Raw genomic sequence first — 227167 nt, 5'->3', positions numbered from 1 at the left:
GAGGGCAGGGCCGAACAGGCGGCGGCCGTGCCCGCGGCAGGCGAGCCCGCGGCGGCGAGGGAGCCGGCGGCGAGGGCGACCGCGACCACGGGGGCCAGGGTCCACTGCCCGAACCGGCGGACCGAGGTTCTCATCGGAGCTCCTTCGACGGCGAGTGGCGGTCGTTTCCGGGTGGTCGGCGGGAGTCGCCGGACACGGCCCGCCCCACGGCGGGGTGACACCGTCGCACCCTCCAGGGACGTTCGACTCTCGACAAATCGAAAATTTTCGGAGCGAAATCTTTCGCTTTCGGCAGCCCAGATCAGCGATCGATGCAGGCCGTGCAGCCATTGGATCCTGATCTTTGTCGTACGGAAAAAGAGTGTGACCAGGCGCCGTCCGGCACGCAAGAACGGAGCCCGGCGCAGACACCCATACCATCGATTACCTGGCAGAACATGCCATGAAAGCATCTCTTCCTTTCACTGCGATCACCTCAGGGGCCGCGAATTCCCGAGGAGCGAGCGACAGTCCGGGAGGCCATAAACGCCGTTACTGGACGGGGAAGACGGCATTGACCGCGCAATCGGGACGACTTACGCTGCCCCCGACAACCGCCGGAACGTTTCGAAATCTTTCGAGATCGCGGTGCCGGGCCGGACGGAGCCGATCGGAGGTCCTGTGATGACACGCCGCATTTCCGCGTCCGTGTTCGCGGCGGACGACCGTCACGGGACGACAGGCTCCCCGAACGCCCGATCGGTCGCCGCCGCGGTGTTGACGGCGATGGTCATCGTCGCGTCATCCGCGCTCGGGCTCCTCGGCACCGAAAGCGCCTCGGGTGACGGCGGCGGAGGTTCGGCGGGCACGCCCGGCCATTGGGTGAACACCTGGACGTCCATGCCGCAGCTGACCGAGCCCCACAACATGCCGCCCGCGCCGTTCACGCAGGACGGCCTGGTCATGGCCGACAGCACCCTGCGGCAGACCGTCCGGGTGTCGGTCGGCGGGCGGCACGTGCGGCTGCGGTTCTCCAACGCGTTCGGCGGCGCGGCGCTGCCCATCACCAAGGCGTCGGTGGCGCTGCCGCTCGGCGGCGCGGCCGGCGTCGGCGCGATCAGGGCGGGGACCTCCCGGCCGGTGACCTTCAACGGCCGTCCGTCCGTGGTCGTCCCGGTCGGGGCGCAGATGGTCTCCGATCCGCTGGGCTTCGACCTGGCGGCCGGGTCCAACCTCACCGTGACGATCTACCTGGCGGACGGCCAGGCATCCAACGACATCACCTCGCACCCCGGCTCCCGGACCACCTCGTACCTGCTGGCAGGTGACCATGTCGGGGCCGGGGACCTCCCCGGGGCGACGCCCACCGACCACTGGTACTTCCTCAGCGGCGTCGAGGTGTGGTCCAGGCGCGGCACCGCGGCGGTCGCCGTGCTGGGCGACTCGCTGACCGACGGCCGCGGCTCCACCACCAACGGCAACGACCGCTGGCCCGACCGGCTGTTCGATCGGCTGCGCTCCAGCCCGGCCACCGCGAACGTCGCGGTCCTGAACCAGGCGGCCGGCGGCAACCGGGTGCTCAACGACGGCCTGGGCCCGAACGTCCTGGCCAGGCTGGACCGTGACGTGCTGGCACAGAGCGGGGTGGCGTGGCTGATCGTCTTCGAGGGCGTCAACGACATCGGCACGGCCGAGGCGACGCCGACCGCCCAGCGGAAGGTCGCGGCCGATCTCATCGCCGCCTACGAGCAGATCATCGTACGGGCCCACGCCCAGGGCATCCGGGTGTACGGGGCGACGCTGACGCCCTTCGGCGGCAACGCCATGTACGACGACCCGCAGGGACACCGGGAGACGGCCCGCCAGACGGTCAACCGGTGGATCCGCACCGCCGGCCGGTTCGACGGCGTGGTCGACTTCGACGCCGCGACGCGGGACCCGGCCGACCCCCGGCGGCTCCTGGCCGCCTTCGACACCGGCGACCACCTGCACCTGAACCCGGCGGGCTACAAGGCGATGGCCGACGCCGTACCGACCGGGCTGTTCCATCACCGCCCGCTCCCCCAGGGCATCGGCTTCAACTGACCGGACGCCCTCCCCACACCGAACGGCGGAACAGGACATGAGCGGCATCCGGGAGTTCCGCCGAGCGGACGGTGCCGTGGCCGTTGCGATTTCCCGTGACGCGGTTTCCTTCGCGCATGCGTCCGGCCCGGAACGCGGGGTTCCGGGCCGGAGGCGAGGTCAGCGGATCAGGATGCGGGCCGGGTCCACAGGTCGCACTTGTGGTCCTGGGGGAAGGTGGTGCTCGGGGCGATCGCGCCGGGGGCGAGGATCTGGACCTTCGGGAAGAGGTTCCAGCGCGGGGCGTTCGCGGCGTACGGGACGCCGGTCCTGGCGAAGTTGGTCCAGTAGCCGAGCATCTGGTCCGACAGGGCGTTCTGGGCGGGGGTGCCCGAGACGTTGCCGAAGACGTACCGGATCTCCGAGCCGTGCGGGGCGCCGAGCGGGAAGCTGATCGGCATGTTCAGGTAGTCCATGGCGTTCCGGTCGGCGAACTCGTACTGGTACGACCGGGTGTGCCCGGCGGCCAGGCTCGCGGTCCGCGACTGCAGGCAGGAGAACTGGGAGTCGGTGAAGATCGCGCCCAGCGCCTCCGCGGGCGTGCCGTAGTCCGACAGCGGGTAGCGGGCCAGGATCTCGTCGGTCCGTTCGCCGTAGATCGCGCGGACCGCCGCCGGGTAGCCCTCCGCGGTGAGCCGCCTGCCCGCCAGGTCGTAGGTGGAGGCCACGGTCAGCCGTCCCTCGTCGGCGGTGGTGCCCTGCATGAAGGGGACCCGGTGGAACCGGCCGCTCTCCAGCGCGTCCGTCACCTGCAGCGGGATCACCTTGCCGTCGACGATCGGCGTCCAGCGGGCGGCCGGGCTCGCCGAGGCGGTCAGCAGTTCCTCAGCGGACCTGCCGCGCAGGCAGGCCACGTCCGCGCAGCCCAGGGAGTTCGCCCAGGCCGTGCCGCTGCGCTGCTGCTCGGCCTGGGTGGGCAGGGTGAACCCGCAGCCCGACTGGGCGATGGCCCGGTCGAACAGCCCGAGCGCGCGGGGCGAGACCAGGTTGTGGCAGACGCTGCCGCCCCCGGCCGACTCGCCGAAGATCGTCACGTTGTCGGGGTCGCCGCCGAACGCGGCGATGTTCTCCTGCACCCAGCGCAGGGCCGCCTGCTGGTCGAGCAGCCCGTAGTTGCCCGACAGCCCGTGCGACGACTCCCCGGCCAGATCCGGGTGGGCGAAGTAGCCGAACGCCCCGAGCCGGTAGTTGAAGTTGACGACGACCACGTCCCCCTTGGACGCCAGGCTGCCGCCGTCATAGAACGTCCCGGAGCCGATGGTGAACCCGCCGCCGTGGATCCACACCATCACCGGCCGCTTGTGCAGGGACCGTTGCGCGGGCGTGTAGACGTTCAGGTAGAGGCAGTCCTCGCTGGGCGTGCCGGGCCCCGCCAGGTTGCCCCAGGGGGTGGGCGAGGGGCGCTGCATGCAGGGGTTGCCCGGCCGGGTGGCGTCCCGTACGCCCGACCAGCGCGCGGGCGGGGACGGCGGCTTCCAGCGCAGCGACCCGACCGGCGGCGCGGCGTAGGGGACGCCGAGGTAGGAGTTCGCGGTCTCCCCCGCCTTCCCCTGGACCTGTCCGTAACGGGTCGTGACGGTCGGTCCCTCGTCCGCCGTCGCGGGAACGGCGGTCAGCCCGCCGGCCGACAGCAGGAGCACGCCCGACAGCACCCCCGCCCGTCGCATCCATGACGATCGCCGGCGGATCCCCGCCAGGCGTCCGGTGAGCAGTCCCGACATCGGCACCTCCATACCGAAAGGCGGTGGCAGTGGCCCCAGCAGCCTGACAAGCGGGCCGCCGCCCGGCATCGCGTGAATCACCGGCCATCCACCATCCGGAAGTGCCCCGCCCGCCCCCGGGGACCGGCCTGTCAAAGGGGTTGCCGCAGGAGCGCCACGGCGCGGACGGTGATGTAGCCGCGCCATTCCAGGGCCGCCGCCGGGGAGAAAGTGGCGTACTCGACGGTCCAGCCGCCGTCCTCGCGCTGCTCGGCGGCCAGGCGCTGCAGTTCGGCGTCGATCACCGCGGGGTCGAAGAGGGCTCGGGCCGGGCCGGGGAACGGGGCGAAGTCCAGGGGGCGCAGGACCTCGTTCTCAGTGCCGCCCGCGACGTGGACGACGCCGTCCGGCGGGAGGTGGCGGGCCAGATGGCGGAGCAGGCCGGCGGTTTCGGGGTGCGTGTCGTGGACGGCGTCGAGGAACTGGATCGCGAACGACAGGACCAGGGCGTGCGGGGTCGTGTCGATCGCCTTTATGGCGTCCAGGCAGTAGCGGGTGGCCCGTTCGAGCCAGGGGTGCGCGGCGATCTCGGGATGGTGGGCGGCGGCTCGGTGGGCCGTGCCCGCGACGGCGGCGGTGATCTGCAGCGACGACGTGGTGTGGTCGGCGCCGGTCCACCAGGGTGCGCAGCCGGCGGGATCGGTCACGGGCAGCGCGAACGGCAGGCCGCCGTCCGGCAGCGACACCGACTCCAGCCAGTCGCACAGCGCCCGTACGTGGGGGGTGTGCACCGGCCCCGCCTCGGCGAAGACCTCCATCGCGTGCAACGCCCCGCCCGGCTGGCTCTCGGGGGAACGCAGGTCGGGCTCCAGGCCCCAGCCGTAGCCGCCGTCAGGGTTGCGGTAGCCGTCCAGCGCGGCGAGCATCGCCTCGGGGTCGCCGGGTCCGGTGAGCAGTGCGAAGCGACGCCGGTCGAGTTGCCGGGCGTGCGAGGCCATGAAGCGCGCGGCGGCCGTCAGATCCACCTGAAGTGTCGAGGTCATGCCCCCAGCCCATCACCCGTGCCGCGGCCCCGTCTTGTACGGAACGGCCATCGGAGGAGGGACCTACGCTCCCTCGGCGCGGGCGGCGGAGCCGTTCAGAACCCGATGGGTCATCGCGAAGGCGAGCAGGGCGAGCCCCGCGAAGGCGATCAGGCCGACGACGCCGCCGACCAGGCGGGCGTGGAAGTCGGTGCGGTCGCTCATCGGCATCCAGGAGAACGCGCCGAACAGGCCGCCGGCCACCGACACGGCCGCCCCGGCGGCCAGCACGCCCAGGCGGGACCGGGCGGACAGGCCCGGCGGCACGGGATCGGCGGGCACCGCACGGCGACGCAGCCACCACACCGTCCAGGCGGCGATGACCAGGGCCCCGACCAGGCCGCTGGCGTACTGGGCGACCCGGTAACCCGGCAGGCCGAACGCCAGCGGTTCGGCCAGGAACGGCAGCCGGCGGACCCCGGCGGCGCCCTCATGGGTGAAGGCGTCCCAGGCCACATGCGTGAACGCCCCCAGGCAGGCCGACACCACCACCCAGCCGAGGTCCCCCATGCCGCGTTCGTCGAACGCACGCGCCGGGGCCGCCAGGCGGGCGCGCAGCCAGGCCGGGCACAGCGCCAGCAGCGGCCATTTCAACAGCCTGTGGAAAACGACGAGCAGCAGCAGCGCCATGCCCAGGTCGACGGTGGGGACCCCGACGAGCCGGTGCGTCAGCAGCCGCTGGTCGGCCATCCCCACGAAGTACGGCAGGTCGGGCGCCATCGCCCCCACGACCAGGGCCGAGGGCACCAGCGGGCCGCGCGCCAGGGGCAGCACGATCGCCGGATGGCTCAACGTGAACGGCATGATCTCCCATCCGGTCCGTTCAGCCGCCCGGCGTCGGGGTCGGGGTCAAGGCCGGGGTCGGCCCGGCCGGTCGCCGGACGCGCAGGTCGCGGAGGATGCGGTCGATGTCGGCCCGCACGACCGGGCGCGCCACCGCGCGCGCCCCGGCCCGCACGGTGTGCCGGCGCGGCGTGTAGGAGGGCGGGATGTAGTAGTCGGCGCGACAGGACGCCGTCGCGCTGCCGTTCGGCCGCATGGTCCGGGTGATCCGGCAGGTGCGGACGGGACGGCCGTCGAGGGTCATCGTGATGGTGATCGCGGCGTGGACCGGCCGGTCCGCGCCCGGGGACGGGCCGCCGTCGGGGAGGCTGTTGCTGATCCTCACATGCGCGGTGCAGCCGTTGACGTTACAGGGCGACAGCCGGATCGACCCGTCCAGCGAGAACCGCACCTGGGAGTCCACGGAGTCCTTCAGCTCCCGGACCTTGCCCTGCAGGTCCCCGTACAGCCGCCCGACCTCCTGCTCGGCGAGGCCGGACAGGTCGACCTGGAACTCCGCGTCCCCGGCCGGCGCGCCGCCCCGCACCGCCGCGGGCTGCACGGTCCCCGGGTCGTCCGGCCGCGGCGGAACGGTCGGGATCCGGGGGACCATGGGCGGCCGCCGGAGCCCGCCGCCGGTGAACCCCCTGGTCTCGATCCGGAGGATCCGCCGGGGGTCGGACGCCGCGAGGTAGACGTTCCACCGGGCGGTGGTCACCCGTTTGGCGGGCGTGCCGTTGAGGGCGGTGGTCTCGACGGTCACGTCCGTGGACGCGGCCTCCCGGCCGACCGCCCGGCCCAGCTCGGCGGGGGCGAGGACCGCCCGGACGTCGAGGCCGAACTCCTCCGGCGGGACCTTGACCCAATGCCCGGCGTACTCCTCCAGCAGTTCACCCGACACCCCGGCGGACCGCCAGAACTCCTCGTCCCCCTCGAAGAACGTCTGGCCGTCGACGGCCAGCAGCCGCAGTTCGTCGCCGTCCACGGTCATCGTGCCGTGCGCCGCGCCCTGGTTGGTGACCTGGAGGTCGATCCGGGCCTGCCCGCCGCTCCCGTTCCCGACCGTGCCCCGGTAGCGGGTCGCCGCGGCCCCCGCCAGCGCCGTCGCGGCCCGCCGCAGCTCCGCCGCCGCGGCCTCGCCCGGATCCCCGGCACGGCCGAGCCGCCCGTCCCCGCCGGACAGCCCCGCCACGACCACGGTCGCCAGCACGACCAGAACGAGCACTCCGGCCGCCACGCCCCCGGCGGCCCTCCCCCGCGACCTGCGTCCGCCGGCTCCCGGCGGCGGGCCCGGCATCGGAGGCCCCCACTGGGGCGGCCCGCTCGGCGGCGGATGCCCCGCCCAGCCCGTGCCGGGCGGCGGCGTGAACGGCTGGGCCGGTGGGATCGACTCCGGCCCGCGGTCGTACTCGTTCTCCACCGGGCCTCCCTCCGGAACGATCAGCCACCCACCCCCATGAAACAGCCGGGCTACGACGATCCGCCCGAGCGGCCCGATTCGGACGCACTGGGAAAAGGATTATGGACCTCGCAGAACACGGACGCATCTCGTCCGGAGCGAGCACCTCTCAGAGCGAAGGCGGAGAACGGACATGGCGGACGATGCCGTGGCCGGCCGAGCCCGGCCGTAATACGCCCAGGCCGTGACGGTCACGGACGACGCCCACGGAGGCGTCGGCGGACACGGGGCCGTCAGGCGGGGCGGCCGACGACGGCGACCGGGCAGTGGGCGTGGTGCAGGACGCCGTGGGTGACCGAGCCGAGGAGCGCGTCGCGCAGCACGCCGTGGCCGTGGGTGCCCACCACCAGCAGGTCGGCCTGCTCGGAGGCCGTGACCAGGGCCTGGACCGGGTGCTCCCGTACGACGTCCGCGACCACGGCGACGTCCGGACGGCGCTCCCGATGCGGGATCAGCAGGTCGTCGAGCCGAGTGCGGTGGGCCTCCTCCACCTGGGCGAGCTCGTCGTAGTGACCGGCCGCGACCAGGGTCTCGGCCAGCTGGAACGCGTGCACCGCCCGCAGCCGCGAGCCGCGCAGCACGGCGGCCTCGAAGGCGTGGGCGAGCGCGACCTCGTCGGCGGCGTCCAGGGCGACGCCGACGACGATCTCGCCGCGGGCGGACGCGGGCTCGCCGCGCACGACGACGACCGGGCCGGGGGCGTGCCCGGCGACGCGCAGGCCGATGGATCCCAGCAGCAGGCTGGCGAACCCGCCCCGCCCGCGATGCCCGAGGACCAGCGAGGCGGCCGCGGCGGCGCGTTCCCGCAGCGCGATGGGGACGGAGCCGCGGGCGATCTCGGTGGTCACCGCGAGGTCGGGATGCCGTTCGAAGGCGAGCTTCTGCGCCTCGGCCAGGATGCTCTCGGCCACGCCCGTCGCCCGGTCGGGGACGCGGGCGTCGGCCGAGCCCAGCACGTCGTAGGGGGCCTCGTCGATGACGTGCACGATCTGCAGCGGCAGGCCGCGCAGCGCGGCCTCGTCGGCGGCCCACCGGACGGCGCGGTCGGCGGGCGGGGAGCCGTCTGTGGCGACGATGATGGCGGCCATCGGATCCTCCTTCGATGGATGCTGCCAGGCCGGTCTTGTACCCGCCGCCGCGCCGGAAAAGCGGCCCTGACCTGCCGTGACGAGGGAAGCCGGAGGGCCGGTGCCGCCCCGCGGTCATGGGCGCGCGGGGCGGGGACGATGATGCTGTCCGGCGTTCCCATCGGGAGGCGACGGCGCACGCCGGTGCGGAAGGAGCTTGACCATGCTTGTCCGAGAGGCCATGACCGCCCCCGTCGTGACGGTGCCGCCCTCGGCCACCGTCCGGCAGGCCATCCGCCTGCTGCACGAGCACGACATCACCGCGATGCCGGTGGTGGACGGCTCCGGGACGATGGTGGGGATCGTCAGCGACATGGATCTGCTGCGCGGCGAGTTCCAGGCCGATCCGCGGGCGTTCGCGCTGCCGGTGGCGGGCCCGGACGAGCCGCCGCCGCGGCTGGTGTCGGACGTGATGATCCGGGACGTGCGCACCGCCCAGCCGACCACCGACGTCGCCGAGCTGGCCGCGATGATGCTGCGCACCCACATCAAGAGCGTCCCGGTGCTGGACGGCGGCCGGATCGTCGGGATGATCAGCCGCCGGGACCTGATCGCCGTGCTGGCCCGCGGCGACGCCCGGATCCGCGACGACGTGCTGGCGTCGCTGGCCGAGCTGCTGCCGGACGGCCACGCCTGGACCGCCACCGTGCACGAGGGCGAGGTGCGGCTGTCCGGCCCGGCCGACGACAGCGCCCGGCACATCGCCGAGACCCTCACCCGCACGATCCCCGGCGTCACCCGCGTCCTGTTCACCGACTCCCCCTGACGCCCGGCGACGGGCCGTCCGAACGGCGGCGCCGGGCGGGCGGCCGGGCCTCGACCGGGTCCTGACCAGGACGATCAGCGAGGCGGAGGTGCTTTGGGCAGGTCTCGGCGGGTACCGACGGGGCTGTGACACAGGACATGGCAGAGGGGCTGGCGGGCCGGCTGCGGGGCCGGGTCGTCCAGGCGACGGACGCGGACTACGACCAGGTCCGCGCGGTGTGGAACGGCATGATCGACAGGCGTCCGGCGGCCCTGGTGCGGTGCGCCGGGACCAGCGACGTGATCGAGGCGGTCCGGTACGCGCGGGCGCGGGGCCTGATGGTCGCGGTGCGCGGCGGCGGGCACAACGTGTCCGGGACCGCGGTGTGCGACGACGGGCTGGTCGTCGACCTGACGCCGATGCGCGGGGTGCGGGTCGACCCCGCCGCCGGGACCGTGCGGGCGGCCGGCGGCGTCACGATCGGCGACCTGGACTCCGAGACGCAGGCGTTCGGGCTGGCGGTGCCGATGGGGGTGGTCACCGAGACCGGGATCGCCGGGCTCACGCTGGGCGGCGGACTGGGCTGGCTGCGCCGCAAGTACGGGCTGAGCTGCGACAACCTGATCTCGGCGGACGTGGTGACGGCGGACGGCCGGGTGGTCGTGGCCGAGTCCGACCCCGATCTGCTGTGGGCGCTGAAGGGCGGCGGCGGGAACTTCGGCGTGGTCACCTCGTTCGAGTTCCGCGCCTATCCGGTGGGACCGGACGTGTTCTTCGCGCAGGTGATCCATGCGGGGACCGACGCCCGTTCCGTGCTGCGCGCCTACCGGGAGTGGGCGGCCGCCGCGCCGGACGAGATCAGCTCGTTCGCGATCCTGTGGCACGCCCCCGAGGACGAGTCCATTCCGGCCGAGCACCACGGCACGCCGATCGTGGTGTTCGCCGCCATGCACAGCGGCACTCCGGAGGAGGGCGAGGCGGCGCTGCAGCCGCTCCGCGACATCGGCACGCCGATCGCGGACCTTTCGGCGGCCACGTCCTATCTGGAGGCGCAACGCTTCTTCGACGAGGACTACCCGGCGCACGTCATGCGGTACTACTGGAAGTCCCGCTATCTGACCGGGCTGCCGGACGACCTGATCGACGTGCTGGTGGAGCTGAACGAGGGCAGCCCGTCCCCACACTCCACCCTCGACGTCTGGCAGCTCGGCGGGGCGTTCGCCCGGCCGGGAACGCGGGACACGGCGTTCGGCGACCGTTCGGCCCCGTTCATGCTCGGCATCGAGTCCAACTGGGAGAACCCCGCCGACGACGAGGCGTGCATCGCGTGGGCCCGCCGCGTCCACACGACCCTGGGGCCCTTCTCGACCGGGGCCGAGTACCTGAACTTCCCCGGCCTGTACGAGGACTCCGACCGCACCGTGCGAGACACGTTCGGCCCCAACCTGGACCGCCTGGCGGTGGTGAAACGCCGCTACGACCCGGACAACGTGTTCCGCCTCACCCACAACATCCGCCCGTCCTAGGCGTCATGGTCACGACCGGGCGGTCTTGACGCTCGGGAACGGGCGACGTGGGATGGAAGGAGAAGTGCGCCATCGGTCCGGCGATGCACCGGAACGTGAGAGGGGGCTCACGTGACAGCCACAGTGGTCGCACGCAAACCGGCCGTGGGGGACGCCTACTGGGTGCTGGGCGGTCTCTACGAGATCAAGGTGACCAGCGAGGAGAGCGACGACCAGTTGGTCGTCGTGCAGATGACCATGCCGGAGGGGATGGGGCCGCCGCCGCACACCCACCCGGGAGCGGAGGCCGTGTACGTCCTCGACGGCACGATCCGCTACCACATCGGCGACGAGACGGTGGAGGGGGAGCCCGGCTCCTTCTTCTACGTCCCCGCGGGGACATGGGAGAACTTCGAGCCGCTGAGCACGGTGCGCGTGCTCGTGGAGTACATGCCCGGCGGGAACATCGACAAGTTCTTCGCCGAGGTCGGGGAACCGGCTCGGACACGGGATCTGCCGCCCGCCTCGGAGGCGCCGCCCGACATCGACAGGCTCATCTCGGTCGCCGCCCGGTACGGCATGGAGATGAGGAGACCGGAAGGGATGTGATCACAGGCGTCCGGCCCCGTCCCCGAAGGCGGGGCCGACGCGTGCGCGCCGGATGTCACCCCGAGGTCTCGGTTCGGCAGGCGGGGGTCCGCCGGGCGGGGGCGGCCTGATAGGGCGGGGTCATGCAGAAACTGGTGATCCGTGCCCTCGCGGTCTCCATGGCCGCCCTGCTGACCGTCCCCGCCGCGGCCGCCACGGCGCAGTCGCGTCCCGGGCCCACCGCGCCCAGGGAGTTCGTGGCGCTGCGCGACGTGGACCGGACGATCCTGGAGGAGATGCGCTACACGACGGCGCACAACTTCATCGGGGACCCGATCAACGGTTACCGCCAGCCCGTGTGCATCCTGACCAGGCCCGCCGCCGAGGCCCTGCGCCGGGCCCAGCGCAAGCTGCTGCGTCAGGGATACTCGCTGAAGGTCTACGACTGCTACCGGCCCCAGCGTGCGGTGGACCACTTCGTCGCCTGGGCCAAGGACCTGGACGACCAGCGGATGAAGGCCGAGTTCTATCCCCGCGTGGACAAGGCGGACCTCTTCGCCGACGGCTACATCGCCGAGAAGTCCGGCCACAGCCGGGGCGGCACCGTGGACCTGACCATCGTCAAACTCCCCGCCCGGCCCACCCGCCCCTACCGGCCGGGGCAGGAACTGGTCCCCTGCTACTACCCGCAGGACCAGCGCTTCCCGGACAACTCCATCGACATGGGAACGGGCTACGACTGCTTCGACACCCTCTCCCACACCCTCGACCCCAGCATCACGCCCGAGCAGCGGGCCAACCGTCTCCTGCTGAAGAACACCCTGGAGGAGCAGGGCTTCGTCAACCTCCCCGAGGAGTGGTGGCACTTCACCCACAAGCCGGAGCTCTTCCCCGACACCTACTTCGACTTCCCCGTCTCCCGCAGCTCCCTGACCCCCCGGAACTGACCTCCTGCGACATGGCGGGGCCACGGCCGGCCGTGGCCCCGCCGCCATGCCCAGGACGGGCTCAGGACTTGGCGTCCACCGTCGGCCGGGGCTCGGGCTCCACGGCGACGGGCTCGGGTTCGGGCTCGGGATCCTCGCCGTTCAGGACCCGCCGGACGCGGTCCTGGTCCAGGACGCCCTCCCAGCGGGCGACGACCAGGGAGGCCAGGCTGTTGCCGCAGACGTTCGTCAGGGCGCGGCACTCGGACATGAACTTGTCGATGCCGAAGATCAGCATGATCCCGGCCACCGGCACCGTCCCGACCGTCGACAGGGTCGCGGCCAGCACGATGAAGCCGGACCCGGTGACCCCCGCCGCGCCCTTGGAGGTCAGCAGCATGACGGCGAGGAGCCCGAGCTGCTGCCCCAGGGACAGGTCGGTGTCGGTGGCCTGCGCGACGAACCCGGCCGCCAGCGTCAGGTAGATCGACGTGCCGTCCAGGTTGAACGAGTACCCGGTCGGCACGGTCAGCCCCACGATCTGCCGGGGCGCGCCCAGGTTCTCCAGCTTGCGCATGAGCTGCGGCAGCACCGACTCCGACGAGGAGGTGCCCAGCACGATCAGCAGTTCGTCCCGCAGGTGGCGCAGCAGCCGGAACAGGTTGACGCGGTTGGCCATCGCGATCCCGCCCAGGACCACCACGACGAAGAACACCGACGTGCCGTAGAACAGCGCGATGAGCTTGCCCAGGCTGGTCAGGGTGGAGATGCCGTAGGTGCCGATCGTGTAGGCCATGGCCCCGAACGCGCCGACCGGGGCGGCGTACATGACGTACGACAGCACCTTGAAGATCGCGGCGCTCAGGTGGTTCACCCCGGCGATGATGGGGGCGCCGGCCGGGCCCAGCGCCTTGACGGCGATGCCGAACAGCACCGCGAAGAACAGCACCTGCAGCACGTTCCCCTCGGCGAACGCGCCGACGATGCTGGAGGGCACCAGGTCGGTGAGGAAGTGCCACCAGCTCTGGTTCTCGCCCTCCTGGATGTAGCCGGCGGCCTTCCCAGTAACCTGGATCTGCTCCGGACGGGCGTGCACGCCCGCGCCGGGCCGGAAGACGTTCACCGCGACCAGGCCGAGCACCAGCGCCACCGTGGTGACGACCTCGAAGTAGACCAGCGCCTTGAGGCCCACCCGGCCGACCCCGCGCAGGTCGGCGACCCCGGCGATGCCGGAGACCACGGTCAGGAAGATGACCGGCGGGATCAGCATCTTGATCGCGTTCACGAACGTGGTGCCCAGCGGCTCCAGCCCGGAGCCGACCGACGGCCAGAAGTGGCCCACGGCGATGCCCAGGGCGATGGCGACGAGCACCCACGCGTACAACTGCCGGTACCAGGGAGCGCGCTTGCGCCCGCTGCGGACCTCCATGTGCGTCTGCCTCCGTGAGGTGGACGGAGCCGAGGGGCTCCACGGGAACGACAGCGTCAGCGTGATGGCGGCCACAACGGGCGTCACGATTGCGTACATAACGTTCACGGCCGGCCGGGCGTCCGGTCGATGACACACCCGCCGGGAGGTGACACTGAGTCATGCTCGTCCGTCTGCGCAGGTTGCGCCTGGCCACCCGGATCTTCCTGGCCCAGGTGGCGGTCATCGGACTGGTGCTGGTCATGGGAACGGCCCTCGCGCTGCGCCAGGCCCACGTCGAGGGGCGGGACCAGGCCCGGCAGCGGGTCGTGGACATCGCCCTGACCCTGTCCGCCTCCCCCGAGGTGGCCGCCGCGCTGACCGGTCCCGACCCGGCGCGGCGGCTCCAGCCGCTGGCCGAGGACGTCCGGCGCGCGACCGGGGTGGACTGGGTGGTGGTGATGGGCCCCGACCGGGTGCGGTACTCCCATCCCGATCCCCGGCAGATCGGCCGCACGTTCCTCGGCCATGTCGACGAGGCGTTGCGGGGGCGGGTGCTGACCGAGACCTACACCGGCACGCTGGGGCCGTCGCTGCGGGCCGTGGTGCCGGTGTTCTCCCGGGGCCGGGTCGTCGGGATGGTCGGCATCGGCATCACCACGACCCGGGTCGGGGAGGAGCTGCGCCGCCGGGTCCCGAGCATCGTGCTGGTGGCGCTGGCCGGGTTCGGGGCGGCGGCGGTGGGGGCGCTGCTGGTCAGCCGGCGGCTGCGGCGGCAGACCCTCGGCCTGGAGCCCGCCGAGATCACCCGCATGTACGAGCACCACGACGCGGTGCTGCACTCGGTCCGCGAGGGCGTCGTGGTGTTCGACTCCCAGCGCCGCCCGGTGCTGGTCAACGACGAGGCCGTACGCCTGCTGGGGCTGCCGTCGCCCGCGGCCGAGCTGCCGGAGGCGCTGCGCGAGCTGCTGGACGGCCGGCCCGCCGTCAGCGACGAGGTCTACCTGGCCGACGACCGGATCCTGGTGGTCAACCAGCTCCCCGCCGTCCGCGACGGCCGCACCCTCGGCGCGGTCGCCACGCTGCGGGACCACACCGAGCTGGAGGCGCTGTCCGGGGAGCTGAACTCGGTGCGGGGGCTGGCCGAGGCGCTGCGCGCCCAGGCCCACGAGGCGGCCAACAAGCTGCACACGGTGATCACGATGGTGGAGCTGGGGCGGGCCGAGGAGGCGGTCGCGTTCGCCACCGCCGAGCTGGCCACCGCGCAGGAGCTCACCGACCGCCTGCTGGCCGCGGTGGACGAGCCGGTGCTGTCGGCGCTGCTGCTGGGGAAGGCGGCGCAGGCGGCACGGCACGGCGTGGAGCTGACCGTCACCGACGACACCGCCGTCACCGCGGAGACGGGCCTGCGGCCGCGCGACCTGGTGACGCTGGTCGGCAACCTGGTCGACAACGCCATCGAGGCCGCCCAGTCCGCGCCGCCCCCGCGCCGGGTCCACGTCACCGTACGGCAGGAGGACACGGCACTGGTCGTGCGCGTCGCCGACACCGGCACGGGGCTCGACCCGGACCGGCTGGCGGAGGCGTTCACCCCGGGCTGGTCCACCAAGCCCGCCGAACGCCCGCAGGGACGCGGCATCGGGCTGGGCCTGGTCCGCCAGGTCATCCGCCGGTACGACGGGGACATCGAGGTGACCCGGGATCAGGGGGCGGTGGTGACCGTGCGGCTGCCGCTGCGGGAGGCGGCGGTCCGATGATCCGGGTGCTGGTGGTCGAGGACGAGCCGCTGATCGCCGAGGCGCACCGCGCCTACGTGGAACGGGTGCCGGGCTTCACCGTCGCGGGAACGTGCGGCAGCGGCGCGCAGGCCCTGCGTTTCCTGGCCGCCCACGAGGTCGATCTGGTGCTGCTGGACTTCTACCTGCCGGACGTCGGCGGGCTGGAGGTGTGCCGCGCCATGCGCGCCCAGGGTTGCACCGTCGACGTCATCGCCGTCACCTCCGCCCGCGACCTGGACCTGGTGCGCGCCGCCGTGGCCCAGGGCGTCGTGCAGTACCTGCTCAAGCCGTTCACGTTCGCCGCGTTCCGCGACAAGCTCCAGCAGTACGCCGAGTACCACCGCCGCCTGGCCCGCCCGACCGGCCCGCCCGCCCAGCACGACATCGACCGCGCCCTGGCCGCCCTGCGCACCCCCACCACCCCGGCGGTCCTCCCGAAGGGCCTCAGTCCCGACACCCTGGCCGAGGTCGTCGAGGCCCTGCGCGCCTCCCCCGAGGCGCTGTCGGCCGCCCAGATCGCCGAGGCCCTGGGCATCTCCCGGGTCACCGCCCGCCGCTACCTCGAACACCTCACCGCCCAGAACCTCGCCGTCCGCCGCCCCCACTACGGCGGCCCCGGCCGTCCCGAGCACCACTACCAGTGGCACCCCTCCCGCACGAGCTGACCACTCCGGCCGAGAATCGTCTTCTCGTTCAGTGGCCACCGCACCGGCGGGAGCCCGCCCGTCCAGGCCCGCCGCTCATGGACCGCCGGGGCGGCGCACGACGCCGGCTGTGAACGGCGACAGTTCTCACCCGATGTGCGTTGGAATGGTGCGCGTCCTCGAGCGAACAGTTGATTTCCGTAAATCGGAAATCTACTTTCCACTCACTGGATACGGCCTGCTCACCGGGATCCGGTGCGCGGCCGTCCCGCCCCGGCATCGCGACCAGTGATTGGAGCCCCGCCATGACCGACAGCGTCTCCGCCGGCACCGATCCCGTCCCGGGCGTCGGCCGCCGGCAGGTGCTCGGCGCCGCCGCGCTCGGCGGCCTGGGCCTCGCGCTCGGCCCCGGCAGGGCGCGGGCCGCGACGCGTCCGGCCACCGCGACCGTGACCGAGCAGCGCGCCCGCGCCGTCGTCGTCGGCACCGGCTTCGGCGGCGGCGTGACCGCCCTGCGGCTGGCCCAGGCCGGCGTGCAGACGCTGGTCCTGGAGCGCGGCAGGCGGTGGCCGACCGGCCCCAACGCCGACACGTTCTGCCGCATGGCCAACGTCGACCAGCGGTCCACCTGGCTGAGCGAACGCAGCGGCATCCCCGGCGTCCCGGGCACCTGGGAGCCCTACACGGGAGTGCTGGAGGCCGTGCAGGGCGACGGCATGCTCATCCAGTGCGGCGCCGCGGTCGGCGGCGGATCACTGATGTACCACGGCATGACCCTGCAGCCGACCAGGGACGCCTTCGCCCGGTCCATGCCGATGATGGCGGACCACTACGACGCCCTGAACCGCTACCACTACCCCACCGTCGCCCGGTGGCTGAGGATCACCACGATCCCCGACGACGTGCTGGCCGCCGACCCGTACCGGTCGTCCCGGCTGTTCCTGGACGCCGCGCCGGACGCGGGCCTGGAGACGTTCCGGGTCCCGCTGCCCATCGACTGGAGCTTCGTCCGGGGCGAGCTGGCGGGCCGGTACGCGCCCACCTACATCACCAGTGACCTGTCCTTCGGCGTCAACAACGGCGGCAAGCACACGATCGACGTCACCTACCTGGCCGCCGCCGAGGCCACCGGCCGGGTCAGGGTGGAGCCCCTGCACGTGGTCCGCGACGTCCAGCTCGACCGGCTCCGGCGCTGGGTGCTGCACGTCGACCGCATCGACACCGGCGGCGACGTCCTGGAGAGGAAGAGGATCGTCGCCGACGCCGTCTTCCTGGCCGCGGGTTCCGCCGGCACCACCCGGCTCCTGGTCAAGGCCAGGGCCAAGCGGCTGGTGCCCGACCTGCCCGACGCCGTGGGCACCCGGTGGGGCAACAACGGCGACCGGATCTACGCCTGGGTCGGCATGAACGACGACCCAGGGCGTCCCCAGGGCGGCCCGGCCTGCGTCGGCGGCCGCGAGTCCGGCGCCTCGATCCCGTACACGATCATCCACGCCGGATCGCCCATGCTGCCGCCCGACGGCACCCGGATGATGACCATGGTCGGCTTCGGCGTCGTCGAGCCCACCGGCACCTGGGCCTACGACTCGGCCGCCGACGACGCCAGGCTGACCTGGGATCCCGCAGGCGACGCCGAGCTGCAGACGCTGATCCGCAACCGGATGAACGAGTTCGTCCGGGTCGGCGGCGGAATGATGATCGACCGGGACGCCCAGGCCACCTCGACCTGGCACCCCCTGGGCGGGGTCCCCGTCGGCGGCGCGGTGGACCACTTCGGCCGCGTGCTGGGCCACCGCGGCCTGTACGTCCTGGACGGCGCCCGCATCCCGGGCTCCACCGGCGCCTGCAACCCGTCCATGACGATCGCCGCCCTGGCCGAGCACAGCATGGCCGCCATCGTCCGCCAGGACGTCGGCCGGGTCTTCTGAGAACGCCCCGCCGCCCGCAACGCCGGCGGGCCCGGCACGCACGGCTCTGAGAGCGGGGGCCGTGCCGGACCCGCCGGGACTGCCGTCGGAGCGTTACAAGCCCTCACCGTTCCCGGCGACGGCCCGCGACCGGACGTCGCGGTAGAGGGACAGCATGAGATCGCTCTGCCGGCGCGGATGCAGGTCCACGGCGCGACGGCGGGCGGCGGCCCCCCGCGCGCGGGCCGCGTCGGGGTCGAGCAGCAGTTCCGCGATCGCCGCGCCCATGTCGGCGGAGGTGGGCGAGGTGAGGATCATGTCATCCCGCAGCGGGCTCGCCTTGTGCAGGGCCTCGTCGACCACCACGGACGGCACTCCCGCAAGGGAGGCCTCGTGCAGGACCAGCGCCTGGGTGTCGGTGAGCGAGGGGAAACCGAACACCTGGGCGGTCGCGTAGGCGGCGCCGACCACCGAGGGCGGCTGCTGTCCGGTGGTGACCGTACGGTGCGCGACGCCGGCGTTCGCGAGCACCCGGCGCAGCCAGCGCCGCTTGTAGAGGGCGCCGACCAGGACCAGCCACGCGTCCGGGACGCTCTTCAGGACGTCGCCGAACGCCTGCGCGAGCAGATCGACCCCCTTCTCGGGGGTGACCCGGCCGACGAACAGGACCATGGGCGCGCGCGGGGGGATCGCCCACCGGGCGCGGAACTCCTCGTCGGCGCCGGGGGGCACCTGGACGGGGGCCACGCCGTTGGGCGCCACGACCACCCGGGGGTGCCGCGCCAGCCAGGCGTTCCTGTTCAGGATCGCCTCGGTGGGCACCACGAGCGCGTCGGCGGCGCCGTACAGGAGCGTGTTGGCGGCGTCGATGACCTCCTCGCGCCGTTCGGCGCGCGGGCGCTCCACGCCCAGGCGCCGCGCGTACGCGCGCAGCATCAGGCGCAGCGCGCAGGTGGGGACCCGGTAGGCGTCGGCATAGGCGTGCAGGTCCGTGTGGTAGGTGGCGACCATCGGCAGGCCGAGCCGGCGTGCCGCCAGCGTCCCCAGGAGACCGACCGTGCCGGGGGTGTGCACGTGGATCAGTGCCGGGGACCAGTCGGCGATCCTCGCCACATGGCGCAGCCGCGGCGGGCACAGCCGCATCTCGGCGACCCCCGCCGGGATCGACCGGAGGGCGAGCCCGACCTCGCCGGGGCTCTGGGACCGGTGGCCGGGCGCGACCAGCAGGCCCGGATGCCCGGCGGCGTGCAGTTCGGGGATCAGAGTCCGCAGCGAGGTCACGACGCCGTTCCTGTGCGGCAGGAACGTGTCACTGAAGTGCGCCACCCGCATGGGAGCGCCTGCTCCGGCACTGGTCATCTTCAACTCCGCAGCTTGACGCGACATCGGCGGCCGCCCTGCCCGGACGGGCGTCCGCCCGGGCGACCCGGACCAACGCCCACGGATCAGAAAGGCCCCGATCACAGGCGAAGCGGCACTCACTCACGCGAGTGCCGCCAGGAGAGCTTTATCACCTCCGGGCCGTCCTCGCCCGTTCCCCGGCGATCTGGGACAGCCGCGGACCCGCCGCCGCCCGGGACGGTGGCCGCAGGACCGGCCGGAACGCCGGCCGGCGTTCGGCGATGTCGCCGAGTCGCCGACCCCGCGCCATGCAGGTCTGCCGACGCGGACAGCGCATCCGGGCCGGAGCCGGCTCGGTGTCGTGACGGGCGAACATGGCGATGATCGCGTGGGACCGGATCGTCGGGACTAGAGTGAACGCCGCCCGGTGCCGGCGATGAGGGAGGCGTCTGCGATGACCGACCAGGAGCGGGATCACGGCCCGCAGCCCGTGATCGACACCAGCAAGCCGCATTCGGCGCGGGTGTGGAACTACTGGCTGGGCGGCAAGGACAACTACCCGATCGACCGGCAGGTCGGCGACCAGGTCCGCGCGGTGTACCCGGGGATCGTGGACGTGGCCCGGCACTCGCGGGCCTTCCTGGGCCGGGCGGTCCGCCACCTGGCCGGCGAGGCGGGGATCGACCAGTTCCTGGACCTGGGCACCGGCCTGCCCACGGTCGACAACACCCACGAGGTCGCCCAGCGCGTCAACCCGTCCTGCAAGATCGTGTACGTCGACAACGACCCCCTGGTGCTGGTGCACGCCCGCGCCCTGCTGACCAGCACCCCGGAGGGGGTGTGCGAGTACGTCGACGCCGACGTCCGCGACCCCGGGTACGTCCTGGAGCAGGCGGCCCGCACGCTGGACTTCACCCGGCCGATCGCGCTGATGATGCTGGGCATCCTGGGCAACGTGTGGGACGACGCCGAGGCCGCACAGATCCGCGACCACCTGGTGGCGGCGCTGCCCTCGGGCAGCTACCTGGTCCTGGAGGACGGCACCAACGCCGTCGACCCCGAGGCCGCCGCCCAGGCCGAGCAGACCCGCGCCGAGGCGGGCGACCCCTACAGGCTGCGCACCCCCGAACAGATCGCCGCCTTCTTCGACGGCCTCGAACTCATCGAACCGGGCGTGGTGTCGGTGTCCCGGTGGCGCCCCGAACCCACCCCCTGGGGCCTCCCGGAAGAGGTCACCGCCTACTGCGGCGTCGCCCGCAAACCCTGACACGCCACGAGGCGCACCACGCGGCCCACGCCCTCCGCATCCCCGCCCGCGCCTGCACCAGCCCACCTCCCCCTCGACGACGACCTGCCGCCATCGCGGGTGAAGCCGATCAACTCCCACACCCCGGACCCGGCCCGGCGTGTCACCCGACCCGGCGAACGTCCATGGACACCGCACTAGGGACTCGTGCCCGGGCTGATGGAGAGCAGGGCCTTGCCGTCCTTGATCGACACGAGCCTGACCTCCACCGAGGGGTTGTCACGGAAGCCGAAGCTGCTGCCGCCGCCCGGGGAGAGCACCTGCTCGGCGCCCCCGCCGTGCGGATACTCGACGTGGTAGGTCAGGCTGTTCTCGTCCACGGACACGACCGAGAACCCCGGGTAGTAGAACTTCTTCCTGTCCAGCTCGATGTCGACCGGCCTGGTCACTTCGAGGAGGCAGTCTCCGTCGAAGCAGTCCTCGGTCTCCGTGGTGGGCGTGCGCGTGGGGGACGGCGGGACGCTGGGGGGCGCACTGGTGGGGGACGCGGGCGCGGCGGGCTTTGAGGGAGCCGGCCCGGCCTCCTGCGCCGGGGATCCGCAGGAGGTCAGGGCCGGCACGAGCACGGGGACGAGGGCGGCGAGGAATCGGCGCATGGTCTTCTTTCTCCGTCTTCCGTTCGGGGCGCGGCGTCGAAGCAAGGACTACCGGATCGGCTCTGGGAGGGGTCCCGTTTCCGCGCCCGCACAATGGCGTGCACGGCGGCCCGCCGGCGCCGTCATCCGATCACCGCCCGGAAAGCCGCGGCAATGGCCGGATCCGGCATCGCTCGAAGCACCCGATTACCGTACAGAACCGGATGGGAACGCTTAGAATACGGTATTCGCACCCTCCGCCCGCGTCGTCCTTCCGTCCGCCGCCGTTCCCGGCATGCGACGGGAACGGCGCCGGGGAGCACCGTGCCGGCGAAACGTCGGGAGGCGTGAGTTGGACCAGACGGCCGATCCGTTTCCCACCATGGGAGAACTGACGCATCGGCTCTCCGGATATCGGCTCGTGAAACAGATCTCCGAGACGCCGATGAGCTCGGTGTACCTCGCCGAGGAAGTCCATCTGGGCCGCCGGGTCGTGCTGAAGGTGCTCAGCCGCCGGCTCGCCGAGGACCGGGGATTCCGCGAGCGTTTCAAGCGCGAGGCGGTGGCCGCCGCGCGGCTGGACCATCCCAACATCGTGCCGGTGTACTCCACCGGTGAGGTCGACGGCCGGCTCTACCTGGTGCTCAGATACGTCAAGGGGGCGGATCTCAGCAAGCTCCTGCAGACCGAGCCCCGGGGCCTGGACCTGGCCCGGACGTCGCACATCCTGACCCAGGTCGCCGCGGCGCTGGACGCCGCCCACGAGGCCGGCATCGTCCACCGGGACGTCAAACCCGGCAACATCCTGATCGACCACGACACCGGCCACGCCTACCTGTCCGACTTCGGCATCGCGAAGGTGGCGTCGGCCGATCCGGTCACCAACACCGGGCAGTTCCTCGGGACGTCCAACTACGCCGCGCCCGAGCAGATCCTCGGACACCAGGTCGACCGCAGGACCGACGTGTACGCGCTGGGCTGCGTCGTCCACGAGTGCCTGACCGGGACCCCGCCCTTCCGCCACGGCGAGACGGCGCCCGTGCTGTGGGGGCACCTCCACCACCCCCCGCCCCCCGTCACCGCACGGCGTCCCGAGCTGGGCCCCGGCATCGACGCCGTGGTGGCCCGGGCGCTGGCCAAGAACCCCGCGGACCGGTACCCCACATGCGGGCAGTTCGCCGCCGCACTGGCGGCCCTGGATCCCGGCGGCCGGCACGGCACGACCCGGGAGGACCTCCCGGCCGGCTCTTCCGGCGGCCTCACCACGCTCCCCCCGCCTCCGCGCGGGCTCGCCGGCAGGTGGTCCCGGTCCATCCGCAGGCATCGGATCCCCGTGGCGGCCGCCGTGGCCGCCGTCCTCCTGCTGACCACCGCGGCGCTCGGCCTCGCACGGGCCCGGAACGACGGTGGATCCGGACCCTCCCTGGCGGACCGCGTCCCGGCGGCCCTGCGCCACAACTGCGCGCCGGAGACCCGCACCGTGCCGGCGGGCGCTTCGCACTCGTGGCGCTGCCGTACGGGGACCGGCCAGAGCGTCCGGTTCGACTTCTTCGACACCCAGGACCGGCTGGGCCAGGCGTACGACCGTGTCGTGCGGGAGTCCGGCGTGGCCCGCGGGCAGGGCGACTGTTCCGTCGCCACGGGCGCCGAACACCGCTATCCGGCCGCCGGCGCGCCCGCCGGCCGCCTGCTCTGTTTCACCAAGGGCTCGACCACGTCCCTGGTCTGGACCGACGACAGGGCGCGCACCCTGGCCCGTGCCGACGGCATCGGCGATCTCGCGCTGATGCGGGCGTGGAACTCGTGGACCGCGGCCCCGGCGTTCCCGACCAGGGAGGAACAGGCGCTGATCGCCCTGGCCGGCCAGGAGCCGGCCGACTGCAGGCGTGTGCCGCCGGGAGGACTCGACGAGTTCCACGACGTGGTCGCGGCGGTGGACTGCTCGGTGGCCGAGACCGGGGCCGCCCGCGCCGCGTACTACCGTTTCGCCGGCCCGGAGGGCCTGCAACGCAGCTTCCACGGGCAGGTCGGCAAGGCCAGGGCCCCGTGGAACGACGACTGTCCCGACGCCGACGTCCCGGGCTTCCTGGGGGTCTCGAACTGGACCTACCGCCAGCGGCACGCCGGTCACGTCTTCTGCCGCCCGGGCGCCCGGGGCCAGTTCGTCGTCGAATGGACCGCCGAGCCCCTGCTGTTCATGGGACGCGCCACGGGCGCCTCGGCGGCGGAGCTTTCCGAATGGTGGCAATTCGAAGCCCCGCCGGCGTTCAGCGAACTGGTCAAGGGGCTCAACGCGCACGCCGTTCCGGCGTATCCCACCCCGGCGGAGAAGGCGCTCCTCGACCGCATACCGCCCGCCGCCCGGGTCGACTGCCTGCGCCCGGGCCGGGAACAACTCCAGAACGACCTGGACGGCGCCCAGGCCACCGCGATCGCATGCGATCCCGTGGACAGCGCGGCGTACATCGTCTACTACCGGTTCCCCGACGCCCAGGCGATGCGGAGGAACTACGAGCGCATCGCGGACGGCGCTCCCAAGAGGGACTGCACCGAGTCGCCGGACACGTTCTCGGGCGAGGCGCCGTACTCGATCGCCGGCAGTCCCGTCGGCCGGCTGTGGTGCGGCACCGACGATGACGACGACCGCTTTCTCACCTGGACCCACGATCGCCTGAACATCCAGGTGATGGCGTTCGACGTCGACGAGCCCGAGGAACTGCTCGGGTGGCTGCCGAACGCGGGACCCAGGTGAGAACGGGACGCGGGTGAGCCGATGAAGCAGCACGCGCCGCAGGTCCGCTACCTGCCTCCCACGATGCGGAGCCTTGCGACCGACGTCCCGCCGTCCCCCGCGGGGACCCTGTTCATGCTGGCCGCCACCGGAGGCATCGCCGTGCCTCCGCGCAGGGACTTCGCCGTGCTGTTCGGCCGCAACGAGCCCGAGGTCCATGTCTGCGTCGGCGCGGGCGATCCGCACGTCAGCAGGCGCCATGGCCGGCTGCTCTGCGACGGCTCCGGCTGGTGGATCCGCAACGAGGGCCGGCTGCCGATCCGGATGCCCCACTCGACGCTGCTGCTGTCGGGCGAGGAGATGCCGCTCAACCCGGGGTACAGCCCGCTGTTCATCCGCAGCTCGCCGCGCCGGGAACATCTGCTGGAGGTGCGGATCGTCGGCACCGCGCCCCCCGGGCCGGTCGCCCGTCCCGATGATCCGACGCTGCCCCGCCGGCCCTGGACGCTGAGCGACACCGAACGGCTGGTCCTCACCGCACTCGCCCAACGCTATCTGCGGCAGGAGGCGTATCCCCAGCCCCAGTCCTGGAGACAGGTCGCCGAGGAGCTGAACGAGCTGACCGGCCGTCAGGAGTGGAACCCGCACCGCGCCGCCAACGTGGTCGGCGAAGTCCGCAGCCGCCTGTCGGCCGCCGGTGTCAGAGGCCTGACCCGCGACGAGGTGGGGGAGCCGGTCGGCAACGCCCTGAACGACCGCCTGATCCGCGAACTCCTGGAGACCACGACCCTGGTCCCTCCGGATCTGCGGCTCCTCGGGGACCCCGGCGACTGACACCGCCGCCCGCGGCCGGATCCAGGAGCGCGCGGGACGGGTCACCGGCAGCCGCCCGGCGGATGGCCACCGCCGGCAGGGCGGCACGACGCTCCGGAGACCGGAAGACCATGATCACCAAACTACCGGGCCGGCTCCGGGAGGGGTCCCGAGCCCGCTCCTTCACGATGGCGTGCATGGCAGCTCCCGAGCCTCGGACGCCCGCACGCGTCCCCACGGCGATCAGATGCGCGGTCGCGTTGCTGTGGCTGCACACCGCCTTTCTTGCATTCGGCACGTTCGCGTTGTTCACGGAGGCGTCGGCCATGCGCGAGCACGGCTCGCCCGATGCGGGCGCGCTGCTGATCGGGGGGGTGATGGGCGTCGGGCTGACCTGCGGCCTGGCCCTCAGCGCCGTCCAGGTCATGCGCGCCGTGCCGTGGGCCCGCTACCTGACGCTCGCGCTGGAATCATTCTTCCTGTTCGGCGCGCTGGTCCAGTTCGCCGTTCTGCTGACGGCGCCGGATCTCGTCGGCGGTGCCGTCGCCATCGCCCACATCACCGTCATCGGGACCGTCATCTGGCTGGTCGGAAAGTCGCGAGAATGGTTCGGATCCAGCGGCGCACAGAACGGCTGATTCCCGTGCGGTCCCGACGCCGCCCGCACAAAGCGAGGACAAGAGCCACGGATATGGCAACGGCCACCAGCCGCGCCGACGCATAATCCGCCACCCGGACGGAAGACCGTTCGACCACGGCGGAGAGAACGGCGACAGTGCCGAGCCGGGCGACGAGCCCACCGCAGGTGAGGTGCGTCAGCGGACGCTCGGGGTCACGAGGGCCCGGCCGCCCCGGGTGGGCACCGCGATGGAGCCCTGCGCCACGGCGCACAGGGTCTCAATGCCCTCGCCGTCCACCGTGGACACGTCGCAGCGGCAGATGACGCGGGTGCGTCCGGCGCGGACGACGGACGCGTGCGCGCGCAGCGTCGCGCCGACGGCGGGCCGCAGGTAGTCGATGGTGAATCCGGCGGTGATCAGATCGCTGCCCACCATCGTGCCCGCGGCGAAGGTCAGCGTGTTGTCGGCGGCATAGGCCAGGACGCCGCCGTGCACCAGGCCGTTCTGCTGGCGCAGCTCGTCCCGGATGTCCAGCTCCAGCGTCGCCGCTCCGTCGCCGAAGGCCACCAGCCGCGCCCCCAGCAGCCGGCTGAACGGCTGCGCCGCCAGCACCCGCCGCGCGAGGTCCAGGTCGACCGTCATGCCGATCTCCTCACTTCACTAGTGAACTGACACTGCCGTCCGGCGCCGTCCTCTGTCAAGATCGGCGCATGCCCGAGCCCGACGAGCGCCTGTACTTCCTGCTGCAACGCGCCGCGCACCAACTGCGCCTGGCGGCCGACCGGCGCTGCCTGGCCGCCGCCGGGATCACCACGGCGCAACTGGGCGCGCTGTTCGCCGTCCACGACCACCCCGGCATCACCCAGCAGCAGCTCGCCCGCACCCTGGGCCTGCGCGAGTCGGCCGTCACCTCACTCGTCACCCGCCTGGCCGCCGCCGACCTCGTCACCCGGCGGCCGCACCCGAACGAGCACCGCGCCACGGCACTGCACCTGACCGATCACGGCGTCGCCGCACTCGACGCCGCACGCCCCGAGATCGACCGCTTCAACGCCGAACTACGCGCCAGGCTCGGCGACACCACCTTCACCCAGACCGCCGCCGCACTGAGCAAGCTCACCCACGATGCCTCCGAGAGCACACCCGGCCCATGACCCGCCCGCTGTTCCGCGTCCGCCGAGACCAGGCCGCTTTCCTCCAGGAGCCTCATCCGGCCGGCCCGCGTACTCCCGCGGACCGGCCGGCGGACGTTTCCCGTCCGGCTGGGAGAACGCCCGCCGCGCCGGCGGGTCCGACGCGGCGGGCGTTCCCTTCGGAACTGATCAGACCGAGCAGAGCGACGGCTTGTTGATGATGCGGTAGACGCAGTCGGCGTACTCCATCAGACGCAGCACGGCCTCGCGGTTGCGGGAGGTCTCCCGGCCGATCACCTCGTCCGGCGGGTAGAAGCCGGGACTGCTGGTGCGCGGATACATCTCGAACGTGTAGTTGAAGATCTTGTAGACGCCCCACATCCAGTCGTTGATCGTTCCGTCGGTGATGTAGAGGTCACTGGCCTGCTCGGCCGTGTAGCCGTTGGTCGAGGCCATGTTCTGACCCAGCGCGGCGTGCGCGTTGCGGTCGTCCTGGGTCAGCCCCGGCCCGGTGTCGGCGTAGGTGTAGCCGTACGGCCACAGGATCAGCTCGCTGTAGGTGTGGAAGTCGATGGCCGCCCTGATCTGCTGGCGTCCGCCGACCACCCGGCTGCGCACGAAGTCGGCCACCACCCGGACCTCGGGCGCCGACTCGGCGGACGGGCCGCGGTAGGTGGAGCTGGACGGGCTGCCCGAGGAGCCGCCGCAGCATCCCCAGTTGTAGGCCCAGTTGCGGTTCAGGTCCGTGCCCACGTAACTGGACCCCGGGTTCGGCTGCCGGTTCTTGCGCCAGGAGCGGTAGGCGCCCGTCGCGATGTCGTACTCGCCGCCGTCGGGGTTGAGGTCCGGCAGGATCCAGATCTCCCGGGTGTTGACCAGGTTGGTGATGCGCGAGTCCGTGCCGTACCTGTCGGTCAGCTCGTTGAGCAGGTAGACCGCCATCTCGACGGTCAGGTGCTCACGGGCGTGCTGGTGGTGGGTGAACAGCACCTCGGGCTCGGCCTCGTCGCTGCCCGGATTGTCGCTGATCTTGACGGCCATGATGTCGCGGCCCTCGTAGGACCGGCCGATCACGGACTTGCGGACGATGGCGGAGTGGTCGGCGGCCACCCGGTTCACCACCGCGGTCAGCTCGGCGAAGTCGTGGTAGCCAGAGTCGGCGGGCGGGAAGCCCAGGGTGGTGAGCTCCTCCTCGTGGGCGTGCTCGGCGGGCAGCGGGGTGACGGTGAAACCGAGCCGGCGCACGGCCGCCGCCTCGCGCTCGGTGGCGGTGATGACGACGTGCCGGCCGTGGGCCTCGTCGATCGCCGCGCCGGTACGGGCGATCCGGGTGCGGTCGGCGGCGCTCCGCAGGCCCGTGACGTCGTACGCGTGCGTGTCCTGTGGTTCGGGCGCTCGGGCGGCCGACTGGGCCGAGGCGCCGGTGCCGGCGAGCACGCCGGCGATCAGCAGCGCGCACAGGCCGAGCACGACGGGCAGGGATCTCCTTCGCAATGCAGCCTCCAACGGCGGGGGGTGACCGTGGGACGGCGCAAGCGTAAATTCGGGCAGATAGCATGTAAAGCTTAAGTATTAAGAGAATAGAAAATACAGGGCGATTCACCCTCCGGTCGTACGGGAAAAGACGGCACGGGCTCGTCGCACGCCCAGGTCACACGTCCCGTCCCCGCCCGTGGAGGGACGGGACCGTCACGTCGACGAGCAGGCAGAACGGGCGCCGAAAAGGTTCGCTCCGCGTTTCAGAAAGAGGCGATCGACGAACGGGACCCTCTCAGGGAACGGACGCTGATCATGAAGGACGAGGGTCACGACCGGGACATGGCCGAGCGCATCATCGACCAGACGCTGGCGTTCCTGGCCGCCTGCACCCAGAATCCCGGCGCGAAGCTCGCCCCCTCCAACATCGTTGACCCCGGCCGGCACGCGTTCATCCCGCACACCAGGGGGCGTACGCGGAGTTCTGTGAGCGCGTGGCCGGACGGTTCGTCCACCACCTGCCGGTCATGAACGACGACATCCGCTCCGGTAACGCGCTCACCCGCACCAAGGAGGCGCTCACCCACGCCGACGACACCGCCGCCCGCGACCCGGAGTTCGCACGCGACGTCCAAGCCCGCGCCGCAGCCTTACCGAACGGCGCAACGCCAAGCTCGCCGAACTCCGCGAACTGGAAGCCGCCCAGATGCCCATTGAGACGGGATCGGACGGTCCGCCCGGTACGGGGACCAGGCCACGGACGGGCCGCGACCCCGCAGCCGCTCGATGGTGCCCCCAACGGGATTCGAACCCGTGCTACCGCCTTGAAAGGGCGGCGTCCTAGGCCGCTAGACGATGGGGGCGGCTGGCGTACGCCTGCCGCCAGCATAGGGGAAACGGGGGCGGGACGCCTATTCGGGGGCGTTGGTGCCCGTCAGGGGCGGGCGGGCGAGGAGGTGGGCGGGGGCGTCGTCGCCGGTGGGGTGGTGGGGGTCGGGGTTTGCGTGGGTGGACGGGTGGGCCATTCGGTGGGGTCCAGGGACGGCCACTGGGTGGGGGTGGGGGCCGTGGCGCCGGTGGGGGCGGGCGGGGTGATCGTGCGGTTGGGGTCGGGTTCCAGGTGGCGTTCGATCAGGGCGGAGGTGAGGCCGAGGCCGCCGAGGCGGAGGTCGTCCCAGCCCTGGAGGCGCTTGGTGGCGCGGTTGAAGTAGAGGACGGACAGTTCGATGGGGGTGGGCTCCTCGTTCTCCAGGCCGCGCAGGCCGGCGCCGCCGGTGGAGCCCTGGACGAAGAGGCGGGTGCCGGTGGGCAGCAGCTTGGTGCTGCGCCGGTGGGTGTGGCCGGACAGGATGAGGGGGGTGCTGCCGCTGAACGCCTCGGCCTGGTTGGGGTCGTGCACGGCCACCAGGTCGGGGGCGGGGCCGGCGGCGCGGAGCGAGGTGGCCTGCTGGGCGCCCAGGACCTTCAGCTGTGCGGCGGTGACGTTGTCGTCGCGGGTGGTCTTGTCGGGGGTGAAGCGGGGGTCGCCCACGCCGTAGATGCGCAGGCCCGCGATCTCGCGGGTCTCGTTGTCGAGGACGATGGCGTTCTTCTGGTCGGCGACCGACTCCTGGGTGTCGTCGGAGTCGTGGTTGCCCCGGACGAAGACGTACGGGATCTCCAGGTCCTCGATGCCCTCGACGAAGCGGTCCTCGGGGCTGCTGCCGTGGTCGGTCAGGTCGCCGGTGTCGATGATCAGGTCGGCCTGGAACTGGGTGCTGACGGAACGGATGACGTCCCAGGCCGCCGGGTTCAGGTGGATGTCGGAGACGTGGACGACGCGCAGCGTGGAGGGGTCGGGCTCGTAGGTGGGCAGCGTCGAGGTCGCGGCGTACAGGCGGGAGACGTTGCCGACCAGGCGGGCGAGCTGGGCGCGGTAGTGGGAGAAGCGCTCGACGATGTTCTCCACGTCGCCGACGACCTGGGGGGCGTTGGCGAGCAGGCCGGTGTAGCGCGGCTCGCTGATGGACTGGGGGTTGAACGTCCCGTACGCCAGCAGGCAGATGGCGACCAGCCCGCCCGCGCCGGCGCCCATGGACAGCAGCGCCCGGCGCCAGGAGCGGAACACCAGCAGCCCGGCCAGGAAGGCGAAGACCATGGCGAACACGGCGGCGCGGACGATCAGCACGACGACGCCGTGGCGGACCTCGTCGTCGACGGTCTCGGCGAGCCGGTCCAGCTCGCCGTCCTGCTCGATGAGCCTGCGGGCCGGTTCGGCGTGCAGCTCGGCGATCTGGGCGTTCAGCCGGACCGGGCCCCAGTGGCTGTCGAGCTGCAGCGAGCCCAGCGGCGGGATCTGGACGGTGGTGCCGCCGTTCCAGGACGGGCGGATGGACAGCGACACGTCGGCGGGCCCGACGGGGGTCTCCACCCGGCCGCCGAGGAGCATGCCGATCATGCCGCCGGCGAGCCCGACCACGACGACCGCCGCCACGCGGGAGGCGCGGCGCCGCCGCACCCGTGCGGTCCAGGCGCGCACCGCCCGGATCCGGCCGCCCCGCGTCGCGGGCCCGGCGGAACCGGTCTCCGCGGGGCCGTCCTCCGCGGCACCGGGCTCCGCGGGGCCGGACTCGGCGGCGGGTGGTTCGGGCGGTGCTGCGGGGTCGGCGGCGGTCGGGGGGGACTGGCGTCGGCGGAACCGCCCGAGGAGCACGTCGCCTCCTTTCCTCGTCCTCGACAATGGTGCCGTGATCGAGCTGTCGCGCGAGGAGTTCGAGGAGCTCGTCTCCGAGGCCCTCGACACCGTCCCGCCCGAGCTGACCGAGCTCATGGACAACGTCGTCGTCCTGGTGGAGGACGACGCGCCCGAACCCGGTCTGCTCGGTCTCTACCACGGCGTACCGCTCACCGAGCGCGGCGATTGGTACGCAGGCGTCCTGCCCGACCACATCTCGATCTACCGTAAGGAGATCCTGGCGATCTGCGATTCGGTCGACGATGTGGTCGAAGAGGTACGAATCACTGTCGTGCACGAGATCGCCCACCACTTCGGCATCTCCGACGAGTGGCTGCACCGGCACGGTTACTGAGTCCTCCCGCCATCCCGTCCTGTCCCCGGCGCGACCCGTTCCACCAATTGGGCACAGAAGGTCACATCAATGCGACGGAGCGTGAGTTAATAGGGAGGGAGCACGCCCATCCTGCGGGCGGACACGGACTGGAGATGTCTTGGCGGAAAGGCAGAGCGGCAGGCACCGCCGTCCGCGCGAGCGCCAGGCGACCTATCGTGAGGTCTTCGCCATCGGCGAGTTCCGCGCGCTGTGGCTGGCCCAGGCGCTGTCGTACGTCGGCGACCAGCTCGCCCAGGTGGCGCTGGCCGTCCTGGTCTACCACCGCACCGGCTCCCCGCTGCTCACCGCCGTCACCTACGCGCTGACCTACCTGCCGCCGATCGTGGGCGGCCCGATCCTGTCGGGGCTGGCCGACCTGTTCCCCCGGCGCAGCGTGATGGTGGTCTGCGACGTGCTGCGGGCGTGCCTGGTGGCGCTGATGGCCCTGCAGGCCATGCCGTTCCCGGTGCTGTGCGCGCTGGTGTTCCTGACCGTGCTGCTGGGCGCGCCGTTCACCGCGGCGCGGGCGGCGCTGCTGCCCGACGTGCTGGACGGCGACAGGTACGTGGCCGGGACGGCGATCAACAACATCACCCACCAGACCACCCAGATGCTCGGCTTCCTGGGCGGCGGGGCGCTGGTGGCGGTGGTGGGGACGTACGAGGCCCTGGCCCTGGACGCGCTGACGTTCGCGGTGTCGGCGATCATCCTGATGGTGTGGCTGAAGCCGCGCCCGGCCCCGCGCGACGGCGAGCAGGAGCCGCTGGCGCTGTGGCGCAACACCAGGGACGGGGCGCGGCTGGTGTTCGGGGATCCGACGCTGCGGTCCCTGGTGTCGTTCGCCTGGCTGTGCGCGTTCTACGTGATCCCCGAGGGGCTGGCGGCCCCGTACGCGGCGACCTATCCGGGCAGCACGGCGGTCACGGTGGGGCTGCTGATGTCGGCCATGCCGACCGGGATGGTCGTCGGGGTGTTCGTGTTCAGCCGCTTCGTGCGCCCCTCGGACCGGATCCGGGCGATGGGCTGGATGTCGATGCTGGCGTGCGCCCCGCTGATCGGGTCGGGCATGCAGCCGCCGCTGTGGGTGGTGGTGGCGCTGTGGGGGCTGTCCGGGGTGGGCAGCGCCTACCAGCTCGCCGCCAACGCCGCGTTCGTCGCCGCCGTGCCCCCGTCCGGCCGCGGCCAGGCGTTCGGGCTGGCGCAGTCGGGGATCCTGGCGGGCCAGGGCCTGGGCATCCTGGTCGCCGGGTTCGCCGCCGAGCTGCTCGGGCCGCAGACCGTGGTGGCGCTGGCCGGGGTGGCGGGGCTGTCGGTGGCGACCCTGCTGACCCTGCTGTGGACGCCGGTGCGCGGCGAGATGATCGCCACCATCGCCGACGACATGGCGGAGGCCGAACGGGACCGGACCGCGGGCCCCCCGGCGGCGCGGGGCGGCGGCGCCCCCAAGGCGCTCGCCGAGGGCGCCCGCTGCGCCGAGCGGCCCCGCCGGTGCCCGGACGACGACGTGGTCACCGCCCTGGAGGACGACTAGGAACGCGCGGAGCCGGACTTGGTGAACGCGTCCCTGGTCTTGTTCACCACGTCCTGGACCTTGGGGTTGTCCCTGTTCTTGTCGATCAGGTCCTGGGCGATCGACACGTCGCTGCCGGCCTCGGGGATCAGCACCCAGCCCAGCACGTACAGGATGACGCCGGAGCCGCCGAAGAGGGTGAACGCCCCGAGCAGCAGCCGGATGATGTTGGCGTCGACGCCGGTGTACTCGCCGATGCCGGAGCAGACGCCGGCGAGCATCCGCCCCTCGGTGGTCCGGCGCAGCTTGCGGGAGGCCGGGGTCGCGGGCTCGGGCTTGTTCAGGTCGTGTTCCATGACTCGATCGTGCCCCGTACGGAACGCCCCGCACATCGGGGATCCGCCCGATTCGTCCCTGATCCGACCCTGGGGCCGGGGCCGTCCGGTCCCGGCCGGAGGCCGCCGAGTACCCTGACGGGCACATCCGCCATCCGGACGAAATGGGGCTTCGCATGGACGTGCTGCGTGTCGATGACCAGCTCACCGATGAGGAGCGGATGATCCGCGACACGGTCCGCACCGTCGTCGCCGAGAAGGTCCTGCCGAACGTCGGCGAGTGGTTCGAGCGGGGCGTCTTCCCGGCCCGCGAGCTGGGTCCCGAGCTGGGCAAGCTGGGGCTGCTGGGCATGCACCTGCAGGGGTACGGCTGCGCCGGGATGAGCGCGGTGGCCTACGGGGTGGCGTGCCGGGAGCTGGAGGCCGGCGACTCTGGGCTGCGCAGCTTCGTGTCCGTGCAGGGATCGCTGGCGATGGCGGCGATCCACAAGTTCGGCTCCGAGGAGCAGAAGCAGGAGTGGCTGCCGCGGATGGCGGCCGGCGAGGCGCTCGGCTGCTTCGGGCTGACCGAGCCCGACCGCGGCTCCGACCCCGGCGACATGCGCACCCACGCCCGCCGCGACGGCTCGGACTGGGTGCTGAACGGCGCCAAGATGTGGATCACCAACGGGTCCGTCGCCGATGTCGCGGTGGTGTGGGCGCGGACCGACGAGGGCATCCGGGGCTTCCTGGTGCCCGCCGGGACGCCCGGGTTCTCCGCCTCCGACATCCACAGGAAGCTGTCGCTGCGCGCGTCGGTGACCTCGGAGCTGGTGCTGGACGACGTGCGGCTCCCCGCCGATGCGGTGCTGCCCGGCGTGACCGGGTTGAAGGGCCCGCTGAGCTGCCTGTCGGAGGCGCGGTACGGGATCCTGTGGGGCACGGTCGGCGCGGGCCGGGCCTGCTACGAGGCGGCGGTGGAGTACGCCAAGACGAGGGAGCAGTTCGGCCGCCCGATCGGGGCGTTCCAGCTCACCCAGGAGAAGCTGGCGTGGATGGAGGTGGCGCTCGGCCAGGCCGGGCTGACCGCCCTGCACATCGGCCGGCTCAAGGACGCCGGCAAGGTCACCCCGCAGCAGGTCTCGTTCGGCAAGCTGGCGAACGTGCGGGCGGCGCTGGACGTGGCGCGGCAGGCCCGTACCGTGCTGGGCGCGAACGGGATCACGCTGGAGTACCCGGTGATCCGGCACATGAACAACCTGGAGTCGGTGCTGACCTACGAGGGCACCCAGGAGATCCACACCCTGGTGCTGGGCCAGGCGATCACCGGGATCCCCGCCTACCGGGGCTGACCCCGGGGCGCCCGGTCGGCGCCGTCTCGATCCGGCCGGGGTCCTCCGCCCAGCGGGCCTGGCCGCCCCCGCGGAGCCGGGGACGGCCAGATCGTCCGTCACGCCTTCCCGGAAGGCCGGGGGCGGCCGGGCGACGGGTCAGCGGGACCGGCGTTCCGGGCGGTCGGAACGCTCGCGGCGGACGATGGTCTTCTTGCCCTTGATGGTGGTCCGCCGCAGCGCGTCGATCACCTCGGCGGCGGCCGACTCGGGCACCTCCACCAGGGAGAACCGGTCGGCGATCTCGATCGCGCCGATGTCGCGGCCGCGCAGGCTGGACTCGCCGGCGATGGCGCCGACCAGGTCCTGCGGGCGGACCCCGTTGCGCCGGCCGAGGCCCAGGAACAGCCGGGTCATCCCGGCGGTCGGGCCGCCGCGGCGCTCGCCGCGGCCCGGCCGGTCCTCGCGCGGACGGCGCGGGGCGACCTCGGGGATCTCCTCCTCCTCGTCCGCGGTCGCGCCGCCGGCCTCCTGGGCGAGCTTGACGGCGGCCAGCGCGACCTCCATCACGTCGAACTCGTCGGCCAGCGACTCCACCACCACCCGGTACGGGTCCAGGTCGTCGTTCAGCAGGCTCTCGCGCAGCGCGGCGCGGGTCAGCTCCAGCCGGCGGGCGCGCAGGTCGGCGACGGTGGGGATCTTCTCCACCGTGATCTTCAGGCCGGTGGCCCGTTCGATCGCCTTGAGCATCCGGTGCTCGCGGGGCTCGGCCAGGGTGAGCGCCACGCCCTCCCGCCCGGCGCGGCCGACCCGGCCGATGCGGTGCACGAACGAGTCGGGGTCGGACGGCACGTGGTAGTTGACCACGTGGGTGAGGTGCTCGACGTCGATGCCGCGGGCGGCCACGTCGGTGGCGATCAGCAGTTCGGCGGTCCCGGCGCGCAGCCGGCCCATCACCCGGTCGCGCTGGTCCTGGTTCATCCCGCCGTGCAGCGCCTCGGCCCGGTAGCCGCGGCCGTTGAGCATCTCGGTCAGCTCGTCGACCTGGTCGCGGGTGCGGCAGAACACGATCGCGGCGGCGGGGGCCTCCACGTCCAGCAGCCGGCCGAGGGCGGCGGGCTTGTGGGCGCGGTCCACCACGTAGGCGCGCTGGCGGACCAGCGGGGGCTCGCCGACCTCGCGTTCGGGCCGCTTGATCTCGATGCGGACCGGCTGCCGCAGGTGCCGCCTGGCGATCTGGTCGATGCGCGGCGGGACGGTCGCCGAGAACAGCACGGTCTGCCGCTGCTCGGGGGTCTCGGCCAGGATCGCCTCGATGTCCTCGGCGAAGCCCATGTCGAGCATCTCGTCGGCCTCGTCGAGCACGACGGTGCGCAGCTCCTCCAGGTGCAGGGCGCCCCGGTTGATCAGGTCCAGGGCCCGGCCGGGGGTGGCGACGACCACGTCGACGCCCCGCTTGAGCGCCCCGAGCTGGCGGCCGATCGGCGCGCCGCCGTACACCGGCAGCACCTGCGCGCCCATCTCGCGGCCGTAGCGGTGGAACGCCTCCGACACCTGGATGGCCAGCTCACGGGTCGGGACGAGCACCAGCGCGCACGGCGGGGCGCCCTCGGCCCCGGCCTTCTCCAGCCGGTTGAGGACCGGCAGCGCGAACGCGGCGGTCTTGCCGGTGCCGGTGGCCGCCTGGCCGAGCAGGTCGTAGCCGTCCAGCAGCGGCGGGATGGCCTCGCGCTGGATGGGGGTCGGCTCCTCGTAGCCCAGCCCGGACAGCGCCTTGAGCAGTTCGGGCCGCAGCTCCAGGTCGGCGAAGCCGGCGGCCTCGCCGGAGGTGGTGATCGTCATGGTCGGCTCCTCGGTTCTGCCCGTCTTTCGTACCGTGTCCGCCGCGAACGCCACGAGGCAGGCCCGGCGGTGCTGGGCCTGCCTCGTGGTTCGGCTTGCGGTGGGGCCGCTCAGAGGGCGCGGACCTGGTCGGCCTGCAGACCCTTGGGGCCCTGGACGGCGGTGTACTCCACACGCTGGTCCTCGGTGAGGGTGCGGAAGCCGCGCATCTCGATCGCCGAGTGGTGCACGAAGATGTCGGCGGAGCCGTCATCGGGGGCGATGAAGCCGAAGCCCTTGTCGGGGTTGAACCACTTCACGGTTCCCTGAGCCATGTGTGTCTCCTTCGAAGACTGGAGCATCCCCGCGTGCGCGGGGAGCATTCGTTCCTTCGGACCCGCGTCGGATCGCACGGTCCCGGCCTACGGCCGCCACCTTCAAAGGAGCTGGTCCCTCGAACGATGAAGCGCCCGCTGTCAAACCCTGCGGCGCTTACACGTTCGCAAACTTCGACTACAACCACACCGTACAGCGTGCGGGGCGCCGGAGAAATTCCCGGCGCTCGCCAGCAGTCTACGCGGCCCGGCCGACCGGCCGCGCCATCTGGTCCTCCACCCCGGCCGGCGCCTTGGTGGACATCTTGTCCAAAAGACTATTGGCAGATCGCCAATAACTCTCTAGGCTGCCCCGCAGGACGCCCGAGGGTGACGCGGACGACACCGCCCGGCCGTCCGTCCGCCTCTCCCACCCGCCCGGGGTCGTTCCCCGGAGTCGCAACGCCCCTGCGGCATCTAGGAGGTGAGCGCACTGGCCGTCGTACAGGTACCGGTGCGGATCCACGGACTGCTCAGCGAGGTCGGCGAGCTGTTCGTGGTGGCGCTGGAAGGGCTCCGGCGGACCTGGGACGTCCGCAGCTGGTTCTGGGAGTTCGTCGAGCAGGCGTGGTTCCTGGCCCGGGTCACCAGCCTCCCGGTGATCCTGGTGGCGCTGCCGCTGGGGGCCACCGTGGCGCTGCAGGTCGGCCAGGTCGCCGCGCAGCTCGGCGCGCAGTCGGCCACCGGCGGCGCGGTGATCGTCGGGCTGGTCCGCGAGGTCGCGCCGATCGCCGCGGCACTGATCATCGCGGGGGCCGGCGGCTCGGCGATGACCGCGGACATGGGCACCCGGCGGATCCGCGATGAGCTGTCGGCCATGGAGGTCATGGCGATCAACCCGATCCACCGGCTGGTCACCCCCCGGCTGTGGGCCTCCAGCCTGGTCTCCACCCTGCTGGTGTCGCTGGTGGTGCTGTCGGGGGCGGCCGGCGGGTTCGTGTTCAACGTGCTGCTGCAGGGGGTCACCCCGGGCGCCTACTTCGACGGCGCGGTCTCCCTGCTGCAGACCTCCGACCTGGTGGTCACCCTGCTCAAGGCCTGGCTGTTCGGCATGATCGCCGGGATCGTGGCCTGCCACATGGGGATGGCCTGCGCCTCCACCCCGGTCGGGGTGGGCCGCGCGGTCAACCGGGCCATCGTGGTCGCGTTCATGCTGGTGTTCGCCCTCAACTACGTGATCTCGACGGTGTACTTCGTCGCGTTCCCGCCCAGGGTCGGATGAACGGCCTGCTGTCCACCGGCCGCGCGGGAGTGCGCGGCGGCGTCCGCACCGCGACCGGCGCGGTCCGGCGCACCGGCGACCTGGCCGACTGGCCGCTGTTCGTCGGCCGGGTGCTGCTGGGGATCGGCCGCGACCTGATCTGGCGGCGCAAGTACGGCAAGGTCGTCGCCCGCCAGGTCAGCGACGTGGTGGTCGGCGCCGGGGCCACCGTGGTCGGCGGCGGCATGATCTTCGTGATCTTCACCATGGCGTTCTTCGTCGGCACCGAGATCGGGCTGCAGGGCTACACCGGGCTGCAGAGCATCGGGGCCGAGTCGTTCATGGGGCTGGTCGGCTCGTTCGCCAACGTCCGGGAGATCACCCCGGTGATCGCCGCGGTGGCGCTGGCGGCGCAGTGCGGGTCGGCGTTCACCGCCGAACTGGGCGCGATGCGGATCTCCGAGGAGATCGACGCGCTGGAGGTGATGGGCATCGGGTCGTTCACCTACCTGGTGTGCACCCGGGTGCTGGCGGCGCTGATCGCGCTGGTGCCGCTGTACCTGATCGCGCTGTTCGCCAGCTTCTTCGCCACCCGGCTGATCACCACGCGGTTCTTCGACCTGGCGCCGGGCGTCTACGACTACTACTTCCAGCTCTACCTGCCGACGATCGACCTGGTCTACAGCTGCGTCAAGGTGGCGGTGTTCGCCTTCGCGGTGATCGCCATCCACTGCTACTACGGCTACTACGCCACCGGCGGCCCGGCCGGGGTCGGCCGGGCGACCGGACGGGCCATCCGGCTGTCGATCATCGTGATCGTCACCCTGAACCTGCTGCTGTCCTACGTGTTCTGGGGCAACGGCGAGACGGTGAGGCTGACCGGATGAACGCCGAGGACCTGCCGCTCGGCCGCCGGCTGGTGATCGCCGCGATCACCCTGGCCGCGGTGGCCGCGCTGACCTGGACGCTGGTCACCGAGCCCTTCGCGCCCGAGGGGACCCGGCTGACCGCCGAGTTCGGCCGGGCCGGGCAGGGACTGTCCGGCGACGCGCCGGTCAAGATCCGCGGCGTGGACGTCGGCCGGGTGACCGGGGTGGAGCTGACCGCCGCCGGCCGGGCCCGGGTCACCATGGCGATCGACCCGGGGGTCCGGGTGCCCGACACGGTCACCGCCGTCGTCGAGCCGTCGTCGGTGTTCGGCCCCAAGTACGTCAACCTGCTGCCCGGCGCGCACGAACGGCAGGGGCCGTTCCTGGCCTCCGGCGCGCACATCGCCCGCACCGCCGATCCGCGCGACCTGTCGGACCTGCTCGGCGACGTCGACTCCGCGCTGGCCGCGATCGACCCCGACGAGGTCGCCGTCATCATGAACACCCTCGCGCAGGGCCTCGGCGGGCAGGGCCCCAGGATCCGCCGGACCATCGACCAGAGCGAGGTGCTGCTGAACGTGGCGCACCGGCACCGCCACGACGCCCGCGTCTTCCTGGCCGACGGGGCCGACCTGGTGACCACCGTGGCCGGGTTCTCCGGCGAGGTCGTCGCCATCACCGGCGACGCCAACACGCTGATCACCGGGGTCGCGGCGGGCGGCGAGGACCGGCTGGGCTCGTTCGCCGACCGGCTGGCGGAACTGTCGGCGCTGGTGGCGCACGGGTTCGACCGGCGCGGCGGCCAGCTCGGCGCGGGCTTCCGCTCCGGGGAACGGGCGGTCGGCATCATCTACCGGCAGCTCCCCGGCATCGGCGACGCCGTCCGCACCGGTAACCAGATCCTCCCCATCTACGGGGAGCTGACCACCATCCCGGGCCCGGACGGCAAGCACTACATGGGCGTGCACGGCTGGCTGCCCAACGACCCGTGCGCGCTGATCGTCGGGCTGTGCGGGCCGGGAGGTGCGGGACGATGATCGCCGGACGCCGCGGGCTGCTGCTCAAACTGGTCCTGTACGTCACGGCGACCGGGCTGCTCACCGCGTTCATCGGGGCCCAGATCGCCCGGGTGGACCTGTCCGGCGGCTGGACGCTGAGCGCCACCTTCGAGGACGCCAGCGGCCTGGCCGAGGGCGACCAGGTCAAGATCGCCGGCGCCCCGGTCGGCCGGGTCGACGAGATCAAGGTGGTCAACGGCCGGGCCAGGGTGACGATGACCGTCCGCGACCCGGTGCGGATCCCCGCCGACAGCCAGGCCGCGATCCGCTGGCGCGACGCCATGGGACAGCGGGTGGTCTACCTGGTGCCCGGCACGAGCCGGACCATGATGCGGCCGGGCGCGCACATCGCCCGCACCAGGTCGGTGGTCGACGGCGGCGAGCTGATCAACCAGCTCGGCCCGCTGACCGCGAGCCTGGACGGGGCGCAGGCCAACGAGCTGCTGGCCTCGCTGGCGCAGGCGATGGACGGCAACGCCGCCGACGTCGACCGGCTGATCGGCGACATCGAGACGCTGTCGGCCACCCTCGCCCAGCGCCGCCGGGCGCTCCGGCAGATGATCGCCGACTACGCCACGGTCAGCGAGATCATCGCCCGCCGCGACAAGCAGATCGCCGGCACCGTCGACGACATGGTGACGCTCAGCCACGCGTTCACCGACAACCGGCGGCTGATCGACCGGTCGCTGGTGGAGCTGGCGAAGATGGCGCGGACCTCGGAGGCGGTGCTGGCCCGCAACGCCGGGCAACTGGAGGAGATCGTCGCCCGGCTCAGCGTGTTCACCTCCGGGATGCGGCGCAACCACGACGCCGTGCGCGAGGTCCTGGAGAAGGCCCGGCCCAAGCTGGAGCACATCTTCGCCGCCGTCGACAACGGCGAGTACATGGAGGTCGCCGCCCCCTGCCTGACGCTGGCGGCGCCGCCCTGCCCCTACCCCACCCGGCTGCCCGCCGACCGGGAGGGCACCGGCCGGGTCGACACCGTTCCCGAACTGCAACGGCTGATCGTCGGAGGCGGATGATGGCGCTCAAGTCGTTCCGTGATCGCAACAAGATCACCGTCGGGGTGGTGTCCACCGGGCTCCTGGCCCTGCTGGTGGCGTCGGTGTACCTGGTCGGCACCGAGGGCCTGCTGCGCGACCGCTACGCCATGTCGGGGATCTTCACCGACACCGGCGGGCTGCGCGCCGGCGACGAGGTGCGGGTCGCCGGCGTCGCGGTCGGCGAGGTCACCGAGGTCAGGCCCGACTGGACCAACGGCCGGGTGCTGGTCGCCTGGGAGGTCGACTCCGACGTGGACCTGGGGACGGGCACCCGCGCCGAGGTGCAGGTCGCCACCGTGCTGGGCGGCCGGTACCTGCGGCTGTCCGGGCCGGTCGCCGCGCCGCACATGGCCGACCTGCCGGAGGACCGGCGGCGGATCCCGGTCGAGCGGACGGCGGTGCCGACCACGTTCAACGACGTGCTGAAGACCTCCACCCGGGCGGTGCGCAGGCTCGACACCCGCTCGATCCAGACCATCGTCGCCGAACTCGGCGGGCTCAGTGAGCGGGACCGGGGCAGGCTGAGCCGGGCGCTGACCAACCTCACCGAACTCGCCGAGACCGTCAACGAGAGCGACCCGCAGATCCGCAAACTGCTCGACAACGGCGAACGGCTGGTCGCCCTGGCCGACAGCAAGGAACGGCAGCTGCTCACCCTGATGAACAACGTGCAGGCCATGCTGGACGAGCTGGAGCTGCGCCGCGACGAGCTGTCGGCGTTCCTCGGCGGCGGCGACGCCACCGTCACCGCCATGACCCGGCTGATCGACCGGCAGCAGGACAGGCTCAAGTCGATCATCAAGGACCTGCAGACCACGCTGGCCGCGCTGCGCCCGGCCAGCGACGAGTTCAACGCGCTGCTGGCCTGGGCCGGCCCCACGCTCAGCGGCCTGTCCTCGGTCGGCGGCCGGGGCCCCTGGCTGGACGTGGTGGCGACCGGGCTCGGCCCGCTGTCACCCGAGGACCTGGCCGGCCTCGCCCGTCTCGCCCGGCAGCAGGGAGCCGCCCGATGAGAAGACTGACCGCGCTGGCGACCGGGCTGGCACTGGTCGCCGCGACCGGCGGATGCTCGGTGGCCGGCGGGGACGGCGCCTACCGGGTGACCGTCTACTTCGCCAAGACCACGTCGCTGTACGAGCAGTCGCGGGTGAAGGTGATGGGCGCCGACGCCGGCGTCGTCACCGGCATCACGGCCGAACGCGGCCGGGTCCGGGTCGACCTGGAGATGAACGAGGAGGTGCCGCTGCCCGCGAACGTCCACGCCGCGATCGTGTCGGCCAACACGCTCGGCGAACGGTACGTCCAGTTGCACCCGGCCTGGCGACGGGGACAGCCCAAGGCCGGGCCGGGCACCGTCATCCCGGTGGAGCGCACCGAACTGCCGGTGGAGGTCGACGAGGCGCTCGACGCGTTCGGCAGGCTCGGCGACTCCCTCGACGCGCGGACCATCGGCGACGCCGTCGAGAGCGGCGCCGACGGGCTGCGCGGCAAGGGCGACGACGTCAACCGGGGCCTGCAGGCCGCCGCCACGCTGACCGGCGACCTGGCCGCGCAGGACCGGCGGCTGGTGCGGGTCGCCGAACGGCTGCGGTCCCTGGCCACCACCCTGAACGAACGGGACGAGCGGCTCACCGGGCTGATCGACTCGTTCTCCGCCACCAGCCGCACCCTGGCCGAGGAACGGCAGCGGCTCCAGGCGTTCGTCAGCGGCCTGGCGGCGGTGATCCAGCGCAGCGAGGTGCTGATCACCGCCTACCGGGAGACGCTGCCCGGCACCGTCGCCGACATGTCCAACATCGTCATGACGCTCAAGGCCAACGCCGGCGCCCTCAACCAGACGATCGCCGCGCTCGGGCGGTTCGCCGACGTGGCCGTCCAGGCGTGGGACCGCGACCGGAACACCGCCACCGTGCGGATCATCGTGCACGGCACCGTCCGGGCCTGGCTGCAGCCGCTGTTCACCGCGATGGGCTGGGGCACCGTCCCGTGCATCGAGGACGAGCCGCAGCTCGGCAGGTGCACCGAGGGGGCGCGATGAGGGCGCGGCGCGCGATCGTCGCCCTGGCGCTGGCCCTGGGGACGACGGCGGGATGCTCGCTCCAGACGCTCGGCGCGCCGCGCGGCGGCATGGAGCTGACGGCGACGTTCGACGACGTGCAGAGCCTCACCGTCGGGCACGGCGTGCAGATCGCCGACGTCAAGGTCGGCACCGTCACCGGCATCGAGCTGACCGGCTACCGCGCGACCGTCACCATGTCGCTGGAGGACGGCCGGCGGGTCCCCGCCGGCACCACCGCGATGATCTCCCGCACCTCGCTGCTGGGCGAGAACTACGTGCGGCTCACCCCGCCGCCCGGCCGCGACCTGCGCACCGGCCCGTTCCTGGCGGACGGGGCGAAGCTGACGCAGACCTCGGTGCAGCCCGACCTGGAGCAGATCACCGAACGGGTCGGGCCGCTGCTGGCCGCCGTCGGCGGGCGGAACCTGGAGACCATCACCACCGCGGGCGCCACCGCGATCGGCGGCAAGGGCAGGCAGCTCAACGCCCTGATCAGGAAGGCCGCCGAGGTCACCGACAGCTACGCCGCCGCCAACGCCGACCTGGCCCGGGCGCTGGACGCCATGGCCCGGCTGGGCGGCACGCTGGAGGCCGGGCACGACGAGCTGGACAGGCTGCCCGGCAACATCCGGCTCGCCACGCGGCGGCTGGCCGCCGACCGCGCCCAGCTCAAACGGGCGGTGCGGCAGTTGCTGGAGATGGCCGAGTCGGTGAACGCCAACATCCAGCTCCGGCACGGCGAGCGGCTGGAGAACGTGCTGCGCCAGGCCGACCAGCTGATCGAGGCGGCCGTCCGGGGCCGCGAGGACCTCAAGGCGCTGACCCTGTCGGTGCTCAAGGTGCTGGAGGGCCCCTCGGTGTCGTACGGCGGGCAGGGGCTGATGTTCATCTGGCTGCGCGGCTTCCTGCCCGCCGAGGGCGCCCCCGCGTCCGCGGCGCAGGCCCCCGGCCCGCTGCGCGACCTGCTGGAGCCGCGACCGTGAACCACAACCGCCGCATCGTCGTCAACCTGGTGTTCTTCGGCGCGCTCGGCGTGGTGCTGGCGATCTGGGCGGCGAGCAGCCTGATCGACATCGACGCGCTGCGCCGCCCGGTGCCGGTCACCGCCGACTTCGCCTCCTCCCCCGGCCTGAACCCCGGGCTGGAGGTCACCCACCTGGGCGTCCGCGTCGGCAAGGTCGGCGCCATCGAGCTGAAGCCGGGCCACGCCGAGGTCCGCATCGACCTGGACCGCCACGCCCAGGTGCCGTCCACGGCGGGCGCCCGGGTGATGCGCAAGTCCGCCATCGGCGAGCCGTACATCGAGCTGACCCCGCCCCCCGCGTCCGCGGCCGAGCCCCGCCCGCTGCGGGCCGGGGATCACATCCCGCTCAGCCGCACCGCCGGCGGCACCGACTACCGGCACCTGTTCCGTTCGCTGGGCGACACCCTCGACGCGGTCGACCCCGAGGACGCCCGCACCCTGGTGCACGAGACGGCCACCGCCCTGGAGGGACGGGACGACTCGCTCCGCGACCTGATCGCCGACACCCACCGGCTCACCGGCACCCTGGCCGCCGAGGCGTCCACCCTGGACGCCCTGTCGGTGCAGCTCACCCAGCTCACCGGAACCCTCGCCGACCACCGGTGGCAGCTCGCCTCCGGAGTGCAGAACCTGGCGACCGTCACCGGCTCGATCCGCCAGTCCAGGCAGCGGCTCGACACCGTCCTGGAGGAGGGCCCCGGCTTCCTGGAGCAGGTCAACAAGCTGCTGTCGGAGGCCCGGCCGGGCCTGGACTGCCTCCTGACGGCGGTGTCCACCCCCAGCGAGCCGATCTTCAGCCCCCGGAACGAGGCCCGCATCGACCACCTGGTCGAGATGGTCCCCACCCTCAAGGCCCTGGTGTCCGACATCACCGTCAAGGAGGGCGGCCACCGCTACGCCCGGGTCATGCCGGTCATCACCATCGCCGGCTCCGGCTCCGACCAGGGCGCCGAGTTCGCCAAGCCCCGCCCCAGGCCGACCCCCCGGCCGCTGAGCGTCTGCCCCGCCACCGAGGGCGCCGACCCCGACCAGGCCGGCGCGTTCAACGCCGAACCCGGCGGCGGCAAGCCCGGCCAGGGCGGCACCACCGCCCTCCGCAAGACCACCGACCAGAAGGACGGCTCCCCCGTCTCCGGCGTCCTGCCGCTCCTGCCGCCCCTGCTCGGAGCCCTCGTCGTCATCGCGGTCGGCGCCCGGACCCTCCGCACCCTGATCCGCCGCCGCTCCGGCCGCTGAGGAGAGATCCATGACCCCCAAGACCATGACCTGGCTGGGCGACGAAACCGCCCCCAGGCCCTCGGACACCACCACCCCCGAAGACACCGGGAACCCCCCGGCCGAGCCCGGGAACGACACCCCTCGAACCACCACGAAAGGCGAGAACGCCGACAAGCCCCCGGCCGCGACGAAGATCAAGGGTGGCGAGGCCCAGACGACCGCAAAGGACGAGGCCGACGACACCCCGGCCATCGAAGCGACCGACGACGCGACCTCCACCGCTGACGAACCCGAAGACGCTGACGAGACCCCGGTCACCGCGAAGGCCAAGGGCGGCAAGACTTCGGCCGCCGAAAGGAGCGAGCGCGACAGAACCGGGGCGGTCGTGAAGGACGAGGAGGACACTCCGGCCGACGAAGCGACCGACGAGACGATCTCCGCAGCCGACGAGACCGAGGACGCTGACGAGACCCTGGTCGCTGCGAAGGGCAAGGGCGACAAGGCGCGGGGTGCCGCGGGAGGGAAAAACGGCAAGGTCCGAGCCGTCACGAAGGGTGAGGACGACGTTCCGGCCGACGACGAGGCTCCGGTCGCCGCGAAGGGCCGGGGTGGTGGGGGGCGGCGTAGGCCCTCGGGGGCGGTGCTGGTCAAGGGGGCGGTGCTGGTGGCGTTGGCGGCCGCGATCGTGGTGGCCGGGTTGCAGTGGCACCGGGCGGACGGGATGGCCGAGGAGGAGGCCGCGCGCAAGGCGGTGCGGACCCGGGCGGCCGAGTTCGGGGTGGCGTTGCTGAGCTATGACCACGACGATTTGAAGGCGGCGCGCCAGAAGGTCATGTCCATGGCCTCCGACGACTTCGCCAAGACCTACGACGTGGCGTTCACCGGGGGGCTGGAGGGCGTGATCGGCCGGCTCAAGGCCGACGCCACCGCGTCCGTCCGCGACGTGTACGTCAACGACGTGGACGCCACCACGGCCAAGGCCGTCGTGGTGCTGGACTCGGAGGTCAAGAGCACCGCCGGGACCCGCCGGGTGCTGGGCTCGTACCTGGAGATGAGCCTGGTGCGCCAGGGCGGCCAGTGGAAGGTCACCGAGGTGTCGTCCATCGGGACGATCAACGAGAGCATGTCCGGCTCGAACGGCTCGAACGGTTCGAACGGGGGGAACGCGACCCCGGCTCCGTCGGCGTCGCCGGGCCGATGACCGGAGCCGGCCGGAGTATGGTCGAAACGACGATGACCACCAGTTCCAGTGACGCGACCGGGCTCTGCCCGACGACGGTGAGGGCGTAGATGAGCAAGGCCACGGTCGGCGGTGAGACGACGCGCCGGGTGCGCAAGGAGCCCGACGAGCGGCGCGACCAGATCCTGCGGGTCGCCCGGGAGCTGTTCAGCAAGTACCCGTACCAGTCGGTGTCCAGCACCCAGATCGCGGACGCGGCGGGCGTCAGCCGGGGCCTGCTCAACCACTACTTCGGCACCAAGCGGGAGCTGTACCTGGCGGCGGTGCAGCACATGCTGCAGGTGCCGCCGCTGCCGGTGCCGGCGTTCGTCGAGGGCGCCAGCGTCCGCAGCCGCGTCACCCAGGCCCTGGACGGCTGGCTGGAACTGCTGGAGCGCAACCGGGGCACGTGGATCACGGCGCTGGACATGATGGCCTCCGGCGGCGACCCGGAGCTGGGCCGGATCCTGGACGAGGCCCGCGACCGCGCCGTGGACCGGGTCTGCGAGGTGGTGGGGCTGGCGCCGCTGGCCGCCGAGCACGACGAGGTGCGCTCGGCGCTGCGCGGGTTCTCCGGGATGGCGGAGGCCACCACCCGGGAGTGGCTGAAGTTCGGGCGGCTGACCCGGGCGCAGGTGCACATGCTGCTGGAGCGGACGGTCCTCTACATCACCGAGCAGGTCGTTCCCCAGCTCGTGGCCGACGTCGTGCGCAGCGACCAGGAGACGTCCCCGTCCACCGTCTGAACGCGCGGGGGTGAAGCCGGACGCCCCGAAGGCCGCGGCACCGGCCTCGACCGGCGCATACCCGGACTGTCGCCCTGCCGACAACGCGGAGCGCCCTCCCCCGCCCGCGGGACGGGCGAGGGAGGGCGCGGTGCGGCGGGGTGTCAGCCGGTGACCGCGAGGTCCTTGGTCACCGGGGTGGGCGCCGGGGCCACGACGGCGGGCCTGTTGAGCCCGCTCTGCCCCTTGTTGCCGCCCGTGTGGTGGCCCTGTTCGGGCCGGCTCTCGGGTGCCTTGGGCGCCTTGGGCACCTGGTGCCCGATCCGCTTGGCGGCACCGCAGGTGGCCGAGGCGATGCCGAGGCGCTGCGGCTTGCCGTTCGCCGACGGCAGGTTCAGCTCGATGGCGGTGACGGTCAGCCCGCCCTGCGGGTTGCGCCGCTGGCTGTTGAGCACCACCGAGGCCTCGCCGACGCCGTCGATGGGCACCTGCAGCTTGCTGTTGGGCTTGGGGTTGGCGGCCAGGCGCCTGCCGTTCAGGTACGCGTTGCCCAGGGTGGCGTTGCCCTTGCGGGCGTTGCACGAGGCGCTGACCGTCTCGGCCTGCAGCAGCCGCTGGGCCACGTTCAGGTCGGACACGCTGGCCCGGCCGGAGTCGCGCTGCGCCGAGGCGTTCAGCCCGGAGGCGTTCACCAGCGAGTTCGGCGGCAGGTCGGCGACGGACTTGCGCTGCGGCGTCTTGCCGGTGGCCGCCACCTGCGGGGTCGCCGGCAGGGTCACCAGCCCGTCGGCGGTCAGGCCGTACGCCGAGCCGTGGTTCTTGGCGCCGGTCTTGTCGGCGAACGCGGCGGGCGCGCCGGCGATGACCACAGGGGCCACCAGGACCCCGGCGATGGCGGCCGTCCGGGCCGTGGATGACAAACGCACGCTTCCTCCTTGAGAGGTCGACGGTCGGGATTGGGGAAGGGGTCTTCGTGATCGGCCGGGACCGCTGCGGCCCGGCCGGTGTCGTGTCGGGCCGGTCAGGTCACCAGCACGAGGGTGCCGAGCGGGATCCGGCTCAGCCTGGTCAGGGCGTCGCCGGGCACCCGGATGCAGCCGTGCGTGACGGCCTTGCCGAAGACCGACGCGTCGCGCCAGCCGTGGAAGGCGACGGTGCCCGGGCCGCCGCCGAAGGTCTCCAGCGTCTCCGAGTGGGTCCCCACCGGCACGATCAGCGGGCTGAACGTGGGCCTGGCCGGCTTGAGCAGGGCGAGCAGGAACGTCCGCCCCTTCGGGGTGGGCGTCCGGGCCGCGCCGACCGCCACCGTCCAGGCCCCGGTCCTGCGGCCGGACTCCCACAGGGTGAGCCGCCGCCGGGCGAGGTCCACCCTGACCAGATGGGAGGTGCGGGCGACGGTGAGCCTGCCGTCGTCCCGGACCCATCCGGTCACCCCGTTCGGCCTGCTGGGCAGCAGCACCTGCAGCCAGCCGGCCCGGGCGGCCACGACGGGCACCCAGGTCGGGCCGTCGAGCTGCCGGTCCGGCAGCGCCGCCACGGCCGGTCCGCCGGGACGGGCCGCCACCTCCACGGGGGTCGCGGGGTGCACCACCGTGCCGTCGGTCTCCGCCTGCGGCGCGGGGTCCTGCGGCAGGCCGCGCAGGGTGGTGAACGTCGTCGCCTGCGGCAGCCTGGTCAGGTCCGGCCCGGCGGAGGGCCGGGCCGCCGGGCCGCCGCCCCCGCCGCAGCCCGCCACCACCACCGTGCAGGCCGCACCCGCCAGGGCACGCCGCCACCGGCGGGCACGCCCCACGGCATGGCATATCCCTGGGGAACGATCGGTCACGAGAACTCCAAACCGGGACACCCCGGCAGAGGGGGCGGTCACTCAACGCGACTGGTGTCGCACGGGTGTCCCAGGTTTACCAGGCGTGACACCTCAATCACGGTAAGCAGTCGAACCCGTGACGGCAAAATCCGCTTTACCCGCCCCGCGATCATCCCTCTGACCTGCACATGTCCGCTCCATCCCGGATGACCGCGGCACCCCGGACGCCCCGTCCGCCGGAAATTCCGCCCGCCCTCCAACCGGTCACCCTGGGTGCGGTCTCTTCCGGAAGGAATGCGGGGCAGGCGTTCGTGACGGCGCCCCTCCTGCACCCGGCAGGTCCGCCTCCCTGTCCGACACCGCGAACCTCCTCAGCCTGGCCCCCGAAGACCTCATCGGCACCCCGGGCGAACAGGACGAGCACCTCGCCCAGTGGTCCCACTCCCTGCAGGCCCGTTGACCCACCGGGCGGGCGGCACCGGTACGCCCCCCTCTCGTTTCCAATGTGCCGGTGTCAAAGGCTCCCCGCGCCCCGGCGGCTCGCTCCGTAGCGACGTTCATAGAACGCGGGTCGTTCTCCTTGTAGGGGCGGGCCCTGTCGGCGCATAGACATAGGCGGGGTGTTGCGCTCTGCCCAGACCGAGGATGAACCCGTACAGCAGCCCCATGGTGAGCACGATGAGGTGCCCGCCCCCTAGGGAAAGGGTTATGCGGACGAGTTCTCCTGTAGTCATGGGGCCTCCGCGCCATTGATACGGGCCCAGACGACTTGCCCGCACATCCGGGGGCGAGGGCCAGTGGATGGTGCCCCCACGCGGAGGAGAGGGCGTCCACCATGAACAGGCCCCTTCCTCCCTGTGCGTCGGGGCCGGGTTCCGGTAGACGCGGCTGACCTGGCGCGTCGTCCCATACGCAGACCTCGATCTGCGTTAGGCCACAGTACGGCTCGATGAGGACGATGACTCTTGTGGCTTCTTCCCGGACGGCATTCGTGACGAGTTCGGTGAGCACCGTCTCGGTGTCGCCCACCAGCCCTTCCGCACCCCATTGCCGCAGGTGGAGCGACGCCCACCGGCGCGCCGTGTCGTCAATGGGGGCCTCCCACTTGACACATCCGAGTTCGGCCGCCGGCACCACCCGATCGGCGATACGCCGTACCGCACCCCGGACACCGATTCGCCCGCACCCGTGAAATTCACATGACGTGTCGACTTTTGCATGGCGACTCCAGAAAAGACCCGGCGCCATCATCGACTGGCGGCAACACTGTGTGCCGAGACAATCACGCCACCGGAGCGCGAAGATCCCCGTCAGCGGCGGAGGTGTTGCAGGGCCTGGGCGCAGAGGCCGCAGGCCGTTCCCCACAGGGCGTTCATCAGGGTCATGGGGAGGATGGCGACCGGGTGGGCGAGAGGGCCCTGGAGTTCGCCGGTGAGGATGGGCGAGAGGATCCCGCTCAGCACGATGGAGGCGGCGGCGTAGGCCACCCCGGCGCAGACCAGGGTCAGGACGGGCTCACGGGCCCGGGTCAGGGCGGGGATGAGGATCCAGGCCAGCGAGATCGCGGCGGTCAGGATCAGCGGAGTGGCGGGCCTGCCCAGCGCGTCGCTCCATCCGGCGATGGAGAACAGCGGCCGGATCAGGGCGATGCCCGTGAGCAGGCAGACCAGGGGCCAGTTGATCCGGTCGCGCACTCGGGCGCCCGGACCGGGGACGTGCTTGCCGGTGTCCATGTCCCGAACGTAGGAACGCGCCCTGCCCCGGCGGATCGGCCCGGGGCCGACACTTGCCCGCCGCCGCCTACCGTCCCGGTTGTCGGCCCGGCGCCCCGCCGTACCCCAGAAGTTGCACGGGGCCGAGCGCGTTCCCAGGAGCCGTGCGGGCCACCGGCCGCCTGTGGGGTGATCTGTCTCACGCGCTGTCACAGCGATCGATCGCACGGTGTCTTGAGGCCGAATCCCTCGAACGGAGGAGGCACCATGAGCGGGAACACCGAGGTGGTCGTGGTCGGCGGTGGATACGCCGGTGTGATGGCGGCCAATCGCCTGACGCAGCGCGACGACGTGACCGTGACGCTGATCAACCCGCGCCCGACCTTCGTCGCGCGGCTCCGCCTGCACCAACTGGTGGGCGGATCCCACGGCGCGGTCGTCGACTACCGGGAGGTCCTGGCCGAGGGCGTCCGGCTGGTCGTCGACACCGTGACCCGGATCGACGCGGCCGGGCGCAGCGTGACGTTGGCCGAGGGCGGCACGGTCGGCTACGACTACCTGATCTACGCGGTGGGCAGCGGCAGCACCGACCGGCGTGTGCCCGGAGCGGCCGAGTTCGCCTACCCGATCGCCACCCTGGAGGCGGCGCGGCGGCTGCGGTCGGTCCTGGACGCCGCGCCCGCAACGGCCGCGCTGACGGTCGTCGGAGGCGGCCCGACCGGCATCGAGACCGCCGCCGAGCTGGCGGAGCAGGGCCGCCGGGTGACCCTGGTCTGCGGAGGCGTGCTCGGCCCGTACCTGCATCCTCGGGCACGGCGCACGGCTTCCAGGCGGCTCGCCAGGCTCGGGGTGACCGTGCTCGACGGCCCCGACGCGGAGGTCACGGCGGTGACGCGCGACGCCGTCCGGCTCGGTGACGGCCGCGAGCTGCCGAGCGAGGTCACCATCTGGACCGCCGGATTCGGCGTGCCCGATCTGGCCGCGCGCAGCGGGCTGCGCACCGACGCCGCCGGGCGCCTGCTCACGGACGAGACGCTGACCAGCGTCGACGACGAACGCATCGTCGCCGCCGGGGATTCGGCGGCACCGTCGGACCTGCCGTTCCGGATGAGCGCCTATGCCGCGGGCTGCCTGGGCGCGCACGCCGCCGACACGGTGCTGGCCCGGATCGCGGGCGAGCACCCTGCGCCCGTCGACCTGTCGTTCCCCGCCATGTGCATCAGCCTGGGCCGTCGCGCCGCCATCTTCCAACTCGCCCACAAGGACGACACCGCGATGAGGCTCTACATCGGCGGCCGCGCGGGCGCGAAGCTCAAGGAGCTCTCCTGCGAGTACAGCGTCAAGCACCTGGTGGACGAGGCGCGCAAGCCCGGTTCGCACACCTGGCCCAAGGGCGACAAGCGCCGGCAACTGCTGCGGGCCAGGCGCGGCCAGGCGCCGGCCGCCGCTGGACGGATCGCCTAGCCAGGCACTCGTCGTCAACGGATCTGGACTCCCGTGTCGTACGGCGGCGCCCTCATCGCAGGGCGGCGCCGCACGACATGCGGTCGTCGGCGGTCCTGCGAGGATCGGACCGCCGGCGGCTCGATGTGTCACAGCCGTGCGCCGGGCGGTGTCTCGTTCTCGACCGCACCGACCCGATGGATCGGACCGAACGGCTACCAACGAGAAGGACCCCGGCTGTGGATGCATCGCGTGAAGGCCGCCGGCGACCAGGACCGCCCGCCGAGAGGGCTCCGGAGGTGAGCGAACGCGCCACCGACCCGGCGACCGAGACGTTCGTCGCCCACCGCAACCTGCTGTTCACCGTCGCCTACGAGCTGCTCGGATCGGCCGCCGACGCCGAGGACGTCCTGCAGGAGACCTGGCTGCGGTGGGTAGAGATCGACGTGGAGCAGGTCCGCGACCAGCGCGCCTACCTGGTGCGGATCACCACCCGCCAATCGCTCAACCGGCTGCGCACCATGAAGCGCCGCAAGGAGGCGTACGTCGGCTCCTGGCTGCCCGAACCGCTGCTGACCACACCGGACGTGGCCGAGGACGTCGAGCTCGCCGAGAGCGTGTCGATGGCGATGATGCTCGTCCTGGAGAGGCTGGCGCCGACCGAGCGGGCGGTGTTCGTGCTGCGCGAGGTGTTCGACGTCGGCTACGACGAGATCGCCGAGGCCGTCGGCAAGAGCCCCGCGGCCGTCCGCCAGATCGCGCACCGCGCCCGCCGGCACGTCGAGGCCCGCCGCCCTCGCCGGATGGTCTCCCCGAGCCAGACCCGGGCGGCGGTGGAGTCGTTCCGGCGCGCGCTGGAGACCAGGGACCTGCAGGGCCTTCTCGACGTGCTCGCCCCGCAGGTCGTCCTGGTCAGCGACGGCGGCGGCGTCAAGCGGGCCGCGCCGCGGCCGGTCGTCGGCGCCGGGAAGGTGGCCCGCTTCTACCTCGGCGGCTCCGGCAGGGTCGAGGGCGCGATCACCTGTGACCCCACCGTGGTCAACGGCGAACCGGCACTGGTCGTACGCCTGGACGGCGAACTCGACGGCGTCCTGGCGATCTGTGTCGAGGACGCCCGCATCACCGGCCTCTACTACGTCCGCAATCCCGAGAAGCTGACCCACGTCGAATCCGAGACCCCGCTCACCCTGCGATGAACACCGGTGCCGGAACGGCCGCCCGGGATTCCCCGGGGCCGGCCGGCATCGGAACTGGGAAAGTCACGCCAAGCGTCCCGGCGTACCCCAGAAGTTGCCCGAGGCTGAACGCGTTCCAGGAATCGTGCGGGCCACCGGCCATCCGTTGAGTGATCCAGGCCACACCTGCCCGGTGGGCGATTCCTCCCGGTCCCCTGCCGGGTCTGCATGAACGGACCGGCTCACCCGAGCCGGTCCGGAGCTCGACTGGCGGGGTCGCCCGTCGCGCCCCGAACCCGCGCCGACCGGGGAGAGGACCCGTGACCGTCACCCTGCCCGCCACCGCCCGCGAACTGCTCGACGGGCCGCACACCGCGATCCTGGCGACCACGAAACGCCGACGGACGGCCGCAGTCCTCGGTGATCTTCGTCAGGCGCGACGGCGACACGGTGCTGTTCAGCACGATCCGGGGGCGGTTGAAGACCCGCAACATGGAGCGCGATCCCCGCGTCAGCCTGCTCGTGCTGGCGGACGCGTTCGCGTACGTGGAGATCCGCGGGACGGTGACGATCACCGACGACCCCGGCAAGGTGCTCCTGCGCGAGATGTACGACCGGTACATGGGCGGCGCGGAGCCGCCGCCGGAGCCCGGGGCCGCGCGGGTGGCCGTGCGCGTCACCGCGGACAAGGTCCACGTCTGGCCGCCCGCCCCCAACGCTCGGCAGAGCTGACGCCCGAACTCCCGCACCGCCGACCCCCGCACGTCACCGCGGGCAGATCCCCATCCATCCGAAAGGACGACGCATGCGCAAGATCATCGAGTCGACGCTGATCAGCCTCGACGGGGTCGTGAACGACCCCGGCTCGTGGGCCCTGGACTACTTCGACGACGAGTTCCTCAAGGAGGCGTTCGAACTCCTGCAGGGGTGCGACGCCATGCTCATGGGCCGCGGCACCTACGAGGACCTGTCCTGGCGCTGGCCGGGCCAGCAGGGGGACTTCGCCGACGCGATCAACGGGATCCGCAAGTACGTGTTCTCCTCCACGCTCGAGCGGGCCGACTGGAACAACTCGGTGATCGTGCGCGGCGACGTGGTCGACGAGGTCCGGAAACTCAAGGAGGAGGGCGGCGGGGACCTGGTCGTCTTCGGCCACGGGCGGTTGTCGCACACCCTCCTCGAACACGGCCTCCTCGACCGGCTCCGCTTCGCGGTGCACCCCGTCGTCGTCGGCCGGCCCCTGGGTCCGTTCCGCGAGAACCCCAAGACGCCGCTGACCCTGATCGGCACGCACGCCCGCCAGTCGGGGGTCGTCGTGCTGAACTACACCGTCCGGAACGACTCCGCCGGGGTCTCCTGACGGCACCCGCCCATCCCGGCCCATATGCCGCTTAGATTCGTGGCATGAGTGCTTGGGACGCCGAGGCGGAAGGCGTGCTGCGGTTGCCTTCGGGACGGCTGGTCCGGGGGCGGGGGCTGCGGCGGCCCGTTCCGGAGGGGGCGCGGCCCGACTTCGGGGTGTACCTGCTCGGGCGGCGGCCCCCGTCCGTCGACTGGGAGTCCCGGTGGGTGCGCTGGCCGGACTTCCGGCTGCCGTCCGACCGGGAGGACGCGGTGCTGGCGTTCCGCCAGGCGTGGGAACGGGCCGCCACGGAACGGGTGGAGATCGCGTGCGGCGGAGGCGTCGGGCGTACGGGCACGGCGCTGGCCTGCCTCGCCGTGCTCGACGGGGTCCCGCCCGGCGAGGCGGTCTCCTACGTGCGGCGGCACTACCGGCCCCGTGCCGTGGAGACGCCCTGGCAACGCCGTTTCGTCGAACGCTTCCCCCGCCCGGCGACCAGCGCGTGATCACGTACGTCCACCGAGCCCGGTGAGACACCGCCACGGACGGCGACGCCGGGGCCGTCACGGGAACGCGCGGTCGGCGTTCAGTGTGTGATCACGTACGTTCACCGTGGGCGGCAGGGCGCGCCCTGCGGACGGCGGCGGGAGCGGTCAGCGTTCGGCGGCCAGGCGGACGCCGAGGCCGATGAAGATGCCGCCGGTGGCGGTGTCGATGCGGCGGCGGGCCTTGTGGCGGGTGCGCAGCCAGCCGCCGATCCGCCCGGCCAGGACGCCGACCGTGCCGTCGACCAGGAACTCCAGCGCGATCATGACGGCCCCGAGGATCGCGAACTGCAGCCACACCCGCCCGAGGGACGGGTCGACGAACTGGGGCAGGAACGCGATCGTGAACGTCACCATCTTGGGATTCAGCAGGTTGGTGACCAGTCCGCTGACGAACGCGCGCCGGTCCGACATCCCCCTGCCGGCGACCGGCTCGTCCATCCCCCGACGGCGTTTGCGGATGATCTGGACGCCCAGGTAGATCAGGTACGCCGCGCCCAGGATCCGCACCACCGTGAACGCCACCGGAACGGCCGCGAACAGCGCCGCCAGGCCCACGGCGGCGACCGCGATGTGGATCGCCTCGCTGACGGCCACCCCCGCCGTCGCCAGCAGACCGGCCCGGGGACCGCCCCGCATCCCGCAGCCGAGCACGAACAGCATGTCCGGCCCCGGAGTGACCATCGCGATCAGCGTGGTCACCGTGAACAGCACGAGCAGTCTCTGATCCACCGGCATCATTCGATGCTGACACACCCCACCCCCACCCCGAAAAGCCTTTTTCCTCCCCGATGTCCGACCGGAATCCGGCGTCGGCGGCATGTCGATGCGGCCGAACCCGGTGAGGGTCACGCCCGAAGCGAGGGAGAGCGTGCGGGCGGTGCCGGTCTGATCCGGGTGCTCAGGGCAGGGGTTTGACCAGGAAGCGGCAGTGCTCGACCACCTCGTGGCGGACGCCGTGCCGGTCCAGGTGGTCGTAGCGGTTCAGGTAGGGGCAGTCGTGGTCCTGGTAGCCGAGGCGCAGGTAGAGACGGGCGGCGGCGTGGTTGCCGTCCTCGACGCCCAGGCCGATCGCGGCGTGGCCGCGTTGCCGGGCCCGTTGCTCGGCGGCGCGGATCAGGGTCGTTCCGATGCCCCGGGAGCGGAGCTCGGGGGGCCAGACGGCGAGGGCGTTGATCTCGGGGCAGCCGGGGTGGCGCGCGCGGACCTCGGGGGCGTCGCAGCCGTTCCAGCGGATCTCGCCGTGCCCGACCGGAACGCCGTCCAGCCAGGCCACCAGGTAGGTGCTCAGGCCCCGGCGCTGCCGTTCATGACGCCGGGCGTGGAAGGCGCTGCGGCCCGGCGACGGCATATGCCGTTCGAGCAGGTCCACGTCCTCCTCACGGCATTCGGCGATCCGCACCTCGGCCATGCCGAAGATCTTCGCACACGGTGGAGACGGGGGCCGCCGGGTCACTGGGCGGGGACGGCCATGTGCATGGTGAAGACCCCGTCGTGCTCCTCGACCGGGGTGCCGAACTCGGCGGAGGCGACGGACAGGCGGTCGCGGATCCAGGCCCGTTCGTTCTCCGAGGCGATCCGGGTGCGGCAGTAGTCGAGGGCCAGGGGAACGGCGGTGACCTCGCGGGGGCCGCGCTCGTCCAGGTCGACCAGCCACAGCAGGCTCAGGTCGTTGCGCAGGTCGGCGTCCACGGCGTAGTCGTCGATGAAGTCCCCCATGTCGTACAGGATCGGGCCGGACACGCCGTGGAAGACGTGCGCGGAGTGACCGGCGATCAGGGTGGCCCCGGACTCCAGCAGTTCGACGGCGGCGCGGCGGACGTACGGCAGGGGCTCGGCGATCATGTTGGGCCCCCAGTGCGGGGTGACCAGCACGACGTCGGCCCGGGCGCGCAGCGCCGCGATGCCGCCCTTCACCCAGGCGGGCACCCCCGAGGACAGGTCGGCGTAGGCCACGCCGGGCCGGTCGGGTCCGGCGGCGAACTCGACCGGATGGTCGGTCAGCCCGAGCACCCCGACCCTGATCCCGTGGGCCTCCAGGACCGTGCCGGCCCGGGCGCGCCGCTCGTCCAGGCCCGCCCCGACCACCGCGATCCCGGCGTTCTCCAGGTGCTCGAGGGTGTCGGCGAACGCGTCGTACCCGTAGTCCAGGGCGTGGTTGTTGGCCAGGTTGACGCAGTCGACCCCCAGCAGGGCCAGCGCGTCCGCGGCCTTCGGCGGGGCGCGGAAGTGGAACATCTTGCCCGGCGAGGTCCACTTGCGGCCGCGCGTCGAGATGCAGCACTCCAGGTTGAGGACGGCCAGGTCGGCGGCGGCGAACCGGTCCCGCACCGCCGCGGCGAACAGGTCGTGCGGGGAGACCACCGCCAACCGCTCCGCCACATCGCGTCCCAGCATGGTGTCGCCGGCCAGCGCCAGCGTGATGGACATGCGTCCTCACCTCGGATCGACGGGATACGGGCCGTCCATTCGACCCGTTTTGTCCCGTCCTACCCGTTTTTTCGCAGGTCAGCGCACCCGGTGGCGGAACGGCCCGCAAACCGTGCGCCATGGCACGGGCGGGCTCCGCGTAAGGCGGCCGGAGACGGCAATAAGCCCGCTGGAGGGATCTGCCATGGATCGGATGAACGCGCTGGACGCGGGCTTCTGGTACGCCGAGAGCGACCGGGAGCCCCTGCACATCGCCTCGATCACGGTGATGGAGGGGCCGCCGCCCGGCCCCGAGGAGATGACCCGGGTCATCGCCGCCAAGCTGCCGCGGGTGCCGCGCGCCCGGCAGCGGGTGCGGACCGTCCCGCTGCACCTGGGAACGCCGGTCTGGGTGGACGACCCCCGTTTCTCGTTCGACCGCCACCTGCGCCGCACCGCCGTGCCCGCGCCGGGCGGCATGCGGGAACTGCAGGACCTGGTCGGGCGGATCATGAGCCGGCGGCTGGATCCGGCCCGGCCGCTGTGGGAGATGTGGGTGGCCGAAGGGCTGGCCGGCGGCCGGTGGGCGCTGATCGTCAAGGTCCACCACTGCGTCGTCGACGGCGTCGGCGGCAGCGACCTGCTGACCGCGCTGTTCGACCCGGAGCCCGATCCCGAACGGGACCCGGACCCGGTGCCCCCGCCCGCCGACCCCGGCCCGTCCCGCCTGGCGCTGGCCCTCAACGGGCTGGGCCAGACCGTGGGCCGCCCGGTGGGGGCGCTGGCCCGGCGGCTGGCGCGGCCGCCGCGCGCGGAGGGGCTGCGGGAGGCCCGTGAGTTCGCCGGGGGCCTGCCGCACACCGTCGAGCACATCACCCGGCAGTCCGTGCCGTCCCTGCGCGGTCCCGCCGGCCCGGACCGCCGGTGGATCACGGCGGAGGCCGACCTGAACGACGCCAAGGCCGTCCGCCGCGAGCTGGGCGGCACCGTCAACGACGTCATCCTGGCCGCCGTCACCCAGGGCTTCCGGGAACTCCTCACGGCGCGCGGCGAGCTCAACGACCGCACCCGCGTCCGCTGCCTGGTGCCCGTCTCGGTCCGCGGCGGCGGAGCCCCGCTGGGCAACCGGGTCTCCGGCGTGGTCGTGGAGCTCCCCTGCGGCGAGTCCAACCCCCGTCTGCGGCTGGCCGCCCTGCGCGCCCAGATGAACGAGCTCAAGGACACCCACCAGGCCGCCGGGGCCGACGCCCTCGTACGCCTCGCCGGGACCGCCCCCACCCTGCTGGCCCCGGCCTCCCGGGCGGTGATGGCGGTGGCGCGCAGCGTGTTCCAGACGGCGGTCACGAACGTCCCCGGCCCCCAGGACCCCCTGTACGTGGCGGGCCGCAAGGTCCTGGCCCTGTACCCGTACGTCCCCGTCGCCGCGGGCGCGGGCATCACGGCGGCGATCTTCTCCTATGTGGGCCGCCTCTACTTCGGCATCACCGGCGACCTCGACACCACCCCCGACCTGGACATCCTGGCCTCCGCCATCCCCGAGGCCCTCACCGACCTGCGCTCATCCAGTCCATACCGGGTCCGGTGACTCCCTGACCCCGCCGTCGGCCGAGAGAGCCTTTGAGCGGGTGCTGGCGGTCATCGATCCGGCGGGGGTCGCGGGTGATGTCCAGCCAGCACCGATCGCAGTTGCCGGGCACCTGGGCCTTTAACTCCCGCCAGGCCCGCCAGGCCTTGGCGTTCGCCGCACGGACGACCCAACCGGTGGGGCGGCGGATCTCCTCACCGCGGCCCGTCATGGCATGTCGTCGATGGGCCGGCCGCCGGTGCCGTCGAACGGGTCGGACAGCACACGGACGGTCTCCGGGTCACTCCACGCCAGAGCGGTGGACGTCCACGAACGGCGGGCGCGGGCATAGGGCAGCAGTTCACCGGTGTCGGCGCCGGCGAGGAGGTGGGCGAGGAGTTCGCGCACGCACTGCAGGCGTTCCTGCTCGGGCAGCCAGGTGAGCCAGGGCAGATCCTCGGCGAGCGCCTCCTCGGCGAGCGCCCGGTTCGCACGGGCGACGATGCTCATCGAGCGGGCCAGGGTCAGCAGGGCGCTGCGGGCCGCCTGGTAACGCTCGTCACGCACCAGCCAGACGTTCTCGGCGTCGCGGCGTTCCAGCAGCACGTCGGTGGCGTCCAGCTCGGCGAACACCTCATTGCGTTCGCGGGCGAGGGTGCTGAACGGGAATACCTTCATGGCAGCAGTACAACACTATTGATGCACTAGTGCAACACTTCATGTGAAGACCGGTCGCAACACCGTCTTGGCGATGGCGCACCAGGAGGACCCCGAGACCCTCCAGGCGATCACCGCCCACATCCGGTCGGCCGCCGACCACTACCCCACCCTCGCCGCGCACGGGCACATGGAGGCCACCGACTGGGACACCACCTTCGCCCTGGGCCTGGAGTACCTCCTCGACGGCATGGCCGCCCGCCTCCGCCCGTGACGGCGCAGGTCACCCGCCGAACCTCGCGCACTCGTCACTGTCGCCGCCGCTGCGGCACCCCACCACCCCGGTGGGCCTCTGCTCGGGCTCGGGACGCTCCCCGGTGTCATGGTCCACCTGGACCAGCGCACCGACGACGACCACCATGGCCGCGAACCCGGCCATGAGCCCCTGCCCCCATGCGGTCACCCTGGCGCCCGCCCGTGCGGCCCGCCGGGCCACGTACACCGCCAGAGCACCGACCACGGCGACCATCGCCAGGTGGCCCCAGACGGGTCCGTACCGGCCGGGCTCGGCGGGGTCGAAACTCCACCCGGAGACCACGTAGTGGCCCGCGATCATGATCAGGGCGACGACCTCGGCAACGGCCAGGCAGCAGGCCGCCCCGATGTCGGCCCCCAGGCCGATCCGGTCCTCGTCCACAGGGCTCATGCTCATACCGGCCAATATCAGCCCTGCCCGGAGCCGCCCGCATGAGCACCGCTACTCACCCGCACTGAGTACACGACATGTGCGGGCCCCTCCCGGGCCGGGGCACCAGCCGGGAGGGGGCTCGTTCGGGGGACCTGCTTCAGGATCGGGAAGCGGCGGACCAGGGGGGAGGCGCGCCCAGACCCGGCCGAGGCCGAGGGTGCGGGCCGAGCGGGCTGGACGGCCTGTCGCCGCGGTGACCGTTCAGTCCGGGAAGACCGGGCGCAGCACCGGCGGGGTGCCTCGGGGCTTCCATTCGCGGGGATAGCCGAGGGAGACCTCCACGAAGGGGACGCCGTCGCGTTCGATCGTCCGGGGGATGTGGAGGTGGCCGTAGACGACCACCTTGGCGTCATAGCGGACGTGCCAGTCGTCGGTGTGGACGGTGCCGCACCACTGGGCGAACTCGGGATACCACAGGACGCGGGTGGGGTCGCGGGTCAGGGGCCAGTGGTTGACCAGGACGGTCTGGACGCCGGCGGGGCGGTCCTCCAGGCGCTTGCGGGTCTCGGCGAGCCTGGCCTCGCACCATGCCTCGCGGCTCGGGTACGGGTCCGGGTGCAGGAACCTCTCGTCGGTGCAGACGATGCCCCTCTCGTAGGCGATCGCCAGGCCCTCCTCCTTGGTGGTCGCCCCCTCCGGCCGGAACGTGTAGTCGTACAGCAGGAACATCGGGGCGATCGTCACCGGCCCGCCCGGCCCCTCCCACACCTCGTACGGATCCTCCGGCGTGACGATGCCCATGCTGCGGCACATGTCCACCAGATGCCGGTAGCGCTCCACGCCCCGCGGCCCGTCCTCCTCACCGGGCGGCGTCCACAGCTCGTGGTTGCCCGGCACCCAGAACACCTTGGCGAACCGGCCCGCCAGCGTGCGCAGCGCCCACTCGATGTCGGCGATCCGCTCTCCCACGTCCCCGGCGACGATCAACCAGTCGTCCGCCGACCGCGGCCCGACCTCCTCCACCAGCGCCCGGTTCTCCGGATGCCCGACATGCAGATCACTGGTCGCCAGCAACTCGGCCATGTGCTCACCCCATCCGTACACGACGGCGCCCTCCCGCAGGCTAACCAGCGCCCCGGCCGCTCATAACCGGCAATCGTTGACAGCGGAACGGCGTGATCACCGAAGACGCCGGCGCGAAATGGCCACATTGGGACATCCCCTACGGCACCATCCCCGGATGGGATAGACGGTGTGTGTCGCCCGCACCCAGACGAGACCGGAAGCCATGACTCCCCCGAACCGCATCGACCAGTTGCTGAACGGCCCCCAGCCCGGGCCGTCGGTCCCCCCGGGAGGAGGCGGCGGCCCCTCGCCGTCGACCCCGACCATGCGCCCCGCGCTCCCCACATCGCCCTTCGGCAACAACGTGCCGGTGACCGCCGCGGGCGGCGGCGTGGAGTTCGACGCCGGGGCCATCGAGGCGTTCGGCCCGAAGCTGATCACCAAGGTGGGCACGGAGCTCACGGCGGCCCGCAAGCACATCAACGCCTCCCCGCGTCAGGTCGAGGCGAGCTGCTTCACCACGTTCTGCGCCGCGCTCGCCCACGCCTACGTGCAGGCCACCGAGTACGTGGACGTCGACCTGGTCACCAAGCAGCGGGTGCTCACCGACGTCGACGGCAAGCTCAAGGAGACCGCGAAGATCCTGCGCGAGGCCGAGCGGCGCAGCACCGTGAAGTAACCGAGGACCCGGAACGGAACGAGAGATCCCTTGTCCGAGAACGCCCTGCACCATCTGGAGATGGTCGCCAAGGTCGCCTACTACGAGGCGGCCGCGGCCGCCGTGATCATCCCCAACGCCTGGCCGATGGTGGCCATCATCTACTGCGCGCAGGCCAATCCGGGTCAGCTCTGGGACGCCGCCGAGGACTACTACCAGGTCAAACAGCGTCTGGTGGCGGCCGACAAGGAGATCACCGCACAGCTGCGGACGCTGTCCGAGCGCGACTGGTCGGGGAAGGACCGGGACGCCTTCGAGAAGGTCCTCAGCGACTACCAGAACCAGATCCGGGTCTCCTACTCCTTCGCGCTCGGCGTCCACCTGATCCTCAAGACCATGGCGCTGCTCATCGCGGCCTTCATCATCATGATGGCCGCGTTCGCCACCATCCTCGCGCTGCTCGCCGCGTTCATCATCATCCTGACGATCCTGGAACTCGCCACGCGGTTCATCCCGTATCCGCCCGTCAAGGCCTTCAACCTGAAGCTCAAGATCCTGCTGCGCACCACCAAGATCAAGGCCAAGATCGTCGCCGGGAAGCTGTACATGACGCTCAAGAAGGCCGAGCGCGCGCTGACGAAGACGGGCGACGGCGCCGCGGCGTTCCTGGCCGGGGGAATGGCCGTCGACGTGCTGGCGCAGATGCTCACCGGCAACACCCAGGCGTTCCCGGACTTCGCCGAGGCCACCGTCAAGAGCGCCGACGACGTGATCAAGGGCCGGATCGCGCTCCTCGAGCAGAAGCTCACCGCCCAGTTGATGGCCGGCAAGCACATCGGCGGCTTCGGGCTCGGCAAGTGGAAGCTGCCGACCGCCAACATCCCCAAGGACATCCGCCCCTACATCAGCCCGCTGCCCGGCATCAAGGGCGTCGGCGACGTCATGCAGGGCACCCCCACCTTCACCTCCCCGTGGACCAAGCCCACCGAGTACGGGGACGACTACGTCAAGCGCACCAACGCACTGCCGACGGAGCCGTCGTGACACCGGACGCGCAGCAGATCGTGCTGCATGACGACGGGACGAACGCACCGGTCATCGCGGCCGGAATGCTCCTGGCGGGAGCCGTCGCGCTCGGCGCGGGCCTGGTGCTCGGCGAGTGGTACGGCATCGTCCTGCTGGTGCTGGGCGCGCTCCTGCTCGTCGCCGGGCTGGTCGCCGTCGTGGGGCTGTGGCGGTACGGCGCCGGCTCGCTGCGGCTCACTCCCCAGGGGCTGGTCCACTCCCACGGGGACCGGCAGGAGATCCTTCCGCCGGAGGCGATCGAGGGGATCGGGCTGCTGCGGCAGGGCCGCGACATCGTCGAACTGTCGCTGTGGTACGACCCCGCCGGGCTCCCGGAGCTCCCCAGGGTCCTCAGCGGTCTCCGGCGCGAACCCGGCCGTCTTCACCTGGCCATGGTCGGGGAGGATTCCGGCTGCATGTCCCTCGACGAGGTCCAGCGGGTCCGTGCGTTCGTGCAGGCCCATCGGCTCGGCGAGTGGCGCAACCGCAGCCGCGGCTGAGCGGCGTCCTCAGCCGGAGAACTGCACTGCGCGGACCTCCTCGAGCCCGATGGCCAGCGCCACGAGCAGCACGGTCCACTCGTCGCCGAGCCCTGGCCGGACCTCGGCGAACCAGGCGCCGTCGCTCTGCCGGCGCGCCGTCCCGGCCTCGTCTCCCGAGGCCGTCGTCACCGCGACGGAATCGCCCAGGGAGCCGCATGCCGCCGTGCCGATCGCGGTGCCGTCCCGGACGATGTCGTACCTGGCGGCGCCCAGCGGATTCCACCGTCGGCGGCGTCTGACGTCGCCGATCCGGGCGCCCGCGGCGTCCTCCACCCACAGCGACTTCAGTTCCGGCCCGTCGGGCAGTTCCATCCGCCACAGCAGCGTCTCGTCGGGCGCGACGATCCGCAGGCCGTCCCGGGCGCTGGTGAGCAGCCGGCGGAGCGACGCCTCCGGGCGGCGGATCTCGGCCAGCCGGACGCCCTCGTCGTCGGTGATCGCCTTCTCGCCGACCACCAGCCGCGTGGTGCCGAACATGCCGACCTACTTTCCGAGGAACCTGTTCAGGGAGTCGAGGATCCGGCTGGTGTCCTGCAGGGTGCCGTTGAAGGCGGCCTGGAAGTCGTCGATCTGGGCCTGGATCGTCTCGGCGTCGTCCACCATGGCCTCCGGATCGCCGTCCGGCCCGAAGATCTCCGCGGCGATCATGTCGGCCTTGGCGGCCAGGTCGGCGCGGGCCCGCCCGATCGTCGCCGCGATCACGTCGGCCAGTTCGGTGGAGGCCATGCGCAGGGCGCGCGGATCGATCTCGAGTTTCGCCACTCCCTGCTCGTCGGTCCACTCCACCCGGATCCTGCCGTCCTCCGACTCCGCCCGGCCGACGAGGTCGTCCATCTCGTCGGCCGCCCGGCGGACCTTTTCGGCATAACGCTCGGAGGCCCGCAGTATCTCTTCGGGATCGAAATCGATCACGTCACCTCGCCCGATCGGCCGCGCCGCAAAGGCGTCATACAGCGAACAGCCCGGCCAGTGTAGCCAGACCGGACACATTCTCGTCCAGCGAACCGGAAAACGGGCATTCGACCTCGACGGCATTGGCCGGGCACATCGAACGGTACGGAGGAAACACCTGGCCCTCTTTCGGCGAGGCGCACCCCCGAGGGGCATCGAAAAGCATGCTCCGGGATGCCGGGACAAGCACGCCGCCTCCGTGCAGCGCCCTTTTCGGTGCCGCCCGCAGTGCACGCGCCAGCCGCGGCGATGCGGGGTTCGGAGCCGGTTGCGATCAGCCGCCGACCAGGGGGACGAGCTTGATGAAGGTGAGTTCGGGGTCGGTGGTGAGGTCGACTTCCTCGTCGAGGTCCTCCAGTTGGCGGTCGGCGGACAGGACGAAGAAGCCGTTGGACTCGAAGGCCCGCTCGGCCAGGTCGGCCTGCTTCTCCCAGTCGACGAACCGCCGGGTGCCCGGGCCGGTGTCCCGGGGCCGGACCAGGCCGGTGAAGGCGCGGGAGGGATCGGCGTTGTGACGGGCCACCTCCTCGCGGACGCGCAGGCGGATCAGCTCCCGGAGGGTCATGCGGCCGGGGAGACCGGCCACCTGGAAGGCGTCGGTGCGGCGGCCGGTCGCGGTCTCGTCGCGGAAGGTGACATCAGGCAACGGGGAGCCCCAGGGCGATCTGGCCGCGGATGGACTCGTCGGTGATCCCGGTGTCGGCGGCCAGCAGGAACGCCTTGCTGAGGATCAGGGACAGCCGGTCCTCCTGGAAGGGGAGGTGGACGGCGGGGCCGGAGCGGGCCGGGACGACGCACAGGTAGGCGCCGTCCGGGTCCATCAGGATGTTGGCCGAGCCCAGGTGGATCCGGTAGGTGCGCAGGTCGCCGCGGACCACCAGGAAGCGGTCGGTCAGCTCGCAGCGGTCGGCGATCCGGGTGCGCGGAAGGATCCGGGCCAGCGCCTCACGGCGGGCCTCGGCGGAGGGGGTGAGCTCGCCGAACGCGTTGCCGAGGCGGTACTCCCAGTACGGATCCTCGCGCCGCCGCGCCCAGTCCGGGTCGGCGGCCAGCGAGGTCACCCCGACGAAGAGATCGACGTCGCGCATGGCCTCGCTGAACACCAGCGGCGGCACCTCGGCCAGCGGCACGTTCCGCCATCCGGCGTCGGTGCGGCGGGCGAAGCGGACCCGGTCGGTGGAGGCGACGTCCTCGTCCACATGGATGTGCCGGAAGGCGGCCCGCCACTCCCCGGCCAGCACCCGCTCCGCCTCGTCCTCGGATCCGCCGTCCCACGGGCCGAGCAGGTCGCTCTTCCAGCCCCGGGCGCGCAGCAGCGCGAACATCCGCCGGTAGTGCACCAGGTGCGCGGCGAACCGTTCGGAGTGCGTCCCCGCCTCCTCCTCGGCCGGGGTGAGCCGGTAGACCTCGCGGAACGCCTGCTTGAACGGCTGCCGTACCCCCCGTTCGACGATCAGGTCACGCCACCGCGCGATCTCGCCGGCGCCGGAACGGATCGGATGCCACAGCCGGACCGCCGCGTCCTCGTCCGGCTCGGCCACCACGGCGCCCGACGAGTCGAGCAGGCCGTCATCGGAGGGCAGCACCGCGCGCCACAGCCCCGGCTCCACCTCGATCTCCCAGATCAGCCGCCGGACCGTGGTCCCGGCGAGGGGATGGCGGACCAGCCCGTCCCGCCACCGGCCGTACGGCTGGGCCGCCTCGACGGGGAAGCCGCCCTCCAGGGCCCGCACCAGCGTGGTCAGGTGGGCGCGGACCTGTTTGACCAGGTTCCGCAGCTCCTTGACGGTGTCGCCGTGCTCCCGCCGCACCGGGGCGGGCACCGAACGCCGCGGCCTGCCGTCCGGGCCGTGCCAGCCGAGCACCGCGTCCTCCTCGCCGACCGTGACGACCGCCGTGCAGTCGCCCACCGGCGTCCGCAGCGTCCCGTCCGCCGCGAACCCCAGATCGGGCATCCGCAACGCCACCTCGGTGCGTTCGGCCAGGGCGGCGTCCACCCGCTTGAGCATCCGGTCGAGCTGCTTGGGCACCCCCTTGTGCCGCACCGTCCGCCGCACCGCGCGCAGCGACGCCACCGCCTCGGGCGTCGGGAACGCCTCCACCGCCCGGGTGATCTCGAACAGCAGCGCCTGCGAGGGCAGGGTCCGCGCGTTCTGTTCCGGCGCGACCACCACGCCGCGCAGCAGCCGGTCCAGCAGGTCGGGCAGCCACGGCTCGTCCCGCCGCAGCGCCGTCCGCGCCGCCCGCCCCAGCGTCTCGACCTCGTCGGAGGTGAACGCCTTGTCGGCCCGGTACGGCACCTCGCCCGCCTGGACGGCGGCCACCCGCGCCTCCGCCGCCGCCAGGGCCCGCCGGGCGAACTCCGCGTACCCCGCGTCGGCCACCCGGTCCCATGCCTCGGGCGGCACCGGCATGGCGACGGAACGGTGCCGCCGGTACGCCCCGACCTCGGAGAACGCGGCCAGCTCTCGCACCTCCCACGGCAGCAGCAGATCCAGCTCGGCGCGCGCGATCTCCCCGTCGGCCGCGAAACCCGCCGCGACCTCGGCGTACGTCTCCGGCCCCGCCAGCCGGGCCACCGCCAGCAGCCGGTGCGTCCCCAGCTCCCTGCCCAGCTCGAGCATGGCCCGGACCAGGGTCGCCGCCCGTTCCGCCAGACCGTCCGGCCACGGCCCGGTGCACCGCAGCAGCGCCCCCACCCCTTCGTCCAGGTCCGCCCATCGCCGGCGCGGCAGCCCGTCCACGAGCGCGTCGAACATCTTCAGGCACGCCCCCGGCGTGAACCTCGGCTGCCGTTCGCCCGCCGCGCCCTCGACGATCCACCGCATGGAGAGGTTCGCCGCCGCGTAGGCGGCGGGCAGCAGCGCCCCCAGCTCCTCGTCGGTCAGCCGCGAGGCGTCCCGCAGCTCCGGCTCCGGGTAGGGCCCCTGCGCCCTGGCCAGCTCGGCGGCCATCCGCGCCGCCAGGGGCGACAGCGCGACATCGTCGGCGATGTACGACATGGGCCGATCATGGCAGGCCCCACCGACATCTCACCGGTGCGATCAGGACGAAGCGGAGCACCGCGGCAGTCTAACGACCGATGTAGCCGAACAGATGGCCGGCCACCCGGCGCATCTGGATCTCCTCCGACCCCTCGGTGATGCGGTACCGGCGGTGGTGCCGGTAGATGTGCTCGAACGGCTTGTGCCGGGTGTAGCCGAGCCCGCCGTGCACCTGCATGGCCTGGTCGGCGGCCTGGCAGGCGAGCCGGTTGGCCCGGTAGTTGCACATGGAGACCTTGTCGCTGACGTCCATGTGGTGGCGGGCGTCGAGGTCGGCGGCGGTTTTGCGGACCAGGGTGCGCAGCATCTCCGCCTCGGTGTGCAACTCCACCAGCGGCCACTGGACGGCCTGCCGTTCGGCCAGCGGCCTGCCGAAGGCGATGCGCTCACGGGCGTAGGCGACGCTCTCGTCGATGCAGTACTGCGCGACGCCGACCCCGGAGGCGGCCTGCCGGATGCGGTTCTCGTGGACGAACGTCTGCGCGACGGCCAGGCCCATGCCCTCCTCGCCGACGATCGCCGACCCCGGCACCCGCACGTCGCGGAACTCCACCTCGGCATGGTCGGTGGGCATGTTGAACGTCCACCAGTAGAAGGGAATGTGCACGCCCGGCGCGTCGGTCGGCACCAGGAACGCCGTGATCCCGCGGGCCTCCCCCTGCCGCCCCGACGTGCGGGCGAACACCAGGTCGTGGGTGGCGCGGTGCATCCCGGTGTTGAACCGCTTGGCCCCGTTGACGATCCAGTCGCCGCCGTCCCGTACGGCGGTGGTCTCCAGCCAGGTCGCGTCGCTGCCGTGGCCGGGTTCGGTGAGGCCGAACGCCACCGCGCGCTCCCCGGTGATCTGCGGCTCGCAGAACTCCTCCTTCTGCTCCGGGGTCCCGAACTTCCACATCAGCTGCACGACGGGGAAGTTGCCGACGATGCTCGACTCGTCCTGCAGGTCGTTGTGCAGGCCGAGCCCCTGGTGGGCCAGGTGCTCGCGGATGTGGGCCATGCCGAGGTTGGTGCCGTCGCTCCCGCCGAGCTCCTTGGGCAGGGCGTACCGGTAGAACCCGGCGGCGTCGGCGCGGCGGCGGGCCTCGGCGAGCAGTTCCTCCCACTCGGGACGGGGCAGCCCGCCGTTCTCGAAGTCGGTGCGGGCCCACTCGCGCCGGTGGTCGAAGAACCGGATGTTGTCGTCGGCGTCCTCCAGCGGCCTGATCCGCTCGGCGATGAACGCGTCGATGTCGGCCAGCAGGCGGGCGATCTCGGGCGGGGTGGCGTGGTCCACGGGCTGCTCCTCGGCGACGCAAGCGAACGCTTACAGGCAGCCTACGCCTTCAGTCCTCGGCGATCACGATGACCCGGTCGTCGGCCGACAGGGTCAGCTCGGCCGCCTTGTCCGGGTTGAGCACCACCCCGTAGTCCGGCGGCAGGTGGAACCGGTCCCGCCGCCGGTAGCCGATCGCGGTCTCCCCGCGCCGCCGCGCCGCCTCGATCACGGTGGCGAAGTCGGCCCGCGCCCCCGGGCGCAGGTAGTCGGCGGCGGGCTTGAGGTAGATCTCCGAGCCCGCCGGGTCGAGCAGGTCGAAGAACACGTCGTACAGGTGCTCGTTCTCGCTGAGCTGAGTGAGCTTGACTTCCTCCCCACGGCTGAAGCCGGGGGATTCCCGTGGCTGAGGCGCGTTCACACGGCCTCGGTCTCGGGTGGTTGGCGCTTCGCAGACCGCCCAGCGGCGAGGTCTCCACGCCCTGTCACCGCCAGCCCGGCGGCGAGGATGTTCTTGGCCGCGTTGACGTCGGCGTTGGCCTGGTGCCCGCAGGCGCGACATCGGAACACCGCTTGGCTCTCACGGTTGTCCGGGGCGCAATGCCCGCAGGCAGCGCAGGTCTGCGACGTGTACGCGGGCGGCACCCGCACGATGCGGGAGCCGTTGCAGCGGGCCTTGTGCTCAAGAGCTGCCAGCAGCCCGCCCCAGCCCTTCGCCAGAATCGACCGGTTGAGCCCGGCTTTCTGACGGACGCGGGACCCAGGCTGTTCAAGGGTGCCTTTGGCGCTGGCCGTCATGTTCTTGACCTTCAGGTCTTCGACCACCACCAGCCCGTGGTCACGGGTCAGCCGGTTCGCCGTCCACGCCACGAAGTCGGTGCGCCGTGCCCTTACGCGGGCGTTCAGCCTGCCGATCTTCGCCTTGGTGGCGGAGCGCCGCGCCGAACCCTTCCGCTGCCGGGCGAGTTGCTGCTGGAGCCGCTTGAGCCGTACGGCCTCACCGAGGGTGACGAACTCGCGGTCACGCATCCACCCGTCGGAGGTGGCCACCGCAACCGCGACGCCGCGGTCCACGCCGACCGGCGGTTTCCCGTTCGGCGTGGACTCGGCCAGGCCGTCTTCGACGCAGAACGAGATGTACCAGCGCCCGCCATCCTTGAGCACAGTCACGTTGCGCACCATGCCGCCGAGGGGGCGTGTCCAGCGGAAGCGGACCCAGCCAAGCTTGGGCAGTCTCACCCGGCCCCACCGCCGGGAGACGCGCTCCACGGCGATGTGCTTGGGGTCGGGGAAGCGGAACGATGGCGCGTTCTTCCGCTTCGAGCGCCAGCGGACCTTGAAAGTGCCGTGCGTCTTACAGGCTTTCTCCAAGTCACGAAGCGTCTGCTGAAGCGTGTGCGAGGGCGCCTCGGCCAGCCACGGGAAGTCCTTCTTGGCCTCGGCCATCTGCCGGGCCTGCTCCACGTAGCCGATGAACGCCCCACGCCGCCGGTAAGCGCGGCGCTGCTCCAGCCCGGTGTTCCACACCATGCGGCAGGCGTCGCCGACCAGTTCAGCGAAGGTCTCCTGCCCGGGGGTGAACGCCAGCAGATAGCGGCGGCCGGTTAGCATCTGCCAGCTCTTCTGCTGCTCGACATAGCGCTTGACCTCGGAAAGCGGTGCGCCACCGACCGTGGCCACGAAGGAGGAGTTCGTCCACAGCGTCGGAAGCTGCGACTTCAGGTGCGGAAACTCCTCGCGCAGCACGCGGGAGGATCGGCCCTTGATGGGCTTCACCAGCTTCACCCGCACCATTGATTTCACAATCCGTGACCATACACCTGCATACGCGTCACCAGCACAGGAACGGGTCAAGACCTGTGGAGGCCAGTCCCAGCCAGCCGATCAGCGCCGGGGTCCCCCTGGACATGGTGTTGTCGAACCAGTACCGGAACCGGTCCCGCCATCTGATCGGCGCCACCCCGTACCTCCCCCGTCCCCGGGCGGCACGCTAGCAGCGCATGTCCTCCGATTTCGGGACATCGGGCGGATCAGCCTCGGTCCAGCAGGGCGTGCAGATGGTCGCGGAGGACGACGGCCTGGTTGTGCTCGGTGTCCTTGGCGGAGTACAGCAGCGTGACCGGGCCCCTGCGGGCGGCCTCCAGCAGCGGGCGCAGGGCGTCGGGGCGGGCGTCGAGCTCACGGCGGTAGCGTTCGGCGAACTCGGCGAACCGTTCGGGACGGTGCCCGAACCACCGGCGCAGCTCCGCCGACGGGGCCGCGTCGCGCAGCCAGCCGTCGACGCGCAGGTCCTCCTTGCGCCTGCCGCGCGGCCACACGCGGTCCACGAGGAACACCGCGCCCTCGTCCGGCGGCGGGTCGTACACCCGGCGAATCTCGATCATCCCCTTGGGATACCCGGCGGGCCGGGACGAACGTCGGCGCCCGAAAAGGAATTTCCGTGATCAAGAAAATGGGACATGCGGCCATTTTCACGGTATTCGCTTGCGGCCGATAGCGGCACTGCTCAGCATGTGTCCATGAGGGGTCTCGCAGCCGAGCTGCCGACCGGGGTGTGGGACGAGTTCTGCCGGCTGGGAATCGCGCAGAACGCCGATCCGGGGCGGATCCTGCTCCGTCAGGGGGAGACCGCCGACCACGTCGTGGTGCTGCTTTCCGGACGGGTGAAGATCACGCTGGTGGACCGGGACGGGCGGGCGATCGTCCTGGCGGTGCGCGGGCCCGGCGAGGTGCTGGGCGAGATCGCGATGCTGGACGGCGCCACGCGGTCGGCGTCGGTCACCGCGATCGACCCGTGCCGGGTGCGGGTGGTGCCGGTGCCGGTCTTCCTGCAGACGCTGCGGCTGCTGAACGTCGAGGACGTGCTGGTCCGGCACACGCTGCGGCGGCTCCGGGAGAGCGAGCAGCTGCGGCTGGAACTAACCACCCTGCCGGCCAGGCAGCGGGTGCACCGGGCGCTGGTGCGGCTGGCGGTGCCGGCGGTGGCCGGGGCGGGGCCGGTCGACATCGGGCTGACCCAGGCCGAGTTCGGCGAGGCGGTCGGCCTGAAGCGCTCGTCGGTGGCCAGCATGCTGGCGGAGTTCCGGGACGCCGGGCTGATCAGCACCCGGCGCGGCCGGATCGTCGTCGTGGACATGCCCCGGCTGTGCGCCCTGTCCGTGGAATGACCGTTTTCCCGTAACGAACCGATAACCGGCGGCGCTGTGTCCATTTTCGGATACGGGGCCCGATCGGCGCCGCGCAGACTGGCCGCACCGGCGCGGACAATTCGGACCGCCGGTAATTGCCGAACCCAATTCGGGCGATCCTGCACGGCGATCCGGCGTGCATCGCCCCGACGCAGCCTGCCCCTGGAGGCCCCATGCCGCCGGTTCCCCCGCTCGTCGAGCGGTGCGTCCTCGGAGTGGACATCAAGCGTTACAGCGCCCGTACGACCCAGCAGCAACTGCTTATGCAACAGGACCTCGACCGGCTGCTCGGCGAGGCCGCCGCGGCGGCCGGGCTGGACCGGTCGATGTGGGAGCGCCAGCCCGGCGGCGACGGGGAGATCGCCGAGCTGCCGCCGGGCACCGACCTGATCGCCGTGGTCCGGCGGCTGGTGCTCGAACTGGTGCCCCTGCTGGCCGACCACAACGACGGCCACACCCCCGAACGGCGCATCGGGCTGCGGATGGCGGTGCACCTGGACGTCTCGCTCTCGGGTCCGCTCGGCTCCCCCGGGCCCGCGCTGGTGGTCCTCAACCGGCTGCTGAACGCCCGGCCGGTGCGCGACGCCCTGGACGCGTCGCCGTCCGGCCTGGCCCTGATCGTCTCCGCCACCGTGTTCGACCGGGTGGTCCGCTCCGGGCTCGGCGGGCTGCGGCCGGAGCAGTTCCACGAGGTCACCGTGGACCTCCCGGACAAGGACTTCCACCAGACCGCGTACGTCCACGTCCCGGCGGCGCTGACCGCGTCCGGCTGGCGGCCCGGCGCCCCCGGCCCCGGCCCCGACCCCGGCCCGGGTCCCGGCCCGGGTCCCGGAGGCGGGCCGGTGGGCGGCGGTCCCGGCGGCGCGCCGCAGGCTCCCCCGCAGCCGCCCCCGCCGCGACCGGCCGAGCCCGCGAGCCCGCCCGAGGGCGCCCAGTACGGCGGCATCCGCATCGGCCGCCAGCGCGCCGAGCGCGTCGTCTTCGGCGACTACCACGAGGCGCCGCCGCCGGTCGACCACGAGGGCCTGGGCCGCCGGGCGCTGGACGCCGGCAACTACGCCACCGCCCGCACGCACCTGGCCTCGGCCATGGAGACCGCGCCCGACGACCCGGCCCTGCGGTTCCGGCGGGCCCTGGCGCTGCTGGACGGCAAGCGCCCCCATCTGCACTCCTGGTCCGTTCTCGACCAGGTCATCGGGCTGCTGGAGGGGGCCAGGCACGGGCTCCCCGAGGCGATGGCCCTGTGGCTGCTGGTGATCGAGGACCGGCAGCAGTCGTGGCGGCACCGCACCAGGGTGCCCGCCGAGCTGGTCGATCACGTGAACACGCTGCCGCCGCAGGCGGCCGCGGAGATCGTCCGGCACATCACCGCCGCGGAGAACCACGTGTGGCAGCTCCTCGCGGCACGATCAGGAAGGAACACCCCGAGGTGACCACGGTCGACCGCACCGCGACCAGGCGCAAGAAGCGCGTCGAGAAGTACTTCAACAAGACCCCCGACATCCGTGACCTGCGCGTGGCGCAGGCCATGCTGGGCGGCGCGGGGGGCGCCGCCCTGCTGGGGCTGATCATGCTGGCCGCCAGCCCGTTCCTGGCCGTCCTGCTGTTCGGCGGGGCCGCCTACCTCGGGGTGAAGGGCGGCCTGGGCAAGCACGAGTACGACAAGGCGTACGAGAAGGCCGAGCCCAAGCCGACCGACCGGGAGATGGACGACCTGCTCGCCACCGACCTGCTGAAGATCGAGCAGAAGGCGATGGAGTCGCTCGGCCTGACCCCCGACGACCTGGAGACCGCCGGCCACAACTGGGACCCGGTGAACGCGCTGAGCCGCAGCAAGGCGTCCGCCATGCCCCCGGCCAAGCGCCCGATCGTGGTGTACGGGCCGTCGCCGGACAGCGGCTACACCGTGGGCCGGGACGGCATCTGGCGGTTCCAGCGGTACGAGGTCATGGTCATCTGCCCCACCCACCACCACCTGGCGCTCTACCGCAGCGAGCTGAACCTGCTGACCGGCGGGCTGTTCCTGGAGCAGACCCAGGAGTACCAGTACGCCCACGTCGTGTCGGTCTCGACGGTGACGGTCCCGGCGCCGGACGACTACAAGCTGCGCCGCACCGACATGGACGACAAGGACAAGGAGCGCGAGCAGGAGCGCGAGAACCGGGCCCGCGCGCGGGAGGACGAGGACGCGGTCCGCTTCGCCGACGTGGTGCTGCGGCAGTTCACCGTCGGGGTGTCCAGCGGCGGGAACACCTCGGTGACCGTCGGCATCTCCGACAAGAAGAACCCCGAGAACCAGGCCCACCTGCAGGACTCCGGCATCCAGCAGACCATCAACTCGATCCGCCGCGTCCTGCGCGACAAGAACGGCGGCACCTCCTTCGTCGGGGTGTGACCCCGCGAGGCGGCGGGGCGGTCCGTCCGGCGGTCACACCGGGTGGACCACCCCGCCGGGACCGGCCGTCCGGGCGCGCTCCGCTCCCGCCAGATCCCGGTAGCGGGGGCTGGTCTCCAGGAGTTCCTCGTGGACGCCGGTGGCGGTGACGCGGCCGTCGTCGAGCACGACGATCAGGTCGGCGTCCCGCACGCCGCCGGAGCGGTGGCCGATGACCACCACGGCGCACTCGCCGGCGAGCCGGGCGACGGTGCGGCGCAGCAGGTCCTCGTCGCCGGCGTCGAGCCGGGAGGACGGCTCGTCCAGCAGCAGCAGCGCCGGGCGGGCCAGCAGGGCGCGGGCGATCGCGATCCGCCGGCGTTCGCCGCCCGACAGGGCCGCGCCGCGCTCCCCGACCGGGGTGTCCAGCCCCCGCGGCAGCCGCTCCACCAGCCGGGACAGCCCGGCCAGCTCGATCACCCGCTCCAGTTCGGCGTCCCCGGCCCGGGGCACCGCGTAGGCGAGGTTGTCGCGCAGCGTGCCGTACATGATCGGGCAGTCCTGCTCGACCAGCCCGATCGCCGACCGGTAGGCGGAGCGGTCCAGCTCCCGCAGGTCGGCGCCCTCGAACAGGATCCGGCCCCGGTCCGGCTCGTAGAACCGCTCGATCAGCGCGAACACCGTGGACTTGCCCGCGCCGGACGGGCCGACCAGGGCCACGTGGCCGCGCCGGGGGATCTGCAGCGACACCCCGCGCAGCACCGGCCGGTCCGGCGCGTACCCGAACCACACGTCGCGGAACTCCAGCAGCACCGGGCCCTCGGCGGGCCGCGCCTGCGGCGGCACCCCGTCGCCGTCCGGCTCGCGCGGCCACGACAGCGCCTCGCCGACCCGCCGCAGCGCCCCCGACCCCTGCTGGACGACGCTGACCGCCTCGAACAGCGACCCCAGCGGCCCGGCCAGGAACACCACGTACATCAGGAACGCCACCAGGTCCGCCACCGAGGCGTCGCCCGCCGCGACCCGCGCCCCGCCGACCAGCACCACCAGCAGGAACGAGCCGGTGACCGCCAGTTCCCCGGCGGGCCCCGCCACGGCGTCGAGCCGGGCCGCCCGCACCCCGGCGGCACGGGCGGCCCGCGCCCGGCGGGCGATCCGCGCGGCCTCCCGGCCCTCGGCCCGCGCCGCCCGGACGGTGCGGATCGCGCCGAGCGCCCGCTCCAGGTCGGCGGCCATCTCGCCGGTGGCCTGCCGGCCGTGCAGGGACAGCGTGCGCATCGCGCGCAGCGCCCCGGCCGGCACCGTCACGGCCGCCGCGACCATCGCCGCGACCATCGCGAACAGCACCCGGTCCAGCCAGATCATCAGCGCCACCGCCCCGGCCAGCCCGATCGCCCCGGCGACCAGGTCGGTGAACCCGGTGGCGACCATCCGGCGCAGCGCCGCGGCGTCGGTGGCCGCCCGGGCGATCAGGTCGCCGGTGCGGTGCCGGTCGTACACCGGCATCCGCAGCCGCAGCAGGTGCTCGGCCAGCGCCTCCCGGACGGCCAGCACCACGCCCTCCCCGGTGCACGCCAGCGTGTACCGGCGCAGGCCCGCCGCCAGCGCCTGCGCCAGGAACAGCGCGACCAGCGCGGCGAGCGCGCCCCAGGCGGTCCGGCCCGTTCCGGCGTCCTCGATCACCCGGCGGACCAGCAGCGGCTGCGCCAGGCCGAACGCGGACGCCGCCAGCGTCAGGACCGCCCCGGCCGCCACCGGGCCGCGATGCCGGGCGACCAGGCTCAGCAGACCGGCGTGCATCGCGCGGCGGTCATATCGGTCCGCGGCTTCATCGGGGCACCTGAACGGAGGTTCTGCGATGCTTCATGAAATCCTTTCCATCGGCCCTCGCGAACATCACCGGAAACGCTCGTGTCCTGCATGCGAGCAGGTCCTGCCCGACCAGGTCGAGCAGGCCCCGCAGCGACTGGCACCAGCGAGTTTCGCCACCTCGGCGGGCCTTGTCCAGCGCATGCGGAAACCACCGCGAGCCACCCGGAAAACACTTTCCCGGACACAGCGGAACGGCAACAGTTCGGCAAAGCGCGCCATTCCTCCGGTTGAACGCGCCATGGCGGAACAAAGATGTGGCGCCCGCTCCGGCACGGCGGTCCGGCCCGGCACATTGCGCCCGGTGCCACAGTTCCGTTCCGCACCGATGGTCTGTAATGGGAGGGTCATCTGTGTCCGGCGGCCCGAGAGGAGCCCGGCGATCATGGAAAGCGGTGCGTTCGGCGGGCGGGACGGATGGCGGCCCGCGGGCAAGTGCGCGCTGTTCGTGTGCGACGTGGCGGGCTTCACCGACCGGGCGCGCCCCGAGCACGCCCGCGAGCGCATCCGGACCGAGCTGTACGGGATGCTGCAGGAGAGCTTCGAGCGGTCCGGGCTGCCGCCGGAGTCCTGCTACCACGAGGACCGCGGCGACGGCGTGCTGGTGGTGCTGCCGCCGCACCTGGACCCGGCGCTGCTGGTGCATCCGCTGATCGACCGGCTGCGCGGGCGGCTGCAGAGGTACGACGACCTGGCCTCCGAGGTCGCCCGGATCCGGCTGCGGGTCGCGCTGCACCTCGGGCGGGCCAAGGCCGACGCCCAGGGCCTCGTCGGAGCCGACGTCGACCACGCGTTCCGGCTGCTGGACGCCCCGCAGTTCAAGACCGAGCTGCGCGAGTCGGACGCCCTGCTGGGCGTGCTGGTCTCCCAGGCCCTCCACGACGAGGTGATCCGTGACGCCCACGACCTCATCGACCCCGACCTGTTCCGGCCGCTCCCGGTGAGCAACAAGGGGACCGAGACCACCGGCTGGCTGCGGCTGTGCGGGCGGCCCAGGCAGGTCGCGCCGGGTTCCGCGCTCCCCGCGACCCCGGACGCCGTGGTCCCCGAGCCGGCCGCCCCGGCGCCGTCCCACGAGTCCCCGCTGCCGCCGGACTGGTACGTCGAGCCCACGGTGCGGGGGCTGTTCGAGGTGGTGGACCGGCTGCTGGACATCCCGCTGATGGTGACCCCCGAAGGCCGGAGCCAGGTGGTGGAGTCGCTGCCGCGGGAGATCCGCATCCGGATCGCCCGGCGCCCGCAGCCCCACATGGACGGCATGTCGATCGTCCGGACCTGCGCGGAGTATCCCGGCGGGCTGCCCCGGCTGCTGCTCTACGTGCGCGCGTTCGCGGGGCCGACCCCGCAGGTGATGGCGCTGCAGGAGGCGATCGCGCGGATCGGCGAGGACGGCTGACCCGCCCGTCCGCCCGGTCCCCGACCGTTTTGCCGTCTGTATGCCCGGCCGACCGAAGAGGCGTTCTTTTCCGCGTCTTGGCGATGGGCACAGGACGTCCGGGTAGGTAGCGGTCACCGATGCACCGGCCGGCATCGACCTCCTGAATCCGTGCGTGCGGGACGTTCCGCGCATCCCGCCACGCCCGCGTCCGGAAGGGAGTGCCATGCCGCTGCGCGATTTCCCGTGCCGGGACACCGCCGTCGACCTGGGCAGCCGCACCGCCCGGGTGCACGTCCGGGGGCGGGGGGTGGTGGCCGTCACGCCGTCCCTGCTGGCGCTGGACGACGCCACCGGCAGATGCCTGGCGGTCGGCGACGAGGCGATGGACCTGCGCGCGCAGGTGCCGCTGGGCGTCCGGTTCGTGTGGCCGTTCGAGGGCGGGGTGCCGGACGAGGTGGGGACCGCGCGGCGGCTGCTGCGGCACCTGCTGCGCCGCGCCCACCGCCGCCGGTACATGACCAGCCCGCGGATGGCGGTGGCGGTGCCCAGCGAGATCACCGACGTGCAGCAGCACGCGCTGGCGTACGTGGCCGGCAGCGCGGGGGCCCGGTCGCTGACCATGGTGCCGACCCCGCTGGCCGCCGCGCTGGGCGCGGGGGTCCGGCTGGACGAGCCGCCCGCCGTGCTGATGATGGACGTGGGCGCGGTGACGACCGACATGGCGGTGCTGTCGCTGGGCATGGTCGTCGTCGCCCGGACGGTGCGGGTGGGCGGGCAGGACCTGGACCGGGCGATCGTGGACTACGCGCGGCGCGAGCGGGGCGTGCTGATCGGCCTGGACACCGCCGCCGGGGTCAAGCGGCGGATCGGGGCCGCCGAGTGGCACGACCACGTGCTGGTGCACGGCCGCGACCCCGACACCGGGGTGCCCCGGCCCGTCGTGCTGACCGCCGCCGAGATCGGCGCGGCGGTCGAGTCCCCGCTGCGCACCCTGGTGGGGGCGATCCGCTCGCTGCTGGAGCGCTGCCCGGCCGAGATGGTCGTCGACCTGACGGACGGCGGCATGGTGCTGACCGGCGGCGGCGCGCGGCTCACCGGCCTGCCGGACCTGCTGTCCGAGCGCACCGGGCTGCCCGCCCGGGTGGCCGAGGACCCGGCGTCGGCGGTGGTGCTGGGCTGCGCCGCCTGCCTGGCCGGGGTGCCGGCGTTCCGGCCCCGCCGCGAGCCCCGGCGCGACCGGCGGCAGGGCTTCCTGGCCGCCCCCCGCAGCCTCTAGCCGGCCACCCGGCCGCTCGTCCGGTCGGGCCGTTCGGTCAGGCTGGCGCCGCTGTCGGGGTCGAACAGGTGGAGCGACTCCGGGGAGAACCAGACCTTGAGCGGACGGCCCTCGGCGGCGGCCGACCTGGGGTCGATCCGGGCGGCGAGCTGCACGCTCTCGGCCATGTCCTGGGTGCCCCGGTCCCGCGACAGCGCCTCCAGATGCTCCGAGCGGGCCGTCTCGGCGGCGCCCAGGTCGAAGAAGGCGATCTTCTCCGCGCCCAGCGACTCCAGGATGTCCACGGTGCCGGTGTAGAAGGCCCCTGGCTCCCGGCCGCGCACCAGCTCGGCGTCCTCGAACGCCTCCGGCCGGATCCCCACGATCACCCGGCGCGGCTCCAGCGCGTTGCGCGGCATCCGCGACCCCAGCGGGATCATCCCCAGCGGCGTGCGGATCCCGTCGATGGTCAGCTCGCCGGACAGGAAGTTCATCGGCGGCGACCCGATGAACCCGGCCACGAACAGGTTGCGCGGGTGGTCGTAGAGCTGCTGTGGCGTGCCGACCTGCTGCACCACCCCGTCCCGCATGATCACGATCCGGTCGCCCAGCGTCATCGCCTCCACCTGGTCGTGGGTGACGTAGACGGTGGTGGTGCCCAGGTCCTTCTGCAGCCGGGAGATGGTGGTGCGCATCTGCACCCGCAGCTTGGCGTCCAGGTTGGACAGCGGCTCGTCCATCAGGAACGCCCTGGGGCTGCGCACGATCGCCCGGCCCATCGCCACCCGCTGCCGCTGCCCGCCCGACAGCTGGGACGGCTTGCGGTCCAGGTACGGGGTCAGCCCCAGCAGCCGGGCGGCGTGCTCGACCTTCTCCTCGATCGCCGCCCTGTCCATCCGGGCCAGCTTGAGCGGGAACCCGATGTTCTGCGCCACGGTCATGTGCGGGTACAGCGCGTACGACTGGAAGATCATCGCGATGTCGCGGTCGCGGGGGGCGCGCTCGTTGACCCGCTCGCCGTCGATCCGCAGTTCGCCCTCGGTGATGTCCTCCAGCCCGGCGATCATGTTCAGCACGGTGGACTTGCCCGAGCCCGACGGGCCGACCAGGATGACGAACTCCCCGTCGGCGATGCGCAGGCTGAAGTCGGCCACGGCCACCGTGTCGCCGTACCGCTTGGTCACCTTGTCCAGCACGATCTCGGCCACGGTCGGCTCACCCCTTGACGGCTCCGCTGGTCAGCCCGGAGACGATCCGGCGCTGGAAGAACAGCACGAAGACGATGATCGGAACGGTCACGACCACCGCGGCGGCGGCGATCGACCCCGCCGGGTCCTCGAACTGGGTGCTGCCGGTGAAGAACGAGATGGTGGCCGGCGCGGTGCGGGCCCGGTCCGAGGAGGTCAGCGAGATCGCGAACAGGAAGTCGTTCCAGCAGAAGATGAACGTCAGGATCGCGGTGGTCACCATGCCGGGCATCGCCAGCGGCGCGATCACCTGCCGGAACGCCTGGAACGGGGTGGCCCCGTCCATCTTGGCGGCCTGCTCCAGCTCCCAGGGGATCTCGCGCAGGAACGACGACAGCGTGAAGATCGTCAGCGGCAGCGCGAAGGTGATGTACGGGATGATCAGCCCCGGCCAGGTGTCGAACAGCCCCAGCGCCCGCTCGATCTGGAACAGCGGGCTGACCAGCGAGATCTGCGGGAACATCGCCACCAGCAGGGAGGCCCCGACCAGCGCGTTCTTGCCGGGGAAGTCCAGCCGGGCGATGGCGTAGGCGGCCATCGTGCCGAGCACGATCGCGATCAGCGTGGCGATCAGCCCGATCCCGATGGAGTTGATCAGCCCCCGGGTGAAGTCGGGGTTGTCGAAGATCCCCGTGTAGTTCTCCAGTGTCCACCGGCGCGGGACGAACGACCCGTCGGTGAACGTGCTGGGGTGCTTGAACGACAGCGAGGCGATCCACAGCACCGGGATCAGCGCGTACAGCACCACCAGCAGGTCCACCACCAGCCAGCGGGTCATCACGGCGCGGTCGGCCTTCATCGCCGTTCCCCCTGGGTGCCGGGCGCGCTGATGCCGAACGCCCGGATGAACAGGAACGAGACCGCCGCCACGGTCAGGAAGACCAGCACCGACATGGTGGAGCCGATCCCCAGGTTCAGCCCGCCGATCAGGTTGCGGTAGGCGATCAGCGACACCGAGCCGGTGTCGGCGGCCCCGCCGGTGAGCACGTAGATGTTGTCGAAGATCCGGAACGCGTCCAGGGTGCGGAACAGCAGCGCCACCAGGATCGCCGGCCGCATCAGCGGCAGCGTCACGTGCCAGAACCGCTGCCAGACCGACGCCCCGTCCATCGCCGCCGCCTTGAGCAGGTCGTCGGGCACCAGCGCCAGCCCCGCCATCAGCAGCAGCGCCATGAACGGGGTGGTCTTCCACACCTCGGCCAGGATGATGATCGCCAGCCCGGGGGCCTTCTCGGTGAGCGGCGCAGACCCGGCCGGAAGGGCCTCGGCCAGCCATCCGGTCTCCGGCGTCCAGGCGTACCGCCAGCCGTAGGCGGCGACCACGGTGACGATGCCGTACGGGATCAGCACCAGCGTGCGGATCGCGCCCCGGCCGACCAGCGTCCGGTACATGGCCAGCGCCAGCAGCATCCCCAGCACCAGCTCGATCGCCACGCTGACCACGGTGATCACGACGGTGACCCAGAACGCGTTCCACCAGAACGGGTCGGTCAGCACGGCCGCGTAGTTGTCCAGCCCGACCCACGCCCGCTCGCCGGGGAAGCGCAGGTCGTACCGCTGCAGCGACAGCAGCACCGCGTACAGGATCGGCCAGCCGGTGACCAGCAGCATGACCAGCGCGGCCGGCGCGCACAGCCACAGCGCCAGCCTGCGCTGCGCGGCCTTCTCCTCGCTGATCCTCCGCCGGGCGTACCGCGCGGGCACCCGCGTGATCATGGGAGGACCCCCTTGCTCTGCAGGGCCTCGGAGATCAGCTCCCGCAGCCGGTCCTCGGTCCGGGCGGGCTCGATCGCGTCGGGGGGCGACAGGACGGCGGAGGTGACCGTGGAGACGTTCTGGTAGGTGGGGGTCTTGGGGCGCGGCGCGGCGGTCTGCAGGGCGTCCAGGATGGCCTGCCGCATCGGGTACGCCTTCGCCATCTCCGGCTCGTCGTAGACGGAGCGGATGGTGGGCGGGAGCCCGTCGCGGACGGCGGCGATCTTCTGGCTCTCGGCGTCGCGCAGGCACAGCGCCGCCTCGTACGACTCGCGCGGACGCTCGGTGTAGGCGCTGACCCCGAAGTTGCCGCCGCCGAGCGGGGCCCGTCCCGGGCCGTCGATGCCGGGGTACGGCGCCCACCTGAAGGCGCGCAGCATGTCGGGCCGGTTGGCGGCCATCGACGCGTACACGAACGGCCAGTTGATCTGGAACGCGGCGCGCCCGCTCTCCATCGCCAGCCGGACGTCGTCCTCCCGCATGCTCGGCAGGGACGGGTCGGCGGCGCGGGACCGGGCGAACGCCCGCATGGTGGCGAGCGCGGTGCGCGCGGGCGCGCCCAGCGAGACGCGCTCGCCGTCAGGGGTGAGGATGCCGCCTCCCGCCGACTGGACCAGGCTGTTGAACCACACCACCAGGCCCTCGTAACGGGCCCCGGTGACCTCGCCGTAGTGCGGTCTGCCCTGGGCGGCGAGCCGGGCCGACTCGCGCATCAGCCCGTCCCAGGTCCGCGGCGGCCTGGGGATCAGGTCGGAGCGGTACCACAGGAGCTGGACGTTGGTGTTGTAGGGCGCGGCGTACAGCCGGCCCTTCCAGACGGCGGTCTCCAGCGGCTTGGCGAGGGTGCCTTCGCGGACGCGGCGTTCGTGCTCGCCGGTCCAGGGGCGGATCCACCCGGCCTCGGCCAGCTCGGCGGTCCAGGTGACGTCGAGGCCGAGCACGTCCAGGCCGGTGTCCCCGGCGGCGAGCCGGCGCACGAGCTGCTCGCGCTGGCCGTCGGCGTCGCGCGGGAGGGTGTTGAGGACGATGCGGTAGCGGCCCGCGGCGAGCCGGTTGCAGCGGTCGACGAGCGCGCCGATGTTCTCCTGGGGGGCGTTGTAGAGGTTGACGACGGGCCGCCCGGTGCTCCCGCCCCCGCAACCGGCGACCGTACCGGCCAGCACCGCCGCCAGCGCCGGCGCCGCCGCACGTCTCCACCCGGGAGATCGGTTGCGCGTCCTCGAGCGAGCCCCCCGCATGCGGGGCCTCATACCCAGCATCGAACGGATCACCCACCGTGATGACCGCAGCTCACGGCACGGATAGTCGATATTCCCGATTGACTTGGTCGTGAATTTCTGTCATCGTCGTGGGCATGCGTTCCGACGTCCTGTGGTGGCGACGCCGCCATGTCGACCTGCGCCGCCAGGCCAGCGCGCTGTGTCCGGTCCGCGCGTTCTGAAGCGAGACCCTTTCCGGACCGACACCTCGAGGACGAGGCATGACCCTGAGCACCTCGCTGCCGACCGTGGCCGAGATCGCCCGGTCGCTGGCCGCCGACCCGGGACGCTGGATCGACCGGGTCCGGCTCAGCGTTCCCGAACGCTGGTACGAGCGGCTGCACCACGACTCCCGGCACGAGATCTGGCTGATCAGCTGGATGCCGGGCCAGTCCACCGGGCTGCACGACCACGGCGGCTCGCGCGGCGCGTTCGCCGTCGCGCTCGGCGGCCTGCAGGAGGACGACCTGCACGGCCGCCGGACGCTGGAGGCGGGCGACCTGCGCGAGTTCGGCCCCGACCACATCCACTCGGTCACCAACGCCACCCGGGCCCCCGCCGTCAGCGTGCACGTCTACTCCCCTCCGCTGACCTCGATGAACCGCTACGACCTCACCCCGGACGGCGAGCTGGTCCGGCTGGCGACCGAACGGGCGGACCAGTGGTGAGCGGGCCCCGCTCGATCGACCAGGTCCTCGCCGAGGCCCGGCGCCGCCTCGTCCGGCTGACGCCGGGCGAGGCGTACCGGGAGTTCGCCGAGGGCGACGCGGTGCTGGTGGACATCCGCCCGCAGGCGCACCGGGCCGGCGAGGGCGAGATCCCCGGCTCCCTGATCATCGAACGGAACGTCCTGGAGTGGCGGTTCGACCCGGCCAGCTCCGCCCGGCTGCCCGAGGCCACCGGCTACGGGCTGCGGGTCATCGTGATCTGCTCGGAGGGCTACACCTCCAGCCTGGCCGCCGCCTCCCTGCAGGACCTGGGCCTGAACCGCGCCACCGACGTCATCGGCGGCTACCGGGCCTGGCGCGCCGTCGGCCTGCCGACCACGGGCGCGCCCTGGCCCGCCGAACCCGACCCCACCTACCACTGACCGCCCGCTTCCGAGGAGACCCCCATGACCCGCTGCCGCATGCCGCGTACCGGCCACGTCCCGCACCGCACGGGGAGGCGTCGATGAGCGGCATCGTCACCCTGGCGGGCAACCCCCGCACCGCCTCCCGCACCCGCCACGTGGCCGTCGAGGCCACCCGCACCCTGGCCGAACGGCTCGGCCGCAGCGGCCCCGACGAGGTCGTCGACCTGTCCGGGCTGGCCGCGCAGATCTACTCCCCCGAACCCACCGGCGACCTGGACGACGCCCTCAAGACCACCGCCGACGCCGACGTGCTGGTGGTGGCGAGCCCCACCTACAAGGGGACCTACACGGGACTGCTGAAGTCGTTCCTGGACCTGCTGCCCAGTGGCGCGCTGCACGGAACGGTGGCGCTGCCGATCCTGGTGCTGGGCGACCCCAGGCACTCCCTCGCGGTGGAGGTGCACCTGCGCCCCCTGCTGGTGGAGCTGGGAGCCCACGTCCCCACGCCGGGCCTGGCCGTCCTGGAGTCGCAGCTCCGCACCCTGGACGAGGTCCTCGCCGGCTGGCGGCCCCAGATCCCCTGGCTGGAGGTGCCGGCGTGACCGAGACCCTGACCCACAGCCCGGTCGACACCCGCCGCTTCCGCCGCGCCCTGGCCCTGCACGCCTCCGGCGTCGTGGTGGTCACCGCCCGCAACGCCGCGGGCGACCCGGTCGGCCTCACCGCCACCTCGTTCTCCTCGGTGAGCCTGGACCCGCCGCTGGTCTCCTTCTACGTCGCCAAGTCCTCCGCCACCCGGCCCGACCTGGCCCAGGCGGAGGTCTTCGCGGTCAACCTGCTGGCCGCCCACCAGGTCGACGTCGCGGCCCGCTTCGCCCGGAAGGACGTCGACCGCTTCGCCGTCCCCACCGCCTGGCACCCCGGCCCCGCCGGCGTCCCCCTCCTGGAGGAGGTCACCGCCCACCTGCTGGCCGTTCCGTACACCACCGGCGAGATCGGCGACCACCACCTGGTCGTCGGCCTCGTCATCGGCACCCGCACCGGCCACGGCGGCACGCCGCTGCTCTACCACCACGGCCGCTTCGGCCGCTTCCTGCCCTACTCCTCCTAGACCCACCGCGGCGGGGGTGGCCGCCGCGGTGCTCGAAAAGCTTCGGCCCGGTCCCGTGTTCGGGGGGACCGGGCCGAAGCGCATGAGCGACGAGCCCCGCCCCGCCGCCCGGTCTGTCCGGTCACCGACGAACGGGAGGAACGATGATCATCGTGGCGGGCGCGCTCCATGTGGATCCGGCGGAACGGGACGCCTACCTGTCCGGCTGCCGTCGCGTCATCGAACTCGCCCGGTCGGCTCCCGGCTGCCTGGACTTCGTGCTCGCGGCCGACCCGGTCGACGCCGGACGGATCAACGTGTACGAGCGGTGGGAGTCCGACGCGCACCTGGAGGCGTTCCGCGGCGGTGGGCCGGACGCCGGGCAGGCGGCGGCGATCCGGGACGCGCACGTCAGCAGATACCGGATCGACGCCGTCGAGCCGGCATGACATCGGTGAGCGGCCTGTCCGCATTCCGCGGGTGATCCATCCGGCCGCCGCCACCTGGGAGCCTCGCGAACGCACAGGCCCGGCGTGAGGAGGAAAGGAGAGCGCCGCCCCCGCTTCTTGAGGGCGGCGCTCGTTTCCTGTGAGGTCAGGCGGTGGCCTTCAGGGCGGGGGCGGAGCCCCGGTGGCGGAGTTCGGGGAGGACGCCCTCGCCGAACCAGTAGGCCTCCTCCAGGTGGGGGTAGCCGGACAGGATGAACTCGGTGATGCCGAGGTCGGCGTACTCCTCGATGCGGTCGGCGACCTCCTTGTGGCTGCCGACCAGGGCGGTGCCCGCGCCGCCGCGGACCAGGCCGACGCCCGCCCACAGGTTGGGATGGACCTCCAGGGCGCGGGGGTCGCCGCTGCCGCGGAAGCCCTCGTGGAGGGCGCGCATCCGCTGCTGGCCCACCGAGTCGCTGGCCGCCAGGGACTGCTGGGCCCTGGCGACGACGGCCGGGTCGAGGGCCGACAGCAGGCGGTCGGCCTCGCGCCAGGCCTCCGCGGAGGTGTCGCGGCTGATGGTGTGCAGCCGGATGCCGAAGCGCAGGGTGCGGCCCTGCTCGGCGGCCAGCCGGCGCATCCAGGCGATCTTCTCGGCGACCTGGGCGGGCGGCTCCCCCCAGGTGAGGTAGACGTCGACGTGCTTGGCGGCGACCGGCCCGGCGGGCTTGGAGGAGCCGCCGAAGTACAGGTCGGGGACGGGCTCGATGCCGCCCGCGACGGTGGCGCCCTCGACCCGGTAGTGGTCGCCGGCGAAGTCGAACGGCTCCGGCCCCCACGCGCCCCGCACGATGGTCAGGAACTCGTCGGTGCGGGCGTACCGCTCGGCGTGCTCCAGATGGTCGCCGAAGCGGGCCTGCTCGGCGCGTTCACCGCCGGTCACCACGTTCAGCAGCAGCCGGCCGCCGGAGATCCGCTGGTAGGTGGCGGCCATCTGGGCGGCCAGGGTGGGCGAGATCGCCCCGGGCCGGAACGCCACCAGGAAGCGCAGCCGCCTGGTCTCCCGGATCAGCGCGGCGGTGGTCAGCCAGGCGTCCTCGCACCACGTTCCGGTCGGGGTGAGCACCGCGTCGAAGCCCAGTTGCTCGGCCGACCGGGCGATCTGCGCCAGGTAGTCGATGTCGGGCGCCCGGAACCGGTCGGCCGTGCCCGGCCCGCCGGAGGGGACGGCCAGGCCCCGGGGGATGTTGTGCCCGCCGCCGACCAGGGAGCGGCCGTCCCCGGTGGTGGGCAGGAACCAGTGGAACGTCAGCGTCATGTCAGGGGCTCTCTCAACTGCTCGGGACGGTGTCGTTGAAGCGCCGGTCGAAGTAGCCGGAGAAGTCGAACCGGCCCGGGATCAGCCCGATCTCGGCGAACGCGTCCGCCAGCCGCTGCTCCTCGGCGATCACCGCGTCGTCGACGCGGATGATCTCGGTGAACCGGCGCAGGTGGGCGCGTTCGGCGACCGGGACGGGCAGCCCGGTGTCGGCGGCCCACCGCCCGGCCCACTCCTTGTGGTGCGTGTTCGCCCACTTCAGAGCCGTCCGGTAGCGGTTCAGGAAGTCCTTGAGGGCGGCGGTCTTGGCCTGGTTGTCCAGTGCCGAGCGGGAGGTGATCTGGAAGCCGTAGCCGTTGGTGTAGCCGTTGCCGTCGGCGAGGATGCGGGCCCCGGTCTGGATCTCGGCCTGCGCGGTGTACGGCTCCCAGGTGGCCCAGGCGTCGATCCGGCCGCCGGTCAGGGCGGTGAGGGCGTCGGCGGGCTGCAGGTACTGGGGCTGGACGTCGCCGTAGGCGATGCCGTGCCTCTTCAGCACCGACAGCAGGTGGTAGTGCGCGGAACTGCCCTTGGCGACGGCGATCTTCCTGCCGCGCAGCTCGGCCGGCGACCGCAGCGGCGAGTTCTTCGGCACCACGATCGCCTGCCCGTCCCGCTTGGACTCGACGGCGCCGATGATGACGATCTCGGAGCGGGCGGCGGCGGAGAACACCGGCGGGGTGTTGCCCACCACGCCGAAGTCGACCGCCCCGGCGTTGACCGCCTCCAGGATCGGCGGCCCGGAGGTGAACAGCGACCAGCTGATCTTGTACGGGACGCCGTCGAGCTGCCCGGCGGCCCCCAGCAGGGACTGCAGGCTCGACCCCTTCTGGTCGCCGACCCGCAGCGTCACCTGGGAGATGTCGGACGGGCCGTCGTCGCCCCCGCCGCAGGCCGCGGCGGCCACCAGGGTGAGCGCCGCCAGCAGGGCGGCGGTCAGGCGCCTCATGGGGTCACCCCCAGCCGGTCCAGCAGCACGGCGCGCAGCCGGACCAGGTCGCCGTGGTCGCGCTGCCGGGGCCGGTCCAGGTCGACGGTGGTCTGGTGGGCGATCCGCCCGTCCTCCAGGACCAAGACCCGGTCGGCCAGCAGCAGCGCCTCGTCCACGTCGTGGGTGACCAGCAGGACTCCGGGGCGGTGCCGTTCCCACAGGTCCAGCACCAGCTTGTGGACGTTGATGCGGGTGAGCGCGTCCAGGGCGCTGAACGGCTCGTCGAGCAGCAGCAGGGACGGCCGCCGGACCAGGGCGCGGGCCAGCGAGACCCGCTGGGCCTCGCCGCCGGACAGGGTGAGCGGCCAGGCGTCGCGGTGCCCCAGCAGCCCGACCTCGGCGAGCGCGGCGGCGGCAGCGGCGGCCGGGTCGGGGTCGTCCAGGCCGAGCGCCACGTTCGCGCCGACCCGCTTCCAGGGCACCAGCCGGGGTTCCTGGAAGGCGACCGACACGGTGCCGGGGACCTCCAGTTCGCCGCCGGAGGCCGGCTCCAGCCCGGCCAGCGCCCGCAGCAGCGTGGACTTGCCGGAGCCGCTGCGGCCCAGCAGGGCCACGAACTCCCCGGCGCCGATCTCCAGGTCCAGGCCGTCCAGCACGGCCCGGTCGCCGAACCGCTTGACCAGCCCGCGCACCCGCGCGGCGGTCCGCTCGGGGGCCGTCAGCCCAGGAAGTCGCGTCGCCATGCCAGCGCCCTCCTCTCCAGCAGCCGGACGACCGCGTCGGTGAGCAGCCCGAGCAGCGCGTAGGTCACCAGGCCGACCACCACCACGTCGGTGCGCAGGAACTCCCGGGCGTCGTTGATCATGAAGCCGAGGCCGGCGTCGGCGTTGATCTGCTCGGCCACGATCAGCGCCAGCCAGGCGACCCCGAGGCTCTGCCGCAGCCCGACCAGGGTCTGCGGCAGCGCGCCGGGCAGCACGATGTGCCGGACCAGCGCCGGCCGCGACAGCCGCAGCACCCGGCCCAGCTCGGCCAGTTTGGAGTCCACCCCGCGGATCCCGGCGTGGGTGTTGAGGTAGAGCGGGAACGCCACGCCGAACGCCACCAGCGCGATCTTGGGCGTCTCGCCGATCCCGAACCACAGGATGAACAGCGGGATCAGCCCGAACAGCGGCAGCGCCCGCAGCATCTGCATGGGCGGGTCCACGGCGTGGTCGCCGAGCCGGCTGAGCCCGGCGGCCAGGGCCAGCCCGATCCCGGCGGCGGCGCCGAGCGCGAACCCCAGCGCGGCCCGGCGCAGCGAGACGCCCAGCGCCTGGGTCAGCGTGCCGTCCCGGAGGAGGTCGTAGGCGGTGGCGGCGATGGTGGAGGGTGCGGCCAGCAGCCGTTCGGGGAGCAGTCCGGTGCTCCCGGCGAGCTGCCAGACCAGCAGGATGACGAGGGGACTTGCGGCGCGCAGCAGGGCGTCCCGGGGCGGCCGGATCGGCACGCTCCGGACACGGCGGCCCACCGGGCGCGCCAGCTCGATCGGGGGTGCGGACAACAGGAGGGTCCTTCCGTTGAGGCCGGTCGACTGGTGGTTCGAGAGGCGTCAGCGGGGACACAGCGCGCTGGCCTGCCGTCGCAGATCGACGTGCAGGCGCGCGACCAGGCGACGGAGCTCGGTGATGCGCACCCCGGCAGGATGACCTACTTTTCCTACCAAATCAATAGTTATTAGGGTCACCCCCTGATCGCGGGCGGGACGGGCGGGGTGCATCATGGGGCACGCGTCGCCGACCCCCGAGGAGTTGCCATGCCGGCCCGGACCGAGACGGTCACCGTCGCCGACGGCTCGTTCGCCATGCCCCTCTGGCTTCCCGCGGGCGGCACCGGGCCGGGGATCCTGCTGATCCAGGAGATCTACGGGGTCGGGCCGTACATCATGGCCGTGGCCGAGGACCTGGCCGGGATGGGATACGCGGTGGGGGCGCCGGACATGTTCTGGCGGATCCGCCCCGGATGGGTCGGCGAGCACACCGAGCGGGGCACGCGGGAGTCGATCGAGCTCGCGTCACGGTTCGACGGGCGGGCCGGGGTGGCCGACCTCGGGGCGGCGCTCGACCACCTCAAGGGGCTGCCGGAGGTCACCGGCGGCGTCGGCGCGCTGGGCTTCTGCTTCGGCGGCTCGATGGCCTACCTGCTGGCGGCCGAGCGGGACGACCTGGCCGCGTGCGTGTCGTTCTACGGCTCCCAGGTGCCGGGCGCACTGGACCTGGCGCCGCGGATCGGCTGCCCGATCCAGTTCCACTTCGGCGGCTCCGACCCGTACATCCCGCGCGAGCAGGTCGCCGCCGTGGAACGGGCGGTCGCCGGCATGCCGAACGCGGAGATCCACGTGCAGGAGGAGGCCGGGCACGCCTTCCACAACCGCAAGTCCGCGATGTTCCACCAGCCGGAGGCCGCGGACCGGGCGTGGCGGCTGACCGAGGGGTTCCTGGCCCGCCATCTGCCCGCCTGAGCGGGTCCCGGGCGGACGGGGTCGGGTGACCACGGCGAAGCTCCGCGGGGCGGGCACGTCTGGCCCGCTCCTCGGGCGTCCCGGGGAGCGCCTCCCCGGACCGGCGGGTCAGCCCAGGTCGTAACCGGCCAGCAGGGCCTGCAGCTCCGGCATGGAGATCAGCCCGTCCCGGTCGCTGTCGGCGACCTCGAACCGGTCCTGGGTCTCGTGCCGCGACCACGACAGCCCCAGCTCCTCCAGGATCACCGTGAACCCGACCAGGTCCAGCTTCCCGTCGCCGTCCACGTCGATCCGCCGGAACGCGGTGTGCAGGCCGTCATCGATCGATTCGGCGGTCATACCACTCCTCACTGTGGTCGATGAATCCTCCGCGGCGGCGCCACGGGCCGGGCCCGGCACTCGTGACGGTGGGCCGGAACACGCCGCCTGGCCCCCGGCACATCGCCGGAAGGATTCAGGTGTCCGGCATCATGACATACGTACGACGTGTCCCCATGGCGACACGTTCCTACGCACGGGATGAATCCTCGATGAGCGAGAATCGTCACCGTGTGGTTCGGGATCTTGGGGGCGACCGAGGCGCGGCTCGACGACGGGGCCCAAGTGGCGGTGGGCGGCCCCCGGGTGCGGGCGCTGCTGGCCCTGCTGCTGCTCGACCCCGGTCGCGTCGTCCCGGTGGAACGCCTGATCGACGGCCTGTACGGACAGGACCCGCCGGCGGGCGCGGCCAACGCCCTGCAGTCGCAGGTCTCGCGGCTGCGCCGGGGACTGCGCGGCGGCCTGGTGGAGTTCCACCCGGCCGGGTACCGGCTGGCCGTCGACCCCGACGACGTGGACGTCCACCGGTTCGGCCGGCTCGCCCGGGAGGGACGGCGGGCGCTGGACGCCGCCGACCACGCCCGCGCCGCCCGGCTGCTGCGCGAGGCGCTCGGCCTGTGGCGCGGCCCGGCGCTGGCGGACGTGGCCGACGCCCCGTTCGCGGCCGCCCAGATCGCCCGGCTGGAGGAGCTGCGGGCCTCGGCCGCCGAGGACCTCGCCGAGGCCGAGCTGGGGCTGGGCCGGCACCGTGACGCGGTCGGCGACCTGCAACACCTGGTGGAACGACACCCGCTGCGGGAACGCGCCCGCGCCCTGCTCATGCGCGCCCTGTCCGGCAGCGGGCGGCAGGCCGAGGCGCTGGCCGTCTACGAGGACGCGCGGCGGACCCTGGCCGAGGAGCTGGGCGCCGACCCCTCCCCCGAACTGGCCGCCGTCCACCTCGCGATCCTGCAAGGGGAGGCCGCCGGGACCCCTGCGGCGGCCACCGCGCCCAGGCTGCCCGCCCGGCTCACCTCGTTCGTCGGGCGCGCGGAGGAGCTGCGCCGCGTCGGCGACCTGCTGTCCACCGGGCGGCTGCTCACCCTGACCGGGCCCGGCGGCGCGGGCAAGACCCGGCTGGCGCTGGAGGCGGGCGCGCTGGAGCCCGGCGAGGTCTGCTTCGTGGACCTGGCCCCGCTCGGCGACGGGGCCGAGGTCGCCGGCGCCCTGCTCGGCGCGCTCGGGCTGCGCGAGAGCGGGCTGCTGCCCACCCCCGGCGAGGCCCCCGCCGACCCGGTGGACCGCCTGATCACCGCGCTGGCCGACCGCCCGATGCTGCTCATCCTGGACAACTGCGAGCACGTCATCGACGACGCCGCCCGGCTGGTGCACCGGCTGCTGGGGGCCTGCCCCCGGCTGCGGGTGCTGGCGACCAGCCGGGAGGCGCTCGGGATCACCGGCGAGGCGCTGTGGCCGTTGCCGCCGCTGCCGGTTCCGCCGCCGGGCACCCCGCCGGAGCGGGCGCTGGAGTATCCGGCGGTGCGGCTGTTCGCCGACCGGGCCGCCGCCGTCCGGCCCGGCTTCATCGTGGACTCCGGCAACGTGGACCTGGTGCTGCGGATCTGCCGCGGCCTGGACGGGCTGCCGCTGGCGATCGAGCTGGCCGCGGCCCGGCTGCGTTCGCTGGCGCCGGAGGAGATCGCCGCGCGGCTGGACGACCGGTTCCGGCTGCTGTCGCGCGGGGACCGGACCGCCGCCCCCCGCCACCAGACGCTGCGCGCGGTGGTCGGATGGAGCTGGGAACTGCTGGACGGGCGGGAGCAGATGCTGGCCCGGCGGCTGACGGTGTTCGCCGGGGGCGCGACCGCGCGGACGGCGGCGCAGGTGTGCCGGATGCCCGCCGACGAGGTGGACGAACTGCTGGCCGGGCTGGTCGACAAGTCCCTGGTGTACCGGGACGGCGACCGCTACCGGATGCTGGTCACCATCCGCGCGTTCTGCGCCGAACGGCTGGACGAGGCGGGCGAGGGCGAGGAGTTCCGGCTGGCCCACGCGCGGCACTACCACGAGCTGGCCCGCACCGCCGACCCGCATCTGCGCCGGGCCGAGCAGCTCGACTGGCTGGCCCGGCTGGCCGCCGAGCACGACGACCTGCACGCCGCGCTGCGGCGCGCGATCCGCCTGGACCCGGTGCTGGCGCTGCGCCTGGTGGCGGCGCTGTCGTGGTACTGGTGGCTGCGCGGCCGGGCGGAGGGCGCGCAGCTGGCCGCCGAGCTGCTGGCGGCGGTGGGCGACGAACCGCCCGGCGACCTGGGCGAGGAATGGGTGCTGTGCGTGGCCAACGCCGCGTTCGGCGGGCTGCTCGGCGACTCGCTGGACCGCCGGCTGGAACTGGCCGAGCGGATCCGCGGGCAGATCGACCGGCCGCTGCGCTGGCCCGCCGGGATCGTGATGTGGGCGCTGCTGGGAGGCCCGGAGCGCACCAGCATGGAACAGCACCTGATGCACGTCGGCGACGACCCGTGGGCGCAGGCCATCACCCACATCGGCGACGGCTTCCAGCACCAGTTCGCCGGTGAGCCGGACCGTGCCGAGCCGGAGTTCCAGGCCGCCCTCGAACGGTTCCGCGCAGTCGGGGACCGCTGGGGGATGGCCAACGCGCTCGACCCGCTGGCCCAGCTCGCCGCCTGGCGGGGCGACGGGGCGCGCTTCCACGCGCTCATCAACGAGGCCCTGGACCTGGTGGAGCAGCTCGGTGCCCACGAGGAGCGGGCGGCGCTGCTGGCGCTGCGCGCCGAGGGGCTGGTCCGCGACGGCGACTACGCGGCGGCCCGGGCCGACTACGTGCTGGCGGCCGAGGTGGCCCGCCGCGCCGGGGCCGCCCACATGGCCGACGGCATGCACCACGGGCTCGGCGAGCTGTCCCGCAGGCTCGGGGACCTGGCGGCGGCGCGGCGGCATTACGAGGCGTGCCTGCAGGCCGCGGCGGGGACCTGGTTCGCCGCCGGGTGGACCCGGTCCCAGGCGCTGGTCGGGCTGGGGTGGACGGCCGAGGCGTCGGGCGACGTCGAGCGGGCCAGGACCCTGCACCGCCAGGCGCTGGAGCTGGCCCGCGAGCACGGGAACATGATGTTCGTCGCCGACGCGGTGGACGGTCTCGCCGGGATCGCGCTCGCGGACGGCGACGGGAAGCGGGCGGCGCTCCTGCTGGGGGTCGCGGCCATGCTGCGCGGGAGGCCCGCGTACACCGGCCCCGACACCGCCCGGGTCGCCGCCGGGGTCCGGGCGCTGCTGGGCGAGGAGGCGTTCCAGGCCGCCTACGAGCGGGGACGGGAGATGGACCGGGAACGGGCGCTGCGGCTGGCGGGCGGCTGACGGTCCGCGCGCCGGGCGCCGTCAGCGGGCGGTGCGCGGCCGGTCAGCGCGGCGGCCGACCGTACGGTCATGACAACGACCGTCGAAGGGCCGGTCGGGACCGGCCGCAAGTGGGGGACGCTGGTCATCGCCTGCCTGGCCGTCCTCGTGCTGAACATCGACCTGACCGTGCTGCACCTGGCGCTGCCCGGCCTGCAGCGGGACCTGGCCCCCTCGGCGACCGAGCTGCTGTGGATCGCCGACGCCTACGGGTTCGCGCTGGCCGGGCTGCTGATCACGATGGGGTGCCTGGGGGACCGGATCGGCCGCCGCCGGCTGCTGCTGATCGGCACGTTCGCGTTCGGCGCGATGTCCGCCGTGACCGCGTACGCCGGCAGCCCGCAGGCGCTGATCGCGGCGCGGGCGCTGCTCGGGGCGGCGGGCGCGACGATCATGCCGTCCACCCTGTCGCTGATCCGCAACGCGTTCACCGATCCGCGGGAGCGCACCATGGCGGTCGGCGTCTGGGGCGGCGTCGGGGCGATCGCGGTGGGGCTCGGCCCGCTGGTCGGCGGGGTGCTGCTGGACCGGTTCTGGTGGGGCTCGGTCTTCCTGATCAACGTGCCGATCATGACGCTGCTGCTGGTGGCGGGCCGGTTCGTGCTGGTGGAGTCGCGTAATCCGCGACCGGGCCGGCTGGACGCGGCCGGGGTGCTGCTGTCGATGGCCGGCGTGGTCGGGGTGGTCTACGCGATCAAGGAGGCCGCGCACGGGCGGTGGCAGGCGGACCCGGCGGTGGCCGCCGTGATCGGCCTCGGCTGCCTGGCTGCGTTCGTGCGGCGGCAGACCCGGCTGGCCGACCCGCTGATCGACGTGCGGCTGTTCCGGCGGATCGCGTTCAGCGGGTCGGTGGTCGTCGGCATGTTCGCGATGTTCGCGCTGGTCGCCTCGTCGCTGATCTTCGCCCAGTACTTCCAGTCCGTGCTGGAGTGGTCGCCGCTGCGGGCCGGGCTGGCCGGGCTGCCGGGGGCGCTGGCCGCGATGGCCGGCGGCGCGCTGGCCGCACCGCTGATCACCGTGCTCGGCCGCGCCCGGGTGATCGCGGCGGGACTGGGGGTGGCGGCGGCCGGCTTCGCCCTCTACCTGAACGCCGGGACGGCCGCCGACTACCCGGCGCTGCTGCTCGCCATGGTCCCGGCGGGCCTGGGCATGGGCATGGCGCTGACCGTGACCTCCGACACCATCCTGGCCTCCGTCCCCAAGGAGCGCGCCGGCGCGGCCTCGGCCATCTCCGAGACCGCCACCGAACTCGGCGGGGCGCTGGGGATGGCCGTCCTCGGCAGCGTGCTGACCGCCGCGTACCGCGGTGACCTGGCGCTCCCGGCGAGCCTGCCGCCCGCCGCGGCCGAGGCGGCCCGGGACTCCCTGGGCGGGGCGCTGGCCGCGGCCTCCGCGCTGCCCCCGTCCCTGGCCGGTCCCGTGGTGGAGGCGGCCCGGCAGGCGTACGTCCACGGCATGCACGTCGCCCTGCTGTGCGGCGCCGCGCTCGCCGCCGTGGTCGCGGTCACCGCCCTGCGCGCCCTGCGCGACGTTCCGGCGGTGATCGAGGACCGGGAGGACGCGTGATGTCACATTCCGGGTGCCGTACCGGGTCTCCAGGGGCGTGACAGGAACGTCTTCGCAGGGATTCGGAGGGTGCCGATGCTGGGCGGGCTGAGCGGGCTGGCGCTGCGCCGCGGACGGGCGGTGCTGGTGGTCGCGTTGCTGTTGTCGCTGGTCGGAGGGGCCGCGGCGCCGACCTTGTTCGGAAGACTGTCCGCGGGCGGATTCGACGCCCCGGGAGCCGAGTCGGGCCGGGCGGCGGCCGCGCTGCGGGAGGACTTCGGTCAGGGCCGGCCCAACCTGGTGCTGCTGGTGCGGGCACCGGCCGGGGTCGACGACCCGGCGGTGATCCGCGCAGGTCAGGCGCTCACCGCCCGGCTCGCCGCCGAACCGGGGGTGACGAACGTCACCTCGTACTGGAGCGCGGGGCGGGCTCCCCAGTTGCGCGGTCAGGACGGGCGCAAGGCGATCGCGGTGGCGACGATCGTCGGCGACGAGAACGCCGTCGCCGACCGGATCGAGGACCTGCTGCCCCGGTACGAGGGCGCCCGGGACGGGCTGCAGGTGCAGGTCGGCGGCTACGCCCGGCTCCAGCACGAGATGAGCGCCCAGAGCGAGGAGGACGTCAAGAAGGGCGAGATGTTCACCTTCCCGGTGGCGCTCGTGGCCCTGGTGCTGGTGTTCGGGGGGCTGGTCGCGGCCTCGCTGCCGATGGTGGTGGCGATGGTGACCACGCTGCTGGGGATGGGCGCGGTGTGGGTGCTGGCGGGCCTGACCGGCATCGGCGTGATCTCGGTCAACGTGGTCACCATCCTGGGACTCGGCCTGGCCATCGACTACAGCCTGCTGATCGTCAACCGGTACCGGGAGGAACTGGGCGGCGGGCTGTCCCCGGCGGACGCGCTGCGGGCGACGATGGGCTCCGCCGGCCGCACCGTGGTGTTCTCGGCGGTCACCGTGGCGGTCGCGCTGGCGGGGCTGGCGATGTTCCCGCTGATGGCGCTGCGGTCGATCGCGTACGCGGGAGTGCTGACCGCGCTGCTGGCCGCGGCCGCCTCGCTGACCGTGCTGCCCGCCCTGCTGGCGGTGGTCGGTCCCCGGATCGACCGGGGCCGGGTGCTGCGGCGCGGCTCCGCGGGCCGCGGACGGCGGGTGGAGGAGGGGTTCTGGCACCGGCTGGCGTCGTTCGTGATGCGCCGTCCGGTGCCGGTGGCGACGGTGGCGGTGGCGTTCCTGGTGCTGCTCGGCCTGCCCGCGCTGGGCATGAAGGTGGGCACCCCGGACGAGCGGGTGATGCCGTCCTCGTCGGTGTCCCGGCAGGTCGCGACCACCCTGCGGGCCGAGTTCTCCACCGGGGAGCAGAACGCGCTGCAGGTCGTCGCGCCGTCCGCGCCCGACCGGCGGCAGGTCGCCGCGTACGCCGCCGCGCTGTCCGCCCTGCCCGACGTGGCCCGGGTGGACACGGTGACCGGCGGCTACGCCCGCGGCGCCCAGGTGACGCCCGCCGGGCCCGCCCACGCGCGGTACGCGGGCCAGGGGACGGCGGTGTACCTGTCGGTGATCCCCGTCCCGGGCGACCCCGACGCCGCCGAACGGCTGGTGGGCGACGTCCGCGCGGAGCCCGCCCCGTTCCGGACGCTGGTCGGCGGCACGCCGGCGGTCAGCGTGGACACCACGGCGGCGCTGGTGGACCGGCTCCCGTACGCGCTGGCGGTGGTCTCGGCGGCCATGGTGGTGCTGCTGTTCCTGCTGACCGGGAGCGTGCTGCTGCCGTTCCTGGCGCTGGTGCTCAGCGCGCTCAGCCTGACCGCCGCGTTCGGAGCGCTGGTGTGGATCTTCCAGGAGGGGCATCTGAGCGGGGCGCTCGGCGGGTTCACCGCCACCGGGGAGCTGACCTCCACGGTGCCGGTGATGCTGTTCGCGATCGCGTTCGGGCTGGCCATGGACTACCAGGTGTTCCTGCTGGCGCGGATCCGCGAGGAGTACGAGGCGACCGGCTCGGGCACCGCGGCGGTGGCGCTCGGCCTGGAGCGGATCGGCCGGATCGTGACCGCCGCGGCGGTGCTGATCTCGATCGTGTTCCTGGCGTTCCTGGTCTCGGGAGTCACGTTCGTCAAGGCGTTCGGGGTGGGGCTGCCGCTGGCGGTGCTGATGGACGCGACCCTGATCCGGGGCGCGGTGCTGCCCGCGGCGATGCGGCTGTGCGGGCGGGCCACCTGGTGGGCGCCGGGACCGCTGCGCCGCCTGCACGCCCGGTTCGGGCTCCGCGAGGGCGGGGCGTCCCCCGCCGGGGCTACCCCCGAGGTAATCGCGGTGGCTACCTCCCGCTCGTAGCGTCGCAGGTGAACGCGATCGCTCGCGAAAGGGGACTGCGATGACCGCCATTCTCTCCACCGTCCGTGGAACCGGGCTGCTGCGCGCCGCGCTGCGGGCCGACGCCGTGATCACCGGGGCCAACGGGCTGGCCTACCTGGCGCTCGCCGGGCCGCTGCACGACCTGCTCGGGCTGGAGCCCGGACCGGGCCGGGCGATCGGGGCGTTCCTGCTGGTCTACGCGGTGGCGGTGTGGGCGGTGTCGGCGCCCGCGGCGATCCGGCGCGGCCCGGCCATGGCGGTCGTGGAGGCCAACCTGCTGTGGACGGCGCTGAGCGTCGTGGCCGTCGTCACCGGATGGCTGGAGCTGAGCCCGGCCGGGAACGTGTGGGCGGTGCTGCAGGCGGCGGTGGTCGCCGGTTTCGCCGCCGTCCAGTACGCGGGGCTGCGCCGTTCCTGATCCCCGACCTGCCGGGCCCGGCCGCCGTCATGGCGCCGGGCCCGGACGATTGTTTGCCGTCGCATTGATTTCCGGTGCGTTCCAGCCGGTCACAGCCCCGGTAGGGGTGGATTCCAGGCCACCGGCTGGAGGTGGGGCTTGTTCAGAGGCAAGGCGTGGCCGCTGCGCGCCCGGATGACGCTGCTGACCTGCAGTGCCATGGCCGCCACCTGCCTGGCCGCCGGCATCCTGGTGCTCGGCGGCATCCGCAACGAGGTCGTCTCCTACGAGCGCCACCGCACCGAGAAGGTCGCCCACAGCGTGCTCCACCAGCTCGAACGCGGCCGCCTCCGACAACCCCTGGACTCCCCGCACGGCATCCTGGTCCAGGTCGTCGACGCCCGCGGGCGGGTCGTCGCCTCCGTCCCGGAGCTGGCCGGCCGGCCCCCGATGGCCGCGTTCCAGCCCGCTGAGGACACCTCCATGCAGGCCCGCACGCTGTGCCCGCCGCGGGGCGTGGACCGCTGCATGGACGTGCTCGCGCTCCGCGCCTACGACCAGCCCGGCGGCGACTGGATGATCTACGCCGCCGACGACGCCGTTCCCTGGTACACCAGCGGGGTCCTCGTCGCCTTCCTCATCGCGATATCCCTCGCCCTGCTGCTGCTCACCGCCATCGGCACCGCCCGCACCGTCGACCGGACCCTCGCCCCCGTGGAGGCCATCCGCGCCGAACTCGCCGAGATCACCGCCTCCGACACCGGCCGCCGCGTCCCCGTCCCCAAGACCCGCGACGAGATCAGGCTGCTGGCCGAGACCGTCAACGCCACCCTGGCCCGCCTGGACGCCTCCCTCACCCAGATGCGCCGCTTCACCTCCGACGCCTCCCACGACCTGCGCACTCCCATCGCCGCCGCCCGCGCCCAGGTCGAGGAGGCCCTGCTGTACCCCGAGGAGACCGACTGGCCCGTGATGGCCATCGAGGTCCTGCACAGCCTCGACCGCCTCCAGGCCATCGTCACCGACCTCCTCGAACTGGCCGCCCTGGACGCCGGCGCCAAGCAGCCCATCGAGACCGTCGACCTCGCCGCCCTGGTCACCAACGAACTCGACCGCCGCCCCCGCCGCGTCCCCGTCACCACCTCCCTGGCCTCCGGCGTCACCGTGCTGGGCGAGCCCCTCCGCCTCTCCCGCCTGCTGACCAACCTCCTCGACAACGCCGAACGCCACGCCGTCTCCGAGGTCCGCGTCACGGTCCGCACCGAGGACCGCACCGCCGTCCTGGAGGTCCTCGACGACGGCAGCGGCATCCCTCCCGAACACCGCGAACTGGTCTTCCAGCGCTTCACCCGCCTGGACACCGCCCGCAACCGCGACTCCGGCGGCACCGGCCTGGGCCTCCCCATAGCCCGCCAGACCGCCCAGGCCCACGGCGGCACCCTCGACGTGGAGGACAGCCCCAAGGGCGCCCGCCTGGTCCTCCGCCTCCCCCTCCACACCCCGTCCGGCGACTAGGAACGCCCTGCACCCCGCGCCACACCGACCCCCCGGTTATCAAGTTGGCGCATGTACCGGGCATCGCGTATGCTCTCCAGCGTTGCCAGCACGGCCCCGGTCAAAGCAACGGCAACCAAGGTCCTGTGGAGCAGTTAGGAGTGCTCGCCACCCTGTCAAGGTGGAGGTCGCGGGTTCAAATCCCGTCAGGACCGCCAAGGCGCCAGACGCCTTGGGCAGGTAGCTCAGTCGGTACGAGCGTCCGCCTGAAAAGCGGAAGGTCGGCGGTTCGACCCCGCCCCTGCCCACCCACCCCCTCTGAGCAGCGAGAACGCCGGTAAAGGATCATCCAACGCCGGTGTACACCGCTTGAACAGAGGAAAACTTTCCACCGATGGGTACGACCCGTACGCGGCGGCCGAAGAACCTCCGAGCCGGTTCGTTCCAGGCCGCGATCAACTCGTTCGTCCTCCATCTCAACGCCGAGGGGAAGTCCCCCAAAACCGTCCGGACCTACGCAGAGGCCGCACAGTGGTTCGCCGCAGAACATCTGCGGACCAACACCGATCACACCGACTGGGAAGACGTCACACCCGACGATGTGCGCGCCTGGATGGTCTGGCTGCTGGACCAGTACTCCGACAGCTACGCCAACAACCAGTACCGGGCCCTGCAGCAGTTCTTCAAATGGTGGTCCACCGACGAGGAGCTGCCCGACCCGATGGCCAAGCTCCGCCCGCCCTCGGTCGGCGAGAAGGTCGTCCCGGTCTTCACCGAGGAAGAACTGGCAAAACTCCTCAAGCAGTGCGAAGGGAAGACCTTCGAGCAGCGCCGGGACTACGCCATCCTGTCGCTGTTCAAGGCCACCGGCCTGCGCCTGTCGGAGCTGGCCGGCATCACCTATGACCCCGAGGATCCCGAGCGCAGTGATCTCGATCTCATGCGCCGGGAACTCCTGGTCACCGGAAAGGGAAGCAAGCAGCGCATCGTCCGGTTCGGCCACCACGCCGCCCGATCCATCGATCGCTACATCCGCGTCCGCGCCAAGCACACCTACGCCTCCAGCCGCCGTCTGTGGCTGGGCACCAAGAACCGCCCGCCCATGACCGCCAACGGCATCTACCAGATGGTCGTCCGCCGCGGCGAGCAATGCGGCGTGGCCGTCCATCCGCACAAGTTCCGGCACCACTTCTCCCACACCTGGCTCGACAAGGGCGGCGCCGAGGGCGACCTCATGGAACTCAACGGCTGGTCCTCACCCCAGATGCTCCGCCGCTACGGCCGCAGCGCCGCCAGCACCCGAGCCCGCCGCACCTACGACCGAATCATGGAAGACGACATCTGACAGCCGAGTCCAAGCCGGGTGTGGCCGTGGCCAGGTCTTCGCGGCCACACCCCGGCCACCTCGATGAGTGTCAGTCGGGGCACCACTCGCACATCAGCCGTCATCCGTGCTCAAGAGCATCTCGCGGGTCACCAGACGACTGGCAGCGCTTGCGGGCCGCGCATCTGTCGGCTGGCGCGCCATGGAACGTCGTGTGCGGGGACGGCCAGTCTCAGGTCGGGGAGTTCGGTCGTGAGGGCGCGGATGGCGATGGTCGTCTCCAGTCGGGCCAGGCGGGCGCCTGGGCAGTAGTGCGGGCCGTGTCCGAAGGCCAGGTGTCCTGTGGTGTCGCGGGAGGGGTCGAAGGTGTCGGGTGAGGGGAACTGACGGGGGTCCCGGTTGGCCGCGCCCAGCGCGACCATGACCTTCTCCTCGGCCGGGATTTCCACGTCTGCGTAGCAGACGGGTTCGCTGGTGAAGCGGATCGTGGCGATGCCGAACGGGGATTCGTATCTCAGGGTTTCTTCGACCACCGCGTCCACGATGCGCGGGTCGGACTGGACGGCGCTGTGCACGGCCGGGTGCGTGAGCAGTATCAGGGCGGTGTTGGCGATGAGGTTCGTTGTCGTCTCGTGGCCGGCGATCAGTGTCAACGTGAGCAGGGAGATCAGTTCCTGCTCGGTGAGCGCGTCGCCTCCGTCGCGTACTGCGATCAGGTCGCTGGTCAGGTCACTGGCGGGGCGGGTTCGTTTGGCTGCGACGAGGTCGGCCATGTAGCCGCTGATGTGGTGCGATGCCGCATCGCGTAGTCCGGGGTCGCCGGCCAGGAAGAACGAGTTCGACCAGGCGTGCACCTGGGTTCGATCGCGCTCGGGCACGCCGAGCAGGTCGCAGATGAGGGTGAGGGGCAAGGGGATGGCGAGATCTGCGACCAGGTCCGCTCGTCTCTGCTGCTTGAGGCGTTCCAGAAGGCGCGCGGTCACCTGCTCGATGCAGGGGCGCAGCCGCTCGGTCGCGTTCGCTGTGAACGCCTTGCTGACCAGCCGCCGGAGCCGGGTGTGCTCGGGAGGATCGGTGGCGAGCAGGGAGTAGCGGATCGCCGGCGCGATGTTGCGCAGGTTTCCCTCTCGGGCGAACAGGTGCTGGTATCGGCTGGTCTGCTTGCTGAGACGCGGGTCCGCCAAGGCGGTACGGCTCTCTGGGTATCCGGTGATCAGCCAGAACGGGTAGCGGGTGGTGATGCGCTGCACGGGGCCGGTGGCCCGCAGCCGTGCATAGATGGGATAGGGGTCGCGGAAGAAGGCGGCGTCAAACACGGGCCCCTCCCTGAGGCTGCTGTGTGCGCGGCGCGGACATGGCCGGCGCTTCGATCACGGGGGAGGTGAGTGAGTCGGCGACCTCGGCGAGCCAGGTCGCCTCCGCGACGAGATCCGTCAGGTCACCGGTCCCGTGGAGGTCATCGGCGGAACGAGTGGCTGGCTCCTTCCCCGTTCTTCGTGCCTGGAGGGCGGCCGTGACGACACCGGCGACGATGGCGGCCTGGTACCTGCGCCCGGTGAGCCCGGCCTGCTGGGCGGCCCGTGCCGCGTTCGCTCTCACCTCAGGGTCGCTGTACGGCTGGAGCGCCATGAGCCCGTCGCGGATCTCGATCACCCGGCGATGCAGCCGCCGGCGAATACCGGTCCAGCGCGGCACCGGCAGGACTATGTGGGGGAACTCCTCGCACAGGGCCGTCCACAGCGGGCGCAGCCGACGGTAGAGCCGCAGGTATCGCATCCCTCGGATCGGCGCCGCCAGACGTGGCCCCCAGGCCGGGATGGTCATCCCGATGACGATCAGCAACACCGCCGCCACGGGGAAACCCACAGAGAACATGCATCCCGCGGGAGTGAACGCGGAAGGGCAGGCCCGGTCGTGTCCTGGGAGGGGAGCTGGAAACCCCATGGCCTGTGCCAGCACGACGACGACCTTCTCCGCCAGGTAGGCGAGCGCCAGAACGCAGCCCGCACCGACCGCGCAAAGTCCTGCCTTCATCGCCGTGCGGGTCGCGTGGCGGGTGTACTTGGCCGCCAGGGTCAGCATGTCGACCATCGCCATGCCGAGCCCGCCTGCATAGATGAGGTTGTACAGGACGAGCGCCGGGTGGTCCCGATACAGCGGGCCGAAGTCCCCGATCCGGGGAGGCAGAGGGTCACTCAGGAAGAGAACCGTCATCAGAGCTATCGCCGCAGCGAATACTCGGGCTCTCCGGCGGATCATCCGCCTGGCGACATCAGGGGGACGGCCGACGTTGAGCATCTGTATCACGATGCCCAGCGCGGCCAGCATCGTGCACACGTTGGACACGAGACGCCCGAGATTCGGATAGATCCGGTTCTCGATCTCCTGAGCCGAGTCGGACAGCAGCACGAAGGCGAACCCCAGGGCCATCAACAGCAGACACGACGACCGCTGCCCCGGTGCCGGCGATGGACTCTTACGCAATCCGTATGCCTTGTATGCCGCCGCAACGAACACGAAGAGCGCAACTCCTAAGAACAAGCGATCGATCATGGCGATTGATGCCCAATCATCTGGTCAGAGGATCGGCGGGACGGGGCGAGGCCGGACTGACCGCGCGATGGCCATCTGATGTCGCATGACCAGACGGTGGGCCCCAGCTCCTCTCCAGCCTGTCCAGAACTTCGGCCACCTCAGGGTCGTCGACGGTCGGGACTTCCGTCGTGCGCCCGGCTCTCGCGTGGACCAGGGTGGCGAAGTATTCGGCCTCCCACTCCTGTTCGCTGGAGTAGGCGGTCCGCCCGAGGATCTTCCTCACAAGGGCAGGGTCGACGTCGGGGGCCAGCAGGTGAGCCAGGTCCGCCAGCCCCACATCGTTCTCTTCGTGCTCCAGCAGGAGGTGCCCGATCTCGTGGAGGGCGATGTGATCACGGTGATAGCGGGTAGTCCCGTCGGCGACGAAGACATAGTCGACCGTCTTCGCCGGAATGCACAGGCCGCACGGAGCTCCTGGCGCCATCGGAATGGGCGACGGCATGATCCTCAATGGCCGACCGCGCCTATGCGCCAGAAGAGCACAAAACTCCCGCAGGTCCCACGGGTCAGGAATGTCGAGTCGTCTGACCAGGTCGAGGCATCGCTGCCGTGGAGCACGCTTCGAAATGATCACCCAGTCCCCGATCCGTCGATGCCGGAGCAGCGTCGCCCGGATATTACGCAGAGAAGGCTTGCAGAGCAATCATCAAAGGCGGAAGCCGTAGCACAGCCGAGTTCGCCTCCATATCCCCAGGAAAACGCCTACTCCATGCGATAACGCCATATTCATCGGATCGGGGGCCGAGAGAACTCCCCGTCGGTCTCGACAACCGTTGCACAAGCTCATCAACGGGCTGTTTCCATCCTGATCGTGCAGGTCACAGGGTGGTTGCGGGGAGCGGGTTTCGGCGTGACACGGCAAAGCTCCCGGTAGATGCGGAGTCGACCAAGACGAACCGCCCTGCCAGGAGTTTGGGGCGTTGTTCCATCGCGCCGCCCTCGATCTGTCGCCCCCGGTCTCGCACGTTCGTGGCCGACCTGTGATCGCCGTCGCCGGATCGGCTCGCGGTGGCGGGCATTCCGCCCGGCCGCCCAGCCCTGCTGGTCCTGGTGCACCTGCGCCACACGAGACCTTCCCCGTCCTGGCCGCGGCCTTCGGCGTCGGGCTGGCGACCGCCCACCGCTACGCCACCGAGGTCATCGCTCTTGCTGGGCAGTTCGGTCTGCCGGTGGATCTCACGGAGACGGTCGGCGAGGGCCTGCCGGGCGACCTGGAGGCCTGAGGAAGGCGCAGGACGACGCGGGGGCATGCTCAGCGGACGATGCGGAACTCGGCGTGGTCGGTGGCCCGCTCCCACACGGCCTCGAAGATCGCCGCGGTCACCTTACCGATCTCGGGATCATCGACGAGTTGTTTGCCGATCGGCCGTCCCTGGCCGTCGAACAGGTTGTACAGCACCCGCCGCCTGTCGATCAGCCAGAAGTCGTTGCCCGGCAACAGCAGATCCGTGGCATGGGCCCGGTCCAGCCAGCGCACGCTCTCGCCGGCCTCCACGTTCTGCCACGTACACGCGTGCTCGAACGCGATGTAGTCGGACACCGGCACCGACACGATCCGCGCCTGCGCATCCGCACTCCACGTCCCACCGTCGCGGCCGTCAGCTCCCACCAGGGGTGAACCTCACGCGGCAGTTCGGTGCGATGCTCAAGCCACCAGCGGTAACGCTCGTCCTCGATGTCGACGGCGTAGGAGTCCCGCAGCTCGAGGTGGTCGAGACTGGACGATGCGGACCCGAACAGCTCGGCCCAGCCCTCAGTTCCCAGCGTCGCCGGAAGCTCCGTCATCTCCAGCATCAAGTTCCTCCAGCCTCTCCAGCGCCCTACACGGGATCGGAGCCATCCGGTGCGGGATCCGCACGACGTTCCCGTCGTCGCGGATCCCACCGAACGCCCGGCACTCCTCGACCGTCGCCTCCTCCGCCGCCCAGCCCAAGATCGCCAAGTCCAGGGTGCTCGAGTCCACCCCAGATCGTGGGGGCTCTCCCTGGACCTGTTCCAGCTCGGCGAACACGGTGGCCGGCCTGCGAGAAGGGTCGGACCGGACTTGGCGGCAGGTGTCAGCGAGCGGCAGGTGCGAGCCGGACCGGCAGCGGGTGAGAGATGGGTGAACGTGGACGGTCCCCGGGACCGGCCCGGAGAGGCCGCCCCTCCGGAGGCCGGTCACCGCTCTGCGGATTGTCGCCGAGGCGATGGAGTGAGCCGGGCCGGGGACGGGCGTTTGACCGCAAGCTTGGTTGAGGTGTCAGGGTTGGGCCATGACCACACAGAACGACACGACCCTTCTCTTCCGCAACACCATGCGCATCACCGACGGCCATCTGGAGAGCTTCCGCAGCGCCATCGTCCGGGCCGTGGAGTTCGCACAGCAGCACGGACCGCAACTGATGGTGCAGACCTTCGTGGACGAGGAGCGGATGCTCGCGCACAGCTTCCAGCTCTATCGGGACTCTGATGCGGTCCGCACGCACTGGAAGATCGCGGACCCGTACATCCAGGAGGTGATGAAACACTGCCGGGTGGAGCGCTTTGAGGTGTTCGGCGAGCCGGACACCGACGTGGTGGCGGGCGTGCGCTCGGGGGTCGGCGAGCAGTGCTCACTCACGTTCTCCCCCCGTATCGCCGGCTTCGTCCGTTTTACCGCGGCGTCTCAGGCCTGACCAGCGCAACCGTGTGGGATCCGGCCTTGGACAACAACGAGACAGCCGCAGGCGGTAGGGGCTGCAAGCGCCGCAAGGGCCGCAGGCTGGACACACGCAAGAAGCTGTTCAACCAGGCCCACGCCAAGGTCCGTGCTCTCGGGGAACGCGGCGCCGCCACCCTCAAGAGCCGGCACATCCTGCGCAAGGCCCGTTGCTCACCCAGCCGCATGACCATCATCGTCCAGGCCATCCCCACCCTTCACCACCAGGCCAGATGAAGATGTAACGGGCTCTCTGGTTGCTGCCCGGGTCCTCGCCGACGAACTCCAGGGCCATGGCCGCCTCCGTAGCCGAGCGAAGCAGAGGGTCTACGGGCCCAGAGTCGCATCGCCTCGGCGCCGACGAGACCTCGTGACCAGTCCCGGCCATATCCCACACGCCATGCTCGCAGCGGGCTGCCGTCTCTCCGCAGCGGATCACACGGAGCGCCTGAACGAGAGGGCTGATGGACCTGCCGCCTGAATATCGCCGTGACGTTCACCTGTCCCGTCGAACCTGCGGCGGCGGACAGTCCAGTCGTAGCCGCATGGTTCGAACGAGAACGTATGAGCGGTCCGTTTACCACCTACGCCCGCGCGGTGAGCGCGAAGCACGTGACCGCTACAGCCACGGAAAAGTGATCATGTTCGCTTTCGAGTCTGGGCCGAGCGCTTGGCGAGTCTCAGCATGTAGGCACGTTTTGCCAGCTCAGCCCTCTCTCGACGTTCCTCGGGGGGCAGGGTTCCGTCCGGGTCGACCTCGCGTTCGAATCTGGCGAGGAAGGCGTCTCGCGCCGGCTGAGTGCGCTTCTTCTTGTCACTCGTACGGCTCCACGATGTGAGAGCAGCGATCCGCTTGTCGATATTGGCCACGTTCACCTGGCTTTCTGGCCGTAGAGCCGCCGCATCAGGCGGCTACATTGGATTCTCTTGATCTGACCTCGATGTCCGGACGCGTACGCGCGCTCCAGTCCTTGATCAGCCGCGATGCGCAGGGCGAGTTGCGCCGACGTATTGGCGCATGCGGTTGGGGTCGGTGGTGAAGGGGGCGATGCGGACGACGTCGCCGGTGTGGGGTGCGTGGATCATGCGGCCGTCGCCGAGGTAGAGGGCGACGTGGTGGATGGTGGCGGGGTTGGCCGGGTTGTGGGCGAAGAACAGCAGGTCGCCGGGCTGGAGCCGGTGGCGGGGGATGTGCGGGCCGTCGTCGTACTGGGCGGCGGCCACCCGGTCGATGTGCACGCCGGCCTGGGCCCAGGCGTACTGGGTCAGCCCCGAGCAGTCGAAGCCCTTGATGTGGGCGCCGTGGGCGATGCCGTGGCTGGGGCCGTGGGTGCCGCCGCCGCCCCACGAGTACGGGGTCCCGAGCCGGCGCAGCGCCGCCTTCACGGCGAGGGCGCCGCGGCCGCTGGCGGTGGGCTGGGCGTACTGGGCGGCTTGGGCGAGGACTTGGCGGACGTAGGGGTGGGAGTGGTTGTAGTGCCAGAGCGCGCGTTCCAGGTGTGTTCCGCCCTTGCCGGCGTGGTTGGCGCATAGGTAGCGGGCGGCGCCGTGGATGGCGTCGATGGGGGTGTAGCGGTCGGCCTTCCCGTCGTGGTTGGCGTCGGCGCCGTAGGCGGCCCAGGTGGCGGACAGGAACTGCATGGGGCCGCCGGCTCCGGCGTGGTTCTCCCCGGACCGCACACCCAGAAGGGAGGAACGGCCGTGGTCGGATTCGATCTTGCCGATGGCGGCCAGCACGCTCCACGACAAGCCCGGGCAGGTGCGGGCGGCGGCCAGGTACCAGCGCAGGTAGTCCGGCGGGATGTCGCGGCGGGCTAACGCGGTGGGTGCGCCGTCGAACCCGGCGACCTGCGGGCCGCCGGGGCCGGTGGTGGCGAGGACGAGGAGCAGGAACGGCGCCGCGACCAGGGCGACGGCGCCATATGCGGCCGCCTTCACCGATCCGACCACCCGCCCTTGGCCGCGCGGGCGGAGACCGCCGTGCGGTGGGGAGCGCCGGGCGGTCCCTGCGGGTCCCGGCCCGAGGCCGGCGGCACCGGGCCGATCGTCCGTGGGGACGGCCGCGGGTCCGGTGCCGCGGCCCGTGGTGGCCGGGAGGCCCGGCCACCGTGGCGGCCTGCAAAGGCACAGAGCCGCCGACCCCGGACGTGGGATGACGGTCCCGACAGCCGGACGGGTGGAGTGGTCTGCGGCGGGGTGGACTGTGGGTCAGTCGGTGCGTTCGGCGTTGGTGTGGGCGCGGCGCTGGGCCCGGTAGCCCGCGCCCTTACGCGGTGGTGTGTGGTCATCTGCGGTGGTGCCCCCAGGGTGGTGTGGGTGGGGCTGCCGCAGCACCTGCAGGACCGCGGTCCAGGAGTAGCGGAAGTTCTTGCCCGCCTTCAGCGCCGGGATCTGCCCGGCGGCGGCCATCCGCCGCACCGTCTGCTGGGAGAGCCCCAGCCGGGCGGCGACCTCCTCGGTGGTGAGGATGTCCGGATCGCGGCCGGGCCTGCCGGGTTTGCCGGGCCGGTCGGGACGGTCGGGGTGGTCGGGCATGGCGGGTGCTCCTGGGTTCGCGGTCATGTCGTCTCGTCCTTTTCAGTGTGGTGGAGGTGCTGCGGCAGCGAGCGGTTGGGTTCTGTGGCTGCGTGTTGAAGTTGGTTGGCGCTACTTGCGCTCTGCAATATTGCCACGTAGCGTAGCCGTCGCGCTACTGACAGCGCAGGAATCGGGGGTACGTGCATGCGTCTTCTTCGACGACCTGCGGACAAGCCGCAGGTTCATCTGCCGGCCGAGAACGGCAGTCACAACACCGCCGCCCAGGACCTCCTGGTGATCGGAGCCCACGGCGGAGCGGGAACGTCCACGATCGCGGCGCTGATGCGTCCGGCCTGGGACATGGGCTCCCTCGGCCACCGGCTCGGCCACGGCCGGCCGCCTCTCCAGACCAAGGGGCGCCCGCTGGTGGTGGTCACCCGCAACACCGTGGCCGCCGCCCGGCACGCCACCAACGCGGTCACCGCACTGACCGACCAGGCCATTGCCATCGCCGCACTGGTGATCGTCGCCGACGGCGCCGGACCCGAACCCCGGGACGCCACCGCCCGCTACTCGCTGCTGGAGGGACGAGTCCGCGGGGTGGTGCGGGTGCCGTTCATCCCGGGACTGCGGCTGGTGGACGACGTGGCCCACCTCGACGAGGTGCCCGGGCGGGTTCAGGACGCGCTCACCACCATCTGGGAGCTGGCCTACAGCCGGCCCGGCAACTGATCGGGGGGTCATGCAGCCACTCGTGAACGACCTGAGCATGCGCCTGCTCGAACTGGCACAGCTGCCCCGGGCTCCGCTGGACCCGGACGGGCAAGGGAGCGGCGTCCAAGTGCCGGATCCGGCACCGAGCGCGCCGCCGGAGCTGAGCGAGCCGGTGAACGTGATCATCAGCTGGGGCAAGTGGGGCGTGCTGGTCTGCGGGGTCGCCGGCCTGCTGATCTGCGCCGGGCAGATGGCGATCGGGCGTAAGAACCGCAGCAGCTTCGCCGCCGACGGCGCCACCGGCGTCCCATGGGTGCTGGGCGGGCTCAGCCTGGTGGCCACCGCCGCGTCCATCGTCGAAATGTTCGTCGGGTGAGGCCACCGATGCGGACACTCAAGCCCAGGCGACGCCTGCCGGTCATCGCAGCAGTCGCGAGCGTGGCGCTCGGCACGGTCGTGTACGCGGTCGTGAAGCCGGACGACTGGCGTTCGGAGCCCGAGCCCACCGCCACCCGTCCGGAACGTTCTCCAGCGCCGAGCCTCGAGCCGGAGATCCGATGGGCCGACTACTCGGGGATGGCCTTGCCGGTCTCCCCCGCCGCCGGCCCGTTCCATGTCCGGGACAGACTGGCCAGTGGATTCGCCCGAACGCCGCAGGGGGCGCTGCTGGCAGCGGTGCACATCACCGTACGGTCGGCCGCGCAATGGGGCCCGAAGGTGTTCGAGCCGACCATCACCGAACAGGTGATCGGCCCGGAACAGACCGCCCTGCTGGCCGTAGCCCGCAGCGCGTACGAACGCCAGAGGGAAGCGGCGAACGTGAGCGAGGGCGATCCGCTCGGGCCGGGGCACGCGGTGATCGAGGCGTACCGCTGGCTGGCGTACTCACCAGACCTGGCCACGGTCGACATCGTCTCCGCCGGGCCTGGCCCGCACGGCACGACCGTCCGGGCGTCCACCCGGGTGCAGGTCAAGTGGGACAACGGCGACTGGCGGGTGCTGGCCCCTCCCGGCGGGGACTGGGCCAACTCCGCGATCCTCCTGGCCTCCACCACCGGCTACACGCCATTCCAGGGACGGAGGTGAACGCCCATGCCTGAACCGTGCTCGAGCACGACCACCAATCCCGACTGCGGCCAGCAAGGCCAGGAAGACGAAGGGCCCGGCTGGGGCTCTCCATTCGGAGATCTGCCGGACGCCGGAGACCTCGGGGCAGGCGCCCTGGACGGCATCGCCGACGCCATGCGCGAGGGACTGCGCTGGTTCCTGGAGAACACGATGACCTGGTGGGTCAAGCTCGACTCACCCGATCTCCAGCAGGAGCAGGCGGTCGGCCACTTACAGCACTACATGCTGCCGATCACCAGTGCCGTCGCAGTGCTGGCGGTACTCCTGGCAGCCGGAAAGATGGCCCTCACCCACAAGGCCAACCCACTGATCAACCTGGGCAGCGGGCTGGCGCTCATCGCGGCCACCGGCGCGCTCGGGGTCGTGCTGCCCAACCAGCTGCTGAAGTTCGGGGACGCCTGGACCGACTGGGTGATCCGCTCCGCCGCCGGTGACCATCTGGAGGAACGGCTCCCCACTCTGCTGGGGCTGGAAGGGCTGCCCGCAGCGCTCGTCGTGGTGTTCGGGCTGGTCGCCATCGTCGTCGCCGCCATCCAGGCGATCTTGATGATGTTCCGGCAGGGCGCGCTGATCATCCTCGCCGGGATGCTGCCGCTGGCCGCCGCGGGAACCCTCGCCGGAGCGACCAGGCCGTGGTTCAAGAAGGTCACCGGGTGGATGCTCGCGCTGATCTTCTACAAGCCCGCCGCCGCGGCCGTCTACGCCGCCATGTTCACCCTCGTGGGGACAGGCAAAGACGTGCAGGCCGTGCTCACCGGGCTGACCATGATGCTGGTCTCGCTGGTGGCGTTCCCCGTCCTGTTGAAGTTCTTCACCTGGACGACCGGAGCGACCGAGACCGGTGGCGGCGGCGGTCTCATGGGCTCCCTGATCGGCGGCGCCACGGCAGTGGGCGCACTGCGCGGCTCCTACGGGCGCTCCGCCAGTGAACAGGCGAGCTTCATCAGCGAGCAACTCGGCTCCCAGGATCAGAACGCAGGAGCGCCACCGGGTGCCCGGTCACAGCCTGGCCGACCTGAGTTCCCTTCAGAAGGCCAAGGACTCCAGGCGTCTCGGCAGGGCGACGGACGGCCACCCGGCGCCGGCCCAGGGCAGAGCCGCCTGTTCGGTGACGAGAGCACCGCGTCCGGTCGCGTGAGCGGCGCTGATCCGGAGGAGTCCATGGGGCCGGTCGCCTGGCAGACCATCCGCAACGAACAACGACGAGGCCGCGACACGCTCCGCTGGCTGGCTCATCCCACCGGCGCGACCGACGCCGGCGGTGACGAAGGAGGTAACGGCGATGCCGGGTGAGATCCGCACCTATGGGGGCTGGCGTCGGCGGCGCGGAATCGGGCTGCTGGGGCTGGGCACCACGGCGACGTTCGTGATGCTCGCCGTGGCGGTGGCGGTCATCGTGACCAGCACGGTCCGCCCCGGATTACTCCTGTACGTCGGCCCGCCGCTCTTGGTCGCGGGAGTGCTCGGGCTCATCCGGGTGCAGGGTGTGCCGTTGGCGGTGGTGGTGCTGGCGCGGCTGCGCTGGTGGTGGGGGTCCTGGCGCGGCCACACCCGCTACCGGGCCGGTGTCGTGGTCGATCATCCGCGGGCGTTCCAGCTGCCGGGGGTGCTGGCGCCGCTGACGTTGCTGTCGGCCGAGGACGGGTACGGCGGCCGGTACGGGATCGTGTGGGACCGGCGGACCGGGCTGCTGACCGCGACGCTGCGGGTGGTGCCCTCGTCGCTGTGGCTGGCCGACCGTGCCGACGCCGACACCTGGGTCGCCTGCTGGGGGAACTGGCTGGCCTCCCTCGGCCGCCAGCGCGCCGTCCGCCACGTCACGGTCACCGTCGACACCGCCCCCGAGCCCGGCTCCACCCTCGCTGACGCGGTGAGCGCCTGGGTCGATCCCGCCTCTCCGGAGCCGGCGCGGCGGATCATCACCCAGGTCGTCGACGCCGCCCCGGCAGCGGCGGCCGACGTGGACACCCGCGTGTCGGTGACGTTCGATCCCAAGGCCTCACCCTCGGCGCCCAAGGATCTGCTGGATGCGGTCGCCGAACTGGGTCGTCTTCTGGAGGGCCTGGCCTCGCGGCTGAGCCTGTGCGGGGTGACCGTGGTCGGGCGGGCCACCGCCGCCGAGATCGCCGGGGCGATCCGCACCGCGTTCGATCCGGCCGCTCGCGGCGAGGTCAACCGGCTGCTGTCCCGCCCCGGCTCGGAAGAGGCGCTGACGTGGGCGGACGCGGGCCCGGTCCACGCCGTTGAGCACGCCGACCGGTACGTGCACGACAGCGGGATCAGCGTCTCGTGGGCCTGGCACGAAGCACCCCGCCAGACCGTGCACTCCAACGTCCTGGCCCGCCTCGTCGGCCCGGGCCCCTACCCCAAGCGGGTCACCCTGCAATACCGGGTACTGCCCGCCGCCCAGGCGACCAAGGTGCTGGAACTGGAGGTCAACGCGGCCTCGTTCCGCAGCGCGTTCCGCCGTAAGACCGGCCGGGACGAGACCGCCCGGGACGCCTACGACACCGCGCGTGCTCGTCAGGCCGCTGCCGAGGAGGCGATGGGCGCCGGGGTCTGCTTGGTGTCGATGTACGCCACCGTCACGGTCACCGACGAGACCGAGCTGCGCCGCGCCGTGGCGCACACCGAATCCGCCGCCGAATCCTCCAAGATCCGGCTCCGCCGCCTGTGGGGCAGCCAGGCCGTCGGGTTCGCCACCACCCTGCCCTGCGGCATCTGCCCACCCGAGCTGGCCCACCGCTGGCACGCCTGATCTCCGGTTCCCAGAAAGGCCTCACCCACGCCCCAACCAGGCAGCGCAAGTCCCAAGGCATCAGCACTCAGACAAGAAGGGCCCGCCCGGGGAGGCGTACATCCATCAGGTCTGGCGTAGCCGCGCCCTACCGAGAGCTGGCAAGGCAGCGCGTGTGACCTATGGCCACGGGCATCGAAGCGATCAGGAAAGGTAATCGGCTCCCGCAAAGGCTCGAACAAGCACTTGGCGTCGCCCGGCACCGTCACCGATGCCCATGCCGCAGGCGCCACTCCTCTCGGCTGTAACGGCAGCACACAACGACCAACCACCGAAGAAGGGCCATCCGCAGCTGACGATGGCCGTCCACTCCACCAGCCCAGCTCCGTGAACGAAGCAACCGATCACATCTCCGCAACACCACTGATCCCGGAGGCTCAACCTTTGTCCTTGCACCAGCGACCAACCCCGATCGCCCACCCTGGCGGCATCGAGGCCACGGCCATGGCCGAGCCGTTGGCTCCCGCTTGGGGGTGGCGGCTCCCGCATGGCGGGCGGGCCGTGCATGTGGAGGCGGCGCCGGAGTTTCAGGCGACGACGATGCAGGTGTGCGGGTTGTTCCCGTTCATGGCCGGGTCCGGCTCGCCCGCCCTCGGCACGCCGGTGGGCCGGCATCAGCTGCACGGTGATGTGGTGTGCCTGGATCCGCTGGCCTGGTTGCGGGGCGGGCTGGTCACCAATCCGGGGATGTTCGTGCTCGGCCAGCCCGGCACCGGCAAGTCCACCCTGGTCAAACGCCTCATCACCGGAGCCGTCGCCGCCGGGCAGACCGCGCTCATTCTCGGGGACACCAAACCGGACTACACCCGGCTGGTCGAGCATCTGGGCGGTCAGGTCATCCGGGTCGGCCGCGGCGCCGATCGCATCAATCCGCTGGACGCCGGGCCGCTGGCGGCGGCGATGCGGCATCTGTCCGGCGGTGATGCGGAGGTGTTGCGGTGGGAGGTCCGCTCCCGCCGCCTGACCCTGCTGCTGGCGCTGTGCACGCTGGTCCGGGAGGCGCGGATCAGCAACGCCGAGGAGGTCATCCTCGGCCGCGCCATCGACCTGCTCGATGAACGACTCCCGCGCGAGCCCACGGTCCCCGACGTCCTGCGCGTCCTGGAGGAGGGGCCGGACGAGCTGCGCTCCGCCGCCCGCGCGGACACCGCCGACCGCTACCGCGAACGCGTCAGCGACCTCCTCTTCACTCTCGCGTTGTTGTGCACCGGGTCGTTGGCCGGGGTGTTCGACGCGCCCACCACCCGCCCGATCGACCTGAACGCCCCGGCGGTGAGCGTGGACATCTCGCGGGTGCGGGCGGCGGGGGACACGCTGCTGACCGCGGCGATGCTGTGCACGTGGGCGTATGCGTTCGCGATGGTGGACGCCGCCGCCACCCTCGCCGACCTCCGCCTCGGCCCCCGCCGTTCTTACCTGGGGGTGATGGACGAGCTGTGGCGCGCTTTGCGCGGGGCGCCCGGGCTGGTCGAGCACGCCGATGCGCTCACGCGGTTGAACCGGGCCAAGGGGATGGCCTCGATCATGATCACTCATTCGCTCGCCGATCTGGACGCCCTGCCCACCGAGGAGGACCGGGCCAAGGCCCGCGGGTTCGCCGAGCGTTCGGCGATCACCGTGCTGGCCGGGCTGCCGCCCCGGGAGCTGGACCGGGTGCACCAGGTCACGCCGTTGACCGGGCCGGAGCAGCAGATGGTGGCGTCCTGGTCGGCGCCGGACTCCTGGCAGCCCGGTGCCCGGCATCCGGGACGCGGCAAGTACCTGATCAAGACCGGGGAACGCCTCGGCATCCCGGTCGAACTCTCCCTGGTCGGCGCCGAGAAGGACCTGTACGACACCGACCAGGCCATCCGCACCGGGAGCCGCCCGTGAGGCGGGCGTTGGGTCCGCGGCCGTCGATGTGGCACAGCAGCGCCGCCGGCGGCTGGCTGGTGCTGCTGCTGTGCTGGGGACCGGTGCTGTGCTTCGCGCTCGTGTGGGTCGCCGCCCGGGCGGCCGCCGCGGTGGCCGGTGGCCGGGTGAGGGGGTTCGGCAGCGACTTCATCGCCGCCGTGCTGCACGGCCGGTTCGAGCAGGCCTGGCCCGGCACGCCCACGCCGCTGGTCGTCATAGTCCTCGTGGCCGGTGGCCTCGGCATTGTGGTGGCCGGTAACCACCTGTGGTGGCGGGTCGAGCAGCGTCGTTCCGTACCGGGTGATCCGGTGCAGGCGATGGCCGGCGGCCCTGGGCTGGAGGGGCTGCACCGCCGTCAGGTCGCCGCCAAGGCCGTCGAGCTGCGCCGGTCGCTTCGGCTGGAGAGGCCGGAACGGCTGGAGGCGGGGGAGATCGGGCTGCTGCTCGGCCACGAGCTGCGGCGCTCCCGTAAGACGGGTCCGGCGCTGTACGCCTCCTGGGAGGACACCCTGGTGGCGTTCATGGCCCCACGGTCGGGCAAGACGACCGCGTTGTCGATCCCGTACGTGCTGTCGGCCCCGGGCGGGGTGATCGCCACCAGCAACAAGGCCGACCTGTGGGCCGCCACCGCCCGGCTACGAGCCGAGGCCGGCGGCCGGGTGTGGCTGTTCGACCCGCAGAAGATCACCTACCAGCCCCAGGCCTGGTGGTGGAACCCGCTGGCCGCCCTGGGCACGGTGGAGGACGCGCATCGGCTGGCCGGGCACTTCGTGCTGACCGTCGACGACCCGAACAAGAAGGACCTGTGGGGGCCGGCCGCCCAAGACCTGCTGTGCGCGCTGTTCCTGGCCGCCGCCACCTCCGGCCGCACCCTGCACCACGTCGCCGGCTGGCTGGACGAACCCGCCGTCCCCACCCCGATCGAACTGCTGCGGCACGCCGGGTTCGCGCTGATGGCCTCGTCGTTGAAAGGCACCCAGAACGGCGCCACCGAGACCCGCGACGGCATCTACCAGACCGCCCGCACCGCCGCCAAATGCCTGCGCGACCAGGACATCCTCGCCTGGGTCACCCCACACGACGACCTACCGGCCCTCGACCCGGCGAAGTTCGTCCGCCCCGGCCCCGGGGAGCCGGGCGGGACGCTGTACCTGCTGTCCAAGTCCCGGTCCGCGGCGGCCCCGCTGATCGCGGCGCTGACCGACACGGTGATGCGCGCCGCCGAACACCAGGCCGAACAATCCGGCGGACGGCTGGACCCGCCGCTGGTGGTGGTGCTGGACGAGGCGGCCAACATCTGCCGGATCGCCGACCTGCCCGAGCTGTACTCCCACCTCGGTTCGCGCGGCATCGTCCCGGTGACGATCCTGCAGTCCTACGAACAGGGCATCACCGTGTGGGGCGAGCCGGGGATGGCCGCCCTGTGGGGTGCGGCCACCCGCAAGCTCATCGGCGCCGGCACCGACTCCCCCCGCCTCGCCAAAGATCTGGCCACCCTCATCGGCCAGCACGACGTCCCGGTCCGCTCCCTCACCTACGCGGATGGGCGGGCCTCGGAGCAGATCTCGCTGCGCCGCCAGGACATCCTCGAACCCGCCGCCATCCGCGCCCTCCCGCCCGGCACCGCCCTGCTGCTGGCCACCGGCGGCACACCCGCCCTGCTCAACCTCCACCCCTGGTACACCACCCCCCACGCCACACAGATCAGCCAGGCCATCGGCGCCGCCGAGGCCGCCATCACCCAAGCCGCCCGCGCCCACTTCACCCCCAGCAGCCCGAACAAAGCCCTCTGACCCACACGCTCATTCAGGCACAACGCATCCACTCACACGCGCCCCACGGCGCCCGAACCAGCAAGGGAGTCCGCCATCAGCAGCCATCTCAAGGAGTACGTCCATGACCACGCCACCGACCGAACCCAAGCCCACCGCCACGCTGCCCGACTCGTACTTCCCTGACGTCGTCACCTGGGTGAACCAGCACTTCGTGCCGATGTATCGGCGCACGCTGGGTGGGGAGTTCCGCTGGTGCGCCCAGTGGTGGCGGCACGCCGAGGCCATCTCCCGCTTCACCGCCCTGTGGCACGCCTGGGAGGCCATGCGCCTGCAACCGGCCACCGGCATCGGCCTGTGGTACCGCGACCACCTCGACCACCAACTCCCGGTGCTGCTCGGCCCGCGTGGCCCCTTCTACCAGTGCACCGAGACCGAACACCTCGAACCCCACCAGGCCACCGTCACCCCCATGCCACCCGGCTACTGGGAACACGGCCCACCGGTTCTCGACGAGGTCTGAGCCACCACGTCCAGCCTGCAGCGGTGACCAGTCGGCACTGCTCCAGCTCAGCCATCCGACCGTCGGCGTGGTGACCACCGTCCCTCGCCCGGCCACGCCTTGAACCGTTCTCACACCCGAACCACTGGAGGTCATGCATGCCGCAGTCGTTCAACCACGACCGAATCACCACCACCGAAGCCACCCTCACCCGCCACGCCGACGCAGCAGAACCGACCACACCCACCACCCGGACGGTGCAACTACGTGACCTGCTGGTCGACCTGATGCACTACGCCGACGCCCACACCATCGACTTCGACCTGCTGCTGGAGGCCGCCCACCGCACCTACCACCGCGAAGCCAGCCAGACCTTCACCCCGGACGGCACCGCCCCTTCCGCCGCCGTCGCCCAGCAGATCATCGGCCTGCTCGCCCAAGACGTCACCGCCGCCGTCCGCGACCTCAACCTCGCCATCACCGGCACCGACGCCCGCCCGGGCCTGGCCGACCCGTACACCGCCCAGCGGGTCCTGGACGAGCTGGCCCGCACCGTCCGCCACCTGGCGCGCGCCTTTCCACAGATCTCAGCGGGGCTGAAAGCCGAGCACGCCGCAGGCAGACTCACCGACATCCACCACGATCCCGACCAGGCCGTCGAGCTGGCCGCCCTCTACCTGGACGTCGCCAAGGGCACCGCCACGTCCCTCGCCGGCGCCCTCACCCGCGCCCACCAGGCCATCACCGGCATGAAGACCACCCCACCCGACCAGCCCACCCCGGTCCAGCTCGCCGGCCGCGACTTCCCCACCGGCAAACCCGACCTGTCCGCGGCCGCCAAGCCCTCACAAGCACCGAGCCGACCCGCCCCAGACGTTCCCAATCCCCGCAACGCCCCCAACCCCTGACAAGACCTTCCGCCACCTCGCAACCACCACAGCCGAGCAAATCCGAGGAACGCACCATGCATCTGACCCGCGATATCCGGAACAACCTTCGCCGTCAGCAACCATTACCTCAGCGGCTCATCGCCACCTACCGGGGCTTCGAGGCGATCGAGCATTCCATCCGAGGCCTTGCGATACTCGCCCGGGAACATTCACCGCTCACCTACAAGAGCATCTTCTGCCCCTGCGTGCTGGCCCGCGCAGAACTCACCAGAGCGCCCTCGTTCCCGTGGCCGATCACTGTGCCGTCACCACGGCCCGCGGTGGCCCTGGCCGACGATCGGACCGCGCTGCGGGAACTCGCCCATCTGGCCGAGGACATCCTCCTAGCGCTCGTCGAGGCCTCCGCCCAGGCCACCGAGGTCGCCGACCACCGGGCGTGTACCGCGGGAGCCATCAACGCCTGCCTCATCCAGCAGGCCCTTCACCACACGGCAGACGCTCTCGCCGATCAGGAACCCCACCCCGGCTGACCGGCCACCACGAGGTGGCCCGAACCCAGCCACACCCCGTTCACCCAGCAACACCCACAACCAGGAGCAGATCAGATGCCCACCAACAGCACATCCTCAGAGTCGGCCTTCACCGAGGTGCTGGCCGAGATCTACCGACGGCTCGTCCAGCTCGAACGGACCATCGGCGCCCTCGCGGACGCAACCGAGGACGCCTTCATCTCCTGGGGCTTCCCGCAGGCAGACGCCGCCAACGCCCGCGACGCCCTGCGAATGGCCTCCTCCCTCACCGACACGGCGCTCGTGCCGCCGGACACCGATCCCATCGCGGACGCCACCGCCGACTCCCTTGCCGACCTCACCCGAGACCTGCACCGGGAGCTGATCACCGCGTCGGAGAAGGCCTCTGACGCTGTCGACAAGCTCGCCTGCCTGACCGCCGCCCTGCACACCGGGCGCCTGCTCGAGAGCCTGAGGTGAGCCCGTTGGCAACGTTCGGAGAACTCTTCACCACCGCAGACGGCCACCTCGCCCAAGCCGCCACCGTCCTGGACCGCCCCGAGGCCGAGCGCCAGCTCCATCACCCGGCCACCGTGGACGAACTGGCCCGTCTGACCGGGATCCTCGCCCGCTACGGCGATCGCATCACCGAAGGCTTCGGCCTTCCCTCAAGCGACACCGAGGCGGTACGGGCCGCGGCCCGAAGCTTCACCCGGGACCTCCACCAGGCCCGCCGCATCCTCGGAGAACCTGAGTGGCGAGAGCCGAACGGCCCGGACCTGGCGTGGACGTTACGAGCCGCCTCCACCACCCTCGGCTGCGGCCTGGACCTCCTCACCTCCCACACCACACCAGCCCAGACCCAGCCTCCGACCGCCAACGCCACCGTAATCACCAGCCCGGAGGCATCGGCAGCCCTGCTGCACCGGCTGGGCCACCATGCTCGAACCGTCGCCCACCTGGCCGAACGCAGCACCCCACACGCTCGGCAGGCCACCCACCCGCTCCTGGAGGCGGCCACCCGCACCGCCCACCTTCACCCTGCCAAGGCTCTGGCCCTGGAGGGCATGCGGCTACGCCAAACCGGGCAACGCATCCCACCCATCACCGGAGAGAACACCACCCAGTTGCTGCACGGGATCCACGTCAGCGCCCAGCGGCTGCGGAACCTCGACACCCTGGCCGGCACCACCACCTGGCGCTACCTGGCCACCGCCGCCGCCATCACCTGCCGCCTGAGCAGCCACCTCACCGGCGTCATCACCCGCCGCCTCCGCGACCTCGGCCACCCCAACCAGGCCCTCCAATTCGTCCCGGCGGGCCACGACATCCGCACCCTCGGCCGCAAATGGCAGGCCATCGCCCGCGAATGGACCACCCTCACCGAGACACGCACCACCCCGGGAAACGCCCCGGTCGCCGTGGACGCCAGCGACCTGATCATCCGCCTGGGCCGCCTCATCTACACCGATCCCGCCTGGACACCCGGCCCCAAAGGACGCAACGAAGTGATCCCGCCGGAGCACCTCGTCTCGGATGTGACACAGGCGGCCCGGCTTGGGCTGGCGGTCCTGCGGTCGGTCGAGGCCTGCACCGTCCTGGCCGCCGCCCACCACACCGCCGTCACCGACGCCACCAAGATCGCCCTGATGCGCCGCAAGCTCCCCCGCTACGCCGGCCACCGCATCCCCGCCGCCGGGCGCACCATCCGCGCCCGCTACGACAACACCCACCAACACGGCCAGAAGACGACCACCACCATCGGCAAGGCCCTGCTCGCGATCACACCCGACCGCTCACCACTGGCGGCCGAGACAGCCCTCATCCTCCACCGAGCCACCGCACCCACCAGCCACGAATCACCCGCCGCTCTGGCCGCCCAGTCCTTCCCGACCGTCATCACACAAGCCCTACAAGCACTCAACAAACACGCCACAACCGATTCGCCGCCCACGAACAACCCGTCACAAGGACCTCGCAGGACAAGGTAAGACGACCCACGTGTCCCCTCCCGGAGGGAGGAGCCCCTGCGCGTTCAACCTGATTAGCTTGACAGGAGATCTCATCGGGCAGGTGTCGCCGATGAAGGGCTGGCAGGAGCACGATCGCGCAGCTGGGCTCCTCTCCGACCCCGCAGATCGCGGTGTGGGTCAGGCCATGGTCATCCGGTCGAGGTCGGGCGGTCGGTGATGGTTTCGATGAGGACGCCGGCGGCGAGCTTGAGGGGAGCGGTAAGGGCGGCCAGGTCGGTGACGATGCCGGTGGGTGGTCCGGTCGGGGTGAGGGCGGCGCGGCGGGTCAGGTCGGTGAGGGCTGCGGCGCGGTCGGGAGTGAGCGTGGCGCGGCAAGACGGGGTGGCGAGGGCGTCGCGGGCGGCGTAGGCGTCGGCGACTTGCAGTGTTTCGTCGGTAAGCCGTTCCCAGAATGGGGCGGTCACGCCCGGGTCGACGCCGAGGTCATCTGCAATCTGGGCGAGGCGGATGCGGAACAGGACGGTGGAACGGTTGTCACCGTCGCCCTGGTTGGGGGCGTATCCGGTGCTCATGGTGGCGGTGAGCGTGGACACCAGCCGGGCGAGGTGGGTGTGGTGGGGACGGTCGGCGTGGGCGTCCAGGAGGGCGCGTAGTGCGGTGTTGACGGGGTCGTCTCGGTCGGCGGGGTGAGGGTTGTCGAGGAGGGCGAGGGCGCGGTCGTGGTCCCCGTTGAGGATGAGGGCGATGACGCGGGTCTGGCGGGCTTCGCGGAGCCGCTCGGGAGCGGGGTCGTGGAGGGCTGCGTGGGCGACGGCTCTGGTCCAGTCGCCGGTGGCGGCCAGGGCGCGGGTGCCGTCTTGGGCGAGGACGTCCTGGTACCAGGCGCGAATGCGGGCGGCGTTGTCTGGGGTTGTGAGGCCGTCGAGGGTGATGGTGGTGTCGTGGAGCAGAAGGCTGCCGCCGTGGTCGAGGGCGTACCCGAGGTCGGTGAGGGCCTGGTACATGCGCTCGGGCCGGCGGGCGCGGCCGTGGAGGCGGGCGAGGTTGATCAGGGGCTGAAGGGCGGCGATCGCGGTCCGGCCGGGCATGGGCCATCCGGGGAGGAGGATCTCGTACTGCTGCCAGGACAGGTCAGCAGCCAGACCGGGCAGACCGCTGTCGGAGGCGATGAGCGCGGCGAGGTTCCAGGCGCTGCAGGCATGGTCGATGCGTTCGTCGGGGTCGGTGGCTGCGGCTGCGGCGTCGGCGTGGTCGCGGACAGCCTGGATCCGGTCTGGGAGCGGTGGGCAGGTCAGGCGCGGGCGTGGGATGAGCGGGAAGTGGCGCAGCGCCCGGTCGATGCGCGCGGCCGAGGCTGGGCGTGAGGAGGCCGGTCGCCGGGTCGCCATCTGCGGGGTGGGGCCGAGGATGGCGGCGCGAGCGGCGTGGGCGAGGAGGCTCTGCTGGCGGGTGTTCAGGCCGGCTCGGTTCCAGTGAAAGATCACGTGGTAGGCGAGGATCTCCCTGAGGCCACGCTCCAGAAGACCGTTGCGAGCGAGGCGGGCCAGGGCTTTTCCACAGGTGTGGAAGGCCTCGGCCCAGGGTGTGGCGGCAGCGAGAGGGCCGGCCGGTCCGAACGCCGCGCCGGCCGGACGGGTGTCGGTGCGCAGGAGCGTGGTCACCGTGGCGGTGAGCCTGTCGAGGCTTTCGCGCGGGATGTCGGCGGGGAAGGGCCGGTCGTGCGCGACCTTCGCCCAGACGTCGCCGATCTCGTACGGTTCCAGGCCGGCGCCGTGCATCAGCGCTCCGCACAGCAGCATCGAAAGCTCGCGCCGTCCCAACGTCAGGCCGGGGACGGGATGGAGGATGGCGTGGCTGTCGGCGGTGAACAGGGCGTGGGCGGCGGCCATGCCGTCCGGGCCGCCGAACGCGGTGGTCTCGGGCTCGTACCGGCCGGTCCACCACCGTTCCAGCACTCCCTCCTTCACGAGCTGGTCGAGGGTGTCCGGGACGGGGCCGTGCGAGGGTGCGTCGGGATGTGGGGCGGGGCGGAGGCGGAGCCGCCAGGTGGGGTGTTTGCGGATGAACCACCATGCGCCGTTGGGGTCGACGGCGTCGTCCAGGAGCGGGGCGAGCCGGGCGGCGGCGGTGTGTTCGGCGGTCTGCCAGTCGGTGAATTGCAGGTGGATCTGCCACCACGTTTGGTCTTGTCCCGCAGCGCTGAGGCGTTCCGGGACGGCGTCGGTTCCGGTGGCCGGGTCGGTCAGGTGAGAAGCAGGCATGCATCCCATCCGGAGGCGGGTGGTGGGTCGGAGACGTGGCGGCGGAGGGTGTGGAGGGCGAGGAGGGTTCCGGCGTCGCCGTCGAGGAATCCGGGTCCGTGTTCGTGGGGAAGGGCCGCAAGGCGGGTGAGGCGGTCGGCCAGCTGAGGGAGATGAGCGGCGAGCGTGGGGATTGCGGCGTCACGGGCGGCGTGCCAGGCGGTCTGGTAGAGGCCGGCGGCGCCGTGGCACAGGCCGGGATCGGTGATGAGGTTCTGCTGGGCGGGATCGGCGAGGCACGCGGCGAGCGCGGTCTCGTAGGCGTGCTGGGCGGTGGTGTTCGTGGTGGCGAGGGCGGCGAGCTGTCCGGCGCGGGCGATGCCGGGGGTGCCGTAGCACCAGCTGGGCCGTCCCGGCCCGGTCTGGGACGGCCGGGCGTTGGCGTGGTCGGCGCGGCTGATCCATTGCGGCCACCAGGGGCCGTGCGGGCCGTCCTGCCGCCAGTCGTCGAGGAAGGCGAGGATGGCGGCGATCGCCTCGTCGTGGCCGTCGACGGTGAGTCCGTTCCTGGCGGTGAGGGCGAGCAGGGCGAGCGGTCCGGTGATGCCGTGGGCCATGCCGAGGTTGGCGTGCCCGCCGGGGAACTCAGCCGACCGGCGCCGGTGAGGGTCGTGGCCGACCCACCAGCCCGGCAGCCATACCCCGTCCACCCGGACCGGGCGGGTGAGGGCGACCAGGGCGGTCAGGAGGTGCTCCAGGGCGCCTCCGCCGGGGTCGAGCCGCAGCAGCAGCGCGCCGAGCCCGGTGAGGCCGAAGAACACGTCGTACTCGCGGAACTCCGTCGGTCGGCCCGCGATGATGCGGGCGTGGGCGTCGGTGGCACGCTGGTGAACGAGGTCGGCGAGCGGCCGGGCGATGTCGGCGAGCCCGCCCCGATAGCGACCGCCGGTGGCGTGCAGGAGGAACGCGATCGCCGGCAGACCTTGGAACAGGCCGGTGTTGGGGCTGGCGCTGACCTGCCCGGCGCATGCCTGCACGATCCAGGCGTGCGCGGCGGGCCACGAACAGGCGCCCTGGTGGGCGCGTTCGACGTGGGCGAGCGCGATCCCGGCGGCCCCTCGCGTGAGGGAATGCGCCGCCCACGGCTCGTTCTCGGGCGGCGGCCCGAGGGCGGGGAGGCGTTCCAGGCACGCCGCGACGACGGCCTCAACCATGGTGGGGGTCGTCATCGGTGCGCCTGGTGAACGTGGCGGAGTGCGCAGGTACGGGCGAGCCGCAAAGTGGTCTGTTCACCGTCGACCCCTTGGGCGCGGCGGTGGTGGCCGCGCAGCAGCACCGGCAGCACCGTCATCGGGTCCCGCTCGGCCTCCAGTTCGGTCCGGTAGGCGTGCAGGGCGTCGGCGCGTCGTTGCCACGCGGTGATCAGCTCGCCGCCACCGGGCAGTCCCCTCAGGCCTGTGGTGGGGTCGGTGAGGCGCAGGGCGTGGTCGCGCAGCGCGGGGTCGAGCCGTCCGTGCCGCTGGGGCAGGTTGTCCACCAGATGCCGCGCGCCTTCGTCGCGGGAACGGGCGAGGGCGGCGGCCAGGTCGACCATGCTCGCGGCCGTCACCGCAGTGGCAGGGATCCCGGTTCGGGCGGACAGGGCGATCTGGGCGAGGGCTGCTGTGGTGTCGGCGGCGAACACCGCGTGGGCGGCGTCCAGGGCGGGTCCGTGCCCGTACTGGCCGCATTGGGGGTGGAAGGTGTCGAGGGTGAGCGAGGCCGCCAGGTTCTGACGGGCGAGGTCGGCGGTCCAGGCCGCCAGGCGGGCGGCCGCATCGCCGTAGCCCTCAGGAGAGGGGAGGCGAAGGTAGAGGTCGAGACTGGGAGCGGTGTCGGGGCGGCGAAGGTCGTGATGGCGCAGGAACCACCACCGTGGTGCCTCGCCGAAGCCGGACAGGAGCCGCGGCACGTGGCCGGTGAGGATCTCGTCCCACCGAGCCGGGTGCGCCAGCAGCCGCGCGAACACCACCGTCGATCTGCCGGGCGGCTCAGCGCCCCGATGCGGGGCGGCGTTCGTCCGGGCTGCGGGCACCGTCCAGGCGGGCGGGACTGGAGAGGGCGGGGTCAGGCGGAGAGGGAGGAGGAGTTCGTGGGCGCGGCCGATCCAGCCGTGCTCGGCGACGTCCTCGCGGAGTTCGAGCCGGGGCGCGCGGCTCAGGCGGGTGCGCAGCAGGTGGCGGTGCAGCGGCTGGGCGAGGTCGAGGCAAAGCCGCCGGTCGTGGTCGACGATCGCGACCCGGGCGGGGACGTTCCAGCGGCGCCGCCACGCGGCGAACGCCTCCTCCCAGTCTTTCTGCGCCGAACGGGGACCGGGAAGGGCGGTGGCGGGCAGGAGCCACCGGGCTGAAGCGAGGATCGTGCGCCGGTAGCGGACGCGCGGCAGGTAGGGCATCCGGTCGGCGGCACCGAAGTGGAAGGCGGTGTAGAACGCGCCGCGGGCGGTGCCGATCTCCGACAGGAAACGGGCGAGCGGTGGGATGTGGGTGGTGGCCTCCAGCGCGTGAGCGACCCGGATCTCGACGCGCCGCCCGGTCGGCTGGTGAAGCAAGTGGAACCGATCGGGCTCGGCGACCACCGCAAGCTCGTCCACCGTCACCACCCGCACCTCAGTTCCGGCGCGGTCTTCGGTGGGGTGCTCGGCGAGGGGAAGAACGTGGTCCAGCAGCGGGTGCGCCGCAGCGAGGGGTGCGTTGCGGCGCCGGCGCGGCGGAAACGACAGCTGAACGGCGATCGCTCCCGGGGCCGTGGTGGTGAAGGTCGCGGCCAGGTCGGCGCGGGCGGCCTCGGGGAGATGGTGGGCGTGGCGGCCGGCCATGCTGCTGCCGGGCCGGGGAGTACCGGTCACCAGCAAGGTGAAACGGCCGCGGTCGATCGCCGCCGCCGATGGGGCGAGGACCTGGACACCGATCTCGACGCGTTCGGGCCAGGACACAGCGGCGTCACGGTCGTCGGCCAGCTCCTCCACGAGCGCGTCGGTCAGCACCAGCTCCCCGCCCTCGGCGACGGCTTCCTGAACGAGGGCGAGGAGTTTCTCGTCCCGGGCGGTGAACAGCCTGGGGGCGCGTCCCCATCCGGAGCCGAGGTATCCGGCCGGGAAGCCCAGTCCGCCGTCCCCGATCAGGTCCAGGACCGGTACCGGCAGACCGGTGCCGTATCGGGCGAGGAACCGGCCGTGGTAGTCGCGCCAGGCCGGGGTGCCGAACGGGTAGGGCGACAGGCGGCACAGCACGGCTGCCGCCCTGGCCGCCTCCGCCCCCACCTGTTCGGGCAGGCCGATGTCCGCGTCCAGAACGGTGTCCACCACCAGCGGCACCCGTCCGGCGGTCGTGTTCTCGCCGAGAGGACCGGTCGCATGGTCGGGTTCGGCGGGCGGCCGGGCGGTGGCCAGGTCGCGGTGCAGCGCACAGAGCGTCTCGGTGAGGTCGGCGAGGCCGGAGATGTCCCAGGCGGCGACGTCACGGAGGATCCCGCACACGTGGCCGAGCGCATCCGGGGAGGTCATCGGCGGGTGCAGGCTGCTGATCAACAGGTTCTGCTCGATGAGCCCGGCGAGGATGCCGTTGATCTGGTCGGGAGTCGCGGCAGGGAACGCGCTGGTGAGGATCTTGGCGAGGTCCCCAACCCGTACAGGGGTCCGGGCGGCGTCCAGCGCGGTGCGAACGGGCCGGGTGGCACGCACCGAAACCTCCACCGGCGCGAGCTCCGCGTCCACGTCGCCGCCTGGGCTGGGGGAAGGGCCGGGGGCGATGAACCGGTCCCCGCGGACGGTGATGGCGGTGTTGGTGACGACGGTGAGGCGTTCCAGCAACTGCGGACAGGCGTGGAGACGGGTGATGGTCTCCGCCAGCCAGGCCGGATCGACCTGGCGGACGACCTGGTGGCCGTCACCCCACCGGACGGCGGTCACCGGAGCGGAGCGGACGGTGCCGACGCCGACGAACAGGCCGAACGGGGTGGCGCGGTGCCGCCAGCGCAGCAGGTAGGAGGCGGTCGCAGTGATCAGGCGGCGCAGCCGCCGCTCGTCGATGTCAGCCGGTCGGGTGAGGTCCAAGGCGTCGAGTGCGGCGAGCAGATCCGGGCTCGCCACGCGCAGCGCCGTCCGCAGCTGCGGGTGTTGCCGTACGCCGGTGAGCCAGGCGGCGCCGCGGCGGGTCATGCCGGGGTCGGCCGGATCGAGGTCGGCGGGTGGGGCGAGGTCTGCCGGGGCCGTGCCGGCGCGGAGCAGGCCGATGCCGGGCCACTGGTAGGTCGGACGCGAAGCGGGCATGGGGATGTCCTCCACAGCCGACCGGGCCGGGGCGGCCCGGGACCTCGCGGTGCCCGACCGCCCCGACCCCGGGGAATCAGGCCAGGGCGTTCATCGAGGAGTTGCAGGAGCTGGCGCTTCCGGCGCAGGTGTTGCCGCAGCCGTCGTCGGTGGGGCAGTCGGCCTGCCCGACCGGTGCCAGCGTCACCAGCACTCGCACGTCCAGGTCGAACTCGTCCGCGCCGAACTGCTCCGACCCGGCGAGCGGGAGGGCGGGCCGTTCAGCGAGCGCGAGGCCGCCGGAGGACTGATCGTCGTGCGTCACGAGGGGCTCTCCTTCAGGTCGAACGGGATGAGGCGTCCTGACCGGCATCGGTTGCGGCCGTCTGCGGCCAGGAGATCAGGACCCGGACATGCCGCTTGTCGATGACGCGGCCGTCGGGAATCAGGGCGTCGGCGGTGCCGGCCGGATAGATCCGGTAGCAGGGGCCGGGTCCGCCGCGGTGGTCGCGGCCCCACACCCGCAGCTGCTCGGCCACTCGCTCGGCCAGCTCACGCGCCCGGGGCCCATAGGCGTGGACACCGAACTCGCTGGACTTGTCGGCCTGTGCGGAGGGGCGGGTGAGGATGTAAGCGAGGTCGGGGCCGTCGACGACGGCCATCGCCATCGTCCGCGTACCCGGCAGCGACACCACGCCGCTGTCCTTGTCGCGGTCGAGCGTCAGCCAGCAAAAGCCCGGCTGGGTGGTGGCCATCCACATCTGCACGGTGTCGAGCAGCTCGAAGTTGCCGATCACCGCGCCGCTCCACACCTCGACCCGTTCGGTGTCGAACACGCCGTCCAGCAGGCCGGGCTCCAAGACGGTGGTGTGGTCATCGTCGTCGAACCGCAGCGTCACCTCGCCGTCGCGCAGCACGACGAGCTTGGCCTGGTGACTGCCGGATCCCTGCATCGGCACGAACCCGAACAGCTTCGCCCCGACGCTTTGCAGCCCGCCCGTCGCGGGGTCCTTGGCGAAGGCGATGGTGCGGGTCAGGCCGCGCATCCGCAGCGGCACCACCAGCAGCCCGTCGTCGGTGAGCTGCTCGATCCAGGCCGGGGGGATGTCCCAGCTGCCGACGGTGACCAGGATCCGGTCGTACGGAGCGCCGTCCGGGACACCGGCCTCGGCGTCGGCGAGCACGACCTCCACCCGGGAGGAGTATCCGGCCGCATCCAGCAGGCGGCCGGCCCGGTCGGTCACCCACGGGTCGATGTCCACGGTCGTCACCCGTCCGTCCGGGCCGACGAGTTCGGCGATCAGCGCCGCGTTGTAGCCGCCCGACCCGATCTCCAGCACGTTCATGCCCGGCTCGATCCGGGCCTCGGTGAGCATGTAGGACTGGACGTGCATGTCCGACACCGAGCTGAGGGCGTTGCCGTGCTCGTCGCGCTTGGTCACGACCGCCCGGTAGGGATCCCACGCGGTCGCCAGGTCGGCCTCGGGGATGAACACGTGCCGCGGCACCGCGCGGAACGCGGCCTCGACTTCCTTGGAGGCGATCGTTCCCGCCGAGCGCAGCTCCGCGATGGCGGCCTCACGTAGTTCGTCGATGCCGGTGTGGTCGGTGGTCATACCAGTCACGGAAAAAGTCCTCGCCGTTGGTGAGCGGTGATGGTGCCCGCCGCACGTCCGTCCGCGGATGGTGGGAGATCTTCGGGCCGGCTCTGTCACCCGAGGCTTCGCGGGCGGGCATCGGCAGCCTTCCACGACGAGCCGTCCTCCTCCGGGAAGGACGCGACGGCGATCGCCTGCTCCTACGGGCGACCCCGCCGAACGAGCGCCTGCCAGAGCCATCGCGGGAGTTCACGGGGAAAGAACTACGTCCGGCCGTGACGGAGTGGCCAGAAAATTCACACAGATTCACACCGCGATGCGCATCTCCTTGACCAACGCGCCGGGCTCCGGTCAAGGTCGGTGGGTCACCACGGCCGGCTTCTGCAGATGACGGCTGGTCTCGGCTGAGGAGCGCGCGATGACGGACAGCCCCCACCCACAGGAACACCCGGACGGCGAAGCCCGGCCCGATCCGGCCGCTCGTCTGGAGTTCGTCGGCATCGACGCGGACTCCCCCACCAACAAGTGCCCCGCGGTCCTGACCGTTCCCGGAACCGGGGATCTACTCCAGGTGGGCCGGAAAGTGACCGACCCCGACACGCTCGCGCTGATCCGCGAGCACACCGACATCGCCGACGACGAGGCCGCGATCTGGACGCCCGCCAGCCTCAAACCCGCCCTCCTGGAGGCCATCACCGGCACCTACGCTCCGGGCCGGACCGGGCCCGGAGAACCGTCCTTCGAAGACCTCCTGGCCGCCACCGTCCGGTCCGTGGTCCACCTGGAGGCCCGCGACACCTACGACCCCACCGACCCGGCCTTCCTGAAGTGGAAGCAGGACGGCGACACCTCCTACGACTGGGAGCCCTGGATCGCCCTCGTCGGCGCCGCGGTCGAGCGAGGGGTGCGGTTCCGGCGCTTGCGGATCGTGTCCGAACCGGTCAGCGACTACATCCGCTGGGAGCACGCCATCAGCTACGGCAACATCAAGGCCGGCGAAGAACTGCGGTGGCTGCCCCGCCACCTGGCCTTCGATCTGCCGCACCCGGTCGCGGACTTCTTCATGTGGGACCAGCGGCTCATCGCCTACAACTTCACCAGCGGAGACGGCATCGACACCGGCCGGATGGAGTACGTCGCCGACCCCCGCCGCATCCTCCCCGTCGTCGGCATGTTCGAGATGCTGTGGGAACGCGGCATCCCGCACGCCGACTACACCCCCGCCTGACCCTCCTTCAGCCGGTCCAGCGCGGAACGGATCAGCGCGGTCGCGGCCGTCCCCGTGGCGGCCAGCGCCCACAACCGCTCCCACGTCGCCATGTACAAGGCGACCTCCTCCGGCTGTGTCACCGACAGATAGCCCGACACCAGCTCGACCGTCACCAGACGGTCGTCGGTGATGTCGAACGCCTCCTCCGGATGCACCCCGCGCCGATCGGCGCCGACCGGGATGATCCCCACAAAGACGTTCGGCCGGCGCCGCAACTCCAGCAGGTGCAGCAACTGCTCTCGATGCAACCGCGCCGAATACGGCCGGAACCACAGGACCGGCTCCTCCAGCAGGAAGAACCAGCGCGCGTCCGGGCGGGCGAGCAGGCGTTGGCGATCCATCCGCTCCGCGACCGCCGCCTCGATCTCCTCCTCCGGCTCGGCGCTGTCCACCTGCTGCTCGACGAGCACCCCCGTCAGCGCGGCCCGCGTGTAGGCCTCGGTCTGCCCCATCCCCGGTATCACCTTCGGCTGGTAGGAGCGCGCCACCGTCAGCTCCTCATACAGCCGGCGGACCGACTTCTGCGCCGCCTCCAGCCCGCCGCGGTTCAGCTGCGCGTACGGGACCCACATGCCCGCCACCTGAGCCTGCTCGGCCAGCAGCCGCCTGCGCTGCTGCTCCGGCACCTGGCAGATCGAGCACCACAACTCCACATGCCGGGCGGTGATCGTCCGCTGCCCCTTCTCGATCATCGTCACCGACGACGGAGCCTTCCACCCCGCCCGCTCGGCGAAGGCCCGCCCGGAGATGCCATGGCTCTCCCGCAGGGCACGCAGCTTCGCGCCCAGCAGCTCGCGCGCCGCCTGAGCCGACGACGAAGGAGAAGACGGCATGGTGACGCCATCATGCCCAGCGATCGCCCCGAACGCCGCAGATGTCCACCAACATTCGCACCCACCTGTGTCAGTCCTCTGAACCGTAGAGACTCCCCGGTAAGTGAACCGGTACTGACGATCTTGGTTCCGGCCTCGGCGGAGTGAACGCCGCAGCTGACCAGTTCCAGGTACCGCTCGGACCAGGCCGCCAGGCTGCCGATGGCCCGAGGCTCCTGGGCGGGCTACCGGGCAGGGAGATGGCCTTCATGAAGTGAAATGATCTTGGAGAGGAGGACGAGACGTTAAGGGTTCGGGTGTGTTCCACTGGCCGCGCTCGATACCAGAAGTACTCGGAAGGGAGCACACAGTGAGCCAGACGGCCAGTGAGGCAGGGATCACGTCGTCCGAAGTAGGCCCCATCAGTCCCGGAGCGCGCTTCGCGTACCAGCTGGTGATGGCCACCCTCCAGGTCCACGGACTGCTGCCGGAGACGGTGGTGAGCCTCAACGGCCGATGCGACCGAGTCATGTTGTGCCTGAATCAGGTCCCGGACTGGCGACGACGCCGCGCGCTCGCCGAACGGATCGAGGTCTTGCTGGCTCAGCATGGCCTACAGGTCCAAACGAGCTGGCCGGCGTACTCGGCCGGGCGGCCGTGGCGAGAATCCGTCCAGGCCCTGGACGGATGCATGGCTGAGGTCGTCTTGCGGGCGTAACGCATCTGCGCTGAAACGTTCCGCTACCGGAGAGGTAGCCGGGTGAGAGCAGCCTGAGACACCGTCGGTACCGCAGCATGTGGGTAGTGCGTTCCCTGCGGGGCCAGGCGCCCCGCAGGGCGGCTGGACTGTCCGTGGGGGTCTTCAGAATTTCTTTGTCGGTCGGGCCACTTGGCGCCGCTTATAGGTAGAAGGCCCTGCGGACGGAAGGAGTCGGCCTTGGCAGACGATGGTGAAGAGCTCGGGTACGTGGATGACCTGACGCACCCCACTGCGCAGAATGAGGCCGCGGAGCGCGAGCCGGGAGAGCAGGGAGAAACCGAGGTCCGGCCAGGGACGGAGATCGGCGGGACGAGGTCGGCTGGTGATCGCACTTCTATGCGGCGCGCGCCGTCAGTGGGATCGATGGGCTGGCTGCTGGGGAACTCGCTGCGGGACACCATGGCCTCGGCGATGCGATCGGCGGTGCTGGAGAGTGCACGTCCAGTTCTGGAGAGTGCGCTCTTCGCCGCGGGGGCGGCAGGGATACACCGGTCGTGGGTGAAGTCCTTGGCGCCCTCGGTGAACTCGATCGCGGCACAAGCCGTTGGTCTGTCATCGGCGCAGCGGATAGCGGCACAGGCAACGCGAACGATGGGGCTGGCCTCCTGGCAGTTCGGGCCCTCGACCTGGTCGGCTGCGCTGATCGGAACGAGAGGCCCGTCGGTGACCAGACTGGCCGAGATGTACCCGGCGCTGAACTCCTCGATCTTGAATCTGGGCGATTCAATCATGAAGGCGGCTGGGGGATCGATCAACCAGATGCTGCGGGACTTGTTCAGCCGATGGCGGCATGAGGTCCTGCATGGTGTTGGCCTCGTCCGGGATGTTTCCCGATGGGCCTACCAGAAGGCTCTGGCAACCAGGAGAGCGATCTTGCAGAGCCTGGACGAGGAGCCGGTGGCCGACTTCATCCGGGAGGTTCTGGACCGCCGTCCCAATCCCGAACTGATGGAGGCGGTCAGGTCGGTGTTGCTGGAAGACGACTGGATCGCTCTGGGCGCTCAAGAACCCCACCTGCTGGTGGATGATCTCAAGGCCCGGCTCCGTGTGGAGTATCCGCGCTGGAAACCGGAGTCCGAACGCCAGCTCAACCACATGCGCGTCGCCTTGCTGGGGGAGCAGGTGACCGTCTCCGGCAGTGAACTCGGTACCACGGCCGACTTGCTGTCTTGTCCCCGTACCCCTGAGGACATCGTGTTGGACGGGCAGCTCACCGAGCAGCGGCTGCTGTTCGTCTTGAACTCGCTGACCCTACAGCAGCGGCGGATCGTCAACTGCTACAGCGAGGCCGGCGGCCAGCTGACTTGGGCACAGGCCGCCGTTCTGCAGGGGTTGCCCGAGAGCGAGGGAGAACGAACCCGACGCCGTGTGGCGACGCTGCGCATGGAGTGGCGCCGCCGCCAAGGGCTGACCCGGCCTTCCGCGCTGGCCACCCGCTGAGCGAGAAGCGGCTAGGCCGCCAGCCTTCACCATCCGGCCACGCTCTCCATCCCACAACAGCAACCTTGACAAGCTCGAAGGGAGGTGCCAAATGGCCAAGAACACCGGCAACGGCTTCCGCCGCGGCGCGGTCAAGAACCGCTCCCAGGTCCGGACTCCGTCCGGCTGGATCAAGCGCGACACCCGCACCGGGCAGTTCATCGACCGCAAGGCCGATGCTCAGCCGTTCAAGGGCGTCCGTAAGGAGCAGTAGAGAACCCGCGTCGGGCCGGGGACGGTGCATCCCCGGCCCGTCAGCACGCCATCCCTGGAGCTGGGAACAGATCCCTCGTCTTTCCAGTGTTCGACCAATCGTCTGATACACCGCACGAAATCGGTGGCCGACGCATACGAGCAAGCTCGTTGGAAGCCAGGTTGTTACGCGGAATGGATCAGAGGTTGTAGTCGCCGCGTTTGACGGCTGCGGCGGTCTGGCGGGCGGCTCGGGGGGTGAGGAGGAGGATCGGGCCGTTCGGGTTCTTGGAGTCGCGGATGGCGAGGGTGCCGGGGAGGCGGGCCAGTTCGACGCAGTTGCCGGTGCTGCCCTGGCTGCGGGTGGACTTGCGCCAGGTGGCGTTTGCGAGGGTGGGGTCGGGCATGGGGCTCACTTCAGGTCGTCTCTCAGGCGCTTCAGGAAGGCCGTCGTCGCGTCCTTGCTGAGGGCGGCGGCTTGGAGGTGCTGGAACCTCAGACTATGACTTTTGAGGTCTTCCGCCCGCTCCAGGTAGAGGGCGTTGCCGCCCATCTCGACGTAGGCGATGGAGGACTCGTCGGGGTCGGCGTAGTCCAGGAGGGCGAAGCCGCAGGCCAGGCCAGGGTGCATGCCGACGCTGAACGGGATGACCTGGACGGTGATGTGGTCGCTGTCGCCGGTGGCGATCAGACGTTCCAGTTGCTCGATGCGTTCCTCGGGCGTGCCGAACGGGCGGTGGAGGGCGGCCTCGTCCATGATCGCCCACAGTGTGGGCGGGTTGGGGCCGGTGAGGATGGCCTGGCGCTTCATGCGCAGGGCGACCCGGCGTTCGACCTCTTCGGGGTCGCGGATCATGTCGCCGCGGATGGCGGCGCGGGCGTAGGCGGCGGTCTGCAGCAGGCCGCAGATGACCAGCGGCTCGTAGGAGTGGATCCGTTCGGCCTCGGCTTCGAAGCCTGCGTAGTCGCCGCCCAGAACGTCGCCGAACTCGGTCTCCCACCAGCCGCGTTCGCGTGACTCGCGAGCGAGGGTGATCAGGGCCTCGCGGCGGGACTCGTCGGTGATGCCGTAGAGGTCGAGCAGGTCCTTGACGTCGCGGGGGTTGGGGCGGCGCCAGTCGTTGTGCTCGATCCGGCTGAGCTTGCCCGCCGACCACTCCAGCCGGCGCCACACCTGCTCGGCGGTCAGGCCGCTCTCCTCACGGAGCTTGCGCAGCTCGCGGGACAGCCGCCGGCGGCGGATCGTCGGGCTGCGTCGGTGCGGCGGTACGGGCATCGGCGGCTCCGGATGCGGTCGGCGGACCTGTCGGCATCAGCATCGCAGAAGATCAAGCCAATCCGACACTGAACCTCCAATCGGACGACTTCAAACTTGGAGCTTCCATTTTTGAAGCTCATGAGTCAGGCTGGGAAGCATCCGCCCCTCCCAGACGGCCTTCTGCGGCGATCTGCTCGGGAACGGGCGAAGTGGTCGAGCCTTCCGTCCGCCTCCGACCAAAGGAACCCAGATATGTCCGATTCCTCCACTCCCCCGCGGGAAGCACCTGGCTCCGCCTGCGACGGGTCCACCCAGCCCGCAACGCAGCATTCGGCCATTCCGCAGCAAAGCCCCTCTCAGCGCCCCGATCTCATCCAACCGGTTTACGGGGCGGTCTCTCCGCTGCCGCTACCGGGGCAAGCGCCGCCGATGTCCAGACCCTTCTGCCTGCGTGCGGGTGGTGCGACATGGCCCCTGCCTGCGGACGACACCATCGCCTCGGTGGCGCGCAGGCACGTCCTCGGAGAACTGCGGGCCCTGCGTCTGGAGCCTGCTCTCGCCGACGATGTGGTGCTCATGGTCAGCGAGTTGGCCACCAACGTCGTGCAGCATGCGACGCGTTCTCAAGACGGGCAGATGCGTCCCCCCGCAGGGGCGGAACTGTGGATGTATCGCAGGATCGCCAGCAGCCAGCACGAGCTGCTGGTCGCCGTGTTCGACCAGTCGCCCGAACGCCCGTATCGAGTCGACTCCGGTGCCGTCGGCCTAGATTCGGAGGGCGGCCGGGGGCTCATGCTGGTCGATGCGATGGCGCGGGGACGGTGGGGGGCTTACCCGACCCGGTCCAGGCTCGCGAACCGGCTCGGCAAGGTCACCTGGTTCGCCGTCCCCATGCCTCATGTCCGGCTGAACGAGCCGGAGCCCTGGGAGCGGGACACGGTCGAAGCCGGGAAGGTGCTGCGGACATTACTGTCCCGCCGGGGCTTCGGCAGCATTCTCCTTCGCGCCTGTCCCGAGTCGGGGTTAGCGGTGTTGTCGGTGGCCACGGGGCTGACCGTGTGGTGCCAGGCCGGCCATTTCCGCTGGCGAGGTCCCGGCGGGCAACGGCGAGCGCCGATCGGTGACGTCAGCGCGGTGGCCGAGGAGATCGTCCATCTCCACGTAACCGCCGCCCGCCCAGGGCACCACCCGGCATGACGACGGCCTGGGCGACTCTGGCCGCCTCGTTCCCCAGCACATGAAGCCCCACGACATGGGGGCCAGAGGCCTTCGGCAGCTCGATCGACGCCTTCGCCTCAGCGGCCTCCACCCCTCCCACCGCAAGGAGCGATTCCTTGGATGGCGCCCACACCGACCGCCTCGGCCCGAATACCGAGCCGGTCGACCTGTCACGACCTCACCTGATTGGGGTCGAGGACCCGGATCTGATGGCCTTGGCCGTGTTCTACGCCTCGGCGGGGCTGCCCGTCACCGGCTCGGAGTCGGCCCCTTCACCGCTCTCCACCGAACTCCGCCGCCGTGGCTGCCGACTCTGGACCGGGTACTCCCCCGCCCACATCCACGGAGCCTCCGTCGTCATCGCGTCGCCTGCCATCCCGGCCGGCAACAGCGAGATCCTCACCGCGCACCGACAGGGCGTCCCAGTCATCAGTCCGGTACGGGCGTTCTCGGCGCTCACGGCCGCCCGCATCACCATCGCGGTGACCGGCACCTGCGGCAAGACCGGCACGGCCGGGATGCTGGTGCACCTTCTTGAACAGGTCGGCGCCGACCCCTCATGGGTCATCGGCGATGACCTGGTCGGCGCAGGCCCGCTGTCGCGGGCCCGGCGAGGCACGGGCGAACTCATCGTCATCGAGTGCGATCCAGCCGACGCGGCGAAGCTCCGCCCGGATGTCGCCGTCCTCACCAACCTCTACGACGAGCCTCATCGCGAGGCGGCCGGCGGCTTACTGGGGCAGATGACCGCCGACGGTCTGGTGATCGCCTGCGGCGACGATCCCGGCGTACGGACGGTGTTGGAACACATCACCTCCGACCGCGCCGTGAAGGCACCGGACGTGGTCACCTACGGGCGATGCGGTGACGCCACCTGGACCTTCGTCCACGGCGTCCATGGCCCCGGCTACCGCGTCCAGGCACACGGTCCCCGCTCGGCGCTCCTGGAGAGCGTCGTCCCCGGGATCGGCCTGCACCAGACCTACAACGCGGTCGCCGCAGTCCTCACCGCCGTCTCTCTGGGCTTGAGTCCCCGTGACCTTGCCGAGGCGCTGGCCACCTTCAAGGGAGTCCAGGGACACCTGACGATCGTCGGCGTCGTGCATGGGGTGACGGTGCTCGCGTCGGCCGCCCACCATCCTGAGGCGCTCCGCGCGGATCTGTCCGCAGCCCGCGACCTGACGGACGTCCGCGGCAAAGTACATCTCCTGCACGCCCCGGCCTCCGCCGGCCTGGCCTCTCAGACATGGCACCTACTGCTGACCGGGGCCGACCGCGTCACGCTCCTGCCGCCGCCCACGTCCCCTGACCATCCGTCCCAAGACGAAGCCGCCCCGAGCACGGCACTGACCGGCGTCGATGCCGACCGGCTCGGCATCGAACGAGCCCGGGGACTGGAGGAGGCCATCGAGATGAGCGCGAGGCATGCCCGCCCCGGCGACGTCGTCGTGGTGATGGGGCCGACGTACCGCACCGGTCACCTCGCCGCATCGCTGCTGCAGAGGCTCTGCGGCCAGGGCCGGTGATGAACGTGGGTCCCAGCCGCTTACTCCCAGACGGGCGATTGCTCGACAGCGCTCCATGGCGGCGCATGGCCGGCCGATGCCATCGAGCGGAAGCCAAGGCGACGTCGCCGATCGGACCAGGTCTGTCAGGCCTTCGTACGGAGCTTGGCGGCTTGGGTCGCGGCGAGGATCATCTCGTCGACGAGCCAGCGGACGTCGGCGGGCAGGTCGGTGAAGGCGCGCAGAACGTCGGGGCGGATGGTGCCGTCGTCGAGCTTGCGGCGCAGGGCCTGAAGGGTGAGGTCGTCCTCGATCGAGCGGCTTTCGGCGGGAGCGCCGAAGTAGCCGAGGGGGACGGCGAAGAACCTGGCCAAGGCCGTCAGGGTGCGCAGCTGGGGATTGTCCTGACGGCCGGTGCGCAGCTTCCACACGGTTGTGGAGGAGATCTCCTCGCCGGTGGCGGCGGTGATGGCCGCGGCCACCTCGATGTTGGTCTTGGGCGGCCCGGCGTCGGCAGGCCACATGTGGTTGATCAGCCACTCCACCTTGTCGGCCAACGTGCCCTCGGGCGCCGTCTCCCGCTTCACCCCGGTTTGCTCCGCCACTACAACCCCTCTCTAGCGGTTGACTTCTATCAACAGTACTGCGACACGTGTTTCATCATTGACAGTCGCCAGCGAACAACGCATCCTCGCGTCGAGGACTTTAGTTGACGGCACGGGGGATCGTCAGCTGACACGACGGGGGTGTTCGATGCCTGGTCTGGGGACGGGCAGGCGGGATGAGCTGCAGGAACGGAGGGCCCACCTGCTGCGGCTGCACTGGGAGCTCACCCGGCTGGGAGTCCGCGTGAGCGTCCGCAAGCCGCGCAACGGCCGGTGGAAGCTCAAGCTCCGCGGGCCGGTCGGCTGGTCGGAGACGGTGCTGTGCGCGGGCGCCGAAGGCACGTACGTCTACGTGACCGTCCACGGCCGGTTACTCGGTCGAGCCCAGGACGCACGGCATGTCGCTCGCGTCCTGCTCTGGATGCTGGAAAGGAGACGGCGATGAACAGGGACAACACTCTGAACGTCCACCCGCTCTTCGAGCGAGGCCGTTCCTCGGCCGCTCAGGTCGGCATGCGGCACAGAACGGCCGTGAAGGCCGTGACCATCGTCCTCGCCCCGCTGATCCTGGCGTTAGCGGTGCTGGGCGGAGTCGGCTCGTTCACCACCGTGCGGGACATGGCGCGGCCGTGGTTCGGAGAGCTGGCGTGGATCGTGCCGGTGGGCATGGACATCGGCATCTTCCTGCTGCTGGCCTGGGACCTGCTGATGGAGTACGTGAGCCTGCCCTGGCCGGTGCTGCGGTGGGTCGCGTGGACGTTCATCGGGGGCACCGTGGCGGTCAACGTCCTGGCCGCGGGCGGGGACCCGGCCGGCATCGTCATGCACGCCGCGATGCCCGTCCTGTTCGTCACGGTGGTCGAGGGCGTACGTCACCTGATCCGCCAGTGGGTGGGGCTGGCGACCGGCACCCGCATCGAACGGATCCCGCCGGCGCGGTGGCTGCTCGCCCCGGTGTCCACCGGGTTGCTGTGGCGGCGGATGGTTCTGTGGCACGTCACCTCATACCAGCACGCCCTGGACTTGGAACGCCGACGCCTGCTGACCGTCTCCGCCCTGCAGCAGGAACACGGCCGGTGGGCGTGGCGGTGGCGCGCTCCGCTCGCGACTCGTATCGCCTTGCGCCGGCTCCCGACCCCCGTGATCCGGCCGAACGCGGCCGGAGCGCCGCCGCTACCTGAACCGGCGAGCCTGTTCGACCACACGGATGCGCGCCCCGAGCCGTTCGAGGACGCGCTGCTGGAAGCCACGCGTCGGCTCCTCGACGAAGCCGAACAGCGAGGAATCCGGCTCAGCCAGTCGAACCTCGCCCGGCGGCTCCGCGCGCTGGGCTTCGCCATCGCCAACGAGCGGCTCGCCGAACTGCGCGCAGCGGCCGAGGGGCACGAGCGGCCTGGTCGGGCGGAAGACGATCACGAGCCGTGCGATGAGAGCGAGGACTGACATATGGCCAGGCCATCCTCCCTCAGCGAAGAACACCGCCGGCAGGAACGCGAGCGGTTGCAGACGCTACTGCGCGGGATCGCCCAGCAGGAGACCGCGAAGCTGCACTCGGGCGCGTCGACCTGGTCCTGGTGGCTCGAGGTCGCCGCTCGGCATGGCCGTTACGGGTTCGACAACACTCTGTTGATCAACGCCCAGAGGCCGGCCGCGACCGAGGTCCGCTCCTACGAGGAGTGGAAGGCGCGGGGACGGCAGGTGAGGAAGGGCGAGACCAGGATCCGGATCCTCTCGCTGCGCGGCAACCCGCGTTCGGTCTTCGATCTGTCCCAGACAGATGGCAGCACCGCTGATCCACCAGAGGCAGTGACACCTGCCCAGGCCTGGGAGCTGCTCCGACGGCTCGCTGTGAGCCAAGGCCTTCAGGTCGACCGCGGTAGCCGTTGGCCCTACATCGGACCGCCCGGCCGGCTTCTCAAGATCCCCGCCGACCTGGACGATGGTGCCGCGGCAACCCTGCTCGCTCACCAGCTCGGTCACCTCCAGCTCCACGGCGGACGCCATGACGGGCTGGACGGTGATCCCGCCGCTTGCCACGGCGTTCGACGGGTCGAGGCCGACTCCGTTGCCCATCTTCTGCTCGCTCACCTTGGCCTGGAGTCGGCGGGCATGGACTTCCCCGCGGTTGCCCGCTGGGCTGGCACCGACGTTCGCGCCAACCCTTTGATCGCCATCCGGACGGTCGGGGACCGCATCCTGCGCACGGCCGCCCAGCTCCGCAGGCGGCTCGACGGCTTACCGAACGTCGGCAGCTCTGCTGGTGCACGTACGGTTTCAGCGGCACGGCAGCCCTCGGAGACGAGCCCGACGAGGGTTTCCCGGAATGAGCTGGCGGCAGTCCACCACGCCGCCCAGCGCTTCTTCCTGTCCCAGTGCACCGGCAGTTGGGTGCCCGCCTACCTGAACGACCGAGGCTTCGGTGCGGACATCCAGCGCCAGTGGGAGATCGGCTACGCCCCCAAGAGCTGGCGGAACCTCACCGACCACCTACGTCGGCTCGGCCACTCCGACGAGACCATCCTCGCCTCCGGCCTGGCCCGTCGCAGGCGTCGTGACGGCGGGCTGTACGACACCTTCCGCGATCGAGCCATGTTCGCGATCCGCGACCCCGAAGGGTCTATCGCCGGTTTCATCGGCCGGTTGCCGACCGGCGGCGAGGGCCCCAAGTACCTCAACAGCACGCAGACGCCGCTCTTCCGTAAGGGCGAGCTGCTGTTCGGCCTGCACGAGGTACGCGACCGGCTCGCGGCAGGAGCCCGGCCCGTCCTGGTCGAGGGACCGCTCGACGCCATCGCCGTCAACGCCGCGGCTCCCCGGCGATACGCCGCCGTCGCCCCTTCCGGCACCGCCCTCACCAGGAAGCAACTCGAGGCCCTCGGCCGCCTCGTCGACCTTCGACGTACCGGGCTGATCATCGCCCTGGACGGTGATCCCGCCGGCCAGGCCGCCGTCGAACGCGCATGGCCCGTCCTCGCCGAGGTCCCCGGCCCAGTCGACATCGCGGCTCTTCCCAGCGGCCAGGATCCCGCCGACCTGCTGCACCACCACGGCCCCGCAGCCGTTCAGGAAGCGCTGGAGCGCACCGTCCCGCTGCCGGACTTCGTTCTCAACACCACCATCGAGCGGGCCGGCGGAGCCCTGAAAAGCCCGGAAGATCGCATGGCCGCCGTTCGAGCGGCCGCCGGTGTCATCGCCCGGCTTCCTCCTCGCCAGGTGGCCCATCAGGTGGCCCACATCGCCCAACACCTGAACGTCGAGCCCGCCATCGTCACCGACGCGCTGACCACGGCCGTCACCTCACCTGCCAGCCGTGCCGTCGACCTGGCCCGGCAGGACTTCCCACACCCACCACGACCATCGGCACCGACCGACCACAGCCCGGCCCCAACCAGGCCGACCCGGCCTCGCCCACAGCACACCAAGCAACTGTGACCTGGAGACGCCCATGACCGAACAGCACCCCGACCCCGTCAACGAGGGACTCGCCCACAGCGGCCAGCGCATCGTTCAGCTCCTCGCCCTCGCCACCGTGGCCCGCCAGGCCTACCAACGGCGGCTGCACCGCCTGCAGCACGCCCAGCGCACCCGGCAGCTTGCAGCCGAACGGCAGGCCGAGCAGGCCAGGAGAGCCCTCTTCGAACAGGCCCGCTCCCGCTGGGCACCGGCCCTGGACCCCACGTGGCTCCGGCAGGCCGACCTTCTCCGAGTCGCCGAAGCCTGGAGCGCCGCCCTGCCCTACAGCCCCCACCACGCAGCCGCCGCCTCCGCCGTCGACAAGTGCGAGGAACGCCTCCGCCGACTCCACCCGCACGCCATGGACCACTACGACCGCTTCCGCGACAGCGGCCTGTCCCACCTGGAGGCCATGCGGGAAGCCGCCCCCTTCTTCAGCCGAGACCCGAACGTCCGCACCGGAGAACCAGCAGCCAACCGGCAGAGCCTGACCGAGGGCACCGGCGCCCAATGGACCTCCAGCGAGCAGGACCAGGGCCTGGCCGAGAGGCAGGATCATCGCCTGGAGCAGCAGGCCTTGCGGATCATCAACGAGCTGAAGACCCAAGGCCCCGAGGATCTGACTCCCGAAGACCTCCGCATCGCCCTGGAGACCGCCACCAACCTGCCCGGCCGCATCATCACCCGAGCCGTCCAGCAGGCCACCCGAACCACCGGCGAAGCCGACGGCACGGCCTCCGCTTCGGCTGAGGCGAATCACCGCCCGCAGACCACGGCCGCGCAAGCCGGACCTCGAACGCCCGGCGCCGCCCGGACCCCAGCCGAGGTCGCCGCCGACGACTTCCCCTACGACATCCGCGAGGCGATCAGCCTGGCCGCCCAGAACCCGCCCGAACCACCGGCCACCGGCAGAGCACCCCAGCCGAACAGAACCCGACACCACCGCCCAAGCCGCTAACCAAGGGAACGCCCATGATCACCTACGGCCCCGCCTTCTGGTTCTGGTTCCTCGTCATCGTCGGCGCGATCGCCTTCGCAGCGCTCCCGACGATCATCGCCATGCTCCGACGCACCGGCGACCTGACAACCATCATCGCCTTCAACATCATCGGCTGCGCCACCCTCGTGGGCTGGCCGGTCGCCCTCGTCTTAGCCTGCATCTGGCCCAAACAGGCCCCGGACGACGAACTTTGGATGTAACACCAGGACGGCAGGTGATCAGACCGTTACAAAATCCCACGCAGGACGCTTGCCACCACCTACCCCTGCGTCGACAGCCAGGCCAGATCAGCGAGCCACCAACAATTTTCTCCCAAGAACTTAATGACTTATAGATTACCGAAGAGCATGTAGGACGACCATCGTGCGAATTCAACATCGCCAGCGCGCGCCTCATTGATTGCGCGACGTAGAGCCGAGGAGGAGGAGTCGCCTTCACGTCGGTAGCAGTGGAACCGCTCCATAAGCTCTTTGGTGCTGCGATCCTGTACAGGGAAAAGGGATGCCAGAACCTGGGAGCATCCTGCGGCCAAGAACGCCCGGACAAGCCCGATAGGCCCTTCCGCTGTTGGGGTTCCACCCGCTGTGTCGCAGCCACTGAGAACAACCAGTTCGGCGTGCGGTGCGGCACTGAGGACATCGCCCGCGGTGAGTGGGGCGAACCCATCTGGGTGAGCGAGGAAAACCACTCCAGCCAGGCCATCCCGGGCGATCAGGTCGGCACTGCCATGCGCAGCGAGGTGGATGACGCGCGCGCGGCTGAGTCGACCCAGGATGGCTTCTCTGGTGGCCTGGGCACCAATGAGAGGGGTTACGGCGAAGAAATCAGCGATCGCTTCTGCCTCGACCTTGGCCCAGGGCAGTGGTCCGAGAGTGATTTGGTTGACACCGAGGTCAACGTGCCCTCCATGGGACACGCCGGCCACCAAGACATCGAGATCATCAGAGGGTTCCGGCAGACGAGTCAGGTGACTGAGTGAGGGGCAGACGGTCACCGCGAACTGGTCCACGAGCCGGCCGTCTCGCCAGGGCAACGCGGTGAAGGGGATGTAGTACAGGCTGCTGTCGGGGACGAGCACGAGATTGGAGCAGTCGGCCAGCAGGTCGGCGATGGGATCCAGGAGCAAGGCGGCCAAGTGGGCCAGGTAGCTGTCACGGGCGATCGCCGAGCCGGAGGACGGGCTTCTCCCTCGAGAGTCACGGGTGGCTTGGTGAGCCATCACTGCGGCCAGCTCGACATTGGCTTCCCACGGCCGTGTGCCCCCGCGCGGACGGATCCGGCGGAAGTGGACCCTCCCCTCAGGTGTGATCACCCAAATCAGCACCTGTCGGGTGGCCCTGCGCCGACTCCACAGGTAGTCCTGGTGGACCGACCACACCACCATGATGCTGCCGGTGCTGCTCAGCCGGTCCATGACATCAGGGGGTACATGCGTAGGAGCCGGATGCGTTGGCGAGGGGGTCGGGTCCGGGCTGAGAGCATGGGCAAGACGCCACAGGGAGTGCTCGGCTCGGCGATTGAAGGTCATCAACGCCTCGGTGGTGCGCTGTTGCTCACATTGCGCGTGTTCCAGCAGCCGGTAGATGTTGGTTGCCCGGTCCTGGCTCAACGCAGGTCGCAGCGGGTCGAGCCTGCGCTGATGTGCGGGGATCTGCTCGAATGCGGCCACACCTTGGTAGGCGGCCTCTGCCGCCTGGTCGATTTGACCAGCGGCGAGTCGGCTGGCGGCCAAGCCGGTCAGTGTGAACAGCGCGTCGTCGCCGGATCCTGTTGTACTGCCTTCATTGGCCACTTCCTGGAACGCACGTTCGGCGGCTGCGGTCTCGCCGCTGCCCAGCAGCGCGTAGCCGATCTCCACCTGGGCGGCCACGCGGTCGCGGCGGGTCACCGCCAGCGCCCGTGCGGCCCGGGCGTCATGAAGGGCTTGGTCGAACTCATTTGTGGCGTTATGCAGCTGAGCCCGGAACACCAGCGCACGAAGAATTTCACCCGACTCGCCGAGCTGTTCGGAAAGTTCGATGGCCTCGTCGATGTCAGCCAGGGCCCGAGCCAGGTCTCGGACTCCCAGGAAATGAGCCCATCCGCGTATGGTCGCACTGCGGCTCCGGGTGCTCGCGTCCTCGGACGCAGCCACGGCCTGCCGCGCCCAATTGATCGCGTCATCGGCGCGGTCAAGCAGTAGCGCACTCTCCGCCAACCCGAGCAGCGCGCCGGCGCGCACCCCCGGGTGCGACCAGCCATCGAGATGGCCCAATGCCGCCATATATTCGCCTGCGGCCTCGTTCGGTTTGCTCACGCCAAGCAGGCATGCGCCGGTCGCCACCGCGACCCGGGCGCGAAACAACGCGCTAGCCTCAGAGTGGTGTGCCGCTTTTCGGGCAAGGGCCAGGAACGGACTGTCGGGGTCGCCCACGCCCTCATGAACATCGATCCATACGACGCTCAGCGCGCTTTGTCCCGCGCCGAACACGTCACCAGCGGCGAGTGCATGTCTTACGCTCTCCGCTTGGAGCCGCCGTGCCTCGGAGAAGTCACGTCGGGCCATGGCCAGATTACCCAGGTTGCCCAGGGCTACACCAAGTTCGGCATCGTCCCCACCGACTCTTGCGAGCGCGTGTTGCTGACGGTACCAGTGCTCGGCCTCAGAGAATTTATAGGTGTAGTAGGCACAGTTGCCCAAGCCGGCGAGCGCCCTGCTATGTACATAGTCATCGCCGCTACTACGAGCGCAGGCCAGCGCCTCCTCGAAGGCCTGTCGCGCCATGTCAAAACGTGCCTGATCGACCAGCGCCCGGCCGCGTTCCAAAAGCCGTCGACATCGATCATCGGCCACGCGATCTTCTCCTCATCCGGCAGGACACCCGGCCGCCTCACCAGAAAGTCTAGCTAATACTCCAGCCGCAGATAGTGATCTTTAGGTATCACAGACTGATTGCCACCGATAGTGATCGATACAGTTACATGCTTGTGGCGACGCCGCCAGATGGACCAGTGCCAGTGGGGCATTAAGCGGCTACGGGATCTCGGCGAGGGTGAGCGGGCTCAGGCCACCGGGCCGGTACAGGCGCGTGCGACGGCGGTGGCGATGGTCAGGAATGCATGGACGAACATCACCAGCAGGATCCACTGCCGCCAGGAGGTCCAGGCGGACCTGGTGTCGATCCAAGCTGCACAGGCGATCGCCAGCCTGGAAGCGTTCTTCAACGCTCCAGTGCCGTTCAGCGACCTTGGCCTGCAGATGCAGAAGAGCAGGCGGGGCGAGTGACAGCGGTAAAGGCGGTCGGCCAGGTGGCTGCGGTAGATCAGCAACCAAGGGCGGCCTTGCCCGCCGGGGCCGATGTCGGTCAGCGCCCGGCCGCTGGTCTTGGCCAGAAGGTCGGGTGACGGCCTGGCCACGGAGCCGGCGGTAGCGGTAAGCACGGGCGAACCGGCAGATCGTGATGCCACGCTGTCGGCCAGGGTGGATCACATGCCTCTCAGGTGTAGCCGCCAGCCGGTCGCCGATAAGGCAGACACCGCAGTGATGCAGGTCGTAAACTCCGCGATGGGACCATCGTACGTCAGGTGAGGTCGTTCATCCACAACTCACGAGGATCTTCATAGCTCAATCCGAACCCTACACACCGAGTTAGAGCTGGGCTGCCGAGCATTGGCCGGGACGCTTATCAGGATGGTTAGACATGAATGGTGATTCGGAGACGCCGCCTGCGGCTGGCGGGCAACCTGCTGGGGAGAGCACAGGCCACGGCGGAGAAGAGCATGCCTACGAGACCGAGCGGCCGTTCGACTACCGGTGGACCCAGGAAGCATACTCGATGCTTCTCAGTGGCGAGCTGCAGGCGAAAGCAATCAGGAAGGGATCGGTCGGCATCTTCCATATCTCGGGAGCATGTCCCCGCTGCGGGCATTACTTCGAACAGTCCGACGTGCTGGAGGCGGTCACCACGGGTGAACGCGCGCGTGAAACGCCCGAACCGGAACGTAGGCAGAACGAGGGCAGTGAGTATGCCGAGGCGGATGTCGCTTGCGCCTGCTCCGAACCGCACACCGGCCGCCCCGCCAACGACAAGGGCTGTGGCATCAAGTTCCGCGTCGATGCCGCATGGGAGCAGGGATGAACGAATCGCGGCCAGCTTACCGCCTGCCAGCGGAACCACCGACCCCAGAAAGCTTCCGGGACCTGGCTGAATTTCGTGAGCTGGTCCAGGCGTCCTTGCCCAACATCCGAGCCAGTGCCGAAAAATGGCGCACGGGACTGGCCGGCTTCGTCACCCTGGTGATCACGGGCCTGTTCATCAAAGGCCCTAGCAGCGCCGCCGCCCTCGACTGGCCATGGCGTCTGAGTCTTACCGCGCTGATCGCAGGCGGGCTCGGAATCGCAATATTCGGGCTCTGGCGGGCTCTCCAAGCCGCCGCAGGCGAACCGATCCTCGGCCGACTTAACAACATCCGCGCCGACTACGGCAACCTCACCGGCTACCAAGCCGCCCTGGCCAACACGGCCGCCAACCAGCTCACCCACGCCCGACGAGCCCTTATGATCGCGCTCCCTCTCCTTGCGGCCGCAGTCCTGGTGTGGTGGTGGGTCCCTCAGCAAAAACCGCAACCCCAGATCCAGGTAAGCATCGACGGCAAAACCATTTGCGGCAAACTACTCAGCGCCGACAAGGGCACCCTGCGTATCAAGCAATCTGGAGAATCACAGGAACGATCTGTGCCGTTCACAGCAGTCATCAACCTGCGCCCGGTCACGACCTGCTAAGTTACGCGCAACAAGTTATTAATAGGCAGTGGAGGGGCGTTCGTCTCGGCCAGCTTCGCATCCACCAGGAGCTGCGTCGCTCCATGACTAGAATCCGCTCCCTGCAGCCACCCTGTGGCCAGCACGATCAGGATGGAAACAACTCACTGGCCAACAAACATGGCCGCTTCTCATGTGCCCAGCCACGTGCACAGCATTGGCGAGCCCACTGGCTTGGGCCAAGCAACACCGCCCTCAAGCTTCGTCGAGCCGCTGAGCTCGGCCCATGACACCTAGTGGTGCCGATACATCGGATGTGACAACGTCATCACGGGTCTACCCGAACGACCACGGCTACCAGGCACCGGGAAGGCGACCCGCACATCCTGCACTCTTGCTCACCTCCTCCTCCCCACCTGGTCACCCTCCTCGTGACCCACACGCCGCCCCCTAAGCCCTCTGCTGGCCAACGTTCTCTTTCTCTCCATCACCAAGAACAACGCCCCCGAGCATGCTGTCGGCCAACCCCAGGACCTTTGAAAACCCGAGATCCCCAAATACGTCGCCTATCCTGCAAACAAACCCGTTGCCGCTGTCACCCACGTCACCGGGATGGCCTATTGCGCCGGTGGGGGTGGCTCATCGGTCTGTGCGGTGAAGGCGCAATGGATTGACGGTCCTGGTGTGCTGCCGGGTTCACAGGTGCCCAGGGGACGGGGAAGTCGGCCATGGCGACGGCCACTGGTGTGGCTGCCTGGACGGGGTGGTGGGGCGCGTCGGCGGGGGCGTTCGTGGGTGGGGCGAGTTGCTGGAGATGTCCGGTGGCGGTCCGAGTGGCGGTGGTTTGGGGTTCGCGGTGCTGGGTCTGGTGGAGTTCGGTGATGGTATCCAGGAGGGCGATGAGCTCGGTGAGCAGGGCGATCGCCATCCAGATCGGGTCGTTGCGGCGGAGGTCGGCCAGGGCGAGGAGGCGGGCGGCGGTGCGTAGGCCGTTCCCCGGCGGGGTGGGGGTGGGGAGGCGGCCATAGGGCAGGCGTGCGGCTCGGTCGTAGGAGTTGGCGGCGCGTTGCAGATGCCGGTTGCCGGTGGCGGCAGCGGCGGTGTGCAGGATGTCGGCGGTGGCCCAGCAGATGTCGCGGGCGGCATGGGGATGGCCGAGGGCCAGGTGACGGCGTAGCTGCGCGGTGGCGTCCGCGGTGGCGCGGGCGGCGTCGTCGTAAAACGCCTGCCGTTCCTCGGGGGTCAGGTCCGGTTCGGCTGAGCCGTGCTCGAGGGAGTTCCAGCGGCGTTGGAGTTTGGGGAGGGTGAGGTCGTCGGCCAGGTCGGCGCCGCGGTACCAGATCGGCTGTCCGCCCTGGTCGAGGTGGTCGGGGAGGGTGACGGCGTAGCCGGTGACCTGGGCGGGGTCGATCTGGCTGAAGCGTCGGCGGACGATGACGCCTTGGCGTTCGAGGCGGGTGAGGAACTCCTCGACCGTCCGAGCCTGATCCGCTGCCTGGCGGGCAATCTTCCGGAGGAAGGCTCGGGCGGATCGGGCGGACAGGTGCCGTCCGGTTATCGGATGGTAGTCCGCGGACCGCGGATCGCGATCCGGATCGGCGGCGGACCAGCGGTGACGGAGTCTGGGCAGGGTGAGGTCGGCCGCCAGTTTCCCGCCGCTGTAGAAGATGGGCTGTCCGGCCGTGTTCCGGTCGTCGGGCAGGGCGACGGCGTAGCCGGTGACCTGCTCCGGATCGCGGCGGCTGAACCGCGTTCGGATCAGAACGCCGGCGGAACGCAGCCGGTCGAAGAACTCAACCTCGGAACGGGCACCGGCTGCAGCGGTCTGGACCTGGCGGCGCAGCACGACGCGGGCGGGTTCGGGCTTTCCCTGGCGACGGGCCTTTTCCATCTCGGCACGGGTTGTTCCCTTGGCCGCGGTCCGATTGGCCGGGGCAGTCTTCCGCAGTCCGAAGCGTTCTTCCACCGCCCGGCAGGCGTCCCGGACGCGGTAGGCGTCGTTCCACACGTACGGGCGATCGCCATCGGTGCGGGCCAGGGTGGCGACGATGTGGATGTGGTCGTCGGCGTGCCGGACCGCGATCCAGCGGACCGCGTCCTCGTCGCCCGGACGGGCCAGCCCGGTCCGCGCCATGATCTCCTCGGCGATCTCGGCCCACTGCGCGTCGGTCAGGACCGGATCCTCCGGCGCGGCCCGGACCGGAAGATGCCACACCGGCTTGCGGTAGTTCCGCTCCCCCAGCAACGCCACCGGCTGATTGAGCAACCCCTCCAGGCGGCGGAAGTCCCTCCTGCCGTCCGGCAGGAGGGACGGCTCCAGCTCCCCAGGGCTGCGGAAACCGGCCACGATCCGTGGATTCCGATGGTCCTCACAGCGGCCTGGCCCGTACAGGTAGCGGATCAGCCCCTGAACGCGAGTGCCCCGCATCACTTTCGCGATCACGGCAGGCGTGCTCTCACCGCCTCGGCGGCCTCGTCCAGCTTTTCCGCCACACGGGCCGCAGCATGCGCGTACAGCGCCAACTGCTCGGACAGCTCCCCGGTTGAGTGCAGCGCCGCCACCGCCTGGTTGAAGTTCACCCCCAGCCGGCGTACCCGCCCCGAGGCGCGCATCAGCTCCTCCAGCAGTTCCCGCAGCAGCGCGTACTCCGGCCGTGCCCTGCCCTGAGCCATCGCAAGCGTCGCCTGTGCGGCGAAAGCGCCCGTGGCCAGTCCCTCCCGCTGTGCCGCGGCCAGGATCACCGCGTACTCCTCCGCCGTCAGAACGAACCGCACTCCCTGCGTCCGCCGAGGCCGCTGATACGACCGCCGATTGAGCCGTCTCCCTGACGCGTCCAAGGGACCTTCACCTGCCAGTTCTGATGCACCTCCTCAGTGCTTGCCTGTTGACTTCGGCGTTCCTCCCGGCATCACACCGCCCCGCCGGGGCAGCCGAACGCACGTACCCCTCTGCTGTGGACCGCGCCCGGTCCACAGCGAGTTGACACAACTTCCATCTCTTGCTCGCTCGCCGCCGCCTGCTCCTGCACATGGCGCGGAGGGCCAGATCCCGGCTGAGTACTCGCCTGCGAATCGGGCCTGGTCAAAGGTCCCGCGGCGATCGTGCTGCCACGCCTCACACCTCTCAGGAACGGGCGTGGCCCATCGGACAGAACGAAGCCGGACGACAGCGCCCTCGGCCCTGGTGGGCGCTCTCCCCTCATCGACGGTGCGGGTCCGGCGACCCCACACACTTCTCTTGAGTTAGCTTGGAGCTACTTGCGCTCCATATGGGCCATAGCGTGCCACGCACACGGAGCCCAACGCCACGATGCGCCAGGCGGGAGCGTCCCACCCACTTCCACGAATGACGGACATGCACGGCGTGGGGCCCACTCGCAGCTCGTGGCCGGCGCCATGACCGACTGCTGGCGTCGGCTACTCGCACCTGGCACGACAGTGGGGTTGATCGGTCGTCGCCCTCCGCCCCCATAGCCGCATCCGGGGCCGATGCCCAACGGCGACCGTCCACACCGAAGCCGCGGCCTGTTGGCCGACGACCGAGCCGTGTCAGCCGGCATGCCGCTCTTCCGCGGATCCGGTTGGACCGTGACCCGCCAGCCTCGTTATCGCCTCCGAGACGGTCATCAGCGGCAGGCCGGCCAACGGCGAGAGTGGCCGCGTCTCGGTGACCCCCGTCGTCGTGGGGATGGTGGGGCCGTGCGGCCACGCGCCGAACATCAATCCGGCGAGGTTGTAGCCCTCGGCACGCTGGAGGGTTTGGAACACCACGTCGGAGTCCTCGCCAGGGGTCGCGAACCAGTAGGTGCGTGAGGTGCTCCGAGCGGCGGCCTCTGGCACCAGGTCCGTGTTGGCCTTCTCCGCGCCGGCCATCCAGATGTCCGTCTCCAGATACTCGATCGCGTCCTCAAGCAGCTCGCAGACCTGCAAGCGGGGGAGAAGCGTCTCCCACGGCAGCTCCCCGACGCGGTCGCCGAACAGGCGGTTCAGCTCATCGCGCCCGATGACCACCCTGGTCCGGTCAGATCCGTTGCCGAGTAATTCGACGAAGACCGCCCTCAGGAACCCCTCGGCGTCCACTCCGGTCACCCCGACCCCGGTGGGATGTCCGAGCATCCAGGCGAGAGTACGCAGGTCCGGTGCCCGCACCGTCGTGACGTCGATCTCACGAACGCAGCTCGAGCAGCGGCCGGCCGGCTCGGGATCGCCGGTGATCGTCGGACGTCTGCGCATCCTCTGCGCCAGGGGACAGCTTCCCGGCCCCGCCCGCATATGGGGGTAGGCCATGTAGACACCGACGATTCCCCCGCTCACCAACGCCGCGGTGAGACCTGCATGTTTTCTCGTCATCACGAGAAACCCCCGATATGTACCCCTGTGCACGAGTGTCGCCAGTGCGACATCAGCCAAATCGCCATCAGTCCGACGGCATCCATTCACCGTCGAACATGACCGCCCCATCACCTCAGCGCGAGACACCTTCCGCCAGCTTCACCTTTGAGTGATGGAGACGGTCGCGAGAGTAGGGAGGCCGCGATGATGTTGTCAACCACATGGGAGGGCTCCATGATGGGTGTCGGATTGAAAGTGATTGCACGGCAAGGAAGAACATGACAAAGGGAACATCTCGCACAGAAGATACGCCAGCAAGCCGGCATTCCGATCTGGCGGCCAAGATCGACCTCTTGTTCAAGACCGTGCATCCGGCAGATCGCGGCCCTTACTCCCTCCAAGAGGTCGCAGAGGGCATCGAACGGATCACCGGAGAAAAGGTCTCCCACAACACCCTTTGGAAACTTCGGACAGGAAAGTCGGACAATCCCACCAAGCGAGTCCTGGAAGGCCTGGCTGCGTTCTTCGGCGTCAACCCGGGATACTTCTTCCACGAGAACGTCGGCGAAGAGGTGCGGAGCCAGATCGAACTGCTGGCCATGCTGCGGGACACCGGAGTGCGCGGCGCCCAGCTCCGGACCTTCTTCGAGCTCTCCCCCGCAGGTCAGGAGCTCGTGGCAGAGATGATCATCAGGACCGCTCGGCTGGAGCAGTCGGCCCGGGGTTCATCTGGTGATGCCGAACGATGACGGGTTCGACAAGTACCACTGAGCCTTTTCAGTGAGTGCGCAGGTCTCGAGGGCTTACAGGAAAGGATGCCTTCGGCGATGCGGCCAGCGCGGTGGGGGCAGCAGCGGAGCCGGCGCAGGATCCGCCAGTTCTTCGGCTGGGCGATAGCTTGCTCGCCTGGGCACGCAGCCGGGCGTGGGCGCGATTGGCGTCTCTGAGCGACTCGGGCTTGTCACGGCCCCTATAGAGGTCAGCATGCAACGCACCCGACACCACACCAGCCGACCGTCGAGAGCAGCGGTGACCTACAGTTTCCGTCCAGGCCACTGAACCGGCCCCGCCGGCGCCGACACCACCAGGTCCCCCGCGCCACTACCAACGAAGAATTAGCTCAGCATACAATTTCCGCTGAGGCAATATCTCCTCAACCTCCTCGACGGCAACGCCCGGATAGGCCGATCGCCACGGCTTGCTCATCAACACCGCCATGATCAGGTTACCGACCCTGCAATCAGACCCATCAAGACGGAAAAGTCCGGTCGACCGAAGTGGATACCCGTCACATTCGAGCAATGGTGGCGACAATGCTGACCAATCCCATTGCCATGAGAAGCCCGCCGCCAGCGCTGCGCACGAACTTGTCAGCCTCCCTGCCCTCACTGGAGGACAGTGGAATCTTTCGCGAAACCCAGTTCAGATACCTTTCCGCATATTTCAACCACAGCCAGCCGGCGCCGACCAGTATCGCACCGAGCACGATCTCGCCGGGCGTCGTCCAGTCGAAGCCGCCGTCCGGCCCGGCGATGTAGCCGTCCAGGGAGACGTTCATCGAATAGGTCACGCTGCGCATCACAGGTTCTCCTCGGTGACGGGTTCGACAGTACGACCACCGGATCCCGCAGGACTCGTCGCGGCTCGCGGGATCTCCTGGGCCGTGCCATCTCGCGAGATCATTGCGTTGAGAACGCCTCACGGGCCGGCAAGGCCGGCCGTGCCAAGCATGCGGCGCCGAGTGGCCCGTCATGGGGACCCCAACGGGGCTGTTTCAGGGAGCGCCGTCACCGGTCACCTGGTGATGGCTCTACGGATCACCAGCCAGGGATTCCGCCCTTCGGATCAGATCATCAGCCGACAGCCCGGGATGGCTGGCCGCGGTTCACCTCGGCACTGCGGTGTCCAAGCCCTCCGGGTCGCGTCGGCGGGTCAGGTGGGCGAGGCGTTGGGACCATGGGCGGTGGGAGGTTCCCAGGGCCGCCTCCGCCAGGCGGTGGAGCTGGATGTCTCCGGTGCCGGCGGGTGCGTAGACGTGGAAGGCGTCGCGGACCAGGCGTTCGAGGGGGCGGTCGGTGTGCAGCCCGGCTGCGCCGTGGATCTCCATGGCGGTACGGGCGGAGTCCAGGGCGGCTTCGACGTTGTGGTACTTGGCGTTGATCAGTTCGGTGTCGCAGGGTCGGCCGTGGTCCAGCAGGTGCACGGCGTGGTAGGCGGTCAGGCGGGCGGTCATCAGCCGGTGCTGCATCAGCCCGATCTTGTGCCGGATGGTGGGCAGGTCGGCCAGCGGCTTGCCGTAGCGGTGGCGTTCCCGCACTTCGCGCAGGGTTTCGTCGACGATGGCCTGGTGCAGGCCCAGCGCGACGGCGGTCAGGTTGGGGCGGCCGTACAGGATGCTGGAGCTGTAGGCGACGGCCAGCCCGTCGCCTTCGTCGCCGAGGAGGTTGGTGGCCGGGACGCGGACCCGGTCGAGCACGAGTTCACCGAAGCTGAAGCCGCGCAGGCCCATGGCGGGCCGGTAGGGGGTCAGCGACAGGCCCGGCCGGTCGGCTTCGACCAGGAAGGCTGACAACCCTTTCGAGCCGGGCCGGGTGCGGACGACGATGCCGTGCAGGTGGCCGATGTGGCTGTTGCCGACGAACACCTTGCGGCCGTTCAGCACGTACTCGTTGCCTTCACGTCGGGCGGTGGAGTGCATGCCCAGGACGTGGCCGCCGGACTCGGGTTCGGTGACCGCGATGGTGGGCAGGCATTCCCCGGCCGCGATCGCGGGCAGCCAGGTCCGCTTCTGCTCCTCGGTCCCGAAGTGGATGATCTTCGCCGCGCCGAGCTGGGAGGCCTGGGTCATGGCGCCCATGGCGCCGCTGACCCTCGACAGTTCCTCGATGATGAGGGTCTTGGCGAGGTGATCGGCGCCCATTCCGCCGTAGGCGGGGTCGATGGTCGCCCCGATCCACCCCTGCCGGGCGATCAGCGCGGACAGCTCACGTTCGACGGCGGCGGAAGACTCCATGTGCGGCACGCGGGGGGCGACTTCGGCTTCGGCGAAGTCGCGTACCTGCCGGCGCAGGCGTTCGTGATCGTCGGTCAGGTACGGAGCTGTCGGGCCTGTCGGGTACGGAGGTGTCGTCGGAACTGGCGAAGAGGACATCCCTGTTCCCTCCCACTGGGGCGGCTGCCGGGCGGTTCCGGCCGTAGTGGTCGCTACTGCGGCCTGTGGCGGAGGCGCTGGTAGATGCGGTCCATGAGTGCGTCGCGTCGGGCTTTGATCAGGGCGAGTGAGGCCTTGCCGGTGGAGCGCGGGAGCGCGGTGGTGCCCACGACGCACACGGTGCCCAGCACGGTGCCGGTGGGCTGGTGGATGAGCGGGGCACCGGCATAGGTCCGAATCCCGATCTGGTCGACCACGGGGTTGCTCGCGAACCGGGGAGCGGCGAAGACATCGGGCAGGACCAGTGCTTTCCTGCGGTCGACCACTTCGGGGCAGTAGCCGTGGTCGCGGGGCATGGTCCGGCCCACTGTCGGCAGATCGCCGCCTGCCGGGTTGTGCAGGCCGGCGAAGACCTGCTCGTCGGTGATCAGGTTGACCATGGCGTAGGGCTCGCTGGGCGCCTCGGCGTCGCGGGCCAGGCCGGCGGCGAACGCGCGGGCCAGGTCGGTGGCGAACGCATCGAACTCGGCGTCGGCGTCGCCGAGTCCCAGGTCGTTCAGCAGCCACAGCCGTTGGTCGCGCTGGTCGTCGGGTTCGGGCAGGTGCAGGCCGGAATCGGCGACGAAGGTCATGGGCGTGCTCTCAGTGGAGGGGATCCGGCGCCGGGCCGGGCATCGGATCGGCTGCGGGAGAGGGCGTGGCTGACCAGGGTGGTCAGTACGGCGGCGGCGGAGCGGGTGTCGCGGGCGTCGCACAGCACGACAGGCACCTGCTTGGGGAGTTCCAGCGCGTGGCGGACCTCGGTGGGCGTGTAGCGGTGGGGGGCGTCGTCGAAATCGTTGACCGCCACCACGAACGGCAGGCCGCGTTGCTCGAAGTAGTCGACCGCGGTGAAGCCGGCCTCCAGGCGCCGGGTGTCGACCAGGACGACGGCACCGATGGCACCGTGGGTCAGGTCGTCCCAGAGGAACAGGAAGCGTTCCTGGCCCGGGGTGCCGAACAGGAACAGCACCATGGGCTGCGGATGGCGGAAGCTGATGCGGCCGAAGTCCATGGACACGGTCGTGGTGGTCTTGTCTTCCACTCCGGTCAGGCAGTCGGTCCCGGCACCGGCGGTGGTCAGGTACTCCTCCGTCGTCAGCGGGGGGATCTCGCTGACCGCGCCGACCAGCGTGGTCTTGCCGACGCCGAACCCACCCGCGATCACGATCTTCAGCAGGGCCGGGACCACGCCTGCGTGCTCAGGCGACGCCGGAGAAGTGGGTGTGTAGGCCGGCAAGGAGTGACTCCAGAAGCTGGGTGCCGTTGTCGGGGTCGGAGGCGGGGTCGCCGGATGCGGTGTCGGGCACCGCGATGATCAGCGCGCCGCAGTCGATCAGGTCACTCAGGATGATCTTGGTGACCTGGGCGGGTTGCCCGATCGTGGCGGCGATCTCGGCCACCGAGCGCTGCCCGCCGCGGCACAGCCGAAGAGCCTGTTCGGCCTCCGGTGCCAGCGGTTCGGCGGGCAGGGCGTCTCCGGCCGCCAGCAGGGAGACCAGGCGCATCGCGTGCCGGGGACGGGTCCGTCCCCCGGTGACCACATAGGGGCGCACGTCGTGCTCGTCCTGCACCACCCAGGCCGGGTCGTCGAGATGCGCCATGTCACCGGCCGCCGCCGGGGTGCGCATCGCCGCGGCGGGCGGTGACCAGGTGCTCGGGCAGGCTGCTGAGCAGCGCGGCCATCTGGTATCCGATCACGCCCGGGTCGCAGTCCGGCGCGGCCAGTACGCCGAGAACGCAGCCGACCATGCGCGCATCGGTTCCCGCCGGCACCGGAGCCCCTGGTGCCAGGACGTCATCGGCGCTCATCACGAACAGGCAGGCCAGGTTGTGCTCGATGACGACCTGGCGGACGCCGCCGTCCGAGGTGCCCTTGATGCGGTCGGTGCCGCTCTTGGCCAGGGAGTACAGGCCGGACATCACTGCGGCCAGGGCGTCCGCCTGGTCATTGGTCAGACCCGCGGCGGCCAGCTGCAGGCCGTCACGGGAGGCCAGCAGCGCGCCGTCGGCACCGGCGACCCGTTGGACGAAGTCCTGCAGGAGCCAGCCCAGGCCCGGGCTGTCAGGCGTCTGGGGCGAGGGCACGTGGTTCGTCATCAACATCTCCCAGCAGTTGGTGCGGCAGACATGGCAGGAAAAGGGGGGTGGCTGTGGTGGCCCGTCCGGCCGATCAGCCCGTCGCGGCGTCAGGGCGGGGCGTCTTGGCGGCGGGGCTGTGTGCCCCTCGCCGGACGCCTTCGGTGAAGCCGGCCATCAGGCCGGGAGTGGCCGGCCGGGATGTGGTGCTTGGGGGTTCGGACGAGGCTGGTTCTCGGTGCTGCGTGCTTCTGCGTTGGGGCAGAGGGGGCCTGCCGTCGGATAGCGGAACGTCGCCGACTGCGCCGTGGGACCCCGCTGGGGATGCCGAGGTGGCGTTCCTTCGTCGCGTTGGCAGCTCATCTGGGGCGTGCGCCATGGCGGCGGCCGATATCCGGGGCGGGGCGGAAGCGGCTACGGCGACCACTCCTGCCTGGATGTCGTTCGGAACCGTCCCAGGCGTCCCGGCCTTGGTGGTCGGCGTGTGCGGTGTCGGCTGCTTTGGAGGTGCCAGCAGGTTGCCCGGCACAAGGACGCGCGCCTGTGTTCCCCCGTCCTCGACGGGCCGCAGCTCTATCCGGATGTCGTGGCGGCGGGCCAGCCGAGCGGCCACCAGCAACCCGATCTGCCCCTGCTTGAGCTGCCTGCGCACGTCGACCTTCTCCGGCGCGGCCAGCAACCGGTTCATGGTCGCCAGCCGTTCCGCTGACATGGACAGCCCACGGTCCTCGATCTCGATGGCCAGGCCCTCCGGCGTCTGCGCCGTGCGCATCAGCACCTGGGTCTGCGGAGGGGAGAATCTCGTGGCGTTCTCGACCAGCTCGGCCAGCAGGAGAGTGACGTCCGGTCCGGCATAGCCCGGCAGCGCCAGCTTGGTCCTGGGCAGCACCACCCGGACCCGCTCGTAGTGCTCGACCTCGGCCACCGCCTGACGCAGTACCGTCGCCAGCACCACCGGCTCGGTCCCCCGGCGTGCGGTCTCGCCGCCCAGCACGGCCAGCCTTGCGGCCACCCGCCGGCTCTGGGTCACCAGATGGTCGATCCGGTACAGCTCGTACAGCAGGTCCGGATCCTCCACCTGGCGTTCGAGGGAGGTCAGCGCCGCCAACGCGCGACCGACCAGCGCGTGCAGGCGTCGGCCGATCGACACCAACACCTCGCGCTCGGGCTCAGAACTCCCCGACGCCCGCGCCCCCAGCGACTCCAGACGGCCCAAGATCGTGGTGAAGTGGCCGTCGAACCGACTCAGGTGCTCGTTCCACCTGTCGGTGTCCTGCCGGAGGGCAGCGATCCACTCCCGCAGCTCCCCGCGCAGCCCGGCGACCGCGTTCTCACCGTGCTGCCGCTCGGCGGCAAGGCGGCGCATGGTGGCGCCGTTCTCCGCGGCCTGAACCGCCGCCTGCACCACCTGGTCCAGCCATCCGGTGATCGGCTGCCCGACCGCCTCGCCATCCAGGGCGCTCGGGATCGGCAATCCACTGAGCGCCGCTGGGAGCCGTACGTGGGCCAGGTGCGCCAGCGCCTGTTGGAGGTCTTGCATCTGGCGGTGGTGATACTCCTGCCACCGCTGATCGGTGTCGAGCACCTGATGATGCGCCTGCTCGCGCAGCCGGACCAGCTCGGCCTGGTGTCGCGCCACCTGATCCTGCTGACGGCGCAGAGCCTGCTGTGCCCCGATTCGCTGCTGCCATAGAGCCAGTGCCAGCACCATCAACGCCACGGCTGCGGCGACGTCCGCCGACGCCGCATCGTCGAGCGCCCAGGTGCCCATCACGTGGAACGCCAGGACTCCGGCACAGACCCAGGCCGCCCATTCCCACCGTGTCGGTCGCTGACGCAGGTCAGAGGCCACCGGCAACTGGGAAGCGGAACCCGGCCACGGTGGACCTTCCGGATCCTGTAGTTCCCACTGCACGGCGCTACCGTTCACCGCTCACCACCAGCCCGCACCGGGCCACCGTCCTATCGATCACGTCTTGTCTCGCCATGCCTGTCAGGAAGAGATGGCGCGAGAGGCGCCGTGGCGGCCATCGGCCGAGTGCCCGAGGTCCCGCCGGATCAGCGCCTCGGCGTCGGTGGGGTCGGCCCCGCCGTCACCATCGGGGACGCAGTGCAGCGCTTTCTTGATGTGCACGACGGCGTCGTGGGGGTGGCGGGCTTCGCAGATCCATCTCCGCTCCGGCCATGCGAACCACACCTGGTAGTCGTCGTCGGGTCGGCGGAGCGCCCATACCTCCACCGGCGGCCCGTCCCCGTTCCGCACGGTCAGCTGCAGCGTCTCGACGGTGACGTCGTACTTCTGCCCACGGAGCAGCCCGGCCAGCTCCTGCAGTGCGACCTGCCGCGGATCAGTACCCAGCCCCTCGGTGCCCAGGCGGGTCATGCCGCGTTCCTGCCGGCGAATCGGGTGATCTCGGCGAACAGGTCACCGGCCGGGTCCACCGTGGAGGTGGGCTCCCACTCCTCCACCAGGACTGCGCGGATGCGACGGTCCACACGCATCTTTGCCAGGAGGCGGTCGTAGCGGTAGCCGCCCGTCCAGCCGATGCAGACCTTGTGCAGCAGCCCGAACGCTCGGACCGGAGCGTCCAGCAGGGCCTGCTCCATGTGCCTCATCGCCCGAGCGCGGTCGCCGCAGACACCGACCGCCCCAAGCGCCGGCGGAGCACCCGCAGCCGGATCGCCCAAGGCCTCGATGACCGTCCAGGAGAACAGGTCACCGCTGGGCACGGCAGGGGGTTTCAGCAGGCCGAGCCCGGCCGGACGCAGCCGGGGCACCGCTGGGTCGACAGACATCTGAACGCGCCTTCCGCATGCACCATCGCCATCAGGGAGGGGACGGCGCCGCGCCGGTCACCGCCCCCCGACCGCACACCGCACTGCTTTGTGCGGTCACTGTCAGCGAACACCCGGCGCACTGGACGCGGCTATCCGACAATGAGCGGCAGACCCCGACACAGCACCGGCAAAGACCGACAGAACACCGATCGCGCCCGCCGGTGAGGTGCCGCCGACCGGAGCGAAGGTGCACGCTCATGGCGTACGAAACGACGCAGCGAGTACGCGACCGGCTGCGCGCGGAACGCAAGCGCCGCGGATGGGACACCCTCCGGATGGCGCGGGCGCTCCGCGACGCCGCCGAAGACCCGCGCGAGATGCCGACCCTCCCCAGCCTCAAACGCAGCATCGAACGGTGGGAGGGCGGGCAGGTCACGCGTATCAGCGAGCGTTACCGCCTCCTGTACTGCAAGGCCCTGAACATGTCCGAGGACGAGCTGTTCAACCCCGACACCCTTCCCCCGCCGGACGCCCCGCTCCCCCGACCGACGCCCGGTGACATCCCGGTGGTGCGGAACATGCTGACCGCGCTGACCGCCTCCGACCGGCAGTTCGGGGGCGAGCACGCCCGCCAGTACGCCACCGACTACCTGACCCGGGTCGTGCAGCCCCGCCTGCACGCCCCCGCTCCCGAGCCGCTGCGGCGTGACCTGTTCGCCGTCGCGGCCGAGTTCTCGATGCGGGTGTCGGCCATGCACATGGACGTCGGGCAGACCACCACGGCGCTGCAACTGCTGGCGACCGCAGCGAGCATGGCCCACGAAAGCGATGACACCGCTCTGTCGGCATGGGTGCTGGCCCGCCGCGGCGAACATGAACTCCACCTGGCGGCCACCGGCACGCGGCCGGACCGGCGTCGTACGCACATCGACCAGGCACTCGCCTACACCGGCGGCGCCTGCGGCCTGGCCCGCAACACCGGCCCCCTCAGCCGCGCCTTCGTCCGCACCAAACACGCGCTGGCCTGGTCGATGACCGGTGACCCCACCGAAACCCAACGGGCACTGGCGGCGATGTGGCGCGCCTACGAACAGCCCGCCACCGGCCCGGAACCGGCCTGGGCCGGCTCGTACGGATGGGGACACCTGCGACACGAGGAAGCCCGCTGCCTGGTCAACATCGGCCTCGGCGACCGCGCCGTACGAGCCGCCGAAGAATCCCTGACCGTCCGCCAGGACGCGCGCCCCAAAGCGTTCACCCTGGGCGTCCTGGCGATCGGGCACGCCCAGGCCGGCCGTATCGACCAGGCATGCGGCACGGCCCGCGAGCTGATCACCCTCGCCGGTCAGCTGTCGTCCGCCCGGGTCCGGCTGCGCCTGCGCGAAGTACTGGACGCCCTGGAGCCGCACCGCACGGTCCCGGCCGTCGGCGAGGTGTTCGAGGCGGCCCGACCGGTATTGCATCCGACCGGGTGACCCGGGAAGCACCACCGTATGCCCCCAGCGCTTCCCGAGGACGTACACGCCGTCCTGGCCGAGGTCGCCGACCGCTGCCGCGTGCCGACCGGCGACGCACGAGTGCTGCGCCGGCACAGCAACACCGTCATCGCCCTCCCCACCGCCCGGCTGCTGGTCCGCGTCGCCGGCAATCCGGCCGCGTTCGACGGCGTGACCACCTCGATCCAGGTCACACGCTGGCTGGCCTCCCGCGGCTACCCCTGCGTCGCCCCGGCCAAGACGGCGGGCCCGTTCCGGGTGAACGGCCGGGTGGTGTCGGTGTGGCAGCTGGCCGACACCACCGACGACCACACGGCCGGAACGGGAGGCGAGCTGGGACGGCTACTGCGGCTCCTGCACGACCAGCCCGCCCCGCCTTTCCCGCTCCCCCGGCTGACCGACCCCCTCACCGGAGTCGCCGCAGCGGCCGAGCAGCATCCCGACGCTCTGACCACCCGCGACCGGGACTGGCTCACCGACCGGATCACCCAGCTGCGACAACGGTGGACGACCCTGCACTACGAACTGCCGACCGGACTGATCCACGGAGACGCCCACTCCAACAACCTTCTCCCCCTCCACGGGGGCGGCGTGCTGCTGGGCGACTGGGACCACGTGGCGTTCGGGCCACGCGAATGGGACCTGATCCAGATCCACTACATGCAGCGCCGCTTCGGACGGCACACCGCCCGTGAGATCGAAGAGTTCACCGCCGCGTACGGCTGGGACGTCCGCGCATGGCCAGGCTTCGAGACGCTGCTGGCAGTCCGGGAGATCAGCGGCCTCAGCCCCTACATCCGCCGCGCCCCCACCGACCAGACGGCACGGGAAGAGGTCGCCTACCGCCTCGACACAATCCGCCGCGGAGACGGGAACGCACGATGGAACTCCCCCTCCGGCAAGTGAACCGGCGCTAGGCAAAAGACGCATGCACCAATGCCGACGCCTCGCCCCTACGACGAGGCGTTCATCTTCTGGATGATCCGTGGCCGTTCAGCCACAAACCGCAGATCGGGACACCTATCATCCGTGCGGTGCGAACCCTGGTGCTGTGGGACATCGACCACACCCTGCTCAGCATCGACGGCCTGACCGCCGAGGTCTACGCCACCGCGCACCGCCGGGTCACCGGCCAGAACCTGCGAGCGCTCCCCGACATGCCGGGCAAGACCGAACGAGCCATCATCACCGAGACCCTGCACCTCAACCAGATCACCCCCACCGAGGAACTGGTGGACGCGTTCGCCGACATCGTGGCCGAACAGTACGCCGCCCGGATCCAGGAGATCCGCACCCGGGGGCGGACGCTGCCCGGCGCACACGCCGCAATGCAGGCCCTGGCCGCCGAACCACAGGTGATCCAGTCCGCCCTGACCGGGAACATGCGGCCGATCGCGGAGATGAAGTTGGCCGCGTTCGGCCTCGATGAGCACCTGGACCTGCGGGTCGGCGCCTACGGCATGGACGGCATCACCCGCCCGCCGCTGGTCGACCTTGCCCGGCAGCGCACCGCCGCCGTCTACGGCGAGATAGTCGACGCCGATCACACCGTGCTGATCGGGGACACACCCCTGGACGTGAAGGCCGGCCACCTCGGCGGCGCCCGGGTGGTCGCCGTGGCCACCGGCGTCAGCGACGAGACCGCACTGCGAGCCGCCGGCGCGGAACTGGTCCTGGCCGACCTCACCGACACCACCGCCGTCGTGGAAGCGGTCCTGGCGGTCAGTGCGGCCTGATCTCCCCCAGTAGCTCCCGCACCGGCTTGAAGGTCACCCGTATGGGCGGCATGCCAGCTCCACTCGCCACCCAACGCCGACGGGCTCCACCACAACGTAGGTGCCCCGAAGTTTCCACGGCTGTCCTGGTCCAGGCTCACGCCGGGTCAGGAGCGACGGCGGTGTTTTCGGACGAACGTGTAGCCGGGTTTGAGAGGGCCGTCATTGGCGATCTGTGCACGTCGTTGTGCCTCGGCGTGGGCTTCCCGGGCCTCATCGGAAGCGCGCGCACCGCGGGGGAGCCGCCGCACGAAGCCTGAGACGTAGTGCGCTCGGCGTTCCACGAACGGATTGGGTCGTCGGCGGCTTTTCGTCCGTGGCAGCTCCACGACCTTCGGCTGGAAGCTGAGCAGGTCCACGCTGGGAAGGCGACGGATCGGAGGGTAGATGGGACGGCCGTCAGGCCGTAGGGAGCCTTGTACTCGTTCGATGCGCCCTTGCTGGAGCAGGCGCTTCACCGCCGTGGTCACCAGGTGCAACTGGTCGGCTGGAAAACCGAGTTCGACCAGGTTGCGATCCAGGGCTTCCTCGGCGAGGACGGCACGGCCGTCCGCATCCAGGTAGCCGAGGATCTGCATGGTCCGCAGCACCCAGTCCTCGACGCTCAGTTCCTGACGCGGCCGGGCATCGAAGCCGCCCGGTGCCGTTCCCCGGGTGTAGGCCATCGGGTCGTAGTCGTAGCCGACCTCGCGATCGCCGACGCGGCGCGGGTTGCCCAGCCGGAACGTCTTCGCGATGAACGACCGCCGGCCTGGCTGCCAGGTGCACTCGATCTGGATGCCGGGGAAGAAGTCCTCGGGCCAGTCGGCGGAGTCCAGCCTCAGTGCTCCGTCGCCTGCGGTCGCCCGCAGCTGCAGCAACTTCTTCTCCCCGGGACAGGTCGGCGAGCGGTGGATCAGTGTCAGCCGCAGTCCGACGCCGGGATGGAGCTTTCGGAGATCGTCCTGGATCCGGTCCGGCACCGGGAAGATCGCCTTGGCCAGGTGATCGGCGTGCAGGACCTGTTTCCAGCGCTGGTCCTGTCCCTGACGGCGGACAACGGGGTCGAATGCCCGCTCATGTGGCGAGACGAAGTGCACGGCTTCGGTCGCCCCGAGCCGTTCGGCGATCGCCTCCATCTCACGGTGCAGGTCACGTTGGGTTCGGCCGCCGCGGACGGAGTCCAGCGCGAACTTGGCCAGCTGGGTCGCCTCGCGCACGAGCTCGGCGTGGTGCTCGGCGACCTGCCCGGAGAGGACGCGTACTCGGCCGCTTTGCCCGACCAGGTAGCGCAGCAGATCCCTGACACTGGGGAACTCGGTTTCGACCACAGGCGCCTGGCCTCGGCGTTGACGAAGCAACTGCATCGCCACCTGCCGGGTGTGGTCGTCGGTGACGATGAGGTCCAGTGGCAGGTCGGTGTCGTCCTGGTCGGCGACCGCACGGGACAAGGCCAGCAATCGGGCTTCCTGCAGGTTTCCCGCATGGTCTGTTGCGGCGCCCGACTGCCCGTCCTCCGCGACCCAGGCCAGTCCTACCGTGCTGGAACGATCGTTGGCGGAGGCGCTCACGGCGACAAGGAGTGCGTCGTCTCGTGGCCGTGTCTCGGCCGCCGATGGGCCCTCGGCTGCAGGTTCAGGATTCGAAGCCCTGTGTCCCTCGGCATGGGCAACAGCCGGCGTGCTTTCCGGCGCGGGCGGCGTCTGCTGCGGGACTGGCGCGCTTGCGGGCTTGCGTGCGTTCTTGATGGCCGTGGCCAGTTCGGGGGCGCATTCGGCGCAGGGGAACGCCTTGCTCACCTCGGGGCAGTGCCGCTGGTGGGTGATGACCGTGCCGAGCACGGCTTGCCACAGTGCGGGGTCTCGTTGTGCGGCGAGTTCCGCGGCCCGCTGCAGGTAGTCGGCACGCAGCCGCATGAACTGCGTGGACCGGCGCAGCTTGAGGGCGGCCAGCCGGCTGGCGGCCAGCGTCGCCTTGCTCTGCTTCTGCCGGAGGGCGAGCATGCCCGCACGCTGGTAGGCCTGTTGGAGCGAGTGGAAGTGCTCACGTGTCCGCCGCTCGCGAGGGATCCTGCTGATCCGCTCTTCGGCCTTGCCGTTCCGCAGCCGGGCCTGCTGCTTGGCAGCGCCGTCGAGGCCGAGACGGCGTTCCGCGATCAGCGGGTGGTCCGGCAGGAAGCCGGGGTCGGCGGCGTCCTTGAGCATCGCGGCGACGAACTCCTCGTCTCCGCGGCCCAACATCTCCTCCACCGCGGCGTCCGGTGCCGGGATCAACCCGGCGCCCCGCGCCCAGGCGAAGCCCGCATCGTTAGGCGGGTGGATGGCGTCGGTGGCCAGGCCGTCTTCCTGGAGCAACCGCCGCAAGTCCTTCTGGAACGACACTCCGCCCAGGTGCTGCATCACCATCGCGGACAGGTGGTTGGGGGCCGAGCGAAGTGGTGGGACTGCGCGCAGCCGGTTCTCGAGCTCCTCGTGGTCGATCCGTTCCAGATGGGAGAGGGCTGTCTCGATGACCTGGCGCTGACCACCGAGCACCGAGGGCTTCGGCACGGAGCGATCGCCGTTGCGATGGGCGAGGAGCTCTCCCTCGATCTGCCAGACGGCGTAGGCGAGCGCCGCGATGGCGTCTGAACGGACCGACCTGTTCTTCAGCTCGTTGACCAGAGCCCGGGCGTCGGCTCCTTGGCCGACCTTGCGGCGGATCTCCCGGACTTTGTTCAGCGGGCGGCGATGCGGTGCCGAGGGCGCGGCTGTGGCGTGGGAGTCATCGGTCGGCATCCGGCGCCCATTCGTCGGCGAAGGTCTCCAGCTGCTGGATGACCTTGTCGATGGCGTCCTGTTCCTCCTCGGGCGGATAGTCGTGGCGGGCCAGCAGGCGCTTGATGATGGAGCGGAGCTTGGCCTGGACGTCGTCGCGGGCGGTCCAGTCCGTGGACAGGTTGCGGCGGACGGCCTTGACCAGGTCCCGGGCGATGTCGGCGAGCTTCTCGTCGCCCATCAGGTTCCGGACGTTCTCCTTGGCTGCGACCGCGTCGTAGAACGCCAGCTCGTCGCTGGTGAGTGCCGGGCTGAACTGCTGGCCGCGATTGGCGTCGGCCGCCACCTCCTTGGCCAGCTCGAACAGCTGGGCGATGACCTCGGCGGCGCTGATGTTCTGGTTGGTGTACTTGCGCATCAGCTCCAGCAGGCGGTCGGAGAAGCTCTGCTGGCGGACGATGTTGTGCTTGGTGACCCTGCGCATCTCCTGCTGGACCAGACGCCGGAGGGCCTCGATCGCCAGCGCGGGGTGCTTGCTGGCCTGGAACTTCTTGATGTACGCGTCGTCCAGATGCGACAGGTCCGGGCGTTCCAGGCCGGCTTCCGAGAACAGGTCGGTCACGTCCCCGGCCTCGATCGCCCCGGCAGTGAGCTGCTTGAGGTACAGCTCGACATCGGCGGGGATGGGACGGCCCTCCGCCCGGCGCCGGTTGGCCTCGAGCTTGACGACCACGACACGGACGTCGCGGAAGAACGCGATGTCATCGCGGAGGTCGTTCAGCTTGCCGCTGGTCGAGCACACAGCGTAGAAGCGGGCCAGCCGCCCGGCCTCGCGCAGGAAGCGCTCCTTCAGCGTCGGTTCACGCTCGCGGGTCTCGCGATTCTCCTCGACCTGGTTGAGCGGGTGCCGCGAGTCCCAGACGTAAGTTGCAGCCCCATGAACGGTGTCGCGATAGGCGGTGGGGCTCTTGACCCGGAGCTTCTCCCGCCACGGGTAGCCCTCCAGCAGGACGTCACCGAGGACCTCGATGATGTCGCGGACCTTGTCGATCGCCTCCTCCACCTCGCGGCCCATCGGCTTGGTCTGCTGGTCGGTGGTGGTGTACTCCGCCAGGGCTTTCAACAGGTTCTCGTGCAGCGGCGCGTACCCGACCATCAGGCCGTCCTGCTTGTTGCGGAACGTGCGGTTGACGCGGGCGAGGGTCTGCATGAGCTGCGCGCCGCGCATCGACCGGTCGAGGTAGAGGGTGTGCAGCGGAGGCGCGTCGAACCCGGTGAGCAGCATGTCCTTGACGATGATCAGCTCGAGTTCGTTGTCGGGATCCTTCATCCGCCGCTGGACGGTCTTGTGCTCGCTCGGCCGCATCCAGTGGGCACGCAGCTCCTCGGAGTCCTTCTGCTCCGGGCTGTAGACGACCTTGATCTTGCCCGTGTTCACGTCATCGGAGTGCCAGTCCGGCTTTATGGCGATAATTCGCCGGTACAGGGCGGCACAGATCTCCCGTGTGCTGCACACGATCATCCCCTTGCCCGGCACGCCGATGAACTCCTTCATCGCCTCCGAGCGCTTCCCCCAGTGCTCGACGATGTCGGCGGCCAGCTTCTCCAGCCGGGCCGGCGCGCCGTAGACGGCGTTGAGGGTGACCGAGGCGCTCTCGACGCGCCTGCGCTCGGCATCGTCCAGCCCTTCGGTGGCCTTGTCGGCCTCTTCGTCCAGCTTCTCGGGGTCGACCTTGGCGGGCAGCTCGACCGGGATCAGGCGGCTCTCGTAGTAGACCGGCACTGTCGCGCCGTCCTCGACGGCGCGGGTGAGGTCGTAGATGTCGATGTAGTCGCCGAACACCGCCTGGGTGTCACGGTCGGCCTCGGAGATCGGCGTCCCGGTGAACGCGATCATCGTGGCGTAGGGAAGCGCCTGGCGCAGGTGCCGTGCATAGCCGTTCAGGTCGTCGTAGTGGCTGCGATGCGCCTCGTCGACGATCACGATGATGTTGCGCCGCTCCGAGAGCAGAGGGTGGTGCAGCCCGGCGTCGCGTTCGGCCTTGGTGCGGCTGAACTTCTGCAGGGTGGTGAAGTAGATGCCGCCGGTCCGCCGGTTGCTGAGTTCGGTGCGCAACTCCTCGCGGCTGGTCACCCGGACGGGCTTCTCGGGGAGTAGCTCGCTAGCGTCGAAGTTCTCAAAGAGCTGGTCGTCCAGGTCGGTCCGGTCGGTGATCACCACGATCGTGGGGTTGCCGAGCGCCGGGTGCTTGAGTACCTGGTTGGAGTACAGCTCCATCTCGAACGACTTGCCGGACCCCTGGGTGTGCCACACCACCCCGGCCTTGCCGTTGCTGCGCACCGCCTCGATCGTCTTGCCGATCGCCTTGGACACCGCGAAGTACTGGTGCGGCTTGGCGATGCGCTTCACCGGACCGCCGTCGGACTGGGCGAAGGCCACGTAGCCGTTCAGCAGCTCGATGAACCGGCGCTGTTCGAACAGCCCGTGCAGCGCCAGGCTCAGCTCCGACTCCTCCCAGGACCCCGACTGCTGGACCGGCTCGCCGCCCTCGTCGACGTTCCAGGGGGCGAAGTGGTTGTAGGGGGTGAACGCGGTGCCGTACCGGGCGCTCACGCCGTCGGAGACGAGGCTGATCACGTTGCAGCGGAAGGCCTGCCACATGTCGCGGACGTAGGACATGAGCTGGGCGTGCGCGGCCTCCGGCGTGGCACGCTCATCGGTCATCTTCTTCAGCTCGAAGATGGCGAGCGGAAGCCCGTTCACGTACAGCACGACGTCGAACCGCCGGCGCTCGTCCCGCTGGACGACCATGACCTGGCGAACGGCGAGGAACTCGTTGCGGTACGGGTCTCTGCGGTTGATCAGGTGAACGGTTGGGTGCTGCTCGGCACCGAACTCGTCGACGTAGCTGATGCCCCGGATGCCCTGGGTCAGGTACTCGTGGATGCGCTTGTTCTCATCCCTGACATCCTGCGACTTCGGCGACAGGACCAGGTCAACGACCTCGTCCACGGCCGAGGCGGGCAACTCCGGGTTGATCTGCGCCACCGCGGCCCGCAGACGCCCGGGGATGATCAACTCCTCCCAGAACTCCCGCTCCCCGGAGCCGACAGCGATCTGCTTGCCCTCCAACGGCTCCCACCCGAGGTCGCCGAGGATGTCGAGGACGTCGTATTCAAGGTCGGCTTCGCTGTAACCAGTCATACGGCACCCTCCGCCAAATTCTCAGCATCCCGGACCTTAACCTCCCCGGACATGAGCTTGGGAAGTAGAACATCGCGAACTTCCATGAGCCGCTGGATTTCTTGGCGCTTCCGATCCTGGAAGGCAAGGTTAACGCGCGCACGCTCCACAAATCCCTTGATAACCCCCTCGTCCGGGAGTGGCACGGTAACTGACATAGCAATTTCTCGATTAAGCCCCGGTATTGCAGAATCTCCGACCAATTCCGGGAGATTGGCCTTCTTTAGAAGGAAGAAGACAAACTCCAAGGGCAGATTAGACGAGTTGACATCCACATAGAAGGATGTATCGATCGGCCAGAAATCGCCGGACGACCATGAAACTGATCCCGCATTAGCCCCCTTGCGGCCCACAATGACACCAGGGCCATTCACTAGAGCCGTGTCATGAGATCCAGATATCCCATTCCCCCCAAAGACCGGTATAGGCCCAGGGGTTCGGTCACCCACCCTGAGCGATTTCCCATATTTCAGCGTGACCAATTCACCGAGCCTAACTTTCCTCGTTGCATTCTTGAAAGCTCCTTTCGCAAGCGACGCTAGAAGCTCATCGGAGGTGGCGATGATACGGCCGTTGACGGCGATCTTGTCGTCGAGCGCCCCCAGCACCGCCGCGATGGCCCGCTGCTCGTTCAACTGCGGAATCGAGATCGGCCACTTACCCAGTTCAGTAAGCGGAATCCTATCTACTGTGGCCCCATGGATTGACCGCTCGGCAATCGTTTGCTGGAACTGCGGACCCAGGTATGCGTAGAGCAGGAATCTCGGATCAACGCGATCCGTCCTTGGGCGGAGGAGTCCCATTCTCCTTCCGAGGCACGCCCGTACCCCATCCGGCATAAGCGCGGCCTCACCGAGACGGGTTTCGTATGAGAACAAGAGATCGCCTGCAACGGGGGTGACCCTGCGAGTCCACTTCACGAAGTCTTCCTCTGAGACATGAGCCGACTCCGCAAGGTTCAGACGCCCGCGATCGAGACTGCTGATGCTGAGGAACCAAGGCCCGGAAGACGTCTTAGCGGGCGTCGCGTGAGGGCCGTCGAAGATCTCAGCGATCTCTCCGATAGTGGTCTTGGTCCACTCAGACATCGATGCGCTCCAACTGCCGGCGGATGACCTGCTCGAGGCGAGCGGATTCTTCGAAGTGAGTGAAGAGTTCCTTGGTCAGGCGGTCGATCTTGTCAGCGATGGGTTCGTCATCGGTGTCGTCGGTTTCGGCGGCACCGACGTAACGACCCGGGGTGAGGATGTGGTCGTGGGCGCGGATCTCGTCCTGTGTGGCCGAGTAGCAGAAGCCGGGCTCGTCCTCGTACGTCAGGCCGGCCTCGCGGGCGCTGGCGGTGCCTCGCCAGGCGTGGTAGGTGTTCGCGATCTTGGCGATGTCGTCGTCGGTGAGGACGCGTTCGGTGCGGTCGACCAGCGTGCCCATGTTACGGGCGTCGATGAAGAGCGTTTGGCCCTGACGGTCGGTCTGGCCCGCACGGGCACTCTTGTCCTTGGTGAAGAACCAGAGGCAGGCGGGGATCTGCGTGGTGCGGAAGAGCTGTGGCGGCAGGGCGACCATGCAGGCGACCAGGTCTGCCTCGACCAGGGCGGCACGGATGTCGCCTTCGCCGGACTGCTTGGACGACATGGAGCCGTTCGCCATGACGACGCCTGCGCTGCCTCGCTGGCCCAGCTTGGAGATGATGTGCTGGATCCAGGCGAAGTTGGCGTTGCCGGCGGGCGGGGTGCCGAAGCGCCATCGGGGGTCGTCGGTCTTGCGGTACCAGTCCGACATGTTGAACGGCGGGTTGGCGAGGACGAAGTCGGCCTTGAGGTCGGGGTGCTTGTCCTCGTAGAAGGTGTCGGCCCACTTGGTGGACAGGTCGCCGTTGATGCCGTGGATGGCGAGGTTCATCTTGGCCAGTCGCCACGTCCGTTCGTTGGCCTCCTGGCCGTAGACGGCGATGTCGTCGCGGCGTCCGCGGTGGCTGAGGACGAACTTCTCCGCTTGGACGAACATGCCGCCCGAGCCGCAGCAGGGGTCGTACACCCGGCCCTTGTACGGCTCCAGGATCTCCACCAGCACCCTGACGACGCTGGCGGGTGTGTAGAACTCGCCGCCGCGCTTGCCCTCGGCCCGGGCGAACTTCTCCAGGAAGTACTCGTAGACCTCGCCGAGGACGTCGCGGGCGGACTTGCCGTCGTGGCCGGTGAAGCGGGCGTCGCTGATCAGGTCGACGAGTTCGCTGAGGCGGCGCTGGTCGACGTTCGGCTGGTTGAAGATCCTGGGGAGGACGCCGACCAGGGAGCGGTTGGTCTTCATGATGGCGTCCATCGCGGCGTCGATCAGCTCGCCGATCGCGCCGGACTTGGCCTGCGCGGCCAGGTCCGCCCAGCGGGCGCCCTCGGGGACCCAGAAGATGCCCTCGCGCTCGTACTCGTCCTTGTCGTCCAGGAAGGTCTCGTGGCGGGACTCGGGCACCTCGTCCGCGATGAGCTCCTGCCGGATCTGCTCGCGGCGCTCCTCGAAGGCGTCCGAGACGTACTTCAGGAACACCAGACCGAGGACGAAGTCCTTGTACTGGGCGGCGTCCATCGAGCCGCGAAGCTTGTCGGCGGACTTCCAGAGGATGTCCTTGATCTCGGCCATGGTGGACACGCCGGGCAGTTCCGCCTGCCCCGCTGTGCCCTTCTTCCTGGGTGGCATGCTTCTCCTCAACTTGTCGTCGACTATCGAATGAAGTCGCTGAGCGTGAGTGTTCCGTCGCTCAGGCCGTTGGTCGTGAGGCTTCGCAGCTCGTCGAGAGCTGCGATTTCGCGTCGTGCTCGCTCCCTCCTGTCCTCCAGTTCGGCCAGCAGCTGGTCGAGCCGTTCGAGGTCGGAACGGGATAGCAGCGGCAGCCGTAGTTCGTTCAGCCGCTGGGCGGGACGCACGGCTCCATCGGCCCGGCCTGCGAGGTTGAGCAGAGCGGCGAGAACGCGTGGTGTGAACCGCTCCCTGCCGGCTTTGGTGAGACGCAGGACCCTGGCCGGAAACTCGATCACCGAGTAGCCGTCGTGGTCGACGATCGCGGCGGGCTTGGGCGTCATCGTGATGATGACGTCGCCGGGCAGGCTGCGTTTGGCGTTCGGGTGGTTCCACTCGAAGGTCACGCGGTCGACACGACGCCGGCCCAGTGGGATCTCCTCGGTGATCTCGGATGGGCCAATGACGGGGTAGGACGTCGAGTGGTCCGCCAGTAGGCCGACGCTGATGTCGCTGTCTGAGAGCCGGGTGCCACTCCGCACGGACAGCGAGTTCGTCCGGGAGCGTGCCCCGGCGGCCAAGTCGGCGATCGTGCAGGTGGCGGGTGGGTGAGGCTGTGGGCTGGCGGCGAGGCCGCTGTTGAACTGCGGCAGGTCGGGCCGTGATTCCCACAGGACGCGCTCCAGTTCCAGTGCCCGGGCGACCCGTTCGGGCGTCTCGAGGAGGACCTCGTCCATCGTCGGCAGGTAGCGGGGAATGAGCGGGGGCACCTGTCGCGGGCCGGTCGCCTTGAGGTTCGGCACGAGGGCCTGGATGGGAGTGGCGACCGTGTGGACGCGGCCGTGAGCGGCTCCGTCGAAGTCGGCGTTGCGCCAGGCCAGGACATCGGTGACCAGTGAGTCGATCAGCGCCGGGTTGAGGGAGCGGTCGGATACGTCGGCCAGGAGCACCTTGCCGTGTTCTCCCCCGGTGATGCCCTTGGACAGCACCCACAGCGCCACCTCGTAGCCGGGCCGGTACGGCAGTAGACCGCCGGGCAGCCGGATGACGGCTTTGACGCATCCCGTGCGGAGCAGCGCCTCGCGGAACTCTGCGGCGTCGCCGCGTGGTTCGAGTGCGGCCGTGGTGTCGGCGGGAGCGATCACAATGGCGGTCGCACCGTTCGGCATCTGCTGCCACAGCCCGTGAAGGGACGCCAGCCCCTGCTCTGGAGAGCGTTCCTCAGAAGGACGGTAGGGAAGCTGGGAGACGACCAGATTGGCGTCCTTCAAGCACTCGTCCGCCGTGGAGACGACGTCGAAGTCGTCTTCGGTGAGGTCGCGGACAGCCAGGCGACGGCGGACCAGGCGAGCCGAGGCGGAGACGAGGCAGCAGGCCGTCACCCGGAGGGCCTGGTCGTCACGGAGTTCCTGAGCCACCGCGATGATGAGGTCGCCCACGCCGGCGTTGGGGTCGGCCAGATGCAACTCGCCTAGGCGGTCGGCCAGGCCGGACGGATCGGCGAGTTTCACGACCAGGGACTGCAGCTCGGGAGAGAGCCGGTCGGCCGACAGGTCCGCCGCCCCCAAGCGGTCACGAACGTCCATGACCCGTTCGAAGGCTCCGCGGGTGCTCCAGGCCGCTTCGACCAGCTCATCGACGATGGCGGGCAACCAGGGCGTACGCAACCGACCCACCTCGGACGCCAGGAACTCGTCGTCAGGGTCGATCTCGGCCGCGAGGCCGCGCAGCCGGCCGATCGGACTGGTGACCTTGTCGTCGAGAGACTCGTCGCCGGTCAGATGCCGCAGACAGATCAGCGAGGTCAGAGCGGGAACCAGCATGTGCGGAGGAAGCTCGGCACCCAGCCGGGCGAGCGCGTAGATCCGCAGGTCGCCTTCGATCTCCTTGCGCTCGGCCCGGCCGGTCGCCACCAGCCACTCAACGATCTGGGTGCCGTCGAACAGGAGCTGTCCCCGTTCCTCCGCCACCGGGCGCGGGAAGTCGGGGTGCCGCCGCCGCCAGGTGCTGACGACGGGGCGCTGCACGCGGGCCAGCTCGGCGATCTCGGCGCCCGACATCAGGTACACGCCATCGAGCGAGACGGCCACCCAGCACCTCCCTCCACCCAGCGGCGGGACACGACTCTAGATGATCTCGATCGATCTGGTGAGAAGATTGCCGATAACTCCCCTTATCAGGCGGTCTCCGAGGCATTGTCGGCCTTGGGCTGAGGGAGGCTGCGGATCGTCTGCTCCACCTCGGCAGCCGCCACCAACTCGGGGCTTCCCAGAGGACGGACGGACTTGTCGACCGGCTGAGGCGTCTCGAGTTCGTCGTCCACGACCTTGAGCGTCTGGAACCTGCGGGCCGCGACCAGCACCCTGTTCTCCAGGGAGCCGACGGTGCTGTTGTAGGTGGTGACCGACCGTTCCAGCGCCTTGCCGAGAGACGTCAGGTGCGCGCCCAGCGTGCCCAGCCGCTCGTACAGGGCGCGGCCGAGCTCGTAGACCTGCAGCATGTTCTCCTGGAGCGCCGCCTGGGTCCAGGCGAACGCGATCGTCCGCAGCATCAGCATCAGGTTGGTCGGCCCGGCGATGATCACCCGCTTGCGCATCGCGTACTCCAGCAGCTGCGGGTCCCGTTCCAGGGCCGGCTGAAGCAGGGACTCACCCGGCAGGTACATCAGCACGAACTCCGGGCTGCCGCCGACCTGGCCGTGGTATTCCTTCGCGGCCAGCGCGTCGACGTGCTTGCGGAGCTGCTGCGCGTGCTCGGCCCACCACCGTTCCCGCTCGTCGTCCTCGGTCGCCTCGATGGCGGCCATGAACGCGGCCAGCGACACCTTCGCGTCGATGACCACATGCTTGCCGTCCGCCAGGTGCACCACCATGTCGGGGCGGAGCCGGCCGTCCTCTCCCTCGGTCGTGACCTGCGTGTTGAAGTCGCAGTGCTCGGACATGCCGGCCAGCTCGACCGCCCGCTTCAGGTGCATCTCGCCCCAGCTGCCGCGGACCTGCGGCTTGCGCAGCGCGTCGACCAGCGTGCGGGTCTGCTCGTGGCCCTTGGCCGTCGCCTCGGCGAGCAGGGCGATGTGCTGCGTGAGTCGGCCGTCCGCCTCCGCCCGCTGGGTCTGCAGCTGCCGCAGCTGCTCCTGGAGCTTGTCCAGCTGTTCCCTGACCGGCGCGCTGGTGGCGGTGAGCCTTCCTTCGGCCGCGTTGACCAGCCGTTCCTCCGCCTGGCTCAGCATCTGGGCGGCCAGATCTTCCAGGCTCTTGGCCACCAGACGGTTGTTCTCCTCGCGGGTCCTCTCCAGCTCGTTGCGGGCCGCCTCGATGGCGGCGGCCCGCTCGTGCAGCGCCTTCTGCTCGATCTGCAGCTGGGTCACCTGCTGGTGGTACTCGGCCAGCTTCTGCCGGAGCTGCTCGTCGATCGCGTTGAGCTCGGCTATGTGCAGCCTGGCGTCCTTCAGGTCGTGGTCGAGGGCCTCGTTCTCCTTCTGCTTGGCTTCCAGAGACGCCTGCAGCCGGCCCGCCTGCGACTCGGCGCTGCGGAGCTTGTCCTGGGCGGTCTCCAGCTCAGCGCGAAGCCGGCCCAGCAATTCGTCCTGGCCCCGACGCTGAACTGCCTGCTCAGCCTGCGTCCTTTCCGCCTGTTCGGCGCGTTCGTTCGCGCGGTCGCGTTCGGCGCGGACCTCTTCTATCTGCTTGTGGATCTGACGGGCCTGTTCCTGAACGACCTGCAGATCCGTGTCCAACTTCCTGCATCTGGCGTCGGCTCGCGTCCTCGCGAGCAGGTAACCGAGCAGGCCGCCGATGGCGCCCACCAGCAGGGTCGCCATGGCGAGAGAGAACGTGGTCATGTCGATACCTCCGGGGCCGCACCGATCCGGTTCGCCGGCCGGTTGGGGAAGACGCGGTCACTGTGCCGCCCGGCTCGCGGATCCCAGGCGGCACAGCAGTCACGACCGTACGAGGATCATGCCGATTGAGGAAAAGATTTAACTGATAACCAGGGTTATCAGTTAATAGTTGATCATTGGAGCTCTAAGAGGTTTACCGTGTGAGCAGTTCGCTTCCCCGGCGAATCCTCCGCTGCAGGTCCGGTGGATTCCACTCAGCGCGTTGAACTGGGTCGATATCGAAGACCACCCGGTTCGAGCGACCTGGCCGAGTGTGGATTCACCGATCTGAGCACGGACGCACCGCTTGTGCGGTGCCCGGATCCATCGATTGCGGACCGCGACCGTGATCAGCTTCCCCAGGAGTGACCATGGCCAGAAGCACCCGTCCCGTGACCCTGTACCGACTGATGGGGGTGGTGCCCGATGAGGGGGGCATGCTCGACGCCCTCGACATCGAACACCTCGACGAAAACGGCTTCACCCTGCACAGCCCGGACTTCCCTGGGGCACCGGCGTTCGCCGTGGACGGGCACTTCGAACTGCCCACCGCCGAGTGGTGTTCGGACGCGTCCGCACTGACCGGGCTGCACATCAACCTGGACGAGCGGAAGCCGGCCGCTCTGCTGCTCATCGCCGTCGATGGCCAGGTGTACGCGATCGGGTTCGGCCAGGGCTTCCGGCTGGTGCCCGAGGACTACAAGGACCCGGATTTTGGCCTGCGGTTCGCCACCCGCGCCGTCGACCCGGACAAGGTGCGTGACATCTGCCGCCGCGCCATGACCGGTCAGGGCCGCCAGGACACCACGCTGGTTCCGGCCGGCCTTCCCATCGGCCGCATCGGAGTCAAGCGGCACGCCGAGCTGGTGCGTCGTCTCGGCGGAGCCATCGCCACCGAGGATCTGGGACTGGCTCCCGGCGGCACCGTGGCGATCGAGGGCTCGGCCGGACTCCGTCTGCCGATCCCGCTGGCCCCGGATCGCCTCGTGGCGTTCCTGCGCCGGGTCAACGAGATCAGCGCGCGTGAGGTACAGACCGGGTTCGCGTTCATCGATGCGATCAAGCCGGTCCGCGACCGGGAGCGGGTGGCCATGCTGGACGGCCTGCTCGACCAGGGATTGCGTGGAGAGATCGACATGCCGCTCGCCCCGGCCGTGCCGACGCACCTGGTCGAGCACCTGCCGCACACCCGGTCGTACCGGATCAAGGTGGGATCGGCCTGGCTCAACCCCCGCGAGGAGCTGGACCTGGAGGACCTGCGGTACCGGTGCCGCGTGCAGTACTGCATCTCCCCCACCGCCGCGATGCGCTCCGGCCGTCTGGTGATGTGCGCGGACCGCGAGGGAAAGCAGCCGTTGGGTGAGGCCAAGCCCATCAAGTGGCTGGAGGCGTCCGTCACCGTCGGGGACAAGCTGTACTTCCTCATCGAGGGCGACTGGTACGAGAGCGGTGTCGAGTACGTCGCCGACATCCGGCGGCGGGTGGCCGAGCTGATCAGTGACACCCCGAGCATCGCCATGCCCCCGTGGACGTCCGAAGACGAGCGGGACTACAACAAGAAGGTGCAGCGCCTGCTCGGCCCGGCGAACTACCTGTGCCTCGACCGCACCGAGGTCCGCACGGACCTGCACAAGAACAAGGGGTTCGAGCCGTGCGACGGGCTCGGGCCCGACCTCGAACTGATCCATGTGAAGCAGGCCGAGAAGTCCTCGCCGCTGAGCCACCTGTTCAACCAGGCCCTGGTATCGACCGAGGCCCTGATGCTGCAGCCCGAGGCCCGGCAGAACTTCGCCAAGCTGGTGGCGGAGGCCAGCGGCGGGTGCCGGACGATCCCGTCCGGCACCCTGCCCAAGAAGGTGATCTTCGCGATCCTGCTGAAGAAGGGCGTCTCGCTCACGCCTGACACCCTCTTCCCGTTCGCCCAGGTCGCCCTGGTCAACATGGCCGACACCCTGCACTCGACCTACGGCGTGAACGTCGAGGTGATCGGCATCCCTGGCACCTGACCGTGCCGACACCCTGCTGTCTAACGGGCTCGCACATGGTTGCTAAGGCGGTGTCGGCAGCCATGGTGATGGGCACGGGCTCGTCAGTTCTTCAAGTGGTCAATGCCGTGCCCGACCCGGACGCGTCGCGATAAACGTGCATGGCGTTGTGCCGCGTGTACTTTCTCGTGCCGCAATGGAGCGTTCTTGTGGAACCTGCGATGCGGCGTAGTTGAAGGAACTCCCACCCAGCGTAGGTCCATGGGTGGCTCTCGCCGTTGGCTGGAGTCACCGTCAAGGTGCCGATCGCCCGTTGGAATGCCTGGTGAGATGGCCCGGCCCTGGCTGCAGGCCAGGAACACGACCGGGAGCCGGAGCATCTGTAGTCATCCACTGCAAGTAGCTGAACGGTTCCACTCCCCCCACCACAGAGACAACGCGCCTGCACTGTGGCTGCCGTTTGTGGTCATGAGTCTGGCATTTCATCGCGGCGCGATCGACGCTCGTTGTGAGCGACTACCTGGAGGAGATGCCGGTGGGCTCGGCTGATCAAGTTTCGCTGTTCGCTCCCGACCCTCAAGCGCCTCTGGTCAAGCCTCCCGGAGAGGCTGCCGTTCGGATGCGCGTGCTCATCACGGTGAAGGCCGCGCCGAACCCCTCGGAGACCTACGGCGAGACGGTGTGCGTGGCCGGCATCCGGTTGGACGATGGGCAGGGCGGCTGGGTACGGCTGTATCCGATCAACTTCCGTGAGCTGGAGTCGGACCGGACCTTCCGCAAGTACGAGATCGTGTCCCTGCAGGCCAAGCCCAACCGGGCCGACCCTCGGGCGGAGAGCTTCCGGCCGATCATCGACACCATCAAGCGGGAGCGGTTCATACGGGGATGGGACAGACGCCTTCCCTTCATCATCGACCATGTCCACGCGTCGATGTGCGAGGTCCGGGCGGCGGTGCGCGAACGACCGCCGGCCCGGTCGTTGGCGGCGATCCGGCCTCGCCTCGTGCAAGGCCTCGACATCGAGCCCCACCCGGGCTGGACACGGGACGAGCAGGCGAAGATCGACAGGTACGTGGCCCAGGGAGACCTCTTCGATCAGCGTCCCCGCACCGCGTTGGAGGCGCCCCGGTTCAAGGGCTGGTATCGCTATCTGTGCCAGTCAGGCGACTGCAGGGGCCACCGGCAGGGCATCTACGACTGGGAGTGGGTCGCTCTCCAGCGCCGGTTCCGCCACCTCGACGACGCAGACCTGAAGGCCCTGTTGCACGAAAGGTTCTTTGACATGATGTGCGGGGCGGGCAAGGACACCATCTTCTACGTCGGCAACCAGGCCAAGCACCAGCTGACGTTCATGGTGCTGGGCGCCTGCTACCCCACGCGATAGTCCTGCGCTACCGAGGCACCAGCTCCGCTGTGAGCCCGAAGGCGGTCGGGTCCGCCAGAGCCGCGGCGATCACGTCCCGGTGGCAGCGTCGCTGATCGGCCTCAAAGCACAGCAGAGCCACCCGCTGTGTGCTGGCCAACCGTGCGACCTCGGTCAATGCCTCCACCGCAGTCTCATCCGCCAGCCGGGCAGCGAACCGGCTTCTGGCCTGCCGCAGCTCTTCCTCGTTCCCCCCGAACCCCGCCCTGTTGTCTTTGGGGTTGCCCAGCTCCGGCAGGTGCCTGTATCCGATCCCGGCATCCGCCAACGCCTCGGCCAGCAGACGCTTGCTGAACCCCCGCTTGCGCGAGATCGGCGTGAGCCGGACATCCACCACCACCGAGACACCCTCATGGGCAAGACCGGCAAGAAAGGACTGAAGGTCGTGCCCCTGGTAGCCCACACCGATCAGATTGGCCAGGTCCTTGGGCTGGGTCACCATGAGCATGCCCACACCTTCTCACGAGGGCAACGCGGTGCGCAGACCCACCCCTCGGCAGGTACCTAAAGGCTGTCACGTGACTCGGCTCGTCTAAGCCTGATGTGGGCTGGATGGCGGTGTGATCACCCGGCAAGTGCGAGGTTGTGCAGGCAGGCGATGCCGGCCACGGTGTCGTGCAGGGTGCCGGCCCTGCGCCGGTGGTTGCGCAGGATCTTCCGGGTCTTCCTGCGGGCCAGGACGTGTTCGATGCGGGCGCGGACGCTGCGGTGGACGCGGTTGAGGTCTTCCTGCCAGGTCGGCAGCGGGCCGCCGTCGCGAGGCTGCCGGTAAGGAATGATCACGCCGGGGTTGCCCTGATAGGCGCCGTCGGCCATGACATGCCGTCCGGCCAGTGCCCGGTTGATTCCCGAGGCTGGGTAGGCCTGGCAGTCGCCTGCGTTGCCGGGCAGCGGCTCCCCGCCGGGGACGACCAGGCGGGTGTCGGCGTCGATGGCGATCTGCACGTTGGCCGAGTACCGGTAGTTCTTGCTGCGCGCGGCCAGACGTCGGTCCCGCAAGGGCACCAGCGTGCCGCCTGCGATGCACACCTGCTCGGGTCTGCGGCGGCGGACCGGCGCCGGCAGCGGCCCGAGAGTGTCGACCACCCGGTGGGCGGCCGCATGCGAGATGCCGAACAGCGGCCCCACCTGCCGCAGCGTCAGGTTGGTGCGCCAGTACACGGCCACCAGCAGCCCCCCGGTCGGCCGGCGGCAACGCCCACTGCCGCCCTGGTCGCCCATCGGCGACCGAAGCACCGCCCCGCTCGGCCACCAGACGCACCAGCTTGCGGAACTGCCGGGGCGACAGCCCGGTGAACAGGCCGATCCACTCCTGTTGAGCAGCCGTGATGACCTGACCCACAAGATCATCTACCACGCCCACCCAGCGTTACGTGACAGCCTTTAGGCAACCGAGAACGGGGCCGACGGGCACGGCGAGCACGGTGCGGCGCTGGATCGATCGGTTCAATGCCTGCGAGGTGGCCGAGCTGGCCGAACGTGGCGGAGCCGGGCCGTCGCTGCCGTGAGGCGGCCGGTCACCCGTCTTCAGGGTCGTCCGTCGCCTGCAGGGCGGACAGCAGGGTGGCCTGGAGAACGTCGGCGGCGGAGTGCTGCGGCAGGCGTCCTGCGTTGACGTCCTCGGCGGCGGCGTGGAGCAGGCTGTAGACCGTGGTGACCATCCAGTTCAACGGGAGGTCGACCCGGAACGCGCCCTCGTTTCGGCCGCGCGCCAGAAGGGCCTCGACCCGGGCCATGGCCGGGTCATGGTGGCGGCGCAGCCGGGCGGGGTCGAGTTCCCGCTGGGCGACCTCGAAGAGCCGGCGGTGCCGCCCCAGGATCTGCCAGGAGGACCGCAGGAGGCGGCCGAGCGCGTCGGCGGCCGGTCCCCGGTCCGGCTCCGCGGCGTCGAGAACGGCGTCGGCCTGGGCGATCGCGTGATCCAGGACGGCCTGCAGCAACACCTCACGTGAGGGGAAGTGGGTGTAGAGGGTGACGCGGCCGACTCCGGCGGCACGGGCGATCGACGTCATGCTGACGTCGGTCTGTTCGGAGAAGCAGACCAGCGCCGCGTCGAGGATGGCGGCGATGTTCCGTTCCGCATCGGCGCGGCGCCGGGGAGCGCTGCCGCGGTCCCCGGCGCCGCCCGGCTGCCGGCGCGAGTCGGTGGTCGTCATGACGCCCAGCCTATGAGCGGCCTCAGTGGGCGAACACCGGCCCGTCGGTCGCGGGCGGGCGGCCCTTGGGCACCAGCCGGCCGCCGATCACCGCCATGGCCACGGCGACCACCGCGGCGGCCGTGAACGCCGCGCCGAAACCGTCGACCGACCCGGGGTCGGTGGCGTTCAGGCTTGCGGCGGCCACGGTGGAGACGAACGCGATGCCGAGGGTGGCGCCGAGTTCGTGCCCGGTGTTGATCAAACCCGAGGCCATGCCCGCGTCCTGGTGGTCGATATGGCTCATCGCGGTGGTGGTGGCGGCGACGAGCGCCGCGCCGAGCCCGAGCCCGGAGAGCGCGAAGCCGGGCAGGACGTCCACGAGCGCGCTGCCGTCGGCGGGCACCCGGGCCAGCAGCAGCGCCCCGGCGGCCGCCAGGAGGAAACCGGCGGACGCGGCCGGCCGCCCGCCGAATCGGCCGATGACCCGGACCCCCAGATGCGTGCCCAGCCCGATGACCAGCGCGACCGGCAGGAAGAGCAGCCCGGTCTCCAGCGCGCTCAACCGCAGCACGTGCTGCAGGTACTGGGAGGCCAGGAAGAAGTGGGCCAGCAGCAGCCCGGACGCGGCCAGCATGACGAGATTTCCGGCGATCACGGGACGCCGGGCCAGCATGGCCGGGCGCACCAGCGGAGCCCTGCTCGCGCGTTCGATCAGCGCGAAGACCGCCAGCAGCACGACCGCCGAGGCCAGCGCGAGCAGCGTCGGCAGGTCGCCCCAGCCGGTGTCGCCCGCCCGGACGAGCCCGTAGATCAGCGCACCGACCGCGGCCGTGCCGACGACCGCACCGGGCAGGTCGATCCGGGAATCCCCCGTGCCGGGGCGGCCGGCACCGGCGAGCATCGGCAGCGCAACGGCGACGAGGACGCCGACCGGGATGTTGATGTAGAAGACCCACTCCCAGCCGGGACCGGCGGCGAACACCCCGCCGAGCACCACTCCGACGGCCGCGCCCGCACCGCCGAGGGCCGCCCAGACGCCGAGCGCCCGGTTGCGGTCGGGCCCGTGGAACGTCGTGGTCACGATCGACAGCGCCGCGGGTGACAGCAACGCCGCCCCGACCCCCTGCACGGCACGCGCGGTGACGAGCATGGCGGCGTCGGCGGCCAGGCCGGAGCCGAGCGAGGCGAGGGTGAACAGCCCGAGCCCGGCCAGGAACACACGGCGACGGCCGAGCGCGTCGGCCAGGCGTCCGCCGAGCAGCATCAGTCCGCCGAAGCACAGCGTGTAGGCGGTCACCACCCAGGTCAGCGTGGCGCGCTCCAGCCTGAGCTCTTCGGCGATCACGGGCAGCGCGACGTTCACCACGGTCACGTCCAGGATCACCATGAACTGCGCCAGGCAGAGCAGGACCAGCAGCCACCAGCGTCCGGGTGCTTCGGACGCGGGCCCGCTCACCGGATGCCGTCCGGCGTGAGTCGAGCGACTCATGAGCACTCCCTAAGTCGAACATCACTGTTCGGGTTAGAGTACGGCCGAAGGAGACAAAAGTCGAACAGTCGTGTTCAACTTGTGCAGTGGAACTGGGGTCGGGCCGATGACGAGGCAGGGCGAGCGGGGCCCGCGCACTCCACCGCCGCGCGATGTCGGGAGAAGTTCGTGGAAGAGACCTTCGTGGACACCGAAGTCGCCCGGTCCATCGGCTCCTTCCTCGACGCGATCGGGCTGGAGCGAACGGCGATCGTCGGCCACTCATGGGGCGGAGGGTTCGCGTTGCGGTTCGGCGAGCTCCACCCGGATCGCGTGACGCGACTGGCCCTGATCGCATCGGGCGGGCTGGACGTGCGGGACGCCTGGGAGTTCCGGATGGCCCGGCTGCCGATCGTCGAGGCGCACGTCCTGTCCGGCGGCGGGCACTCGCTGCACGACGACTGCCCCGACCGCACCCAGGCACTGCTCCTCAGCTTCCTGGCAACCGAACATGCATAGCGCCATGGTGGGCGCCGGCACCGCAGGCGTTGCCGATGGCGGGCCTGATCTTTCCGATTGCGGCGCTGTTGGGTACGTGGACGTACCGGCAGATGACCGTCTCGGAGCAGCATCCGGCGCACCCTTACGTCGATACGGCGCATCGCGCGCACTGCCCTACTCGTTCGCCGCGATGCTGCTCGCCGTGTTCATCACGCTCAGCGACCGGCCGACGCTGGTGAGTCTGCTCGCATCCGGCATCGACGGCTGCACCGACCACCCCGAGGCATGCGTTGACGAACCGCCGCCTGCGGACGGCCAGTGTCCGTGTGGAGTGCCGAGGCCTGGCGATCTGCCGCGGGATCGCCGGGCCTTTTCAACTATTGCACTTAGTACTAAGTGATGTAGTAGCTTCTCCGGTGATCTGACGGTACGCCTGGGAAGAGAGGTTTCGGTGCAGCGCACTCCCGTACGAGCGGGCGCGGCGGCCCTGCTGGCGGCCTGCGCGGTCCTGACCGCCGGTCCGGCGGACGCGAAGCCCAAGCCGACCGCGGAACAGCTGGGGCGCCAGGCGGAGATCCTCACCGAGGAGTACAACCGGACCCGGTTGGAGCTCAAGCAGGCACAGCAGGCGCTCCGGTCCGCACAGCGGCAGCTGCGGCAGACACAGGCCGACTACGAGCGGCTGCGTGGCGAGATCGGGGAGCTGGCGGCCGCCAGCTACATGTCGCCCGGCTCGAGGGCGGAGCTCGCGCTGTTCGCCGGCGACGATCCGCAGGCCGGCCTCGACAAGGACGCCATATCCCGATACCTCACCGCGCAGCAGGCCGGACGGCTTCGCGAGCTGGTCCTGGCCAGGATGCGGTACGAGCAGAACGCCGGACGGGCTCGCGATCGCGCCGCGGAGATCAAGGCCAAGCAGGCGGAACTGGCCAAGAAGAAGGCCAAGATCGAGAAGCTGATCAGCCAGATTCCCAAGAGCGCAGGCGGCCAGGGGTCCCCGCCGAACATCAGCGTCGCCGGCTCGGGGAAGGCCTCGGGGGCCGTTCGCGCGGCGCTGACCCGGGTGGGGATGCCCTACGTCTACGGCGCGGCGGGTCCCAACTCCTTCGACTGCTCCGGACTGATGCTGTGGGCGTACAAGCAGGTGGGCATCTCCCTGCCGCACTACACCGGGGCGCAGTACAACATGGGCACCCGAGTGTCGCGTGACCAGCTACGTCCGGGAGACATCGTGTTCTTCTACGAGGACCTCGGCCACAACGGCATGTACATCGGCAACGGCCGCATGGTCCACGCTCCGCGCAGCGGGAAGAACGTCGAGGTCGTCAACCTGGCCGGGTACTGGTGGGGGGTTTACCAGGGCGCCGTCCGCATCGCATAGGGCGCCGACACCCCGCTATCTACTATGTTCGATAGCAGAAGGTGAGACGTAGGGAGCGGCCGACCAGGCCGCGGAGCCTAGATCCGATCGACCGGAGACGGGAGGGCATGCGTTCGCGGCTTCCAGTCCCACGCAGGCCGACCCGAGCAAGCCGCGGCCTGCTGCTCAGGTTGCTTCTGCTCTGCTGCGCGCTGTCGATGCACGGGCTCCAGGTCTCGGCGAATCCCCTCGACCTGAGCGGCCTTCCTATATCGGCCATGAGCGCCGGTCATGGCTCGCCCGCCTTCGAGGAGGCCGGTCTTTCCCGGCCGTCCGACCCTGATCGGCCTGGGGCGCCTCATTCCGATCATCCAGGTGGCGAGGTCTGCCTGGGGCTGTTGGCCATGGTCGGGTTCGCCGTCGTGCTGTGGTTCCTGTTCCGCAGGTACCGCTCCTTGTCCCTGCCCGGCAAGGGCAAGGACTGGGCGTCTCCGGTGGCGCAAGGCCGGTCCCCGCCCGCCCGAACCGTCTACGAGTTGGCCGTGTTGCGGCTGTGACAGATCAGTTACTTACAGCGACTGATCGAACACTCCACGGCAAACGCAACAACGAAAGGCACGACTTCATGAAACGCGCTCTCGCGCTGATCGTGGTCCCTGTCGCGGCGTTCTCTCTGGCGGCCTGCGGTGGCGACGACTCCGGCGACTCGACCTCGGCCCCGTCGGCCACCACCGGCGCGCCGACCACCGGCCAGGCACAGACCGGTCGGCACAACGACCAGGACATCACGTTCGCCCAGATGATGATCCCGCATCACCAGCAGGCGATCGAGATGTCCCGGCTCGCCGCCACCCGGGCCTCCTCGCCGGAGGTGAAGCAGCTCGCCGCCGACATCGAAAAGGCCCAGGATCCGGAGATCAGGCAGATGACCGCCTGGCTGAACAGCTGGGGCGCCTCCGTTCCCTCACCCGGCACGGGCGGCATGGGCCACGGGGACCACGGCGGTCATGGCGGCATGGACGGCATGATGACCGAGGAGGAGATGCGCAAGCTCGAGAACGCCGGCGGAGCGGCGTTCGACAAGATGTTCCTGGAGATGATGATCAAGCACCACGAAGGTGCCGTGGCGATGGCCAGGACCGAGCAGTCCGCCGGGCAGTACCCGCCCGCCAAGGCGATGGCCACCAGCATCGTCAACTCGCAGACCACTGAGATCACCAAGATGCGGGACCTGCTCAAGTCCCTCTGACCGGAGGGGATCACCCCGCTGACGAACCGGCGTCGGAGCCCCCGGACGGGGTTCCGACGCCGTTCCATCTCAGAACCGGCCACCCCAGGGGCATGGGCGGCAGATCGCCCAGCCCGTTCTTTGAACGGCTTGCATCGAGATGCCCTTCGACGGGTTGCCAGCCGTACTCGTGGTGACCGTGGCGGCAACGACACTCGCCGTTCCGATCTTTGCGAGCGACGAAACAGTCCAGGTGAGCCGGTTCTTCGCCCCTCAGCCGCTATTCAACGGGACACGTCGCTCCCCGCCATGGCGGATGTGGCGCTACGTCACAGGCAGCCGGCAGCACCAGGGTTGGTTGCATCGCCGAACCATGTCGGCGGATGCACACGAGCTCCAGGACGCCGTGGCCAGGTTCGTCCGGTCCTTCGGCCTGCTGCAGCCGGATCGGACTCCATGCGGACGGCCGATTCCCCCGTCGGAGGCACACGCCCTGGGCGAGCTGGCACGCGCCGGCGAGCTGCGCCAGGTGGACCTGGTGTGTCGGCTTCGCCTGGAGAAGAGCACCACCAGCAGGCTCGTCGGCCAGCTCGTGTCACGGGGCTGGGTGGTCCGGGCGCCGGCATTCGCTGGGTGTTCATGCGGGCGGCGGCCTGCTCGTGCTGCTGGTGCCCATGACACTGGCGATCTACAAACCGCGCGGGATGACCCGCTACGGGCAGCGCAAGCAACATGAGCGTCGTACGGCGCTCGCACCGTAGCCGGCGGCTGGAAGCGCGGCCGGCATGGAGGGACGCACAGTCGGCGCGGGCACGGCTCCCGTAGGCACCGGCGGCTCCTCGCCGGGGCGCTGGGCACCGGCAGAACGCCCGCGCACATCGGTCCACGAACCGTCATGGCCACCGGATTGACCGTGGCCATCCGCCGCAGGCGGCCGCGCTGGCGTTACAGCGACAGGTGGCAGTGCTCGGCCAGCATGGCCATCACGGCCGGGTTCACGGCGATGAGCAACGGTACGACGATGAGCAGGGCGACGCCGAGATGCCCGGCGACCCTGGCCGTCCGCGACAGCGGCCGATGCGGTGCGAGCATGCGGTGGACCCGGAACACGGCGGTGTGCCCTCCTGCCCCGAGCGCGACGGCCGGCACCCGTCCCTCGGCGAGGGTGACCAGCGCGGCGGCCACCGACACCCGGTCGTGCCTGCGGGCGGCGGCGTCGTCGGCCAGCAGTTCCACCAGCCTGGTGATCTCCTCCCTCGCCCGTCCGAACAGCGGAACGCCCGGGAAGGCACGGCTGATCGCCACGGCCAGATTGACCGCCAGGTCATGACGGCCGCGCAGGTGCGCCCGTTCGTGCGCGAGCACCGCGGCGAGCTGGTCGTCGTGCAGGCGTTCCAGCGCGCCGGTGGTCAGCACCACGCACCGGTGCCGTCCGGCCAGGCAGTAGGCCAGCGGCTGGTCGTGGTCGATGATCAGGGCGTCCAGATCCGGGCGGCGGCGGGCCAGCACCGCCAGCATCTCGGCGTGACGCCTGCGATGGCGGGCGGTGGTGACCAGGGCATGGATCACATGGCCGCCGGTCCACAGCACCGCCCCGCCGGCCATCGCGAGGCCGACGAAGGCACCGATCGGCTGGAGGGCGCCGCCGTAACCGGACTGCAGCATCATCTGGCAGACGTGGAAGAGATCAGCCAGGTTGTGCGCGGCCCGTCCGATGGGCACCACCAGCGCCAACCCGGCCAGCACCACGGCCACGAGCACCGAGGCGGTCGCCGCCTGCCAGGCCAGAACACCCAGCCGGGGCGCCCGATCGGACCAGGACGAACGGGTCAGCAACCGCGGCCCCAGCAGGCCCAGCGCGAGCGCGTACAGCAGGAGGACGAGGGCGGCGATCACGTTCGGTCCTCCTCCGGGCCGTCATCCTGGGGCACCACTTTCAACGCCGCGCGCAAGGCCCTGGCCTCCTCCGGAGACAGCCCCGACAGGAAGTGGACGAACGCGGCGGCCTGGTTGTCACTGGTGGCCAGCGCATCGCGCATCAACTGGGCGGTGTAGCCCTCGCGCGTGCCCACCGGCTCATAGACATAGGCCCGGCCCTGCCGCCTGCGCCGCAACCAGCCCTTCTTATGCAGGTTGTCCATCACCGTCATCACGGTGGTGTAGGCGATCGTGCGCTCTCGTTGCAGGTCCTCCAGCACCTCGCGCACGGTGGCGGCCCGGCCGGTCGACCACAGGCGGTCCATGATCACGGCTTCCAGGTCACCGAACCGCTGGAGCGGCATCGCATCCCTCTTTCCGGCGGCGTCAGAGCCCACGTCCAACTTACTAGACCCCGTAGTAGCAACGGCGCTCCAGCCGAGCGCCGGATACACCGAGGCCGGCACCGCCCTCTCCCCCTCAGGCGCATCACGGTGAGTTGAGAAACTTCACCGAGAGCCACCATCGTGGCCGACAGGGATTTCACCCGGCTCGGCAGCCTCCCCTGCCCGACGGTCGCAATCCGATCCCCCATGACACTCTTCCCCACAGGATCTACTATTCCTAGTAGTAGATATGCGAGCGCAGGAGAGGTGTTCATGACGACCGTGCCGAAGCGGCGAAGGCAGGCCCGCAGGGCACGGCACTGGCACCATCACGGCGCGGAGAGCGCAGCGTTCGAGACCGTCCGGGACGAGATCCTGCGCCTGGCCCGGCCGGGGCCCGAGGACATCGCGGTGGACCTGCGGGCGGGAAGCGATCTGCTCACCGCCCCACTCGCCCGGACGGTGCGCACGGTGCTGGCGGTGGACGCCTCCCAGGCACCGGCCGGTGAGGTGAGCCTCGAAGAGGAGGACCTGCACAGGGCCACCGTTCTGCCCATCTCCGCCGAAATCACCGCGTTCGCAGTACCTCGCCAGAGCGTCGACCTGGTGGTGTCCAACTACGTCATGCATCACCTGCACAACGCCGACAAGCGAGCGGTCGTCGCGTCCGCGCGCCGCTGGCTTCGTCCCGGCGGCCGACTGGTCATCGGGGACATGATGTTCGGTCGCGGACTGTCATCCGGCGACGCGCAGATCCTGCAGGCCAAGGTCCGCAGCCTGGCTTCCAAGGGGCCGGGCGGTCTGTGGCGCATCGCCAAGAACCTCGCCAGGTACGGCCTGCACATCGGCGGTTCCCACCCCGCGCCGCCGAAGTTCTGGATCACCGCTCTCGAAGACGCGGGCTTCCGGGAGGTGGGCCACGTTCAGGTGGTCCAGGAGGCGGGAATCGTCTGGGGCACAGCCTGATCGGCATTTGCAGAGTGGACAACGGCCCGCCTGCATGACCGCGGAGCCATGACGCCAGGGCGCCCCCGATGTACTATCGATCTTAGTAGAAAGGTCCGCATCGGCGAGCCGCCCGCCTGACCTCCGCGAACGCGGCGAAAACATCATCCCGGGACGCCGGGGTGGGCGCACGCGCCGGACAAGGCCCATACGACTCCCAGCACGTGCTGCACCTTCTCCTCAGACGCAGGAAGCAGGATCCACCGCGGCCTCCCCGCAAGGAGAACAGATCGTGGACGAGCACAAAGATCACCAGTCCGGCAAGGAACGCAGCACCGCCGTGCTGGAGATCGGCGGCCTGCATTGGGCCACCGAGCAGAACAGGGTGGCCGCGGTGCTGGGGCGCCGACCCGGGGTGCTGGAGGTGGAGGCCAACGCGGTGGCGCAGACCGCGACGGTGACCTTCGATCCGCGCCGTACGTCGCTGGCGGAGTTGCGCCGCTGGGTGCGCGAATGCGGTTATCACTGTGCGGGCCGGTCGGTGCCGTCGCACCTGTGCGATCCGATGGCCGAGCCCGATCCGCCGTCCGGCGACGGGCACGGCGGCACCGCCGTGGCGGAGCATGACGGGCATGCGCCGGCGGCCCTGTCGGCTCATGCCGGAGGGCGCGCCCCTGCCGCGCACGGCGGTCATGGCGCGGAGCATCTCAGATCGCCTGAGGAGGCGATGGGGCACGGCGGGCATGCCGGGATGTCGATGGCCGCCATGGTCGCCGACATGCGCAACCGGTTCCTGGTCGCGGTGCTGTTCTCCATCCCCATCGTGATCTGGTCGCCGATCGGCGAGGAGGTCCTGGGGTTGGACGTCCCGGTGCCGTTCGGGCTACGGCAGGACGTGTGGGCGCTGCTGCTGAGCCTGCCGGTGATCTTCTACTCGTCGTGGATCTTCTTCGACGGCGCGGTGCGGGCGCTGCGGGCGCGCACGCTGGACATGATGGTGCTGGTGGCGGTCGCGATCGGCGCCGGCTGGCTGTACTCGCTGGTCGTCACGCTCACCGGCGGCGGTGAGGTGTTCTACGAGGCCGCCACCGTACTGGCCTCGTTCGTCCTGCTCGGCCACTGGTTCGAGATGCGCGCCCGCGGCGGAGCCAACGACGCGGTCCGCACCCTGCTGGACCTGGCGCCGCCCAAGGCGCTCGTGCTGCGCGACGGGGAACCGGTGGAGGTGCCCACCTCCGAGGTGGTGCCCGGTGACCTGCTGCTGGTGCGCCCGGGCGCCAAGATCGCCGTCGACGGGGTCGTCGAGGAGGGCGACAGCGAGGTCGACGAGTCGATGGTGACCGGTGAGAGCCTGCCGGTGCACAAGTCCCCCGGCTCGCAGGTGACCGGGGCGACCATCAACGTCAACGGCACGTTGCGCGTGCGGGCCACCAAGGTCGGCTCCGACACCGCGCTCGCCCAGATCGTCGAACTGGTCCAGCGGGCCCAGAACTCCAAGGCCCCCGGCCAGCGGCTGGCCGACCGTGCCGCGTTCTGGCTGGTGCTCGTGGCACTCGTCGGCGGCCTGGGAACGCTGGCGGCCTGGTTGCTGACCGGGAGCGCCTTCTCCACCGCGATCCTGTTCGCCATCACGGTCGTGGTCATCACCTGCCCTGACGCCCTCGGCCTGGCCACGCCCACCGCGATCATGGTCGGCACCGGGCTGGGCGCCAGGCGTGGTGTGCTGTTCAAGAACGCCGTCGCCCTGGAGACGTCCGCGCGCATCCAGACCGTTGTGCTGGACAAGACCGGAACCCTGACCAAGGGCGAACCCGAGGTCACCGATGTCATCACCGACGGGATGCCCGAGGATGAGCTGCTCCGGCTGGTCGCGGCGGTCGAGCGGGAATCGGAGCACCCGCTGGCCAAGGCCGTCGTGCGGCACGCCGAGGCGCGCGGGCTGGACGCCGTCCGCGCCGAGGGTTTCCAGAACGTCCCCGGCCATGGCGCCGTCGCCGAGGTGGCCGGGCGGCGTGTGACGGTCGGCAACCGGCGGCTGGCCGAACGCGAGCGAATCGACCTCGGTGCTCTGGCAGAGCGCCGTGACGAGCTGGCCGCCACCGGCCGTACCGTCGTCATCGCCGCCGTCGACGGGCGCGCGGCCGGGCTGATCGGCATCGCCGACGCGCCTCGGGACACCTCGACGACCGCCGTGGCCGAACTGCACAACCTGGGCATCGAAGTGGTCATGCTCACCGGCGACAACGAGGCCACCGCCCGGCACATCGCCGAGCGGCTGGGCATCGACACCGTGATCGCCGAAGTCCTGCCCGGCGACAAGGCGGCCAAGATCGCCGAGCTGCAGGCCACCGGGCGCAGGGTCGCCATGGTCGGCGACGGCGTCAACGACGCCCCCGCCCTCGCCCAGGCCGACCTGGGCATCGCCATCGGCGCCGGCACCGACGTCGCCATCGAGACCGCCGACGTGGTGCTCATGCGTTCCGACCCCCTCGACGTCCCCACGGCCCTGCGCATCGGCCGTGGAACGCTCCGCAAGATGCGGCAGAACCTCGGCTGGGCCATCGGCTACAACGCCATCGCCCTGCCCATCGCCGCCGGGGTCTTCGAGCCCGCCTTCGGTCTCGTCCTGCGCCCGGAGATCGCCGCGCTCACCATGTCCGGATCCAGCGTCATCGTGGCCGTCAACGCCCTCGCTCTCAAACGCCTCCGCCTGCCGTCCGCGCTTTCGGCGTCTCCATCGCCGAAACGGCCGGAGGACGAGAGAACTTCGGGAGCCCGGGTGCCCTGACGGGCATCCCGCCGGCGGGGTGGGCCATGGATCTCTGGACGGCGATGGGCGTCGATGAGCACCTGTCGGAAACCCGGCGATCTTGTTCACCGCCTGATGGCGAGGTAACGGGATGTGATCGGTCAACGAATCTCTGGCTGAGAGGCCGCGGTTCGTCACCGTGGGAGGTAGCGGCGTCCAGCTCGTGCTCGGCGACAGGCGGCTTCGTCGTGCCGAGGTCAGTGCGGATGAGCCTGTTCGAGGGAAGATCCCGCCAGGCGCGCCGCGACCACGCCGGCGAAGTGGGGGCACTCGAAGATGTCTTCGTGCGGGCAGGCCAAGGCATGGGCGATGGCGGTGCGCGCCGCCTGGGCCTGGGCGATCCGTTGATCCAGCTCGGTGAGCTTGCGCCGGTGCAGCTCCCGCCAACCGTCACCGGCCTGCGAACGAGCCGCGATGAACGCTTTGACCTCGCGCAACGTGAAGCCGACATCCCGTAGCAACAGGATCGCACCGACCAGCCCGACCGCCGACGGCGGATAACGCCGTTGGCCTGAGACCCGGGCCGGCGCCGGTAGCAGGCCGAGCTCCTCCCAGTAGCGCAGAGCGGAGGTGGCGACACCCGTACGGTTCGCCAGCTCACCGATCGTCAGCTGCTCGCCCATTGACTTCAAGCGTACTTGAAGCCGTTGACTTGCGATCATGCCGACAGCAGGTACAGCTCTCAGACAACGTGCGATCGCAAAAATGGTCCGCCAGTTCCATCATCCCCGGGGCATCGTCGGACGGATGGCAGGTTGGATCATGGCTCATCGCCGCTCCAACCGGCAGCGCAACGTCTGGGCGGTGTCGTTGCTGGACGTGCAGCCCACCGACCGAGTGCTCGAGATCGGCTTCGGCCCCGGCGTCGCCATCGCCGAGCTCGCCGCCCGCGCCACCCGAGGGCAGGTGTACGGCATCGACCACTCCCAGACCATGGTTCAGCAGGCCGGTCGGCGCAACACCGCCGCCATCCGCGCCCACCGCGTTCACCTCGCTCACACCTCTGTGGACCGGCTGCCAAGCTTCGACGATCCGCTCGATGCCATCCTCGCCGTCAACTCCGTGGGGTTCTGGCCCGACCCGGTGGAACGGCTTCGCGAGCTGCGCCGCCTGCTCCGCCCCGCAGGGCGCATCGCGCTCGTCAGCCAACCCCGCTGCCCCGGTGCCACCCCGGATACCACGGCCCGAGCCGCCCGAGAGCTCCAGGACATGCTCACCCGGGCAGGCTTCATCCGGATACGGGTCGAGACCCTCGACCTCGACCCGCCCGTTGCCTGTGTCCTCGCCGCCAACCCCGCCGCCGAGCCGCGCTGACCAGCGCATCAAGCCGCCCGGATCGCTGGCTGAGGCGCCGGCGGCTCAGCCCTGGCAGGTGATGCGGGGTTCGGGCAGGTAGGTGGTGTGGAACTTCTGGGTCCGCACCGTCCTGCCGTTCTGCTTGAAGATGCGCCAGACGTCGATCTTGAAGCCCTCGGCGCCGGGCATCGGGATGCAGTCGGGACTCGAATCGGTCTTGCTGGTGAAGGGAGTCACCGCGTAGCGCCCTGAACTCTTGGACTCGATGTGGTACCGCTTGGTGCTCCAGAAGGTGACCGTGATGGAGGTGTCGGTGTAGGAGGTGTCGACCAGGACTCCGTACGGTGAGTCGTTGCGCCAGCGGAAGTCCGGCTTCGGGTAGGACACGGTCGACTCCCGCCCGGCGGGATAGCGCGAGATGTAGAACGAGTGCGGGGTGTGCTGGACGTCCTGAAGGCCTCCGAAGAACACCGCGTTGAACATCGTGGTGGCGAACTGGGAGATGCCTCCGCCCACGTCGTTGACATAACGGCCGTTGAGGATCATCGGGGCCTCGACGAAGCCCCGTGCCTTGTCCCGCTTGCCGACGATGCCGTTGAGGGAGAACGTCTCCCCCGGCCTGACGATGTATCCGTCGAGGATGTCCGCGATCGTGTGGATGTTCTTGACTCGCGGCGCGCAGCACGGGTGACGGGTGGTGAAGGTGCTGATCTTCTCTTTGATGCCGAGCCGGGTCGCCTGCCCGGTGGTGATCCGAGGGGCAGTACATGGCCACGCTGGTCGCCGTGCAGGTGCTGTTCACGTACGCGCCGGTCATGCACGAGGTGTTCGGCTCGGCGGCGCTCGACGGTTCGGCCTGGCTCCGCGTCCTCACGGTGGCGGTGACCGCCTACCTGCTGGTCGAGCTGTTCAAAACGCTGCTCCGGATGGCGGGCACTCGCCCGGTCGCCGCCCGCCGAAGCGAGTCCCCGTGAGATGCGCGGGCCTTCGCCGAGCACCAGGGAACGGGATGCCCATGCGCCGCCGCACGTACCACGGCAAGGGACTTTCGGTCCTTTGCCGGCTGCTCCTCACCGGGCCGTACGGCCGTGCAGCAGGGACCAACGTCCCTACGCGCCGGTCCCGCCGCGGGACGAATCTGGAAGCACAGAAGACGTCGCCGTATCAAGGAGTCTCGATGAGCAGGCAGATCACCCTGGGGGCCGAGAGCCCCTCGATGGCGATCCTCGAACACCGGGTGCGTGTCCTGGAGGAGACGGTGACCGCCCTGTCCAAGAGCATCACCCTCCTGGCCGCGGCGCTGGACGCCTCATCGCCGGCCGCTCCACCGGAGCCGGTGGCCGCCGGCACCGCGCACACGCAGCGCTGACCTGGCCCCTCTTCCCAAGGAGACGTTGTGCAGCACCGCGAAGAGCCGCTTCCGGCCATGCGGATCACCACTTCCAAGCGGGTCGCGCCCGAGGATGTCGACCGGGCACAGGAGGTGATCGCCCGGGTGCTCGCGCAGGCGCCGGAACCCGTGCTGTCGGTGCACCTGACCCTCGGCGTGCTGGCCGACCCGGCGGCGCGGAACCCCGCGATGGTGTCGGTGCGAGTCGATCTGAACGGCAGGCCGGTGAACGCGCACGCCGCGGGCCCCGGCATGCCGCACGCCATCGCGCTGGCCGGTGAGCGGCTGCGCGTCAGGCTGGAGCGCATGTCCCGCACCCGGCAGGCCCGCCGCGGACACCACCATTCCACCGCACTCGAGGAGGCGGGCAGATGACCTCTCTGGCATCGCGCTCACAGCCTGCCGCCCAGGACGGAACCGTCGACGAGCGGAACGCCGCGGACGCTCCGGCGGCCGTCAGCGAGACCCACATCGGGCTGGTGTTCTTCGCCGCAGGCCGCGCCTACAAGGTGAAGAAGCCCGTCGATCTGGGATTCGTCGACCTGACGACCCCGGCCGAACGCGAACGCGTGTGCCGCCGGGAGGTGGAGCTGAACCGGCGGTTCGCCCCCGATGTCTACCTGGGCGTCGGGACGTTCCGCGGTCTGCCCGGCGAGGCGGACGAACCGGTGGTGGTGATGCGGCGGATGCCGACCGAACGGCGGCTGTCCACGCTGGTGCACGCCCGGGAACCGGTGGACGACGCCCTGCGGGCCATCGCGCGGCGGCTGGCGGCCTGGCACGCCATCGCCCCGCGCGGCCCGCAGATCGCCGCCCAGGGGTCGCGCGACGCACTGCGGCGGCGGTGGTGCGACAGCTTCGACCAGGTCCGTCCCTTCCACGGCCGGGTGCTCCCGGCGGCGGACGCGGTCGAGATCGAGGAACGCACACTGCGTTTCCTCGCCGGGCGCGAGGCTCTGTTCGAGGCGCGGATCCGCGACGGCCGCGTCGTGGACGGCCACGGGGACCTGATGGCCACCGACGTCTTCTGCCTGCCCGACGGTCCCCGGATCCTGGACTGCCTGGAGTTCGACGACCAGCTCCGGTGGCTGGACGGACTCGATGACGCGGCGTTCCTGGCGATGGACCTCGAACGGCTGGGCGCCCCGGCGCTCGGCGAGCGGTTCCTGCGCTGGTACGCCGAGTACGCCGCCGACCCGGCGCCCGCCTCGCTGCGGCATCACTACACGGCCTACCGGGCCTTCGTCCGCGCGAAGGTCGCCTGCCTGCGGCACGCCCAGGGCGATCCGCAGGCGGGCGCGGAAGCCGCCCGGCTCGCCGGCATCGCCCTGCGTCACCTGCGCGCCGGAGCGGCCCGGCTGATCCTGGTCGGCGGGCTGCCCGGCACCGGCAAGTCGTCCCTGGCCCGGGAACTCGGCGACCGCCTGGGCTGCGCCGTCATCAACAGCGACGTCGTCCGCAAGGAACTGGCGGACCTGTCCCCCGACCGGCCGGCCGCCGCGCCTTTCGGGGAAGGCATCTACCGTCCCGAGCACACCGAACGCACGTACGCGACCATGCTCGTCCGTGCCGAGACCCTGCTGAACTCCGGAGAGAGCGTCATCCTGGACGCCTCGTGGACGGCCGCCGAGCACCGCACCCTGGCCGAACTGCTGGCCCGCCGCGTGCACGCCGACCTCACCGCCCTGCGCTGCCAGGCGCCGGCCGATCTCACAGCACGGCGGCTGCGGGAGAGAACGCACGGCCCCTCCGACGCCGATCCGGCCATCGCCGCCGCCATGGCGTCCCGCTACGCCCCCTGGCCCGAAGCAGCCGTCATCGACACCGGCGACACGGTCGCGGCGGCGGTGGAGCAGGCTCTCCAGATCATCACCCCCTACGGTCCCGTCCTCTCCCAGATCGCCCCCGACTGAAGGATGAGTCACCCGCGCTCCCCGGCCATGACAGGCCGGGGCCACTTCCGGTTCTGCAGAGCGGGCTCCACAAACGCAGGATCGTGTGGCGTTGGAGATCACCGGCGGGGTAGAGGCGACCACCGAGAAGTTCAGACGCCTATGAAAGGGATCACTGATGGCGGACAACGGCCCGCACGGCACCCCGGCCCAGGACACGCTTCCCCTTCATCTGCTGGTGGCGCAAACGACCCGCGTCACTTCGCCTCGACGTACGAGTGGCGAGCGATCGGTCCGTCCATGGCGGCCTTCCCCGTTGTGGACGATGACCGTCCCTTCCAGTCCAGCCGCCGGTACGGGTCCGCCGGTAGAGACGGCCGGTCCTGTCCTGGGGACCTTCGTCCCCGCGCCCTGTGCCTTCCGGCCGTCGTCGTCGCTCCGGCCGGTGGGCCACCGTGGGACTGATGGAAGGAGCGCACGATGACGAATCCGTTCGATCCGGTGGTGGTCGGCACGGACGGCTCCGAGGTCGCCGCCCGAGCGGTCACGTGGGCTGGCGATGAAGCCGCGCACCGCAATCGCCCGCTGCGGATCGTGCACGCCGTCGAGCCCTGGGCTCCGGCTTCCCCGATGCTGCCGCCGGCCGTGCCGCCGGCCGCGCTGTGCGAGGCCGGGCGGCGGATCCTGGCGGCGGCCCACCGGGCGGCCCGTGAACGCCATCCGTCCCTGGAGGTGACCAGCGAACTCCTGGTCCGCTCCCCGGGTGCGGCGCTGCGGGAGCAGGCGGAAGGCGCGTTCGAGGTCGTGGTCGGACACCGGGGGAAAGGCGGCTTCGCCAGCCTGCTGCTGGGGTCGACGGGCCTGCACCTGGCCGGTCATGTGCCCGGGCCGGTCGTCATCGTCCGCGGTGAACCGGCCTGGGCCGGGGGCGATGTCATCGTGGGCGTCGGCCCCGCCACCGTGGACGAGGCGGTACTGGACCACGCCTTCGAGGCTGCGGCGTTGCGCAGGGCGAGGCTGCGGGTCGTGCACGGCTGGCGGCTTCCGATGATCACCGACACCGGCTATCCGATCGACATGCGGGACGCCGAGGACACCGTCCGCTGGGAACTGCACCGGGCCACGGCCGCCCAGCGCAAGCTCCATCCCGGCGTGGAGGTCGTCGAGGACGTCGTCCGCGGTCACCCGGTGGCGGCGCTGGCCGGCATGTCGCATAGCGGGTGCCTGGTGGTCGTGGGAGCCCACAGCTGCACAGGGCTCGGCGCCCTGCGGCTCGGGTCGGTCGGCCACGGGATCGTCCACCACGCCCACTGCCCGGTCGCCGTCGTGCGGCCGCGCTCCTGAAGGCGTCCGGCCAGGCTCTGAGCGCAGTGGCCGTGCTCGAGACCTTCCGCAAGGCGCTGCGCGGAGGACACCAACGGCATCCCTCACAAGGCCCGTGCACGGGCTCACTGTGTTGAGGCGGCGTGGACCACGGCCACGGTGCAGGGAGCGAGCTGGAGCATGGACAGCGTGGTCGTGCCGAGCGCCTGCATGCGAAGACCGCGTACACCGCGATCGCCCATCACCAGCAGGTCCGCGCCGCGCGCCGCCTCCAGCAGCGACCTGCGCGGCTCGTCCATCACCACGGACGCGTGCACCTTCACCTGCGGGTACCGCGCCGTCCACGGGCTGACGGCCTGTTGCAGCCGGGCACCGCACGTGCGTTCCAGCTCGGCCTTGTCGGCGAACGCCGCGATGTCCCCGTAGGGGGCACCGCTGGGCGCCCAGCAGCCGTACACGGCATGCACCTGCCAGTCCCGCAGAGCGGCCTCCTCGAAGGCGAACTCCAGCACCGCACCCGAACCCGCCGACCCGTCCACTCCCACCACCGCACGCCCGTCACCCGGCGCGCCGTTCCGGACCACCACCACCGGGCTGCGAGAGCGCGCCGGAAGCTGCAGCACCGAGGAGCCGACCGGCAGTTCCCGATGTTCGTGGGAACCGATCACGATCACCGCGCCGTCGGCCTCGCGCAGCAGCGCCGACGACGCCGGACCGTCCAGCAGCAGCTCGCGCACCCGCACTCCGGGCGCATGCTCCTCGGCGATCCGGGCGCCATGGTGCAGCACGTGCTGTCCCACGCGTTTGACGATCGCCAGGCCCTCGTAGTCGACGAAGTCCGCCGGGTAGGGCCATCGCCAGGCATGGCACACCGTCAACGGCACCCGCCGCACCCTCGCCTCCTGCGCGGCCCACCGGACGGCCAGCCCGCTTTCCGGTGTGCCGTCATACCCCACCACCACGCGCGAACAGCACCCCATGACCGCCCCCTCGACCAGAGGTCACGCCTGCCCAGAACGCCTCTTCCGGAACCGTTGGCCCTACCCCCAGGCACACCGCCGGAACGGCCCCGGAACGAGGAGCAGACCGGGATGCGGGCCACCGCATCCCGGTCTCTCCACGGCAGGTGCCCACCGCCCCAGAAGCCCGCGGCATCGCCGCCGCCCGTCGACCACCGTTCACGATCCGGTCAGACGCCACCGTTGGAAGGCATCAGCGTCCGCGCCGACCTCCCTCCGGTCCACGGCGGGGTCGGATCGGTCGGTTCGTCGGGCTCGGCGTCGCCCATGTCCAGCCGGAACGGCGGATAGCGGTCGGTCATCAGGGCGGCGTAGGCGGCCACACGCAGCACCCAGCGGTTCATGCCCATCACGAACTCGAAGATCCCGCCGGGGTAGCGTGCGGTGAACAGCAGCGCGACGGCGGCCAGGACGACCAGCAGGTCGACCAAGCCGGGGAAGGTCACCGACCAGGAGCCGTCGTCAGAGGTCACGCCGCTCAGGCCGACGCCGGTGAACAGCGCCAGCACCAGGTAGTGCGGGATGGCCAGCAGCCACCACTTCACCAGCACCAGCCCCCGCGACAGGCGTTGCGGGTAGGCGATCTGCAGGCGCGCCGGATAGTCCGGGACGTCCTTGAGGGTGAAGGGCGGGTAGCGGTCCGTTCCGAGCGCCCCATAGCCGTAGTAGCCCACCCGCCAGGTCCAGCGCAGCACCCCGACGTTGAAGCCGAACAGGCCGCGCGGATAGCGGCCGGTGAAGAGGATCGCGAAGAACGCCACCACCGTGATGGCGATGAAGGCGATCCACAGGAAGGCGAGCACGATGTAGTGCGGGATCAGCAGCAGCCATTTGATCAGCCACAGCCAGCGCGACAACGGCGCGTCAAGTCGGGCGTCCACCCGAACGGCTCGATCGGTCATCTCGGCTCCCCCGGAGAATCGGCGTTCATCACCACGATCCGCGCGGGACGGGCGCGTCCACAGAGCCCTACGCCCGGTGATCCGATGACGAAGGTCCCGAACTCATGATCTGACCGCGGCCCGCATCCGCGGCATCGTCGATGCGCCGACCGGCCGGGGGATCGCCTGCCGCGCCGGGTCAGGAGCGTGGGCCGAGCACGGCGACGGGGCAGTGGGCGTGGTGGATGGCCCCGTGGCTGACCGAGCCCAGGAACGCGCCCTGCAGGACGCCGTGACCGCGGGCGCCGACCACCAGGAGGTCGGCCTGGTGGGAGGCCTGGACCAGGGCCAGCACCGGGTGCTCGCGGACGATCTCGGCGATCACCTGGACGCCGGGGTAGCGTTCGCGCCAGCGGGTGAGGATCTCCTCCAGCCGGGCCCGGCGGTCGTCCTCGATCTCGCCCAGATCGCCGTAGTCGCCCGCGGCGATGAGCGTCTCGGCGAGCTGGAAGGCGTACAGCGCCCGCAGCCGGGCACCGCGCAGGGACGCCTCGTCGAACGCGAAGGCGAGCGTCTCCTCGTTGTCGGTGAACAGGTCGACACCGGCCAGCACCTCGCCGTGGCCGGAGGGCTCACCGCGCACGATGACGACCGGGCCGGGCGCGAAGCCGGCCACGCGCAGGCCGGTGGAGCCCAGAAGCAGGCTGGTGAAACCGCCCAGCCCGCGGTGACCGAGCACCAGCATGAACGCCTCGCCGGCCTGCTCGCGCAGGACCTGCGGGATCGGCCCGCTTTCCAGCCGGGTCGTCACCGCCAGATCGGGGTGCCGGTCGCGGACGAGCTTGTCGGCCTCCGACAGGGTGGCCTCGCCGGCGCCGGCGGCGGACTCGCGCATGCCCGGGGCGGTGGCCATCAGCAGGTCGTCGGGCGCATCGATCACGTGCACGATGCGTAGGGGGAGCCTTCTGCGCGCGGCCTCGTCCGCGGCCCATCCGACCGCCCGGGCGGCCGAGGGCGATCCGTCGGTTCCCACGGTGATGGCGGGAAGGGACATGTCCATCGTTCTCCTCCGATCAACGCGGCCACAGGGCCGGCGATCGCCCTGCTGATCGCCGGACGAAGATGCGGCCGCCTGATACCAGCGTGCGCCGGGTCGATTTCTCCGTCCGCGGCACAAAGCCCTCACCGTCAGGGACCTTCGTCCCATGTCCGGCGGCGGAGTTCGTCCTGGTAGTGGCTGCGGGGACGGTGGAGGGCACGGTCCCCGGTCTGACCCGAGGGTCGATGCCGAGTCGGGCACTGCGGGGCCGGGTACGGCACGCGGTGCGCTGGATCGCCGCCGCCTGGCTGGCCGGGGACGCTCTTCACCGCGTTCACCTCACCGCCGTGCGGGCGGGTCAGCCTCTCTAGCCCGTCGCCTCCGGCCGGTCACCGCGATCGGGGGGGCTCATGGCGGTGGCCGTCGCCGTGGGTACCGAGCTCGTTTCGCACCGCCTGTCGGTGCGTTGGTGCGCCGGCAGGGTCCTGGACGTCGGCGATGGGCTCGGGGGAAGGTCCGCGCGGACGCCCGCCCGTTCTGCGGTGGAAGGCGGCTAGCCGCCGGAAGTCGGCCATGTCGACGAGCCGTACCGCCGTGTAGATCACCAGGGCACCCAGCGCCGTCGCGGGGAACAGGGTCAGCAGCGGATGGGCGAACAGCAGAACGCAGGCCGCCGCCACCGCCACCAGGGACTGCACCTGGGTACGGCCGCCGGAGACCGCCGCGATCGCGGTGCGGCTGCCGCTGCTGCTCACCGGGAAGCCGTGGACCAGGCCCGCTGCCGCGTTCGACGCGCCCAGCGCCAGCAGTTCCCTGTTGCCGTCGATCGGCGGGTCCGTGCGGTGGGCGAACGCGCGGGCCGTCAGCACGTTGTCGGTGTAACCGACCAGCAGCACGCCCAGCGCGGGCAACAGCAACTGCGGCACGTCCCCCACAGCGGTCATGACCGGCGACGGCAGACCGGCGGGCACCTCTCCGACGACCCGTACACCGTGTTCGTCCAACCCGGTCACCGCGACCAGGAGGGCCGCCCGCAGGATCGTCACCAGCGGTCACGGTCACGCCCGCGACCAGGTCACCGCGCAACCAGCGCCTGCGGTACCCCTGCCCCAGGCGGGCCCGCCGAGGAAGGTCATTGCCTGTTCCGCCTTGAGAACACCGGACCCTCGCCGGGACCGGGAAGCCGGATCAGGGCGCGTCCGGCCGGACGACCGCGACCGGGCATCGGGCGTGGTGCAGCATGGCGTGACCGACGGAGCCGAGGATCAGGCCGGTGAATCCGCCCCGGCCGCGGCTGCCGACGACCAGCAGGCCGGCGTTGTCCGACGCCTCGGCCAGCGCACGGGTGGGCTGGGCGTGCACGACCTGCTGGATCACCTCCACGTCGGGGAACTCCTGCCGGTGCCCTCCCAGGCTCTCGGCCAGGGTGCGCATCTCCTCGGCGACCAGCCGTTCCGGGTACACCGGCAGCCGCGTATCGCCGGGGCCGAGGGGCACCGGGTGCGTGAAGGCCAGGACGGCGCGGACCCTGGCACCGCGCAGCTCCGCCTCCTGGAGCGCGAACCGCAGGGCCGCCCGGCAGCTCGCCGAGCCATCCACCCCGACGACGACGTCCCCGCGGTCCCGGGGCGCGAGGCGGCGGACCACCACCGCGGGGCGCGGGGCGTAGGAGACCACCTGCAGGGCGACCGAGCCGAGCAGCGCGCCCACGACCTGGCCGACACCGGTGGAGCCCACCACGACCATGTCCGCGTCCTGGGCGGCCTCCAGCAGCACCTTGGCGGGGCCGCCCGGGATGAGCTCGGTCGAGACCTTCACACCGGGTGCCGTCGCCGCGGCCCGGGCGGAGGCCTCATCGAGGGCGGCGCGGCCGTTGTCGTACAGCCACTCGCGCCCCGCTCCGGCCTGAGGATCCGCCGGGACGTCGAACAGCCAAGGAACGACCGCGTGCACGATGCGCAGCGACGCATCGCGCAGCTCCGCCTCCCGGGCGGCCCAGGCGACGGCATCGAGGCCGATGTCGGAGCCGTCGGCCCCCACCACGATCTGTTTCATGCCCCGACCCTAGACAGACCGCCACCGCCCGACCGGGGTCTTTGGTCCCTGTTTCACACGCCGATGGCCGCCAGTTCCCTGGCGATCTCCCGCGCCCACGCCCGGACCTGTTCGCGATCTCGGTAGTCGCCGCCCTGCTTCTTGGCGACGGCGGAGGCGATCATCCCGTGAACCTCGGGGTCGAGCCGGCCGCCGAAGGTGGCATGCGACTGGGCGCCGATCCTGGACATGATCCTGGTCAGCGACGGGGGCGGTTCGATGACGCCCTCCTCGGCCGTGTGGTCCAGGGGTCCGCTGCTGAACGCCCACACGGGCAGGTGGATCAGCTCCCCGGCGTTGCGGCGGGCGAAGCGGCGCGCGGCCCGATGCCAGCGGCCCGCGTACAGGGCGCCGCCCAGGATCACCGCGTCGTATCCGGTGACGTCCTTGACCCGGCCCGCGTCCGCGACGTCGGCGTCGATGCCCTCCTGGCGCAGCGCGTCGGCGATCCATTCGGCGATCTCGGCCGTCGATCCCCGCTTGGACCCGTAGGCCACCAGTACTCGTGTCGTCATCATGGCCTCCTTTCCTTCTTCCAGGGCACCTCGGGGCGTCCCCGCAGGGGCAGGGACGAAGGTCCCCTGTTACAGGGCATCAGGGCCCGGCGGCACGGAGCGGGCAAGGGCGCCGACGCCGTTCTCGGCGACTACCACCTGCGGGCATGCGGGACCTCACCCGGCCGGGCGGTGGAGACGCTGGCCGTCACGCGCCTCACCGGCGGCCTGATGCATCTGATCGCACTCTCCCTCGCGCTCGCGTCCGTCGCCCCGGGGCGGAGCGGAGCTGCGGTCGCCCGGCTGGTCCTCGCCGTGGCCGCTGATGATCCTCACGATGTCAGGCAACGGGGTCGTGCTGCTGTGGCGGCGGCACCCGGAGTTCACCAGAGCGGCGAGTGCCGCCGTCCGGACTCTGCCCGCCCGGCTGCACCATCCCGGGCGGCGGCGACCGTCCTGGCGGGGAACGCCGCGGTGACGAGCTGCTCGGTGCCGGCGTTCCTGGCGGTGGCCTCGGCGATGGGCGTCTCCTCGCCGACTGCGGAACTGTCCGCCGCCTACCTCCTGGTGGTGCCGCTACGCCTCCTCGGGCCGCTGCCCGGCGGTGTCGGAGTCGTGGAGCCCGCCCTGCTCCTGGCCTTGCTCGCACTGGGCGCCGGACCGACGGAGGCGGTGCTGACGGTCATGGTGCACCGGATCCTGAGCTTCTGGCCGCCCGCTCTCCCCGGCGCGGTGGCGTTCCACCGCAACCACCACTGACTTCGGCCGGGGAACTGTTCACGGCGTTCCACCTCCCGGACGCGCCGAGCAACCGGCTGCCCTCCGCCCACGCCGACACCGTGACGGGGTGTCCCGAGTACAAGGTCACGGCCGTTGCGGTGCGTCCCGTCGATCATGCCTCCGTACCGGACCCGGCCGCAGGTCATGACCTGCGGCCGGGCGGGGAACGATGTGAAGAGAACAGCGCCAAAAAGGGGGGATGGCGGCATGTTCGTCTTCATCGGATACGCGTCCGCGCACGGCTCCACGCAAAGCATCGCCGAACGCATCGCGACCAGGCTCGCCGAACACGGCCATCGCACCGATGCGGCGGACGTCGGACAGGACCGGGACGTGACCGGCTACGAGGCGTTCGTCATCGGCAGCGCGGTGCACCGGCAGGCCTGGCTGAAGGAGGCCGTCGACTTCCTGGACGTTCACCGCGGGTCGTTGCAGGACCGACCGGTCTGGTTGTTCAGCGTGGGGATGCCCGCCGCCCTGCGCGGTCCGTGGCGGCGGTGGGCCCGCAAGGAGGAGGCCGTGTTGTCGGCCAAGCTCCGCGGGTCGATCCAGCCCCGCGACCATCACCTGTTCTCGGGCGTGTACCGGCGTGAGCACACCAACCTGGCGGGGCATCTGATCGGACGGGTGATGGGCGTCCGCTACGGGGACTACCGCGACTGGCGGGACGTCGACGCCTGGGCGGACGGAATCGACCGGCGGCTGAAGGCGGACACGATCAGTCGCCCCCGACGGACCTGAGAGGGGTGCGGGATGCGGCGCATGACCGTCAAGGACGTGATGACACACGACGTCGTCACGACCTCCCCCGAAACGCCCTACCAAGACGTGCTACGTCTGTTGACCGAGCGCCGCATCCGCGGCGTGCCGGTCGTCGACGAGCGGCGCAAGGTCGTCGGCATCGTCACCGAGTCGGACCTGCTGTTCAAGGAGGAGTACCACGACCCGGCCGGCACCGCCGTGCCACCGGACGACGCCGGCCACCGCGGTGAACGCGCCAAGGCCGCCTCCGCCACCGCCCGCGGGCTGATGAGCACTCCGGCCATCGCGGTCACCGCGGACGTCCCGGTGGCCAGGGCGGCCCGGCTGATCACCGAGTACCGCATCGGGCAACTGCCGGTCACCGACCCGAACGGCAGGCTTGTCGGCATCGTCGCGCGTTCGGACCTGCTGCGCGTCTTCCTGCGCCCGGACAAGGAGATACACGACGAGGTCGTCCACGAGGCGCTGGCGTACTCGCTGTGGCGGTCCCCCGGCGAGGTCGAGGTCCGGGTGCACGACGGTGTGGTCGGATTGTACGGACGGGTCCAGGCCAGGAGCCTCATCCCGATCGCCGTACGGCTGGTCCGGTCGGTCGAGGGTGTCGTCGACGTCGTCGAGGAACTCGACTACGAGCGCGACGACGTCTCCCCCACCCTGTCCCCGGATTGAAGGATCCCGCCGCGCGCCGTGCTCAGGCCGCCCGGTGGTGCGACGCGGCGTCCAGGACGTCCAGCTCGACACGCGGAGGCGTGCGGACGGAGTTGTGCACCATGCAGTCCTCGATGGCGGCGACGAGCCCTCGCCGGCGCTCCGGGGACAGGCCCGCCGGGCAGCGCACCTCCAGCCGGATCGTGGAGACCCGCGCGGGCCCGGCCCCACCGACCACGTACCTGGCGCCGATTTCCAGACGAACGGGAGGCCTGGTATGCGGCGCGTGATCAGGCTCGGTGTTCTCGACCCGGCGGTGGTGCTCTTCGCCCTGGCGGCCGGCGGGCTGGCGGCCGGGGCCGCCGCCTGGACCTGACCGTCCCGTCCGGCGTGCACGAGGAGCCTGGGCAGGGCGTGCGCGGCGAGGTCGACGGGCACCACGTCGCCGTGGGCAAGGCGGCGTGGGCCGGTCAGGGCGATCCCTCCTGGGTCGCGCAGGTCCGCGGCCGGGCGGCGGTGCGCGGCGCCATCACCGTCTTCGTCGGGGTGGACGGCCGCCTCGCCGGGGTCCTGCTGCTGCAGGACCGCGTCCGGCCGGACGCCGCACGGACCTTCCGGCTCCTGCGGCGGACCGGGATCGACCGCGCCGTCATGGTCGCCGTCGTCCGCGCCGAGAGCGCACGGGCGCCCACCGTGATGGTCGGCGACGGTGTCAACGACGCTCCGGCCCTGGCCGCCGCCGGGGTCGGGGTCGCGCTCGGCGCCCGGGGCGCGTCCGCCTCCTCCCAGGCCGCCGACGTCGTGATCACCGTGGACCGGCTGGAACGGCTGGCCGAGGCCCTCGCGATCGCGCGCCGCACCCAGGCCGTCGCCGGTCAGAGCGTCCTGGCGGGCATGGGCCTGTCCCTGGCCGCCATGGTCGTCGCCGCGTTCGGTCTCCTCACCCCGGCGGTCGGCGCGGTCGTGCAGGAGGGCATCGACGTGGCCGCGATCCTGGGAGCCCTGCGCGCCCTGGGGCCGGGCCGCGACCGCCTGCCGCGGCTGCGCGGCGACGCGGCCGACCTCGTCCGTCGGCTGGACGAGGAGCACCGGGCCCTGTGGCCGCGCGTCGAACGGCTCCCCGCCCTCGCCGACGCCGTGACCGGCCCCTCCCCGGAGGAACGCCGCGCGGCCGTCGCGGAGCTGACCGGACTTCTCGACGACCTCCTCGCCCACGAACGCACCGACGAGCAGCTGCTGTATCCCGCCGTGGCGCGCACTCTCGGAGGGGCCGATCCGACGGGCACGATGAGCCGCGAACACGAGGAGATCGCCGCTCTGGCCCGGCGGGTCCGCCTGCTCTGCGCGGAACTCGGCGCGGACCCGGCCGACGACACCCCTGGTGAGTTCCGCCGCTCGGTTCAGGAGCTGCACGCGATCCTTCGTCTGCACTTCGCCCAGGAGGAGGAGAGCTATTTCGTCCTGGCCGACGCTCCCGGTGACCGGTCCCGGGAGACCGGGAATATACCCCCCGGGGTATAGGTTGGAGCCGTCGACAGGTTCACGTTCCGCGGCGCGCAGGCCGCAGGAGGAGAAGCGAGCACGATGGAGATGGACGCCACGGTCCTGGCCGACGCGCTCACCCGGCTCAAGCGGGCGCACGGCCAGCTGGGCGGCGTGATCGCGATGATCGAGAACGCCGAGGACTGCGAGCGGGTGCTGACCCAGCTGGCAGCGGTGTCGAAGGCGCTCGACCGGGCCGGCTTCAAGATCATCTCCACCGGCCTGCAGCAGTGCCAGGCGGCGCGGGAGCGGGGCGAGAAGCCCCCGATCGACCCCGAGCGGCTGGAGAAGCTGTTCCTGGCCCTGTCCTGACAGGGCGGGAGCGGGGCGGAGCGCCCGGCCCGGCCGCACCGGCCGGGCCGGGTCACGGACGAACAGCGGACCATGTCCCGTACATACCCCCCGGGGTATGCACGGGAACCAGTTCCATGAACGGAGGAGACACGATGAGACTCCATGTCGAGGTGGTGGAGACCTCTTCGCTGGGCGACCGCAGCTACCTGGTCCATGACGGGCGGGTCGCCGTGGTGGTCGACCCGCAGCGCGACATCGACCGCGTCCTGGCCCTGGCCGGCCGGCTCGGGGTGCGCGTCACGCACGTGGCCGAGACGCATCTGCACAACGACTACGTGTCCGGCGGCCTGGCGCTGGCGAAGGTGACGGGCGCGGCGTACCTGGTGGCGGCGGCCGAGACCGTGGCCTTCGACAGGTCGCCCGTCGCCGACGGTGACGAGATCGCCGTCTCCGACGCGATGCGGCTGTCGGTGGTGGCGACCCCCGGTCACACGTTCCACCACGTGTCGTATGTCCTCACCGGCCCTGACGGCCCGGTCGGGGTGTTCACCGGCGGGTCCCTGCTGTTCGACACGACCGGTCGCACCGACCTGCTCGGCCAGGAGCACGCGCACACCCTGGCGCACCACCAGCACGCCTCGGTGCGGCGCCTGGCCGACCTGCTGCCCGAAGGCGCGCGGATCTGGCCGACCCACGGGTTCGGCAGCTTCTGCTCGGCCGCCCAGTCCGACGCACCGGCCTCCACCATCGGCCGGGAGAAGAAGACGAACCCCGCCCTGCGGCTGGAGGCCGACGACTTCGTCGCCCAGACCCTCGCCGGGCTCGACGCCCACCCCGCCTACTACGCCCACATGGGGGCGCGCAACAGCGCGGGCGCCGACCTGGTCGACCTCACCCCCGTCCGCACCGCAGACCCCGGCGAGCTCAGGGAACGCCTCGAGGCCGGAGAGTGGGTCGTGGACCTGCGCTCGCGGAAGGCGTTCGCCCAGCGGCACCTGACCGGAACGCTGAGCTTCGGACTGGACGGGCCGATGGCGACCTGGCTGGGCTGGCTCGTTCCCTGGGGCACACCGGTCACGCTGCTGGGAGAGTCGGCCGAGCAGATCACCGAGGCCCAGCGTGAGCTGGCGCGGATCGGCATCGACCGTCCCGCCGCCGCCGCGACCGGCGCCCCCGAGGACTGGGCGGGCGGCGATGACGCGCACCTCGGCGAGCTCACCGTCGCCACGTTCGCCGACCTGGCCGCCGTGCGGGCGGGACGAGCGCGCCACCACCTCCCGGTCCCGGACGTCGTGCTGGACGTCCGGCTGGCGCGCGAGTGGCGGGAGGGCCACATCACCGGCGCCCTGCACATCCCGCTGCCCGACCTGTCCCGCCGCCTGGCCGAGGTGCCCGAGGGCACGGTCTGGGTCCACTGCGGCAGCGGCTACCGCGCGGCGACGGCCGCAAGCCTGCTGCGGCGCGCCGGGCGGTCGGTGGTGCACATCGACGACGCCTACGCCGGCGCCGCCGACGCGGGCCTGACCATCACCGCCGCCTGATCTCATCCGCTCCTGCGAGGAGAAACCCCCATGACGACCCTGGACGCCGCCACCCTGCGCGGCCTGATGCAATCTGGGAACGGTCCACGCGTCATCGACGTCCGCACCCCCGGCGAGTTCGAGACGGCCCACATCCCCGGCTCCTACAATGTGCCGCTGGACTTGCTGCGCGAGCATCGCGACGAGCTGCGCGCCCACCTGGACGAGCAGGTGGTGCTCGCCTGCCGCTCCGGTCAGCGCGCGGCCCAGGCCGAACAGGCCCTCACGGCCGCCGGCCTGCCCAACGTGCGCGTCCTGGCGGGCGGCATCACCGCCTGGCAGGCCGCCGGCGCGCCGGTCACCACCGGACGCCCACGATGGGAGCTGGAACGCCAGGTCCGCCTGGTCGCGGGCACCGTCGTGCTGGTCTCGGTGCTCGCCGGCACCGTGTTCCCCCCTGCCGTCTGGGTCGCCGCGGCGATCGGCGCGGGGCTGACCTTCGCCGCCCTGTCCAACACGTGCGCGCTGGGCATGTTGCTGGCCAGGCTCCCCTGCAACCGGGGTCCCCGCACTGATCTGGAGGGCGTGCTGGCCGCACTCGCCTGGCCGCCGCGGACGGAGGTCCACCGATCGCGGCCCGGGCCCGCGGCCGGGTGACGGAGACGGCGATGCTGACGGTTCTCGGGCTCGGTGCGATGATCGGCGTCCTGCTCGGGCTGCTGGGCGCCGGGGGTTCGATCCTGGCGGTGCCGGCCCTCGTCTACGGCGCCGGGCTGCCGCTGTCGTCGGCGGTGCCGGCCTCCCTGCTCGTGGTCGGCGCCTCCTCGGCCGCAGCCGTGGTGCCGCGCGTTCGGGCGGGACAGGTCCGCTGGCGGGTGGCCGCCGTCTTCGGCGGTGCCGGCGCGGCGGCCGCGTTCGCCGGCGCCGCCCTGAACCGCCACCTGCCCGAACGAGCGATCCTGCTGGGTTTCGTCGTGCTGATGGCCGCGGCCGGATGGCGGATGCTCGCCGAGCGGACACGCCGGGGCGGAGCGTGCGCGCTGCCCGGCGGCGGGACCGACTGGCGCAGCTGCCTGCCCAAGGCGACCGCCGCCGGAACCGCGGTGGGGGTGCTGACCGGCCTGTTCGGCGTGGGCGGCGGTTTCCTGATCACACCCGCCCTGGTGCTGGGCCTGGGCCTGCCGATGACCGCCGCGGTCGGCACCTCGCTGCTCATCGTGGTGGCCAACTCGGCGGCCGGGTTCGTCGCCCACGCCGGGCATCCCGGCCTGGACCTCATCACGATCGTCGCGTTCACCCTGGCGGCCGTCGCCGGTTCGCTCGCCGCCGCCCGCCTGGCCCACCGTCTCGACCCCGACCGCCTCCGGCGCTGGTTCGCCTACCTCACCATCGCGGTCGCGGCGTTCATCGCCGCGCAAACCCTCCTTCCGGCGCTCACGGGCGGCTGACCCGAGAGCCGGCGCCATCACGTGGCATGGCCGTTCGGTGAAAGGTGCCGAACGGCCTGCTGACCAGGCCGAAAGTCCCTGGCACCTCGTCTCGGACGGCGCGGAGAATGAGGTGGGTAAGCGAGGTGAGAACGATGATGTGCGGATATGGCGGTTGGGCCTGGATGGCGTTCATGCCTCTGCTGTGGATCGTGCTGATCGGCGCCGTCGTCTGGGCGGTCGTTCGGCTCACGCGGCGCCCCTCCGGCCTCGAGGACGGCCATGACCGCGGGCAGGGGTCGCGGGAGACGCCTGAGGAGATCCTTGACCGTCGTTACGCCTCCGGCGAGATCGACGTCGACGCCTACACCGAGGCCCGCGCGCGCCTCGCCGCTCACCGGCCGGGGCCACGATGAGGGGGCTACACGGCCGTCGGCTTCCGCTGGCCGTCCTGGGCACCGCGGTGGCCGCGCTGATCGCCTCGATCGCCTGGTTCGCGGGCAGCGACGCATGGCGGCGGGGCAGTGAGCCGATGATGGGGCCGGCCTCCCGTGCGGGGCCGGTACACGGCCTGGCCGACGCCGACCGCGCAGCGCAGCGCTTCGCCGACCGGTGGAGCCTGCACGTCGGCGAGACCATGCGGTTCAGCGAGAACTACTACGCCGAACTCCTGGACTCCGCCGACGATCGTGCCACCGAGGTTCTCATCGAGCCGGACAGCGGCACCGTCCACCTGGAGTGGGGCCCGGCCATGATGTGGAACACCGCCTACGGGATGACGCCCGCCCGCACCGGTCCCGGTGCCGCGGCGATCCGGCCCGCCCAGGCGGTGCGGATCGCCGACCAGTGGCTGCGTGACCACCGCACGGACCTGCACGCCGCAGAGCCTGACCCGTTCCCCGGCTACTACACCCTGCACACGCTGCGCGGCGACAAGATCGTCGGCATGCTCTCGGTCAACTCGGCCACCGGCGCCGTCTGGAACCACGCCTAGCACGGCCGCTTCATCCAGATGCAAGAGGGCGGCGCCCCCTGATCGCCGTGCGCTTCGAGGATCTCGGCCTTGCGATCCACCTCCCACATGAGGTCCCCTGACGACCAGCCGGCCGCCCACTCTCGCTCGCATCTGGCCTCCCCGTTTCTCGTCTTCCCTGGAACCACCGTCATACGGGGACAGCTGGGAGGAGCCAGGGCCAAAATCCGTTTCCACAGGAGGGACCTGATCCTTCTTTGGGAGGGACGTCTGTTCCGCGTGCCGCCCTGGCGGGTGCGGGATGGATGCATGGGAGCTCCCGTCCGAAGAGAGCGACCATGTGACGGGCGCAGACCGGTCCGTGGGCCCGCTGCGGCGGGATCGGCCGCCGGTGCTCCCAGATTCCCGTGGCCGGTCAGGAGCCGTGCGGGGCATGGACGACGGCCATGGTGCAGGGGGCCAGCTGCAGCATGGCCACAGTGGTCGCGCCGAGCAGCAGCGGACGGAAGCCGCCGGTTCCGCGGGCGCCGACCACGATCAGGGCAGCGCCCTCCGCGGCCGACAGCAGGGCCTTGCGAGGATCATCCATGATCATTCGTGTGCGCGCGTCCACCTGCGGATACTTCACCAGCCAGGGCGCAACGGCGCGCTCCAGCCGGGCACCGCACACGCGTTCCAGCTCCGCCTTGTCGGCGTACAGTGCGAGATCGCTGTCGGCCACGCTCGCCGTCTCCCAGCAGCCGTAGACGGCGTCCAGGCGCCGGCCGCGCAGGGCGGCCTCCTCGAAGGCGAACTCCAGGGCCGCGTCGGCGTCGGCCGAGCCGTCCACCCCGACGACGATCCGCCCGTCGGTCGCCGACCCGCCGTCCCGGACCACCAGGACGGGGGTGTGCGCCCTGGCCGGGATCTGGAGGGCAGAGGATCCCACGGGCAACCGTCTCTGCTCATGGGAGCCGATGACGATCAGGCCGTCGTCGGCCTCATGCAGCAGCGCCGAGCTCGCCGGTCCGTCCGTCAGCCGCCGCCGGACCGTGATCCCCGGGACCCGGCTTTCGGCGATGCGCGATCCGTGGCGCAGGATGTGCTCGCCCATCCGTTTGATGATGGCGGCTCCCTGGTGGTCGATGTGGCTGATCGGATAGGGCCAGCGCCAGGCATGGCAGACCGTCAGCGGCAGCCGCCTGCGTTCGGCCTCCTCCGCCGCCCAGCGGACGGCGAGTTCGCTCTCCCCCGTGCCGTCGTATCCGACCAGGACCTGTGAGTAGCGGCCCATCGCTGCCTCCTGGATCTCCTGCGTACTGCCATCGCATCTCACCGGAGCAGCGGCCCCCAGAGCCGTTGGTCCTCTTACCCGCGGACTTGCGGCGGGACGACGGGCCACCGCCGGAACGGCTCCGAGCAGGGGACCAAAGGCCCCTTCCTCCGGCTGGTCGGCTCTGTCTCGGAGAAGAGGAAACGCCGAGGGTGGGAAGTACCAGCGATGAGGAGGCGGTGGGCGATGAGCCGGTGGGTGCTGTCCTATGACGGCTACGACCCCGCGGCCGAGGGGGTCAGGGAGGCGCTGTGCACCCTGGGCAACGGGTATTTCGCCACGCGGGGGTCGGCCCCTGAGTCGTCCGCCGACGGCGTCCACTACCCCGGGACGTACATCACCGGATGCTACGACCGGCTGGTCTCGGAGGTCGCCGGGCGGGCGGTGGACAACGAGGATCTGGTCAACACGCCGGACTGGACGGCGCTGACGTTCCGGGTCGCCGAGGGATCGTGGTTCTCGGTGGACGCCGCGGCCGAGGCCGGGCGGCTGTTGTCGTACCGGCAGGAGCTGGACATGAAACGCGGCGTGCTGACCAGGTTCGTCCGCTTCCGTGACGAGGCGGGGCACCGGACCCGGGTCACGCAGCGGCGGCTGGTCTCGATGGACGAACCGCACCTGGCGGCCATGGAGACCATCATCGTCCCGGAGAACTGGAGCGCCCGCCTGCACGTCCGCTGCCCCCTGGACGGACGGGTCGCCAACCGCGGCGTGACCCGGTACCGGGATCTGGAGGGCCGCCATCTGACAGTGGACGGCCTGACCCGGCACGGCGACGACATCCTGTGCCTGCGCACCACGACCAGGACGTCCCGCATCGGTATCGCCACCGCCGTGCGCGTGCGGACCTCACCCGAGGCCGGACGCGTGACTCACACCGAGAACGACCATGGCGTACAGGAGATGTTCCTGGACTGCGTGCAGGGCGTCCCGGTCACGGTCGAGAAGACCGCGGCGATCGCCACCTCCCGGGACCATGCGATCGAGGAGTGCCGGATCGCCGCGGCCCGGTGGGCGCGGCGCGCGGGCCCGTTCGACGACCTGGTGGAACGGCATGTGCTGGCCTGGGACCAGGTGTGGCGGCGCTGCCAGATCAGCGTGGACGTCGAGGACGCCCAGCGGATCCTCAACCTGCACATGTTCCACCTGCTGCAGACCGTGTCCGAGCACACCGTCGACCTGGACGCGGGCGTGCCGGCCCGGGGTCTGCACGGCGAGGCATACCGGGGGCACGTGTTCTGGGACGAGCTGTTCATCCTGCCGTTCCTGAACATGCGGTTCCCGGAGATCGCCCGCGCTCTGCTGATGTACCGGTGGCGGCGCCTGCCCGAGGCCAGGTGGGCCGCCCGCCAGGCCGGGCACCGCGGTGCGATGTACCCCTGGCAGAGCGGCAGCGACGGCCGGGAGGAGACCCAGCGGCTGCACCTCAACCCCCGCTCCGGCCGCTGGCTGCCCGACCACTCGCATCTGCAACGGCACGTCGGGCTGGCCGTCGCCCACAACGTGTGGCGTTTCCACGAGGCCACCGGCGACATCGAGTTCCTCGCCGAGTACGGCGCCGAGATGCTGCTGGAGATCGCCCGTTGCTTCGCCGACCTGGCCGCCTATGACCGGGCCGCCGACCGCTACGAGATCCGCGGCGTCGTGGGGCCCGACGAGTACCACGACGGCTATCCCGACCGCGCCGAACCCGGGCTGGACAACAACGCCTACACCAACGTCATGACAGCCTGGGTGCTGTGCCGCGCCCTGGACGCCCTCGCCCTGCTGCCCGAGGACCGCCGCACCGAGCTGCGCGAACGCCTGGCTCTGACGCGTGAGGAGATCGAACGCTTCGACGACGTCAGCCGCAAGCTCAAGGTGCCCTTCCACGACGATGTGATCAGCCAGTTCGACGGCTACGAACGCCTGGCCGAACTCGACTGGGACCGCTACCGGGCCGTCTATGGCGACATCCGCCGCCTGGACCGCATCCTGGAGGCCGAGAACGACACCGTCAACCGGTACAAGGTCTCCAAGCAGGCCGACGTTCTCATGCTCTTCTACCTGCTGTCCCCCGAGGAGCTCGACACGATCCTCACCCGGCTCGGGCACCGCTGCGACGCCGACCTGATCGACCGGACGATCGGCTACTACCTGCCCCGCACCTGCGACGGGTCCTCGCTCAGCGCCCTGGTCCGCGCCTGGATCCTGGCCCGCGTCGACGGCGAGGACGCCTGGCGGACCTTCCTCGACACCCTGCACGGCGACATCGCCGACAGCCGGCGCGGCACCACCGCCGAAGGGATCCATCTGGGGGCGATGGCGGGCAGCGTCGACCTGGTCCAGCGCTGCTATGCCGGGATCACCACCCGCGGCGACGTCCTGCACCTCGACCCCCGGCTGCCGCCCGCCGTCACTTCGCTGAGCCTGGGCCTGCGCTACCGGGGCCACTGGGGCATCGACCTGACCTGCCGCCACGACCGCCTGCGCGTCCAGCTGCGCCCCGGCGCCGCCTCCCCCGTCCAGATCGCCTACCGCGGCCGAGTCGTCACCATCGAGCCCGGCAGCTTCTGGGAGACGGAGGTCAGGGCCGATCCGGCCGGATCACCGCGACCGGACAGCGCGCGTGGTGCAGCATCGCGTGGCCGACCGACCCCAGGAGCAGGCCGGTGAAGCCGCCCCGGCCCCGGCTTCCGACGACCAGCAGATCGGCGCCTGCGGACGCCTCGGCCAGCGCACGAGCGGCCCGTGCGTGCACGACCTGCCGTACCACCGCGACGTCGGGATGCCGCTGCCGGTGACCCGCCAGGCTCTCGGCCAGCGCGCGCTCCTGCTCGACGGCCAGCAATGCCGGGTCGTACACCAGCGGCTGCATATCACCGGGACCGGTGGAGATCGGGTGCGTGAAGGCCAGCACGGCGCGGACTCCGGCGCCGCGCAACGCCGCCTCCTGGAACGCGAACCTCACGGCGGACCGGCAGCTCGTCGAGCCGTCCACACCCACGACCACTTCGCCCGGGGCCCGGCCGACGGGAGGGCGTACCGCCACGGCCGGACACGGCGCGTACGAGACCACCTGCAACGCGGTCGAGCCGAGCAGAGCGCCCGCGATCCCGCCGACGCCGGTGGAGCCCACGACCACCATGTCCGCATCCTGTGCGGCCTCCAGCAGCACCTTGGCGGGGCCGCCCGGGATCAGGTCGGCCGAGACCTTCACCGCGGGCTCCGCGGCCGTGGCCGCGGCGACGGCCTTGGCGAGCACGGCGCGGCCGTTGTCGTGCAGCCATTCCCGCACCGCACTGACGCGCGGATCCGCCGGGACGTCGAACAGCCAGGGCACGACGGCGTGGACGATGCGCAGCGACGCGTCGTGCAGGCGTGCCTCTCTGGCGGCCCATTCGACGGCGTCAAGGCTGATGCCGGAGCCGTCGACCCCCACGAGTATCTGCTTCATGATCCAACGCTAGACAGGTGGTGCTCGGCTCAAGGCAGGCCTTCGGTCCCGGTTTCGCATGCCGATGGTCACCGTCTGCCGGGCGATCCCCCACCCCTTTCCGGTTCGCTTTCGGTCGCGGAGATCGCCGCCCCGCCGCCGGGCGATGCTGGAGGCGGTCATCCGTGTGCCCGAGGATCGGGCCGGTCGCCGAGGTGGCGTGCGGACGGGCGCCGGTCCCGGCCGGGATCGGCGTCACCGGCAAGGCCGGTCTTGCGGCGGTGCCGCGGTGTCGTCAGCTCGCAGGCGATGGAGTCCGTCCAGGCTCCGATGGCGTCCCAGTCGCGGAAGTCCCCGTACCGCCCGCCGATCGCCCGGACCACCAGCCGCCCCACCGGCGGGTAGTGGTCGGGGGCCACCACTCCCGAGAAGACCCGGTGGTCGCGCGGCGCGAGCGCGTGGCGCGCGTCCGGGATCTGCCGGGGCTCACCGTAGTGTGCCGCCAGCAGCCGTCCTATCGGGCCGGTCAGGCTGTCGCGGAGCCCCACGCTGAACAGCCACAGCGGCCGGCGGGCCAGTATCTGGGCATGCTCGTGCAGGTAGCCCTCGGCCTGCGGCATCCAGTCCATGTGATGGACGGCGCTGCCGACGATCACGGCCGCGTACCCGGTGGGGTCGGCGGCCGGCCCGGCGCGGCGGGCCTGCGCGCGCAGCCCGGCCCGGCGCAGCCGCGCGGCGATGAACCCGGCGATCTCCTCGGTGGAGCCGTGCAGGCTCGCATAGGCCACCATCACGCTTTTGGGAACGTCCATAACTCCACTCTGCGGCCGGTGCCCGTTCACGCCAAGGGCCGAAATCCCCGATAAGGCGTGGGCCAGACGGCGGTCCGGCAGGGCTTCGTCCCTGTCAGGGGGCCGGTACGACCACGGTCGGGCAGTGGGCGTGGTGCAGAACCGCGTGGTTGACCCGGCCCAGGGCCATGCCGATGCGGCCCTGCCTGCGACGGGCTCCCACGACGAGCAGGGCGGCGCTCTGCGAGGCGGTGATCAGCGCGCGGGCGGGCTTGTCCTCGGGGAGTTCGCGGGTGAGGGGCAGGTCCGGATACTTCGCCGTCCAACCGGCCAGCGCCTCCGACAGCTCCATCTCCTCCCCGATCCGCTGCCGCGGCGAGCCGTACCCGGTGTAGACGGCGTGCAGCGCGGTGAGGGGAACGCCACGGCGGTCGGCCTCCGCGAACGCCCAGCCGAGCACGTGGTCGGCCGGATGCTCCTCGTCCACGCCCACGACGATGCGCAAGGACGCTCGCTCCGGGTCGGGAGCGGTCTGCGGGATCACCATGACCGGGCAGGTGGCGTACGCGGCCACGTGCAGGCTCACCGAGCCGAGCAGCAGCCCGTCGAAGCCCCCCGTGCCCCGGCTGCCCACGACGAGCAGCGCCGCGTCCCTGCCGGCCCGGACCAGCGCCTGCCCGGGTTCCTCGGCCAGCAACTCGGTCCGCATGTCCAGGTCCGGGCTCCGTGCCAGGACGGCGGCCGCCGCCTCGTCGAGCCTGCGAGAGCGCTCCGCCCGCAGCCGGGCCAGAGCGGCCTCGGGGAACACCGTCCCGTCGTCGCCCAGGAGCGCCGAGGCGTGGACGAGTCGCAGTGGCACACGGTGGATCTCCGCCTCGGCCGCAGCCCACTTCAGGGCACGCAGGCCGTGGTGCGAGCCGTCCACGCCGACGATGATCGGTTCCTTCATGACGAGTCTCCCTGAGGATCGATCCGGCAGCTCGTCTGCGCCACCGGATGCTTTTCGGTCACGGTATGAACCACGCGCGCCATCCCCCGGGGCCGGAGGTCCTTCGGTGGGCGGGCGAAAGTCCGGACACGCCGAAGACCCCAGAGCACGGTCCGGGGCGTCGGCGTGAGCGGTCACTTGAGGATGGGGAGCCTGCGCACCAGGGGGAGGCGGCCCCACTGCCGGCCGAGGCCGAGGGTGTCGCCGGCGCCGACCAGGGCCAGGCCGACCAGGACGAGTGCGTAGATCAGGTGGTCGTCCATGAAGGGGTTGTTGTCGGGGGGCAGGACCGCGGCCCACATCATGACCATCAGCGCGGCCCCGGCGGTCGCCGCCACGCGCATGCCGATGCCCAGCGCCAGCGCGGTGCCGATCCCGGCCAGGCCGAGCATGAACAGCCAGTCGGCCCACACCGCCCCGGCCAGGCCGTGGTAGAAGCCCTCGAACGGGCCGGCCGGGGTGTTCTTCAGGAATCCCTCGGTGGGGCTGCCGCCCTCGATCCACGCCTTGGCGGCGGGGGTCCCGTGCCCGAGCCCGAAGGTCTTGTCCAGGAACGCCCACACGAACACCCAGGCCAGCGCCAGCCGGGTGATCGCCCAGGTGTAGCGCGCGGCGGGGGTCTCGGTCACCGTCGCCGGAACGGGCAGGGGGAAGCGGGTGCCTGCGCGGTGGTCGTGGTGTGCTCTGCGCTCGGTGACGGCCATCGTGCTCACCTTTTCTCTGGTGGGGGTTCATCTGGATTCAGTGAACCCCGCCGCTCCCCGCCCGCCGCAGAGCCGAGTGGGCCGTCTCCCCGGGTCTTTGGTCCCACGAGCAAGGGACGACCGGACCGTTGCGCGGGCGGCCGCGCTCTTGGCGGTGGCGACGGATGCGGCCACGCCCGCCGGGATCGGGCGGCCGCCCCGTGTCCGGAGCTGTATGGCCGGTGCTGCGGGGAGCTCAGCGGTCGCGGTGGAGCGGCACCCGCCACACCAGCGTGGTGCCGCCTTCGGGGCGGTCACGGGTGAGGAAGCTGCCGCCGAGGCGTTCGGCGCGGTCGGCCATGTTGCGCAGGCCGCTGCGCCGCCCTTCTTCGGGGATGCCGACGCCGTTGTCGTCGACGCGCAGCACGAGATCGTCGCCGACGTCGACGGCCACGCTGACCTGGCCGGCCCGGGCGTGGCGGGCCACGTTGGACAGTGCTTCGCGGGCCACGGCGACCAGCTGGTCGGCCAGGTCGTCGTCCACCTCGGTGTCCAGCAGGCCGTCCAGCCGCACCGAGGGGGCGAAGCCCAGCTGCTCGGCGGCGGCGTCGACGACGGCGTGCAGGCGGCTGCGCAGGCCCTCCTCCTCGGGTCCGGTCTGGAGGGCGAAGATGGTGGAGCGGATCTGCCGGATGGTGTCGTCCAGATCGTCGATCGCACGGCGGACCCGCTGCGACACGTCCGGGTGCTCGATCAGCTTGGCCGCGCTCATCAGCGTCATCGCGGTGGCGAACAGCCGCTGGATGACGGTGTCGTGCAGGTCCTTGGCGATCCGGTCGCGGTCCTCCAGCAGCGCCAGGCGCTCGGCGTCGCGGCGGCGTTCGGCCAGTTCCAGCGCCACCGTCACCGGGCCGGCGAACGCCTCCAGCAGCCGCAGGGTGTCGTTGCCGAACGCCGCGCCGCCGGGCGTGCCCGCCACCGCGATGACGCCCCGCACCTCGCCGCCCTCGCCGAGCGGGACCATCAGCACCGGGCCCACCGGAAGGCCGGGCATCACCTCGGCCGTGCCGGGATGCCCGTCGGCCAGGACCTGCGACTCGCCGGTGTCGCAGACGGCGGCGGCCACCCCCTGGTCCAGCGGGACGCGCAGCCCGTGCAGCCGGTCGGCGTCCGGCCCGGCGGCGGCCCGGACCACCAGCCGGGAGGCCGTCCGGTCGAGCAGCGACACCGTGGCCAGGTGCGCGTCGCAGATCTGGCGGGCCCGTTCGGCCACCAGGCCGATGACCTCGCCCTGGTCGCGGCCCGACAGCAGCGCCGTGGTGACCTCGCCGGAGGCCGCCAGCCACCGCTCGCGACGCCGCCCCTCCTCGTACAGCCGGGCGTTCTCGATCGCCACGCCGGCGGCGGTGGCCAGCGCGGTGACGACGATCTCGTCCTCTTCGTCGAAGTCGCCGCCGCCGGCCTTCTCGGTCAGGTAGAGGTTGCCGAACACCTCCTCGCGGACCCGGACCGGCACGCCCAGGAACCGCCGCATCGGCGGATGCCCCGCCGGGAAGCCGTGGGAGTCGGGGTGCTCGGTCAGGTCGTGCAGCCGCAGCGGCCGGGGGTCCTTGATCAGCAGGCCGAGGATGCCGTGGCCGTGCGGCCAGTGCCCGATCGCCTCAATCTCCTCCTGGGACACCCCGACCGTGACGAACCGGACGAGGTGTTCCCCCTCCTCGCCGATCACGCCGAGCGCGCCGTACCGGGCGTCGACCAGTGTGGTGGCGGCCTTGATGATCCGGTGCAGCACCGTCTCCAGATCCAGGTCGCCGCCGATGGAGACCACCGCCTCCAGCAGCGCGTGCACCCGGTCCCGGGTCGCCACCACGGTCTGCAACCGGGCCTGCAACTCCGTCAGCAGGTCGTCCAGCCGCAGCTGCGGCAGGATCAGCCTCGCCCGGTCCTCGTCCGGTCCATGATCAGCGGACACGGCAGCCAGTCTAGGTCGAAGCGGGACCTTGGTCCCAGGGCCGCCCGACGTTCGGCCTCCTCCCGGAGGGGTACCAGCAGATACCGTCGTCGCGTCAGCGCCGCCGACACGGGAGGACCACCGCCATGACCACGCCGCCCCCTGTGTCGGGCCGTCCGATCCGGGTGTTCCTGATGGACGACCACGAGGTCGTGCGCCGGGGCGTGGCCGCCCTGCTGTCGGCCGAGGACGACATCGAGATCGTCGGCGAGGCCGGTTCCGCCGACCAGGCGCTGGCCCGCATCCCCGCGGCCCGGCCGGACGTGGCGGTGCTGGACGTGCGGCTGCCGGACGGGGACGGGGTGAGCGTCTGCCGGGAGATCCGGTCCCGGATGCCCGAGGTGGCCTGCCTGATGCTGACCTCCTTCGAGGACGAGGACGCGCTCTTCGACGCCGTGATGGCGGGCGCTTCGGGGTACGTGCTCAAGCAGATCCACGGCTCGGACCTGGTCGGCGCCGTCCGCACCGTCGCCGCCGGAGGATCCCTCCTCGACCCGGTCAGCACCGCGAAGATGCTCCAGCGGGTACGCGAGCGCGCCACCCGCAAGGACCCGCTCGCGGCGCTGACCGACCAGGAACGCCAGATCCTGGAGCTGATCGGCGAGGGCCTGACCAACCGGCAGATCGGCGAGCGCATGTTCCTGGCCGAGAAGACGGTCAAGAACTACGTCTCCAACCTGTTCGCCAAGCTCGACATGCGCCGCCGCACCCAGGCCGCCGCCCTGGCCGCCCAGCTCAAGGCCTCCCGATCCGGAAGCCGGCGGGACACCGACGGCTGACCCGGGGATCCGCCGACGGCCGTCGGAGTCCGGGACTTTGGACCCTGGGGACGCCCGCCGCGCCCCGGCGAGACTGAGGGGCATGCCGTTCGACACCGGGGGCCTGGAGATCCTCGAGCACACCGAGTGCCTGTCCCTGCTCGCCCGGGCGCCGCTGGGCCGGATCGTGTTCACCGACCGCGCCCTGCCGGCCGTTCTGCCCGTGAACTTCGCCCTCGACGGCGAGGATGTGATCATCCGTACCGGTGCGGGATCCAAGCTGGCGGCCGCCGCCCGCAACGCCATCGTCGCGTTCGAGGCCGACGACTACGACCCCGCCACCCGCACCGGCTGGTCGGTCGTCCTGGTCGGCACGGCCCGGGTCGTGACGAACCCCGCCGAGCTGGCCAGGCTGCGGACCCTGCCACTGGAACCCTGGGCGCCCGGCCCCCACGACGACTTCATCCGCATCCGCGCCGGCCTGCTCCCCGGCCGCCGCATCCGGCACGGCGCCCCGGCCTCCTGAATCCGCACCCCTCAGGCGGAACGAGGCGGAGGCGTCCCGCTCCCCGCGGGGTGCCCGTCCGAACCCGCCGCACCCGGGCTCTCGTCCGCGCGAGCCGCCCCTCCGCCGGGCCGCGCGGACCGGCGGAGGGGCGTAAGTCCATCGCACGAAGGGACCTGTCATCGCCAACGGACGCCGCTCTGAGGACATTCGTCCCTGCTCACGCCCACGGGCCAGGACCGATCCTGGACTCATGAGCACCGACGGGAACAGGCTGCAGGCCCTCGAACGCCGCGAATGCCTCGATCTGATGGGCACCGTGCCCATCGGGCGCGTGGTCTTCACCGACCACGCGCTACCGGCGGTCCGGCCGGTCGCCTTCGTCCTGGACGGCGAGGACGTCGTCATCCGGACCGCCCCCGGATCCGAACTCGCCACCGCGCTGCGCGGCGCCGTCGTCGCCTTCGAGACCGACGACTTCGACCCGGCCTTCGCGACCGGCTGGTCCGTCACCGTCGTCGGGCAGGCCCGTGTCGTACGCGACCCCGGCGAACTCCGCCGCCTGGCGGAACTGCCCCTTCAGCCCTGGCCGCCCGGTCCGCACCCGCACTACATCCGCATCAGCACACAGCGGATCTCCGGCCGCCGTCTGCGTCCCGCCGCGGCCGGGACCGGAACTGCGGCCGGGCGGTGCCCGCGATGAACGGTCCTGAGACCAGGCGGATCCCGCGCAAGCCTTACGTCAGAGAGCTTCTCCGGCTCCAGGCCGAACTGGTGAAGATGCAGGAATGGGTACGCGTCGAGGGCGCCCGCCTCGTCGTGGTGTTCGAAGGGCGTGACGCGGCCGGCAAGGGCGGCGCGATCAAGCGGATCATCGAGTACCTCAACCCCCGGCTCACACGGATCGCGGCATTGCCCGTTCCCACCGAGCGGGAGCGCACCCAGTGGTATTTCCAGCGGTACGTCGAACACCTGCCCGCCGCCGGCGAGATCGTGCTGTTCGACCGCTCCTGGTACAACCGGGCCGGCGTCGAGCGCGTCATGGGCTTTTGCACCGAACAGGAGTACCGGCGTTTCCTCCACCAGTGCCCCACGTTCGAACGGCTTCTCGTGGAGGACGGGATCCTGCTGCGCAAGTACTGGTTCTCCGTCAGTGACCGCGAGCAGGAGCGCCGCTTCCGCGCACGGCTCGACGATCCCCTGCGCCGCTGGAAGCTGTCCCCGATGGATCTGGAATCGCTCAGCCGCTGGGAGGACTACTCCCTCGCCAAGGACGACATGTTCGTCCACACCGACATCCCCGAAGCCCCCTGGTACGTGGTGGAGGCCGACGACAAACGCCGCGCCCGGATCAACATGATCGCCCATCTGCTCTCCACCGTCCCCTACCAGGATGTGGAGCCACCCGAACTGGAGCTTCCCGCCCGTCCCCCGTCCAAGGGCTATCGCAGGCCGTCGCGCGACACCCAGACCCACGTTCCCGACCATGCCGCCGGCCTCACTTCCGGTGACCCATTGTGACCCCGGTCCGATCTGGGCGGCCGGAACGGAACGTACGGCCGAAAGCCCCTACCCCGACATCCGCCAGTGGACGCGGCGATCTGCAATCTGCGGATCGCCGTCGCCTGCGCGGGGCGGCCGACGTCCGGCTGCTGTCCACGCCAGGCGACCGGCGCCACGTCACCACCGTGCACGTCGGCGGGCTTTGCCAGGCCGACCTCGATGAACAGGGGGTGCGCTGTCATCGGACGGCGGCGCTCCAACCGTCATCCGTCGCTCCGTCCGCGAGAGCCGATCAAGCGGCGGCGCCAACGTTGCAATCCTTCGCCACCTCGCGCGAGCACTGCATCACAGCGCCGTTCACCGGATTCCAAGCCGCTCACGCCCCGCCGTTGGCGCAAGGGCAGCCGTCCTCCAACAGTCGGTTGAAACGAACACTTCCGCCACCGGCACCAGTCGGGCAGCACAACCACCAGACATGATCATGTCCTGCGGAGGGCACAGAGACGGAGACGGTTGGTGTAGCCTGGTGGTGAACACAATCCGCTTATCGGCTTCTCGCTCGCGAGTGAGCTGGGTCTTCGCAGGTCAGCACAGCGCTCAGGCGGTGTGACCTGAAAAGCGGAAGGTCGGCGGTTCGACCCCGCCCCTGCCCACCCCAATCCCACCAACACCCTCTGACCAGCAGAAGTGTGGTCGAGGGTACTTTGGTTTCCAGCTCTGGAATGCCGTCAGGCGGATGCACGACGCTCGAACACCTTCCGCCTATAAGCTTCCGTACCCATGGTGCCGCCTCGCAGGTCGGAACGGTTCCACATGCATGCAGCACCTTGAGCGTGGCCGGGACGACATCGGCGAACTCACGGCGCAGCGGCGCCTCGCCCCAACCCGACGGCAACAGCGCTGCGCCAATCCCGGCGAACGACTCCAGCAACGCCACGGCCAGTTCCACCGGACGTCCCAGCAGGCCGGTGTTTTTCACCGCCATCAGCCGGGCTCCGCTCACCTGCACCAGACGAGCGGCCATCGTCCATGCCACCACCGTGTTCAGCCCCGGGCAGTTCCGCACTCGACGCGGTCCTGAAGACCTGACCCCCGATCTTCGGGTCGATCTGATCACCGGTGTCCAGGAGCGCCACCAGTCCTCGGACGTCGGCCAGCGTGAGGCGACCCCTCTGGGTGAGCCTGCGGCCCGTGCCCACCCAGCCGACAAGCGCCCGCACCTGCCCGATCAACTGAGACTCGGCCGCGCCCGTCTCGATCTCCCGCACTTCGCTTTCCAGGGGTCGTCCCCGTGATATCGCCGACCACCCTGTTCCCCGCGGGATACCCGGTGCCTCGCCGCACCTCGGGGTATCCGCTGTCCTTCCACCGTATCGACGGGGCACATGATCCACCCATGCCGCAGATCCTGGGCCGACGCGAACCGGGCGGCCTTGCTTCAGAGCCCTGCTTGGTCGAAGCGTCTGAGCAGACTGGGCTTGCGTTGATGCCGTTCCCGCAGAGCCCGCAGGCGCCCGGCGAAGTCCTCACCGCGGTCCTGTCGGCGAGCGAGCGCCCGCAGGTCGGTGAGGACGGCGACGGCCCGGTCGTAGTCACGGGGCCTGGTGGTGGCGATCAGCTCGTCCACCTGCCGCCAGGCGTCCTCCTGACGGCCGGCCAGGTCGTCCAGGCGCTTTTCATGGGCGGCCGCCGCCTTCGCCTCCTGGCGGGCCCATTCCCGTTCCAGCCGCTCGGCTTCCGCCCGCTCTCGTGCTGCGGTGAGCTCGCCGGCCGCCTTCCACAACTCGCCCGCCGTACGCGCCCCGGCCTCGGCGGCTCCTTCGTCGTGCGGCCGTTCGGCACGGAACCGACGTTGCAAGATCCTCTGAACCCGGGTGCCCTCGCCACTGGCGACCTGGGCCAGTAGCCGGTCCTTGTCCGTGTGCGGCAGCCCCTTGACCCACTCGGCCAACTCGTCCCGTTCCGGCATGCCAGACGTGCCGCCCACGCTGGCCCGCGCGGCCACCGAGAGCAAGTCCCGATCGATCCGCAGGAAGTCGGCGACGGCGCGCAACGGCGCGCTGAGCATCCGCAGATTCGGCGGCACCAGCGGCTCCAACTCGTCATCGTCGATCTCGTCCGCCTGCACCGCCAGCAGCCAGCCGAGATACAGCAGCCGCAGATCCCCCGCCGCCAGCTCCGCACGCACCGGGACGATGGAGGCCAGCCGTCCCTCGGGCTCCTCCCAGTAGTCGTCAGGGTCCTGGTCGGAGTACAGGCTCACGATCACGTCATCCCCGGACGTCCACACCGACGCGGCATCGGTGTGGCAGTACCGCTCGGCGACGGTCAGATCGATCAGGTCACGCGGAACGCGGAACATCAGCTGCCGGGTGCCCCAGTCGGCCAGATACAGGAACGCGTCGAAGTAGCGCTCCATCATGGCCCGGGGATCACCCCGGAAGTCTCCCCAGTGATACTCGTTGACGAAGCTCGTCGCCGTGATCCGCGCCCGGGTCGACAACACCCGCAACTCGGAACGCTCCCGCTCGCCCAACGGCCGGTCGACCGCGCAGAACTCGTAGTACTGGTACTCGCTCAAACCGCACAGACTCCGCTCGCGAAACCCGAAGGCCAGAGCGCCTACCCGGGTCCCTTCGGACCCATCATGCCGAACCGGCCACGAAAAGAGGACGCGATACCCGCCGCCGAAATCACCGTTGCCTCACCAGTCATGTGGCGCACGACCCACAACCCTTCGGCAGTCACGCCCTCCCGTCCGTGTGGTCGTAGGCGGAGAGCAGCTCCTCGATGAGGGCCGTAAGCGAGCCGGCGATCGTGGCTGGATCCTCGAGGACGCCGACGGCCTGAACGGCCAGGGTCGCCAGGGGACCGTCCGGGTCGGTTCCGTGATCGCGGAGTGACTGGATGGCCTGGTGGGTCGTCTCCCGTGAAAGCGGGTGTACGGCGAGTTCCGCGAGGCGCCGGGCAAGTGGTTCCGGGTCGGTGGCCTGCAGCAGGCGCAACACGTCGAGTCCGTCCTTGGCCTGAAGCCGCGCCTGACTGCGTCGTTCCTCCACTTTGATCACCTTGGCGATCAGGAGCGCTGCGGGACCTGCGACCCGTATGGCGAAAGTGCGCTCGTCGGTGTCTTCGAGGGCGGACAGTTCTCGTTCTTCGAAGTCCACCAGTGCCGCTTCGAGTCCCGTGGTCCGGCGGGCCACGCGGTTGCCATGGCGCGGCAGGCGTGCGCCACGTCGTCCGCCCGAGCCGCTCAACGCCTCGGGCACCATCAAGTCGACCGCCACACCATGGGCGCCTACCCATGATCCGGGATTGGAGCCGGGGAGGAAGCCGGCCGTGCGCAAGGCGTCTTCGAGAAGGGGTTCGTCGCGGAGGCGGTCAGGTGCCAAAGCGATGTCCGCGTCCGTGGTGGTCGGGGCGACTGCGAGGTCGGCGTCTCCGGTGTGCAGGTACACGGCTTGAGCGCCCACCAGGACGATGGCTTCGCGGTGTGCGCCCAACGCATCGAGCGCGTCGAGCAGAACACGCCGGGCGAGCACGTACTCCTGCGATGGCCCGCCTTGGCTCACAGGGCCCACTCCTTGTCCTTGATCGCTAGGAAGTCGAGAAGCTGCCGGCCTTCTTCTGGAGAGCGGCCTGGGCCAGTGAGCAGGTCGACGACCGTCTGGCCGGGGCTGACATAGCGCACCTGCTCACGCTCGACGGACTCTCGGTAGACGACCCGATCGAAAGGTTCGACGAGCAGCACGTTGGCTCCGCGCTCGGCCGGGCGCAGTCTCAGATCCCGCCGTGCATCCACGGCGTCATCGACGAAGATCGTGAGCAGTGTGAGCGGCGCGACCGCGGTGGCGTCCGCAGGCAGGTGAGCGCGCAGTGCCGCCGCACCGGTCACCGCATACGGCTGGCGGAAGGTCGTGAGGTCTCGGAGGAGCCGGTCGACGCCC

The 227167-nt window shown here is 71.1% G+C and carries 219 protein-coding genes, 4 tRNA genes and 4 pseudogenes (2 of these 227 running past the window's edge); 119 read left to right on the top strand and 108 right to left on the bottom strand.

What is annotated here, in order from left to right; all coding sequences use genetic code 11:
- Together HNR21_RS35115 and HNR21_RS35110 are read right to left on the bottom strand one after the other, a co-directional pair.
- Positions 1-134, bottom strand: partial view of a glucuronyl esterase domain-containing protein gene (locus HNR21_RS35115; protein WP_246442048.1) — the beginning only. Its footprint begins 1420 nt before the window's first position; 134 of the gene's 1554 nt are visible here — the first part of the coding sequence; its start codon is at positions 132-134; the stop codon falls past the left edge of the window.
- A gap of 573 nt (positions 135-707) precedes the next feature.
- Entirely contained in the window at positions 708-881 is a 174-nt protein-coding gene (locus HNR21_RS35110; protein WP_246442046.1) for a hypothetical protein, read from the bottom strand.
- Between HNR21_RS35110 and HNR21_RS09255 the strand changes: the two genes are divergently transcribed.
- Entirely contained in the window at positions 880-2064 is a 1185-nt protein-coding gene (locus HNR21_RS09255) for an SGNH/GDSL hydrolase family protein (protein WP_246442043.1), read from the top strand. The two genes, HNR21_RS35110 and HNR21_RS09255, sit on opposite strands and share 2 nt — an antisense overlap.
- Before the next feature lie 167 nt (positions 2065-2231).
- Here HNR21_RS09255 and HNR21_RS09250 read toward each other — a convergent pair whose 3' ends face one another.
- The 5 genes from HNR21_RS09250 to HNR21_RS09230 all read right to left on the bottom strand — a co-directional run bounded on the left by HNR21_RS09250 (position 2232) and on the right by HNR21_RS09230 (position 8254).
- Entirely contained in the window at positions 2232-3824 is a 1593-nt protein-coding gene (locus HNR21_RS09250; protein ID WP_182704874.1) for a carboxylesterase/lipase family protein, read from the bottom strand.
- Between the two features lie 131 nt (positions 3825-3955).
- Positions 3956-4846: a prenyltransferase/squalene oxidase repeat-containing protein gene (locus HNR21_RS09245; protein WP_182704873.1), complete on the bottom strand. Its 891-nt coding sequence runs from the start codon at positions 4844-4846 to the stop codon at positions 3956-3958.
- 63 nt (positions 4847-4909) lie between these two features.
- Complete coding sequence (locus tag HNR21_RS09240; RefSeq protein WP_182704872.1) at positions 4910-5689, bottom strand: DUF4184 family protein; 780 nt, start codon at positions 5687-5689, stop codon at positions 4910-4912.
- A gap of 19 nt (positions 5690-5708) precedes the next feature.
- Complete coding sequence (locus HNR21_RS09235; RefSeq protein WP_182704871.1) at positions 5709-7127, bottom strand: hypothetical protein; 1419 nt, start codon at positions 7125-7127, stop codon at positions 5709-5711.
- 272 nt (positions 7128-7399) lie between these two features.
- Positions 7400-8254 (bottom strand): universal stress protein, encoded by an 855-nt coding sequence (locus HNR21_RS09230; RefSeq protein ID WP_182704870.1) that lies wholly within the window; start codon positions 8252-8254, stop codon positions 7400-7402.
- Positions 8255-8456: 202 nt separating this feature from the next.
- Between HNR21_RS09230 and HNR21_RS09225 the strand changes: the two genes are divergently transcribed.
- The 4 genes from HNR21_RS09225 (at position 8457) to HNR21_RS09210 (ending at position 12078) form a co-directional block, all read left to right on the top strand.
- Complete coding sequence (locus HNR21_RS09225) at positions 8457-9059, top strand: CBS domain-containing protein (protein WP_182704869.1); 603 nt, start codon at positions 8457-8459, stop codon at positions 9057-9059.
- Positions 9060-9184: 125 nt separating this feature from the next.
- Positions 9185-10564, top strand: a complete 1380-nt coding sequence (locus tag HNR21_RS09220) for an FAD-binding oxidoreductase (RefSeq protein WP_312880935.1) — start codon at positions 9185-9187, stop codon at positions 10562-10564.
- A gap of 111 nt (positions 10565-10675) precedes the next feature.
- Positions 10676-11152, top strand: a complete 477-nt coding sequence (locus tag HNR21_RS09215; protein ID WP_182704868.1) for a cupin domain-containing protein — start codon at positions 10676-10678, stop codon at positions 11150-11152.
- Between the two features lie 122 nt (positions 11153-11274).
- Complete coding sequence (locus tag HNR21_RS09210) at positions 11275-12078, top strand: M15 family metallopeptidase (RefSeq protein WP_182704867.1); 804 nt, start codon at positions 11275-11277, stop codon at positions 12076-12078.
- 61 nt (positions 12079-12139) lie between these two features.
- Here the strand turns inward: HNR21_RS09210 and dctA are convergent, their stop codons facing one another.
- Positions 12140-13573, bottom strand: coding sequence for a C4-dicarboxylate transporter DctA (dctA, locus tag HNR21_RS09205; protein ID WP_312880934.1), 1434 nt, complete (start codon positions 13571-13573; stop codon positions 12140-12142).
- A gap of 74 nt (positions 13574-13647) precedes the next feature.
- Here dctA and HNR21_RS09200 point away from each other — a divergent pair, with 74 nt between their 5' ends.
- The 3 genes from HNR21_RS09200 to HNR21_RS09190 all read left to right on the top strand — a co-directional run bounded on the left by HNR21_RS09200 (position 13648) and on the right by HNR21_RS09190 (position 17815).
- Positions 13648-15222, top strand: a complete 1575-nt coding sequence (locus tag HNR21_RS09200; RefSeq protein WP_182704866.1) for a sensor histidine kinase — start codon at positions 13648-13650, stop codon at positions 15220-15222.
- Entirely contained in the window at positions 15219-15908 is a 690-nt protein-coding gene (locus HNR21_RS09195) for a response regulator (protein ID WP_182704865.1), read from the top strand. The genes HNR21_RS09200 and HNR21_RS09195 overlap by 4 nt, the downstream gene beginning before the upstream one ends.
- Before the next feature lie 284 nt (positions 15909-16192).
- A complete protein-coding gene (locus tag HNR21_RS09190) occupies positions 16193-17815 on the top strand; it encodes a GMC oxidoreductase (protein ID WP_182704864.1) in 1623 nt (540 codons plus the stop codon).
- Positions 17816-17908: 93 nt separating this feature from the next.
- Here the strand turns inward: HNR21_RS09190 and HNR21_RS09185 are convergent, their stop codons facing one another.
- Entirely contained in the window at positions 17909-19153 is a 1245-nt protein-coding gene (locus HNR21_RS09185; protein WP_182704863.1) for a glycosyltransferase, read from the bottom strand.
- A 436-nt stretch (positions 19154-19589) separates the two neighbouring features.
- Between HNR21_RS09185 and HNR21_RS09180 the strand changes: the two genes are divergently transcribed.
- Positions 19590-20402, top strand: coding sequence for an SAM-dependent methyltransferase (locus tag HNR21_RS09180; RefSeq protein ID WP_182704862.1), 813 nt, complete (start codon positions 19590-19592; stop codon positions 20400-20402).
- A gap of 176 nt (positions 20403-20578) precedes the next feature.
- Here the strand turns inward: HNR21_RS09180 and HNR21_RS09175 are convergent, their stop codons facing one another.
- Entirely contained in the window at positions 20579-21037 is a 459-nt protein-coding gene (locus tag HNR21_RS09175; RefSeq protein WP_182704861.1) for a hypothetical protein, read from the bottom strand.
- A 400-nt stretch (positions 21038-21437) separates the two neighbouring features.
- Here HNR21_RS09175 and HNR21_RS09170 point away from each other — a divergent pair, with 400 nt between their 5' ends.
- From HNR21_RS09170 to HNR21_RS09160, 3 genes are all read left to right on the top strand, one after another.
- Positions 21438-23768, top strand: coding sequence for a serine/threonine-protein kinase (locus HNR21_RS09170; RefSeq protein ID WP_182704860.1), 2331 nt, complete (start codon positions 21438-21440; stop codon positions 23766-23768).
- A gap of 21 nt (positions 23769-23789) precedes the next feature.
- Positions 23790-24581 carry an FHA domain-containing protein gene (locus HNR21_RS09165; RefSeq protein ID WP_220500100.1) on the top strand — a complete coding sequence of 264 codons (792 nt, stop codon included), beginning with the start codon at positions 23790-23792 and terminating at the stop codon, positions 24579-24581.
- A gap of 239 nt (positions 24582-24820) precedes the next feature.
- Positions 24821-25198 (top strand): hypothetical protein, encoded by a 378-nt coding sequence (locus tag HNR21_RS09160; RefSeq protein ID WP_182704859.1) that lies wholly within the window; start codon positions 24821-24823, stop codon positions 25196-25198.
- 177 nt (positions 25199-25375) lie between these two features.
- On the opposite strand, the gene HNR21_RS09155 is transcribed toward HNR21_RS09160, so the two are convergent.
- Positions 25376-25822 carry a PaaI family thioesterase gene (locus tag HNR21_RS09155; protein ID WP_182704858.1) on the bottom strand — a complete coding sequence of 149 codons (447 nt, stop codon included), beginning with the start codon at positions 25820-25822 and terminating at the stop codon, positions 25376-25378.
- Positions 25823-25890: 68 nt separating this feature from the next.
- Between HNR21_RS09155 and HNR21_RS09150 the strand changes: the two genes are divergently transcribed.
- Entirely contained in the window at positions 25891-26334 is a 444-nt protein-coding gene (locus HNR21_RS09150; RefSeq protein WP_182704857.1) for a MarR family winged helix-turn-helix transcriptional regulator, read from the top strand.
- 168 nt (positions 26335-26502) lie between these two features.
- On the opposite strand, the gene HNR21_RS09145 is transcribed toward HNR21_RS09150, so the two are convergent.
- Positions 26503-27807: a M14 family metallopeptidase gene (locus HNR21_RS09145; RefSeq protein ID WP_182704856.1), complete on the bottom strand. Its 1305-nt coding sequence runs from the start codon at positions 27805-27807 to the stop codon at positions 26503-26505.
- A 297-nt stretch (positions 27808-28104) separates the two neighbouring features.
- Between HNR21_RS09145 and HNR21_RS09140 the strand changes: the two genes are divergently transcribed.
- Entirely contained in the window at positions 28105-28320 is a 216-nt protein-coding gene (locus HNR21_RS09140) for a glycine-rich domain-containing protein (RefSeq protein ID WP_182704855.1), read from the top strand.
- 256 nt (positions 28321-28576) lie between these two features.
- On the opposite strand, the gene HNR21_RS09135 is transcribed toward HNR21_RS09140, so the two are convergent.
- Together HNR21_RS09135 and HNR21_RS09130 are read right to left on the bottom strand one after the other, a co-directional pair.
- Positions 28577-28652 (bottom strand) — tRNA-Glu (locus HNR21_RS09135).
- Positions 28653-28723: 71 nt separating this feature from the next.
- The gene (locus HNR21_RS09130) at positions 28724-30481 is read right to left on the bottom strand and encodes a metallophosphoesterase (RefSeq protein WP_312880932.1); all 1758 of its coding nucleotides are present in this window, start codon (positions 30479-30481) and stop codon (positions 28724-28726) included.
- 34 nt (positions 30482-30515) lie between these two features.
- Here HNR21_RS09130 and HNR21_RS09125 point away from each other — a divergent pair, with 34 nt between their 5' ends.
- Positions 30516-30857 carry a metallopeptidase family protein gene (locus HNR21_RS09125; RefSeq protein ID WP_119726825.1) on the top strand — a complete coding sequence of 114 codons (342 nt, stop codon included), beginning with the start codon at positions 30516-30518 and terminating at the stop codon, positions 30855-30857.
- 139 nt (positions 30858-30996) lie between these two features.
- The gene (locus tag HNR21_RS09120; RefSeq protein ID WP_182704854.1) at positions 30997-32409 is read left to right on the top strand and encodes an MFS transporter; all 1413 of its coding nucleotides are present in this window, start codon (positions 30997-30999) and stop codon (positions 32407-32409) included.
- On the opposite strand, the gene HNR21_RS09115 is transcribed toward HNR21_RS09120, so the two are convergent.
- On the bottom strand, positions 32406-32744 hold the full coding sequence (locus tag HNR21_RS09115; protein ID WP_182704853.1) for a PspC domain-containing protein: 339 nt from the start codon (positions 32742-32744) through the stop codon (positions 32406-32408). The genes HNR21_RS09120 and HNR21_RS09115 overlap by 4 nt on opposite strands.
- A 155-nt stretch (positions 32745-32899) precedes the next feature.
- Between HNR21_RS09115 and HNR21_RS09110 the strand changes: the two genes are divergently transcribed.
- Entirely contained in the window at positions 32900-34054 is a 1155-nt protein-coding gene (locus tag HNR21_RS09110; RefSeq protein ID WP_182704852.1) for an acyl-CoA dehydrogenase family protein, read from the top strand.
- Positions 34055-34192: 138 nt separating this feature from the next.
- On the opposite strand, the gene HNR21_RS09105 is transcribed toward HNR21_RS09110, so the two are convergent.
- Both HNR21_RS09105 and HNR21_RS09100 read right to left on the bottom strand, forming a co-directional pair.
- Positions 34193-35875 carry a DEAD/DEAH box helicase gene (locus tag HNR21_RS09105; RefSeq protein ID WP_182704851.1) on the bottom strand — a complete coding sequence of 561 codons (1683 nt, stop codon included), beginning with the start codon at positions 35873-35875 and terminating at the stop codon, positions 34193-34195.
- Between the two features lie 110 nt (positions 35876-35985).
- Positions 35986-36189: a cold-shock protein gene (locus HNR21_RS09100; RefSeq protein ID WP_119726820.1), complete on the bottom strand. Its 204-nt coding sequence runs from the start codon at positions 36187-36189 to the stop codon at positions 35986-35988.
- Positions 36190-36652: 463 nt separating this feature from the next.
- On the opposite strand from HNR21_RS09100, the gene HNR21_RS09095 reads away from it, so the two are divergent.
- From HNR21_RS09095 to HNR21_RS09050, 10 genes are all read left to right on the top strand, one after another.
- Positions 36653-37450, top strand: coding sequence for an MlaE family ABC transporter permease (locus HNR21_RS09095; protein WP_312880931.1), 798 nt, complete (start codon positions 36653-36655; stop codon positions 37448-37450).
- Entirely contained in the window at positions 37447-38316 is an 870-nt protein-coding gene (locus HNR21_RS09090; protein WP_182704850.1) for an ABC transporter permease, read from the top strand. Before HNR21_RS09095 ends, HNR21_RS09090 begins: the two co-directional genes overlap by 4 nt.
- Positions 38313-39335, top strand: coding sequence for an MCE family protein (locus tag HNR21_RS09085; RefSeq protein WP_182704849.1), 1023 nt, complete (start codon positions 38313-38315; stop codon positions 39333-39335). The genes HNR21_RS09090 and HNR21_RS09085 overlap by 4 nt, the downstream gene beginning before the upstream one ends.
- The gene (locus HNR21_RS09080) at positions 39332-40378 is read left to right on the top strand and encodes an MCE family protein (RefSeq protein ID WP_182704848.1); all 1047 of its coding nucleotides are present in this window, start codon (positions 39332-39334) and stop codon (positions 40376-40378) included. Before HNR21_RS09085 ends, HNR21_RS09080 begins: the two co-directional genes overlap by 4 nt.
- Positions 40375-41412 carry an MlaD family protein gene (locus tag HNR21_RS09075; protein WP_182704847.1) on the top strand — a complete coding sequence of 346 codons (1038 nt, stop codon included), beginning with the start codon at positions 40375-40377 and terminating at the stop codon, positions 41410-41412. The genes HNR21_RS09080 and HNR21_RS09075 overlap by 4 nt, the downstream gene beginning before the upstream one ends.
- Entirely contained in the window at positions 41409-42437 is a 1029-nt protein-coding gene (locus HNR21_RS09070; protein WP_182704846.1) for an MCE family protein, read from the top strand. Before HNR21_RS09075 ends, HNR21_RS09070 begins: the two co-directional genes overlap by 4 nt.
- Positions 42434-43441 (top strand): MCE family protein, encoded by a 1008-nt coding sequence (locus HNR21_RS09065; protein WP_182704845.1) that lies wholly within the window; start codon positions 42434-42436, stop codon positions 43439-43441. The genes HNR21_RS09070 and HNR21_RS09065 overlap by 4 nt, the downstream gene beginning before the upstream one ends.
- The gene (locus tag HNR21_RS09060) at positions 43438-44718 is read left to right on the top strand and encodes an MCE family protein (RefSeq protein WP_182704844.1); all 1281 of its coding nucleotides are present in this window, start codon (positions 43438-43440) and stop codon (positions 44716-44718) included. Before HNR21_RS09065 ends, HNR21_RS09060 begins: the two co-directional genes overlap by 4 nt.
- A 10-nt stretch (positions 44719-44728) precedes the next feature.
- Positions 44729-45901 carry a hypothetical protein gene (locus HNR21_RS09055; protein WP_182704843.1) on the top strand — a complete coding sequence of 391 codons (1173 nt, stop codon included), beginning with the start codon at positions 44729-44731 and terminating at the stop codon, positions 45899-45901.
- An 89-nt stretch (positions 45902-45990) separates the two neighbouring features.
- Complete coding sequence (locus HNR21_RS09050; protein ID WP_119726810.1) at positions 45991-46665, top strand: TetR/AcrR family transcriptional regulator; 675 nt, start codon at positions 45991-45993, stop codon at positions 46663-46665.
- Between the two features lie 143 nt (positions 46666-46808).
- Here the strand turns inward: HNR21_RS09050 and HNR21_RS09045 are convergent, their stop codons facing one another.
- The 4 genes from HNR21_RS09045 to HNR21_RS09035 all read right to left on the bottom strand — a co-directional run bounded on the left by HNR21_RS09045 (position 46809) and on the right by HNR21_RS09035 (position 50184).
- Positions 46809-47570, bottom strand: coding sequence for a choice-of-anchor P domain-containing protein (locus HNR21_RS09045; RefSeq protein ID WP_182704842.1), 762 nt, complete (start codon positions 47568-47570; stop codon positions 46809-46811).
- 95 nt (positions 47571-47665) lie between these two features.
- The gene (locus tag HNR21_RS09040; protein ID WP_312880930.1) at positions 47666-48436 is read right to left on the bottom strand and encodes a protein-sorting L,D-transpeptidase LdtCP; all 771 of its coding nucleotides are present in this window, start codon (positions 48434-48436) and stop codon (positions 47666-47668) included.
- 279 nt (positions 48437-48715) lie between these two features.
- The gene (locus HNR21_RS36580; RefSeq protein WP_376766619.1) at positions 48716-49699 is read right to left on the bottom strand and encodes an ATP-binding protein; all 984 of its coding nucleotides are present in this window, start codon (positions 49697-49699) and stop codon (positions 48716-48718) included.
- 62 nt (positions 49700-49761) lie between these two features.
- A complete protein-coding gene (locus HNR21_RS09035; protein WP_182704840.1) occupies positions 49762-50184 on the bottom strand; it encodes a hypothetical protein in 423 nt (140 codons plus the stop codon).
- 246 nt (positions 50185-50430) lie between these two features.
- Here HNR21_RS09035 and HNR21_RS09030 point away from each other — a divergent pair, with 246 nt between their 5' ends.
- The 5 genes from HNR21_RS09030 (at position 50431) to HNR21_RS09010 (ending at position 54629) form a co-directional block, all read left to right on the top strand.
- Complete coding sequence (locus HNR21_RS09030) at positions 50431-51627, top strand: NAD(P)/FAD-dependent oxidoreductase (RefSeq protein WP_182704839.1); 1197 nt, start codon at positions 50431-50433, stop codon at positions 51625-51627.
- 278 nt (positions 51628-51905) lie between these two features.
- The gene (locus HNR21_RS09025) at positions 51906-52802 is read left to right on the top strand and encodes an RNA polymerase sigma-70 factor (protein WP_182704838.1); all 897 of its coding nucleotides are present in this window, start codon (positions 51906-51908) and stop codon (positions 52800-52802) included.
- 399 nt (positions 52803-53201) lie between these two features.
- Complete coding sequence (locus HNR21_RS09020; RefSeq protein ID WP_312880929.1) at positions 53202-53513, top strand: TIGR03618 family F420-dependent PPOX class oxidoreductase; 312 nt, start codon at positions 53202-53204, stop codon at positions 53511-53513.
- A gap of 73 nt (positions 53514-53586) precedes the next feature.
- On the top strand, positions 53587-54141 hold the full coding sequence (locus tag HNR21_RS09015; protein WP_182704837.1) for a dihydrofolate reductase family protein: 555 nt from the start codon (positions 53587-53589) through the stop codon (positions 54139-54141).
- A gap of 44 nt (positions 54142-54185) precedes the next feature.
- The gene (locus HNR21_RS09010; RefSeq protein WP_182704836.1) at positions 54186-54629 is read left to right on the top strand and encodes a protein-tyrosine phosphatase family protein; all 444 of its coding nucleotides are present in this window, start codon (positions 54186-54188) and stop codon (positions 54627-54629) included.
- A 147-nt stretch (positions 54630-54776) separates the two neighbouring features.
- On the opposite strand, the gene HNR21_RS09005 is transcribed toward HNR21_RS09010, so the two are convergent.
- From HNR21_RS09005 to HNR21_RS08995, 3 genes are all read right to left on the bottom strand, one after another.
- The gene (locus HNR21_RS09005; RefSeq protein ID WP_220500098.1) at positions 54777-55400 is read right to left on the bottom strand and encodes a LysE family translocator; all 624 of its coding nucleotides are present in this window, start codon (positions 55398-55400) and stop codon (positions 54777-54779) included.
- 169 nt (positions 55401-55569) lie between these two features.
- Positions 55570-56079, bottom strand: a complete 510-nt coding sequence (locus HNR21_RS09000; RefSeq protein WP_220500097.1) for a GNAT family N-acetyltransferase — start codon at positions 56077-56079, stop codon at positions 55570-55572.
- Between the two features lie 41 nt (positions 56080-56120).
- Positions 56121-57098, bottom strand: a complete 978-nt coding sequence (locus HNR21_RS08995; protein ID WP_182704834.1) for a CapA family protein — start codon at positions 57096-57098, stop codon at positions 56121-56123.
- Positions 57099-57282: 184 nt separating this feature from the next.
- Between HNR21_RS08995 and HNR21_RS08990 the strand changes: the two genes are divergently transcribed.
- Positions 57283-58662 (top strand): wax ester/triacylglycerol synthase family O-acyltransferase, encoded by a 1380-nt coding sequence (locus HNR21_RS08990; protein ID WP_182704833.1) that lies wholly within the window; start codon positions 57283-57285, stop codon positions 58660-58662.
- 207 nt (positions 58663-58869) lie between these two features.
- Here the strand turns inward: HNR21_RS08990 and HNR21_RS08985 are convergent, their stop codons facing one another.
- The gene (locus HNR21_RS08985; protein WP_182704832.1) at positions 58870-59319 is read right to left on the bottom strand and encodes a hypothetical protein; all 450 of its coding nucleotides are present in this window, start codon (positions 59317-59319) and stop codon (positions 58870-58872) included.
- 73 nt (positions 59320-59392) lie between these two features.
- Between HNR21_RS08985 and HNR21_RS08980 the strand changes: the two genes are divergently transcribed.
- Positions 59393-59572: a TetR/AcrR family transcriptional regulator C-terminal domain-containing protein gene (locus tag HNR21_RS08980; RefSeq protein WP_182704831.1), complete on the top strand. Its 180-nt coding sequence runs from the start codon at positions 59393-59395 to the stop codon at positions 59570-59572.
- 9 nt (positions 59573-59581) lie between these two features.
- Here the strand turns inward: HNR21_RS08980 and HNR21_RS08975 are convergent, their stop codons facing one another.
- Together HNR21_RS08975 and HNR21_RS08970 are read right to left on the bottom strand one after the other, a co-directional pair.
- Positions 59582-60010: a DUF6234 family protein gene (locus HNR21_RS08975; RefSeq protein ID WP_182704830.1), complete on the bottom strand. Its 429-nt coding sequence runs from the start codon at positions 60008-60010 to the stop codon at positions 59582-59584.
- Between the two features lie 237 nt (positions 60011-60247).
- The gene (locus tag HNR21_RS08970; RefSeq protein ID WP_182704829.1) at positions 60248-61069 is read right to left on the bottom strand and encodes a metallophosphoesterase family protein; all 822 of its coding nucleotides are present in this window, start codon (positions 61067-61069) and stop codon (positions 60248-60250) included.
- A gap of 205 nt (positions 61070-61274) precedes the next feature.
- Between HNR21_RS08970 and HNR21_RS08965 the strand changes: the two genes are divergently transcribed.
- The 3 genes from HNR21_RS08965 to HNR21_RS08955 are packed head-to-tail and all read left to right on the top strand — an operon-like array spanning position 61275 to position 63274.
- The gene (locus HNR21_RS08965; protein WP_182704828.1) at positions 61275-61730 is read left to right on the top strand and encodes a hypothetical protein; all 456 of its coding nucleotides are present in this window, start codon (positions 61275-61277) and stop codon (positions 61728-61730) included.
- A 30-nt stretch (positions 61731-61760) separates the two neighbouring features.
- Positions 61761-62753, top strand: a complete 993-nt coding sequence (locus tag HNR21_RS08960) for a hypothetical protein (protein WP_182704827.1) — start codon at positions 61761-61763, stop codon at positions 62751-62753.
- On the top strand, positions 62750-63274 hold the full coding sequence (locus HNR21_RS08955; RefSeq protein ID WP_182704826.1) for a hypothetical protein: 525 nt from the start codon (positions 62750-62752) through the stop codon (positions 63272-63274). Before HNR21_RS08960 ends, HNR21_RS08955 begins: the two co-directional genes overlap by 4 nt.
- Before the next feature lie 9 nt (positions 63275-63283).
- Here HNR21_RS08955 and HNR21_RS08950 read toward each other — a convergent pair whose 3' ends face one another.
- The 10 genes and pseudogenes from HNR21_RS08950 to HNR21_RS08910 all read right to left on the bottom strand — a co-directional run bounded on the left by HNR21_RS08950 (position 63284) and on the right by HNR21_RS08910 (position 70947).
- On the bottom strand, positions 63284-63793 hold the full coding sequence (locus HNR21_RS08950) for a hypothetical protein (protein WP_182704825.1): 510 nt from the start codon (positions 63791-63793) through the stop codon (positions 63284-63286).
- A 6-nt stretch (positions 63794-63799) separates the two neighbouring features.
- A complete protein-coding gene (locus HNR21_RS08945; protein ID WP_182704824.1) occupies positions 63800-64228 on the bottom strand; it encodes a YbaB/EbfC family nucleoid-associated protein in 429 nt (142 codons plus the stop codon).
- A gap of 313 nt (positions 64229-64541) precedes the next feature.
- Positions 64542-64913 (bottom strand): hypothetical protein, encoded by a 372-nt coding sequence (locus tag HNR21_RS08940; protein WP_182704823.1) that lies wholly within the window; start codon positions 64911-64913, stop codon positions 64542-64544.
- Positions 64906-67269 carry a DUF4132 domain-containing protein gene (locus HNR21_RS08935; RefSeq protein ID WP_182704822.1) on the bottom strand — a complete coding sequence of 788 codons (2364 nt, stop codon included), beginning with the start codon at positions 67267-67269 and terminating at the stop codon, positions 64906-64908. The genes HNR21_RS08940 and HNR21_RS08935 overlap by 8 nt, the downstream gene beginning before the upstream one ends.
- 70 nt (positions 67270-67339) lie before the next feature.
- Positions 67340-68584: an acyl-CoA dehydrogenase family protein gene (locus HNR21_RS08930; RefSeq protein WP_182704821.1), complete on the bottom strand. Its 1245-nt coding sequence runs from the start codon at positions 68582-68584 to the stop codon at positions 67340-67342.
- A 49-nt stretch (positions 68585-68633) separates the two neighbouring features.
- Positions 68634-68984: a hypothetical protein gene (locus HNR21_RS08925; RefSeq protein ID WP_233358894.1), complete on the bottom strand. Its 351-nt coding sequence runs from the start codon at positions 68982-68984 to the stop codon at positions 68634-68636.
- Positions 68981-70174, bottom strand: a complete 1194-nt coding sequence (locus HNR21_RS08920; RefSeq protein WP_182708550.1) for an RNA-guided endonuclease InsQ/TnpB family protein — start codon at positions 70172-70174, stop codon at positions 68981-68983. The genes HNR21_RS08925 and HNR21_RS08920 overlap by 4 nt, the downstream gene beginning before the upstream one ends.
- A 9-nt stretch (positions 70175-70183) precedes the next feature.
- Positions 70184-70345 (bottom strand): annotated as a pseudogene (locus tag HNR21_RS08915) (IS200/IS605 family transposase); the annotation flags it as partial.
- A gap of 49 nt (positions 70346-70394) precedes the next feature.
- Positions 70395-70523: a hypothetical protein gene (locus tag HNR21_RS35930; RefSeq protein WP_281402031.1), complete on the bottom strand. Its 129-nt coding sequence runs from the start codon at positions 70521-70523 to the stop codon at positions 70395-70397.
- Between the two features lie 70 nt (positions 70524-70593).
- A complete protein-coding gene (locus HNR21_RS08910) occupies positions 70594-70947 on the bottom strand; it encodes a DUF488 domain-containing protein (RefSeq protein WP_182704820.1) in 354 nt (117 codons plus the stop codon).
- A 135-nt stretch (positions 70948-71082) separates the two neighbouring features.
- On the opposite strand from HNR21_RS08910, the gene HNR21_RS08905 reads away from it, so the two are divergent.
- The 3 genes from HNR21_RS08905 to HNR21_RS08895 all read left to right on the top strand — a co-directional run bounded on the left by HNR21_RS08905 (position 71083) and on the right by HNR21_RS08895 (position 74146).
- Positions 71083-71730, top strand: coding sequence for a Crp/Fnr family transcriptional regulator (locus HNR21_RS08905; protein ID WP_220500096.1), 648 nt, complete (start codon positions 71083-71085; stop codon positions 71728-71730).
- A gap of 194 nt (positions 71731-71924) precedes the next feature.
- A complete protein-coding gene (locus tag HNR21_RS08900) occupies positions 71925-73184 on the top strand; it encodes a hypothetical protein (RefSeq protein WP_182704819.1) in 1260 nt (419 codons plus the stop codon).
- Positions 73181-74146, top strand: coding sequence for a hypothetical protein (locus tag HNR21_RS08895; RefSeq protein ID WP_182704818.1), 966 nt, complete (start codon positions 73181-73183; stop codon positions 74144-74146). The genes HNR21_RS08900 and HNR21_RS08895 overlap by 4 nt, the downstream gene beginning before the upstream one ends.
- Before the next feature lie 33 nt (positions 74147-74179).
- On the opposite strand, the gene HNR21_RS08890 is transcribed toward HNR21_RS08895, so the two are convergent.
- Positions 74180-75925: an ABC transporter ATP-binding protein gene (locus HNR21_RS08890; RefSeq protein ID WP_182704817.1), complete on the bottom strand. Its 1746-nt coding sequence runs from the start codon at positions 75923-75925 to the stop codon at positions 74180-74182.
- 454 nt (positions 75926-76379) lie between these two features.
- Here HNR21_RS08890 and HNR21_RS08885 point away from each other — a divergent pair, with 454 nt between their 5' ends.
- Both HNR21_RS08885 and HNR21_RS08880 read left to right on the top strand, forming a co-directional pair.
- Positions 76380-77390, top strand: a complete 1011-nt coding sequence (locus HNR21_RS08885) for an effector-associated domain 2-containing protein (RefSeq protein ID WP_182704816.1) — start codon at positions 76380-76382, stop codon at positions 77388-77390.
- Positions 77391-77595: 205 nt separating this feature from the next.
- Positions 77596-78648, top strand: a complete 1053-nt coding sequence (locus HNR21_RS08880; RefSeq protein WP_182704815.1) for a rod shape-determining protein — start codon at positions 77596-77598, stop codon at positions 78646-78648.
- Here HNR21_RS08880 and HNR21_RS08875 read toward each other — a convergent pair.
- The 4 genes from HNR21_RS08875 to HNR21_RS08860 are packed head-to-tail and all read right to left on the bottom strand — an operon-like array spanning position 78645 to position 82792.
- On the bottom strand, positions 78645-79835 hold the full coding sequence (locus HNR21_RS08875) for an ABC transporter ATP-binding protein (RefSeq protein ID WP_182704814.1): 1191 nt from the start codon (positions 79833-79835) through the stop codon (positions 78645-78647). The genes HNR21_RS08880 and HNR21_RS08875 overlap by 4 nt on opposite strands.
- Before the next feature lie 7 nt (positions 79836-79842).
- Positions 79843-80673, bottom strand: coding sequence for a carbohydrate ABC transporter permease (locus HNR21_RS08870; RefSeq protein ID WP_119726779.1), 831 nt, complete (start codon positions 80671-80673; stop codon positions 79843-79845).
- Positions 80670-81590, bottom strand: coding sequence for a carbohydrate ABC transporter permease (locus tag HNR21_RS08865; RefSeq protein WP_182704813.1), 921 nt, complete (start codon positions 81588-81590; stop codon positions 80670-80672). The genes HNR21_RS08870 and HNR21_RS08865 overlap by 4 nt, the downstream gene beginning before the upstream one ends.
- Positions 81587-82792 carry an ABC transporter substrate-binding protein gene (locus tag HNR21_RS08860; protein ID WP_312880928.1) on the bottom strand — a complete coding sequence of 402 codons (1206 nt, stop codon included), beginning with the start codon at positions 82790-82792 and terminating at the stop codon, positions 81587-81589. The genes HNR21_RS08865 and HNR21_RS08860 overlap by 4 nt, the downstream gene beginning before the upstream one ends.
- Positions 82793-82983: 191 nt before the next feature.
- On the opposite strand from HNR21_RS08860, the gene HNR21_RS36325 reads away from it, so the two are divergent.
- The 6 genes from HNR21_RS36325 (at position 82984) to HNR21_RS08830 (ending at position 85502) form a co-directional block, all read left to right on the top strand.
- Entirely contained in the window at positions 82984-83070 is an 87-nt protein-coding gene (locus HNR21_RS36325) for a putative leader peptide (RefSeq protein ID WP_312881552.1), read from the top strand.
- A gap of 39 nt (positions 83071-83109) precedes the next feature.
- Positions 83110-83556, top strand: coding sequence for a cysteine dioxygenase (locus tag HNR21_RS08850; RefSeq protein WP_119726775.1), 447 nt, complete (start codon positions 83110-83112; stop codon positions 83554-83556).
- A complete protein-coding gene (locus HNR21_RS08845) occupies positions 83553-83978 on the top strand; it encodes a rhodanese-like domain-containing protein (protein ID WP_312880927.1) in 426 nt (141 codons plus the stop codon). Before HNR21_RS08850 ends, HNR21_RS08845 begins: the two co-directional genes overlap by 4 nt.
- A gap of 83 nt (positions 83979-84061) precedes the next feature.
- A complete protein-coding gene (locus HNR21_RS08840) occupies positions 84062-84565 on the top strand; it encodes an NADPH-dependent FMN reductase (protein ID WP_182704810.1) in 504 nt (167 codons plus the stop codon).
- Entirely contained in the window at positions 84562-85074 is a 513-nt protein-coding gene (locus HNR21_RS08835; protein ID WP_182704809.1) for a flavin reductase family protein, read from the top strand. Before HNR21_RS08840 ends, HNR21_RS08835 begins: the two co-directional genes overlap by 4 nt.
- A gap of 143 nt (positions 85075-85217) precedes the next feature.
- Positions 85218-85502, top strand: coding sequence for a putative quinol monooxygenase (locus HNR21_RS08830; RefSeq protein WP_182704808.1), 285 nt, complete (start codon positions 85218-85220; stop codon positions 85500-85502).
- Positions 85503-85647: 145 nt separating this feature from the next.
- Here the strand turns inward: HNR21_RS08830 and HNR21_RS08825 are convergent, their stop codons facing one another.
- From HNR21_RS08825 to HNR21_RS08810, 4 genes are read right to left on the bottom strand one after another with little or no spacing between them, the layout of a single operon-like run.
- The gene (locus HNR21_RS08825; protein ID WP_182704807.1) at positions 85648-86799 is read right to left on the bottom strand and encodes an LLM class flavin-dependent oxidoreductase; all 1152 of its coding nucleotides are present in this window, start codon (positions 86797-86799) and stop codon (positions 85648-85650) included.
- A 13-nt stretch (positions 86800-86812) separates the two neighbouring features.
- Complete coding sequence (locus HNR21_RS08820) at positions 86813-87787, bottom strand: ABC transporter substrate-binding protein (protein ID WP_182704806.1); 975 nt, start codon at positions 87785-87787, stop codon at positions 86813-86815.
- A complete protein-coding gene (locus tag HNR21_RS08815) occupies positions 87784-88512 on the bottom strand; it encodes an ABC transporter ATP-binding protein (protein ID WP_182704805.1) in 729 nt (242 codons plus the stop codon). The genes HNR21_RS08820 and HNR21_RS08815 overlap by 4 nt, the downstream gene beginning before the upstream one ends.
- On the bottom strand, positions 88488-89312 hold the full coding sequence (locus tag HNR21_RS08810; protein ID WP_182704804.1) for an ABC transporter permease: 825 nt from the start codon (positions 89310-89312) through the stop codon (positions 88488-88490). Before HNR21_RS08810 ends, HNR21_RS08815 begins: the two co-directional genes overlap by 25 nt.
- A gap of 252 nt (positions 89313-89564) precedes the next feature.
- Between HNR21_RS08810 and HNR21_RS08805 the strand changes: the two genes are divergently transcribed.
- Positions 89565-90269: a dienelactone hydrolase family protein gene (locus tag HNR21_RS08805; RefSeq protein WP_182704803.1), complete on the top strand. Its 705-nt coding sequence runs from the start codon at positions 89565-89567 to the stop codon at positions 90267-90269.
- A gap of 108 nt (positions 90270-90377) precedes the next feature.
- Here HNR21_RS08805 and HNR21_RS08800 read toward each other — a convergent pair whose 3' ends face one another.
- Positions 90378-90608 carry an EF-hand domain-containing protein gene (locus HNR21_RS08800; protein WP_119726764.1) on the bottom strand — a complete coding sequence of 77 codons (231 nt, stop codon included), beginning with the start codon at positions 90606-90608 and terminating at the stop codon, positions 90378-90380.
- Between the two features lie 210 nt (positions 90609-90818).
- On the opposite strand from HNR21_RS08800, the gene HNR21_RS08795 reads away from it, so the two are divergent.
- From HNR21_RS08795 to HNR21_RS08760, 8 genes are all read left to right on the top strand, one after another.
- The gene (locus tag HNR21_RS08795) at positions 90819-93941 is read left to right on the top strand and encodes an ATP-binding protein (RefSeq protein ID WP_182704802.1); all 3123 of its coding nucleotides are present in this window, start codon (positions 90819-90821) and stop codon (positions 93939-93941) included.
- A 69-nt stretch (positions 93942-94010) separates the two neighbouring features.
- The gene (locus tag HNR21_RS08790; RefSeq protein ID WP_182704801.1) at positions 94011-95546 is read left to right on the top strand and encodes an MFS transporter; all 1536 of its coding nucleotides are present in this window, start codon (positions 94011-94013) and stop codon (positions 95544-95546) included.
- 75 nt (positions 95547-95621) lie between these two features.
- Positions 95622-97856, top strand: a complete 2235-nt coding sequence (locus HNR21_RS08785; protein WP_182708548.1) for an MMPL family transporter — start codon at positions 95622-95624, stop codon at positions 97854-97856.
- Between the two features lie 40 nt (positions 97857-97896).
- On the top strand, positions 97897-98295 hold the full coding sequence (locus tag HNR21_RS08780; protein WP_182704800.1) for a hypothetical protein: 399 nt from the start codon (positions 97897-97899) through the stop codon (positions 98293-98295).
- Positions 98296-98433: 138 nt separating this feature from the next.
- The gene (locus HNR21_RS08775) at positions 98434-99789 is read left to right on the top strand and encodes a sensor histidine kinase (protein ID WP_246442038.1); all 1356 of its coding nucleotides are present in this window, start codon (positions 98434-98436) and stop codon (positions 99787-99789) included.
- A 119-nt stretch (positions 99790-99908) separates the two neighbouring features.
- Positions 99909-99986 (top strand) — tRNA-Asp (locus HNR21_RS08770).
- Positions 99987-100002: 16 nt separating this feature from the next.
- Positions 100003-100076 (top strand) — tRNA-Phe (locus HNR21_RS08765).
- An 86-nt stretch (positions 100077-100162) separates the two neighbouring features.
- A complete protein-coding gene (locus HNR21_RS08760) occupies positions 100163-101113 on the top strand; it encodes a tyrosine-type recombinase/integrase (RefSeq protein WP_182704799.1) in 951 nt (316 codons plus the stop codon).
- A 128-nt stretch (positions 101114-101241) separates the two neighbouring features.
- Here HNR21_RS08760 and HNR21_RS36320 read toward each other — a convergent pair whose 3' ends face one another.
- The 3 genes from HNR21_RS36320 to HNR21_RS08745 are packed head-to-tail and all read right to left on the bottom strand — an operon-like array spanning position 101242 to position 104129.
- Entirely contained in the window at positions 101242-102408 is a 1167-nt protein-coding gene (locus HNR21_RS36320; protein WP_182704798.1) for a cytochrome P450 family protein, read from the bottom strand.
- Positions 102401-103645, bottom strand: a complete 1245-nt coding sequence (locus HNR21_RS08750) for an MAB_1171c family putative transporter (protein ID WP_182704797.1) — start codon at positions 103643-103645, stop codon at positions 102401-102403. The genes HNR21_RS36320 and HNR21_RS08750 overlap by 8 nt, the downstream gene beginning before the upstream one ends.
- Positions 103646-103661: 16 nt before the next feature.
- Positions 103662-104129 carry a hypothetical protein gene (locus HNR21_RS08745; RefSeq protein ID WP_182704796.1) on the bottom strand — a complete coding sequence of 156 codons (468 nt, stop codon included), beginning with the start codon at positions 104127-104129 and terminating at the stop codon, positions 103662-103664.
- 478 nt (positions 104130-104607) lie between these two features.
- Here HNR21_RS08745 and HNR21_RS08740 point away from each other — a divergent pair, with 478 nt between their 5' ends.
- Positions 104608-104910: a hypothetical protein gene (locus tag HNR21_RS08740; protein ID WP_182704795.1), complete on the top strand. Its 303-nt coding sequence runs from the start codon at positions 104608-104610 to the stop codon at positions 104908-104910.
- Between the two features lie 29 nt (positions 104911-104939).
- Here the strand turns inward: HNR21_RS08740 and HNR21_RS08735 are convergent.
- Together HNR21_RS08735 and HNR21_RS08730 are read right to left on the bottom strand one after the other, a co-directional pair.
- A pseudogene (locus HNR21_RS08735) lies at positions 104940-105472 on the bottom strand (DUF6879 family protein).
- Positions 105441-105698, bottom strand: a complete 258-nt coding sequence (locus HNR21_RS08730) for a hypothetical protein (RefSeq protein WP_182704794.1) — start codon at positions 105696-105698, stop codon at positions 105441-105443. The pseudogene HNR21_RS08735 and the gene HNR21_RS08730 overlap by 32 nt, the downstream one beginning before the upstream one ends.
- A 244-nt stretch (positions 105699-105942) precedes the next feature.
- On the opposite strand from HNR21_RS08730, the gene HNR21_RS08725 reads away from it, so the two are divergent.
- Together HNR21_RS08725 and HNR21_RS08720 are read left to right on the top strand one after the other, a co-directional pair.
- Positions 105943-106344 (top strand): hypothetical protein, encoded by a 402-nt coding sequence (locus HNR21_RS08725; protein ID WP_182704793.1) that lies wholly within the window; start codon positions 105943-105945, stop codon positions 106342-106344.
- 26 nt (positions 106345-106370) lie between these two features.
- Complete coding sequence (locus HNR21_RS08720) at positions 106371-106604, top strand: hypothetical protein (protein WP_182704792.1); 234 nt, start codon at positions 106371-106373, stop codon at positions 106602-106604.
- Positions 106605-107342: 738 nt separating this feature from the next.
- On the opposite strand, the gene HNR21_RS35100 is transcribed toward HNR21_RS08720, so the two are convergent.
- Together HNR21_RS35100 and HNR21_RS08710 are read right to left on the bottom strand one after the other, a co-directional pair.
- Positions 107343-108305 carry a C40 family peptidase gene (locus HNR21_RS35100; RefSeq protein ID WP_182704791.1) on the bottom strand — a complete coding sequence of 321 codons (963 nt, stop codon included), beginning with the start codon at positions 108303-108305 and terminating at the stop codon, positions 107343-107345.
- Positions 108306-108575: 270 nt separating this feature from the next.
- The gene (locus HNR21_RS08710; protein ID WP_182704790.1) at positions 108576-108929 is read right to left on the bottom strand and encodes a helix-turn-helix domain-containing protein; all 354 of its coding nucleotides are present in this window, start codon (positions 108927-108929) and stop codon (positions 108576-108578) included.
- A 159-nt stretch (positions 108930-109088) separates the two neighbouring features.
- On the opposite strand from HNR21_RS08710, the gene HNR21_RS08705 reads away from it, so the two are divergent.
- The 12 genes from HNR21_RS08705 (at position 109089) to HNR21_RS08650 (ending at position 121080) form a co-directional block, all read left to right on the top strand.
- Positions 109089-109616, top strand: coding sequence for a hypothetical protein (locus HNR21_RS08705; RefSeq protein ID WP_182704789.1), 528 nt, complete (start codon positions 109089-109091; stop codon positions 109614-109616).
- A gap of 22 nt (positions 109617-109638) precedes the next feature.
- Positions 109639-109974 carry a hypothetical protein gene (locus tag HNR21_RS08700; RefSeq protein WP_220500093.1) on the top strand — a complete coding sequence of 112 codons (336 nt, stop codon included), beginning with the start codon at positions 109639-109641 and terminating at the stop codon, positions 109972-109974.
- Positions 109975-109982: 8 nt separating this feature from the next.
- On the top strand, positions 109983-110684 hold the full coding sequence (locus HNR21_RS08695) for a DUF8175 domain-containg protein (RefSeq protein WP_182704788.1): 702 nt from the start codon (positions 109983-109985) through the stop codon (positions 110682-110684).
- Between the two features lie 6 nt (positions 110685-110690).
- Complete coding sequence (locus HNR21_RS08690) at positions 110691-112019, top strand: TrbL/VirB6 family protein (protein ID WP_182704787.1); 1329 nt, start codon at positions 110691-110693, stop codon at positions 112017-112019.
- Positions 112009-113484, top strand: a complete 1476-nt coding sequence (locus tag HNR21_RS08685; protein ID WP_182704786.1) for an SCO6880 family protein — start codon at positions 112009-112011, stop codon at positions 113482-113484. Before HNR21_RS08690 ends, HNR21_RS08685 begins: the two co-directional genes overlap by 11 nt.
- Before the next feature lie 429 nt (positions 113485-113913).
- Positions 113914-115395 carry a putative type IV secretion/conjugal transfer ATPase gene (locus HNR21_RS08680; protein ID WP_246442034.1) on the top strand — a complete coding sequence of 494 codons (1482 nt, stop codon included), beginning with the start codon at positions 113914-113916 and terminating at the stop codon, positions 115393-115395.
- On the top strand, positions 115392-117209 hold the full coding sequence (locus HNR21_RS08675; protein WP_220500092.1) for a type IV secretory system conjugative DNA transfer family protein: 1818 nt from the start codon (positions 115392-115394) through the stop codon (positions 117207-117209). Before HNR21_RS08680 ends, HNR21_RS08675 begins: the two co-directional genes overlap by 4 nt.
- Positions 117210-117312: 103 nt before the next feature.
- Positions 117313-117711: a DUF4913 domain-containing protein gene (locus HNR21_RS08670; protein ID WP_182704784.1), complete on the top strand. Its 399-nt coding sequence runs from the start codon at positions 117313-117315 to the stop codon at positions 117709-117711.
- A 137-nt stretch (positions 117712-117848) separates the two neighbouring features.
- On the top strand, positions 117849-118598 hold the full coding sequence (locus HNR21_RS08665; protein ID WP_182704783.1) for a hypothetical protein: 750 nt from the start codon (positions 117849-117851) through the stop codon (positions 118596-118598).
- A 56-nt stretch (positions 118599-118654) separates the two neighbouring features.
- A complete protein-coding gene (locus HNR21_RS08660; RefSeq protein ID WP_182704782.1) occupies positions 118655-119110 on the top strand; it encodes a hypothetical protein in 456 nt (151 codons plus the stop codon).
- 75 nt (positions 119111-119185) lie between these two features.
- Positions 119186-119569, top strand: a complete 384-nt coding sequence (locus HNR21_RS08655) for a hypothetical protein (RefSeq protein WP_182704781.1) — start codon at positions 119186-119188, stop codon at positions 119567-119569.
- A gap of 5 nt (positions 119570-119574) precedes the next feature.
- The gene (locus HNR21_RS08650) at positions 119575-121080 is read left to right on the top strand and encodes a hypothetical protein (protein ID WP_182704780.1); all 1506 of its coding nucleotides are present in this window, start codon (positions 119575-119577) and stop codon (positions 121078-121080) included.
- 170 nt (positions 121081-121250) lie between these two features.
- Here HNR21_RS08650 and HNR21_RS34625 read toward each other — a convergent pair whose 3' ends face one another.
- The 5 genes from HNR21_RS34625 to fxlM form a co-directional block, all read right to left on the bottom strand.
- On the bottom strand, positions 121251-123323 hold the full coding sequence (locus HNR21_RS34625; RefSeq protein ID WP_220500091.1) for a thiopeptide-type bacteriocin biosynthesis protein: 2073 nt from the start codon (positions 123321-123323) through the stop codon (positions 121251-121253).
- A complete protein-coding gene (locus HNR21_RS08640; protein WP_246442030.1) occupies positions 123305-124531 on the bottom strand; it encodes a lanthionine synthetase C family protein in 1227 nt (408 codons plus the stop codon). Before HNR21_RS08640 ends, HNR21_RS34625 begins: the two co-directional genes overlap by 19 nt.
- Positions 124528-127611: a lantibiotic dehydratase gene (locus HNR21_RS08635; RefSeq protein ID WP_182704779.1), complete on the bottom strand. Its 3084-nt coding sequence runs from the start codon at positions 127609-127611 to the stop codon at positions 124528-124530. The genes HNR21_RS08640 and HNR21_RS08635 overlap by 4 nt, the downstream gene beginning before the upstream one ends.
- 76 nt (positions 127612-127687) lie before the next feature.
- On the bottom strand, positions 127688-127915 hold the full coding sequence (locus HNR21_RS08630; RefSeq protein WP_312880925.1) for an FxLD family lanthipeptide: 228 nt from the start codon (positions 127913-127915) through the stop codon (positions 127688-127690).
- 13 nt (positions 127916-127928) lie between these two features.
- A complete protein-coding gene (gene fxlM, locus HNR21_RS08625; RefSeq protein WP_182708543.1) occupies positions 127929-129206 on the bottom strand; it encodes a methyltransferase, FxLD system in 1278 nt (425 codons plus the stop codon).
- 400 nt (positions 129207-129606) lie between these two features.
- Between fxlM and HNR21_RS35095 the strand changes: the two genes are divergently transcribed.
- Positions 129607-130416, top strand: coding sequence for a DUF6879 family protein (locus tag HNR21_RS35095; RefSeq protein WP_246442028.1), 810 nt, complete (start codon positions 129607-129609; stop codon positions 130414-130416).
- On the opposite strand, the gene HNR21_RS08615 is transcribed toward HNR21_RS35095, so the two are convergent.
- Positions 130401-131291 (bottom strand): Scr1 family TA system antitoxin-like transcriptional regulator, encoded by an 891-nt coding sequence (locus HNR21_RS08615; RefSeq protein ID WP_182704777.1) that lies wholly within the window; start codon positions 131289-131291, stop codon positions 130401-130403. The genes HNR21_RS35095 and HNR21_RS08615 overlap by 16 nt on opposite strands.
- A 916-nt stretch (positions 131292-132207) precedes the next feature.
- Here HNR21_RS08615 and HNR21_RS08610 point away from each other — a divergent pair.
- Complete coding sequence (locus HNR21_RS08610) at positions 132208-133470, top strand: hypothetical protein (RefSeq protein WP_220500090.1); 1263 nt, start codon at positions 132208-132210, stop codon at positions 133468-133470.
- Positions 133471-133561: 91 nt separating this feature from the next.
- Positions 133562-133723 (top strand): hypothetical protein, encoded by a 162-nt coding sequence (locus tag HNR21_RS08605; protein WP_182704775.1) that lies wholly within the window; start codon positions 133562-133564, stop codon positions 133721-133723.
- Positions 133724-133901: 178 nt separating this feature from the next.
- Here HNR21_RS08605 and HNR21_RS08600 read toward each other — a convergent pair whose 3' ends face one another.
- Entirely contained in the window at positions 133902-134108 is a 207-nt protein-coding gene (locus HNR21_RS08600) for a DUF397 domain-containing protein (protein WP_182704774.1), read from the bottom strand.
- Between the two features lie 5 nt (positions 134109-134113).
- A complete protein-coding gene (locus tag HNR21_RS08595) occupies positions 134114-134977 on the bottom strand; it encodes a helix-turn-helix domain-containing protein (protein WP_182704773.1) in 864 nt (287 codons plus the stop codon).
- Positions 134978-135097: 120 nt separating this feature from the next.
- Here HNR21_RS08595 and HNR21_RS08590 point away from each other — a divergent pair, with 120 nt between their 5' ends.
- Both HNR21_RS08590 and HNR21_RS08585 read left to right on the top strand, forming a co-directional pair.
- Positions 135098-136156 (top strand): ATP-binding protein, encoded by a 1059-nt coding sequence (locus HNR21_RS08590; protein WP_376766577.1) that lies wholly within the window; start codon positions 135098-135100, stop codon positions 136154-136156.
- A gap of 137 nt (positions 136157-136293) precedes the next feature.
- Complete coding sequence (locus HNR21_RS08585) at positions 136294-137703, top strand: glutamate ligase domain-containing protein (RefSeq protein ID WP_182704771.1); 1410 nt, start codon at positions 136294-136296, stop codon at positions 137701-137703.
- A gap of 125 nt (positions 137704-137828) precedes the next feature.
- Here HNR21_RS08585 and HNR21_RS08580 read toward each other — a convergent pair whose 3' ends face one another.
- Positions 137829-138287, bottom strand: a complete 459-nt coding sequence (locus HNR21_RS08580) for an XRE family transcriptional regulator (protein ID WP_182704770.1) — start codon at positions 138285-138287, stop codon at positions 137829-137831.
- A 148-nt stretch (positions 138288-138435) separates the two neighbouring features.
- Between HNR21_RS08580 and HNR21_RS08575 the strand changes: the two genes are divergently transcribed.
- Genes HNR21_RS08575 through HNR21_RS08555 form a run of 5 tightly spaced genes read left to right on the top strand, consistent with a single transcriptional unit; the run spans position 138436 to position 142940 of the window.
- A complete protein-coding gene (locus tag HNR21_RS08575) occupies positions 138436-138732 on the top strand; it encodes a hypothetical protein (protein ID WP_182704769.1) in 297 nt (98 codons plus the stop codon).
- The gene (locus HNR21_RS08570) at positions 138729-139730 is read left to right on the top strand and encodes a DUF2637 domain-containing protein (RefSeq protein ID WP_182704768.1); all 1002 of its coding nucleotides are present in this window, start codon (positions 138729-138731) and stop codon (positions 139728-139730) included. Before HNR21_RS08575 ends, HNR21_RS08570 begins: the two co-directional genes overlap by 4 nt.
- 3 nt (positions 139731-139733) lie before the next feature.
- A complete protein-coding gene (locus HNR21_RS08565; protein ID WP_182704767.1) occupies positions 139734-141719 on the top strand; it encodes a toprim domain-containing protein in 1986 nt (661 codons plus the stop codon).
- Between the two features lie 13 nt (positions 141720-141732).
- The gene (locus HNR21_RS08560) at positions 141733-142698 is read left to right on the top strand and encodes a hypothetical protein (protein ID WP_182704766.1); all 966 of its coding nucleotides are present in this window, start codon (positions 141733-141735) and stop codon (positions 142696-142698) included.
- Positions 142699-142712: 14 nt separating this feature from the next.
- Positions 142713-142940 carry a superinfection immunity protein gene (locus tag HNR21_RS08555; protein WP_182704765.1) on the top strand — a complete coding sequence of 76 codons (228 nt, stop codon included), beginning with the start codon at positions 142713-142715 and terminating at the stop codon, positions 142938-142940.
- Positions 142941-143068: 128 nt separating this feature from the next.
- On the opposite strand, the gene HNR21_RS08550 is transcribed toward HNR21_RS08555, so the two are convergent.
- Positions 143069-145573, bottom strand: coding sequence for a CHAT domain-containing protein (locus HNR21_RS08550; RefSeq protein ID WP_182704764.1), 2505 nt, complete (start codon positions 145571-145573; stop codon positions 143069-143071).
- Between the two features lie 209 nt (positions 145574-145782).
- Positions 145783-146136, bottom strand: a complete 354-nt coding sequence (locus HNR21_RS08545) for a hypothetical protein (protein WP_182704763.1) — start codon at positions 146134-146136, stop codon at positions 145783-145785.
- Between the two features lie 284 nt (positions 146137-146420).
- Here HNR21_RS08545 and HNR21_RS08540 point away from each other — a divergent pair, with 284 nt between their 5' ends.
- Together HNR21_RS08540 and HNR21_RS08535 are read left to right on the top strand one after the other, a co-directional pair.
- Positions 146421-146858: a hypothetical protein gene (locus tag HNR21_RS08540; protein WP_182704762.1), complete on the top strand. Its 438-nt coding sequence runs from the start codon at positions 146421-146423 to the stop codon at positions 146856-146858.
- Positions 146855-147502, top strand: coding sequence for a hypothetical protein (locus HNR21_RS08535; protein ID WP_182704761.1), 648 nt, complete (start codon positions 146855-146857; stop codon positions 147500-147502). Before HNR21_RS08540 ends, HNR21_RS08535 begins: the two co-directional genes overlap by 4 nt.
- Positions 147503-148085: 583 nt before the next feature.
- Here the strand turns inward: HNR21_RS08535 and HNR21_RS35925 are convergent.
- The 3 genes from HNR21_RS35925 to HNR21_RS08520 form a co-directional block, all read right to left on the bottom strand.
- Positions 148086-149909, bottom strand: a complete 1824-nt coding sequence (locus HNR21_RS35925) for a relaxase/mobilization nuclease domain-containing protein (protein ID WP_182704760.1) — start codon at positions 149907-149909, stop codon at positions 148086-148088.
- A gap of 11 nt (positions 149910-149920) precedes the next feature.
- Positions 149921-150256 carry a hypothetical protein gene (locus HNR21_RS08525; RefSeq protein ID WP_182704759.1) on the bottom strand — a complete coding sequence of 112 codons (336 nt, stop codon included), beginning with the start codon at positions 150254-150256 and terminating at the stop codon, positions 149921-149923.
- 774 nt (positions 150257-151030) lie between these two features.
- Positions 151031-151714 carry a hypothetical protein gene (locus tag HNR21_RS08520; protein ID WP_182704758.1) on the bottom strand — a complete coding sequence of 228 codons (684 nt, stop codon included), beginning with the start codon at positions 151712-151714 and terminating at the stop codon, positions 151031-151033.
- Between the two features lie 377 nt (positions 151715-152091).
- Between HNR21_RS08520 and HNR21_RS08515 the strand changes: the two genes are divergently transcribed.
- A complete protein-coding gene (locus HNR21_RS08515; protein WP_182704757.1) occupies positions 152092-152562 on the top strand; it encodes a helix-turn-helix transcriptional regulator in 471 nt (156 codons plus the stop codon).
- Between the two features lie 65 nt (positions 152563-152627).
- Here HNR21_RS08515 and HNR21_RS08510 read toward each other — a convergent pair.
- The 10 genes and pseudogenes from HNR21_RS08510 to HNR21_RS08465 all read right to left on the bottom strand — a co-directional run.
- Positions 152628-152788 (bottom strand): annotated as a pseudogene (locus HNR21_RS08510) (IS5/IS1182 family transposase); the annotation flags it as partial.
- A 313-nt stretch (positions 152789-153101) separates the two neighbouring features.
- Complete coding sequence (locus HNR21_RS35085) at positions 153102-153392, bottom strand: hypothetical protein (protein ID WP_246442023.1); 291 nt, start codon at positions 153390-153392, stop codon at positions 153102-153104.
- 306 nt (positions 153393-153698) lie between these two features.
- Positions 153699-154904, bottom strand: a complete 1206-nt coding sequence (locus HNR21_RS08500; protein ID WP_281402121.1) for an acyl-CoA dehydrogenase family protein — start codon at positions 154902-154904, stop codon at positions 153699-153701.
- A gap of 113 nt (positions 154905-155017) precedes the next feature.
- Positions 155018-155596, bottom strand: coding sequence for a GAF domain-containing protein (locus HNR21_RS08495; protein WP_182704755.1), 579 nt, complete (start codon positions 155594-155596; stop codon positions 155018-155020).
- Positions 155593-156195, bottom strand: a complete 603-nt coding sequence (locus HNR21_RS08490) for a GTP-binding protein (RefSeq protein WP_182704754.1) — start codon at positions 156193-156195, stop codon at positions 155593-155595. Before HNR21_RS08490 ends, HNR21_RS08495 begins: the two co-directional genes overlap by 4 nt.
- Positions 156196-156205: 10 nt before the next feature.
- Complete coding sequence (locus tag HNR21_RS08485) at positions 156206-156607, bottom strand: DUF742 domain-containing protein (RefSeq protein WP_182704753.1); 402 nt, start codon at positions 156605-156607, stop codon at positions 156206-156208.
- 1 nt (position 156608) lies between these two features.
- A complete protein-coding gene (locus HNR21_RS08480) occupies positions 156609-157103 on the bottom strand; it encodes a roadblock/LC7 domain-containing protein (protein ID WP_182704752.1) in 495 nt (164 codons plus the stop codon).
- A gap of 73 nt (positions 157104-157176) precedes the next feature.
- Positions 157177-158853 (bottom strand): sensor histidine kinase, encoded by a 1677-nt coding sequence (locus tag HNR21_RS08475; protein WP_220500088.1) that lies wholly within the window; start codon positions 158851-158853, stop codon positions 157177-157179.
- A gap of 222 nt (positions 158854-159075) precedes the next feature.
- Positions 159076-159465, bottom strand: a complete 390-nt coding sequence (locus HNR21_RS08470; protein WP_182704750.1) for a hypothetical protein — start codon at positions 159463-159465, stop codon at positions 159076-159078.
- The gene (locus HNR21_RS08465) at positions 159462-159878 is read right to left on the bottom strand and encodes a hypothetical protein (RefSeq protein WP_182704749.1); all 417 of its coding nucleotides are present in this window, start codon (positions 159876-159878) and stop codon (positions 159462-159464) included. The genes HNR21_RS08470 and HNR21_RS08465 overlap by 4 nt, the downstream gene beginning before the upstream one ends.
- A gap of 239 nt (positions 159879-160117) precedes the next feature.
- Between HNR21_RS08465 and HNR21_RS08460 the strand changes: the two genes are divergently transcribed.
- The 3 genes from HNR21_RS08460 (at position 160118) to HNR21_RS08450 (ending at position 163092) form a co-directional block, all read left to right on the top strand.
- Positions 160118-161335: an NsdA family TPR-like regulatory protein gene (locus tag HNR21_RS08460; RefSeq protein ID WP_182704748.1), complete on the top strand. Its 1218-nt coding sequence runs from the start codon at positions 160118-160120 to the stop codon at positions 161333-161335.
- Between the two features lie 18 nt (positions 161336-161353).
- Positions 161354-162262 carry a phosphotransferase gene (locus tag HNR21_RS08455; protein ID WP_182704747.1) on the top strand — a complete coding sequence of 303 codons (909 nt, stop codon included), beginning with the start codon at positions 161354-161356 and terminating at the stop codon, positions 162260-162262.
- A gap of 128 nt (positions 162263-162390) precedes the next feature.
- On the top strand, positions 162391-163092 hold the full coding sequence (locus tag HNR21_RS08450) for an HAD family hydrolase (RefSeq protein WP_220500087.1): 702 nt from the start codon (positions 162391-162393) through the stop codon (positions 163090-163092).
- A 146-nt stretch (positions 163093-163238) separates the two neighbouring features.
- Here HNR21_RS08450 and HNR21_RS08445 read toward each other — a convergent pair whose 3' ends face one another.
- The 6 genes from HNR21_RS08445 to HNR21_RS08420 all read right to left on the bottom strand — a co-directional run bounded on the left by HNR21_RS08445 (position 163239) and on the right by HNR21_RS08420 (position 175681).
- A complete protein-coding gene (locus tag HNR21_RS08445) occupies positions 163239-165887 on the bottom strand; it encodes a hypothetical protein (RefSeq protein ID WP_182704746.1) in 2649 nt (882 codons plus the stop codon).
- Entirely contained in the window at positions 165874-169071 is a 3198-nt protein-coding gene (locus HNR21_RS08440; RefSeq protein ID WP_182704745.1) for a type I restriction endonuclease subunit R, read from the bottom strand. Before HNR21_RS08440 ends, HNR21_RS08445 begins: the two co-directional genes overlap by 14 nt.
- The gene (locus HNR21_RS08435; protein WP_182704744.1) at positions 169068-170198 is read right to left on the bottom strand and encodes a restriction endonuclease subunit S; all 1131 of its coding nucleotides are present in this window, start codon (positions 170196-170198) and stop codon (positions 169068-169070) included. The genes HNR21_RS08440 and HNR21_RS08435 overlap by 4 nt, the downstream gene beginning before the upstream one ends.
- Entirely contained in the window at positions 170191-171801 is a 1611-nt protein-coding gene (locus HNR21_RS08430) for a class I SAM-dependent DNA methyltransferase (RefSeq protein ID WP_182704743.1), read from the bottom strand. The genes HNR21_RS08435 and HNR21_RS08430 overlap by 8 nt, the downstream gene beginning before the upstream one ends.
- Before the next feature lie 23 nt (positions 171802-171824).
- Positions 171825-173930, bottom strand: a complete 2106-nt coding sequence (locus tag HNR21_RS08425) for an N-6 DNA methylase family protein (protein WP_182704742.1) — start codon at positions 173928-173930, stop codon at positions 171825-171827.
- A gap of 86 nt (positions 173931-174016) precedes the next feature.
- Positions 174017-175681 (bottom strand): DNA recombination protein RmuC, encoded by a 1665-nt coding sequence (locus tag HNR21_RS08420; RefSeq protein ID WP_182704741.1) that lies wholly within the window; start codon positions 175679-175681, stop codon positions 174017-174019.
- Between the two features lie 410 nt (positions 175682-176091).
- On the opposite strand from HNR21_RS08420, the gene HNR21_RS08415 reads away from it, so the two are divergent.
- Positions 176092-177726: a DUF6119 family protein gene (locus HNR21_RS08415; protein WP_182704740.1), complete on the top strand. Its 1635-nt coding sequence runs from the start codon at positions 176092-176094 to the stop codon at positions 177724-177726.
- Positions 177727-178213: 487 nt separating this feature from the next.
- Positions 178214-179089, top strand: a complete 876-nt coding sequence (locus HNR21_RS08410) for a DUF8757 domain-containing protein (RefSeq protein ID WP_220500086.1) — start codon at positions 178214-178216, stop codon at positions 179087-179089.
- Positions 179090-179096: 7 nt separating this feature from the next.
- Here HNR21_RS08410 and HNR21_RS08405 read toward each other — a convergent pair whose 3' ends face one another.
- The 4 genes and pseudogenes from HNR21_RS08405 to HNR21_RS08390 all read right to left on the bottom strand — a co-directional run bounded on the left by HNR21_RS08405 (position 179097) and on the right by HNR21_RS08390 (position 182755).
- Positions 179097-179576 carry a DUF488 domain-containing protein gene (locus tag HNR21_RS08405; protein WP_182704739.1) on the bottom strand — a complete coding sequence of 160 codons (480 nt, stop codon included), beginning with the start codon at positions 179574-179576 and terminating at the stop codon, positions 179097-179099.
- Between the two features lie 116 nt (positions 179577-179692).
- Positions 179693-180470, bottom strand: a pseudogene (locus HNR21_RS08400) (transposase family protein).
- A 175-nt stretch (positions 180471-180645) separates the two neighbouring features.
- The gene (locus tag HNR21_RS08395) at positions 180646-181284 is read right to left on the bottom strand and encodes a TetR/AcrR family transcriptional regulator (protein WP_182704738.1); all 639 of its coding nucleotides are present in this window, start codon (positions 181282-181284) and stop codon (positions 180646-180648) included.
- 22 nt (positions 181285-181306) lie between these two features.
- Positions 181307-182755: an MFS transporter gene (locus HNR21_RS08390; protein WP_182704737.1), complete on the bottom strand. Its 1449-nt coding sequence runs from the start codon at positions 182753-182755 to the stop codon at positions 181307-181309.
- Here HNR21_RS08390 and HNR21_RS08385 point away from each other — a divergent pair.
- The 5 genes from HNR21_RS08385 to HNR21_RS36575 all read left to right on the top strand — a co-directional run bounded on the left by HNR21_RS08385 (position 182726) and on the right by HNR21_RS36575 (position 186559).
- A complete protein-coding gene (locus HNR21_RS08385; protein ID WP_182704736.1) occupies positions 182726-183253 on the top strand; it encodes an alpha/beta fold hydrolase in 528 nt (175 codons plus the stop codon). The two genes, HNR21_RS08390 and HNR21_RS08385, sit on opposite strands and share 30 nt — an antisense overlap.
- Positions 183254-183686: 433 nt before the next feature.
- Positions 183687-184616: a C40 family peptidase gene (locus tag HNR21_RS36315; RefSeq protein WP_182704735.1), complete on the top strand. Its 930-nt coding sequence runs from the start codon at positions 183687-183689 to the stop codon at positions 184614-184616.
- A gap of 170 nt (positions 184617-184786) precedes the next feature.
- A complete protein-coding gene (locus HNR21_RS08375) occupies positions 184787-185152 on the top strand; it encodes a hypothetical protein (RefSeq protein ID WP_182704734.1) in 366 nt (121 codons plus the stop codon).
- 68 nt (positions 185153-185220) lie between these two features.
- Complete coding sequence (locus HNR21_RS08370) at positions 185221-185844, top strand: DUF305 domain-containing protein (protein WP_182704733.1); 624 nt, start codon at positions 185221-185223, stop codon at positions 185842-185844.
- Positions 185845-185983: 139 nt separating this feature from the next.
- Positions 185984-186559 (top strand): MarR family transcriptional regulator, encoded by a 576-nt coding sequence (locus HNR21_RS36575; RefSeq protein ID WP_220500084.1) that lies wholly within the window; start codon positions 185984-185986, stop codon positions 186557-186559.
- A gap of 209 nt (positions 186560-186768) precedes the next feature.
- Here the strand turns inward: HNR21_RS36575 and HNR21_RS36310 are convergent, their stop codons facing one another.
- Positions 186769-187719 (bottom strand): M56 family metallopeptidase, encoded by a 951-nt coding sequence (locus HNR21_RS36310; RefSeq protein ID WP_182704732.1) that lies wholly within the window; start codon positions 187717-187719, stop codon positions 186769-186771.
- Positions 187716-188138, bottom strand: coding sequence for a BlaI/MecI/CopY family transcriptional regulator (locus HNR21_RS08355; protein WP_312880918.1), 423 nt, complete (start codon positions 188136-188138; stop codon positions 187716-187718). The genes HNR21_RS36310 and HNR21_RS08355 overlap by 4 nt, the downstream gene beginning before the upstream one ends.
- Positions 188139-188399: 261 nt before the next feature.
- Between HNR21_RS08355 and HNR21_RS08350 the strand changes: the two genes are divergently transcribed.
- Complete coding sequence (locus tag HNR21_RS08350) at positions 188400-189092, top strand: class I SAM-dependent methyltransferase (protein ID WP_182704731.1); 693 nt, start codon at positions 188400-188402, stop codon at positions 189090-189092.
- Between the two features lie 271 nt (positions 189093-189363).
- Positions 189364-191859: a heavy metal translocating P-type ATPase gene (locus HNR21_RS08345; protein WP_312880917.1), complete on the top strand. Its 2496-nt coding sequence runs from the start codon at positions 189364-189366 to the stop codon at positions 191857-191859.
- 218 nt (positions 191860-192077) lie between these two features.
- Here the strand turns inward: HNR21_RS08345 and HNR21_RS08340 are convergent, their stop codons facing one another.
- Positions 192078-192503 carry a MerR family transcriptional regulator gene (locus HNR21_RS08340; protein ID WP_182704730.1) on the bottom strand — a complete coding sequence of 142 codons (426 nt, stop codon included), beginning with the start codon at positions 192501-192503 and terminating at the stop codon, positions 192078-192080.
- 124 nt (positions 192504-192627) lie between these two features.
- On the opposite strand from HNR21_RS08340, the gene HNR21_RS08335 reads away from it, so the two are divergent.
- Complete coding sequence (locus tag HNR21_RS08335) at positions 192628-193194, top strand: class I SAM-dependent methyltransferase (RefSeq protein ID WP_220500083.1); 567 nt, start codon at positions 192628-192630, stop codon at positions 193192-193194.
- Positions 193195-193239: 45 nt separating this feature from the next.
- On the opposite strand, the gene HNR21_RS08330 is transcribed toward HNR21_RS08335, so the two are convergent.
- Entirely contained in the window at positions 193240-193836 is a 597-nt protein-coding gene (locus tag HNR21_RS08330) for a VanW family protein (protein ID WP_312881551.1), read from the bottom strand.
- A 107-nt stretch (positions 193837-193943) separates the two neighbouring features.
- On the opposite strand from HNR21_RS08330, the gene HNR21_RS08325 reads away from it, so the two are divergent.
- From HNR21_RS08325 to HNR21_RS08305, 5 genes are all read left to right on the top strand, one after another.
- Positions 193944-194150 carry a cation transporting ATPase C-terminal domain-containing protein gene (locus tag HNR21_RS08325; RefSeq protein WP_182704728.1) on the top strand — a complete coding sequence of 69 codons (207 nt, stop codon included), beginning with the start codon at positions 193944-193946 and terminating at the stop codon, positions 194148-194150.
- Positions 194151-194353: 203 nt separating this feature from the next.
- The gene (locus HNR21_RS08320) at positions 194354-194545 is read left to right on the top strand and encodes a hypothetical protein (protein ID WP_182704727.1); all 192 of its coding nucleotides are present in this window, start codon (positions 194354-194356) and stop codon (positions 194543-194545) included.
- Between the two features lie 27 nt (positions 194546-194572).
- Complete coding sequence (locus HNR21_RS08315) at positions 194573-194941, top strand: hypothetical protein (RefSeq protein WP_182704726.1); 369 nt, start codon at positions 194573-194575, stop codon at positions 194939-194941.
- On the top strand, positions 194938-196479 hold the full coding sequence (locus tag HNR21_RS08310) for a bifunctional aminoglycoside phosphotransferase/ATP-binding protein (protein WP_182704725.1): 1542 nt from the start codon (positions 194938-194940) through the stop codon (positions 196477-196479). Before HNR21_RS08315 ends, HNR21_RS08310 begins: the two co-directional genes overlap by 4 nt.
- A gap of 459 nt (positions 196480-196938) precedes the next feature.
- On the top strand, positions 196939-197802 hold the full coding sequence (locus HNR21_RS08305) for a universal stress protein (protein WP_182704724.1): 864 nt from the start codon (positions 196939-196941) through the stop codon (positions 197800-197802).
- Positions 197803-197906: 104 nt separating this feature from the next.
- Here the strand turns inward: HNR21_RS08305 and HNR21_RS08300 are convergent, their stop codons facing one another.
- The 6 genes from HNR21_RS08300 to HNR21_RS08275 all read right to left on the bottom strand — a co-directional run bounded on the left by HNR21_RS08300 (position 197907) and on the right by HNR21_RS08275 (position 203329).
- Positions 197907-198743: a universal stress protein gene (locus tag HNR21_RS08300; protein ID WP_312880916.1), complete on the bottom strand. Its 837-nt coding sequence runs from the start codon at positions 198741-198743 to the stop codon at positions 197907-197909.
- 227 nt (positions 198744-198970) lie between these two features.
- Positions 198971-199702, bottom strand: a complete 732-nt coding sequence (locus HNR21_RS08295) for a DUF4389 domain-containing protein (RefSeq protein WP_182704722.1) — start codon at positions 199700-199702, stop codon at positions 198971-198973.
- Positions 199703-199880: 178 nt separating this feature from the next.
- Positions 199881-200735 (bottom strand): universal stress protein, encoded by an 855-nt coding sequence (locus HNR21_RS08290; RefSeq protein WP_220500082.1) that lies wholly within the window; start codon positions 200733-200735, stop codon positions 199881-199883.
- A 374-nt stretch (positions 200736-201109) separates the two neighbouring features.
- The gene (locus HNR21_RS08285; RefSeq protein WP_220500081.1) at positions 201110-201766 is read right to left on the bottom strand and encodes a SulP family inorganic anion transporter; all 657 of its coding nucleotides are present in this window, start codon (positions 201764-201766) and stop codon (positions 201110-201112) included.
- Between the two features lie 142 nt (positions 201767-201908).
- The gene (locus HNR21_RS08280; RefSeq protein WP_182704720.1) at positions 201909-202775 is read right to left on the bottom strand and encodes a universal stress protein; all 867 of its coding nucleotides are present in this window, start codon (positions 202773-202775) and stop codon (positions 201909-201911) included.
- A 53-nt stretch (positions 202776-202828) separates the two neighbouring features.
- Positions 202829-203329, bottom strand: coding sequence for a flavodoxin domain-containing protein (locus HNR21_RS08275; protein ID WP_220500080.1), 501 nt, complete (start codon positions 203327-203329; stop codon positions 202829-202831).
- A 171-nt stretch (positions 203330-203500) separates the two neighbouring features.
- Between HNR21_RS08275 and HNR21_RS36570 the strand changes: the two genes are divergently transcribed.
- The 3 genes from HNR21_RS36570 to HNR21_RS08260 all read left to right on the top strand — a co-directional run bounded on the left by HNR21_RS36570 (position 203501) and on the right by HNR21_RS08260 (position 205519).
- Positions 203501-204067 carry a lysylphosphatidylglycerol synthase domain-containing protein gene (locus HNR21_RS36570; protein WP_182704718.1) on the top strand — a complete coding sequence of 189 codons (567 nt, stop codon included), beginning with the start codon at positions 203501-203503 and terminating at the stop codon, positions 204065-204067.
- Between the two features lie 228 nt (positions 204068-204295).
- Positions 204296-204829, top strand: coding sequence for a flavodoxin domain-containing protein (locus HNR21_RS08265; RefSeq protein ID WP_182704717.1), 534 nt, complete (start codon positions 204296-204298; stop codon positions 204827-204829).
- A gap of 12 nt (positions 204830-204841) precedes the next feature.
- Complete coding sequence (locus HNR21_RS08260) at positions 204842-205519, top strand: CBS domain-containing protein (RefSeq protein ID WP_182704716.1); 678 nt, start codon at positions 204842-204844, stop codon at positions 205517-205519.
- A 22-nt stretch (positions 205520-205541) separates the two neighbouring features.
- On the opposite strand, the gene HNR21_RS34605 is transcribed toward HNR21_RS08260, so the two are convergent.
- Positions 205542-205736 carry an OsmC family protein gene (locus HNR21_RS34605; RefSeq protein WP_220501323.1) on the bottom strand — a complete coding sequence of 65 codons (195 nt, stop codon included), beginning with the start codon at positions 205734-205736 and terminating at the stop codon, positions 205542-205544.
- 152 nt (positions 205737-205888) lie between these two features.
- On the opposite strand from HNR21_RS34605, the gene HNR21_RS36305 reads away from it, so the two are divergent.
- The 7 genes from HNR21_RS36305 to HNR21_RS08225 all read left to right on the top strand — a co-directional run bounded on the left by HNR21_RS36305 (position 205889) and on the right by HNR21_RS08225 (position 211275).
- A complete protein-coding gene (locus tag HNR21_RS36305; RefSeq protein ID WP_312880913.1) occupies positions 205889-207019 on the top strand; it encodes a heavy metal translocating P-type ATPase in 1131 nt (376 codons plus the stop codon).
- Positions 207020-207082: 63 nt separating this feature from the next.
- The gene (locus HNR21_RS08250) at positions 207083-207352 is read left to right on the top strand and encodes a metal-sensitive transcriptional regulator (RefSeq protein ID WP_182704715.1); all 270 of its coding nucleotides are present in this window, start codon (positions 207083-207085) and stop codon (positions 207350-207352) included.
- 134 nt (positions 207353-207486) lie between these two features.
- The gene (locus HNR21_RS08245; RefSeq protein WP_182704714.1) at positions 207487-208875 is read left to right on the top strand and encodes an MBL fold metallo-hydrolase; all 1389 of its coding nucleotides are present in this window, start codon (positions 207487-207489) and stop codon (positions 208873-208875) included.
- Positions 208876-208905: 30 nt separating this feature from the next.
- Positions 208906-209511, top strand: coding sequence for a rhodanese-like domain-containing protein (locus tag HNR21_RS08240; RefSeq protein WP_182704713.1), 606 nt, complete (start codon positions 208906-208908; stop codon positions 209509-209511).
- 11 nt (positions 209512-209522) lie between these two features.
- A complete protein-coding gene (locus HNR21_RS08235) occupies positions 209523-210302 on the top strand; it encodes a sulfite exporter TauE/SafE family protein (RefSeq protein WP_182704712.1) in 780 nt (259 codons plus the stop codon).
- A gap of 125 nt (positions 210303-210427) precedes the next feature.
- Positions 210428-210697, top strand: a complete 270-nt coding sequence (locus tag HNR21_RS08230) for an SHOCT domain-containing protein (protein WP_220500076.1) — start codon at positions 210428-210430, stop codon at positions 210695-210697.
- Entirely contained in the window at positions 210694-211275 is a 582-nt protein-coding gene (locus tag HNR21_RS08225; protein WP_182704711.1) for a hypothetical protein, read from the top strand. The genes HNR21_RS08230 and HNR21_RS08225 overlap by 4 nt, the downstream gene beginning before the upstream one ends.
- A gap of 394 nt (positions 211276-211669) precedes the next feature.
- Here the strand turns inward: HNR21_RS08225 and HNR21_RS08220 are convergent, their stop codons facing one another.
- The gene (locus tag HNR21_RS08220) at positions 211670-212527 is read right to left on the bottom strand and encodes a universal stress protein (protein WP_182704710.1); all 858 of its coding nucleotides are present in this window, start codon (positions 212525-212527) and stop codon (positions 211670-211672) included.
- Positions 212528-212752: 225 nt separating this feature from the next.
- Here HNR21_RS08220 and HNR21_RS08215 point away from each other — a divergent pair, with 225 nt between their 5' ends.
- The gene (locus HNR21_RS08215) at positions 212753-215221 is read left to right on the top strand and encodes a glycoside hydrolase family 65 protein (RefSeq protein ID WP_182704709.1); all 2469 of its coding nucleotides are present in this window, start codon (positions 212753-212755) and stop codon (positions 215219-215221) included.
- Here HNR21_RS08215 and HNR21_RS08210 read toward each other — a convergent pair.
- From HNR21_RS08210 to HNR21_RS08190, 5 genes are all read right to left on the bottom strand, one after another.
- Positions 215133-216002 (bottom strand): universal stress protein, encoded by an 870-nt coding sequence (locus tag HNR21_RS08210; protein ID WP_182704708.1) that lies wholly within the window; start codon positions 216000-216002, stop codon positions 215133-215135. The genes HNR21_RS08215 and HNR21_RS08210 overlap by 89 nt on opposite strands.
- 158 nt (positions 216003-216160) lie before the next feature.
- Entirely contained in the window at positions 216161-216793 is a 633-nt protein-coding gene (locus tag HNR21_RS08205) for a flavodoxin domain-containing protein (RefSeq protein ID WP_182704707.1), read from the bottom strand.
- 94 nt (positions 216794-216887) lie between these two features.
- On the bottom strand, positions 216888-217721 hold the full coding sequence (locus tag HNR21_RS08200; protein WP_182704706.1) for a universal stress protein: 834 nt from the start codon (positions 217719-217721) through the stop codon (positions 216888-216890).
- Between the two features lie 173 nt (positions 217722-217894).
- Positions 217895-218464 carry a DoxX family protein gene (locus tag HNR21_RS08195; RefSeq protein ID WP_182704705.1) on the bottom strand — a complete coding sequence of 190 codons (570 nt, stop codon included), beginning with the start codon at positions 218462-218464 and terminating at the stop codon, positions 217895-217897.
- Positions 218465-218699: 235 nt separating this feature from the next.
- On the bottom strand, positions 218700-220415 hold the full coding sequence (locus tag HNR21_RS08190) for a GAF domain-containing sensor histidine kinase (protein ID WP_182704704.1): 1716 nt from the start codon (positions 220413-220415) through the stop codon (positions 218700-218702).
- 125 nt (positions 220416-220540) lie between these two features.
- On the opposite strand from HNR21_RS08190, the gene HNR21_RS08185 reads away from it, so the two are divergent.
- The 5 genes from HNR21_RS08185 (at position 220541) to HNR21_RS08165 (ending at position 223873) form a co-directional block, all read left to right on the top strand.
- Entirely contained in the window at positions 220541-221233 is a 693-nt protein-coding gene (locus HNR21_RS08185; RefSeq protein ID WP_182704703.1) for a response regulator transcription factor, read from the top strand.
- 82 nt (positions 221234-221315) lie between these two features.
- A complete protein-coding gene (locus HNR21_RS08180; RefSeq protein WP_182704702.1) occupies positions 221316-221738 on the top strand; it encodes a pyridoxamine 5'-phosphate oxidase family protein in 423 nt (140 codons plus the stop codon).
- A gap of 232 nt (positions 221739-221970) precedes the next feature.
- On the top strand, positions 221971-222420 hold the full coding sequence (locus HNR21_RS08175; RefSeq protein WP_182704701.1) for a pyridoxamine 5'-phosphate oxidase family protein: 450 nt from the start codon (positions 221971-221973) through the stop codon (positions 222418-222420).
- Positions 222417-223238: a polyphosphate kinase 2 gene (gene ppk2 / locus HNR21_RS08170; RefSeq protein WP_182704700.1), complete on the top strand. Its 822-nt coding sequence runs from the start codon at positions 222417-222419 to the stop codon at positions 223236-223238. The genes HNR21_RS08175 and ppk2 overlap by 4 nt, the downstream gene beginning before the upstream one ends.
- 497 nt (positions 223239-223735) lie before the next feature.
- A tRNA-OTHER gene (locus HNR21_RS08165) sits at positions 223736-223873 on the top strand.
- A 785-nt stretch (positions 223874-224658) separates the two neighbouring features.
- Here HNR21_RS08165 and HNR21_RS08160 read toward each other — a convergent pair.
- The 3 genes from HNR21_RS08160 to HNR21_RS08150 all read right to left on the bottom strand — a co-directional run.
- The gene (locus HNR21_RS08160; protein ID WP_182704699.1) at positions 224659-225801 is read right to left on the bottom strand and encodes a hypothetical protein; all 1143 of its coding nucleotides are present in this window, start codon (positions 225799-225801) and stop codon (positions 224659-224661) included.
- 163 nt (positions 225802-225964) lie between these two features.
- Entirely contained in the window at positions 225965-226792 is an 828-nt protein-coding gene (locus HNR21_RS08155) for a GSU2403 family nucleotidyltransferase fold protein (RefSeq protein ID WP_182704698.1), read from the bottom strand.
- Positions 226789-227167 carry the end of a hypothetical protein gene (locus HNR21_RS08150; protein ID WP_182704697.1) on the bottom strand. The gene runs 596 nt beyond the window's last position, so 379 of the gene's 975 nt are visible here — the last part of the coding sequence; its start codon lies off the right edge, out of view; the stop codon is at positions 226789-226791. The genes HNR21_RS08155 and HNR21_RS08150 overlap by 4 nt, the downstream gene beginning before the upstream one ends.

The organism is Thermomonospora cellulosilytica (assembly GCF_014138835.1).
Lineage (GTDB): Bacteria > Actinomycetota > Actinomycetes > Streptosporangiales > Streptosporangiaceae > Thermomonospora > Thermomonospora amylolytica.
The sequence above is the reverse complement of the archived record's forward strand: the minus strand, read 5'-3'. Positions and strand labels throughout refer to the sequence as shown.

What these genes read in the sequence shown, in the direction of transcription:
- HNR21_RS09255 (WP_246442043.1), top strand. Translation starts at nt 880, where the DNA reads ATGCCGCAGCTGACCGAGCCCCACAACATGCCGCCCGCGCCGTTCACG.
- HNR21_RS35110 (WP_246442046.1), bottom strand. Translation starts at nt 881, where the DNA reads ATGGACGTCCAGGTGTTCACCCAATGGCCGGGCGTGCCCGCCGAACCT.
- HNR21_RS09250 (WP_182704874.1), bottom strand. Translation starts at nt 3,824, where the DNA reads ATGTCGGGACTGCTCACCGGACGCCTGGCGGGGATCCGCCGGCGATCG.
- HNR21_RS09245 (WP_182704873.1), bottom strand. Translation starts at nt 4,846, where the DNA reads ATGACCTCGACACTTCAGGTGGATCTGACGGCCGCCGCGCGCTTCATG.
- HNR21_RS09240 (WP_182704872.1), bottom strand. Translation starts at nt 5,689, where the DNA reads ATGCCGTTCACGTTGAGCCATCCGGCGATCGTGCTGCCCCTGGCGCGC.
- HNR21_RS09230 (WP_182704870.1), bottom strand. Translation starts at nt 8,254, where the DNA reads ATGGCCGCCATCATCGTCGCCACAGACGGCTCCCCGCCCGCCGACCGC.
- HNR21_RS09225 (WP_182704869.1), top strand. Translation starts at nt 8,457, where the DNA reads ATGCTTGTCCGAGAGGCCATGACCGCCCCCGTCGTGACGGTGCCGCCC.
- HNR21_RS09210 (WP_182704867.1), top strand. Translation starts at nt 11,275, where the DNA reads ATGCAGAAACTGGTGATCCGTGCCCTCGCGGTCTCCATGGCCGCCCTG.
- HNR21_RS09200 (WP_182704866.1), top strand. Translation starts at nt 13,648, where the DNA reads ATGCTCGTCCGTCTGCGCAGGTTGCGCCTGGCCACCCGGATCTTCCTG.
- HNR21_RS09195 (WP_182704865.1), top strand. Translation starts at nt 15,219, where the DNA reads ATGATCCGGGTGCTGGTGGTCGAGGACGAGCCGCTGATCGCCGAGGCG.
- HNR21_RS09190 (WP_182704864.1), top strand. Translation starts at nt 16,193, where the DNA reads ATGACCGACAGCGTCTCCGCCGGCACCGATCCCGTCCCGGGCGTCGGC.
- HNR21_RS09185 (WP_182704863.1), bottom strand. Translation starts at nt 19,153, where the DNA reads ATGACCAGTGCCGGAGCAGGCGCTCCCATGCGGGTGGCGCACTTCAGT.
- HNR21_RS09180 (WP_182704862.1), top strand. Translation starts at nt 19,590, where the DNA reads ATGACCGACCAGGAGCGGGATCACGGCCCGCAGCCCGTGATCGACACC.
- HNR21_RS09175 (WP_182704861.1), bottom strand. Translation starts at nt 21,037, where the DNA reads ATGCGCCGATTCCTCGCCGCCCTCGTCCCCGTGCTCGTGCCGGCCCTG.
- HNR21_RS09165 (WP_220500100.1), top strand. Translation starts at nt 23,790, where the DNA reads ATGAAGCAGCACGCGCCGCAGGTCCGCTACCTGCCTCCCACGATGCGG.
- HNR21_RS09155 (WP_182704858.1), bottom strand. Translation starts at nt 25,822, where the DNA reads ATGACGGTCGACCTGGACCTCGCGCGGCGGGTGCTGGCGGCGCAGCCG.
- HNR21_RS09150 (WP_182704857.1), top strand. Translation starts at nt 25,891, where the DNA reads ATGCCCGAGCCCGACGAGCGCCTGTACTTCCTGCTGCAACGCGCCGCG.
- HNR21_RS09140 (WP_182704855.1), top strand. Translation starts at nt 28,105, where the DNA reads ATGAAGGACGAGGGTCACGACCGGGACATGGCCGAGCGCATCATCGAC.
- HNR21_RS09115 (WP_182704853.1), bottom strand. Translation starts at nt 32,744, where the DNA reads ATGGAACACGACCTGAACAAGCCCGAGCCCGCGACCCCGGCCTCCCGC.
- HNR21_RS09110 (WP_182704852.1), top strand. Translation starts at nt 32,900, where the DNA reads ATGGACGTGCTGCGTGTCGATGACCAGCTCACCGATGAGGAGCGGATG.
- HNR21_RS09105 (WP_182704851.1), bottom strand. Translation starts at nt 35,875, where the DNA reads ATGACGATCACCACCTCCGGCGAGGCCGCCGGCTTCGCCGACCTGGAG.
- HNR21_RS09100 (WP_119726820.1), bottom strand. Translation starts at nt 36,189, where the DNA reads ATGGCTCAGGGAACCGTGAAGTGGTTCAACCCCGACAAGGGCTTCGGC.
- HNR21_RS09090 (WP_182704850.1), top strand. Translation starts at nt 37,447, where the DNA reads ATGAACGGCCTGCTGTCCACCGGCCGCGCGGGAGTGCGCGGCGGCGTC.
- HNR21_RS09085 (WP_182704849.1), top strand. Translation starts at nt 38,313, where the DNA reads ATGAACGCCGAGGACCTGCCGCTCGGCCGCCGGCTGGTGATCGCCGCG.
- HNR21_RS09080 (WP_182704848.1), top strand. Translation starts at nt 39,332, where the DNA reads ATGATCGCCGGACGCCGCGGGCTGCTGCTCAAACTGGTCCTGTACGTC.
- HNR21_RS09075 (WP_182704847.1), top strand. Translation starts at nt 40,375, where the DNA reads ATGATGGCGCTCAAGTCGTTCCGTGATCGCAACAAGATCACCGTCGGG.
- HNR21_RS09070 (WP_182704846.1), top strand. Translation starts at nt 41,409, where the DNA reads ATGAGAAGACTGACCGCGCTGGCGACCGGGCTGGCACTGGTCGCCGCG.
- HNR21_RS09065 (WP_182704845.1), top strand. Translation starts at nt 42,434, where the DNA reads ATGAGGGCGCGGCGCGCGATCGTCGCCCTGGCGCTGGCCCTGGGGACG.
- HNR21_RS09055 (WP_182704843.1), top strand. Translation starts at nt 44,729, where the DNA reads ATGACCCCCAAGACCATGACCTGGCTGGGCGACGAAACCGCCCCCAGG.
- HNR21_RS09050 (WP_119726810.1), top strand. Translation starts at nt 45,991, where the DNA reads ATGAGCAAGGCCACGGTCGGCGGTGAGACGACGCGCCGGGTGCGCAAG.
- HNR21_RS36580 (WP_376766619.1), bottom strand. Translation starts at nt 49,699, where the DNA reads ATGGCGCCGGGTCTTTTCTGGAGTCGCCATGCAAAAGTCGACACGTCA.
- HNR21_RS09035 (WP_182704840.1), bottom strand. Translation starts at nt 50,184, where the DNA reads ATGGACACCGGCAAGCACGTCCCCGGTCCGGGCGCCCGAGTGCGCGAC.
- HNR21_RS09030 (WP_182704839.1), top strand. Translation starts at nt 50,431, where the DNA reads ATGAGCGGGAACACCGAGGTGGTCGTGGTCGGCGGTGGATACGCCGGT.
- HNR21_RS09015 (WP_182704837.1), top strand. Translation starts at nt 53,587, where the DNA reads ATGCGCAAGATCATCGAGTCGACGCTGATCAGCCTCGACGGGGTCGTG.
- HNR21_RS09010 (WP_182704836.1), top strand. Translation starts at nt 54,186, where the DNA reads ATGAGTGCTTGGGACGCCGAGGCGGAAGGCGTGCTGCGGTTGCCTTCG.
- HNR21_RS09000 (WP_220500097.1), bottom strand. Translation starts at nt 56,079, where the DNA reads ATGGCCGAGGTGCGGATCGCCGAATGCCGTGAGGAGGACGTGGACCTG.
- HNR21_RS08995 (WP_182704834.1), bottom strand. Translation starts at nt 57,098, where the DNA reads ATGTCCATCACGCTGGCGCTGGCCGGCGACACCATGCTGGGACGCGAT.
- HNR21_RS08990 (WP_182704833.1), top strand. Translation starts at nt 57,283, where the DNA reads ATGGATCGGATGAACGCGCTGGACGCGGGCTTCTGGTACGCCGAGAGC.
- HNR21_RS08985 (WP_182704832.1), bottom strand. Translation starts at nt 59,319, where the DNA reads ATGAAGGTATTCCCGTTCAGCACCCTCGCCCGCGAACGCAATGAGGTG.
- HNR21_RS08980 (WP_182704831.1), top strand. Translation starts at nt 59,393, where the DNA reads ATGGCGCACCAGGAGGACCCCGAGACCCTCCAGGCGATCACCGCCCAC.
- HNR21_RS08975 (WP_182704830.1), bottom strand. Translation starts at nt 60,010, where the DNA reads ATGAGCATGAGCCCTGTGGACGAGGACCGGATCGGCCTGGGGGCCGAC.
- HNR21_RS08970 (WP_182704829.1), bottom strand. Translation starts at nt 61,069, where the DNA reads ATGGCCGAGTTGCTGGCGACCAGTGATCTGCATGTCGGGCATCCGGAG.
- HNR21_RS08965 (WP_182704828.1), top strand. Translation starts at nt 61,275, where the DNA reads ATGACTCCCCCGAACCGCATCGACCAGTTGCTGAACGGCCCCCAGCCC.
- HNR21_RS08950 (WP_182704825.1), bottom strand. Translation starts at nt 63,793, where the DNA reads ATGTTCGGCACCACGCGGCTGGTGGTCGGCGAGAAGGCGATCACCGAC.
- HNR21_RS08935 (WP_182704822.1), bottom strand. Translation starts at nt 67,269, where the DNA reads ATGTCGTACATCGCCGACGATGTCGCGCTGTCGCCCCTGGCGGCGCGG.
- HNR21_RS08920 (WP_182708550.1), bottom strand. Translation starts at nt 70,174, where the DNA reads ATGCTAACCGGCCGCCGCTATCTGCTGGCGTTCACCCCCGGGCAGGAG.
- HNR21_RS08910 (WP_182704820.1), bottom strand. Translation starts at nt 70,947, where the DNA reads ATGATCGAGATTCGCCGGGTGTACGACCCGCCGCCGGACGAGGGCGCG.
- HNR21_RS08905 (WP_220500096.1), top strand. Translation starts at nt 71,083, where the DNA reads ATGAGGGGTCTCGCAGCCGAGCTGCCGACCGGGGTGTGGGACGAGTTC.
- HNR21_RS08900 (WP_182704819.1), top strand. Translation starts at nt 71,925, where the DNA reads ATGCCGCCGGTTCCCCCGCTCGTCGAGCGGTGCGTCCTCGGAGTGGAC.
- HNR21_RS08890 (WP_182704817.1), bottom strand. Translation starts at nt 75,925, where the DNA reads ATGCACGCCGGTCTGCTGAGCCTGGTCGCCCGGCATCGCGGCCCGGTG.
- HNR21_RS08885 (WP_182704816.1), top strand. Translation starts at nt 76,380, where the DNA reads ATGGAAAGCGGTGCGTTCGGCGGGCGGGACGGATGGCGGCCCGCGGGC.
- HNR21_RS08880 (WP_182704815.1), top strand. Translation starts at nt 77,596, where the DNA reads ATGCCGCTGCGCGATTTCCCGTGCCGGGACACCGCCGTCGACCTGGGC.
- HNR21_RS08870 (WP_119726779.1), bottom strand. Translation starts at nt 80,673, where the DNA reads ATGAAGGCCGACCGCGCCGTGATGACCCGCTGGCTGGTGGTGGACCTG.
- HNR21_RS08865 (WP_182704813.1), bottom strand. Translation starts at nt 81,590, where the DNA reads ATGATCACGCGGGTGCCCGCGCGGTACGCCCGGCGGAGGATCAGCGAG.
- HNR21_RS36325 (WP_312881552.1), top strand. Translation starts at nt 82,984, where the DNA reads ATGCGTTCCGACGTCCTGTGGTGGCGACGCCGCCATGTCGACCTGCGC.
- HNR21_RS08850 (WP_119726775.1), top strand. Translation starts at nt 83,110, where the DNA reads ATGACCCTGAGCACCTCGCTGCCGACCGTGGCCGAGATCGCCCGGTCG.
- HNR21_RS08840 (WP_182704810.1), top strand. Translation starts at nt 84,062, where the DNA reads ATGAGCGGCATCGTCACCCTGGCGGGCAACCCCCGCACCGCCTCCCGC.
- HNR21_RS08830 (WP_182704808.1), top strand. Translation starts at nt 85,218, where the DNA reads ATGATCATCGTGGCGGGCGCGCTCCATGTGGATCCGGCGGAACGGGAC.
- HNR21_RS08825 (WP_182704807.1), bottom strand. Translation starts at nt 86,799, where the DNA reads ATGACGCTGACGTTCCACTGGTTCCTGCCCACCACCGGGGACGGCCGC.
- HNR21_RS08820 (WP_182704806.1), bottom strand. Translation starts at nt 87,787, where the DNA reads ATGAGGCGCCTGACCGCCGCCCTGCTGGCGGCGCTCACCCTGGTGGCC.
- HNR21_RS08815 (WP_182704805.1), bottom strand. Translation starts at nt 88,512, where the DNA reads ATGGCGACGCGACTTCCTGGGCTGACGGCCCCCGAGCGGACCGCCGCG.
- HNR21_RS08805 (WP_182704803.1), top strand. Translation starts at nt 89,565, where the DNA reads ATGCCGGCCCGGACCGAGACGGTCACCGTCGCCGACGGCTCGTTCGCC.
- HNR21_RS08800 (WP_119726764.1), bottom strand. Translation starts at nt 90,608, where the DNA reads ATGACCGCCGAATCGATCGATGACGGCCTGCACACCGCGTTCCGGCGG.
- HNR21_RS08790 (WP_182704801.1), top strand. Translation starts at nt 94,011, where the DNA reads ATGACAACGACCGTCGAAGGGCCGGTCGGGACCGGCCGCAAGTGGGGG.
- HNR21_RS08785 (WP_182708548.1), top strand. Translation starts at nt 95,622, where the DNA reads ATGCTGGGCGGGCTGAGCGGGCTGGCGCTGCGCCGCGGACGGGCGGTG.
- HNR21_RS08780 (WP_182704800.1), top strand. Translation starts at nt 97,897, where the DNA reads ATGACCGCCATTCTCTCCACCGTCCGTGGAACCGGGCTGCTGCGCGCC.
- HNR21_RS08760 (WP_182704799.1), top strand. Translation starts at nt 100,163, where the DNA reads ATGGGTACGACCCGTACGCGGCGGCCGAAGAACCTCCGAGCCGGTTCG.
- HNR21_RS08750 (WP_182704797.1), bottom strand. Translation starts at nt 103,645, where the DNA reads ATGATCGATCGCTTGTTCTTAGGAGTTGCGCTCTTCGTGTTCGTTGCG.
- HNR21_RS08745 (WP_182704796.1), bottom strand. Translation starts at nt 104,129, where the DNA reads ATGCCGTCGCCCATTCCGATGGCGCCAGGAGCTCCGTGCGGCCTGTGC.
- HNR21_RS08725 (WP_182704793.1), top strand. Translation starts at nt 105,943, where the DNA reads ATGACCACACAGAACGACACGACCCTTCTCTTCCGCAACACCATGCGC.
- HNR21_RS08710 (WP_182704790.1), bottom strand. Translation starts at nt 108,929, where the DNA reads ATGACCGCGAACCCAGGAGCACCCGCCATGCCCGACCACCCCGACCGT.
- HNR21_RS08705 (WP_182704789.1), top strand. Translation starts at nt 109,089, where the DNA reads ATGCGTCTTCTTCGACGACCTGCGGACAAGCCGCAGGTTCATCTGCCG.
- HNR21_RS08695 (WP_182704788.1), top strand. Translation starts at nt 109,983, where the DNA reads ATGCGGACACTCAAGCCCAGGCGACGCCTGCCGGTCATCGCAGCAGTC.
- HNR21_RS08690 (WP_182704787.1), top strand. Translation starts at nt 110,691, where the DNA reads ATGCCTGAACCGTGCTCGAGCACGACCACCAATCCCGACTGCGGCCAG.
- HNR21_RS08685 (WP_182704786.1), top strand. Translation starts at nt 112,009, where the DNA reads ATGCCGGGTGAGATCCGCACCTATGGGGGCTGGCGTCGGCGGCGCGGA.
- HNR21_RS08670 (WP_182704784.1), top strand. Translation starts at nt 117,313, where the DNA reads ATGACCACGCCACCGACCGAACCCAAGCCCACCGCCACGCTGCCCGAC.
- HNR21_RS08665 (WP_182704783.1), top strand. Translation starts at nt 117,849, where the DNA reads ATGCCGCAGTCGTTCAACCACGACCGAATCACCACCACCGAAGCCACC.
- HNR21_RS08660 (WP_182704782.1), top strand. Translation starts at nt 118,655, where the DNA reads ATGCATCTGACCCGCGATATCCGGAACAACCTTCGCCGTCAGCAACCA.
- HNR21_RS08655 (WP_182704781.1), top strand. Translation starts at nt 119,186, where the DNA reads ATGCCCACCAACAGCACATCCTCAGAGTCGGCCTTCACCGAGGTGCTG.
- HNR21_RS34625 (WP_220500091.1), bottom strand. Translation starts at nt 123,323, where the DNA reads ATGCCTGCTTCTCACCTGACCGACCCGGCCACCGGAACCGACGCCGTC.
- HNR21_RS08640 (WP_246442030.1), bottom strand. Translation starts at nt 124,531, where the DNA reads ATGACGACCCCCACCATGGTTGAGGCCGTCGTCGCGGCGTGCCTGGAA.
- HNR21_RS08635 (WP_182704779.1), bottom strand. Translation starts at nt 127,611, where the DNA reads ATGCCCGCTTCGCGTCCGACCTACCAGTGGCCCGGCATCGGCCTGCTC.
- fxlM (WP_182708543.1), bottom strand. Translation starts at nt 129,206, where the DNA reads ATGACCACCGACCACACCGGCATCGACGAACTACGTGAGGCCGCCATC.
- HNR21_RS35095 (WP_246442028.1), top strand. Translation starts at nt 129,607, where the DNA reads ATGACGGACAGCCCCCACCCACAGGAACACCCGGACGGCGAAGCCCGG.
- HNR21_RS08615 (WP_182704777.1), bottom strand. Translation starts at nt 131,291, where the DNA reads ATGCCGTCTTCTCCTTCGTCGTCGGCTCAGGCGGCGCGCGAGCTGCTG.
- HNR21_RS08605 (WP_182704775.1), top strand. Translation starts at nt 133,562, where the DNA reads ATGGCCAAGAACACCGGCAACGGCTTCCGCCGCGGCGCGGTCAAGAAC.
- HNR21_RS08600 (WP_182704774.1), bottom strand. Translation starts at nt 134,108, where the DNA reads ATGCCCGACCCCACCCTCGCAAACGCCACCTGGCGCAAGTCCACCCGC.
- HNR21_RS08595 (WP_182704773.1), bottom strand. Translation starts at nt 134,977, where the DNA reads ATGCCCGTACCGCCGCACCGACGCAGCCCGACGATCCGCCGCCGGCGG.
- HNR21_RS08590 (WP_376766577.1), top strand. Translation starts at nt 135,098, where the DNA reads ATGAGTCAGGCTGGGAAGCATCCGCCCCTCCCAGACGGCCTTCTGCGG.
- HNR21_RS08575 (WP_182704769.1), top strand. Translation starts at nt 138,436, where the DNA reads ATGCCTGGTCTGGGGACGGGCAGGCGGGATGAGCTGCAGGAACGGAGG.
- HNR21_RS08570 (WP_182704768.1), top strand. Translation starts at nt 138,729, where the DNA reads ATGAACAGGGACAACACTCTGAACGTCCACCCGCTCTTCGAGCGAGGC.
- HNR21_RS08565 (WP_182704767.1), top strand. Translation starts at nt 139,734, where the DNA reads ATGGCCAGGCCATCCTCCCTCAGCGAAGAACACCGCCGGCAGGAACGC.
- HNR21_RS08560 (WP_182704766.1), top strand. Translation starts at nt 141,733, where the DNA reads ATGACCGAACAGCACCCCGACCCCGTCAACGAGGGACTCGCCCACAGC.
- HNR21_RS08555 (WP_182704765.1), top strand. Translation starts at nt 142,713, where the DNA reads ATGATCACCTACGGCCCCGCCTTCTGGTTCTGGTTCCTCGTCATCGTC.
- HNR21_RS08540 (WP_182704762.1), top strand. Translation starts at nt 146,421, where the DNA reads ATGAATGGTGATTCGGAGACGCCGCCTGCGGCTGGCGGGCAACCTGCT.
- HNR21_RS08535 (WP_182704761.1), top strand. Translation starts at nt 146,855, where the DNA reads ATGAACGAATCGCGGCCAGCTTACCGCCTGCCAGCGGAACCACCGACC.
- HNR21_RS35925 (WP_182704760.1), bottom strand. Translation starts at nt 149,909, where the DNA reads ATGCGGGGCACTCGCGTTCAGGGGCTGATCCGCTACCTGTACGGGCCA.
- HNR21_RS08520 (WP_182704758.1), bottom strand. Translation starts at nt 151,714, where the DNA reads ATGCGCAGACGTCCGACGATCACCGGCGATCCCGAGCCGGCCGGCCGC.
- HNR21_RS08515 (WP_182704757.1), top strand. Translation starts at nt 152,092, where the DNA reads ATGACAAAGGGAACATCTCGCACAGAAGATACGCCAGCAAGCCGGCAT.
- HNR21_RS35085 (WP_246442023.1), bottom strand. Translation starts at nt 153,392, where the DNA reads ATGCGCAGCGTGACCTATTCGATGAACGTCTCCCTGGACGGCTACATC.
- HNR21_RS08495 (WP_182704755.1), bottom strand. Translation starts at nt 155,596, where the DNA reads ATGACCTTCGTCGCCGATTCCGGCCTGCACCTGCCCGAACCCGACGAC.
- HNR21_RS08485 (WP_182704753.1), bottom strand. Translation starts at nt 156,607, where the DNA reads ATGGCGCATCTCGACGACCCGGCCTGGGTGGTGCAGGACGAGCACGAC.
- HNR21_RS08480 (WP_182704752.1), bottom strand. Translation starts at nt 157,103, where the DNA reads ATGACGAACCACGTGCCCTCGCCCCAGACGCCTGACAGCCCGGGCCTG.
- HNR21_RS08475 (WP_220500088.1), bottom strand. Translation starts at nt 158,853, where the DNA reads ATGGGCACCTGGGCGCTCGACGATGCGGCGTCGGCGGACGTCGCCGCA.
- HNR21_RS08470 (WP_182704750.1), bottom strand. Translation starts at nt 159,465, where the DNA reads ATGACCCGCCTGGGCACCGAGGGGCTGGGTACTGATCCGCGGCAGGTC.
- HNR21_RS08465 (WP_182704749.1), bottom strand. Translation starts at nt 159,878, where the DNA reads ATGTCTGTCGACCCAGCGGTGCCCCGGCTGCGTCCGGCCGGGCTCGGC.
- HNR21_RS08460 (WP_182704748.1), top strand. Translation starts at nt 160,118, where the DNA reads ATGGCGTACGAAACGACGCAGCGAGTACGCGACCGGCTGCGCGCGGAA.
- HNR21_RS08455 (WP_182704747.1), top strand. Translation starts at nt 161,354, where the DNA reads ATGCCCCCAGCGCTTCCCGAGGACGTACACGCCGTCCTGGCCGAGGTC.
- HNR21_RS08445 (WP_182704746.1), bottom strand. Translation starts at nt 165,887, where the DNA reads ATGCCGACCGATGACTCCCACGCCACAGCCGCGCCCTCGGCACCGCAT.
- HNR21_RS08440 (WP_182704745.1), bottom strand. Translation starts at nt 169,071, where the DNA reads ATGACTGGTTACAGCGAAGCCGACCTTGAATACGACGTCCTCGACATC.
- HNR21_RS08435 (WP_182704744.1), bottom strand. Translation starts at nt 170,198, where the DNA reads ATGTCTGAGTGGACCAAGACCACTATCGGAGAGATCGCTGAGATCTTC.
- HNR21_RS08430 (WP_182704743.1), bottom strand. Translation starts at nt 171,801, where the DNA reads ATGCCACCCAGGAAGAAGGGCACAGCGGGGCAGGCGGAACTGCCCGGC.
- HNR21_RS08420 (WP_182704741.1), bottom strand. Translation starts at nt 175,681, where the DNA reads ATGACCACGTTCTCTCTCGCCATGGCGACCCTGCTGGTGGGCGCCATC.
- HNR21_RS08415 (WP_182704740.1), top strand. Translation starts at nt 176,092, where the DNA reads ATGGCCAGAAGCACCCGTCCCGTGACCCTGTACCGACTGATGGGGGTG.
- HNR21_RS08405 (WP_182704739.1), bottom strand. Translation starts at nt 179,576, where the DNA reads ATGCTCATGGTGACCCAGCCCAAGGACCTGGCCAATCTGATCGGTGTG.
- HNR21_RS08395 (WP_182704738.1), bottom strand. Translation starts at nt 181,284, where the DNA reads ATGACGACCACCGACTCGCGCCGGCAGCCGGGCGGCGCCGGGGACCGC.
- HNR21_RS08385 (WP_182704736.1), top strand. Translation starts at nt 182,726, where the DNA reads ATGCCGTCCGGCGTGAGTCGAGCGACTCATGAGCACTCCCTAAGTCGA.
- HNR21_RS08390 (WP_182704737.1), bottom strand. Translation starts at nt 182,755, where the DNA reads ATGAGTCGCTCGACTCACGCCGGACGGCATCCGGTGAGCGGGCCCGCG.
- HNR21_RS08370 (WP_182704733.1), top strand. Translation starts at nt 185,221, where the DNA reads ATGAAACGCGCTCTCGCGCTGATCGTGGTCCCTGTCGCGGCGTTCTCT.
- HNR21_RS36575 (WP_220500084.1), top strand. Translation starts at nt 185,984, where the DNA reads ATGCCCTTCGACGGGTTGCCAGCCGTACTCGTGGTGACCGTGGCGGCA.
- HNR21_RS08350 (WP_182704731.1), top strand. Translation starts at nt 188,400, where the DNA reads ATGACGACCGTGCCGAAGCGGCGAAGGCAGGCCCGCAGGGCACGGCAC.
- HNR21_RS08340 (WP_182704730.1), bottom strand. Translation starts at nt 192,503, where the DNA reads ATGGGCGAGCAGCTGACGATCGGTGAGCTGGCGAACCGTACGGGTGTC.
- HNR21_RS08335 (WP_220500083.1), top strand. Translation starts at nt 192,628, where the DNA reads ATGGCAGGTTGGATCATGGCTCATCGCCGCTCCAACCGGCAGCGCAAC.
- HNR21_RS08325 (WP_182704728.1), top strand. Translation starts at nt 193,944, where the DNA reads ATGGCCACGCTGGTCGCCGTGCAGGTGCTGTTCACGTACGCGCCGGTC.
- HNR21_RS08320 (WP_182704727.1), top strand. Translation starts at nt 194,354, where the DNA reads ATGAGCAGGCAGATCACCCTGGGGGCCGAGAGCCCCTCGATGGCGATC.
- HNR21_RS08310 (WP_182704725.1), top strand. Translation starts at nt 194,938, where the DNA reads ATGACCTCTCTGGCATCGCGCTCACAGCCTGCCGCCCAGGACGGAACC.
- HNR21_RS08305 (WP_182704724.1), top strand. Translation starts at nt 196,939, where the DNA reads ATGACGAATCCGTTCGATCCGGTGGTGGTCGGCACGGACGGCTCCGAG.
- HNR21_RS08295 (WP_182704722.1), bottom strand. Translation starts at nt 199,702, where the DNA reads ATGACCGATCGAGCCGTTCGGGTGGACGCCCGACTTGACGCGCCGTTG.
- HNR21_RS08290 (WP_220500082.1), bottom strand. Translation starts at nt 200,735, where the DNA reads ATGTCCCTTCCCGCCATCACCGTGGGAACCGACGGATCGCCCTCGGCC.
- HNR21_RS08280 (WP_182704720.1), bottom strand. Translation starts at nt 202,775, where the DNA reads ATGAAACAGATCGTGGTGGGGGCCGACGGCTCCGACATCGGCCTCGAT.
- HNR21_RS08275 (WP_220500080.1), bottom strand. Translation starts at nt 203,329, where the DNA reads ATGACGACACGAGTACTGGTGGCCTACGGGTCCAAGCGGGGATCGACG.
- HNR21_RS08265 (WP_182704717.1), top strand. Translation starts at nt 204,296, where the DNA reads ATGTTCGTCTTCATCGGATACGCGTCCGCGCACGGCTCCACGCAAAGC.
- HNR21_RS08260 (WP_182704716.1), top strand. Translation starts at nt 204,842, where the DNA reads ATGCGGCGCATGACCGTCAAGGACGTGATGACACACGACGTCGTCACG.
- HNR21_RS08250 (WP_182704715.1), top strand. Translation starts at nt 207,083, where the DNA reads ATGGAGATGGACGCCACGGTCCTGGCCGACGCGCTCACCCGGCTCAAG.
- HNR21_RS08245 (WP_182704714.1), top strand. Translation starts at nt 207,487, where the DNA reads ATGAGACTCCATGTCGAGGTGGTGGAGACCTCTTCGCTGGGCGACCGC.
- HNR21_RS08240 (WP_182704713.1), top strand. Translation starts at nt 208,906, where the DNA reads ATGACGACCCTGGACGCCGCCACCCTGCGCGGCCTGATGCAATCTGGG.
- HNR21_RS08235 (WP_182704712.1), top strand. Translation starts at nt 209,523, where the DNA reads ATGCTGACGGTTCTCGGGCTCGGTGCGATGATCGGCGTCCTGCTCGGG.
- HNR21_RS08225 (WP_182704711.1), top strand. Translation starts at nt 210,694, where the DNA reads ATGAGGGGGCTACACGGCCGTCGGCTTCCGCTGGCCGTCCTGGGCACC.
- HNR21_RS08220 (WP_182704710.1), bottom strand. Translation starts at nt 212,527, where the DNA reads ATGGGCCGCTACTCACAGGTCCTGGTCGGATACGACGGCACGGGGGAG.
- HNR21_RS08215 (WP_182704709.1), top strand. Translation starts at nt 212,753, where the DNA reads ATGAGCCGGTGGGTGCTGTCCTATGACGGCTACGACCCCGCGGCCGAG.
- HNR21_RS08210 (WP_182704708.1), bottom strand. Translation starts at nt 216,002, where the DNA reads ATGAAGCAGATACTCGTGGGGGTCGACGGCTCCGGCATCAGCCTTGAC.
- HNR21_RS08205 (WP_182704707.1), bottom strand. Translation starts at nt 216,793, where the DNA reads ATGGACGTTCCCAAAAGCGTGATGGTGGCCTATGCGAGCCTGCACGGC.
- HNR21_RS08200 (WP_182704706.1), bottom strand. Translation starts at nt 217,721, where the DNA reads ATGAAGGAACCGATCATCGTCGGCGTGGACGGCTCGCACCACGGCCTG.
- HNR21_RS08195 (WP_182704705.1), bottom strand. Translation starts at nt 218,464, where the DNA reads ATGGCCGTCACCGAGCGCAGAGCACACCACGACCACCGCGCAGGCACC.
- HNR21_RS08185 (WP_182704703.1), top strand. Translation starts at nt 220,541, where the DNA reads ATGACCACGCCGCCCCCTGTGTCGGGCCGTCCGATCCGGGTGTTCCTG.
- HNR21_RS08180 (WP_182704702.1), top strand. Translation starts at nt 221,316, where the DNA reads ATGCCGTTCGACACCGGGGGCCTGGAGATCCTCGAGCACACCGAGTGC.
- HNR21_RS08175 (WP_182704701.1), top strand. Translation starts at nt 221,971, where the DNA reads ATGAGCACCGACGGGAACAGGCTGCAGGCCCTCGAACGCCGCGAATGC.
- ppk2 (WP_182704700.1), top strand. Translation starts at nt 222,417, where the DNA reads ATGAACGGTCCTGAGACCAGGCGGATCCCGCGCAAGCCTTACGTCAGA.